The sequence below is a fragment of the Chryseobacterium sp. WLY505 genome, assembly GCF_030846215.1.
GTDB lineage: Bacteria > Bacteroidota > Bacteroidia > Flavobacteriales > Weeksellaceae > Chryseobacterium.
In genome coordinates, this window is the sequence record NZ_JAVCWI010000001.1 from 114706 (window position 1) to 345391 (window position 230686).

195 protein-coding genes, 2 tRNA genes, 2 pseudogenes and 2 riboswitches (2 of these 201 running past the window's edge) are annotated in these 230686 nt (G+C 36.2%); of the genes and pseudogenes, 77 read left to right on the forward strand and 122 right to left on the reverse strand.

Annotation, left to right across the window (positions count from 1 at the left end; translation table 11 throughout):
- A protein-coding gene (locus tag RAH34_RS00555) for a cation:proton antiporter (RefSeq protein WP_306594809.1) crosses the window boundary here: on the forward strand, positions 1-333 show its final stretch. 1791 nt of this gene lie to the left of the window's left edge; 333 of the gene's 2124 nt are visible here — the last part of the coding sequence; its start codon lies beyond the left edge, outside the window; its stop codon occupies positions 331-333.
- 293 nt (positions 334-626) lie between these two features.
- Positions 627-1439: a hypothetical protein gene (locus tag RAH34_RS00560; protein ID WP_306594810.1), complete on the forward strand. Its 813-nt coding sequence runs from the start codon at positions 627-629 to the stop codon at positions 1437-1439.
- A gap of 227 nt (positions 1440-1666) precedes the next feature.
- On the opposite strand, the gene RAH34_RS00565 is transcribed toward RAH34_RS00560, so the two are convergent.
- Both RAH34_RS00565 and RAH34_RS00570 read right to left on the reverse strand, forming a co-directional pair.
- Positions 1667-2779 carry a 5-(carboxyamino)imidazole ribonucleotide synthase gene (locus RAH34_RS00565; RefSeq protein WP_306594811.1) on the reverse strand — a complete coding sequence of 371 codons (1113 nt, stop codon included), beginning with the start codon at positions 2777-2779 and terminating at the stop codon, positions 1667-1669.
- A gap of 24 nt (positions 2780-2803) precedes the next feature.
- Positions 2804-3367 (reverse strand): DUF1543 domain-containing protein, encoded by a 564-nt coding sequence (locus RAH34_RS00570; protein ID WP_228411897.1) that lies wholly within the window; start codon positions 3365-3367, stop codon positions 2804-2806.
- A gap of 85 nt (positions 3368-3452) precedes the next feature.
- Between RAH34_RS00570 and RAH34_RS00575 the strand changes: the two genes are divergently transcribed.
- Both RAH34_RS00575 and RAH34_RS00580 read left to right on the forward strand, forming a co-directional pair.
- The gene (locus RAH34_RS00575; protein ID WP_062674485.1) at positions 3453-4283 is read left to right on the forward strand and encodes a sulfite exporter TauE/SafE family protein; all 831 of its coding nucleotides are present in this window, start codon (positions 3453-3455) and stop codon (positions 4281-4283) included.
- A complete protein-coding gene (locus RAH34_RS00580; protein WP_306594812.1) occupies positions 4283-4666 on the forward strand; it encodes a DUF1634 domain-containing protein in 384 nt (127 codons plus the stop codon). The genes RAH34_RS00575 and RAH34_RS00580 overlap by 1 nt, the downstream gene beginning before the upstream one ends.
- A gap of 3 nt (positions 4667-4669) precedes the next feature.
- Here the strand turns inward: RAH34_RS00580 and RAH34_RS00585 are convergent, their stop codons facing one another.
- Positions 4670-5047, reverse strand: coding sequence for a VOC family protein (locus RAH34_RS00585; RefSeq protein WP_114819123.1), 378 nt, complete (start codon positions 5045-5047; stop codon positions 4670-4672).
- Positions 5048-5078: 31 nt separating this feature from the next.
- Positions 5079-5519: a nuclear transport factor 2 family protein gene (locus RAH34_RS00590; protein ID WP_114819122.1), complete on the reverse strand. Its 441-nt coding sequence runs from the start codon at positions 5517-5519 to the stop codon at positions 5079-5081.
- 151 nt (positions 5520-5670) lie between these two features.
- Here RAH34_RS00590 and RAH34_RS00595 point away from each other — a divergent pair, with 151 nt between their 5' ends.
- The gene (locus RAH34_RS00595; protein ID WP_306594813.1) at positions 5671-6711 is read left to right on the forward strand and encodes an endonuclease/exonuclease/phosphatase family protein; all 1041 of its coding nucleotides are present in this window, start codon (positions 5671-5673) and stop codon (positions 6709-6711) included.
- A 43-nt stretch (positions 6712-6754) separates the two neighbouring features.
- Here the strand turns inward: RAH34_RS00595 and RAH34_RS00600 are convergent, their stop codons facing one another.
- The 10 genes from RAH34_RS00600 to RAH34_RS00645 form a co-directional block, all read right to left on the reverse strand.
- The gene (locus tag RAH34_RS00600) at positions 6755-7813 is read right to left on the reverse strand and encodes a diphosphomevalonate/mevalonate 3,5-bisphosphate decarboxylase family protein (RefSeq protein ID WP_306594814.1); all 1059 of its coding nucleotides are present in this window, start codon (positions 7811-7813) and stop codon (positions 6755-6757) included.
- Positions 7814-7942: 129 nt separating this feature from the next.
- A complete protein-coding gene (locus tag RAH34_RS00605) occupies positions 7943-9712 on the reverse strand; it encodes a long-chain fatty acid--CoA ligase (protein WP_306594815.1) in 1770 nt (589 codons plus the stop codon).
- Positions 9709-10722, reverse strand: a complete 1014-nt coding sequence (locus tag RAH34_RS00610) for an NAD-dependent epimerase/dehydratase family protein (protein WP_114819118.1) — start codon at positions 10720-10722, stop codon at positions 9709-9711. The genes RAH34_RS00605 and RAH34_RS00610 overlap by 4 nt, the downstream gene beginning before the upstream one ends.
- Positions 10723-10980: 258 nt before the next feature.
- Positions 10981-11985: an MvdD family ATP-grasp ribosomal peptide maturase gene (locus RAH34_RS00615; protein ID WP_034699863.1), complete on the reverse strand. Its 1005-nt coding sequence runs from the start codon at positions 11983-11985 to the stop codon at positions 10981-10983.
- On the reverse strand, positions 11978-12934 hold the full coding sequence (locus tag RAH34_RS00620; RefSeq protein WP_114819116.1) for an MvdC family ATP-grasp ribosomal peptide maturase: 957 nt from the start codon (positions 12932-12934) through the stop codon (positions 11978-11980). The genes RAH34_RS00615 and RAH34_RS00620 overlap by 8 nt, the downstream gene beginning before the upstream one ends.
- A gap of 70 nt (positions 12935-13004) precedes the next feature.
- Complete coding sequence (locus tag RAH34_RS00625) at positions 13005-13229, reverse strand: microviridin/marinostatin family tricyclic proteinase inhibitor (protein WP_114819115.1); 225 nt, start codon at positions 13227-13229, stop codon at positions 13005-13007.
- 52 nt (positions 13230-13281) lie between these two features.
- On the reverse strand, positions 13282-13521 hold the full coding sequence (locus RAH34_RS00630; RefSeq protein ID WP_062674464.1) for a microviridin/marinostatin family tricyclic proteinase inhibitor: 240 nt from the start codon (positions 13519-13521) through the stop codon (positions 13282-13284).
- 116 nt (positions 13522-13637) lie between these two features.
- Positions 13638-14417 (reverse strand): alpha/beta fold hydrolase, encoded by a 780-nt coding sequence (locus RAH34_RS00635; protein WP_306594816.1) that lies wholly within the window; start codon positions 14415-14417, stop codon positions 13638-13640.
- A gap of 89 nt (positions 14418-14506) precedes the next feature.
- Positions 14507-15226 (reverse strand): pyridoxine 5'-phosphate synthase, encoded by a 720-nt coding sequence (locus tag RAH34_RS00640; protein WP_114819113.1) that lies wholly within the window; start codon positions 15224-15226, stop codon positions 14507-14509.
- Between the two features lie 175 nt (positions 15227-15401).
- Positions 15402-16670 (reverse strand): mechanosensitive ion channel family protein, encoded by a 1269-nt coding sequence (locus RAH34_RS00645; RefSeq protein ID WP_114819112.1) that lies wholly within the window; start codon positions 16668-16670, stop codon positions 15402-15404.
- Positions 16671-16942: 272 nt separating this feature from the next.
- Here RAH34_RS00645 and RAH34_RS00650 point away from each other — a divergent pair, with 272 nt between their 5' ends.
- The 3 genes from RAH34_RS00650 to RAH34_RS00660 all read left to right on the forward strand — a co-directional run bounded on the left by RAH34_RS00650 (position 16943) and on the right by RAH34_RS00660 (position 19221).
- Entirely contained in the window at positions 16943-18124 is a 1182-nt protein-coding gene (locus tag RAH34_RS00650; protein WP_306594817.1) for a carboxypeptidase-like regulatory domain-containing protein, read from the forward strand.
- Positions 18125-18203: 79 nt separating this feature from the next.
- Positions 18204-18695: a DUF456 domain-containing protein gene (locus tag RAH34_RS00655; RefSeq protein WP_114819111.1), complete on the forward strand. Its 492-nt coding sequence runs from the start codon at positions 18204-18206 to the stop codon at positions 18693-18695.
- 16 nt (positions 18696-18711) lie between these two features.
- Entirely contained in the window at positions 18712-19221 is a 510-nt protein-coding gene (locus tag RAH34_RS00660; protein WP_306594818.1) for a hypothetical protein, read from the forward strand.
- On the opposite strand, the gene RAH34_RS00665 is transcribed toward RAH34_RS00660, so the two are convergent.
- Both RAH34_RS00665 and RAH34_RS00670 read right to left on the reverse strand, forming a co-directional pair.
- Complete coding sequence (locus RAH34_RS00665) at positions 19208-19849, reverse strand: uracil-DNA glycosylase (RefSeq protein ID WP_034699835.1); 642 nt, start codon at positions 19847-19849, stop codon at positions 19208-19210. The genes RAH34_RS00660 and RAH34_RS00665 overlap by 14 nt on opposite strands.
- Before the next feature lie 250 nt (positions 19850-20099).
- Entirely contained in the window at positions 20100-20606 is a 507-nt protein-coding gene (locus RAH34_RS00670) for a GNAT family N-acetyltransferase (RefSeq protein ID WP_306594819.1), read from the reverse strand.
- 341 nt (positions 20607-20947) lie between these two features.
- Here RAH34_RS00670 and RAH34_RS00675 point away from each other — a divergent pair, with 341 nt between their 5' ends.
- Positions 20948-23095 carry a DNA mismatch repair protein MutS gene (locus RAH34_RS00675; RefSeq protein ID WP_114819108.1) on the forward strand — a complete coding sequence of 716 codons (2148 nt, stop codon included), beginning with the start codon at positions 20948-20950 and terminating at the stop codon, positions 23093-23095.
- 62 nt (positions 23096-23157) lie between these two features.
- Here the strand turns inward: RAH34_RS00675 and RAH34_RS00680 are convergent, their stop codons facing one another.
- Entirely contained in the window at positions 23158-24228 is a 1071-nt protein-coding gene (locus RAH34_RS00680) for a T9SS type A sorting domain-containing protein (protein WP_306594820.1), read from the reverse strand.
- A gap of 82 nt (positions 24229-24310) precedes the next feature.
- Positions 24311-25399 carry a GEVED domain-containing protein gene (locus RAH34_RS00685; RefSeq protein WP_306594821.1) on the reverse strand — a complete coding sequence of 363 codons (1089 nt, stop codon included), beginning with the start codon at positions 25397-25399 and terminating at the stop codon, positions 24311-24313.
- A gap of 411 nt (positions 25400-25810) precedes the next feature.
- Between RAH34_RS00685 and RAH34_RS00690 the strand changes: the two genes are divergently transcribed.
- The 3 genes from RAH34_RS00690 (at position 25811) to RAH34_RS00700 (ending at position 28018) form a co-directional block, all read left to right on the forward strand.
- A complete protein-coding gene (locus tag RAH34_RS00690) occupies positions 25811-26473 on the forward strand; it encodes an ATP-binding cassette domain-containing protein (protein WP_306594822.1) in 663 nt (220 codons plus the stop codon).
- A gap of 30 nt (positions 26474-26503) precedes the next feature.
- Positions 26504-27304 (forward strand): hypothetical protein, encoded by an 801-nt coding sequence (locus RAH34_RS00695; protein ID WP_306594823.1) that lies wholly within the window; start codon positions 26504-26506, stop codon positions 27302-27304.
- A gap of 34 nt (positions 27305-27338) precedes the next feature.
- Positions 27339-27520: riboswitch (cobalamin riboswitch) on the forward strand.
- Between the two features lie 114 nt (positions 27521-27634).
- Complete coding sequence (locus RAH34_RS00700) at positions 27635-28018, forward strand: acyl-CoA thioesterase (protein ID WP_034699813.1); 384 nt, start codon at positions 27635-27637, stop codon at positions 28016-28018.
- A gap of 55 nt (positions 28019-28073) precedes the next feature.
- On the opposite strand, the gene RAH34_RS00705 is transcribed toward RAH34_RS00700, so the two are convergent.
- Together RAH34_RS00705 and RAH34_RS00710 are read right to left on the reverse strand one after the other, a co-directional pair.
- Entirely contained in the window at positions 28074-28664 is a 591-nt protein-coding gene (locus RAH34_RS00705) for an HD family hydrolase (RefSeq protein WP_306594824.1), read from the reverse strand.
- 1 nt (position 28665) lies between these two features.
- A complete protein-coding gene (locus tag RAH34_RS00710; protein WP_306594825.1) occupies positions 28666-29367 on the reverse strand; it encodes a hypothetical protein in 702 nt (233 codons plus the stop codon).
- A 518-nt stretch (positions 29368-29885) separates the two neighbouring features.
- Between RAH34_RS00710 and RAH34_RS00715 the strand changes: the two genes are divergently transcribed.
- The 5 genes from RAH34_RS00715 (at position 29886) to RAH34_RS00735 (ending at position 34480) form a co-directional block, all read left to right on the forward strand.
- Complete coding sequence (locus RAH34_RS00715) at positions 29886-30215, forward strand: PadR family transcriptional regulator (RefSeq protein ID WP_002977573.1); 330 nt, start codon at positions 29886-29888, stop codon at positions 30213-30215.
- 11 nt (positions 30216-30226) lie between these two features.
- Complete coding sequence (locus tag RAH34_RS00720; RefSeq protein ID WP_114819101.1) at positions 30227-31948, forward strand: PspC domain-containing protein; 1722 nt, start codon at positions 30227-30229, stop codon at positions 31946-31948.
- A gap of 315 nt (positions 31949-32263) precedes the next feature.
- A complete protein-coding gene (locus RAH34_RS00725; RefSeq protein ID WP_114819100.1) occupies positions 32264-32860 on the forward strand; it encodes a 1-acyl-sn-glycerol-3-phosphate acyltransferase in 597 nt (198 codons plus the stop codon).
- Between the two features lie 63 nt (positions 32861-32923).
- Positions 32924-33352: a PaaI family thioesterase gene (locus tag RAH34_RS00730; protein WP_002977570.1), complete on the forward strand. Its 429-nt coding sequence runs from the start codon at positions 32924-32926 to the stop codon at positions 33350-33352.
- Between the two features lie 159 nt (positions 33353-33511).
- Positions 33512-34480 carry a chorismate-binding protein gene (locus RAH34_RS00735; RefSeq protein WP_306594826.1) on the forward strand — a complete coding sequence of 323 codons (969 nt, stop codon included), beginning with the start codon at positions 33512-33514 and terminating at the stop codon, positions 34478-34480.
- Positions 34481-35274: 794 nt separating this feature from the next.
- On the opposite strand, the gene RAH34_RS00740 is transcribed toward RAH34_RS00735, so the two are convergent.
- The 10 genes from RAH34_RS00740 to RAH34_RS00785 all read right to left on the reverse strand — a co-directional run bounded on the left by RAH34_RS00740 (position 35275) and on the right by RAH34_RS00785 (position 44049).
- Positions 35275-35475 (reverse strand): hypothetical protein, encoded by a 201-nt coding sequence (locus RAH34_RS00740; RefSeq protein WP_047434073.1) that lies wholly within the window; start codon positions 35473-35475, stop codon positions 35275-35277.
- Positions 35476-35480: 5 nt separating this feature from the next.
- Positions 35481-36083 (reverse strand): MarC family protein, encoded by a 603-nt coding sequence (locus tag RAH34_RS00745; protein WP_062674416.1) that lies wholly within the window; start codon positions 36081-36083, stop codon positions 35481-35483.
- Positions 36084-36127: 44 nt separating this feature from the next.
- Positions 36128-37855, reverse strand: a complete 1728-nt coding sequence (locus tag RAH34_RS00750) for a BatD family protein (protein WP_306594827.1) — start codon at positions 37853-37855, stop codon at positions 36128-36130.
- An 11-nt stretch (positions 37856-37866) separates the two neighbouring features.
- A complete protein-coding gene (locus RAH34_RS00755) occupies positions 37867-38610 on the reverse strand; it encodes a tetratricopeptide repeat protein (protein WP_306594828.1) in 744 nt (247 codons plus the stop codon).
- Between the two features lie 97 nt (positions 38611-38707).
- A complete protein-coding gene (locus RAH34_RS00760) occupies positions 38708-39715 on the reverse strand; it encodes a VWA domain-containing protein (protein WP_306594829.1) in 1008 nt (335 codons plus the stop codon).
- Positions 39715-40707, reverse strand: a complete 993-nt coding sequence (locus tag RAH34_RS00765) for a VWA domain-containing protein (RefSeq protein WP_114819095.1) — start codon at positions 40705-40707, stop codon at positions 39715-39717. The genes RAH34_RS00760 and RAH34_RS00765 overlap by 1 nt, the downstream gene beginning before the upstream one ends.
- Entirely contained in the window at positions 40700-41596 is an 897-nt protein-coding gene (locus tag RAH34_RS00770) for a BatD family protein (RefSeq protein ID WP_114819094.1), read from the reverse strand. Before RAH34_RS00770 ends, RAH34_RS00765 begins: the two co-directional genes overlap by 8 nt.
- 59 nt (positions 41597-41655) lie before the next feature.
- Positions 41656-42519, reverse strand: coding sequence for a DUF58 domain-containing protein (locus RAH34_RS00775; protein ID WP_076597442.1), 864 nt, complete (start codon positions 42517-42519; stop codon positions 41656-41658).
- Positions 42520-42586: 67 nt separating this feature from the next.
- Positions 42587-43045 (reverse strand): GNAT family N-acetyltransferase, encoded by a 459-nt coding sequence (locus RAH34_RS00780; RefSeq protein WP_114819093.1) that lies wholly within the window; start codon positions 43043-43045, stop codon positions 42587-42589.
- A complete protein-coding gene (locus RAH34_RS00785; RefSeq protein ID WP_079243966.1) occupies positions 43045-44049 on the reverse strand; it encodes a MoxR family ATPase in 1005 nt (334 codons plus the stop codon). Before RAH34_RS00785 ends, RAH34_RS00780 begins: the two co-directional genes overlap by 1 nt.
- 251 nt (positions 44050-44300) lie before the next feature.
- On the opposite strand from RAH34_RS00785, the gene RAH34_RS00790 reads away from it, so the two are divergent.
- From RAH34_RS00790 to RAH34_RS00830, 10 genes and pseudogenes are all read left to right on the forward strand, one after another.
- Positions 44301-44771, forward strand: coding sequence for a DinB family protein (locus tag RAH34_RS00790; RefSeq protein ID WP_002977558.1), 471 nt, complete (start codon positions 44301-44303; stop codon positions 44769-44771).
- A 30-nt stretch (positions 44772-44801) separates the two neighbouring features.
- Positions 44802-45194, forward strand: a pseudogene (locus RAH34_RS00795) (four helix bundle protein).
- Positions 45195-45264: 70 nt separating this feature from the next.
- Positions 45265-46014, forward strand: coding sequence for a 23S rRNA (guanosine(2251)-2'-O)-methyltransferase RlmB (gene rlmB / locus RAH34_RS00800; protein WP_062674398.1), 750 nt, complete (start codon positions 45265-45267; stop codon positions 46012-46014).
- 3 nt (positions 46015-46017) lie between these two features.
- Complete coding sequence (locus tag RAH34_RS00805; RefSeq protein ID WP_114819092.1) at positions 46018-47136, forward strand: serine hydrolase; 1119 nt, start codon at positions 46018-46020, stop codon at positions 47134-47136.
- 15 nt (positions 47137-47151) lie between these two features.
- Positions 47152-48201, forward strand: a complete 1050-nt coding sequence (locus tag RAH34_RS00810; protein WP_306594831.1) for a DUF6263 family protein — start codon at positions 47152-47154, stop codon at positions 48199-48201.
- Positions 48202-48263: 62 nt separating this feature from the next.
- Positions 48264-48494 (forward strand): hypothetical protein, encoded by a 231-nt coding sequence (locus RAH34_RS00815; protein WP_114819090.1) that lies wholly within the window; start codon positions 48264-48266, stop codon positions 48492-48494.
- Positions 48495-48523: 29 nt separating this feature from the next.
- On the forward strand, positions 48524-51055 hold the full coding sequence (locus RAH34_RS00820) for a YfhO family protein (protein ID WP_306594832.1): 2532 nt from the start codon (positions 48524-48526) through the stop codon (positions 51053-51055).
- Between the two features lie 74 nt (positions 51056-51129).
- A complete protein-coding gene (locus tag RAH34_RS00825; RefSeq protein ID WP_306594833.1) occupies positions 51130-51297 on the forward strand; it encodes a GIY-YIG nuclease family protein in 168 nt (55 codons plus the stop codon).
- Positions 51298-51320: 23 nt separating this feature from the next.
- The gene (locus RAH34_RS22780; RefSeq protein ID WP_373427978.1) at positions 51321-51437 is read left to right on the forward strand and encodes a hypothetical protein; all 117 of its coding nucleotides are present in this window, start codon (positions 51321-51323) and stop codon (positions 51435-51437) included.
- 55 nt (positions 51438-51492) lie between these two features.
- On the forward strand, positions 51493-52794 hold the full coding sequence (locus tag RAH34_RS00830; protein WP_306594834.1) for a glycosyl transferase family 1: 1302 nt from the start codon (positions 51493-51495) through the stop codon (positions 52792-52794).
- 97 nt (positions 52795-52891) lie between these two features.
- On the opposite strand, the gene RAH34_RS00835 is transcribed toward RAH34_RS00830, so the two are convergent.
- Positions 52892-53533, reverse strand: coding sequence for a hypothetical protein (locus RAH34_RS00835; RefSeq protein WP_306594835.1), 642 nt, complete (start codon positions 53531-53533; stop codon positions 52892-52894).
- A gap of 121 nt (positions 53534-53654) precedes the next feature.
- On the opposite strand from RAH34_RS00835, the gene RAH34_RS00840 reads away from it, so the two are divergent.
- Positions 53655-54620 (forward strand): YpdA family putative bacillithiol disulfide reductase, encoded by a 966-nt coding sequence (locus tag RAH34_RS00840; protein WP_306594836.1) that lies wholly within the window; start codon positions 53655-53657, stop codon positions 54618-54620.
- Positions 54621-54711: 91 nt separating this feature from the next.
- Here the strand turns inward: RAH34_RS00840 and RAH34_RS00845 are convergent, their stop codons facing one another.
- Complete coding sequence (locus RAH34_RS00845; protein WP_306595408.1) at positions 54712-55899, reverse strand: MFS transporter; 1188 nt, start codon at positions 55897-55899, stop codon at positions 54712-54714.
- A 300-nt stretch (positions 55900-56199) separates the two neighbouring features.
- On the opposite strand from RAH34_RS00845, the gene RAH34_RS00850 reads away from it, so the two are divergent.
- The 3 genes from RAH34_RS00850 to RAH34_RS00860 all read left to right on the forward strand — a co-directional run bounded on the left by RAH34_RS00850 (position 56200) and on the right by RAH34_RS00860 (position 60236).
- Positions 56200-57078, forward strand: coding sequence for an AraC family transcriptional regulator (locus RAH34_RS00850; RefSeq protein WP_306594837.1), 879 nt, complete (start codon positions 56200-56202; stop codon positions 57076-57078).
- A gap of 89 nt (positions 57079-57167) precedes the next feature.
- Positions 57168-59096 carry an oleate hydratase gene (locus RAH34_RS00855; RefSeq protein ID WP_306594838.1) on the forward strand — a complete coding sequence of 643 codons (1929 nt, stop codon included), beginning with the start codon at positions 57168-57170 and terminating at the stop codon, positions 59094-59096.
- Between the two features lie 243 nt (positions 59097-59339).
- Positions 59340-60236, forward strand: coding sequence for a 3-hydroxyacyl-CoA dehydrogenase (locus RAH34_RS00860; protein ID WP_306594839.1), 897 nt, complete (start codon positions 59340-59342; stop codon positions 60234-60236).
- Between the two features lie 738 nt (positions 60237-60974).
- Here RAH34_RS00860 and RAH34_RS00865 read toward each other — a convergent pair.
- A complete protein-coding gene (locus tag RAH34_RS00865; RefSeq protein ID WP_306594840.1) occupies positions 60975-62648 on the reverse strand; it encodes a glutamine--tRNA ligase/YqeY domain fusion protein in 1674 nt (557 codons plus the stop codon).
- A gap of 153 nt (positions 62649-62801) precedes the next feature.
- Here RAH34_RS00865 and RAH34_RS00870 point away from each other — a divergent pair, with 153 nt between their 5' ends.
- Positions 62802-63932, forward strand: a complete 1131-nt coding sequence (locus RAH34_RS00870) for an alpha/beta hydrolase (RefSeq protein ID WP_306594841.1) — start codon at positions 62802-62804, stop codon at positions 63930-63932.
- 625 nt (positions 63933-64557) lie between these two features.
- Here the strand turns inward: RAH34_RS00870 and RAH34_RS00875 are convergent.
- Positions 64558-65562: an o-succinylbenzoate synthase gene (locus RAH34_RS00875; RefSeq protein ID WP_306594842.1), complete on the reverse strand. Its 1005-nt coding sequence runs from the start codon at positions 65560-65562 to the stop codon at positions 64558-64560.
- A complete protein-coding gene (gene fbp / locus RAH34_RS00880) occupies positions 65563-66579 on the reverse strand; it encodes a class 1 fructose-bisphosphatase (RefSeq protein ID WP_034695188.1) in 1017 nt (338 codons plus the stop codon). It abuts the gene before it with no gap.
- A gap of 324 nt (positions 66580-66903) precedes the next feature.
- Here fbp and RAH34_RS00885 point away from each other — a divergent pair, with 324 nt between their 5' ends.
- The 3 genes from RAH34_RS00885 (at position 66904) to RAH34_RS00895 (ending at position 70188) form a co-directional block, all read left to right on the forward strand.
- On the forward strand, positions 66904-68142 hold the full coding sequence (locus tag RAH34_RS00885) for an aspartate kinase (protein WP_114819078.1): 1239 nt from the start codon (positions 66904-66906) through the stop codon (positions 68140-68142).
- A 22-nt stretch (positions 68143-68164) separates the two neighbouring features.
- Positions 68165-70006 (forward strand): lysophospholipid acyltransferase family protein, encoded by a 1842-nt coding sequence (locus RAH34_RS00890; RefSeq protein WP_114819077.1) that lies wholly within the window; start codon positions 68165-68167, stop codon positions 70004-70006.
- 109 nt (positions 70007-70115) lie between these two features.
- A tRNA-Phe gene (locus RAH34_RS00895) sits at positions 70116-70188 on the forward strand.
- Positions 70189-70230: 42 nt separating this feature from the next.
- Here RAH34_RS00895 and RAH34_RS00900 read toward each other — a convergent pair.
- The 9 genes from RAH34_RS00900 to tssD (RAH34_RS00940) all read right to left on the reverse strand — a co-directional run bounded on the left by RAH34_RS00900 (position 70231) and on the right by tssD (RAH34_RS00940) (position 82998).
- Entirely contained in the window at positions 70231-71442 is a 1212-nt protein-coding gene (locus RAH34_RS00900; protein ID WP_306594843.1) for a hypothetical protein, read from the reverse strand.
- A 60-nt stretch (positions 71443-71502) separates the two neighbouring features.
- Positions 71503-72717 (reverse strand): hypothetical protein, encoded by a 1215-nt coding sequence (locus RAH34_RS00905; RefSeq protein WP_306594844.1) that lies wholly within the window; start codon positions 72715-72717, stop codon positions 71503-71505.
- 11 nt (positions 72718-72728) lie between these two features.
- Complete coding sequence (locus tag RAH34_RS00910) at positions 72729-77012, reverse strand: hypothetical protein (RefSeq protein ID WP_306594845.1); 4284 nt, start codon at positions 77010-77012, stop codon at positions 72729-72731.
- 18 nt (positions 77013-77030) lie between these two features.
- A complete protein-coding gene (locus tag RAH34_RS00915; protein ID WP_306594846.1) occupies positions 77031-77825 on the reverse strand; it encodes a hypothetical protein in 795 nt (264 codons plus the stop codon).
- 30 nt (positions 77826-77855) lie between these two features.
- Positions 77856-78338 (reverse strand): hypothetical protein, encoded by a 483-nt coding sequence (locus tag RAH34_RS00920; protein ID WP_306594847.1) that lies wholly within the window; start codon positions 78336-78338, stop codon positions 77856-77858.
- Positions 78339-78675: 337 nt separating this feature from the next.
- Positions 78676-79218 carry a hypothetical protein gene (locus RAH34_RS00925; RefSeq protein WP_162800840.1) on the reverse strand — a complete coding sequence of 181 codons (543 nt, stop codon included), beginning with the start codon at positions 79216-79218 and terminating at the stop codon, positions 78676-78678.
- A gap of 4 nt (positions 79219-79222) precedes the next feature.
- Positions 79223-80515 (reverse strand): hypothetical protein, encoded by a 1293-nt coding sequence (locus RAH34_RS00930; RefSeq protein ID WP_306594848.1) that lies wholly within the window; start codon positions 80513-80515, stop codon positions 79223-79225.
- A 70-nt stretch (positions 80516-80585) separates the two neighbouring features.
- Positions 80586-82466: a type VI secretion system Vgr family protein gene (locus RAH34_RS00935; RefSeq protein WP_306594849.1), complete on the reverse strand. Its 1881-nt coding sequence runs from the start codon at positions 82464-82466 to the stop codon at positions 80586-80588.
- A gap of 127 nt (positions 82467-82593) precedes the next feature.
- A complete protein-coding gene (gene tssD, locus RAH34_RS00940) occupies positions 82594-82998 on the reverse strand; it encodes a type VI secretion system tube protein TssD (RefSeq protein ID WP_079242745.1) in 405 nt (134 codons plus the stop codon).
- Between the two features lie 541 nt (positions 82999-83539).
- Between tssD (RAH34_RS00940) and RAH34_RS00945 the strand changes: the two genes are divergently transcribed.
- Positions 83540-83612 (forward strand) — tRNA-Phe (locus RAH34_RS00945).
- 615 nt (positions 83613-84227) lie between these two features.
- Here the strand turns inward: RAH34_RS00945 and RAH34_RS00950 are convergent.
- The 3 genes from RAH34_RS00950 to RAH34_RS00960 form a co-directional block, all read right to left on the reverse strand.
- The gene (locus RAH34_RS00950; protein WP_306594850.1) at positions 84228-86405 is read right to left on the reverse strand and encodes a prolyl oligopeptidase family serine peptidase; all 2178 of its coding nucleotides are present in this window, start codon (positions 86403-86405) and stop codon (positions 84228-84230) included.
- 66 nt (positions 86406-86471) lie between these two features.
- On the reverse strand, positions 86472-86639 hold the full coding sequence (locus RAH34_RS00955) for a hypothetical protein (RefSeq protein ID WP_306594851.1): 168 nt from the start codon (positions 86637-86639) through the stop codon (positions 86472-86474).
- 123 nt (positions 86640-86762) lie between these two features.
- Entirely contained in the window at positions 86763-88502 is a 1740-nt protein-coding gene (locus RAH34_RS00960; RefSeq protein WP_306594852.1) for a helix-turn-helix domain-containing protein, read from the reverse strand.
- 322 nt (positions 88503-88824) lie between these two features.
- Here RAH34_RS00960 and RAH34_RS00965 point away from each other — a divergent pair, with 322 nt between their 5' ends.
- The 3 genes from RAH34_RS00965 (at position 88825) to RAH34_RS00975 (ending at position 92524) form a co-directional block, all read left to right on the forward strand.
- Entirely contained in the window at positions 88825-89133 is a 309-nt protein-coding gene (locus RAH34_RS00965) for a hypothetical protein (protein WP_114819066.1), read from the forward strand.
- 77 nt (positions 89134-89210) lie between these two features.
- Positions 89211-89957 carry a GLPGLI family protein gene (locus RAH34_RS00970; RefSeq protein WP_306594853.1) on the forward strand — a complete coding sequence of 249 codons (747 nt, stop codon included), beginning with the start codon at positions 89211-89213 and terminating at the stop codon, positions 89955-89957.
- A complete protein-coding gene (locus RAH34_RS00975; protein WP_306594854.1) occupies positions 89957-92524 on the forward strand; it encodes a hypothetical protein in 2568 nt (855 codons plus the stop codon). The genes RAH34_RS00970 and RAH34_RS00975 overlap by 1 nt, the downstream gene beginning before the upstream one ends.
- 307 nt (positions 92525-92831) lie before the next feature.
- On the opposite strand, the gene RAH34_RS00980 is transcribed toward RAH34_RS00975, so the two are convergent.
- The 5 genes from RAH34_RS00980 to RAH34_RS01000 all read right to left on the reverse strand — a co-directional run bounded on the left by RAH34_RS00980 (position 92832) and on the right by RAH34_RS01000 (position 100129).
- A complete protein-coding gene (locus RAH34_RS00980; protein ID WP_306594855.1) occupies positions 92832-93887 on the reverse strand; it encodes an aldose epimerase family protein in 1056 nt (351 codons plus the stop codon).
- 3 nt (positions 93888-93890) lie between these two features.
- The gene (locus RAH34_RS00985; protein WP_306594856.1) at positions 93891-95174 is read right to left on the reverse strand and encodes a galactokinase family protein; all 1284 of its coding nucleotides are present in this window, start codon (positions 95172-95174) and stop codon (positions 93891-93893) included.
- A gap of 32 nt (positions 95175-95206) precedes the next feature.
- Positions 95207-96280 carry a UDP-glucose--hexose-1-phosphate uridylyltransferase gene (locus tag RAH34_RS00990; RefSeq protein WP_306594857.1) on the reverse strand — a complete coding sequence of 358 codons (1074 nt, stop codon included), beginning with the start codon at positions 96278-96280 and terminating at the stop codon, positions 95207-95209.
- Between the two features lie 18 nt (positions 96281-96298).
- Positions 96299-98182, reverse strand: coding sequence for a beta-galactosidase (locus tag RAH34_RS00995; RefSeq protein WP_306594858.1), 1884 nt, complete (start codon positions 98180-98182; stop codon positions 96299-96301).
- 219 nt (positions 98183-98401) lie between these two features.
- On the reverse strand, positions 98402-100129 hold the full coding sequence (locus RAH34_RS01000) for a sodium/solute symporter (RefSeq protein WP_306594859.1): 1728 nt from the start codon (positions 100127-100129) through the stop codon (positions 98402-98404).
- Positions 100130-100374: 245 nt separating this feature from the next.
- Here RAH34_RS01000 and RAH34_RS01005 point away from each other — a divergent pair, with 245 nt between their 5' ends.
- Positions 100375-101373, forward strand: coding sequence for a GntR family transcriptional regulator (locus tag RAH34_RS01005; RefSeq protein ID WP_306594860.1), 999 nt, complete (start codon positions 100375-100377; stop codon positions 101371-101373).
- Between the two features lie 63 nt (positions 101374-101436).
- Here RAH34_RS01005 and RAH34_RS01010 read toward each other — a convergent pair whose 3' ends face one another.
- The 11 genes from RAH34_RS01010 to RAH34_RS01060 form a co-directional block, all read right to left on the reverse strand.
- A complete protein-coding gene (locus RAH34_RS01010; protein ID WP_306594861.1) occupies positions 101437-105249 on the reverse strand; it encodes a TIM-barrel domain-containing protein in 3813 nt (1270 codons plus the stop codon).
- 318 nt (positions 105250-105567) lie between these two features.
- Positions 105568-109635 carry a LamG-like jellyroll fold domain-containing protein gene (locus RAH34_RS01015; RefSeq protein WP_306594862.1) on the reverse strand — a complete coding sequence of 1356 codons (4068 nt, stop codon included), beginning with the start codon at positions 109633-109635 and terminating at the stop codon, positions 105568-105570.
- Positions 109636-109692: 57 nt separating this feature from the next.
- Positions 109693-111345 carry a RagB/SusD family nutrient uptake outer membrane protein gene (locus RAH34_RS01020; RefSeq protein WP_306594863.1) on the reverse strand — a complete coding sequence of 551 codons (1653 nt, stop codon included), beginning with the start codon at positions 111343-111345 and terminating at the stop codon, positions 109693-109695.
- Between the two features lie 19 nt (positions 111346-111364).
- A complete protein-coding gene (locus RAH34_RS01025; protein ID WP_306594864.1) occupies positions 111365-114235 on the reverse strand; it encodes a TonB-dependent receptor in 2871 nt (956 codons plus the stop codon).
- 754 nt (positions 114236-114989) lie between these two features.
- Positions 114990-116924, reverse strand: a complete 1935-nt coding sequence (gene nagB, locus RAH34_RS01030; RefSeq protein ID WP_306595409.1) for a glucosamine-6-phosphate deaminase — start codon at positions 116922-116924, stop codon at positions 114990-114992.
- 181 nt (positions 116925-117105) lie between these two features.
- Positions 117106-118020: a sugar phosphate nucleotidyltransferase gene (locus RAH34_RS01035; protein ID WP_306594866.1), complete on the reverse strand. Its 915-nt coding sequence runs from the start codon at positions 118018-118020 to the stop codon at positions 117106-117108.
- 652 nt (positions 118021-118672) lie between these two features.
- Positions 118673-119434 carry a LytTR family DNA-binding domain-containing protein gene (locus RAH34_RS01040; protein WP_114819051.1) on the reverse strand — a complete coding sequence of 254 codons (762 nt, stop codon included), beginning with the start codon at positions 119432-119434 and terminating at the stop codon, positions 118673-118675.
- Between the two features lie 79 nt (positions 119435-119513).
- Positions 119514-120833 (reverse strand): RagB/SusD family nutrient uptake outer membrane protein, encoded by a 1320-nt coding sequence (locus RAH34_RS01045; protein WP_306594868.1) that lies wholly within the window; start codon positions 120831-120833, stop codon positions 119514-119516.
- A gap of 12 nt (positions 120834-120845) precedes the next feature.
- Complete coding sequence (locus RAH34_RS01050) at positions 120846-124175, reverse strand: SusC/RagA family TonB-linked outer membrane protein (RefSeq protein ID WP_306594869.1); 3330 nt, start codon at positions 124173-124175, stop codon at positions 120846-120848.
- Between the two features lie 6 nt (positions 124176-124181).
- Positions 124182-126755: a zinc-dependent metalloprotease gene (locus RAH34_RS01055; RefSeq protein ID WP_306594870.1), complete on the reverse strand. Its 2574-nt coding sequence runs from the start codon at positions 126753-126755 to the stop codon at positions 124182-124184.
- Between the two features lie 123 nt (positions 126756-126878).
- Positions 126879-128468, reverse strand: coding sequence for a histidine kinase (locus tag RAH34_RS01060; protein ID WP_306594871.1), 1590 nt, complete (start codon positions 128466-128468; stop codon positions 126879-126881).
- 294 nt (positions 128469-128762) lie between these two features.
- On the opposite strand from RAH34_RS01060, the gene RAH34_RS01065 reads away from it, so the two are divergent.
- The 3 genes from RAH34_RS01065 to RAH34_RS01075 are packed head-to-tail and all read left to right on the forward strand — an operon-like array spanning position 128763 to position 130796.
- Entirely contained in the window at positions 128763-129938 is a 1176-nt protein-coding gene (locus RAH34_RS01065) for a thioredoxin fold domain-containing protein (protein WP_306594872.1), read from the forward strand.
- Between the two features lie 14 nt (positions 129939-129952).
- Positions 129953-130585 (forward strand): DUF3575 domain-containing protein, encoded by a 633-nt coding sequence (locus RAH34_RS01070; RefSeq protein ID WP_114819045.1) that lies wholly within the window; start codon positions 129953-129955, stop codon positions 130583-130585.
- Positions 130586-130589: 4 nt separating this feature from the next.
- Positions 130590-130796 (forward strand): hypothetical protein, encoded by a 207-nt coding sequence (locus RAH34_RS01075; RefSeq protein ID WP_114819044.1) that lies wholly within the window; start codon positions 130590-130592, stop codon positions 130794-130796.
- On the opposite strand, the gene RAH34_RS01080 is transcribed toward RAH34_RS01075, so the two are convergent.
- The gene (locus tag RAH34_RS01080; RefSeq protein ID WP_306594873.1) at positions 130797-131993 is read right to left on the reverse strand and encodes a DUF1343 domain-containing protein; all 1197 of its coding nucleotides are present in this window, start codon (positions 131991-131993) and stop codon (positions 130797-130799) included. It abuts the gene before it with no gap.
- A gap of 4 nt (positions 131994-131997) precedes the next feature.
- On the opposite strand from RAH34_RS01080, the gene RAH34_RS01085 reads away from it, so the two are divergent.
- On the forward strand, positions 131998-133227 hold the full coding sequence (locus tag RAH34_RS01085) for an FtsX-like permease family protein (protein ID WP_114819043.1): 1230 nt from the start codon (positions 131998-132000) through the stop codon (positions 133225-133227).
- Positions 133228-133373: 146 nt separating this feature from the next.
- Complete coding sequence (locus RAH34_RS01090) at positions 133374-134366, forward strand: PLP-dependent cysteine synthase family protein (RefSeq protein WP_047434153.1); 993 nt, start codon at positions 133374-133376, stop codon at positions 134364-134366.
- Positions 134367-134426: 60 nt separating this feature from the next.
- Here the strand turns inward: RAH34_RS01090 and RAH34_RS01095 are convergent, their stop codons facing one another.
- From RAH34_RS01095 to RAH34_RS01105, 3 genes are read right to left on the reverse strand one after another with little or no spacing between them, the layout of a single operon-like run.
- Positions 134427-134957, reverse strand: a complete 531-nt coding sequence (locus RAH34_RS01095) for a hypothetical protein (RefSeq protein ID WP_306594874.1) — start codon at positions 134955-134957, stop codon at positions 134427-134429.
- Positions 134958-134994: 37 nt separating this feature from the next.
- A complete protein-coding gene (locus RAH34_RS01100) occupies positions 134995-135297 on the reverse strand; it encodes a chaperone modulator CbpM (protein ID WP_114819041.1) in 303 nt (100 codons plus the stop codon).
- Positions 135298-135300: 3 nt separating this feature from the next.
- Entirely contained in the window at positions 135301-136215 is a 915-nt protein-coding gene (locus tag RAH34_RS01105) for a J domain-containing protein (protein ID WP_306594875.1), read from the reverse strand.
- 93 nt (positions 136216-136308) lie between these two features.
- Here RAH34_RS01105 and RAH34_RS01110 point away from each other — a divergent pair, with 93 nt between their 5' ends.
- Both RAH34_RS01110 and RAH34_RS01115 read left to right on the forward strand, forming a co-directional pair.
- Positions 136309-137508 carry a dicarboxylate/amino acid:cation symporter gene (locus RAH34_RS01110; protein ID WP_306594876.1) on the forward strand — a complete coding sequence of 400 codons (1200 nt, stop codon included), beginning with the start codon at positions 136309-136311 and terminating at the stop codon, positions 137506-137508.
- Positions 137509-137536: 28 nt separating this feature from the next.
- A complete protein-coding gene (locus tag RAH34_RS01115) occupies positions 137537-138049 on the forward strand; it encodes a hypothetical protein (RefSeq protein ID WP_306594877.1) in 513 nt (170 codons plus the stop codon).
- 33 nt (positions 138050-138082) lie between these two features.
- Here RAH34_RS01115 and RAH34_RS01120 read toward each other — a convergent pair whose 3' ends face one another.
- The 3 genes from RAH34_RS01120 to RAH34_RS01130 form a co-directional block, all read right to left on the reverse strand.
- A complete protein-coding gene (locus RAH34_RS01120; protein WP_306594878.1) occupies positions 138083-138466 on the reverse strand; it encodes a DUF779 domain-containing protein in 384 nt (127 codons plus the stop codon).
- An 89-nt stretch (positions 138467-138555) separates the two neighbouring features.
- Entirely contained in the window at positions 138556-139590 is a 1035-nt protein-coding gene (gene adhP / locus RAH34_RS01125) for an alcohol dehydrogenase AdhP (RefSeq protein ID WP_306594879.1), read from the reverse strand.
- A 208-nt stretch (positions 139591-139798) separates the two neighbouring features.
- Positions 139799-141328 carry an aldehyde dehydrogenase family protein gene (locus tag RAH34_RS01130; protein ID WP_306594880.1) on the reverse strand — a complete coding sequence of 510 codons (1530 nt, stop codon included), beginning with the start codon at positions 141326-141328 and terminating at the stop codon, positions 139799-139801.
- A gap of 183 nt (positions 141329-141511) precedes the next feature.
- On the opposite strand from RAH34_RS01130, the gene RAH34_RS01135 reads away from it, so the two are divergent.
- Positions 141512-142435: a helix-turn-helix domain-containing protein gene (locus RAH34_RS01135; protein ID WP_306594881.1), complete on the forward strand. Its 924-nt coding sequence runs from the start codon at positions 141512-141514 to the stop codon at positions 142433-142435.
- Between the two features lie 75 nt (positions 142436-142510).
- On the opposite strand, the gene RAH34_RS01140 is transcribed toward RAH34_RS01135, so the two are convergent.
- From RAH34_RS01140 to RAH34_RS01200, 13 genes are all read right to left on the reverse strand, one after another.
- Positions 142511-143971, reverse strand: a complete 1461-nt coding sequence (locus RAH34_RS01140; protein ID WP_114819034.1) for a RagB/SusD family nutrient uptake outer membrane protein — start codon at positions 143969-143971, stop codon at positions 142511-142513.
- Positions 143972-143985: 14 nt separating this feature from the next.
- Positions 143986-146781, reverse strand: a complete 2796-nt coding sequence (locus RAH34_RS01145; RefSeq protein WP_306594882.1) for a SusC/RagA family TonB-linked outer membrane protein — start codon at positions 146779-146781, stop codon at positions 143986-143988.
- A gap of 538 nt (positions 146782-147319) precedes the next feature.
- Complete coding sequence (locus RAH34_RS01150) at positions 147320-148867, reverse strand: RagB/SusD family nutrient uptake outer membrane protein (protein WP_114819032.1); 1548 nt, start codon at positions 148865-148867, stop codon at positions 147320-147322.
- A gap of 24 nt (positions 148868-148891) precedes the next feature.
- On the reverse strand, positions 148892-151726 hold the full coding sequence (locus tag RAH34_RS01155) for a SusC/RagA family TonB-linked outer membrane protein (protein ID WP_306594883.1): 2835 nt from the start codon (positions 151724-151726) through the stop codon (positions 148892-148894).
- A gap of 400 nt (positions 151727-152126) precedes the next feature.
- A complete protein-coding gene (locus RAH34_RS01160) occupies positions 152127-153455 on the reverse strand; it encodes a hydroxymethylglutaryl-CoA synthase family protein (protein ID WP_114819030.1) in 1329 nt (442 codons plus the stop codon).
- A gap of 170 nt (positions 153456-153625) precedes the next feature.
- Entirely contained in the window at positions 153626-156136 is a 2511-nt protein-coding gene (locus RAH34_RS01165; RefSeq protein ID WP_114819029.1) for a M1 family metallopeptidase, read from the reverse strand.
- Between the two features lie 25 nt (positions 156137-156161).
- A complete protein-coding gene (locus tag RAH34_RS01170) occupies positions 156162-156380 on the reverse strand; it encodes a hypothetical protein (RefSeq protein ID WP_114819028.1) in 219 nt (72 codons plus the stop codon).
- A 225-nt stretch (positions 156381-156605) separates the two neighbouring features.
- On the reverse strand, positions 156606-157400 hold the full coding sequence (locus tag RAH34_RS01175; protein WP_114819027.1) for a thymidylate synthase: 795 nt from the start codon (positions 157398-157400) through the stop codon (positions 156606-156608).
- A 135-nt stretch (positions 157401-157535) separates the two neighbouring features.
- Positions 157536-157976, reverse strand: coding sequence for a hypothetical protein (locus RAH34_RS01180; protein ID WP_114819026.1), 441 nt, complete (start codon positions 157974-157976; stop codon positions 157536-157538).
- A gap of 146 nt (positions 157977-158122) precedes the next feature.
- Complete coding sequence (locus RAH34_RS01185; protein ID WP_306594884.1) at positions 158123-159472, reverse strand: alpha-amylase family glycosyl hydrolase; 1350 nt, start codon at positions 159470-159472, stop codon at positions 158123-158125.
- Positions 159473-159652: 180 nt separating this feature from the next.
- Positions 159653-160249 carry a hypothetical protein gene (locus tag RAH34_RS01190; protein ID WP_114819025.1) on the reverse strand — a complete coding sequence of 199 codons (597 nt, stop codon included), beginning with the start codon at positions 160247-160249 and terminating at the stop codon, positions 159653-159655.
- A gap of 134 nt (positions 160250-160383) precedes the next feature.
- On the reverse strand, positions 160384-161415 hold the full coding sequence (locus tag RAH34_RS01195) for a cell wall metabolism sensor histidine kinase WalK (RefSeq protein ID WP_079242785.1): 1032 nt from the start codon (positions 161413-161415) through the stop codon (positions 160384-160386).
- A gap of 48 nt (positions 161416-161463) precedes the next feature.
- Positions 161464-162138, reverse strand: coding sequence for a response regulator (locus tag RAH34_RS01200; RefSeq protein ID WP_076596113.1), 675 nt, complete (start codon positions 162136-162138; stop codon positions 161464-161466).
- 325 nt (positions 162139-162463) lie between these two features.
- On the opposite strand from RAH34_RS01200, the gene RAH34_RS01205 reads away from it, so the two are divergent.
- Both RAH34_RS01205 and RAH34_RS01210 read left to right on the forward strand, forming a co-directional pair.
- The gene (locus RAH34_RS01205) at positions 162464-165253 is read left to right on the forward strand and encodes a TonB-dependent receptor (RefSeq protein WP_114819024.1); all 2790 of its coding nucleotides are present in this window, start codon (positions 162464-162466) and stop codon (positions 165251-165253) included.
- 44 nt (positions 165254-165297) lie between these two features.
- On the forward strand, positions 165298-166707 hold the full coding sequence (locus RAH34_RS01210) for a hypothetical protein (RefSeq protein WP_306594885.1): 1410 nt from the start codon (positions 165298-165300) through the stop codon (positions 166705-166707).
- 448 nt (positions 166708-167155) lie between these two features.
- Here RAH34_RS01210 and RAH34_RS01215 read toward each other — a convergent pair whose 3' ends face one another.
- The 7 genes from RAH34_RS01215 to RAH34_RS01245 all read right to left on the reverse strand — a co-directional run bounded on the left by RAH34_RS01215 (position 167156) and on the right by RAH34_RS01245 (position 175360).
- Positions 167156-168394 carry an amidohydrolase gene (locus tag RAH34_RS01215; RefSeq protein ID WP_306594886.1) on the reverse strand — a complete coding sequence of 413 codons (1239 nt, stop codon included), beginning with the start codon at positions 168392-168394 and terminating at the stop codon, positions 167156-167158.
- A gap of 79 nt (positions 168395-168473) precedes the next feature.
- On the reverse strand, positions 168474-169319 hold the full coding sequence (locus RAH34_RS01220; protein ID WP_306594887.1) for a helix-turn-helix transcriptional regulator: 846 nt from the start codon (positions 169317-169319) through the stop codon (positions 168474-168476).
- A 238-nt stretch (positions 169320-169557) separates the two neighbouring features.
- Complete coding sequence (locus RAH34_RS01225; RefSeq protein ID WP_306594888.1) at positions 169558-170886, reverse strand: amidohydrolase; 1329 nt, start codon at positions 170884-170886, stop codon at positions 169558-169560.
- A 461-nt stretch (positions 170887-171347) separates the two neighbouring features.
- Positions 171348-172637, reverse strand: a complete 1290-nt coding sequence (gene hemL / locus RAH34_RS01230) for a glutamate-1-semialdehyde 2,1-aminomutase (RefSeq protein ID WP_306594889.1) — start codon at positions 172635-172637, stop codon at positions 171348-171350.
- Positions 172638-172711: 74 nt separating this feature from the next.
- On the reverse strand, positions 172712-173770 hold the full coding sequence (locus tag RAH34_RS01235) for a glucosaminidase domain-containing protein (protein ID WP_306594890.1): 1059 nt from the start codon (positions 173768-173770) through the stop codon (positions 172712-172714).
- A gap of 66 nt (positions 173771-173836) precedes the next feature.
- On the reverse strand, positions 173837-174745 hold the full coding sequence (locus tag RAH34_RS01240; protein WP_306594891.1) for a 1-aminocyclopropane-1-carboxylate deaminase/D-cysteine desulfhydrase: 909 nt from the start codon (positions 174743-174745) through the stop codon (positions 173837-173839).
- A 288-nt stretch (positions 174746-175033) separates the two neighbouring features.
- Positions 175034-175360, reverse strand: a complete 327-nt coding sequence (locus tag RAH34_RS01245) for a hypothetical protein (protein WP_306594892.1) — start codon at positions 175358-175360, stop codon at positions 175034-175036.
- A gap of 40 nt (positions 175361-175400) precedes the next feature.
- On the opposite strand from RAH34_RS01245, the gene RAH34_RS01250 reads away from it, so the two are divergent.
- The 3 genes from RAH34_RS01250 (at position 175401) to RAH34_RS01260 (ending at position 178213) form a co-directional block, all read left to right on the forward strand.
- Positions 175401-175583 carry a DUF5522 domain-containing protein gene (locus RAH34_RS01250; RefSeq protein WP_047434227.1) on the forward strand — a complete coding sequence of 61 codons (183 nt, stop codon included), beginning with the start codon at positions 175401-175403 and terminating at the stop codon, positions 175581-175583.
- A gap of 1 nt (position 175584) precedes the next feature.
- Positions 175585-176112 carry a DUF4136 domain-containing protein gene (locus RAH34_RS01255; RefSeq protein ID WP_110011388.1) on the forward strand — a complete coding sequence of 176 codons (528 nt, stop codon included), beginning with the start codon at positions 175585-175587 and terminating at the stop codon, positions 176110-176112.
- 310 nt (positions 176113-176422) lie between these two features.
- Positions 176423-178213: an endonuclease gene (locus RAH34_RS01260; RefSeq protein WP_114819014.1), complete on the forward strand. Its 1791-nt coding sequence runs from the start codon at positions 176423-176425 to the stop codon at positions 178211-178213.
- Positions 178214-178400: 187 nt separating this feature from the next.
- On the opposite strand, the gene RAH34_RS01265 is transcribed toward RAH34_RS01260, so the two are convergent.
- The 17 genes from RAH34_RS01265 to namA form a co-directional block, all read right to left on the reverse strand.
- Positions 178401-179090, reverse strand: a complete 690-nt coding sequence (locus RAH34_RS01265) for a hypothetical protein (RefSeq protein ID WP_114819013.1) — start codon at positions 179088-179090, stop codon at positions 178401-178403.
- A gap of 182 nt (positions 179091-179272) precedes the next feature.
- Positions 179273-179650 (reverse strand): hypothetical protein, encoded by a 378-nt coding sequence (locus RAH34_RS01270; protein ID WP_306594893.1) that lies wholly within the window; start codon positions 179648-179650, stop codon positions 179273-179275.
- Positions 179634-180107: a LemA family protein gene (locus tag RAH34_RS01275; protein ID WP_228411891.1), complete on the reverse strand. Its 474-nt coding sequence runs from the start codon at positions 180105-180107 to the stop codon at positions 179634-179636. The genes RAH34_RS01270 and RAH34_RS01275 overlap by 17 nt, the downstream gene beginning before the upstream one ends.
- 86 nt (positions 180108-180193) lie before the next feature.
- Positions 180194-180976, reverse strand: a complete 783-nt coding sequence (locus RAH34_RS01280) for a hypothetical protein (RefSeq protein WP_114819010.1) — start codon at positions 180974-180976, stop codon at positions 180194-180196.
- A 93-nt stretch (positions 180977-181069) separates the two neighbouring features.
- A complete protein-coding gene (locus RAH34_RS01285) occupies positions 181070-181720 on the reverse strand; it encodes a hypothetical protein (protein WP_306594894.1) in 651 nt (216 codons plus the stop codon).
- 67 nt (positions 181721-181787) lie between these two features.
- Positions 181788-182441 carry a hypothetical protein gene (locus tag RAH34_RS01290; RefSeq protein ID WP_306594895.1) on the reverse strand — a complete coding sequence of 218 codons (654 nt, stop codon included), beginning with the start codon at positions 182439-182441 and terminating at the stop codon, positions 181788-181790.
- A 9-nt stretch (positions 182442-182450) separates the two neighbouring features.
- Entirely contained in the window at positions 182451-183266 is an 816-nt protein-coding gene (locus RAH34_RS01295) for a hypothetical protein (RefSeq protein ID WP_306594896.1), read from the reverse strand.
- 8 nt (positions 183267-183274) lie between these two features.
- A complete protein-coding gene (locus RAH34_RS01300) occupies positions 183275-185935 on the reverse strand; it encodes an OmpA family protein (protein ID WP_306594897.1) in 2661 nt (886 codons plus the stop codon).
- 11 nt (positions 185936-185946) lie between these two features.
- Positions 185947-186435, reverse strand: coding sequence for a DUF4280 domain-containing protein (locus RAH34_RS01305; RefSeq protein WP_306594898.1), 489 nt, complete (start codon positions 186433-186435; stop codon positions 185947-185949).
- Between the two features lie 29 nt (positions 186436-186464).
- A complete protein-coding gene (locus RAH34_RS01310) occupies positions 186465-187508 on the reverse strand; it encodes a LysM peptidoglycan-binding domain-containing protein (protein ID WP_306594899.1) in 1044 nt (347 codons plus the stop codon).
- Between the two features lie 53 nt (positions 187509-187561).
- Positions 187562-188974, reverse strand: a complete 1413-nt coding sequence (locus RAH34_RS01315) for a DUF2235 domain-containing protein (protein ID WP_306594900.1) — start codon at positions 188972-188974, stop codon at positions 187562-187564.
- Positions 188975-189008: 34 nt separating this feature from the next.
- Positions 189009-189983 (reverse strand): DUF2931 family protein, encoded by a 975-nt coding sequence (locus RAH34_RS01320; protein ID WP_306594901.1) that lies wholly within the window; start codon positions 189981-189983, stop codon positions 189009-189011.
- Positions 189984-190044: 61 nt separating this feature from the next.
- Positions 190045-190215: a hypothetical protein gene (locus tag RAH34_RS01325; RefSeq protein ID WP_156106421.1), complete on the reverse strand. Its 171-nt coding sequence runs from the start codon at positions 190213-190215 to the stop codon at positions 190045-190047.
- Between the two features lies 1 nt (position 190216).
- Positions 190217-192148 (reverse strand): type VI secretion system Vgr family protein, encoded by a 1932-nt coding sequence (locus RAH34_RS01330; RefSeq protein ID WP_306594902.1) that lies wholly within the window; start codon positions 192146-192148, stop codon positions 190217-190219.
- Between the two features lie 147 nt (positions 192149-192295).
- Complete coding sequence (gene tssD / locus RAH34_RS01335; protein WP_034695070.1) at positions 192296-192700, reverse strand: type VI secretion system tube protein TssD; 405 nt, start codon at positions 192698-192700, stop codon at positions 192296-192298.
- A 270-nt stretch (positions 192701-192970) separates the two neighbouring features.
- Positions 192971-193249: a DUF2752 domain-containing protein gene (locus RAH34_RS01340; RefSeq protein ID WP_306594903.1), complete on the reverse strand. Its 279-nt coding sequence runs from the start codon at positions 193247-193249 to the stop codon at positions 192971-192973.
- 32 nt (positions 193250-193281) lie between these two features.
- Entirely contained in the window at positions 193282-194334 is a 1053-nt protein-coding gene (gene namA, locus RAH34_RS01345) for an NADPH dehydrogenase NamA (protein ID WP_306594904.1), read from the reverse strand.
- A 100-nt stretch (positions 194335-194434) separates the two neighbouring features.
- On the opposite strand from namA, the gene RAH34_RS01350 reads away from it, so the two are divergent.
- Positions 194435-194917, forward strand: coding sequence for a cytidine deaminase (locus tag RAH34_RS01350; RefSeq protein ID WP_110011371.1), 483 nt, complete (start codon positions 194435-194437; stop codon positions 194915-194917).
- A 310-nt stretch (positions 194918-195227) separates the two neighbouring features.
- Here the strand turns inward: RAH34_RS01350 and RAH34_RS01355 are convergent, their stop codons facing one another.
- The 8 genes from RAH34_RS01355 to RAH34_RS01390 form a co-directional block, all read right to left on the reverse strand.
- On the reverse strand, positions 195228-195539 hold the full coding sequence (locus RAH34_RS01355) for a barstar family protein (protein WP_306594905.1): 312 nt from the start codon (positions 195537-195539) through the stop codon (positions 195228-195230).
- Positions 195536-196159 (reverse strand): Zn-dependent protease, encoded by a 624-nt coding sequence (locus tag RAH34_RS01360; RefSeq protein ID WP_306594906.1) that lies wholly within the window; start codon positions 196157-196159, stop codon positions 195536-195538. The genes RAH34_RS01355 and RAH34_RS01360 overlap by 4 nt, the downstream gene beginning before the upstream one ends.
- 73 nt (positions 196160-196232) lie before the next feature.
- Complete coding sequence (locus RAH34_RS01365; RefSeq protein ID WP_306594907.1) at positions 196233-196541, reverse strand: GIY-YIG nuclease family protein; 309 nt, start codon at positions 196539-196541, stop codon at positions 196233-196235.
- A 55-nt stretch (positions 196542-196596) separates the two neighbouring features.
- Positions 196597-197100 carry a ribonuclease domain-containing protein gene (locus RAH34_RS01370; RefSeq protein ID WP_306594908.1) on the reverse strand — a complete coding sequence of 168 codons (504 nt, stop codon included), beginning with the start codon at positions 197098-197100 and terminating at the stop codon, positions 196597-196599.
- 26 nt (positions 197101-197126) lie between these two features.
- The gene (nadE, locus tag RAH34_RS01375; RefSeq protein WP_114818995.1) at positions 197127-197918 is read right to left on the reverse strand and encodes an NAD(+) synthase; all 792 of its coding nucleotides are present in this window, start codon (positions 197916-197918) and stop codon (positions 197127-197129) included.
- A 12-nt stretch (positions 197919-197930) separates the two neighbouring features.
- Positions 197931-198464, reverse strand: coding sequence for a GNAT family N-acetyltransferase (locus RAH34_RS01380; RefSeq protein WP_306594909.1), 534 nt, complete (start codon positions 198462-198464; stop codon positions 197931-197933).
- A complete protein-coding gene (locus tag RAH34_RS01385) occupies positions 198461-198991 on the reverse strand; it encodes a GNAT family N-acetyltransferase (RefSeq protein ID WP_306594910.1) in 531 nt (176 codons plus the stop codon). The genes RAH34_RS01380 and RAH34_RS01385 overlap by 4 nt, the downstream gene beginning before the upstream one ends.
- 11 nt (positions 198992-199002) lie before the next feature.
- Positions 199003-199641 (reverse strand): leucine-rich repeat domain-containing protein, encoded by a 639-nt coding sequence (locus tag RAH34_RS01390; protein ID WP_114818993.1) that lies wholly within the window; start codon positions 199639-199641, stop codon positions 199003-199005.
- 52 nt (positions 199642-199693) lie between these two features.
- Between RAH34_RS01390 and RAH34_RS01395 the strand changes: the two genes are divergently transcribed.
- The 9 genes from RAH34_RS01395 (at position 199694) to RAH34_RS01435 (ending at position 206855) form a co-directional block, all read left to right on the forward strand.
- Positions 199694-200677 carry a gliding motility protein GldB gene (locus RAH34_RS01395; protein ID WP_306594911.1) on the forward strand — a complete coding sequence of 328 codons (984 nt, stop codon included), beginning with the start codon at positions 199694-199696 and terminating at the stop codon, positions 200675-200677.
- Between the two features lie 33 nt (positions 200678-200710).
- Entirely contained in the window at positions 200711-201034 is a 324-nt protein-coding gene (gene gldC / locus RAH34_RS01400) for a gliding motility protein GldC (protein ID WP_034695059.1), read from the forward strand.
- A 128-nt stretch (positions 201035-201162) separates the two neighbouring features.
- Positions 201163-202302, forward strand: a complete 1140-nt coding sequence (locus RAH34_RS01405) for a cystathionine gamma-synthase (protein WP_114818991.1) — start codon at positions 201163-201165, stop codon at positions 202300-202302.
- Positions 202303-202369: 67 nt separating this feature from the next.
- Positions 202370-202822: a GNAT family N-acetyltransferase gene (locus RAH34_RS01410; protein WP_306594912.1), complete on the forward strand. Its 453-nt coding sequence runs from the start codon at positions 202370-202372 to the stop codon at positions 202820-202822.
- An 86-nt stretch (positions 202823-202908) separates the two neighbouring features.
- Positions 202909-203421 carry a DinB family protein gene (locus RAH34_RS01415; protein ID WP_306594913.1) on the forward strand — a complete coding sequence of 171 codons (513 nt, stop codon included), beginning with the start codon at positions 202909-202911 and terminating at the stop codon, positions 203419-203421.
- A gap of 247 nt (positions 203422-203668) precedes the next feature.
- A complete protein-coding gene (gene tnpA, locus RAH34_RS01420; protein ID WP_114818988.1) occupies positions 203669-204097 on the forward strand; it encodes an IS200/IS605 family transposase in 429 nt (142 codons plus the stop codon).
- 301 nt (positions 204098-204398) lie between these two features.
- A complete protein-coding gene (locus tag RAH34_RS01425) occupies positions 204399-204947 on the forward strand; it encodes an L-threonylcarbamoyladenylate synthase (RefSeq protein WP_306594915.1) in 549 nt (182 codons plus the stop codon).
- 107 nt (positions 204948-205054) lie between these two features.
- Positions 205055-205399 (forward strand): nuclear transport factor 2 family protein, encoded by a 345-nt coding sequence (locus tag RAH34_RS01430; protein ID WP_306594916.1) that lies wholly within the window; start codon positions 205055-205057, stop codon positions 205397-205399.
- 37 nt (positions 205400-205436) lie between these two features.
- Positions 205437-206855, forward strand: coding sequence for a CCA tRNA nucleotidyltransferase (locus RAH34_RS01435; protein ID WP_114818985.1), 1419 nt, complete (start codon positions 205437-205439; stop codon positions 206853-206855).
- A 153-nt stretch (positions 206856-207008) separates the two neighbouring features.
- Here RAH34_RS01435 and RAH34_RS01440 read toward each other — a convergent pair whose 3' ends face one another.
- The 3 genes from RAH34_RS01440 to RAH34_RS01450 form a co-directional block, all read right to left on the reverse strand.
- Positions 207009-208067, reverse strand: a complete 1059-nt coding sequence (locus RAH34_RS01440; RefSeq protein ID WP_114818984.1) for a YncE family protein — start codon at positions 208065-208067, stop codon at positions 207009-207011.
- A 21-nt stretch (positions 208068-208088) separates the two neighbouring features.
- Positions 208089-209915, reverse strand: a complete 1827-nt coding sequence (locus tag RAH34_RS01445) for a TonB-dependent siderophore receptor (protein ID WP_306594917.1) — start codon at positions 209913-209915, stop codon at positions 208089-208091.
- Positions 209916-209947: 32 nt separating this feature from the next.
- Positions 209948-210126, reverse strand: a riboswitch (cobalamin riboswitch).
- A 136-nt stretch (positions 210127-210262) separates the two neighbouring features.
- Complete coding sequence (locus RAH34_RS01450; protein WP_306594918.1) at positions 210263-211558, reverse strand: T9SS type A sorting domain-containing protein; 1296 nt, start codon at positions 211556-211558, stop codon at positions 210263-210265.
- Between the two features lie 172 nt (positions 211559-211730).
- Between RAH34_RS01450 and RAH34_RS01455 the strand changes: the two genes are divergently transcribed.
- Both RAH34_RS01455 and RAH34_RS01460 read left to right on the forward strand, forming a co-directional pair.
- The gene (locus RAH34_RS01455; RefSeq protein WP_306594919.1) at positions 211731-213347 is read left to right on the forward strand and encodes an AraC family transcriptional regulator; all 1617 of its coding nucleotides are present in this window, start codon (positions 211731-211733) and stop codon (positions 213345-213347) included.
- Positions 213344-214474, forward strand: coding sequence for a lipopolysaccharide assembly protein LapB (locus tag RAH34_RS01460; protein ID WP_306594920.1), 1131 nt, complete (start codon positions 213344-213346; stop codon positions 214472-214474). Before RAH34_RS01455 ends, RAH34_RS01460 begins: the two co-directional genes overlap by 4 nt.
- Positions 214475-214711: 237 nt before the next feature.
- Here the strand turns inward: RAH34_RS01460 and pafA are convergent, their stop codons facing one another.
- Positions 214712-216358 carry an alkaline phosphatase PafA gene (pafA, locus tag RAH34_RS01465; RefSeq protein ID WP_306594921.1) on the reverse strand — a complete coding sequence of 549 codons (1647 nt, stop codon included), beginning with the start codon at positions 216356-216358 and terminating at the stop codon, positions 214712-214714.
- Between the two features lie 101 nt (positions 216359-216459).
- On the opposite strand from pafA, the gene RAH34_RS01470 reads away from it, so the two are divergent.
- The 7 genes and pseudogenes from RAH34_RS01470 to RAH34_RS01500 all read left to right on the forward strand — a co-directional run bounded on the left by RAH34_RS01470 (position 216460) and on the right by RAH34_RS01500 (position 220708).
- A complete protein-coding gene (locus RAH34_RS01470) occupies positions 216460-217245 on the forward strand; it encodes a hypothetical protein (protein WP_306594922.1) in 786 nt (261 codons plus the stop codon).
- 20 nt (positions 217246-217265) lie between these two features.
- Positions 217266-217658: a VOC family protein gene (locus tag RAH34_RS01475; RefSeq protein WP_306594923.1), complete on the forward strand. Its 393-nt coding sequence runs from the start codon at positions 217266-217268 to the stop codon at positions 217656-217658.
- Between the two features lie 17 nt (positions 217659-217675).
- Positions 217676-218212 carry a GNAT family N-acetyltransferase gene (locus RAH34_RS01480; protein WP_306594924.1) on the forward strand — a complete coding sequence of 179 codons (537 nt, stop codon included), beginning with the start codon at positions 217676-217678 and terminating at the stop codon, positions 218210-218212.
- A gap of 80 nt (positions 218213-218292) precedes the next feature.
- The gene (locus tag RAH34_RS01485) at positions 218293-218526 is read left to right on the forward strand and encodes a hypothetical protein (protein ID WP_114819244.1); all 234 of its coding nucleotides are present in this window, start codon (positions 218293-218295) and stop codon (positions 218524-218526) included.
- Positions 218527-218639: 113 nt separating this feature from the next.
- A complete protein-coding gene (locus tag RAH34_RS01490) occupies positions 218640-219206 on the forward strand; it encodes a putative glycolipid-binding domain-containing protein (protein ID WP_306594925.1) in 567 nt (188 codons plus the stop codon).
- Positions 219207-219293: 87 nt separating this feature from the next.
- Positions 219294-219842: a hypothetical protein gene (locus RAH34_RS01495; RefSeq protein ID WP_306594926.1), complete on the forward strand. Its 549-nt coding sequence runs from the start codon at positions 219294-219296 to the stop codon at positions 219840-219842.
- A 314-nt stretch (positions 219843-220156) separates the two neighbouring features.
- A pseudogene (locus RAH34_RS01500) lies at positions 220157-220708 on the forward strand (transposase).
- Between the two features lie 348 nt (positions 220709-221056).
- Here the strand turns inward: RAH34_RS01500 and RAH34_RS01505 are convergent.
- The 3 genes from RAH34_RS01505 to RAH34_RS01515 all read right to left on the reverse strand — a co-directional run bounded on the left by RAH34_RS01505 (position 221057) and on the right by RAH34_RS01515 (position 224873).
- Entirely contained in the window at positions 221057-221983 is a 927-nt protein-coding gene (locus RAH34_RS01505; RefSeq protein ID WP_002977420.1) for a malate dehydrogenase, read from the reverse strand.
- Positions 221984-222101: 118 nt separating this feature from the next.
- Complete coding sequence (locus RAH34_RS01510; RefSeq protein WP_114822592.1) at positions 222102-222653, reverse strand: biliverdin-producing heme oxygenase; 552 nt, start codon at positions 222651-222653, stop codon at positions 222102-222104.
- A gap of 21 nt (positions 222654-222674) precedes the next feature.
- Positions 222675-224873, reverse strand: a complete 2199-nt coding sequence (locus RAH34_RS01515) for an ATP-binding protein (RefSeq protein ID WP_114822593.1) — start codon at positions 224871-224873, stop codon at positions 222675-222677.
- Between the two features lie 382 nt (positions 224874-225255).
- Between RAH34_RS01515 and RAH34_RS01520 the strand changes: the two genes are divergently transcribed.
- The 5 genes from RAH34_RS01520 to RAH34_RS01540 all read left to right on the forward strand — a co-directional run.
- Complete coding sequence (locus RAH34_RS01520) at positions 225256-226305, forward strand: linear amide C-N hydrolase (protein WP_306594927.1); 1050 nt, start codon at positions 225256-225258, stop codon at positions 226303-226305.
- A gap of 152 nt (positions 226306-226457) precedes the next feature.
- Positions 226458-227624: a porin gene (locus RAH34_RS01525; RefSeq protein ID WP_114822594.1), complete on the forward strand. Its 1167-nt coding sequence runs from the start codon at positions 226458-226460 to the stop codon at positions 227622-227624.
- Positions 227625-227645: 21 nt separating this feature from the next.
- The gene (locus tag RAH34_RS01530) at positions 227646-229076 is read left to right on the forward strand and encodes an anion permease (RefSeq protein ID WP_079242846.1); all 1431 of its coding nucleotides are present in this window, start codon (positions 227646-227648) and stop codon (positions 229074-229076) included.
- 16 nt (positions 229077-229092) lie between these two features.
- Positions 229093-229749, forward strand: coding sequence for a succinate dehydrogenase cytochrome b subunit (locus RAH34_RS01535; protein WP_306594928.1), 657 nt, complete (start codon positions 229093-229095; stop codon positions 229747-229749).
- A gap of 11 nt (positions 229750-229760) precedes the next feature.
- On the forward strand, positions 229761-230686 hold the 5' portion of the coding sequence (locus RAH34_RS01540; RefSeq protein ID WP_306594929.1) for a fumarate reductase/succinate dehydrogenase flavoprotein subunit. It continues 991 nt past the right edge of the window; the window shows 926 of its 1917 coding nt (coding positions 1-926); the start codon lies at positions 229761-229763; its stop codon lies off the right edge, out of view.

A 230686-nucleotide genomic window follows, 5' to 3' on the forward strand; every position in this document is an offset into this window, starting at 1 on the left:
AACATTATTGATATTCTTCAGAAAATCATTAAAAAAGCCAATATAGAAGCAGAATTCATTATCATGAGTACCTGGCAGGATGGTGAAAGAACCGCAGCACAGCTTAAAGATGATGAAGCTTTAATTATTCTGATGGCAAAACGCGGCATGAAATCTTACATTCCAAGAATGAGACTGATTCCGGAACTTCTGAACAGAAATCTGAGTGATAACAATTATCTTTTGATTTTCCCTTTCTCAGAATATGATAAAAACAGTCCGGAAATACGTTCTGTAGGAAATCACGGAGATTTTGTGGAGATTGGAAATGTGATTCAGAAGATTTTTAAATAAGAGCTTGGAAGCTGGAAGAGGGATGATGGAGGTTATCGATGTGTGAATATCGTTTTTTTCATCAATAAACAATTCAATAATCAATAGCGTCGGGCTTTAGCCCGATTTGAACCATAGAAATAAAATTGGCTTTAGCCGAAACTTAAAATTAAGTTTTGGCTAAAGCCAATTGAATCTGTGATTATTTGTAAACGGGCTCCCTTCTTGAACTAACGTTCGTAACCTTTCTGGTTATGCTCAGGATAATAGTCCGTTCCTATTGAATTTCGTATTTTGGTCAAAAAAAATAACCTATGAAACAAACTATCGGATTTCTCTTCTTTTTTATGTCTATTATTCTTTCTGCACAAAACCTCACTCTTTCCGATAAAGAGATGAAAAAGAAACTGGACTCTATTAAAACTGAAGGAAACCTACTCTATTCTTACGAAAATGCATCATGGCATGCAGGAGATCTTGTAGGCAGCAATAAAAGGCTTGCGGAAAATACCGGGAGCTATATCACATACCAGAAAAATGACACCATCAAGACTTCCTTTCTTAATAAAGCCGGTAATATGGTGATCGCAGAACTTTCTTTCAAAAATAACCAAACAAAACCTGTGAAAGAAAATTTTAAAGAAAGGGTAATTAATGAAACTGAAAACACATTAAAAAATATCCGTTCTACCATTATTCCGCAGTTATCCGATCCAAAATATGCGGTAACGGTACCACAAGGATATAGTCTTAATATGATTATTATCCCGTTTAATGAAAACTATAAAGTGTATTTAATACCAGGTACGGCACAGTCCGGAGTCATTCCTTTCGGAAATGATTATCTTTTTGTTTCTGATAAAAAAGGGAATATTATTTCCCATAAAAAATTTCATTCAAGACTTATTCCAACCTCTACAATATTGGAAAATGGAGGAACAGTAACAATGTCTACTCACAGCCATTTGGCAACTAATCCTTTTATTTCTGCAACGGACATTTGTACTTTTAAATTGTATGCTCCGCTTACATCGCTTGAAGAATTCTCTGTTTTGTCAACAGCTTTAGGAAGTTATATTAAATACAATTATAAAAAGGATAATATTGAGATGGTTAAGAAGCCTTAATTATAAAAATATTTAAACCATCAATAGCGTCGGGCTTTAGCCCGATGTGAACAATCGAAATAAAATTGGCTTTAGCCGAAACCTAAAATTAAGCTTCGGCTAAAGCCAATTGAGTTGACAATTATTTTTAAACGGGCTAAAGCCCGTTCCTATTGAATGAGTTCAAAAATAAAAGGGAGCTGTTTTTAAAATTAAAACAGCTCCCTTTTATTTATCTTACACTGATATTACTCAGCAATTACTCTTACCATTCCTTTCACCTGTACAAGCCTTTCCATTAGCTCTTCTCTGGAATCTGCCAGGACGTTGATATGTCCCATTTTTCTTCCCGGTTTGGTTTCTGTTTTTCCATATAAATGAATGTAAGTTTCAGGAAGTTTAAGAACATCATCCATTCCTTCATACACTACTTTTCCGGCGTAGCCTTCTGCTCCTACCAGGTTCAGCATTCCGCTGTAAGTGATAGCATCGGTATCTGCTAAAGGTAAGTTTTTTACCACACGGTACATCTGCTCAAATTGCGAGTTGGTATTTCCTTCCTGGCTCTGGTGTCCTGAATTATGGAGTCTTGGAGCGGTCTCATTCACCCATACTTTTCCTTCTTTATCAAGGAATAACTCGATGGCAAATAATCCCGGAGAATTTACAGCTGCTAAAAATTTCTCAGTAATGGAATCAATCTGGTTCTGAACATCTTCTGTCAGAAGAACCGGACATACATTGAAATCCAAAAGATTCAGCTTTGGATCAGCTACCATTTCTGTTACAGGGAAAATATTGGTTTCTCCTTTTTCATTTCTTGCGACAATTACCGAAAGTTCTTTTTCAATGTCTACAAGACTTTCAATCACAGAAGCTTCTGTCCACAAATGTTGATAATCTTCTTCCGTTTTAATTACCTGTACTCCTTTTCCGTCATATCCACCAGTATTCATCTTCTGAACAAATGGCAATGGCATGATGATCTTTTCATCACTGTTCCATACCACCTGAAATTCCGGGCTTGGAATATCATGAGCTTTATAAAATTCTTTCTGAAGGATCTTTTGCTGAATTGTTTTGATGATATTGGCATTGGGAACCACTTTTATTCCCTGTTTTTCAAGTTCTGTCAATGCATCAGCATTTACATGTTCTATTTCAATGGTTACAACATCTTTATCTTTTCCGAAGTTCAAAACCGTTTCATAGTCATTGAAATTTCCCTGCGTAAAATACGAGATATTATGACATGGAGCATCAGAAGCCGGATCCAGAGTATAAAACTCATCATCATACTTCAGTGCGCTTTGTATCAACATTCTTCCCAGCTGTCCGCCTCCCAGAATTCCTATTTTCATTTTTTATTTTTATTAGATTTACTCTTATTGAATTTTATCAATTTTTAAATAGCCTAGCCCCATTGGGTTCTCCTGATTTTCTTCATCAGACTTTTGAAGAATGATCGCATATTTTTCTTTCATATAGGCAGGAAGGATATCATTTACATTGAAAATATCATCAATATCCACTCCATGCTTATCATCAATATGGCTTACTGCACCTTCAAAACCCATAGTCTGATAGAATTCTGTAGCTTTTGCTCTTTTTATAATCTCCCCCATAGACTGCCCTACCATTAAGTGCTGCTCATGAAATTCTTCAAAGAAACCTGGCTTATAACCTCCTAGATTCAGAAAAAACAACTGGTTTTCTGATGTTTTCTCTCCCTTTTCTACAATCTGCACCTTGTACCCGTCTGCAAATCTCACTTCCTGGTAACAATCCAGGTGAATTTTTCCTTCTGCTTCCTTCCAAAATTCTTTCATATCAGGAATCAGATCTTTCAAATTCTCCGCAATTCCGAAGAAAACATCGTGCTGTTCTATATTTCTGCCTTTGGGTGTTGCCCCGAGGATGACATAAAATAATTTCAATTCATTTTTCATGCATACAAAAATACGTTAAATTTATCTTTTTCAAATGTTTGGCAGACTACTACAATAATTTTATATTTGTAGTATTATTTGTAGTATGTCAGAAATCATCATACTCTTCCTTGGCGCAATTTCGGCGGGTCTTTTAGGTTCACTTACGGGTTTAGGAGGAGGAGTTATCATCATTCCTTTATTAACGCTAGGTTTTGGCGTTCCAATGCATTATGCTATCGGTGCTTCGCTCATCTCTGTGATCGGAACATCATCCGGTGCGGCTGTAGCTTTCGTAAAAGAAGGTTTTACCAACATGAGAATCGGGATGTTTCTCGAAATAGCCACCACCGCAGGCGCAATTATTGGAGCCCTGGTTTCAGGAATGCTTAACCCTAATACCATCGGAATTATTTTCGCAAGTATTCTTCTTCTAACAGTTATTTTAAATCTTAAAGGAAAACCGGATCATCAGGAACCTTTGGTGAAAGGAAGTCTTGAAGAGAAACTGAAATTGTACGGAACATTCCCTGATAAAGGTATTTTGAAAAGCTATTCTGCAAGAAATACCGTACCTGGATTTTTGATGATGATGTTTGCAGGGGCAATGTCCGGGCTTTTAGGAATTGGTTCCGGTGCTTTAAAAGTATTGGCGATGGACAATATGATGAAACTTCCTTTCAAAGTATCTACCACTACCAGTAATTTCATGATTGGAGTAACGGCAGTAGCCAGTGCCCTGATCTATTTCCAGAGAGGTGAAATTATTCCGGTAATTGTAGCTCCGGTATTGATAGGAGTTGTCATCGGAAGTTTTATCGGATCAAAAACCCTGATGGTATCCAAGACCAAAAAATTAAAAGTATTTTTTGCCATTGTGATTACCATTCTTTCAATTTACATGATGTATAACGGTATCAACAAAAGCTTCAGATAATGAAAAAGAATTTTACAGATGTAGATCTGAACCGTTCGGTAGGAAATCTTCTGAGACTGGGTGTTATTCTGTCTGTGGCTACATCATTGATCGGTTTTATCAAGTTATTTTTCGAAGGTTTTAAAATGCCCGAAAAATATACCAGCCTTGTAGTAGGTACTTCTTCTGAAAAGGTCTGGGGACATTTCTGGGATTCTCTATGTAAAGGAGAAGGTACGGCTATTATTCAGCTGGGTATTCTTTTGCTGATCTTCACACCTCTGATGAGAATTGTTTTCGCCTTAATAGGCTATTTAAAAGAAAAAGACTACGTATATGTAGTCATTTCTTCTATTGTTTTGGCCATTATGACGGTGAGTTTCTTTGCAGGTTACGCGCACTAATTTTTACATTTCATAGAACTCTAACGGCAGCTGGTCGGGATCCTGGGTAAAGAAAAATTCTTTTCCGGTGAATTCGTCTATGCGGATTTCTTCACAGATTAATCCTTTTGCTACCAGTTCATTTCTTTTTTCTGTAACATTCTCCACTGAGAAAGCAAGATGCCTTAAGCCACATGCTTCGGGGCGTGACGGACGTTGTGGCGGATCAGGAAAAGAAAATAGCTCAATCACATAATGATCCCCTATTGCCAGATCAAGTTTATAAGATTGCCTTTCTTCGCGGTATACTTCACGGATGATATTCAGATCTAAAATTTCCGTATAAAACTTTTTTGAAACGGCATAATCTGAACAGATGATGGCGATATGATGGATTTTCATTTTTTTAATTTTAATCTACTTCTTAATTCTATTATTGTATTTCTTTACAGTTATCTTTTCTTCTGGTGTCAATAATATACTGAATTTTCCATTCGCTATTCTGCTTCACCAGTTGAAAACTATTAGCTCCGCAATGTGATAATTTTCCTTTGAAATAAAAAGAATAAGGGGTAAACACGCTTGCCAGATTTCCATCTGTATGAATGGCTTCTACGATAATTCTTTCCTCCAAATCTCCTTTTGGAAACTTAGAAACTGAAGTAACAAAATCATGTATACTATCACTTTTCACAGAACCGTCTTTTGTGATGGTTTGAAGCACTGCATTCTCTGCAAAAGCTGATTTTACCAATTCCGGATCTGCATTTTTCATGCCCAGAAACAGGTTACGGATAGGTTTTTCAATATCCTGATTTTGCTGACCAAAAACTGAAATACTCACGAGCAGAAGAATACCGGCCATTTTTTTCATATGATGGATTTTAAGAAATAAAAATAGATAAAATAAAATTTAAATAGATTAACAAATTTTAAAATTCATTTTTCTTAAATTGTAATCAAAATTATTTCAGAGCTATTATATGTGGATTATTTACCTGATTCTGGCCATACTTCTTCTGGTCATGACAATATTACCAAAAATTCAGCATTCTCACTGGATATTCAGAGTTCCTGAATTTGCTAAAATACAGCTCACTTATCTTATCTTTTTCACTTTTATATTAGGTTTTTTTACAGATTCTACAGAATATTTCTGGTATTATCAGGGGCTTCTGCTGGTCATGTTTATTCATCACGGTCAAACATTGATCAGATACACCCATTTTTATCCCGTAAAAAAACACCGACAACGCCACAGGTCCTCTGATAAACTGCATTTTATTTCTGCCAATGTTTATCAGTTCAATAAAGAGTATGAAAAATTCATTAGCCTTGTTAAAAAGCATAATCCTGATTTTTTCATGACTATGGAAAGTAATGGTGACTGGGAAAAAGCCTTGAGATCTTTAGAAAAAGAATATGCTTATCAGCATAAGGTAACTCTTGAAAATACCTACGGCATGCATTTTTATTCCAGAATTGAAATCAAAGAAGCAAAGACTCATTATTTTGTGGCTGAGGATATTCCGAGCATAGAGATCCATATGAAAACAGCTGATGGCTTTTCTTTTGTTTTCTTTGGGGTACACCCGCCGCCGCCGAGTCCTACAGAAGAAGAAACCTCAAAGGAAAGAGACGGAGATCTTCTAAGCACAGCCAAATGTGTGAAAGACATCAAAAAACCTGTTATCGTGGTAGGAGACTTCAATAATGTTGCATGGTCGAGATCATCTGTGCTTTTCAGAAAAACAAGCCATCTTATAGATCCCAGAATCGGGCATTCTTTTGTTTCTACCTTTCATGCGAAATACCGTCTTTTAAGGTTTCCTATCGATCTGATGTTTCACAGTGAAGATATTTTTATTAAACAGCTGAAGACCCTGGAAAATTTTGGTTCAGACCACCTTCCGGTATATTGCGAGTTTTTTATAGATCATCATAATGAAGAGCAGGAAAAGCTTATAGAAACAGCAACTGCTGAAGAAAAAGCAGAGGCTGAAATCATGATAGAGGAAGGAAAGAAAGAAGATGGAGAACGGGAAACTGTGGTTACTGAGGATTAAAAAAGTGGGCTAAAGCCCACTCCTATTGAATATTTATTCTTATTTAAAATTTCATTATATCCTTCACTACTCCATTTTTCTGAGTATGTTGTAATAATTCAGCTTCAATAAAGGTTTTGATCTGTTCTTCAGAGCCACTAGTCGGGAACAGAAGGTGAACATTAGCTCCTGCATCCAGCGTAAAGAATAAAGGAAGTCCTGTTTCTGTTCTGAAATCCCAGATTTTATTGATGACTTCCAATGTTCCTGTTTTCATCAGGATAAAAGCAGGATCACTCATCATCATCATTGCATGTAATGTAAGTGCCTCATGTTCTACCAACTTGATAAAACGTTCCATATCACCATTTTTCAGGATCTCTTTCATGGGGACAAAGTTTTCCCTCGCTTCCTGGAATCTTCTTTCTGCATAAGGATTGGTATTCATCAAACCGTGTCCTACTGTTGAAGAAACACTTTTCTGGCCTTCATGAATCAGTAAAACCCAGTCATTAAAATTTTTGAAAACTTCATGAATTTCAGTATCTGGATACTGTACTCCGAACAAGTCTGAGCTTCCAGTTACCTCATCAGTTTTTCCCCATACAACAAGACCGTTATATAAGCTTCTGCAAGCACTTCCACTTCCTAGTCTTGCTAAAAATGAAGCTTTTCTTAAAGATTCTTCCTCAGAAGCTTTTTCTGTAAAGGAAGCATCCAATGCCATAAGACATTTTGCAATGGCTCCAAATCCTGAAGCTGAGCTGGCAATCCCGGAACTGTGTGGAAATGTATTCTCTGTTCTGATGATATATTTCCCTTTTAAAATCCATGGAAGATACTGCTCTATATTTCTGAAATATTTTTCAATTTTTTCGGCAAACTTCACTTCTTCATTTCCAGCCAGGAAAGTCTGCACTGAAAAAGGCTCATTTGCAATAAACTCCATTGAAGTATTAGTTTTACAATGGTTTAAAGTATAGCTGATACTTGGGTTTGCAGGAATCTGATCAGCATATTTCCCCCAGTATTTAATCAGGGCAATATTAGACGGACAGCTTTCTGAAACCGTTTGGGTATGAATGATGAAATTTTCTTTTCCTATAAAATCTTCTGTTGTCATAGTTTAATTTAAGTCATTATTTTGAACCAACCTGTAAAAAATTCTGTGAATTTTCGCTACCCCTCCAAGGAAGGGGAATTTTCACATCTTCAGTTGTAATTGATGCGAAAACAGGAGGTCAAAAAAATTTTAATACATCTTCTCTATAATATCTGCATATTTTTTGATCACTACATTTCTTTTGACTTTCAGTGTAGGAGTGATTTCTCCTGTATTGATGTCAAATTCTGCCGGCATTAAAGTAAATTTCTTCACTTTTTCATAGTCTGCCAAGTGATCCTGTAATTCTTTTATTTTTTCTTTATAAAGATGAACTATCTTTTCATTTTTTACAGCCTCTTCCCAATTGGTAAAAGGAATATTATTCTTTTTAATATAATCCTGTAAAAACTCAAAATTAGGAACAATCAATGCTGAAACAAACTGTCTTCCTTCTGCAATCAGCATGATCTGCTGAATAAAATTATTGTTGGTTAGAAGGTTTTCAATTTGCTGTGGAGCGATGTATTTTCCGTTGGAAGTTTTCATCAGGTCTTTGATTCTGTCTGTGATGATCAGGTTTCCTTTATCATCAAATTTTCCGGCATCACCGGTTTTGAACCATCCGTCTTCTGTGAATACTTTCTCGGTTTCTTCAGGTTTCTTATAATATCCTTTCATTATTCCGTTCCCTCTGGCCTGGATTTCGTCATTTTCTCCGATACGCATTTCTACTCCCGGAAGAGGTTTTCCACTGGTCCCATGTTCAAAATGAGTAAGAGGGAAAAGAGTTAATGTAGCCGTAGTTTCCGTTAATCCATATCCAACAGTCACGTGAATTCCCACTGACTCAAAGAAACGGGTAACCTCTGGCGACAATGAAGCTCCACCACAAGGTAAGAACCAAAGTCTTCCACCCATTTTTTCTTTTATTTTACTGAAAACCAATCGATCTGCTATAGCTTCTTTGAATTTTAATCCAAAAGGAACCGGTTGTTCATTTCTTCTTAACTCGGCAGTTTCCCAACCTGTTTTAAGCGCCCAGTCAAAGATCTTTTTCTTTAATGATGAACCTTCTTCTGCTTTTTCCAAAACGCCTGCATATACTTTCTGGAAAAATCTCGGTACGGCACACATGGCTGTAGGTTTTACTTCTTCCAGTGCTTTGGCAACATTTTTCGGATCTTCAAGGAAGTACACACGGGCACCACCGTATAAACAAAGTAAGCTCCAGCTTCTTTCAAACACATGGCTTAAAGGTAAGAATGCCAGTGAAAGTTCTTCTTCAAAGTTTTTAAACTTAAAAAATTCAAAGTGTGAATCAAATGCTTTGATGAAATTCCCATGGGTAAGCATTACTCCTTTTGGAATTCCGGTAGTTCCAGAAGTATAGATTAATGTAGCGATATCATCATTGTCTTTCTTACAGATTTCCAGTTCCGGTGAAGCTTTTGCGATGAAATCTTCAAGATAAAAACTGTTGAATTCTTTCTTGATCCAAACCGCTTTTTTGGAAACAATAATCGTTTCCAGGTTATTTTCTTCTTTATGTAAAAACTCAAGACAGGCATCGTACTGCATCTGATTTCCTACTAAAACGGCTTTAGCACCGGAATCGTTGATGATATGTTCTGCCTGCTCAGCATTATTCGTGGAATAAATAGGCACTGTGACTGCACCGATAGCCATTGAAGCCAGATCCATAATCATCCATTCTGATGAATTGTCTGAATAAATAGCCACTCTGTCATTCTCCTGAACTCCGGATTCTTTTAAAGCATTGGCTGTTTTAAAAATAATTTCACTGAATTTTTTCCAGCTCAGCTCTTTCCAGGCTGCATCTTTCTTTTTAAATCCGATGGCCGCTTTTATAGGATGTTTTTCTACATTTTTAAGGATAATTGCCTCTGCAAGATTCATTTCTTCAGCTTTTTGTCGTTAATATAATTGTTCAGGTGAAAGTCTATACTTTCTTTTACGGGAATAAACTGATAATTCAGCTTTTCTTTGACTTTTTGATTGGAAATGGTGTTGAATGAAGAGATAGCCTCAATATTTGATTTGGTGACCATCTTCAGTTTGGGAATCAGCCATCCGAAAAGCGTGTTGGCTACTCTTCCGATATTGAGTACAGATTGTGAAAGAATTCTGGCATCTTTAAGCCCCAAACGGGTTCTTACCTGTTTGGCAAGATCTGCATATCTGTTATTTTCAGCAACAATAATAAAACGTTCTCCGAAAAGGTTATTTTCCATTAATCCGATAGCCGTATTGGCAACATCTCTTACGTCAACATAGGCAGAGCCTCCTGAAAAAGTAAAGCTATTGTCTTCAAAGGTAGAAAAAAGTTCACCACTGCTTTGACTCCAGTTTCCGCTTCCTACAATCATGCCGGGATTGATGATCACCACATTCAGGCCTTCTGCAGAAGCTCTCCATGCTTCCATTTCGGACAAATGCTTAGAGATGGCGTAGGCAGAATGTTCCAGTTTTGGATTAAAGTCAGAATCTTCGTCCAGTTCTCCTTTTTCATTGAAATTATCGAGAACAGCAACAGAACTTACATGGAGAAATTTTTTAACGTCTGATCCTTCGCAGGCAAACAATAGATTTTCTGTACCCTTGATATTGGTATGGTACATTTCTTTTTCATCTTTGGGATGAAAACTTACTTTTGCAGCACAGTGATACACCTCATCTACACCTTGCAGTGCAGTTTTTAAAGAATCGAGATCATCAAAATCTACGTTAATCCATTCAATTTTATTGAAAAAATCATCAGGATTCTCCGTATAAAAGCTGTATGAATGCTTTACTTCGTTTAAATTGCTGCCCGGTCGTTTGGAAGCACGTACACTTTTCCCTCTTTTAAGAAGTTCCAGTACAATTATTCTTCCCAGAATTCCGGTAGCACCCGTTACAAAAATCATTAATTATTTTCTTGATTGCTGACTAAAATATAACAATATTTTCTATCCGGCAATTCTTCCGGATCGGTAAAAATTCTTTAGAAAAACCGTTTTTGCAAATTTGCGATTTTTAAAGCATAATTCAACTTAATTTAACCAATATTATCATTCCGAATACCACAAACCGGAAAATTTAAATCACAAAAGGGTATCCAACTGAAAAGTCCTGAAAGGATTGATAACTTTCAGGACTTTTTATATGTAAAATTTCTTTCTTGCTTAAGCCATTACTTCATTATTTCTTCTTGGCGCTTTGTCGCAAAGAACATCTGCAATACTCTTTGATATAAGGTTTCCTTCTGTAAGATTATCCAGCCAGAAGAATTCTCCTGCTGCGTTGATCTCGATGAAATAATATTCGTCTTCAGGGGAAACAATCATATCTATAGCTCCATAATCTACATGATAAACATCAAGCAGTTCAAGGAGTTTTGCTTCTACATCTGCCGGAAGTTCTGTTCTGTTCCATTTATCAATCAGATTAACGCCGTCTTTTCTCCAGTCTACTTTGGCATCTTCCGACTGTTGGGAATCTATTTCGAATGCATACACATCTCTTCCCACGATAGTAATTCGAAGTTCTTTTTTCTTCTGAATCATCTGCTGAAACTGCATAGGACAGTACAACAATGAATCCAGCTCTTCCAGTTTATCCTCACCCACAACGTTCGTAAACACTACATTTTCTACTCCATCTTCATAAATGGCAAAACCGGTCTGCATTTTGGCCACCACATTCTGATGTTTTACAATAAATTTCCTTGCTTCATCAGGATTATTGGTAAGACAGGTTGCCGGAATGGTGAGCCCTAACTTATCTGCAATTTTCAATTGTTCTTCCTTACTGTCAAGTCTTCTGTAAACACTCGGTTTTCCTAAAGAATAAGCATCCACAGATTCGAAGAAACCGAAAAGAGTATTTCTGATTTCTCCCATAGCCGCTCCGTAAAATTTAGAGTCCATTTCTTCTTTTAATCCTTTTCCGATATTGTAGGCTCTTCTGTACCAGATGGCTGAAATATCATCCAAACGATGTTTTGCTTCAGGCGTTTCCAGATAACTTACCCATTCTCCATCCTGAAAAATAGTGGATAGTTTGTTTTGTAATGGATAAACGTCTACATCAAAACGAATGACTTCACAATTATTTTTCTCAATGTATTCTGTTACTTTTTCAATGGAAAAGTTATCTGCGGTATGGGTAATTATTAAAATTTTATTCATGGAAATTAATTCTTTTGATAAGGTTGTCGGCAATTCTTTCTGCAATCGGAAATCCAAGCTCTTTCTGAAGCATTCCCCATTCTCCCTGAGGATTGACTTCGAGGAAGTAATAGGCACCGTCTCTTCCTTTAATCATATCGATTGCTCCTATATAAAGTCCCATTTCTTTCATCATGGAAGTGAGATTGGTCTTCACAGCATCAGGTAATTCGTAGGCTTCCCAGAAATACCCTTCGCGGGCTACTCTCCAGTCTGCATTTTCACTGTTATTGATTTTTCCTGTGAAAAATTCACCGTCTACATACACGATTCGTAATTCATATTCTTTGTCAATATAGGGTTGAAAAATCATAGGACAGTAAGCGATATCTGAAAGATGTTCCAGGGATTCTTCCTCAATGATGGTAGTGGAAATCATATTTTCCCCTGACATTGTTTTGGCGGTAACTCCGTGAAGCTTCGCTATGGCTTTTCCCTGGCAGTATTGATAGAAAAATGTCGTTATTTTTTCTTCATCATTGGAAAAAATGGTTTTGGGAATGGTTAAGTTATTGCTTTGTGCTATTTTCAGCTGCAATATCTTATTTCCGTCTATTTTTTTTTCATTTTCATAAGGGTTGATCCAGGGAATATGTTCTAAAGTGGTCATCAGATTATACCTCAGACTTCCATATTCGTTGAGAAAGATTTTCTCATAATCCTGATCCAGTTCTTCGGGAGCACTGATCCTCCAGGCTTTTCTGTGCCATACGCCTTTTATAGTGTCAGAGTGGATGGTATTTCCCAATTCATCCGTCAGTTCAAATGAATCTTCATGAATACTGATTTTCTGAAGGTGATTCAGGCGGTCGGAATTCAATCTGAAGTAAGGAATATTTTGGGAGTTCAGGTATTCAAAAAAGAGATCAATATTATAAAAATCCTGTGAATGGGTGATGCAGAGAATCATTTGCCGGTTTTATTAAAAAGGGAAACTTACTATTTAAGTTTCCCCTACTATTTTAATATTCTTTTTGAGATTACAATGGAACAAAGATTGTATCATCATCACCGTCAGATGGATACTTCAGCGTGTGCATCATATCATCTTTTGGAGAAGTTACTGTATCTATTGTTGGCTTAGTGATCAAATCTGTTTCAGCAAGAGTGATGTCTCCACCTCCTTTTACTGTTTCAGGATCCTTAATCTGTTTTTCTAAGAATGACGCAAAAAACGGCTTTTTCTTTGAGTTGTTGCTTTTCATAATGTTTTAGTTTTGGTTTGATCTATAATGTAGTTTACACTGTAGTATATTCTTATGCTTCTAAAACATCCTCATCTCCGTCAGAAGGATATTTCATTGTTACATTGTCATTATCAGGCTTTGTAACACTGTCTTCAAGTGCTGTAGTCGTGATATGATCTTTGATTACTGATGTAATCTGATCAGCAAGTACAGAAGTAATACCTCCTCCTTTTACTGTTTCAGGATCTTTAACTTGTTTTTCTAAGAATGACGCAAAAAATGGCTTCTTTTTTGAATTTTTGTTTTCCATAAGTTAATATTTTTATTGTTTTTTGAAAATCCAAAGTACAAAAATTTCAACTCATGGAGAAATAATATATGTTTTTAATAAAATTTTAACATAATATTGAAAATCAAAGTATAAAATTAATTTAAACCAAGAAAGTCCTTAACAACATTTGCAAAATCGACCGGATTCTCTGCCTGTACCCAATGTCCCGCATTTTTCACCGTCACTATTTTAGCTTTAGGGAATTGCTGCTTGATTCCGAATTCGTCCTGCGGAAGGATATAATTCGATTTTGCTCCGGCTATAAACAAGGTTTCGCCTTCAAAAACACCGAATTTAATCGCATTGGAAACAAATTCAGTATATTTTTCAGATAATGTCTTAAGATTAAATCTCCAACCTAGTTTTTTGTTGTCATCCCAATACAGGTTTTTCGTCAAAAACTGTACAGTAGATCTTTCCGGAATATATTGGTTCAAAACAGCTTCCACTTCATTTCTTGAAGATACGGTATTGAAGTCTACCGTTTCCAGGGCTTTGATAATTCCCTGATGATGCGGTGGATATGCTTTAGGTGAAATATCTACAACAATCAGTTTTTCAACACGTTCAGGATATTTTATAGCAAACTGCATTACTGCTTTTCCGCCTAAAGAATGTCCTAAAACATGTGCTTTCTGGATTCCGTAATGATCCATATAACGGGCAATATCATCTGCCAGGTCATCATGAGACATGCTGTCTGAATGAAAGCTTCTTCCGTGATTTCTAAGATCGATCAGATGTACCGGAAGATATTCTCCCAGATCCTTTCCGAAACTTCCCCAGTTGTCAAGCATTCCAAATAGTCCGTGAAATACAAGAAGTGGCGTATTGGTTACATTTTCGCCGAATATTTTTGAGTTTAAAATTTCCATATTTTTAGAAGTTAGATGTGAGAAATCAGAAGTTAGAAATCAACGAAGTTATACTTACTTCTAACCTCTAACTTCTGATTTCTTATTTATTACCATTTTGCCAGTCTCTTCAGATAAGCCTGAACTGTATTTTCCAATCCCATATAAAGTGCTTCTGAAATCAAAGCATGGCCAATAGATACTTCCAATAGATTCGGAATCGTATCGGCAAAATATTTCAGATTTTCTAAGCTCAGATCATGTCCGGCATTGATTCCCAATCCGAAATTAGTAGCTTCAACCGCAGTATCGTAATAAGGTTTTATGGCCTGTTCTTTATTGATAAGATAATTTTTTGCGTAAGCTTCTGTATATAATTCTATTCTGTCTGCTCCTGTTTTGGCTGCATATTCTACAAGCTCAGGTAAAGGATCCAGGAAAACAGAAGTACGGATTCCCGCTTTTTTAAATTCTGCAATGATCTCTGTAAGGTAATCAAGATGTTTTTTTGTATCCCAGCCTGCGTTGGAGGTAATAGCATCATCAGCATCCGGCACCAGCGTTACCTGCTCAGGTTTTACTTCCAATACCATATCAATAAAATCCTGATGAGGGTTTCCTTCAATATTAAACTCAGTGGTAACCAACGGCTTCAGATCGTAGACATCTTTTCTTGTAATATGCCTTTCATCAGGTCTTGGATGGATGGTAATTCCCTGTCCTCCGAATTCCTGAATTTTTACAGCAGCTTCTGTAACACTTGGGGTTTCTCCTCCTCTTGCATTTCTTAACGTCGCAATTTTATTAATGTTTACGCTTAGTTTTGTCATTTTTTATTTTATATGTTAGATATGAGATGTGAGAAGCCAGAGGCTTGGGGTTGGAAGTAAATCCAGGCTTTGTACTTCTGTTGGTACTTCTCCATTCATGATCATTTAAAAATTTTATTTAAAATTTATAGAAAAGGGGTAAAACTTCCAGCTTCCCTCCTCTGTCTTCCAGCTTTTACACTTTCACGCTTACCTGCATTACCTGAAGTTCAAATTCTTTTGAAGCCACTAATAAATGGTCAAAAATATCTGCCTGTATCTGCTCAAAACGTTCCCATTTGGAATCATTGGCAAAACAGTAGACTTCAAGTGGAAGCCCTTGTGGGGTAATCTCCAGCTGACGAACCATCCGGGTTCCGTTTTTGTCAACATCCGGGTCATTTTCAATATATTTCTGCGCATAATAGCGGAATACCCCGATATTGGTAAGCTGTCTTCCGTTCACAATTTTATCTTTATGCTCAAGACTTTCCTTTTCTTTTTTGATCTCCGAAGTTCTTTCTTCCAGATAATCCGAAATCAGGTTAATTTCCTTTAAGCGCTCAACATCTTCATCCGTCAGAAACTTAAAAGAATTAATGTTAAAGTAAATAGATTTTTTTATTCTTCGGGTATTAGATTCAGACATTACCTGCATATTCTTGATCTCGGTGGTCATCAGATCATAGGTTGGAATTGTTGAAACCGTTTTATCAAAATTGGTAATTTTGGTGGTTAAAAGATTGATCTCCGTAATATTTCCTTCGATGCTGTATTTGGGAATGCTTACCCAATCTCCTACTTTCAGATTTTTGGAAGTAGCCACGTGAAGACCTGTAACAAATCCTAAAATAGTATCTCTGAAAACCAATACCAGAACAGCTGTAATCGCCCCTAGACTTCCTACGATGGTGGTTCCTTTAATCCCAAAGATCACACAAAGACCTACTACCGTAAATATAAAAAGTCCTAAGATTTTTACGGTTTCAGAGATGGCATTCAGCGCCATAATTTTGTAGAAATCCTGTTTGATGCTGAAATAATTTCTGAAAGCTGTAAGCGATCTGTAGAGCATTCCTGCTAATATCAATACTAATCCCAGATTGATACATCTTATGATAAAAATGGTGGTCTTCGGCAGTGCATTTTCCGGAAATATGGAACCCTGGATACCCGCTACAGCAATCAGAGCAGCAAAATGCGCTACAGAATTGGTGATTTTAGCCTGATAAATAGATTTCAAGATCGGAAATTTCTGCTCATTATGAAATAACCTGAATACAGAATTGATAATGAACTTAAAAACAAAATCAGTAATAAAAAACAGAACAAGAAGTAAGCTCAGTTTTACAATAATATGAAAAACCCAATCCAGCCCGGAGGGTGATATCTGGGTAATATAAATGTAAAGCCGTTCGCTCAGCTCCTGTATAAAGTTTTTGGTTTCTTGTAACTGGTCATTCATTACAGCAAATTTATGAAATTAAGAATCATCATTTTACTATTCATAATCAATTTTCATCCCAAAAAGTATTATGCGGAAAATTTGATATAAAAAAGATTTGTAAACTCAGCTCCAAAATATCAAATCCTCTGCAACCCTTAATTATAAATGAAAAATTAACTACAAATAACAGATATAAGTAAAAAATATTAAAATAAATTACAATTTAAGTGTTTTAATATTAAAAATTCATTAAATTTGGTTAAAACTAAACCCATCAAAATCAATTAAATATGAGACAAAATTACTTGTTCATCGTACTATGCAGCCTTGTGCTCTTAGTAAACTGTAAAGGAGGTGATGACTCAGTGAATCCAGAAAATTCCAAACCTGTAACCGGAATAGTAGAAGGTAAAGTATTTGCTAAAAACGGAACAAAGCCGATTGGCGGCGCCACGGTATTTACTATTGACAGCAAAAATCAGGTTTATCACACTTATTCCAATGCGGATGGTTCATTCAGCCTGACTGCACCTGAAGGAAATACAACCCTTCACATTCAGACCGGTAATGGTCTTAATTTCAGAACAGAGATTCCCATTACGGTAAAAAAGGATGAAACAACCAGTGTTCCCACCAAAGATTCAAAGCTGAATCAGATTGCAAAAATAGCGTATGTAGAAGGTAGTTATGACGAAATAGAGGCTATTATAACAAATCTTGGTTATACGGCGACAGAAATCAGCTATCAGGATTTAAAAAACTTCAACACCATTTCTCAGTATGATATTATTTTCCTGAACTGCGGTTCACGTAATCTGGCCCAGACGGGAACCAGCTCTCCTGGTAACGACCTTTCTGTTTTCAGTAATCTCTCTACTTTTATCACAAACGGCGGAAGCATTTACAGCTCAGACTGGGCGGCTGCCTATCTGGTAGGCGGGAATCAAAATGCGCAATCCTGCGGTATCGCCGGAGGATTTCTGGATTTTACGAAGATCTGTTTTAATATCAATGGAAATGCCGGTATGTATAACAACTGCACTGTTTCCAATACTGCTATGGCTTCAGCATTAGGATTTAGTACTTTAGATATCCAGTATGATATGTCTCTGTGGCAAAAAATCCAGTATTATGATCCTTTATTCTGGGAAGTATTGGTACAGAAAGATAACGAACCGCTGATGATCAGAACCAATAAGTACGTGGATAAAACGGCTCCTAAGATCACTGTGGGAACGTCTTTAAACAATAATCATATGACGATCTGCCATCATACAGCCAGTGGCAACACTGTTACCATTACCATTAATCAGAATGCGTGGAATGCTCATCAGGCGCACGGCGATTATATGGGCTCATGTTCAGGAACAACAAACAGTGGAAATATCTATTATACCACATTCCATAACCATGCAAGTGGAAATATCGGTAAAGCAGGACCGATTCTGGAATACGTCATCTTAAATTTGTAATAAAATTTTATAACTCAGTTCTCAAAGTGGCTTTTTATAAGGCCACTTTTTTTATATTGCATCTTTAATTTTTTAAAGAATGGATACAACGATTATTAATATTTTCTGCCTTATTTTATTATTTATAGGAATATTAGGAACTTTTCTTCCGGTATTGCCCGGTCTTTTGCTGAGTATCTGCGGACTGTTGATCTATAAATTCGGGACCGATGCGGATCTTCCGATGATTTACATCTGGGCATTCGGAATTCTTACAGCTGCTTCTGTGGTGTTAAGCTATGTAATTCCGGCAAAGACCAACAGAAAATATGGAGGTACACGTTGGGGAAGTATCGGTTCTGTGGTAGGAACTATTGTTGGGATATTTATTCCGATTCCGTTGGGATTTCTGATAGGAATGTTTGCAGGAGTATTTATTGGTGAGTTACTCCACGACAGCAAGGATATGAATAAAGCCTTACGATCCACCAAAGGAGCACTGATTGGATTCATTTACGGAACCGGATTCAGTTTTGTGGTAGGAGTGGCAATGTTTTTGGTAGTATTACTTAATATGTTTAACGTCATTTAATTAAATATAAGAAACTATGTTCCATAAAATTGTCATACTCAGTCTGGGAATATTTGCATTAACAGGATGCGATGCCCAAAAGAAATCCAGGATTAATACAAAAGCTACTGAAATGTCCACAGGTACAAAAACAACAAGCTCTGATCATCAGAAAGACGGCGTTATTTATCTTACTGAAGGAGAAAATAAGTTTTTAAGAGAATACCAGATGAATGTGACATTCAAAGGAGTTTCTGAAGACAGCCGTTGTCCTGAAGGAGCCCAATGTATATGGGCTGGTGTTGCTCTTGCTCAGGTGGAAGTAATGGGAACTTCTACCCGACCGATGATTCTGAACCTAGCCAGCGCAGATTATCCGGCAAGAAATTATCAACAGTCGACAGAATTCAACGGATACACTATTACATTACAGGACATTGCTCCTTATCCAAAATCGCAGGATGGGGCAAAAGCATTAGCCGGAAAATATAAAATCGGAATTACGATAAAAAAAGCAGATCAATCTGCTGATTCTACCAGGAAATAGGCTTTTTCCCTTTGGAAACAAGATATTCATTAATTTTTGAGAAAGGCTTGCTTCCAAAAAAACCTCTGTACACAGAAAAAGGTGAAGGGTGTGCCGATTTAATAATAAAATGTTTAGCCGGATCTATGAGTTCGGCTTTTTTTTGTGCAAAAGCGCCCCATAAAACAAAAACCACATTCTCTTTTTTATCTGAAATTTCCTTAATAATAAAATTTGTGAACTTTTCCCAGCCAAGGTCTTTATGAGAGTTCGGTGTATGGGCACGAACCGTTAACGTAGCATTCAGTAATAAAACGCCCTGTTTTCCCCAGTCATCAAGTTCTTTGGAAGTTCTTACCACTCCCAGATCATCTTTTAGCTCAATAAAAATATTCTTTAGTGATGGCGGTGCTGCAACCTGCTCAGAAACAGAGAAACACAAACCATTCGCCTGATAATCATTATGGTAAGGATCCTGGCCAATAATCACCACTTCAACATCATCAAAAGCTGTAAGTTCCAATGCTCTGAAAATCTGATTTTTGGGTGGAAAAACTTTGGTTGTTGCATATTCATTCTTCACTTTCTCCCAAAGGGTGGTAAAGTATTCCGTACTTTTTATCGGGGCTAAAATTTCTGTCCAGGTCATAGTGCAAAAATAATAATATTAAAATAAAAAAAGAGCCTCCATTATACTTTAAATATCTTCATTTTTCTTTCAATCAGCATATACGAAAAATTGGACAGCAATAATGAAAAAGAGATTAATAACAGATTATTAAGATGCTAGGAATTTTTAATTACAAAATCCTGCTTCTTCACCGTGCAAGTATGAAATATTTCCTAAAAATGAAAAAACACTATCCATAATGCTACAATCCCTCACGTTAAAGATCTTATTATAGTCTTTTCAAACTAAAAATAATATTATCCGGAAAGCCTTCATCTTTTTTTCCTTCCTGCAAAATAAAATGATGTTTTAAAAGAAGTCTTTTTGAATTTTCATTGAATGTATTGGTAATGGCTACAATTTCCTGTAAATGGAGTTCGTTAAACCCATACTCTACTACCGCATTCAATGCTTCAGACATAATTCCCTGCCTGTGATACTCTGGTAATAGCTCATAGCCGACTTCTGCTGTTTTCCGGTCTTCAGAAAAATTCCAGAGACAGATGGTTCCGATAAGATAAGACTGATCTTTTAAAGAAATCCCCCAATAGACCGTTTGATTATTTTGAGTTCTTTGCTTAATCGTCAAAATAAACTGAAGCGCATCATAATTGGTCTTTGGTGAAACTCTTTTCACAAATTTATTGACCTCCGGATTACCACGGATTCTTAAAATATCTTCTGTATTATTTTCATTGATTCCTTTTAAAATCAATCTTGAGGTTTCTAGTTTCACATCTCAAATGTAATAAAAAGAATAGCATACATGGATATAAATACAAAGGTTATTGCATTTTATTACTCATTTTAAGTGAGCAAAGAAATACGGCTAAATCGCTGATGAAGTGGAAGAATGACCGAACCGCTCAGAAAGAATCAATGTATTGATTCCACTCTTTGCTTCCTTAAAGGGATAAGGTTTAGTAATAAAAACTTTGCGTTAAAAAAATTGATCTTTTTTGAAGTTTTAAAATTTTTAATAAAAAAAGTACTCTATCATCATCAAATTCACAGGTAATTTATTCTGTAAATCTCTCAGATATACGTAATAATCAAAATTCTCACTAAATTTGCACTGTGTATATAGATAAAGAAGATTTAGACGAATTAGAGTTTCCGCAATTGCTCGCGGAAATCTCCCCATTTGCGTATTCTCCGAAAACAAGAGAAAAAATTCTTCAACTTCGTCCGATGGAAATTGACGAGGCGGAACTTTCATTAAAAAAAACCTCAGAATATCTGTCGAGTTTTGAAAGTTCAAATGCGATTCCGTTTGATGAATATGAAGATATTGAAAGTGAGCTGAAATTGATGCTGATTGAGAATTACCGTCTGGAAAATGCTGCTTTCATCAAAATAAAAACCATCACGGAACAGATCGGAAGACTTCAGAAGTTCTTCCCTACCATGCCGGAAACGTTTCCTACTTTATTGGAAGAAGCTTCTGTACTGGAATTCAGAAAAGAGATCATTGAGAAGGTAGATAAGGTTTTTAACCGTTTTGGTGAAGTAAAAAATGAAGCTTCTCCTGCTCTGAAAGGGATAAGAACTGAAATTCAGCTTGCTAAAAAGGCGATTCAGGAAAATTTCAACCGTGCGCTTACCACGTATGGACAGAGTGACTTTCTGGATGATATCAGAGAAACGATTATTGACGACCAAAGGGTTCTGGCTGTAAAATCAGGATTCAAAAAAAGGGTTGCGGGAAGAACATTAGGAATTTCCAAGACAGGTTCCATCACGTATATTCAGCCGGACAGTGTGGTAAAACATTATTTCAAGCTGCGTGAAAATGAAGAGGAAGAAAAAAAAGAAATTGATAAAGTTCTCCGTAAACTTACTGCAGAACTGGCCGAATTTCAACCTCAGCTATGGAGATATCAGGTTTATATTTTTGACCTTGACCTTACGAGAGCAAAAGCCAAATTTGGTGAATTGATTAACGGAGTTCTTCCAAAAATCAACCATCATAAAACGCTGAGATTAAAAGATGCTTATCATCCTCTTTTATGGTTAAGAAACAAGGTCGAAAACAAAACCATTCACCCTCAAACACTTACCTTAACAGAACATAACAGGATTATCTGTATTTCCGGTCCGAATGCGGGCGGAAAATCGATTACCCTGAAAACGGTTGGATTATTACAACTGATGATTCAGAGTGGTATTCTGGTTCCGGTTCACCCTAAGTCTGAAATGTTTTTCTTTGAGAAGATCATGACTGATATCGGGGACAACCAGTCCATTGAAAATCATTTATCCACCTATTCATCAAGGTTGAAGAAAATGTCCGGAATCATTCGTGAAGCTGATGCCAATACACTTCTGCTTATTGATGAGTTCGGGACAGGTTCTGATCCGGAGCTTGGAGGTGCGCTGGCAGAAAGTTTTATGGAGTTTTTCTATGACAAAAAGAGTTTCGCCATCATCACGACGCATTATACCAATATTAAACTGGTAATAGAGCAGCTTCCCAATGCCCAGAATGCAGCTATGCTTTTCAATGAAGAAACACTGGAACCGATGTATAAGCTGGAAGTGGGACAGGCAGGAAGTTCATTTACTTTTGAAGTTGCAGAAAAGAATAAAATTCCGAGATTCATTATCCACTCTGCGAAGAAAAAAGTAGAGCATGATATTGTTAATCTTGATAAAACGATTGTAAAACTGCAGCAGGAAAAATTTGAGGTTGAAAAACTGAAATCTGATCTTGCAGAAAGGAAAGAGTCTGTAGAAGATAAACGTGATAACCTTCAGAAACTGAATGAGCAGCTTCAGCAGAAACTTTTCAATTTCCAGAAATTATATGAAGAGGAACACCGCAAACTACAGTTCGGAAATAAGATTGAAACATTCATTGACAGCTATACCAAAGGTAAATCCAGGAAGGATGTTGTAAAAGATTTTGTAAAACTTCTTGAACAGGAGAAATTCAGAAAACTGGGCAGTGATAAGGATGAAACCAAACGCCTGCAGGTTGTTAAGAGAAAAATCACTCAACAGCTGAAAAAGGAAGAGGTTATTGAAAAAATTGCTGAGACCAATGAAAAACTGGAAGAGAAACGCAAAACCGACCGTGCTGTGTGGATGAAAATCGGACAACGTGTTCGTATTACCGGAAGCACCAGTGTGGGAACCATTGAAAAAATTTCCAGAAACAAAGTAATTGTCAATTACGGAACTTTCAAGACCACAATTGATGCGGATGAACTTGAGAGAATTTAATAAATAAAAAATTAATTTAACGCAAATACAAAGAGAGAGCACCAGAAGGTACTCTCTCTTTTTTATTTCTTAATAAATTTTAATCGGGTTACCTTTTCTTTATCTTTCAGCTGGATAAAATAAACTCCTTTTGACAAATGGTTAAGGTTTACATGATGATCTGAAACTTTTCCTCCGTTAATTTTCTGTCCTGCAGCATTGTAAATTTCATAATCCGCTGCTTCTGAAATTCCTGAAATATTTAAGACATCAGAGGCAGGATTGGGAGAAATACTAATTTCTTTGTTCTTTCCCGCAGATTCTTCTATTGCTAAACTTGAAGCATCAATAAACTCAACTTCATAATCCTGTATTTCATTTGTAGGACCACAATTCGTAAAATAAGGTGTAGTATTCGATATTACCCTCATCGCTACCTTACAATCTACTTGTCCGGCTTGTAGAGGCACATTAAAAGTAGCTGTAGGATTCATATCTGTACTATTACTTGAATATAGTATTCTTTCACTAGAAGGATCAAAAGCTCTATCTCCATTGTAATCAATCCAAATCCCTATCGTAGTGGGATTTTGAGTTGCAGGTCCCGCTTTAGTAACAGAAATAGTATTATTACTGCTTCCGCGCACCAATTTTACTTTACGAGTGGGATCCGAGCGGAAATTTGCGTAAGCTTTTGTTCCTGTTGAATTACTAGTCATCTGCGGCAAATCAGTTGCATTAAGTGTAACATTAGATGCATATAGATAAGGGGTAATTGTAGCAGTAGAATTTTCAATACAGTACCACATTGGTGTTGTAAAAGTAATAGGTACTGAATATCCTCCGCCTGCTTGTACATATTGTACTTTTACTTCATAAGTTGTACACTGTGTCAAACTAGAGATTGTCATCGAAGTACTTGTAGTATATGTGCTATTTGAACTTGTTTCTCCCACTTTTTTATAAACAACCATACTTCCTGTTCCTATTTGAGGAGTCCAGGAAATAGTGGCACTGGTAGGAGTTATATCTGTTATAATAACATTTGCAGGTGGCAATAATAATGAAACTGGATTTTCTTTGATTTTCAATACATTGCATTGATAAAATGAAATAATTGACAAAAGAAATAGCATAAACATTTTTTTGATCATGATTATATAGTTTGGTATTCCTCCCAAATTTAATCAAAATTTCGGTTAAAATAGAGATAGTTTAAGACCATTCATTCTTATGTTATTTCTTAATAAATTTTAATCGGGTTACCTTTTCTTTATCTTTCAACTGGATAAAATAAACACCTTTTGACAAATGATTAAGGTTTACATAATGATCTGAAACTTTTCCTCCGTTAATTTTCTGTCCTACAGCATTGTAAATTTCATAATCCGCTGCTTCTGAAATTCCGGAGATATTTAAAACATCAGAGGCAGGATTGGGATAAATTTCAGGTTTTACAGACTTTCTTGATTCTTCCACTCCAAGGGTGAGATTGATCAAATCTACTCCATAATCTTCAACTTCCCCATAGGTAAATGTACTGCAGGCATCTAAAGGTATTGTTTGACTGGAAATAACCCTCATGGTAACACCACATAGTGTCACTGCTGCCAGACTTGGAATCGTAAACACAGATACAGCCGGTGCTGCCTGAGTGACATTATTGGCGACCATCACTCTTTCGTTGGATTCAAAAATTCCGTTGGCATTAAGATCAATCCACGCCGTTACTGTTGTTGTACCTGGAGTTGCCGTCCAGGTATTGGTTACTGAAAGCTTATTTCCTGTAGTTCCTATAAAAAACTTAACTCTACGGCTTAGGTCACTTCTGTAATCTATATAATTGGAAGGTCCGGAATCGCTTACCATTGGAGAGGTAACTCCTGTAGAATTTACAGTCACATTGGAAATATGCATCATCGTGGTATCTGTAGAAGCACTTGCACAATAATTAATGGTAGTGGTAAAAAATATAGGATTAGACCATAATCCCTGTGTCGTACACACTTTCACTACCTGTACTTCATACACTGTACAAGGCTGCAAACCTGTAATTGTGAAAGAGTTTTGACCCGATACGGGTGTACCCGTCATCCAGAAAGTTGTTCCTGGTATTCTATATCTTATCATATTATCCGGAGTATTAGGATCTGCAGTCCAGGTAACTGTTCCAGAAGTAAGTGTTATATTCGACATCTGAACTCCTGTTGGAGCATTGGTATCACAGTACAATAAAGATTGAGGTTCTTCTTCTATTTTGTGGGCTGCCTGAAGGCTTGAAATTCCCAACATAAAAGAGAATACAAAAAGTAGTTTTTTGGTCATGTTTATTAGTTTTAAAATTTCCTTGAAAAATAGGGTATTTTTTCAAATATAGCTTAGACTTTCTTCATATAGCTTTGTATTTTTTAATATATTTGATAATAAAGTGTAAAACACACAGAAACTTCATGCTTCTAATATGTTCAAAAGTATTTCTACTCTCTGGATTTTTTATAAAAAAATAATAATTCCCACCTTGATATTTTCTTTATTGGCTTCTTGTTTATCCTCTTTCAGTATTGAGAATTTCGGATTGAGTTTTCTTTTAATATCTCCTGTCCTTCATTACTTTATCTATGAACTCCGGTTTAAAAATGAATATTACTTTTATGCCAATTTAGGATTTTCCAGAAGTTTCCTTTGGGGATTCACGGTAGCCTTCTGTTTGATTGTCAAAATAATAACAGGAATTTTATGAGTAAGCTTCATATTGACAGCATAACCAAATCTTTTAAAGAAAATAAGATCCTTCAAGATATTTATTTAGGATGTGAAACCGGGCAGATTATTGGAATTCTGGGCAGAAATGGTGTTGGAAAATCAACCTTGTTAAAAATTATTTTCGGAACTGAGTATGGTGATAGTCAGTTTATAAAATATGACAACACTATTCTGAAAAGTATGTCCGATAGAAAAAACAGAATTGCTTACTTACCTCAGAATCTCTTTCTGCCAAAATTTATAAAAATCAAAAACCTGATTCCTCTTTTTTGTAATCAAAAGAATACTGAGCTACTTTTTACATCAGAATTCGTACAGCCTTTCCTTCATGAAAAACCTAAAAATCTTTCCAAAGGTGAACAGAGAATTATTGAAACCTTGATGATTATTTATTCTGAATCGCATTTTATTTTACTGGACGAGCCTTTCCACAGTCTTTCTCCAAAAGTTTCTGCAGCATTGAAAGCTGCAATTATTGAACAGTCTGAGAATAGGGGATTCATTATTTCTGATCATAATTTTAAGGATGTTCTGGATATTTCTAAAATCACATATCTGCTTTCGGACGGTCATCTGAAACAAATACAAGATTTTAAAGAACTGCAACGGTATAATTATCTTCCGAAAAGCATTTAATTTATATATTTGAAGGATCAAAAAATTTTCATGATGACTTTCATAAACAAAGCATTCTATTTATCCGCTTTCAGTATTTTATCTATTGCTTTTGTAAAAGGGCAGACTAAAGTTCCTTTTGGAGTTGTAAAAGCTGAAGAAGGATATGCCAACGTACGCGTACATAAAGACGATTACCGAAAAATTGTAGATAAGATCCGTATGCGTAAAGGAGATGTATTTGTTTATGTAAAACCTGCTCCCGGAGAAACGGAATGGATCTGGATCAAATATCCTGAAAAACAGGATGACGACAAACCTTTTGTACGGTATGAAACTCTGGATAAAGAAGGAATGGTAAATAAAGGACGTATTGCGTATGTGGACGAGCTTCCCGCTTATACTCCATCCAAATCCAAAAACGGAAGATCCCTGATCTTCACCGACAACTCTGATCCAAAAATCCCTACTGCCCAAAGGAGCAAAGTGGTAATTGATATCTATCCGTCCAATGCCGGATACCGTAAAAAGGAAAAAGATGCAGATGGAAAAATTCTCACCATTGATAAAGTGAAACCATGGGGAATCGGGAATGATCTTCCTGAAGGTATGACTGAAATCAAATCCATCAGAGTACAGCAGCCCGGAAGAGGATCTGTTTTTGTAAGAGAAGCTATCAAAAATATGTTCCAGCCTACCATGGATTTTGAGAACATTGGAGTAACTTCCCTTGACAATGATAATATTTTCCTTTATATGATCAACGGTTCAGGAGAAAACAGATATACCACACTCTGGACGATTAAGAAAGGAAGAGTAATCAGCCAGATTATTTATCATAATCCGGAATAAATTCATTATTTTTGCATTCGAAAAGTTTTTACGCTTATTCATCACAGAAATTGGTTCTGCATCACTGCAGATTAAAAGGGAACCGTGTGAAAATCACGGACTGTCGCGCAACTGTAAAGTAACTGAAGTCTTTATCAAAGATCCACTGTGCGAGGCATGGGAAGGAGATAAATGATGTTACAAGTCAGGAGACCTGCCTTTTTCTTAAACATGTAACTTTCGCGATTTGAAGTTGTATTGATCTGATGGATTGTTTCAGGAATTCTATAAGTTCCTGTCATTATTCTGTTGTTTCCAATCATTTCCTATCGCTTTAATTAATAATGATATATGACTACAGAAGAAAGAATTGAAGCATCCGAAACCAGAATCTTTAAAGCGGTTTTCCCCAACACCACCAATCATTACGATACCCTTTTTGGAGGTACTGCAATGCAGCTGATGGATGAGGTAGCTTTTATCACCGCAACCCGTTTTGCCAGAAAAAGAGTGGTAACGGTAAGCAGCGATAAGATCGATTTCAAAAAGCCTATTCCTGCCGGAACCATTGTGGAACTGATCGGGAAAGTTTCATACGTGGGAAAAACCAGTATGAAAGTAAATGTTGAGATTTACACCGAACAGATGTACTCCTATGAAAGAGAAAAAGCAATTATAGGTGATTTTACTTTTGTAGCGATTGACGAATTCAAGAAACCAATCCAGATACTATAAATAAAATTTCGGGCGGCCAAAGGCCGCCCGAAGCTTTATATATTTTTCATTGAAATTACTTCAGCACTTTTTCTGTTTCCAGACTTTTACCCAATAAAAGCTCAAACGCCTCTCCCATTTCATCCGATGCTCTGCTGATCGCATTTTCAAGCATATTTCGGATTTGTCTTTCTGTCACTCCAGCTTCAGTCCAACTCTTTCCGGAAGTATGAGAATTTAAGATAAACGGCATGATTCTGTCGATCCCACACGCAAAAATAGCGTCTGGTGTTTTCTCATCTTCAAACTCCAGCCATAAATTAAAAAATTCAGTACGCAAAGGTTCATCCAGAATTCCAAAGATTTTCTGAGCAGAAGCTTTCTCTCTTTCAAACTTTCCTACCATGGCTTTTTCATCAAAAATAAAAGTATCTCCGGCCTCAATCTCTACAAGATCGTGGATAGAAAGCATTCTTATCACCCTTAGCAAATCTATATCTGCACGGTTTTTAGCATACGGATAAAGGATTTGAGCCAGAATAATAATCTGCCAGGAATGTTCCGCCGTATTCTCTCTTCGGGAATCGTCTGCATTATAGTTTCGTCGTTGTACATTTTTAAGCGCATCTACTGCCAGAATAAAATCGATCTCTTTCTGAATTTTCATCTTACTTCTTATTTCTGTTATATTGATCAGACGGATATACCTTTGTTTTGGTAATCCATTTATTATTTATTTTTTCTTTAGTGATTACTTTTACACTACCTTCTATACTCATATCCTCTTGTTTTTCGAGGACCTTTTCCAGCCCTTTATTCGGAATTACAGCATATTCTGTGGTAAAAAAATCACAGCACCCGGATTTCCCATAGGAAATAAGACGTTTACGCCGGGCATCAACATCAAAGATATCCAGGCCGTTTGAGCCCAGTTCTGTAAGTTCATCGCTTTTTACAAACCCCATTCTTGTTTTGTTGAAGACATATACGTCATAAGATGCCCCGCTGTAATTTCCCATATTTCCGTTCCTTACCGCAACATCTTCCGTTCCATCAAAATTAAAGTCATCTATAATCACAGCCCGTTGATCTTTCAAAAGGGGGATCAATTTCCCCTGGATCGGCTTTTGACCTTGTTCTGTATATAAAACCAGATCCTCTGAGACAAAAGTCTGTACCTTGCTGTTTTTATGATCAAACAGCTCCACCGTTCCCTTTCCTCCGCATCTGTCGTCGTAACAATCTTCTATCTGGATGACGGCATCATAACTTTTTGATACATTTTTAACCTCAAACTGATACTGTCCGAAATATAAGGGACCCAATAAAAGGAATGACGATAAGTGCTTGTACTTATTCAAAATATTCATGGTACTAGTAAATGATTTAGGTGTTTTTTATTGCTAACAAAAATACGAATCATAATACCGATATCAAAACACCGGTCTCATTATCTGGCAGAATTACCTTTTCAATAAAAGCCTATTCATAATAAGGAGCTGTCTCCCGCTATCCGCTCTTACTCCTCGCGCCTGCCTAAAGCCATAGCTGCTGTGGGGTAACCGCTGCTATCGGGGCTAGAACATGAGTGATAAGTGATAAGTGATAAGTGATAAAAGATCATTTTTTCTCTCCAATTTTCAAAATTCTATGTAAAAATTTAAAAATTCTCAGACATTTTCTTCTAAAATCCGTTTGACTCAAAATTGATGATTAAAATTATTATATTGATTTTCAACATTTTAAACAATTTATTTTAAAAATTTCACTACTTTGTATTGCATAATACCATTTTATTTACATATCTTTGTAATGTAAAATTAGAATAGGCTCAGCTAGCTAGGGGCATTTTTCTAAAAATATAACTAATTAACAAAACTTATCAAAGATGAATACCGAAAATACCAAAGCGCAAATGCGAAAAGGAATTCTGGAATTCTGTATTCTAAGTCTCATCAATAATCGCGAAATGTATGTTTCTGATCTTATTGACGAACTGAAAAAAGGAAAACTGGATGTAGTGGAAGGGACCCTCTACCCTCTTCTTACAAGACTTAAAAACGGAGAGTTTCTCTCTTACAGATGGGAAGAATCTACAGGAGGACCACCCAGAAAATATTATCAGATCACAGAAAAAGGAAAACTTTTCCTGGATGAACTACTCAATACATGGAATGAACTGACAGCCTCAGTAAACCAAATCACCCAACAAAATTAAAAAACAAAGCTATGAACAAGACACTCTCAATAGGACTCGCAGGTTTTTCTTTTACCATAGAAGAACACGCATATATAAAGCTCAGCGATTACCTGAATGCACTGAGAAGCTCTCTGGATGCTTCTGAGGCTGATGAAGTAATGCATGACATAGAAATAAGAATGGTGGAGATTTTCAAAGATTCTTTAGGAAAACGTGAAGTGATCAACGATACCGATGTAGAAAAGGTAATCGCACAAATCGGAAGTCCTGAAAAAATCGAAGAACAGGAAGAAGCTTATTTTTCTGAAAAAACATCTTCCAGAAAACAATATTCTGGATCCAACTATACCGATAAAAAACAATTGTTCCGTGATCCGGAAAAACAAAAAGTAGCAGGGGTTTGTGCAGGTTTAGCTCAATATGTAGGAATGGATATTACTACCATGAGAGCAATTTGGCTGGGAATCTTCGTACTAGGAATTTTTACAGCAGCAATCTCCTCTTCATTAATAGGTCTTTTATATGTAATCCTTTGGATCGTACTTCCAAAAGCTGAAACAGCAGCAGATTTCCTGAAAATGCAGGGAAAGCCTATGAACTTCGACAATCTTAAGAATGAGTCTAATAAATTGGTACAGTTTGCCAATGAATCTACTCAGAGGGTCGGAGAAATATACAACGAAAACAAACCTTATATCAACAACGCAAGCAGCGGAATCTGGAATGTATTCAAGTATATCGTAGGAGGATTCTTCGTATTGATGGCGGTAGGAAGCATAATAGGAGTATTTGTTTTATTCGGTCTTTTCGGGATGGATACAGATTTCCCCGGAGCTAATGAAATCAGATTCTATATGGACGATCAGGGACTTGATAAAGTACTGGCAGCGATGATGGTGATCGGAAGTTTAATCCCGGCAATTCTTTTCAGCTTATTAAGCATCAAGATCTTCTCTCCGAAAACAAAACTGAGAAATATCGGATGGGTTGTAGGTGGTTTATTCCTTCTTTTGATCGGACTTGGAACTTACTTCGGAATCAGCATGGCTAAGAAAGACATGATCTACAGAGGAAGCAAGGAAGATGTAGAAAATGTTGCCATCAACACCACTTCAGATACCGTGTATGTAGATGTAAAACAGATCAACATTCCCCAGAATTTCAAAGGGTACAACAATGATATTTATTCTGATAAAAGAACAGTGTATGAAGAAGATTATATTTCTGTAGATGTAACCAGAAAACCAGATATCAAAACCCCTTATCTGATTATTAAAAAAGAAGGAAAAGGATATAACTTCCCTATTCAGCTTACGGTTCCTGTAGAAGTGGTAAATAACAAAATATTACTTCCCAACTATATCAAATATCCATACGAGCACAGATTCAGAGATTACAGCCTAGATTATGAACTTGTAGTTCCGCAAAAAGCAGTGGTGATCTCTATGAATAAAGACCGTATTCACATGGACGGAGATTTAGACGGAGACGGGATCAATGATGAAGATCAGGACAGCAATGAAGACCATAACAATGTCCGAATTGAAAAAAATAAAATCACGGTAAACGGTTCCAGCATCGAATACAACTCAGATGACAAAGACAGCATCATTGTAAACGGTAAAAAAGTTCCGAACAACCAGGCAAAGAAAGTAATTGATTCTGCAGTGTCTACTATCAAAAAATCAAATAAAGATATGGACATCAAAATCAAAGACGGAAAAAACGAAATTTCCATACAAACTAAATAATTAACTTCAGAGAGTGGTAGAAGGTGTGGGTGGATGGCAACCGTTTGAAATTCACACCCTTCTTCTCTCAGAAAAGTGAAAATAAAACCTCATTTAGTTTCTTATGTGAAAAAAAAGTTTTAATTTCGTAAAGCTAAAATTTAATAACCAACCAATCAAAAACACAGCCTTATCATGATACAATTTGCAATGGAATTCGTAATGAAAATCGTAGATTTAATTAGCGGTTTGTTTTAAGAGCAATAATATTTCAATATATTTGTAAAGTATAACCAAAGTTTGGTTATACTTTTTTGTTTTTAATCCAAGAAATCTATGAAAAAGCTGTTAGGCAAAGCAATGTTAAAAGTATTAGGTTGGAAAGTCGTTCTACAGGGCGATGTCAACAATCTGAACAGGTGTATCCTGGTGGTAGCACCCCATACCCATAATATGGAATACATTTTAGGAAATTTCGCCTATTGGTCTTTGGAGAAACCTTTAAAAATTATCATTAAAGATGCACATACCAAAGCCTGGTATGGTAGTATCGTAAAAGGACTTGGAGGTATCGGGATCGACAGAAGCCAGAAAAATGATCTTGTAAATTTCGTAGCCAATCAGTTCTCTAAAGAAGATTTCAGTCTTGTGATTACTCCGGAAGGAACCAGAAGCTGGGTACCGAAATGGAGAAAAGGATTTTATCATATGGCTTTGGCTGCAAAAGTTCCTATTGTGCTGGCAGCAGGTGATTTTAAAAGAAAAATTGTTTACCTGGGCTACACCATTCCTTATGAAAGAATTGCATCAGTCCCTTTTTCAGAAATAATGCAGGAAATTCAGGACTATTATGTCAAAAATGACATTGTTCCTAAAGTCCCGGAAAACTGGAATCCTAATATTATGGGAACTGAGTCAGAAGCTAGAAGCTAGAAGCTAGAAGCTAGAAGCTAGAAGCTAGAAGCAAAATTAATCATCATTTATCAATTATTAAAAATGAAAGGTCAGACAAAAGAAGAAATATTAGCATTCATCAATAACTGGGGTGATGTAACGCTTGCCAAAACACTTGAAATCAAATTCATCGATATTGATCTCGAAAATGAAACCCTTACCGCAACCATGCCTGTTCTGCCAAGAACTCACCAGCCTTTTGGAATCATGCACGGAGGAGCAAGCTGTGTTTTAGCTGAAACCTTAGGGTCAAGCCTGTCTAATATTTTTATCGATGGCGAAAAATATTACGGAGTGGGAACCAATATCAATTCCAATCATTTAAGAAGCAAAAAAGATGGTATTGTAACTGCTACAGCACGCTTTATCAGAAAAGGCAAAACAATGCACGTTTCTGAAATTGAAATCCGTGATGAAAAAGGAGTTTTGATCAATCATACCACAATGACAAATAATATTATTCACAGATAAGACTTACTGCAACATAAAAAATAAAGAGCTTAAAATAAATTTAAGCTCTTTTTATTTTGACATCTTTAAGACTAGTAATACCTTTGCAAAAAAGAAAATTAGGCTGGGAATTTTCTATAGTATTTCCGGCTGTTGATTTTCAAAATTCCTTCATAGCTCATGATTTATTTCAAACTTCCTTTCGACGAAAGATTATTGTCTGCAGACGAAAAAAACACTAAAAATGCAGTAAACTTTTTTTCTTATAATGGCTCAGATCAGATTACCTTCAACGGAGATATTTTTGAAATAAATCCCACTGAATTTGATAGAACTTTGATCACCAATGAAGCTCTGAATGATGATACCACAAATTCTTCCGCTGAAACAAAAGAAGAATACTGCCACACTTTACAGCAAGTCATTGAAGTCATCAAAGAAAACCATCTGCCAAAGCTTGTTTATTCAAGAAGGAAGATCTTTACAGATTTTCATACAGTCAATTATACAGAGAGTTTTAAAAACTTATGTAAATCGTATCCCAATGCTTTCAGATATCTTTTCAATGACGGAAAAAATGCCTGGATGGGAGCTTTCTCGGAAGTATTAGGGAAGTTTAATAAAAGTACTCATGAATTTGAAACCATGGCCCTTGCCGGAACTCTTCCGGTATCAGAGGAATGGTCTGAAAAAGAAATTGAAGAACAAAAGCCGGTTACCAATTATATTCAGAATATTCTGACAAATTATTCTGACCACATAGACCAGTCGGAAACCTATGACCATATTTCCGGTAATATCAAACATTTACGAACAGATTTTAAGACCAGTATACAACCTGAAGATCTTGATAAAATTATTCAGGATCTGCACCCTACTCCTGCAGTCTGTGGTATTCCAAAAGATTTTTGCAATGAGAATATCCGTAAATATGAAAAATTTCCCCGTGAATTTTATGCTGGTTATATCAAGGTTGAAACGGATGAGAGTATTCTGTACTTTGTCAATCTACGTTGTGCAAGACTTTATAAAAACTCAGTCCATGTTTTTGTAGGAGGTGGAATAACAGCTCAAAGTGATCCTGAAAAGGAATGGAGAGAGACGGAGCTGAAGTCTGAAGCTATTTTGAAAAACCTGGTTATTTTCTAATATTTTTAGATTTGCCCGCAGATTTGCACAGATGTTTGGTATATATTTTCTTTGCTGAGTGCAACGCCTTTGCGAAAGATTTTACGACCATTCATAAAAACCTATGCGAGTATTGTGATAATTATAAGTTTTGGCTAAAGCCAATGGAATATATTTCCTTTGTTTAAACGGGCTAAAGCCCGCTCCTATTGAATTAGACAAATTAATTATTTATGTAATATAGATTGATAATGTTAGATTTGCCCACAAATCGCACAGATTTGCACAGATATCTATATGTATTTTCTTTGCTGAGTAGCAACGCCTTTGCGAACGATTTTAAAAGCCATTTATTATCCTTCTGCGGGCTTTGCGTAATAATAGCTTAGGTCTCTTTATCTTTTTTGAACGGGCTAAGCCCGTTTTTATTGAATTAAACAGATTAATTATTTATGTAATATAGATTGATATTGTTAGATTTGCCCACAGATCGCACAGATTTGCACAGATATCTATATGTATTTTCTTTGCTGAGTGCAACGCCTTTGCGAACGATTTTAAAAGCCATTTATTATCCTTCTGCGGGCTTTGCGTGATAATATTAGGTTTTGGCTGAAGCCAATTAAATCATATGTTTTATTTAAACGGACTAAAGTCCGTTCCTATTGATACAAAAAAAACAGTATTGCATTTAAGACACCTAATTTCTAATCCCTTGTTCCTAATCGCTGCTACCTAATTCCCTTTATCTACACCTAGAAAACAAAAACCTCCTTCAAAAAGAAAGAGGCTATATCTATATTGAAATATTCAATTTATTTCTTTACACCGATTCTGCTCCAGGTATCCATTACGAAAAGCAGGATAAGACCTATGGCAGCAGCTCCAGCTGAGAATGCAAACCTAATGTTATCTTCATCTCCAAGGATATCTGTCGCTTGCCAGTTGATAGCATAAAGATTGATGGTGATGAATACAATAAACAGTACTAAAAATACTTTATAAAACTTCTTCATGACTCTTAAAAATTAATATAATTCTGCACCAACTGGGCAAAATTTGCGGTGAATAATTTAATTGAAATTGCCAAAAGGATAATTCCGAAAACTTTCTGAAGGATCATCAAAGTAGCATCCCCAATTTTCTTCTCCAGCCATTTCGCTGATTTCAGCACCAAATATACGAAAATTGTATTAAGAATAATTCCGCAGATAATATTAATATCATGAAATTCAGCTCTAAGAGACAGTGCAGTGGTTAGGGTTCCAGCTCCCGCAACCAGTGGAAATGCGATGGGCACAATGGATGCAGCCTTTGCTTCGGTGGTTTTATTAATTTCAATTCCTAAAATCATTTCCAGTGCTATGACAAAAATCACAAAAGCTCCGGCAATCGCGAAGGAATTTACATCCACTCCAATAAGCTTAAGAATCTTATTTCCTACGAACAGAAAAACAATCATAATAGCTCCGGCAGTAATGGCAGCCTTTCCGGCTTCAATCTGTCCAAACTTCTGCTGAAGGCTTACGATAATAGGAACTGAGCCGATGATATCGATCACGGCAAAAAGAACCATAAAGCTGGTAACAATCTCTTTAAAAGAAAAACCATCAAAAATTTCCATCTCTTTGTAATTAAAAATTTCGCAAAAATATGAAAATAAACTGATTATTTGCTAATTTGTGAATATAAATTAACAATAGTTTTCAAAAGTTCTTCCAAAGCTTCAGCAGATTTCACAGGATTGTATTTTTCCATCTGAACTTTCTGCTGTAGTTTACTGTATTCTTCTGCAACCGAAGAACCTTTGTGCTTTTCAAGAAAAGTCTTAAACTCCGGAGTAGAGCCTTGAAAATACTGCCCTCTTACTTCTTCATCCAATTCTTCCAGCGTTGCAAAGAACTTTTCATACTCTCCGTTATCCTTAAGATTTTCCAGATATCCGAAATAATCATTGATATCCGTTTTCATCAATTCTCTGATCTCTTTTTCTGTTTCGGCCACTGAACCTAAAGGTTTGGACGGTACAGTTTCCCTAACTAATGCACGTTTTTTTTGCCAATTTTTAAATAGCAGATACCCAACAAATAAGCTGATCAGAATAGCTATATTGGTCAAAAGAATATTCCAGTGGAATTTGCTTTTTTCTTTTACTTTGAATGAAGTGGTTTTTAATACGGGAGTATTTACCGTCTCCAGAAGATTATTGGTATATTCGTTAACCTTTTCTACGGTAGAACGTGCCTCCAGAATCTGATCGTGAGAAAATGCATTCAGGTCCAAAGTTTTCTGTCCAAGATCTATATATTCTTTACTCGCAGGGTCAAAGAAAGCGAATTGTTCTGTTTTAATTGAAATGACACCTGATTTTTTAGGAATAATCACATAATTGGCCAGAATCTCTCCTTTCATTCCTGTAGTTCCCGGAGCTACTTTAGTGGTAATTTTCGGGGCAAAAACTTCATAATCCGGAGAGGCAGCAATTTTAGGAAGTTCCATATCCGGTAAATTACCTTCACCTGAAACTTTTACTACCACATTCAGAGGTTTTTTTGCTTCCGGTTTTTCCTTGGAAGCATTATATACGTTCACATTAAAGTTTCCAACAGCATTTTTAAAACATTCAGGAGCTCCTTCAGGAAGCTTTCTTACGTTGATTTTAACTTTATTGGAAACAATTTTTGTTTTATTGGAGTAAGTACTTACTGAAGCTGATACTCCGGGAACTTCCACATATCCTGCTTCATTCGGAAATACCATAAACATAGCAAGAACCTGCGAAGGCATGTTGCCGTATCCGGAAGGGTCTATCTCAGACTTATCAAAACTAATAGGATGTACGTTGATATTATCCTGTTGCGGAAGATGGATATTTTTCACCTTTCTCAGGTTATCTATATTTCTTGAATACACTCTCAGAACAGCAACAGTAGGCTGATCCTGATAGACATCCCGATCATCAATTTCCATGTTCAGATAAACATCATTGGAAGTATTTGCTGCCAGAGATCTTCTGTCGACAATATCACGGATATTGACATCAAAAGGTTCTGTTTTATAGATTCTGTTGTTGACGGTAACAAGAACGGAACCGATTTTTATTTTCCCTTTTTTCTTAGGTTCAAGAGCAATTCTGGAAACTTTCTGAGTAATTAAAGTATTGGTAGCCGGATCAATCACGGTATTGGTAACAGATCCGCTTCCTATGATATTAAATTTTGAAAGATCCGGAAGCTGGAAACCTGTCTGCTGTACAAGGTCACTTCCGTTAAGTTCAAGAACAATGGTCAGATTGATGATATCCTTACCTGCATATTCGGTTTTATCTGCATCCATTGATAGATTTACCTGTCCGTAAGTAATTACGGATGCCAGAGTAAGCAATATGTAAATCAATTTTTGCTGCATCACCAATCTTTCTCGTTGCTTTCAGGCATCGAATAAGAATTTTTGTTTAAAATTCTTCTGGCGGTTTCTTTTTCTTTTTCGTTTATTTTATCTAAGATCGCATTTTCAAGATTCTTGGGCATTCTGCCTTCATTATTTTGATTCTGCTTAGGATTGTCACCCTGGTCACTTTTGCCTTCGTTTTGTGGGCCGTTACCCTGATCCTGTTTTTTGTCTTTGTCGCCTTTCTGATCATCCCCTTTGTTCTGATCATTTCCGCCGCCACCTTTTCCTGAGTTATTCTGTTCGTTTTTTTGCTGTTGTTTTTCTTTCTCTTTCAGTTTGGCAATCTCATAATTTTTTCTGGTTACCTCACTGTGGGGATCCTGCTTCAAAGCTTTCTTATAATAGTCGGCAGCTTTTTCCGGCTGATTCATCTGCATATAAGCATTCCCTAAATTATGAAGAGCAGCCGCTTTATCGGGTAGTGTCTGTGAAAGTTTTTCTGCTTTTTCAAACTCTGCTTTTGCTTCTTCGTATTTTTTACTTTTATACAATGCATTCCCCATATTGTAGTGAGCGGTAAAATCTTTATCATTGGATTTTATCGCTTCCATGTATTTTGAGGAGGCTCCGTCATAATCTTTACCGTCAAATTTCTGATTGCCTTCATACACTAAATTCTTATAGCTTTCCTGCCCAAACATGAAGCCTGAGAACGAAATGGCAACAATAAACGATAAAAATATGATTTTAGTATTCATTACTTGCAAAATTATTCCTTTATATGTTAAGAAACAGAGTTTTATTTGTTAAAATTCGGTTAAAGTACTTGTAGAATTTCTTCTATAAATAAAGGAATTACACATTAAAATCTTTTTTAGGATTAAAAATATAAATTAAAAAGAAAAACAGAAGAGATACAGCAAGAAAATACTGATAATAATGATTGGCATTCTGTGATTTCACCATAGTTTCTGCACCTGCCGATTTTTTATTCACTGCATCTACAATTCTGTCGGGAGCTTCATTGATATTATTTCCGTCAATATAGGTTCCGTCTGTAGATTCCGCCATTTTCTTTAGTGCTTCCGTCTGTCTTTTTGAAATCACGGTACCTCCGTTGGCATCGGTTTTATAGCCCATCAACTGTCCGAAGACATATTCCGGAACCGGAGCACCTTCATCTGTACCCACTCCTACAGAAGTAATGCTTATTCCTTCTTTATTAGCTAATCTGATGGCAGCGTTATCATTTCCTTCATTATCTTCACCATCGCTCAGCAGAATCACTTTTCTGGATCCTTTGCTTACATTTTTAAATTTTTCAGCAGCAGCCTGCATTCCTTTCAGAAAATCTGTTCCCTGAATCTGCATAGAATTGGTTTCAATACCGCTGATATAAGTTTCTGCAGAATTATAATCGGTGGTCAGAGGCATAATAGACATGGCATTCCCTGCAAAAATCACAATACCTATCTTATCATTATTCATTTTCTTCATGGTAGCCAGCATCAGATTTTTAGCTTCTGCCAGACGGCTTGGTTCTATATCCTCAGCATTCATAGAATTGGATACATCCAGCATAAAAATCACATTATTCAGTTTCTGGGTACTTTTCACTTCTTCGGAACCGTTCAGAAGGTCAATGATAGAGAAAATCAGAAATAATGTCCCTAGTAAATATAATGCAGGAAAAAACTTTGTAAATCCTGATCTTTTTTCAAATAAGTTCTCATGAAACTGGCTGGCCGCAAAAATTTCTCTTTTTTTATTTCTCCATTGTAAAAAACGGATCAAAAAGGTAGCTAACAGCGGCAGAAGCAACAGTAAAAATAAATACCAATAATTTCCTAAAGACCAACTCATCAGCTTAAAATTTTATAAAACACCCATCTCAACAATGCATCCAACACCAACATAGCGAGTGCAATCCAAAGGAATATTTTGAAATATTCTTCATAATTGTACAGCTTGGAAACCTTCACATCAGATTTTTCCAGTTGGTTGATCTCATTGTATACTTCTTCCAGACTACTGTTTGAGGTAGCTCTGAAATATCTACCTCCCGTTGTCTGGGCTATTTCTCTCAAGGTATTTTCATCAATGGTAACCTCTGTTTCGGTAAAGATAAGCTCTCCAAAAATGTCCTGCGATGTAGGCATCAGCGCATAACCATTGGTCCCGATTCCGATTGAATATACCTTTATATTATTATTTTTTGCCAGTTCAGCAGCAACCTGTGGAGGAATTGCATTCTGAATATTGCTTACCCCATCCGTCATTAAAATGACTACTTTACTTTTGGCTTTGCTTTTAATCAAATGATTCACAGCTACGGAAAGGCCTTCCCCGATAGCTGTTCCAGGTTCAAGACCTGCAGAATTCAGATTTTTAATTTCATCAATAACTACCTGGTGATCTGAGGTTACCGGAACTTTAGTAAAAGCTTCTGCAGCATATGCTACCACTCCGATCCTATCATTCGGGCGTTTCTGAACAAATTTTACGGCAATATCTTTCAGGGCGGTAATTCTGTCCGGACTCAAATCCTTTGCCAGCATACTTAGAGAAACATCAATAGATAGCATGATATCCACTCCTTTTGTATCATCTCTGTCCTGAGAAATGGTAAACGTTCTCGGCCTTGCCATGGCAATAATCAATGCGGAAAGAATGATATATTTTGATATTTTCAGTAAAAAAAGTACACCCTGGATACTCCCGCTGTGGTCCATATTTTTTATGGTAGGAACTTTTATACCTTTTCTTTTGCTTCTTCCAATATCTTTAATTAAAAGTGGAATAAACAGCAGAAAAAGCAGCAAAAACCATGGGCTGTAAAACTCAAAATTAAACATCCTTTCTTAAGTTTTCGAATTCTAGATCTTTGGATGATCTTTTCACAAAATCTCTGATATTGGCAAAATCTCTTTCCATCGTTTCCTGATCCGGGAAGGTTTTGGCAAATTTCACGAGGTCTCCCCTAAGGAAAACATCTTCTATTATTTTTTCGTTATCCTGCGAGATGGTATTATTTTTTTTCATGACCTCAATAAGGTCATCAGTAAGAAGTACATCTGCCGGAAGGCGGTATTGTTTTGTGATGAAAGTTCTCGAAATATCGATCAGTTCTACATAAAACGAACGGAAGTTTCCACCTTCAATATATTTTTTCTTTTTAAGAGAATCAAGTTCTTTTAAGGTCTGATTGGTAGCCACTACTGGAGAACTCTTTGATTTTCTTCCCCATTTTACAAACATAATAATAGCAATAATGAGTGCAATTGCTGCCAATGCTGCAAGAATATAAAACTTGTAAAGCTCCCAATAATCTTTGGGTTCAAGTTTCACCTGCTTATTATTCATGATATCATTGATTTGATCCGCTTTTTGAGCCGTATTAATGACATCTATTTCATAAGGAATTGTTTTAAGAATTTTATCTCCTACTTTGAATTCCAGCTCAGGAATGGTAAATTTTCCTTCTTCGAAAACAGCAAATTCTATCTTTCTTTCATAGGTGTTAGCCGTTTGTCCGATGCTGTCTTTGGTTTCTTCAAAATGAAAAGGCAACAGCTCATTCTTAGCTGCTGAAGTAACCTGCTGCTCATTAAGATTGTCAATCTTTATGGTAAGATGATTAATTTCTCCCAGAGCGAGGGTTTTCTTTTCTACGTTAGAGGATAATATCTGTGAAAAAGCATTTGCACAGATCAGAAAAGATAATATTAAAAGTATTTTTCTCAATGTTAAAATAATAAAGGCAAACGCCTTATGTTTTTTTTAGTTACGAGCTCAGCCCGATGTTATTTTTTCTGAAAGTAATTATACAATAATTTTGAATAATCTGAGCCGGTATTGATATTCATAAAACTGGCAGAGCTGTTGGCAAAATCTTCTTCCAGAGCTCTCAGCTTTTGTTTTTGAGCTTCAGCAAAGGTGTAGCGCCATCTCGCACTGGAAGTATTGGCCCAAATTTCTTTTCCGGTTTCCACATCAAGCAAACGGGCATATCCGACATCAGGAATCTCATTATCTTTTTCATCATAAATCCTCATTCCCAGCAACTGATGTTTCTTGGAAGCTACTCTCAGCATTTTGGAATCATAGGCATCTTCAAAATCTGAAAACAGAAATACCAGAGATTTTCTTTTAAAAATCCCCATCATATATTCCATTGCCTTGTCTATTTTAGATTCTGCCGGAACATAATCTGCAGTGAGAATATTGCTGATAATCGAAAGAATATGTTTTCTTCCTTTTTGAGGAGGAATAACCTTATATACTTTATCAGCAAACAAAATCAATCCTACTTTATCATTATTGCCAGCTGCGGAAAATCCTAAACTGGCAGCAATTTCGGCTACATATTCTCTTTTCAGTTGAACCTTTGTTCCATAATCCATGGAAGCGGAAATATCTACAAGAATCATCATCGTAAGCTCCCTTTCTTCTTCCATTACTTTTACAAATGGCTCTCGGAAACGTGCGGTTTTATTCCAGTCGATTCTTCTGATCTCATCTCCAAACTGGTAAGGACGAACTTCAGAGAAAGTCATCCCCTGCCCTTTAAAGGCGCTGTGATATTGCCCCATCAAAGCAGCCTCCGTCTTTTTTCTGGTACGGATTTCAATCTGCTTTACTTTTTTTACAATATCTTTTATCTGCATAGACGAATTTAAAATTCAAGGTTTAAAATTCAAAGTTTAATGTTGGGTGCGGAATCCTGGTTTTGAGTTAGTCTTTAAACTCAATGGATACGTTCGACCACTCATTATCAAACTTTGTATTGTATTTTTTATAAAAATTGATGGCTGGTTCATTCCAGTTCAATACCTGGAACACCATTCCACTGTAATTATTGGTTTGGCCATATTCCAGTGTCGCATCAAATAATTTCTTTCCAATCTGCTTTCCTCTTAGCTTTTCAGTTACTACCAGATCTTCAAGATAAAGCCTTCTTCCTTTCCATGTTGAATATCTGTCATAATACAGGGATATTCCAACTATTTCTCCTTCATATTCTGCCACGAAAGCTCCCCACACAGGAGAAGTTCCGAAACCATCCTGAATAAAATCATCCAAAGTCACGGTTACTTCATGCAGTGATTTTTCATATTCCGCCAATTCTTTTATCAAATCTAACATGGAAGAACAGTCCTCCAGAACCGCTTTTCTTATAATTACATCACTCATTATGGTGCCTGGATTTTTGCTAAAATTCTATTGATAATTTCTTCAGTTGAAATCTCTTCCGCTTCAGCTTCAAAGGTTAAGCCCATTCTGTGTCTCAATACATCTTTTGCCAATGCTTTTACATCTTCCGGAATGACAAATGCTCTTCCTTTTAAGAACGCATACGCTCTTGATGCTATTGCAAGGTTGATGGATGCTCTTGGAGAAGCTCCGAAACTGATATAATTTTTAAGTTCAGAAAGACCATAATTTTCCGGATAACGTGTTGCAAACACCATATCCAGGATATATTTTTCAATTTTTTCGTCGAGATAGATCTGGTTGATCAGTTCTTTTGCATCTACAATATCCTGAAGAGATATTACAGGTTTTACCGTAGGCTGATGTGATGTTGAAACCATTCTCATCACCTGCCTTTCGTCTTCAAAAGCAGGATAATCTATGGTACACTTCAACATAAAACGGTCGCTTTGTGCCTCAGGCAGCAAATAAGTTCCTTCCTGATCAATAGGGTTTTGTGTTGCCAATACCAGGAATGGTTTTGGAAGTTTCATCGTTTCATCACCAATGGTCACCTGTTTTTCCTGCATCACTTCCAGAAGTGCCGACTGTACTTTTGCCGGTGCACGGTTGATCTCATCCGCCAGAACAAAGTTCGCAAATACAGGTCCTTTTTTTATAGAGAAATCGTTGTCTTTGATATTAAAGATCATAGTTCCTACTACATCTGCAGGAAGCAAATCCGGGGTAAACTGAATCCTTGAAAAATCTCCATGAACAGCATCTGCCAGTGTTTTTATCGCTAAGGTTTTAGCCAGTCCGGGTACTCCTTCAAGAAGGACATGTCCATTTCCCAAAAGCCCTACCAAAAGACGGTCTACCATGTATTCCTGTCCAATAATAACTTTGTTGATTTCCTGTCTCAGAAGAGAAAATAAGTAGTTTTTTTCTTTTACTTTTTCCGTCAATTGGCGGATATCTTCAGCTTGATATATCTCTGACATAGCTTGGTTTAAAATAAGTGGTAAATTTCTGATAAATACTTGCATTAATCAACATAATAAATGCCATTTTTGAGTTAAAGTTTGTTAAAAAATCCCGTATTGATACAACTTGCAGAACTGCTGAAGTCTTAAAACTCAATAGTATGATCTGATTTTTTCATAAAAATATATAAAATTTGCTTTAATCTCCTGCTCAAAAATTGTCATTTCCAGTTTATTAAACTATTTTTGGTGATTAAAAATTTTGCAAAATGAATTATCATTTTCAAGCACACAGACAGGTAAGAAAAAACCTTTTAGATATTCTTCAGAATACCTCTCATGAAGATCTGATCCTGATTCCGGATGGTTTCAACAACAATATTTACTGGAATATTGCCCATACTGTTGCTACACAACAGCTACTGCACTATTACCTGAGCGGAAATCCTTTCCGTATTGACAAGTATTGGATTGAAACCTACAAGAAAGGGACTTTGCCCAACTTAAATGTTCAGAAATCAGAAGTGGAAGATTTAGAATTTTTACTTACAGAAACTTCAAAGATTCTAATGAAGGATTATGACAGTGATTTCTTCTCAGATTACACGCCTTACACCACAAGTTTCGGGATGGATCTGAAAAGCATTCAGGATGCCATTATCTTCAACAATATGCATGAAAGCCTTCACTATGGATATGTGATGGCACAGAAAAGAGCAATTTTAGGAGAGAAGTATTAGTTCAAAGTTTAAGATTTAAAGTTTAAGGTTATGGGGACTATTAATAGATTTGAGGATTTAGAGATCTGGAAATTATCCCGACAACTATGTAACGAAATTTATAATATTATTGAATCTACCAACCTTAAGAATAATTTTAAACTTAGCAATCAAATTGATGGATCTTCGGGGGTCTGTAATGGATAATATTGCCGAAGGATTTGAAAGAAACGGGAATAGAGAATTTATACAATTTCTTTCTATTGCGAAAGCTTCCTGTGGAGAAGCCAGATCACAATTGTATGGGTTTTTGACAGAAGTTTTATTTCGCAGGAAAAATTTGAAACATTAATTGAGCAGACTGAAACGTTAAGTAAAAAGATCAGCTCTTTTATAAAATATTTAAATACAACAGATTTAAAAGGAACAAAGTACAAACCTTAAATTCAAAACTTTAAACTTTGAACTTTAAACAATGAACATTGAACCTTAAACATAAAATTTTAACAACTCAATGAAAGACGATTTTATTTTCGGGCTGCGTCCCGTGATTGAAGCAATTGAAGCGGGAAAAACGATTGACAAGATCTTTGTGCAAAATGCACTTCAGGGTCCTATTTATGCTGAATTAAAAGCCATTTTAGCGAAAAATAAAATCCGTCCCAACTATGTTCCGGTTGAAAAACTGAACCGTTTTACAAGAAAAAACCACCAGGGTGTGGTTGCTTTTATTTCGGATGTACCGTTTCATAAAGTGGAGGATATTGTTCCACAGTTATTCGAGCAGGGAAAAACACCATTTCTTTTGATTCTGGACAGACTTACTGATGTTAGAAACTTCGGAGCCATCTGCAGAACTGCAGAATGTGTAGGAATAGATGCCGTTATCATTCCTGAAAAAGGAGCTGCACCTATCAATTCCGATGCGATTAAAACTTCTGCCGGAGCGATCTATAATATCAAAATATGTAAGGAAAACAATCTTGCCCACACGGTAGACTTCCTTCAGCAAAGCGGAATTTCCGTATATGCAGCCAGCGAAAAAGCTCAGAAGTTAATCTATGATGTAAATATGACTGAGCCATGTGCTATCGTTATGGGAAATGAGGAAACCGGAATTTCTAAAGAAGTATTGCATCATGCTGATGAAAAAATAAAACTTCCTATTGAAGGAAAAACTCAGTCCCTGAATGTTTCTGTAGCATGTGGAGCGATTTTGTATGAAGCGGTAAGACAGAAAATGTCCGTGATACCCAATCCGTAAACCATGAAAATACAATCACTTTTACCCTTATTTTTTGTTCCGTTAGCTTTTAATGCGCAGACAAAAAAAATAGCAACAGACAACCGTCTTACGACTGATCTTGATAAGATGGTTCAGAAAGAAGCTCTCGCTTATATGCAGAATCCTGCACGCGTGGGACTTTCAATAGGTATTTTTAAAGATGGTAAAAGTTATTTTTATAATTATGGTACAACGGAGATAGGGAAATCAGAGCTTCCAACCTCCCAAAGTCCATATGAGATTGCATCCATCACCAAGACCTTTACCGGAACACTTCTGGCTCATGCTTTAGCAGATGGTAAAATCAAAATGGATGATGATATCCGGAAATATATAGGAGATTATCCTAATCTTGAATTTGAAAAGCATCCAATAACGATTGGGAATCTAACCAATCATTCATCAGGATTGCCACAGTTTCTGCCGGATCAATCTGAAACATTCAAAAAGCCAATGGACTCTGTCGCCCTGGCACTGTCAGATTTTTATAAAAACTATTCAAAAAAGAATTTTTATGAGGATCTTCATCAGGCTAAAGTGGATTTTGTACCCGGAACAGAGTATAAATATTCCAATGTAGGAACACAGATTGCCGGGGATATCCTTGAAAAAGTATATCATACAAGCTATGAAAACCTGCTTTCAGAGTATATTACAAAGCCTCTGAAAATGGATCATACCATTATTGGTACGAATTCTGCACACCTATTGACTTGTTATAACGAAAAAGGAAAGGTAATGCCCAGAAATTTCACAACCATTTTTGCTCCCGCAGGAGGAATCATTTCTACTACAGGAGATCTGGTGAAATACATGCAGTATCATCTGGATGAGAACAATAAATATGTGAAAACATCCCATACGCCTTTTGTAAAAAGTGAAGGAGATGCCATTGGACTGTACTGGAGATTACACACCTATGAAGATGGAACTCAAACCGTTTATCATACAGGAGGTACATTTGGTTTTTCAAGCGTACTTCAGGTTTATCCTTCAAAAAAAATGGGAGTGGTAGTACTTTCCAATGAATCTGATGGAGAGTCCCAGGGGAAACTGCACGACATTGCAGATCATTTATTAAGAAATAGTAGTAAAAAATAAAGTTAAAAAAATCAAATGAAGAACATTGCAGCGCTTGCGCTTATATCATCGATAGCTCTTGTTTCTTGTAAAAAAGAAACGGCAAAAATAACAAAAGTAGATCCTAAAACCGGAAAGACAGTAACGGTAGAAGTTCCTGCTGATTCTGTAGCGAAAGTTGCAGAAAACCCGGCTATTAAAGATTCTGCGGGAGTTATTACACAGACTTTCAAGCTGGAAAAAGGAAAAACATATCCTCTTACCACTTATCAGAGAGATGTGAAGACTATGACTGATCCTCAGGGGAAATCCATTACCGCTACCAGCGAATCTACAGATGAGATGAATTTTGTAGTGGATGATATCAAAGGAAATGTATATGAGATGACTCTTAACCTTGTAGCAAAGAGAAGCTCTCAGTCTGCACAGGGAAAAACGGTAGTAGTAGACACCAAACTTCCTCTTCCAAAAGAAGACGATCTTAAAATGATCTGGAACGTCAACAAAGCACTTACCGGAAACAAACTTCAGATGAAGATGGATACCAAAGGAAATGTGATTTCTATTACAGGATTTGATGCTGTTTACACCAAAGTAGGTAATGCTGTAGGCACCCTGATCAAGGATGCCAATGAAAAAGCAAGCGTAGTAGCAAGCCTTAAACAATCTTTCAACGAAAAGGTATTGAAAGATCAGTTCCACAAAAACCTGATGATTATTCCTAAAAAAGGAATAAAAATAGGAGAAAAATGGTCTACTTCTGAAAATGCCGACCCAAGCGGAAACGTAAAAGTAACCTCTAATTATGTACTGAAAAGCCTAGGAAACGGAGCGGCAGAAATTGCAGTAACCGGCGGGATTCCTAAGAAAACGGAGAAGAAAGCTCAGGGACCTATCACCCACAGCCTGAGCAGTGAACTGGTTCAGAACGGAACCATTAAGTTTGACGAAAGCACAGGATGGATTACCAACCAGAATATCAACGTAAAAACAACTCAGATAGAAACCATTTCCGATGGAAAACAATCTCAGTCTATGAAAAGCGTTTCCAATTCTTCGGTAATGGTAAACCCATCTGCTAAATAACTGAAGTAAACATTCAGGGTTTACAATATACTTTAACCCCTGAACTTTAAATTTTTTAAATTATGAAGTACATTCTTGAGTTAGTACTCACTGCCATTATTATTTTCTTTGTCTGGAATATTCTGAAAAGAATTTTCTTTAAGACATTTTACAGCTATCGTTTCAATAATGATAACCAGAATAACAGACAGCAGGATCTACACAACTCGAATAAGAATAACCAACAAAACCTTAAGTGGGATGCAGAAACTGTAGACTATGAAGAGGTGAAAGAGAGTAATGACAAAAGGTAAATTCCAAGAAATAAAAGATAATAACCAGCATGGCAAAAAATAAAAACTTAATTTATATTGCAGCTTCATTAGTAGTATTTATAGTTTTAGCATTTTTATATTCCACTCCTGTATTTTCAGGAAAACAGCTTTTCCAGCACGATATTGTGCAGTACAGAGGAGGAGCAAAAGAACTGCTCGACTATAGAGCCAATACCGGAAATGAAACCTACTGGAGTGACTCCATGTTTGGAGGAATGCCGACTTATCAGATGGGAAGCCAGTTCAAAGGCGACATCATCAAAAAAATCGACAGCAATCTGAATTTCCTGCCAAGGCCGGTCAATTATCTCTTCCTGCTATTTGCAGGTTTTTTCCTTTTGGGAATGGTAGTGGTCAGAAACTGGAAGTACGCTCTCTTAGGAGCCACTTTCTTCGGGCTTTCAACCTATTTTTACATTATTATTGCAGCGGGACATAATGGTAAAGTCAATACCATTGAATATTTTGCTCCGTTGCTGGCCGGTATTTTACTGGTGTACATCAGAAAACAATACATCTGGGGCTTCATTGTCACTACCCTTTTTATGGGGCTTCAAATTGCTGCGAACCACCCACAGATGACCTATTATCTGTTCATTGCATTAGGATTCTTATTCCTTTCTGAACTGATCAGAGCGATCCAGAAAAAGACACCGATGAAGCATTTCCTTATTTCATCAGGAATTATTGCTGCATCATGTATTATCGGAGTTGGAATGAATTCACAAAGAATCATGGCCAATTCTGAATATGTAAAAGAAACAGTTCGTGGAAAGCAGATTTTAAATAACGACAGCCATACTTCAGGAAAATCCGGAATGGACAAAGAGAGTATGCTGATGTGGAGCTACGGGCAACTGGAAACTTTAAACCTTTTCATTCCAAGATTAATGGGTGGCGGCAGCCAGGAACCTGAAGGAAAAGAAATCATGAACAGAGTTCAGGAACTGGTTCAGGAAAATGTAGGTTCACAGGCTGAAATGGATAGAATTTCCAAAGGTTTCAGTGGGGTTACTTACTGGGGAGACCAGCCGGGAACATCAGGACCTGCTTATCAGGGAGCTATCGTATGTTTCCTTGCCCTATTAGGATTCTTTTTTGCTTCAAAAAAATACCGTTATTGGATTTTGGGAGCTTCCATCCTGACCATTTTACTGGCTTGGGGAAGTAACTTTATGCCATTATCTGATTTCTTTATCGATTATGTACCGTTCTATAATAAATTCAGAGCTCCTTCTTCAATCTTAGTTGTGGTAGAGTTATTATTCCCGTTAATTGCTATTCTGGGATTATACAGATTCTTTACAGATGAGAAACTGACTGAAGAATACAAACAAAAGATCCTTATGTATGTAGGAGGTGGAACGTTAGGATTTTTATTGATTCTTTTAATCTTTGGAAAATCATTGTTAGGTTTTGCTACAGAAAGCGAAAAGACCTACTTCCCTCCTTTCCTGCTTGATTATCTTGTAGATGAAAGATATAAATTATTCAGAATAGATGCCATAAAAGCATTCATTTATGTAGCGATTACTGCGGCTGCATTATTCTTAACTTTAAAGAAAAAGCTGAACCAGAATATTGCTTTGGTAGTGATCGGACTTGTAAGTTTATTCGACCTTTGGACGGTAAACAAACGTTATTTAAATGACGAAAACTACGTAGATAAAATCTTTGCTGAAAATCCTTTCCAGACTGAAAGTTCAGACCTGTTGGCTGAAAAAGTGCAGGGAAATCCGAATCTGGAATCTATTTTATCCAATGTCAACATCAACAAAACATTGGAAACTATTGCTGAAAAAGATAAAACACACTACAGAATTTACAACCAGACATTGGGAGTAACCAGTGAAACCAATACCTCTTATTTTAAAGCTTCCATCGGTGGTTATCACGCTGTAAAATTAAGAAGATATGATGATGTACTGAATGAGTACATCAATAGTATTGACAGTGTAAAAACACCTAATGTATTAAACTTATTGAATGCAAAATACATGGTTTTCGGAGGTCCTGAGCAGCCACAGGTTGTTCCTAATCCTAAAGCCAATGGTAATGCATGGTTTGTAAGTGATTTAAAATTTGCAGATACTCCTAATCAGGAAATTAAAGCTATCGGAACTATTGACAACAAGAAAACGGCTGTCATTGCTTCATCTGACAAATCCTATTTTGATAACAAACCTGTTCAGGCAGATTCTACAGCATTTATCAACCTAACGAAATACCAGCCTAACGAACTTGAGTTTAAATCTCAGTCGAAAACGCCTCAATTGGCTGTATTTTCCGAAGTGTATTATCCTCACGGATGGAAAGTTCTGGTAGACGAAAAAGAAGTTCCTTACATCAAAGCAGATTATTTACTTCGTGCAGTACATGTTCCGGCAGGAAATCACCACATCAGAATGGTTTTTGAACCTGAAGTGATTGAAAAAGGAAAATGGGTTTCTCTTCTTTCATTCGGATTATTTATCCTGTTGGCTGCATTTGGAATTTTCTGGATGAATAAGAAGAAGAAAAAAGAGATTGTAGCTGAATAAAAAAGCTTAAAATAATTATTGAAGTATGTCATTCTGAATGAAGCATAGCGTAATGAAGAATCTCAAAATCAAATATGAAAACGTTAGGTACTCATAATTACTATGTTTATATACTGACTAATAAAACAAAGACAGTATTATACACAGGGGTTACCAACGATTTGAAGAACAAATTATATTGGCATAAAACCCTGAAGCTATTGAAAAAAGCTTCACCTCAAGATATAAATGTTTTTATTTAATATATTTTGAACATTTTGGTGACATTGAGACAGCAATAAATAGAGAGAAACAAATAAAAGGCTGGACCAGACAAAAGAAAGAAAACTTAATTAAAGAATTCAATCCAGATTGGAAATTTCTCAATGAAGAGATAGAGTGAGATTCTTCACTGCGCTACGCTTCGTTCAGAATGACAAAGACCATTAAGAAAATAAATGGAACAAAAGAAAATACTGATTATCACCTATTACTGGCCTCCTGCGGGAGGTCCTGGTGTTCAAAGATGGCTGAAGTTTGCAAAATATCTGCCTGATTTTGGCTGGAAACCGATCATCTATACTCCGGAAAATCCAAGTTATCCATTGCTGGACGAAACACTGATGAAAGATGTTCCGGAAAATATTGAGATGGTAAGAACCAAAATATGGGAACCTTATCAACTGGCTGAAAAACTGAATAAGAGCAATAAAAAATTCAAAGCCGGACAATTTGATGTAGGCAAAAACCAAAGCTGGAAATCTAAACTTTCGATTTGGGTAAGAGGTAATTTTTTTATTCCGGATGCCAGAGTTTTTTGGGTAAAACCTTCCGTTACATTTCTGGAAAAATACCTGAAAGAAAATAAAATAGATACTATCGTTACTTCCGGCCCACCTCACTCACTTCATCTGATTGGTTTGGGGCTTAAAAATAAAATGCCGGAGCTCAAATGGATTGCCGATTTCCGTGATCCATGGACAGAAATTTCTTATTATAAACATCTGAAATTAACCAAAAGTTCAGATAAAAAACACCGCCAGCTGGAAAGTGCTGTATTTAAGAATGCGGACATTACCTTAGCGACAAGTTATACTGATGCTGAAAATTTCAGCAAAGCGGGAGCTAATGCCGTTTGTATTACGAATGGATTTGATGAAAGTGATTCAAGCGAAAAAGCAGAAGAACAAAAAAATTCTCAAATTGAACAGGCATTTACGCTAAGCTATATCGGGGTTTTGGAACAGCTGAGAAACCCTGAAAATCTTTGGAAAGCACTTGACGAACTGGTGAAAGAAAATCCTGAATTTGCAGCTGATTTTAAGTTGAAATTTGTAGGAAGAATAGATGATAAAATCCTTCAGGCTATCGAAAATTCAAGTCTGAAAAATCATATCCTGAATCTCGGATATCTTGCCCATGGGAAAGCTGTTGAAGAAATGCAAAATTCAGATTTGCTTCTTATCACCAATTTCCCGAATGATTCTTCAAAAGGAATTATCCCCGGAAAGATATTTGAATATCTGGCTTCAGGAAAACAGATCCTGTCATTCGGTCCGGACAAAGCGGATGTTGCAAAAATTCTCGAAGAAACGCAGGCAGGAAAACATTTCAGTTATCAGGATACTGAAACCATTAAAATGTTTATTCTTGAAAAATATGAGCTGTGGAAAAACGGCAGTCTTCGTGAAAACACCCAGCATATTGAACAGTTTTCAAGAAAAAATCTTACAAAGCAACTGACTGAAGTTTTGAAATAAAAAAAGAAAGGAAGTTGGAGGCTGAAAACTGGAAGTTTATTCCATTTACCAGCTTCTAACTTCTAACTTCTAACTTCTAACTTCTAACTTCTAACTTCTATATCGTCCACTGGTCATTCACAACAGCAATCAGGTAATATTTACCCTGAAATTCTTCAAATACAAAACGAACGGTTTTCCAATCCATTTCGCTATATTTTTCTGTTCCTTTGATATAATTTTCCGTGAAATCAGCTTTAGGATAAATCTCCTTTAAATTATTCAGGGAATTACCTCCTCCGATAAATTTATTCAGTGAATATTGTGATGTTGTAAAATCTTTAGAAAACACCCATTTACCAAGATAATCATTAATTGTTGCTTTATAAAGATCACCTGAGCCATCTTGTGCACCCCAGGTAAACAATGTTTTGGTAGGCTGGTATTTTTCAAAATCTGCTTTAGAAAAATGCTTGTCCTCCTTCAGATTAACAAAAGCATACATTGAAAACCGGACTCCTTTTTGCGGATGAATTAAGGATGCAAAAGTTGCATAATCTTTAGCTTTCAGTGCTTTCAGCACCTCATCATTAGCCTGCTTTAAAACAGCTTCTTTCTCAGCATTACTCTGAACAATACCTGCACTGTCTGTTTTATTTTGTGCGATGGAATCTATTTCACCGGGAACAGGTTTTCCGGCTTCTTTTTTACAGGCGACAATCATAGTCAGGGCGAATACCGCAATCAATACTTTTTTCATAGTTTACATTTTGAAATTGGTAAAAAACACCAAAACTGATGCCAAGCACTAGAAGAAGTAAACAATCACAAATTCATCATTCATTATTGATAATTTATAATTTCAGTCGTACATTTGTTAGATGGAAATGTTGGATATTCTGATTATCGGGGCCGGACCCATCGGTTTAAACTGCGCCCTTGAAGCTCAAAAAAACAATCTTAGTCATGTAATTATAGAAAAAGGAACGATTGTCAACTCACTATACAATTACCCTTTATATATGCGTTTCTTCTCTACTGCAGAAAAACTGGAAATTGATGAAGTGCCATTTATTTCTACGGCTCCAAAGCCGGGAAGACAGGAAGCTCTGGAATACTATCAGGGTATTGCAAGACAAAAAAATCTGAATATCAATCTTTATGAAAGGGTTTTGAATATCTTGAAAAAGGATGAAATATTTGAAATCAAAACTACCAAAGCAATTTATCAGGCTAAAAATGTAGTTATTGCTACCGGTTTCTATGATATTCCTAATCTTATGAATATTCCAGGAGAAAATCTTCCGAAGGTCAAACATTATTATACCGAGCCTTATCCTTACGCACAACAGAAAATTGTAGTAGTAGGATCAAGTAATTCTGCTGTAGATGCTGCACTGGAAACCTACAGAAAAGGAGCTGAAGTAACGATGATTGTCCGCCATGCTGAGATTTCAAAAAGTGTAAAATATTGGGTAAAACCGGATATTGAAAACAGAATTGCCGAAGGGAGCATTAAAGCCCATTTTAATGCCGAAATGATGGAAATTAAAGAAAATTCTGTTGTTTTTAAAGATGAGAAAGGAGAAACTCATGAAATTGACAATGATTTCGTACTGGCTATGACCGGCTACCTTCCGGATTTTGATTTCCTGAGAAATTCAGGGATTGAACTTCATGGAGATTGTCTGAATCCTTTTTACCATCCTGAAACCATGGAAACCAATATTTCTAATCTCTATCTTGCAGGAGTAGTTTGCGGAGGGAAAGACACTCACCTCTGGTTCATTGAAAACTCCAGGATTCATGCGAATATGATTATTAATTCGATTATTTCAAAATCTTAATTTTCAACAACTAATATATAATAAAAGGGTTCGGGCAATTTCTACGAAATTGCCCGAACCCTTTTATTATAAAACTCACGAATTAAAAGTATTATACAATCCCTTCTTCAGCTTCAGTTTTATTTTTATCCCCAAGCATCCACGGAATGATAAAATAAAAACCAATGGCAATAAATACGGCAAGCAGCCCGGTTCCGATCCATAATACATTAAATCCTGCCTTTTCTGCAATCAGTGTTCCTATATAAGGCGTAATGATAAATGCAATGGAAAAAGACATTCCGTTCAATCCCATATAAGCTCCTTTATTGTTTTCTCCCGAACGTAATGCTGTAATAGTAGACATAAATGGAAGTGTCCATATTTCTCCCACACAAAGCAATGTCATAGACAACACAAGGGTAATTATACTGTAATCAAATGCCAGCATTGCATAGGAAACACCACACAGGAAAGTTCCGAACAGCATTGTAAAGGCTAAAGTAAAATACTTTTCAGCGATCTGTACCAATCCCATTTCCAACAATACAATCAGGAAACCGCTGTATCCCAGAATGTATCCGATATTTTGCTGACTTAAATGTGCTGTATCCTTATAAAATATGGTCAGAGTACTGAACAACTGAAAGAAACATATGGAAAACAGCATACAGAATACACAGTAAATCAAAAATTTACTATCGCGGTAAGGAGAACTTTCTTTTTTAATAATGATCACTTCTTTTACTTTTTTCGCTTTCTCTTTCGCCAGTCTTGCACGGCCTTTAAAGAACCAGATATACATTAATCCCGCCAGCAAAGCAGCCAGTGCATTACTGAAAAACAGAAATTCATAAGAAATAGCCGACAAAATACCACCCAGCGCAGGACCAATAGAAAACCCAAGATTTACGGCCATACGGTTCAGTGAGAAAGCTCGGGTAATATTTTCAGGTTTTGCATATTTGGTAATCGCCACCGAGTTCGCAGGACGAAAAGTTTCGCTTACAATACTTTGGGCTAAAATAATTCCCGCCAGACCAGCTTCAGTAGTAAAGAGAGGAATCATACAGAATAAGGGCACACTGAGAAGTAAGCTCAGACTCTGTACCCTGTACTCACCTATTTTGTCCGTAATCATTCCACCTAACCATGATCCGATAACCGAACCTATTCCAAAAAAGCTCAGTACAATTCCGGAATTTTCAATACTGAAATGCAAATGATTCGTCATATAAACTCCCAGAAACGGAAGTACCATAGAACCGGCCCTGTTGATGAGCATTACCAACGCCAGCATCCAACTCTCCTGCGAGAGTCCTTTAAAAGAACTCGTATATACGTTAATGAGTCTCACAATAATATTTTGGGGAATTTGAAAGTGCAAAATTAGATAAAAATAAGCCAAAAAGCCCTTATTTAAACCTCTTTTTTATCAATAACATCTCTTACAACACAATTTCAAATACATCCTGAATAAAATGTTTTTTTAACATATAAAACCAAAAAACTTTCATAAAAATCGTAAATTGCAGTAACAACAAGCGTTTACAAACTAAAAATACTTAAAAACACAATAAAAATTTAACCGATACTGAGAATGGTAACCTACGAAAATTTACATGACACGCTATCCTTTTACAGTATTGACTGCCGGCAATCCTACTATATTTCTTCCGGAAAACCCATTTTTGAATTTCCAAAGGCTCCCTTCAGAATGGATTACTATGCGCTGTGTGTCTGTACTGCCGGAGAAATCAATATTGAGATCGATCGTCAGAAATATAAAGTAGATGTTCACAGTTTTCTTATCGCTGCACCATCTACGATTGTAAAATTTGGAAAAACCAGCGATGATTTCACAATGAAACTGCTGTTCTTTGACAAGAATTTTCTGATTAAAAATATCTCCAATCCTTTCATCATCGAGAAAATGAATCTTTTCTCTAAAGGTTCCTACAGCATTATAAAGACTTGTGAAAAAAACTCATCACTCCTTCAGAACCTTCTGGATTATCTTGATAAAAAATCTCAGAAGGAAGGGAAGTTTACAGAAGAAATTATACGCACTATTATTTTCAATCTGCTGCTGGAGACCGCTGAGATTATAGAACAGCAGACTTCTGCAGATCCGGCAAAAAAAGAAGAAAAAAAAGATCTCTATCTGAAGTTCGGCAAGCTGATCAGAGAAAATATCAACCGGGAACGAACCGTTCAGTTTTATGCGGATCAGCTTCATGTTTCCAATAAATACCTCATTGAAATCATAAAAAAAGCAAGCGGAAAAACACCTCATGAAGTGATTGATGAAGCCTTACTGAAAGAAGCTTATGTCATGCTCGGAAATCCTGATATGACGATTTCTGAAATTGCGTTTGAGTTACAATTTAATTCCGCCTCGGCATTTGGTCGTTTCTTTAAAAAACATACTACACTTTCCCCGTCAGAATACAGAATAAAGGAAAATATTCAATCATGAGAATTTGGGGATAATAATTCTGAACTTGGGGATATACATCGCTTTGTGAATAGAGCTACCTTTATACTGTTAATTAAAAACAATACAAAATGAGTACGATCAATTCAAAATTCGACAAAGTTTTAAATGCCTCTGACCAGTTCGGAAACGTAAACCACGAACCGGATTCAAGTAAAGAGGTTCAGATTAACACTCCTGAAAAAACAATGCCTTTTTCCGATCAGATCGGAAATTATCAACGTAACAAAGGTATTCCTTTACAGTCTTACGAAAACAGTAAAATCTATATTGTAGGAAGCGGAATTGCGGGTATGTCTGCCGCTTATTATTTTATCCGTGATGGCCGTGTACCAGGCAAAAACATTATTTTCCTTGACCAGCTGAATGTGGAAGGCGGATCTCTGGATGGAGCCGGTAACGCAAAAGACGGTTACATCATTCGTGGAGGTAGAGAAATGGATATGACCTATGAAAATTTATGGGACATGTTCCAGGATATTCCTGCTTTGGAGCTGCCTGCACCTTACAGTGTATTGGATGAATACCGTCTTGTTAATGACAACGACCCAAACTATTCTAAAGCAAGACTGATCCACAATCAGGGACAGATCAAGGATTTCAGTAAATTCGGATTGGAGAAAAAAGATCAGCTGGCGATTGTAAAACTACTGCTAAAGAAAAAAGAGGAGCTGGATGATCTTACCATTGAAGATTATTTTTCTCCATCTTTCCTCAACAGTAATTTCTGGTTCTTCTGGCGTTCTATGTTTGCCTTCGAAAACTGGCACAGCTTACTGGAACTGAAACTCTACATGCACAGATTCCTCCACGCCATTGACGGAATGAAAGACTTCTCATGTCTGGTATTCCCAAAATACAACCAATACGATACGTATGTAACTCCATTAAAAAACTTCCTGGTTGAAAAAGGAGTACAGATCCAGTTCAATACATTGGTAAAAGATCTTGATATTCATATCAATACGGAAGGAAAAACCGTTGAAGGAATCATCACTGAACAGAATGGAGAGGAAGTAAGAATACCCATCGGTAAAGATGATTACGTTATCGTAACGACCGGGTCTATGACTGAAAGTACATTCTACGGAGACAATAATACCGTTCCTGAAGTTACCATAGACAACAGCAGCGCCGGACAAAGTGCAGGATGGAAACTTTGGAAAAATCTGGCTGCAAAATCTGAAGTGTTCGGGAAACCTGAAAAATTCTGTAGCCATATTGAAAAATCTTCATGGGAATCTGCTACATTAACCTGCCGTCCTTCTGCTTTTACAGAAAAACTGAAAGAACTGTGTGTAAATGATCCTTATTCAGGAAGAACAGCTACCGGAGGTATTATTACCATTACAGACTCCAATTGGGTAATGAGTTTTACCTGCAACAGACAGCCACACTTCCCTACTCAGCCGGATGATATCCTTGTAGTATGGGTATATGCCTTGTTGATGGATAAAGAAGGTAATTATATTAAAAAAACAATGCCTCAATGTACAGGAAACGAAATTCTTGCCGAACTGTGTTATCACCTTGGAATGACTGATCAACTGGATAATGTCATAGAAAACACCATTGTACGTACAGCGTTCATGCCTTATATTACGTCTATGTTTATGCCTAGAGCGATGGGAGACCGTCCGAGAGTAGTTCCTGAAGGATGTACCAACTTAGGTCTTGTAGGACAGTTTGTAGAAACCAATAATGATGTTGTCTTCACTATGGAAAGCTCTGTGAGAACGGCGAGAATAGCGGTTTACAATCTTTTGAATCTTAACAAACAGGTTCCGGACATCAATCCATTACAATATGATATCAGACATTTATTAAAAGCTACTCAAGCTCTTAATGATTATAAACCCTTCTTAGGAGAAGGAATTTTAAGAAAAATATTGAAAGGAACCTATTTTGAACACATCCTTGTCAACCGTCCGGAAGAAAAAGAAGAACACGAATCTTTCCTGACCAGATTTCAGGAATGGGTAAAAGGAGTAAAAGATTGAAAATATTAGCTTACAAAACAATAGTTTTAAAGTAGTACATACTTTATTTTTAACGCAAAGGTTTAGAATTATAATAATGTATTAGAGGGAGCAAAGAAGAGAATCAACAAGTTGATTTGATGAAGCGTACTTTGCGAAGCAGATTTATCTGCCTTTGCCCTCTTGAAATAGTAATCAGTTCTTATAAATCTTTGCGTTAAAAAAACAAACAACTATTCTAAAACAGATATAAAAATAAATCTCATGGATTTTAAAAATATAACGATAGCAGGAAGTGGTGTATTGGGATATCAGATCGCCTTCCAGACTGCCTATCACGGTCTCAACGTTACCATATATGATATCAATGATGAAGTATTGGAAAAAGCCAAAGGTAAATTTACTGCGTTAAGTGAAGCTTACCAGAAAGATTTGGGAGCAACTAAGGAGCAACTTGATGCCACATTTAAAAATATCAATTATTCATCAGACCTTGCTGAAGCCGTAAAAGATGCCGATCTTCTGATAGAAGCAGTTCCCGAAGATCCAGCCATCAAAACGGAGTTCTACCATAAGCTGGCTCAGGTAGCCCCTGAAAAAACAGTTTTTGCCACAAACTCCTCTACCCTTCTTCCAAGCCAGTTTGCAAAAGATACAGGAAGACCAGAGAAGTTTGTCGCCCTCCATTTTGCCAATGAAATCTGGAAACATAATACCGGAGAAGTGATGCGCCACCCGGGAACTTCACAGGAGGTATTTGATGCAGTCATCCAATTTGCAAAAGATATAGGAATGGTTGCTTTACCTATCCAGAAGGAACAACCTGGGTATATTGTCAATTCATTACTGGTTCCCTTGCTTGGCGCAGCAGTCAATCTCTGGGTTGATGAAGTATCAGATATAGAAACAATTGATAAGACATGGATGGTAGCTACAGGTGCACCAGCAGGGCCTTTTGGTATTCTGGATGTTGTGGGAATTACAACAGCTTATAATATTAATAAAATGGAAGCTGAGGAAACTCAGGATCCATTAAAGATCAAAGCTGTAGAAAAATTAAAAGAAGAGTATATTGATAAAGGAAAACTGGGAGTATTGACAGGGGAAGGGTTTTATAAATATCCTAATCCTGCGTATCAAGACAAAGACTTTTTGAAATAGGATCTTATACTTCAGATTTTAAACTATTAAGGTAAAATCAGGACTTCATTTGGAGTCCTGATTTTCGTTTATCAAATATTTTAAAGAGTCATTTTAGTTTATAAAATTGTATGTTGGAAAACGCAAAGACACCGGTTTATTTTTCAAACCGCTTTTAAGGCGCCAGGATTTTATCTCAGATAAAATTAAAGGCTGTTGATCTTAAATCTTCTCGCAGATTTTGCAAATTAAGCAGATGATAACAGAAAGTTTACTTCTGCGTAATCTTTTTACTCTGTGAGAACATCATAACATATTATTATTTACTATTTCATGCTGGAAATCTTTCATTTCCTTGCGCCTTAAAAAATAATCACTATGTATAAACTTCTTAGCGACTTTGCGTTTTCCAACAGAAATAAAGTAGAATTATGATTAGGCTTTGGTTTATCACATGCTATTAAAATAATTGTGACTTATAAAACTATAGGTTGGAAAACGCAAACACGCAAAATTATTTTTTCTAATCGTTTTTAAGGCGCCAGGATTTTATCTTTGATAAAATTGTATAATCTTTATTCCTGGAGATAAGAATAGTGATTGAATAAACATTACACTTGCCGGAAATCTTCGATTTCCTTGCGTCTTAAAAATAATCACTATGTATAAACTTCTTAGCGTCTTTGCTTTTTCCAACAGAAACAAAAAAGCAGAACTCCAAATGAAGTTCTGCTTTTGTTTATGATCTATTCCTGAAAATTATTCAGGTTTATAAGAATCTTTCAACGTTACTGTACGGTTAAATACCAACGTATCTTCTGTAGAATCCTGATCTTTTGTAAAGTACCCGATTCTCTGGAACTGTAATGGTTCTCCCACAGCAACTTCTTTCAGACTTGGTTCAGCAAATCCCTTCACTGTAGTTACAGACTCAGGATTGATGAAGTTTAAGAAGTCTACATCTTTTTCCGCATCAGGCTGCTCCACTGTAAACAGTTGGTTGTAGATTCTTACTTCTACAGGAATAGCATGTTTTGCAGACACCCAATGTAAAGTTCCTTTTACTTTTCTCAAACTCTCCTCTGTTCCACTTCCTGACTTACTTTTCTCATCATAAGTCGCATAGATGGTAGTAATTTCACCATTTTCGTCTTTCTCTACTCTTTCAGCTTTGATGATGTAAGCAGATTTTAAACGAACTTCTCCACCTAATTTAAGTCTGAAGAATTTATTGTTTGCTTCCTCTTTGAAGTCCTCACGTTCGATATAGATTTCTCTTGAGAATGGTACTTCTCTTGTTCCTGCATTTTCCTGTTCAGGATTATTTTCAGTTTCTAACCATTCTTCTCTGTCTTCCGGATAGTTTTCGATCACTAATTTTACAGGATCTACTACGGCCATTACGCGCTTGGCAACCTTATTCAGGTCTTCACGTACGCAGAAATCAAGCAGCTGGATTTCGATAAGATTTTCTCTTTTCGCCACCCCAACTTTTTCAATAAAGTTTCTGATGGAGGTAGGAGTAAATCCTTTTCTTCTCATTCCAGAAATAGTAGGCATTCTAGGATCATCCCATCCGGTTACCACTCCTTCTGCTACCAGTCTCTGTAGCTTTCTTTTGGAAGTAATCATATAGGAAACATTCATCCTCGCAAATTCTCTCTGCTTGTTTTTCACCCTTCCTTCTTCATAAACCTGATCCAAATACCAGTTGTACAATGGTCTGTGATTTTCAAACTCCAAAGAACAAAGTGAATGTGAAACCTGTTCTATATAATCAGACTCGCCATGAGCCCAGTCATACATTGGATAAATTTTCCAGGCTGTACCCGTTCTGTGGTGAGGCTTATTCAAAATTCTGTACATCACAGGGTCACGCATATTCATATTGGGTGAAACCATGTCGATTTTTGCACGAAGAGACATTGAACCACTTTCAAATTCTCCGTTTTTCATCCTTTCGAATAAATCCAAAGACTCTTCAACAGGACGATTTCTGTATGGTGATTCAATTCCCGGTTCTGCAGGATTTTTTCTTTGCTCGGTAATCACTTCAGACGGCTGCTCATCTACGTAAGCCTTTCCTTCTTTAATTAACCGCACGGCCCAATCGTAAAGCTGCTGGAAGTAATCTGATGCATACAAAACTTTATCCCATTTGAAACCTAACCATTCAACATCTTTCATGATAGAATCTACGAATTCCTGTTCTTCTTTTTCAGGGTTCGTATCGTCGAAACGGAGGTTTACGGGAGCATTGTATTTTTCACCCAGCCCAAAGTTGATGCAGATGGCTTTTGTATGTCCTACATGCAGATAACCATTGGGTTCAGGTGGAAAACGGAAACGGATCTGATCTCTTTTCAGGCCGTTTGCCAAATCATCTTCTATAATTTGCTCAATAAAATTGAGTGATTTTTTTTCTTCTTCCATTAAAGTAGCTTTTATTTTTTAGCAAAAAAAGTTTCACAAAGTTACGGAAAAATAAGCTTTTGTAAAAGTGATAATTTAAAAGCCTTATCTGTTGTATTCCAATATTTTTCACTAATTTCGGAAAGCTAATACCATTACAACCAATTACCTCTCATGGCCGTTTATATCTTAAGCAACCGGAAAATTATCCGGCACAAAGGCGAAAGAGTAGACTCTTTTTCCAACGAAGAATACTCGATTCCTAATTTCAGGATCGCTAAATGTGATTTTGATAATCTTAAGGAGCCTACCGCGCAGGACAAAAAGAAAAAAGACTATACCAACAGAAACATTTTAAATTACAAGCTTTTTTCTGAACCCGAAAAACAGGGTTATGAAGAAGTCTTAGACGTTCTGTTGAGCGAAAAAGGGATAAAAAAATCCTCTCTTACAGCTAATAATCTGGGCGGAACGCAAAGAATGTTTTATGAATTGTACAAAAACATGTCTTCTACCAAAGACAGAAGTGATGTCCTTATATTCATCCATGGTTATCTGTATGATTTTGATGATGAGTTAAAAGCTATACTAGATCTTAAGAAAATATTTATTGATAATCCGGCCTCTCCTGTAGAACATATCTTATTTGTAAGCTGGCCCGCTTCCGGCAGTATGATCCCGTTGAGTTATTTTGATGATAAGGCTTCCAGCATCAATTCCGGAACCTCTCTGGTGAGATTGTTTTACTTCTATACGCAGTTTTTAAAAGATATTTTTTCCAACCGGGATCTTGCTCCCTGTAATCAGAGGATACATCTTATGGCTCACTCTATGGGAAACAGGGTACTTCAAAGTATGTTATACAGTCTTAAAAGAGAAAATATACTTCGCGTTATCGATCAGGTTCTCCTGCTGAATGCCGATGTAAGTTATAAAGTATTTGAAGATTCCGAGGATTCATTTAATAAACTGCCTTTATTAGCCAACAGGATTTCCATTTATTTAAACAGACAGGATATTATTCTGGGGGCTTCTCAGTTTACGAAAAATATACTTACCCCAAGACTTGGTAAAAATGGCCCGAGCGATATTGCTCATTACAAAGACATTGTATCCGTTATTGACTGTACCTTCGTAAAGGATGATCTTCTAAACAGCCTTAAATATGAAGTAGGAAATCATTGGGGATACCTTTCAAGCTCGCAGGTACAGAATGATATTTTTCAAAATTTATATGGAATCGACAGAAATCTTATCAGCAACAGATCCCGGGATAACGAAAATATATTCACAATTATTTCTTAACAAATAATTAAAATAATTCATAAAAAATAAACTCTATGTTAAAATTAGCCCTGATTTAAAGTATGGCACAAAGATTGCTAATTCAAACATTAGGGAATTACAAATTTTAATTATGGGACAGATTAAAAAAAGGTTTTCTGATATATTAAACTATATAAAGAAAGCCATTTTCGTAAAAGATGTGATTTAATTGAGTAACAACCTCTAAATCAACAAAATATTCGATCTATACCTGCCAGGTCTTCCTACAGACCGGATTGAAAAAAAATTCAAGCGTTCTGAACAGGAAGGGATTGTCAGAGTAAAAACTATAACCTTCCCCAATCCATATTCCACACTACTCAAATATTTCAAAGGAATTAAATACTATTACATAATTCCCCAAATGTTATATGAGTCAAAAAAATTTCGACATTTACTTGTTAATCAAAGAAAATCAATAATATGAAAAATAAAGTAAAATCAAAAGGGGAGAATTAAAACCCATTCAAGGAGGAAGACCACCACTTGGATGCAACAACTGGAATCCGGCAGCGATGTGCTGCAGATCATGGGCCCCTGACTACTGTGGCCAGACTACATGTCCAGATTCACCTCCACTATGATGCTAATTACCTCTTAACAATTATATTTTGAACCACAGCAACTCATTTCTGAGTTCTAAATCGGATTCAAAATTATTGACAAATAAAGCTCCAGTGCCTAAACCTTGAGGCATTGGATTTTTTTTGGTAAATGTATATTGAGCAATGGCATTTAATCCGATATTACTTTCCAGCGCTGAAGTAATCCACCATCCGATTTTCTGATTTTCCGCCAGAGAAATCCATTCATCAGAACCTGAAAAACCTCCTACTAAAGCAGGTTTCAGAATAATATACTGAGGGTTTATTGTTTCTAAAAGCTGTTTCTTTTTTTCAGGATCAATAATTCCGATCAGTTCTTCATCCAACGCAATTGGAGTAGGTGTTTTTGCGCATAGCTCAGCCATATCATTCCAGTTTCCAGCTTTGATTGGCTGTTCAATAGAATGAATATGAAGATCAGCAAGCTGTTGCAAAACAGTGACTGCTTCCTCTTTACCGAATCCACCATTGGCATCCACACGAAGTTCCAGCTGGTCTTTGGAGAATTTCTCTCGTAATTTCTGAAGAATAACATGCTCAGACTTCCAATCGACACCAATTTTTAATTTAATGCAATGAAATCCTTTATCCAGCTTTTCCTGAATCTGTTCTTCCATATAGTCTGCGTCGCCCATCCATATCAGACCGTTGATGGTAATCGAAGATTTTCCTTCGGTAAATTCACCAGGAAAATAAAGACTGCCACCATATTTCAGATTCTGAATTGCCTGCTCGTATCCAAACCAGATGGAAGGAAATTCTTTCAGTTCGTCTTTCAAAAAGTCAGCATCCTGATTGATATTTTCACAAAGCCATTTCAGTTTTTCTTCATAATCAGGTCTGTCATCAAAACTCAGTCCTCTGAAAACAGCGCATTCCCCTACTCCTTTTCTTCCTTCTTCGGAAATAGTCAGAATAAAGGTCTCTTTATCAAGCAAAACGCCGCGAGATGTTCCACTCGGGCGTTTAAATTGTAATAAATATTGTAAGTATGTTGCTTCCATTTATTTCACGCTGTCGATACGCATAAATTCTTCAGCTTTTTCCACCATTTCAATACTTCCGCAGAAGAAAGGAATTCTTTGGTGAAGTTCAGTAGGTTCTATTTCAAGAATTCTTCTGAATCCGTCAGTTGCTTTTGCTCCTGCCTGTTCTGCAAGGAAGGCCATTGGATTACATTCGTATAAAAGTCTTAATTTACCATTCGGAGCCTGTGAATAAGAAGGATAGATATAAATACCTCCTTTCAGCATGTTTCTGTGGAAATCTGCAACCAAAGATCCGATATATCTTGAAGTGTAAGGGCGGTCACCTTCTTCCATCTGACAGTATTTAAGGTAATTTTTTACTCCCTGAGGGAACTTGATATAGTTTCCTTCGTTAATAGAATAGATTTTACCTGTTTTTGGGAAAGTCATATTAGGATGAGAAAGATAATATGTTCCCAAAGATGGATCTAATGTAAATCCGTTTACTCCGTTACCTGTTGTATAAACAATCATGGTAGATGAACCGTAAATAACATATCCTGCTGCAATCTGATTGATCCCTTTCTGTAAAAAATCTTCAAGCTGTACGGGAGTTCCCGGCTCAGTCACTCTTCTGTAGATAGAGAAAATAGTTCCTACAGAAACATTAACATCAATATTGGAAGATCCGTCCAGAGGATCAATTAATACAACATATTTGCTCAAATGTCCGTTTTCACCACATTTAATATCAATAAAGTCATCATTTTCCTCAGAAGCAATACCACAAACAACCTCTCTCTGAGACAAAGCCGTAATAAAAATTTCGTTAGCAATCACATCTAGTTTCTGCTGCTCTTCTCCCTGAACGTTCTGGTTTCCTGCAGCTCCTGTAATATCTACAATTCCGGCTTTATTTACTTCTCTGTTTACCACTTTCGAAGCCAATCTTATTGCACTTAGAAGACGAGAAAATTCACCTGTAGAATACTGAAAATCGTCCTGTTTATCTATAAGAAATTCTCCTAAAGTCTGTAATGGTTGATTTGACATATTTTTCTTTTTACGTTTTGCCCAAATTTCGGAAAATTTATTGCATTAAGAAAATTTAATTAAAAAAGAGATTAACCACTGTATTTCAACACAATACAAGTCAAAATCAACATAATACCTGGCCATTATTAAAAATTACATCTCCAAATTTGTTTGCTAAGACCCACAAAAAAATTAAATTATTTCATTATTTGTTGATTTTAAGGAAATCTTAATTCTATCTGCGCAACAGACTATTTCATATCTCGTTGTAAATTTATAATTTTGACGTCCGTAAAAAACTCATGTATTTTTTTATCTAACAATTTTATTTTTAACAATTTAATGAAAATTTTCAAGTTTGGTGGAGCATCGGTAAAAGATGCTGACAGTGTAAAAAACGTGTCCATGGTTCTAAAAAGCCAGGGATTTGCCAAATGCCTGCTGGTGATTTCAGCAATGGGCAAGACGACAAACGAGTTGGAAAAAGTTGTTGAACTTTATTTCAAAAAAGAAAACTATCAAACTGAGATTGAAAAGATAAAACAAAAACACATGGAAATTGCGGAAGGACTTTTTCCTGAAAATCATGCAGTTTTCGCCGAAATAAGCCTTTTTTTTGATGATATTGATTCTTTTTTAAGAAGAAATAAATCTCCTAATTACAACTTCGTATACGATCAGGTAGTAAGCTGTGGAGAAATGATTTCAACTAAAATTGTGAGTGAGTATCTGAATGAAATCCAATTTACAAACCAATGGCTGGATGCAAGAGATTATGTAAAAACGGATAATTCTTACAGAGAAGGTACAGTAGACTGGATAAGAACGGAAGAATTTATTTCCCACCTAAATCCTGAAATCTGCTATGTAACACAAGGGTTCATTGGTTCTGACGACAATAATTTTACAGTGACATTGGGAAGAGAGGGTTCTGACTACTCTGCCGCTATTTTCGCTTACTGCCTGAATGCTGAAGCGATGACGATCTGGAAAGATGTACCTGGAGTAATGACAGGAGATCCAAGAAAGTTCAATGATGTGACTCTTCTTTCCAACATCTCTTATGAGGAAGCTATTGAAATGGCTTATTATGGTGCAAGTGTTATCCACCCAAAAACATTACAGCCGCTACAGCAAAAAAACATTCCTTTTTATGTAAAATCTTTTGTAGAGCCTACCAAAGAAGGAACAAAAGTGGGTGCTTCCGATAAAAATCAACAGGAAGAATCTTATATTCTGAAAGAAAACCAGGATCTTTTGAAAATCTCTACCAGAGACTTCTCTTTTATCGCAGAAGATCACATGAGCCTGATTTTCGGATACTTATCCAAATATAAAATTAAAGTTTCCCTGATGCAGAATTCTGCAATCTCTCTGGCATTGTGCCTAGAGGATAAATTTAATCATATTGATGAGCTCAACGAAGAGCTTCAAAAAATTTTTAAAACCGAAGCAATTAAAAATGTATCTTTATTCACAGTAAGAAATGCGAAGAAGGATCACATTGATAAATTTTACCATGAAAAAAATGTATTATTGGAACAAATCTCCAAGAATACTCTTCAAATGGTAACACAATAATATTAATTGCGACTAAACACACATGAGTTTAATTTCGAAAAACGATCTGATCAAAGCTTCCGGCTTAAGTAAACTTGGGTTCCTCAAGAACCCGGTAGCATCTGCTGTGATGAGCATTGCTAAAATAAACGAAGTAAATAAATTATACGATAAATTAAAAGATAAGGAAGGCAAAGACTTTTTCGACTCATTTGTGAGAGAAAGAAACCTAAGCTATGTAGCTTTTGAAGAGGATCTGGCAAAGATTCCGAAAACGGGACCATTTGTTTTGGTTTCCAATCACCCGCTGGGTGCTATTGACGGGATTCTGATGTGCAAGATCTTATCAGAAGTTCGTCCCGATTTCAAGGTAATGGGGAATTTCCTATTGGAAAAGATCAAACCTATGGAGCCTTATGTAATTGCTGTAAACCCTTTTGAAAACAGAAAGGAGGCTTACAGCAGCTCGTCGGGAATGCGTGAAACGCTCAAGCATTTGCAAAACGGAGGCTGTGTAGGTATTTTCCCGGCTGGAGAAGTTTCTAATAAAAATAATCCTTACGGGGAAATTTTAGATAAGGAGTGGGAAAAAACAGCGCTTAAGCTAATCAGAATGGCTAAAGTGCCGGTAGTTCCCATGTATTTCCATGCTAAAAACAGCAGACTTTTCTATCAGGTAGCTAAGCTTCACCCGAATTTACAGACATTGATGCTTCCTGCAGAAATGATGAATGACAGGGAAAAACCTATCAGAATCAGAATCGGACGTCCCATCACCGTAAAGGCAATGGATGAGATGGAAACGATTGAGGAATTGGGAGAGTTTCTGAAACGTAAGGTGTATATGATGAAATCTTACTATGAAAAGAGAAAATCTCTTGCCCAAAGTATCAATCTTCAGAATTTATCCGTAAAGTTCCCTTTATTGAAGGAAGAAAATATTGTTCAGAATATCATTGATGAAACCCCTCTGGAAGACATTATTAAAGATGTTGATAAACTGAGAGGAACTGATAAAATGCTTTTCAGTAACGGAAATTATGAGATCTACTTTACGACTTATGAAGAAATTCCGTCTATTATGAGGGAAATCGGACGTCAGAGAGAACTTACATTCCGTGCGGTAGGCGAAGGAAGTAATCTTCCATTTGACCTTGATGAGTATGACAAACATTACCATCACCTGTTCCTTTGGGACAATGGTGAGAAAAAGCTGGCTGGTGCTTACAGAATGGCATTGGGTAGAGAGGTGATGAAGAAATATGGCATCAAAGGCTTCTATACAAGCTCTTTATTTGAGTTTGAACAGGACATCCATCCTTTCTTCAAAAAGGTAATTGAAATGGGTCGTGCTTACATCTGCCAGGAATATCAGCAGAAACCACTTCCACTCTTCCTTTTATGGAGAGGAATTGTGCATGTATGTCTGAGAAATCCTGATCATAAATTCCTTATGGGTGGAGTAAGTATCTCGAATAAGTTCTCTGAATTCTCAAAATCGCTGATGATTGAGTTCATGCGTTCAAACTATTTTGATTCCGCAGTAGCCCAATATATCACTCCAAGGAATGAGTATAAAGTAAAACTTCGTGACAGGGATAAAAACATTTTCTTTGAGGAAATGGAATCTGACCTCAATAAACTGGACAAGATTATTGATGACCTTGAACCTGAATTGAGACTTCCTGTACTGATCAAAAAATACATCAAGCAAAATGCAAAAGTAATTGCGTTTAATGTGGATCCTAACTTCAATGATGCCATTGACGGATTGATGTATATCAGAATCAGTGATCTTCCGGAAAATACGATTAAACCTGTATTGGAAGAGATGAGCGAGCAGATCAGAAAGGAGCAGGAAAATAATCCGGCTGATAATCAGTAAGTTTTTAACTTTATCCAAAAAAAGTACGATGAATACTTGCTTTGTATACTAAAACTTACTACTTTTGCATCACTTTAAAACAACGAAGTAAGTCAAACAAAAATATAATGGTTTCTTAGCTCAGTTGGTAGAGCAATGGATTGAAAATCCATGTGTCCCTGGTTCGATTCCTGGAGAAACCACTTTAAAACCTCTGATTAGTCAGAGGTTTTTTTGTTTTCTATTTATTCCGATTCATGTTCCATAATTCCCTGAACTCGTACCAAACTAGCTTTTAAATCAGGCAGCCCATAATAATTGTTTTTCTGAAATACTGAAATGACATTTCTATCTTTTACAATACTATTATAAAGTACACTTTCAGCATTCCAAACAGCGCTTCCAGAATTAATACCTGCAAAATTCAAATAAAATGAGTCAACTGTATTACCTATGTAAGCAAGTATCTTGTACTTTTGATCTGATGTAAAATTATTATTGTTTTCCAAAGCATATCCAAAATTCTCTAAGGCAATCAAAAGTCTATTTTCATCTGATTTTGTATGCTCTTTTATATACTTTAAAAGTTCTACCCTTATTTCTAATTCTCCCTTACAGTTTTTAACAAAAATAATATCGCCAATATCGGAAGAGGTTTGATACGTTTTTAAATAATCTTTCATTACAAGATCATTGAACTGTGGTTCCTTAGTAAATCCAAAGTTTTTCATCAGCATCTTGACAAATACTTTATCATGTTCTACTAACCAACTTACATAAGATTTATTATCATTGAATAAGTATTTGTTTCTGGCTACAATTTTTTGAATATTTCTTTTCCGAATTTCATTTAAATTAGCAACATCTTTCCAATGTGGAATTGTAATATTCAAATTATCTATACTTGATTTTCTTGTAATATTAATATTTTCAATATCATTCAATTGAGAGTACTCATTTTTATAATCAATAAGCTCAGGGATATAATAGAAATCTGTAATTAATTTTCTTTGTTTATCAATAAACATCCCTTCATAATCTACTCCATTATTATGAAACATCACTGGCTTTCTTTCACATTTATCCAAAAAATTAACATATAAAAAATTGAGTTGAGAATTTGAATCAACAACTCTCCCAAAAATACTTTTGATTTTTTGACTGAAACCCTCAGCATCCAAAGCGTTAAAACCATTTGATTTCAATAGTTCATTTGCAACTCTTGCTGTCGCTTCTAATTCTGTAGTTTCAAATTGAATTTTTCGTAATCCTGCACCAGCCTCATCAATAGTGTAGGTTGATCCCTGTTTAAGTTGTTTTTTCAAGACATTTTCGACAATATTATCACTCTGATATATTGTACCAATAATAGAATGAATATCTTTTTTTTCTTGTCCGTTATTATTACCACTAACGAATAATAGAGGCACCATCAACACATTTAGTATTTTCATCATATTAAATTTGTGTTTCACAATTAAAAAGAAGCACACCCATTTCTGACTGTGCTTTACATATTATTTTTTAGGATGCTGTTTTCTCCATTCTGTATAATCCATAGGTTGGTATCCCGAACCGCAACTTCCTTCATATTCGCACTCGCCTACATAATAAGCATCATAATCCGCATTATCCCACCATTCTTTAAATTTTGGAAGACTGAAAAAATTATTTTCTTTTATAACCTTAAAATCAGCATCATTCAAAAAATAACGAAGTCTAGCCATCATCTTATTATCATCATTAAATTTTTTATCATAATTATATTGTTCAGCAAAATATGCCAAGTTTGCCATTAGTTTTAATTTTTCGTTTCTTGTAAGGTCAGTGGATTTATCACGCCCCAAAAATTCTAAATAGCTTTTGATATTATCAATAATAAATCTATTTTCAGATGGGTCATTTGGTATGTGTAGTTTTTGTAAAAGCTTAAATGTATCTGCATGCAGTTTGAATTTTCCATTACACACTTTAGCCCAAAAAAGCTTACCAAAATTCCGAGGATCCTTTTCATCAAACGTTGTTTTTTCTATAACCCATTTTAATAAATCAGGATCTTTTGTGTATCCGAAAGTTTTAACTAAACTTTCCATGAAACTTTTATCATTTAAAATAAGCCATTTGAATTGTGGCTTACTATCATTAAAAAGGTACATATTGCGTGCAATAATATATCGTGGAACTTTAATTTTAAAAGAATTATCACCATTAATATTTATTAATTCCTTTAATAAAAGCATTGGAAAAATAAACTGATTATTAGTATTGATAAAAGTATTCTGAGTAGTTGAATAAAGTTCATACTTATTTTGTTCAAGTGTCCCAGGATTGCCATCAAGGTGATTACCAAATACTGTTATGTACCCATTCGTTTGATCAATACTCACGCACTTATTAGAACTATGACTAATTGAAAAAATAGTTTCAACCTTATCGTTAAAGGATTCAGCTTTTGGTTCAACATAACCATTACTGATCAGATCATCATAGATAATAGAAGAAGCTAATTTTAGATCTTCTACATTCAAATTATAAGGATCATCATATTCCACTTCATCAGACTCAATTTTCTCTTGTAGTTTAATATGCTTTTTAATGTTTTCAACATCAATTTCATTTACTTTCTCAGATATTTTATATTGTTTTTCTTTAGAGTTCATATTATTCTCTTGACTTTTGTTATTACAACCAATAAATAATAAAATGAATATAGAAATATTTAAAATTTTCATAAATAAATATTTTAGTTTGTTGAACCTGTATTATTTCCTGTACCAATTCCAAATTTAGCATTAATAATATCTCCATCATCATAATTACTATTATTTCCATCATCATAATAATCTGCTGCAGTTAGTTTATCTTTTTCAGTAGGTGTATAATCTGCTGGAATATAAAATCCCCATAATTTTTTCTTTTTAGAATTACTGGTATATTCATCATAAGAACTAAATTTAACTGTTTGATCCTGGTTTCCTCCAAGAAGTATGTAGGCTCCTTTTTTAGTCATTCCATATAAAAAACCAGTATGCCCCTTCCACTTAGTATTATGTCTGTAGACAACAAGGCATCCAAAAATAGGCTCGGCAATCTGTTTATAGCTTTTCCCAGCAACACTATCAATAGGAGCTAGAGATGAAGCTGATTTAGCATGTTTATATGGTTGATTTGTTTCAGGATTGGTTGTTTGGCCTATACACCAGTTCATATAAGCTGCACACCACGGTCCATTATCAGGATCTGTAGGCTCATATGTATTCCCACAATATCTAAGGTAAGACTTTGCTTTTGAATACATTGGTTCTTTTGATTCCTCACATCCTTTCATTTCTTTTGCAATTCTCAATGCAATAGTCATCCATGGTGCACGATCAGCAAGTTCTGGTAGTATAACAGCCTCTCCATTACAAACATTTTTATCATATTTAAACCATATCTTTAGCTTATCAAAAGCTTCTTTTCTTTCTTTCCATCCATTAGGGTTATCACTCAATTTATGACTTTTAGGATAACCATTGAGCATTTTTGCCTGCAACCAAAAATACTTTTCATCCTCTTCAATGAGCAGACCTAAATCTATCAAATTTTTTCCCAGTCCCTTACTAAAATAATTATGTTTTTCTATTCTTAAGGAATCATATTTTGCATCATCACCAGTCCAAGGAGTATCCCAAATACCAGACTTTTTTTGTTGAAATTCCCAACCGCCAGCATCGACAGCATAATGTAAATCAGATGATATTATATCTGGATTTTTAACAATCTCTTCTTCTTTTCCTACATGTATACCATAAGTTCGATATGGTCCTGGTTCATTATAAAATTTACTATCTTTCCCTTTCACTCCTGTTATTTGTAATATTCCTCTACCTTTATAAACACTTTGACTGGACTTCCAATTACTCCATTCTTCTTTACTTTGTTTAAAAAAGCCTGTTTCACCACACAAATTTGCTAGAAAAGAAATTTTTTGTATACATTTATTTATAGAATATGCTTTAAACATTCTATTTAATTCTAATGTAAGGCTCTTTATACTTTTATCTACAATATCACATTTCTCTGCTATCCCTTGCCATATTTTATTACTTCCTGTAATTGTCTTAATCATATCCTCCATTTCTTGCTCAGTAAAATCACGGTTACAATAGCATGTTTTCTGTTTTCTCACCTCCGCCATTTCCACCACAATAGGCATCACATCATTATCAATAGCTTCAGGTGTTTCTTTTTGGGATACTTTAAGACAACCACTTTCGTAAAAAATAAACTGTTTCCTTAACTCCAGCATTTCTTCTTTCGTAAAAGGAGTTCCGTCTTTTTTATAAGCTTTAATTCCCAGTTTTTCCATATCCTCCGTTCTAACCAAATCGGCTGGAAGTGTACTATTGATCGTAAACTGGCTTTTTTCTATTTTCCAGACTTTCTTTTTGGGATCGGCGGGATCCTGAACCTGACGGGAAACCTGAGCAATGTAGTAATCAAAGTTTTTTGGCGGATTTTTCCATTCTTCTTTTGCAGTGAAGGACACTTCCAGCAGACCGTCTTTTCCGGTTTTTTCTTCGTTATAACTTTGTTTGCTTTCGTGGGTATAGGTGATATGGTCTTTTTCGTTTAGTCCTTCTTTGGGAATCTCTTTCAGAACATCAATTTTCAGAACTTCTTCAGTCATATTAACGGTATGCACCCAAAGTTTGTGGGTTTTACCATAGAAAGTCTGCATACGCTGAATATCTTTACCATCTTCGGTAGAAAACATAATGGAAACGATTTTCTGTTCGGAAGTAATGACCAGTTCTTCATTAGAATCTAAAACTTCCAGATACGTTGTGGTATTGTCTACCACCACAGGTTTCGTTCCCTGAATGGTAATGTTACCAGGAAGCACAATATCTCCAGATGAACTTGCCTGAAGCTCTACCGTAAATACGATTCGGTAAGACGGATTGGGATTTTCCGTTGTTTTTGGTATCGCTGCCAGCAATTTTTTCTTGTAATCGTCATTGGTGGTAATTAGGAAAGAAGCTTTACCTTCATTATTCAACGTGACTGTTTTCTCTTCCAGCATGTATTTGTCTTTCTCTTTATAGAAATCATCGCCTTCACCTTTTACCCAGATTTTTACTTTTAAAGCCTGGTTTTGCAGCCCGTCAATTTCAATAAATCCATAGGTTTCTTCACCAAATCCGCTTTCGGTACGTTTTACACCGGTTCCATAAGCCCACAGCGCTCTTTTTACAGCAGGTTCAGAAACTTTTACTTTCGCTTCTATTTTCTTTCCATCCGTATAATCTCCTGTTAAATAAGCAGAGAGAGTATATTCTCCGAGATCATTAAAGGTAATGGTTCCGTCTCCGTTATTGGTTACTTTATCGGGAACTTCTATTTTTATGGTTTCATTGCCTGCCAGCGTAGCAATTCTTGCCGTTGCTGTATATTTTATTTTTGTTCCTTTCGGAATATTGGCAGCCGGAAGGGTGAATTTATCTATGACATTTTGAATCACCTCAAAATTAAAACAGTCTGATCCGGAAAATCCGGGCTGTTTTCCAGTTCCTAACGGATTAGCGTAGGCTTCAAGTATATACTTTCCAAAATATTGATTACTGGCCAGTTTTGCATCATTATAAAGAAGTTCAGCTACCTTTTTATTGATTGTTCCTGTTCTGAAGGAAGGAGAGTTTTCAAATAAAGCAACTCTTCCTACCCCGTCTTTTTTAAGATACCAATATACAGAAGTCCCTGAAGGCATATAGTTGACATTAAATTTCGAAGCCTGCACTTTGATAGTATCACTGAATCTGAGCAAGCCAGGCTCTCCTTTGACACCCATAACTCCCAGGCTGTTTTCGATTTTAATTTCTACAGATTGCGGTTTGGGATCTGAAGGATCTGTAAAAGCTTCTATGGTATATTTTCCTGCATTTTTAAAAGTGAGAATAACACGATCGCCCGCACCAGCAACGGAAACAAGGTGTAATGAAGAAGCTCCGGAAGAACTGTTGTACAATACTGCATTTCCTTGTTTTATGGTCCAGTGAACCGTATTTACCGGCATAAAGAATCCTCTGTTCAATATTTTTGCCTGATCTGTTGTGCTGTTGAGCTTACGTTCAATCGATAGTGGCAGAGGAATATTAATCAGCGTTGAGGATCCGGGGCTGACAATTTTCTTGACAAAATCCTGTATAACTTCTACATTGAGAGAGCATTTAGCATCACCTGCTTTTTTACCATAAGCTTCCAGCCGGTACTTCCCTTCTGTAAGTCCGTCGAATATTTTACTCATGGACTGGCTGAAATTGCTTCCCAATCCGATAAATGTCTTTATTTTATCTTTTGTTCCTTCCCCTTTGAACAATGCCCAGATAATCTTTTTCTCATCACCTTTGAACAGAGCTTTCAGATCAAGATTATCTCCGCCAAAAGGGTTCATAACAGGAAGAAGCGGGCCATTCATTCCTTTGATATAATAGTAAGTACCATTAAGTTTATCAGTGGGTATCGGTCTTATCATTGAAATGGATGACACAGCTATACTCGCCTCGGACGATGAAGATGAAGGCCATTGCGGGGAAGTATTGGCAACGGAAAACTCATCGGCTTCTTTCACATCGATCTGTGAAACATTGTTGACCTGCCCGGTGGTAGCAAAAGCAATTGTTCCAGGAACACCGTATCCCGGACAATTTCCAGTTGAAGCATCCAACAGGATTTTCATACTCTTGTTGAATTCTACATTTTCGTAATAGTCTTTATATTTGATATTGCACTTACCTTTGCATGGATAGGTTTTTCCATCCGAACCTTTACAATTTCCGAATCCGTTTCCTCCTCCGAAACTATCTGCCTTATCATCAAGATAAGTTGCTACAGGTTTATTCTGTGCAAAATATTTGTTTTTGCCCAGCTTTTTTTTCTGGCTTTTCACTTCCATCGGAACGGCAGTCCCATTGGAGTTGTTGGTTACAGAACTGCTGCAGTACGCAGTAGCTCCTTCTATAATGATGTATCCTTTATCCGCCATGTCATTTGTTCATAAAGTTTAAGTCATTGTGATCGTTTCCCGGTATACTGTTTTTTCTCCATCTGACAATATAAAGTCAGCTTTCTTTTTGGAATACTGTTTTTTGTGAGAGTTGTATTCCATTTCTATATGCAGTCTTATCTGATACTGTCCTGCCTGATACAGATATTTTGTATCTAATTCTTTTTTTATTGTTTCCGGAATTTCAATTTCAGAGGTAAAGAAAGCCTCAAAGCCATATTCTCTCTGTTCTGCAATAATAACTCCGAAACATTCCACATCTCCGATTCCTTTGATATTCCAAACAATGGATTCTTCATTTTTTCCTCCGTTGTCAACATAATAGGGAGCAAACAAAAGAAGATTCCAAAAGGGTTCTTTGCGCTTATTTTTATAAAAATCGGCTTCATCTTCCAGGGCAGACAAATATTGGTTTCTGAAAACATCAACATTCTGGTATTTTTCCTGAAGGTCTGATGTTTTAAGTTTCCAGTTTTCTATATTATTCTGATGATCTGCAGCGCCCAGAAAGTTTCCTTTTTCATCTACTTTTATTTCCAAAGGATAAGAGCTTTTTTCCAACACTTGCAAGATTTCCATGAATTTATTTTCTGAAGGAAAAGGGGAATCTTCTACTTTTTCTATCAGCCAGCTTTTGGTGAGATCTTCATTTACCTTTTCCTGCAGCGTAATGCTAAAAGATGAATAAAATCCTTTTATTTCTCCAAACTGTATTTCAAGAGCATTTTCCACCTTATAATGATGGATTCCTGATGTATATTTCTGAAAAGGTTTTACTCTTGTTTCTACCATGGGATTATTATTTAGAAAAAATAAACAGCACTATTTATCACAGTTTTTGTTTACCACCGTCTCTTCCGGCAGATTGTAGAGGTATATTTTCTCTATTGTTCCTTTTCCACATTTGCTTACGACATAATTGGCTATAAAATCCTGCTGATAATGTGATATTTCTTCTCCTAACAGCTCTCCGGCACTTTCCTTATTGGTGATAAAATATGAAGTATTATTCGTTTTTCTGTAAAAAACAAAGTTGAGTGAAAATGTTTCCGGTTTTATAAGAACCTTATTATTTTTCAATCTGTTTTCTATATACTTAATAATTTCTTTTTTCAGAACACTTTCAGTAGGTTCCGGATTGTCTATAAGTATATAGTATGAAACCTTGACCGCATTTTTATAATAAGCATTGGTAAAAGTCATATGCTCAAGGGGAATAAAGTCATTATGTTTCTTGTCACAGCTCAAGGCTATTAAAAGAAAACATACAACGGTAATCATTTTTATAGATTGTAAATACTTCATTTTTTGTGTAAATCGTTAATCATTTAATATTCTCCCGGTCTTCTTCTGCCCATGTTATGAAGATGATCTTCTCTGCTTTTTTCTTCTTTATATTAATATCATTTTTGCTCTCTTTTAAAAATTAGAATACTTATAACTGATAAAAAAGCCATTATCAAAACAGAATATATCACTGTTGATAAAAATTCTATCATATTTAGCAATATTAGTAATACCATCTCCATACAATTCATCATTTTTATAAAAGGAATGAACAATATACGCTCTTGTTAAAAATAGAAGCTCGAGAAACATTATAATTCCAATGACTATCTTAGATCTTTTATCAATTATCATTCTATTTCTTTTCAGCTATTTCATCTGGAATATTAGTTATTTCATAAGATGTTTCTAAATCATTATATACCTTTTTTGAGTCAGATAAAAGCTTAACATCAATTTCATCATATTGTTTTTTAAAAATTGGATAATGAAGATCTGAAGTAAATTTATTAATGGTTTTATTTTTATCATTTATTATGTAAAACCTTAAACTTGCATAATAGGGCTGATCATAGCTAACATTGACTGTTATATCCTGATTATAATCTCCAAAATAAATGGTTTCATTTTCCAAACTGATTAATATCCTATTTCCTTTCAGATCAATACCGTCTGAATGGTTTATTTTAAAGTTTATTTTCTTGCTAAGCTGATGTACATTTTTATTAAATAATTGGGGAATTTCTCCTACAAAATTTTTAAATGCGACTGTATCAGTAGTGATAGAGCCATTTTCTAAACTATAATTTTCTCTATATCCACCCAGATCCTTATTTTTATTACAGGTTATCAAGATTAGAGTTGTAAAAATTAATGTGAGAAGAGTTTTTATTTTCATAATATTATTTTGGTAAAAATTTTTCATAAGTTGCTGGAACACCTACGGGCCAGGTCCCTGCTTTTACATCCAAATATGCTCCATCCGGATTCCAGATTGCTTTATCTAATTTTATTTCTTTTTTTCTGTATTTATTGTAAGTATCCATATCATTTGGATCCGACTGATATGTATCTTTTAAATCTGTTTTAAAATTTTCCCAAGTTGAACCTCCCTCATCATGATCAGAAGCATAAGTATCCCTATGATTCTGTGTTCCCCATGCATCTTCATACAATGATCTCCTCATATAGCCATAGACTGTTATTTTACCATGATTAGCCATTTTTTGTGCTAAGCTTTTATCTTTAAAAGCATTTGTAGTTGTCTCTGAACTTGTTCCGATACCGGTTCTGCATGCATAAGAATAAAATACAGATGTGTTTCCATCTAAAAAAACAGCTGGATTAACTTTTGAAAAGCTCTTGGCATCAAGTTCCTGCTTATCAGCACCTTTACCTTCGTACCCAAATGCTATTACTCCCTCATTTGTTGTATTTCTTACATAACCATGTGAATATGCAAAAATTTCCTTAACTCTTCTTTTATTATCAAAAGCTGTACTATCCCTATTTCCAGAATTAATAATATTAACAACATCATCTATTGTAGTAACTCTTATCACTGTTAAGCTCTTGTTATGCTTAATTAAATCATTTGTTATTGTTGACAACTGATTTTCGGAATATCCATCAGTAAATAAGGCTACCTTAACAAAGGGGTAATTAGGATATTTAGTACGAACTTTTCTGACTGCTTCCCCGGGAAACATCAGCTTATTTGCAATATTTGTCGAGTGTTGCTCTGTACCTATAATTATTACTACCTCTTCTTTTATTAAATAAACTTCTGCTTTTACATTCGGGCTATATTCTTTAAAAAAGGCATACACTCTCAGTTTAGCAATATTTCTATCCTTCGGTACAGCATAAGAAATCTTCTCTTCACCCGTTACCTGTGGTGCATTAGCTATATTGGTATCATCATATTGTATCGCCCATTTAAGACTCTTCAATTCTGATTTTGTCGGCGTTCTGTTGTATTGAATGGCTTTAAAAAAATAACTTTTCCCTTTTTCTATAATTTTAATCTCTTTTGTACATGCAAAATCTTCATAGCATTTTACAGCCTTTACCTGTAATGGCTTTGTTTGCTCTTTCTCCTGATATTCATCAAATTTCTTCCCTCCTTTCTTCCCATAAAAGGTATTTTCCTGAGGAGATTTAAAATCCAGGGTTCCTTTGGAAGCATCTTTCATAATATGCTCCGCTTCCTTGTAAGATCTACCAAAGACATTTCGTACGATATTTCCGCCTTCGCCTGCCATATTACTGCATTTTTACCTGTTTACCACTATTGATAAGCACTTCCTTGGCGCTTTCTACATTAATCGCATCTTTTGTGCTGATGTAAGAGCCCGCTTCCATATTCTCTGTAATATTTTTAGCAGTAGACTTTCTGCCAGTCTCTGCGGTTTCAATAATATTGCTTGCTGTCAGATTATAATCATCATTAGCCGTTTCTGTGATGTCTTCTCCAGCCATAATATTGATATTCCTCTGAGCAGAAGCAATAATGTTTTTCCCGGCATTGATCTGAACGTTTTCTCCGGCTGTGAAGGTGATATTTTTAGGAGCATTCACCACAATATTCCCCTTTCCGTCCATGAGATAAGTATTTCCACTAGGATCTTCAATGAAGATACTTCCTTCCTGATCGTTAAAAATCACTTTATTACCACTTCTTGTCTGAATAGATTTAAGATGGTTATTAATACTTCCTCCCAACGCAACCTGCCCGTGGAACATTCCTCCCATCGCAAAGGGAAAATCGGGATGATGGTATTCAAAACCGACCATTACCTGATCTCCTACTTCCGGCACAGCTACAAAACCTCTGTTTTGAGTGACCATATCTGTACCTCCGGCATCAGGGCTCATCATTCTGATAAAATGGGTGGTATCCGGGTTTTTCTGCCAGTCGAATCTCACCTGTATTCTTCCCTGGTTAAGTGGATCTGTATTGGAAATAACAGTGGCAACCTGTGGCTCGGCCCTGGGTTGTATAAAATCCGGTTTCGGCATAAAACCTGTTCCTTCAGCAATCGCTTCAAAACTGCCGTTATAATATCCTCTGGCGTTGACTTCATGAGTCACCTCCGTAATAGTAAGTTTTGTAAAGTAAGAAGTCTGACTGGTGTCAGGTTTCCGCATTTCCATATCAGCAAGGCAGCCTGGATACAGAAAAGGAACCGTAGTATTGCCTGCCACCGTAAAAACTTCCACAGCAGCACTTCCGGCAGCACTTTTCTGAGAATCGCTTACATCCACAAACATATTGGCATTGATGGGTACGGGTGAAAGCGAAGGTGTTTTAAAGATGGTATTGTTAAGTTCATAAGCTTTTGAAGGGATTTCTCCCAGATGCCTGATATTATTTTGCGAACCCTCCATTTTAGTATGACTGCTGCTGTTATATCCAAAAAACTGAGGATTGGTATGAACAGCATTCAGCTCTACCTGAACATCTGTTGCATTGCTTCCATAGACAAGACGGATCGGTTTTTCAGAAGGCGGAAGTTTTCCGAAATGAAGGACTTCGCCATCGTAGTAAAACTGTTCTCCGTAGGCTTCGGCTGTTCTTGCAAGATAGTTATAATGGGTCTCGTTATATTGTGAGCTATAATTGATATAGCTTTTATTCTGTGTATCTACTCGGAAATCAAATTTTTCTGATCCAAGGGCTTCTTTAAGTATTTTGTTGGCAATAATTCCTGTATTTACAGCCTGATCACCTCCAAAACTTTGAGTATGCGGAGCAGCATCCATCAAAATCGTAGGACTTTGGCCTCTCAGTACAATATTTCCCAGACTCATTTTTTCCTGGCTGAACGCGGCTTTGGTAATTACTCCTACAAAAGTCCTTTCGGGGCTTTCACTTTCATAATCTTTATATTTGAAAACAATGGTAATTCTTTTTCCCAAAAACTGACGGGCTTGTTCCAAGGTGTGGTTTTGAGCTTCCCCAAGAGAATCATGGGCCAGAATAAGTTCAAAATTGTGATGGCGTCTTGCACTTTGCTGCAGGCGGAAATGCTTGAAGTGTTTGATTATTTTGCCTTCAATCACAATATCCAGTTTTACTACACGGTTGATTCCGGGAATATGATTCTCAGAAATCTTATCGGAATTCGAGGCATTTTTATTCATAGTAATTAGGTGTTTTTTTCAGAACTTTAATTTAAATAAACAGTCGTTCTATAAGGTTAAAAAAGGCAGAACAGCTTCCCTTGAAACGGATGTACTATTCTGCCTGATATTTAAATTCTGAATATGCTTAAGAAGGCCATGCTCCGAAGTAAGAAGAATTCCCCAGGTCTATCTGTTCTGCACTTACCACAAAACTGATATACATACTGTTCTCGTCTACCGCATCGAAATCTACTTCATGCTGGATTACATAACCATTGTTCCACTTTAATGTTGTGAGTGTTCCTTCTTCGTGAGATTTGTTGAAAGTAATCTCTCCTACTGTAGGCTTATACTTTCCGTTCAGTAAACTTTCCAGGATGTCTGATTTATCAGTAGCTTCCACTGTAATTTTGATAAGAGCATTGGAAGGATCTGATGCTACACGCCCTGATACATCTGTAGCTCTTGATACGCTATAATTAAGTTTTAATAGCTTTTGTCCTTCTCCGTTGTTGAATTTTAAAATTCCTCTTGAATTTCTTTCTGCCATGATTGTAAATTTTAATGGTTAATGTATTGTGATTGTTTGTTTTCTATATCACCAAATATAGATGTATTTGTAAAAAGCAAATAGCGTTTATTATTAAATTTAAAAAAATGTAGTAATAATACGACTAACACTCGTTAGGTAGATTATATGTTATAAATCAAGCGTTTGCTGTTTTTCATAACTAAAAATCGGATTATTTTATGGTCTGTTTAACATTGTTTAAAGAAGCAGCAATTTAGCTCCAAAAGGAGTTCTGCAGAAAAAGTCATGTGCTCCATCCTTTATAAGTGCATATTTTTTGAGAAAAATTTTAAGTATCAGGGCTGAAAACCTTTTAATAAGGTTCTTTGAAAATTATATTCAAAAAAAACAGAAAAAAAATAAACATATAAAAGCCCTGATGAACAAGACATTAAACCTAGAATCCAGCTGTACCAGCATATTTATTCAAAAAAATTAACCGAAAAACTTGCGCGGTATTATAAAATGTTATACTTTTGCATCACTTTAAAACAACGAAGTAATAAACGAAAACATAAATGGTTTCTTAGCTCAGTTGGTAGAGCAATGGATTGAAAATCCATGTGTCCCTGGTTCGATTCCTGGAGAAACCACTTCAAAACCTCTAATTTATTTTAGAGGTTTTTTTGTGTTTTGCATATAAACGGTCAATCATCGTATTCGATCAAGCGCAAAAGTTGGGACTACACTTCATGGAACCCGCCATATTCAAAGTGATCTCATTTACCTTCATCCGAAGTTTTCTGTTGATTTCTTTTTTCAGATGCTTTTACCAAATTTCGTGATGAACCTATCAGGAAATGCATATCCAGGTTAGTGTCCCGGATTTTATTGCCTCTGTAGATTGCGGTTTTTTAAAGGTTAGACTCAAAGTATCTTAAATTCCCCTGAACCAACTTCTGAAAACAAGCCGAAAGGAGTACATCGGGTACTCATCCGGCTATACTACTTAAATAAACTGTTTTTAAGTTTTTGAAAATCTCCTGATGAAAATTCTTTTTCTGAATTGAGTCATTAATTAAGTTCTTCATGCAAATATGGAGCTGCTAAAAAAACAGCTTCTTTAAAAATTGAATTAGTAAAAATTTCTCGGAACTCTGCATCTGATAATTCATTATTTCCTAATTTCTCTCTAAAGTTTTCATATGAAAATAAATGAGTCCGAATTACATACTCTTCAAAAAAAATGATAAGAAAAGCGAGACATATTATTTGTTTACACTTTCTTTAGGTTGATAATCCGGATGACCCAATTGCCATAAAGCGAAGGCGAAAATATCAGCTATTTCTTCATAAGCCTTTTTCTTAGTATTATCTCTCCCATGACCACCATCAAAATCAACCTTCAGCAAAATAGGATTTTTTGAAGTGTTATCAGCAATTAGTTTAGCTGCAAACTTTGCTGACATCCATACTGGAACTCTAGGATCATTATACCCAGTTGTTATAAGAGTTGCGGGATATTTTACACCTTTTTTGATATGTAGATAAGAGTCCATTTCATATAAATACCCAAATTCATCTTTATCCTTAACTGTTCCAAATTCCTTTACACTATTGGCTCCATTAGGAGAAGCCTCCCCTCTTACAGTATTCAGAGTCCCAGCTGCTACAATTACCGCTTTTATCAAATCTGGTCTTTCTGTCATAGTTCTACCTACTATGATTCCTCCGGCACTGATTCCCCAAATAGCTGTTTTACTTGGGTTTGAATATCCTTTTTCATGCATAAATTCTATACAAGAAATAAAATCCTTCCACGAATTAGGTTTTGTTTTTTTAAAGCCCCCCAAGTGCCACTCTTCTCCTTTTTCTCCACCACCTCTTACATGTGTGTATGCTACTATTCCTCCTTTTATAGCCCATAATAAAGCTATTCTGGCATAAAAAGGACTGTAAGAATTACTATATGCTCCATACCCTAAAACTAATAAAGGTAATTTTTCTTTAGGGTTTAATTCTTTGTTATAGATTATGGATAAAGGAATATCTTTTCCATCATGAGATTTTGCGGTTGTTTCTAAAACTTTAACATCTTTAAAATCAGTAAATTCTACAATAGAATTTATATTTTCAGGAACAAATTTGTTTTCGGATACATTATATCTATATCTTCTGTCTGGACTGTTCCATCCTGAACATGTAACCCAAAGATCAGAATAGCTGTTTGATTTTGTTGTTAAGTTTACATTACCGGCCGAAATTGGCAAAATTATTTCCTGAAGTTTTTTTTGCGAATTATAAAAGTAAAATTTAGCCTCTACACCATTTTTTGTTGTCGCAATAAATAAACCGTCTTTTGTTGAATAAACAGCTCCAATCACCTCATCTTTCATCTCATTTATAATGATTTGAGGCTGTGAGAAATTCGGGCTTTTTAAAGAAGTATGTGCAACAAAATTGTTCTTCGTACCTTTTGCCCCCACATAATACAGGTCATCTTTTACCAATGTATAATCAACAACTTTATCCTCTTTTTTATACAAAGGTTTCCAATTAATATGTTTACTATTTAATTCTGAAGAATAAGCATAGTAAGTGTCAGAAAAATTTGCAGCCCCCCCAATCTTTGCTATCAGGTAGTTTTGGTTATTTTTATTAATTGAAACAATAGGAAAATCTTCTTCTTTTAAATTTAGCTCTAAATAATCTTTTCTTGACAATATGGGATGAATTTGCTCAGGGTCATCTCCTATTTTATATACTACAGCAGCCATGTTTTTTAAAAATAAATCCGATTTATTATCCATTATTGGATAATACAGATAAATGAAGCCGCTATTATCAGGTAACCAAGAAATACCACCACCATCAGATGGCCAACAGTGGGTAATTGTATAAGGTAATATGTTTTTTTTCTCAACATCAATAATGATCATTTCTCCAATCTCCTTCCCTCCCTCGGTTAGGGCAACAACAATTTTGGATCCATCATAATTAGGTTTTATATAATTTATAACATACTCTTTGTTATTTTTTTTGTACTCAGAAGAGGTAAATAACAATTCTTCTTTTCCATTGAATCCATTACGAACATACAATTTTGGGGTATTTTCTTTAACCTGCCTTTTTAAGTAGAAGTATTTATCATTATCCGTAATCTGTAAATACGAGATAGAATACTCATTCTTACTATCCATCTCACCAAGTTTATCAATTAGATATTGACGATTTGAAATAGACTGTAAAATAAAATTAGCATAATTATTTTGGCCTTTCATCCAGTCAATAACAGATGAATCTTTAACATTCTCAATATTACGATATTCATCAATTATTTTCCTTTCAAAATATTGATCAGTTGAAGGCGTTGGTTTAATCACTGGCTGTGTTTGAGAAAATAAAATGTGATTACAAAAAATCAAAAATGTGATTATATATTTCATATTACTAAGTATGATGTAAATAAAGATGTAAGGTACAGTTTTGTACCTTACATCTTAAAAAAATAGCTAAATGTTATTAAGAGCATTTAGTGCTGTTGCTTGTCCCAGATCACCTGTATTATTACCACCATCTCCTCCATCTCCTCCTTTAATTCTTCTTAAATTAGTAACACTTACTAATTGGAATTTTTTTAAAGATAATTTCTTTTGTGTTTTTTGATCTTGTTTTTTCATTCTATTTGATTTTTTGTATTTTAATCGATCCAAAATAAATGCTTTTTTCCAAAATACATTACAATATGTTTCCGATATTGATCAATATAGTATCAGTCAAATATTTAATAAACTGAATGCTAACTAATTACCACTATCGCGTAAAATTTTTATATAATAAGAAGGTAAGGTACCTGTAACATTTTTAAATGCTTTTGTAAAGGATTCTACATTACTAAAACCCACATCCTCTGAAATAGCAGCTATCGTTTTTAACCTTAATTTTTTATTTTCCTTTAACTCGGTAATAGCAAAATTAATTCGTAATTCATTTAAATAATTTGAGAAACTTTTACCTTTTATTTCATTGATTACTTTAGACAAATAATCTCTATTCGTTTCAAAGTCTTTAGATAAAGAATACAACGTAATATTTTTGGTAATAAATATTTTATGTTTTTCAAAATCATTTAATTTTACAATAAGTTCTTGTCTTACATTTTCAGGAATCTGACTTTTAACTTTATTAATTTTCTCACCTGCTATAAGTTCAGTAATCTCTATGGCGTGATCTTCTTCACTCAATTTTTTTAAACCACCTACAGCATTCGCTATCGAACTTTCATTCTGTGTATCTATTAATTTTTGAGCCTGAACACTATATGTTTTTAATTTTCGTTGGTTTATATTAAACAAATAGATAAATGTGAAAAGTAATAATGAGCCACCACCGAGCAACCAATATAATATTGTACTTCGTTTATCTAAATTTGAAATTAACTTCTCTTTTTGTTCCAGCAATTCAGGAGTATCAAACTTTTGGTGAATCTCTTTAGAAAATTCATAATTTGATTTATAAATGGTATCATTGAGCTTTATAAGCCGATCAATCAAATAAACTTGTTTTTCTTTATTTCCCTCCAATTCATAATATTGCAACGAATTTTTATATAAACCTATTAATTCGGGACGAATAAACTTGATCCTTTTTTGTATTGAATCCATTTTATTAAAAGAATTAAAATATTCACGTTTATTATTTAATTTTTGGTAGTTCATGGATAAATACATATACGTTATCCCGAGATTGGTAGAATCATATTTTTTGAAATAATCAATATTTTGTTTTAGCCCTTTAACTGACTTCGGATAGTCTTTTAGGTAAAACTTCATAATATTACAACTGAGATCATATACTTTGAAATAATATTTCTTGTTATAAAGAAGACATTTTGACCTGCCCATTTCCGCATAAGCATAAGCCGAATCATATTTTCCTACTGCATTATATGTAATTGCTAAGCTATGTAAAATGGATAAATAATTACTAGGATCTTTTTTTTCTTCATTCTTTATATAACTGAAAGTTTCTTTAAAAATTTTTAAAGCTTCTTCATAATCATATGTGAAATATTTTATTTTTCCAATTGCATGCTTTATGAGTACTATTTCTTTAATATTGTTATTCTTTTTTGCATATGGAAGTGCCTTCAAATAATAGGATAATGCCTGATTATATTTATTACAATTATAATAAATATCACCTATTTTATAATTCCCATATGATAATTCATCTATATTACCATTTCTCTTAATAACATTTTGTATACTGTCTATGTATTTGATATTTTTTTTGAATTTTGTAAAAAGAAAAAAGTATCCATCAAACTGTTTTTTTGCATTCTTCTCATTTTTAGCTTTTACTAAAAAAGTATTTGCATATAGTATTGCTATATCATCTTGCCGGAATTCTTTACTGTAAGATTTTTCTAGCTGTTCAAAGGTTTTATTTTTTAGTGAATCGGGAATACGAAACCCTTTTATACTTTGAGGAAAATATAAACTTGTACAAAAAAGAAATAAGATTATTATAATTCTATACATATGTGTTTTTTGAAATGCAAAAATACCACATTTTAATTGTTTTCATTAATAAACAATTTATCACATTTAAAATCAATACATTACAAATATACTAAATACCAATATTGATCAATTTTAATTTTGATTATCCTGAAAATTGGTCAATTTTGGAATGCTTTGTTTGTGAAAATTATTTATCCCTAGCATTTTTGCTGTCAGGAAACACAAATATTTTCCTTTTCATAATGCGCAGTATGAAAAGTATAAATAGAGCTGATCAGCAAAACCCATGTCAGGGTTTATATGACAAAATAATTTACTTAATTTTAAAAATTAAACTAAAATGAAAACACTATTATTCGCAGCATTCTTATTAGCAGGAACAACCTTAGGATTTGCTAAAAGCAATGCACAAGTTCATAATTTTTCTAATGAAAGCAAAGAAACTGTATCTTTGACTTCTACATCTGACAAAGTGAATTCTTTGGAAGATGTTAAAAATGATGAAAAAGCAAAAGATGTTAAAAACATCTGCCATCAAACAGTTTTCACTAATGAGGTTACATATAGTTATTTTGATGATGGTATGGGGAATCTTATTGTAACAAAATCAACTGATTTGGTAATGACTACCTATTGGTATGGTTGCTAAATAATAGTTACTGCAAGTATAAATGAAATAAGAGCGCCTACTTATCTAGGCGCTTTTATAAATACAATTTTATAGATATGAAATACACTCTCTTTGTCTCCTTATTTTTTTTAAATTTTATTAATGCCCAAAATTTAAAGGTAGAATATGAATATGTAAATAAACAGGATCTTAGCGAATACTCTTCAGAATCTTCAGGCACATTTAAAAGCCAGGCACAGGCACAGCTTAAAAAAGCTCAAAAACAAATACTTTACTTTTATGAAGGAAATACATTTTATAAAAGCATTCCCACTGAAGGATTTGAAAACGAGAAAGAAAGAAAAAAGATAGATGAAAGAACTACTAGCATAACAAAAGAATCATTTGTTATTAAGCCGATTAAGATTTACCATAAGAAAAATGACCCCGGCTTTTATCAATATCAGAATTTTGGAGATGAAGAATATTATAAATATTATGCACCTAAGTTTTCCAAAATAGAGTATAAAGATAATGTTGAACAAATTGAAAAATACACATGTAAATTAGCAGAGGTTACATTAAATAATGGAGGTTTAGTAAAAGTATGGTATGCAGAAGATTTTCCAGTAAGTGCAGGTCCTTATGTATATAACTCTTTTCCTGGTCTTGTATTAAAGGTGGAATCTCCAAATTTTATTGTGTATGCTACCAAAATAAGTAATGACGGAAAAGAAACAGATTGTGAACCTATGAATCCAAAACTTAAGGTTTTAGATCAGGAAAAAGATCAAGATAAAATTCAGGAAATTATGAAAGAAGCATCAAAAGTAAAAGAAACCCATACAGATATTCGGTTATAATGAATTTTAAATTTTCAATCATTATTTTTCTGTTGTTTTTCAGCTACTCTTTTTCACAAGACATTAATATTAAAGTTAAAGAAGCGAACGGGAACTCTATATCGGAAGTTAACGTTCAGCTTCTTAAAAACGAAAAAACTTTAGACTTCCAAAAAACAAACGACAAAGGCATTTGTAATTTCCAAGTCTCCCAGAAAGGAAACTTTTCCTTAAAATTCACCTCCTTATTATACAAAACAAAGGTCGTAGAAATTAATACAAACGAAAAAAATGATTTTGAAATTGTACTAGAATCACAGGTTAAAACCATACCTACAGTAGAAATAAAAGCACGTCCTAAAATAGCAAGTGCAAAGGAAGACACAATAGCTTTTAACCTGAAAGCCGTAAGAGATGGTACAGAAAGAACAACAGAAGATCTCATTAAGAAACTTCCGGGCTTGAATATTAATGAGAACGGAAAAGTAACCTATAAGGGAAAAGCCATAGGACAAGTTTTAGTTGAGGGGAATGAGTTTTTCGGGAAAAACCATAAGATGGCAACTCAGAATATTTCGGCTAATATGGTTGAAAGTATTGATCTTTGGCAAAACTATACTACCATTAATGGAAACCGCTCCACAGCACTTAATTTAAAGCTGAAAGATGAATATAAAGGAAAGATTACCGGAAATATAGAAGGTAATTATGGTTCCAAAAATTCATATTCAGGGCATGCTAATTTGTTCCGTATTGGAAAACTTGGCAACCTAGCCCTGATTGCAGATGCAAATAATATTGCTAAAGATCCGATAAGCTTTATGGATTTTTACGAAATGAATACTCAGGAAGATATAGACAATGCAGATAATAATTCAAATATAGATATTCCTACTTTTCTTAATAATGATGGAAAAGTAAAATCTAAGGATAATCAGTTTGGAGCTTTGCAGTATTCTAAGTCAAAAAAAAATTTTAGCATTACAGCCTTTTCTATTTTCAACAACGCTCAGTTAAATAAATTTTCAACTTCTAAAAGGACGGCATTCGAAGGACAGTCAAAGGATTTTAATTTTTATGAGCAAAAGACCGAAAATAATAAAGGCTTTTTAGGGACTACTCAAATTAAGATAAAGAAGAGTTTTGCAGATGACAGTTTTCTTTATTATAATTTTGGCTATAATCCTACTCAGGATAATTTCAACCAAAATATAGATAGATATTCCACAGATATCAATTTTTACATTATTAATAACACCTCAAAAAATAATGGAATAAGTAATTTCCTTTCATGGAATAAACAGTTAAATAATTCAAAAATAATTTTCGCTTTCAACCAAATCAATGAGAATTATTTGGGAAGCTTAAATATACTTTCCAATAAAGATCTATTCCTGACTGATAACAATTCGTTATTTCAGCAATACGACGTGAATTCTAACAGATATGGACTGGACTTTTACTTGAAAAATAAAAACAAGCTTATCAATTTTAATTTTCACTCAGGATTTTCTTACAAAAATGAAAAATCGGAACTTACAGAGCTGATGTCACAGGCAAATGAGAATAGGACGTTAAAAACGTATCATTATATCAATGACCTAAATATGTACAAACAATTCGGGAAATTTGATTTGTCAGCTTCTTTAAGTTCCCATTTTCTGAATATCAATGAATATGAGAAGCATTATTTTGAGAAAAGGCTAAAATTTCAATACAGTCCTTCATCCAAAGCCAGCACAGAAATTAGCCTTGAATATAACTCAATATATAAACTTCCCACTTTAAAGCTTCTGCAATACAACCCATTGTATACAAAAGATTTATATTTTAATCAAAATACAGATCTAACCCCTGATTTGCTAAGCAATACAGACAGTTATAAATTAACCTTTCACAGAGCTTATTTAGAAAAAGGAAGCAGCACGTTTCTTATGCTGATGTATGATAAAACCAAACCTAGTTATACAACAAATACCATTAATTATGGTACATTTTCAGCTATGGAAAATACAATGGGAAGATATAGTGACCGATTGATATTTTTGTTTGCCAGTGATCGAAGATTTAGTAAAAATTATACATTGAAAACAAAGTTTACAAGTGCGATAGCCAGGAATGTAAATTTTATCAGTGACAATGAAAATATTTCTACCGTCCAAAATTTTGAACTGTCTCAAAAACTTTCTACGAATTTTAAAAACAAACCATTACAGTTTGATTTAGGCTACACTTTTACTAAAAGTATTTTTGAACAAAGTTTCTTCGATACTATGTCAAAACAAGATAATATAAAACTATCTTTTGGGATAAGAACCAATATTAAAAAAGAATGGATCGGGAATATTTTGGGGGAATATTTAATACAGAAAACGGAACAAAATACACTCAGGAATTTACTAATTGGTGGTCAGGTTTCATATAGAAAAGAAAAATCAAACTTTGAATATAACTTGCAGTTTAATAACATTCTGAATTTAAACTCTTTTCAGTATATTAACAGCTACACAAGCCAGCTAGGTGTAGATGAAATTTCTACAACAGCGTTACAAGGCTATGTCATTGGTGGTTTAAAATATAACTTTTAAGTAATATAAGTATTTTTTATTTTTAAAATATCTAACTAAACCTAACAGGTTTTGAAAACCTGTTAGGTTTAAAAATTATCAAAATGAAAAAGATAAATACCGGGGTAACCCGTGGGATAGTCGTCTACGTAGTAAATTAAAACTTCTTAAAACCTTTATTAAAAGCCGACAAGAAAGAAAACATATATTCATGGAGAAACCACTTCAAAACCTCTAATTTAGTTTAGAGGTTTTTTTGTTTTATATCGGTTCATTTCAGAAGTATCTAAGGTCGAGCCGCATCAAAAAATTTCATCAACTGCTAAGTCTAATTGGATATTGAGAATTTGTAAATCGTTGAATGTTTATACACATTTTCAGGAGTTAGTATGGGTGATGGAAAATGAGATTGATTAATTGCATTGGGAAAATTTTGCGTTTCTAAACAAAAAGCTTCTCTTTCCTGGTAGATATGATCTTCTTTTCCTTTTACATTTTTTATCCAATTGGCAGTATATAACTGCAAACCCGGCATAGTGGTAAATACTTCCATTTTTCTGCCGGACCGTGGCTCTATCACAGTAGCTGCTAAATCTAAACAATGCACAGGATGCTTTAACACAAAATTATGATCATATCCCTTTCCGATCATAAGTTGCTCATGATCCGTATTAATTCTATCTCCAATACCTGTTAAGGAGGTAAAATCAAACGGGGTATTTTTTACTGTTAAAATCTCACCAGTTGGTTCAAGATTTTTTGTGAGAGGAGTGTAAAAATCAGCCTCAATCTGCAATTGATGATTATTTATCGTTCCGCTGCCCTCTCCTGCTAAATTAAAATAAGAATGGTTTACCAGATTGAGTATAGTTTCCTGGTCTGTTGTTCCTGAATAATCTAACCGTAATTCATTATTTTCATTAATGGAATAAGTTACTGTTACAGATACTGTACCAGGATAGCCCTCTTCCCCATCAGGAGAAGTGTATTGAAAAGTCACTTTCGAGGCAGAAGACTCTTTGACATCCCATACTTTTTTATCAAAACCTATCAGACCGCCATGCAAATGATTATCTTCATCATTAACTGTTAATGAGTATTCTTTTGTGTTTAATATGAATTTTCCTTTTCTGATACGATTGGCACATCTACCACAAATGGCCCCCTGGTAAAATTCATTATTGTCTATATATTTCTGGGCTGTTTCATATCCCTGTACTACATCTGCCAGTTTTCCGTCCTTATCTTTCACATTAATACTCACGATAATTGCCCCGTAATTAGTTACCTGTACAATCATCCCATTTTGATTGCTTAGCGTAAATAACCGGACTTTTTGATGGTTGTGAACTGTATTAAAAGCCACTTCATTGATAACACCCATTTTTTAAAAATCTAATTTAACAACTCCTTTTTGTCTGATAAATAAAGGATGACAGGAACCCGCTCCAAATAAATGATTTAAAGAGGAGGTATATTTTTCAAGCAAATTTTCAGGAACGAAGGCCTGTATTGTTCCTGCAAATCCTCCACCATGCACACGCCATGCTCCGGCACCTTTCAGTACCAATTCGCTGTAAGCTAATCCCAATGAAACTGCTTGTTCATGTATATTATTTGCTACATAAACATTTTGATTGTACATATACGAACTATGTCCCGAGTCTATGACCAATTGTAAAAATTTTTTAAAATCATTATTCTCCAATGCAATCACCTCATCTCGTACACGGTCATTTTCACATTCAAAATGAATGGCTCTTAAAATAGCCCGATCTCCTACTTTTTTACGGATAGAAGGGGCAATCTCCATTACTTTTTCCAAAGTGGTTTCTCTCAGCACACTACATCCTAAATGGGCTGCAACTTCTTTCATCTCTTTAGGTAAAACAGCGTATTCATCATTCAAATTGGTATGATCGCCCCGGGTATCTGTAATCACTAAAGAAAAACCAGTAGATTCAAAATCAAAATTTACTTTTTTTACAACAGGATTGGTGACGTCTGCAAAGTCAATAATTACCAAGCCTCCTACTGCACAAGCTACCTGATCCATTAATCCACAAGGTTTTCCAAAAAAAACATTTTCTGCATATTGTCCGATACGGGCATTTAATATGGGATCTATGTTACCCTCATTAAATAAATGGCTCACAATTGCGCCAATTAAAACCTCAAATGATGCAGATGAGCTTAATCCGGAACCTTTGGGAACGCATCCATCAATTACAGCATCAAATCCTCCTATTGTATATCCCAACTCTTTTAGTCGGGCATTAATTCCACGAACAAGAGCATTTGAGGTTAAAAATTCGTTCTCATTGGGAATAAGCTGATTCAAATCTACTTCAAATGACTGATAGCCTGAAGATTCAATCCGGATTATATTGGAGTTATTTTTAGCGGCAATGGCTATATTATCTAAGTTTATGGCACTCGCTAATACGAGACCATGATTATGATCTGTGTGGTTACCTCCAATTTCGGTTCGTCCCGGTGAACTAAAAACAGAAACCTCTTTTTCACCAAAAATTTCTTTAAAACGGGATAATGTTCTGGTATAACGGATTGCCTGCTGATGTAGCAGTTCTGAATTTTGTCCGTACAACTCTCTAAATTGAGGAACATCACCTTTATTAATTAAAGAATCAATATATTTATAATTTGACATGTATTGGTATCTGGTTTATAAAACTGTCTATTTTATGAAGAGCTATTTTGCTGATTTTTATAATGAGTTGTTGAACTTTTCTTAAGAATCTCAGCACTTTGTTCCGGAGTAATATCTCTTTGGGCTTCTGCTAACATTTCGTATCCCACCATGAATTTTTTCACACTAGCTGAACGAAGCAAAGGGGGATAAAAATGCATATGAAAATGCCATTCTTCATGGGATTCCAAGTCTGTAGGTGACTGATGTATTCCTGCAGAATAAGGGAAAGATGTTGAAAAAATATTATCATATTTCGTCGTCAGATCTTTCAATATCTGAGCAAATAAAACCTGATCATCATATGAAAAAGCCAATAAACTATTTAAAGGTTTCTTACTAATAATCATTGTTTCATAGGGCCAGGTTGCCCAAAATGGAACCAGAGCCACAAAAGCTTTATTTTCTAAAACAATTCGTTCCTGGCTTTCAATTTCTTTCTGAAGATAATCTGACAAAAGGGTTGTTCCATGTTTATCATAATAGCTTTTCAAATTTTGCTGTGTTCTGACCACTTGAGAAGGAATGGATGCCTGTGCCCAAATCTGACCATGAGGATGAGGATTACTACAACCCATCACTGCCCCTTTGTTTTCAAAAATCTGAACATGATTAATATAATCCAGTTTCCCCAGATTCTGATATTCTTCTTTCCAGACAGACACCACTTCTGTAATCGCTTCTACAGACATTTCAGGAAGAGTCAATGAATGATCGTTTGAAAAGCAGATAACCCGGTTAATTCCTCTTTCAGGTTTCATTTTAAATAACTCATCCTCTTCATGCCCAGTTTTATCTGTGGTTACTTCTTCTTTCAATAAAGCTCCAAAATCATTATCGAATACATATACACCTTCATAGCGAGGATTTTGGGTCTCATTGGCTCTTGAATTTCCGGGACACAAGTAGCAATTTGGATCATATTGATTCTGAACGCTTATTAATGGCTTTTCCTGTTGTCCCTGCCATGGGCGTTTTGCCCTTTGAGGTGATACCAAAACCCATTCATCCAATAAAGGATTATATCTTCTATGCGGATGATTCTTGCTGTTAAATGAATTACTCATGTGAGCTTATTATTTATATCAGTTTGACCCGTTTTCTGGATTTAATTTGTCTACAATAGGTTCAGCTAATGTGTTTAGTTCGTTTTGAATTTTATTATTTTTCTGTTCAAAAATAACAATCTCATTATTCCCATTTTTCAGGTAACATCCCGGCAAATAAAGGGTTTGCTGTGGTCCTACTGACCAATATCTTCCCAAATTAATTCCATTGACAAATACGATCCCTTTCCCGAAAGGCCTCATATCTAAAAAAGTGTCTCCCACCTGCGACACATTAAAATTTCCTTTATAGATAACTGGTCTGTTTTCTTTTATATCAGATTTTTGTTTTGCATCAATTACCGGAGCCTTTTCAAAAGGAAGTCCGTACATTTCCCAATCTCCTGTTATTTTTCGGTCATTAATAAATACTGGAGAAATAATTCCTTTTGTATTTTTATTAATCTCAGACCCGTAATTAATTCTCCCCATGTTTTCTACGATAATGTCTAGTTTTCCATTGAAGGGTATATTAACATTACATTCATATTTTTTATAGTAGCGGTTAAGTTCTCCTACTTTTTCCCCATTCACATATACAATCGCATAATCTCTTAATCCGTCAAGTTTTAAAGTTCCTTTGATGGGCTGATTAAAATTTTTGCTGTACCAAACATAGCCATGTCCCTGATTTAACTGTTCAAAAGTCAAAGGGTTGTCATTAATTACTGGTTTTACATTCTTTTTTAAATCTTCTAAATCAATTGCCTGAGATAGTTGAATACCTGGAATCTTAATAACCGGAATTCTAGACGGAACAGGAGGTGTAGAGGAATCTTTTAACAATTCTCTTAATTTCATATACTTTTCGGTTTCCCAACCTGCCTCAGTAATAGGAGCATCATAATCATAACTGGTCATACTTGGTTGTATAGCATGATCTTTATCGTAATTGGCTCCAGAGGTAAATCCGAAGTTAGTTCCTCCATGTACCATATAAATATTAAAAGAAATATCATTATTCATGAATTTTTCAATGTGGCCTTTTACTCTTTCCGCGGCTTTGCGGGGAAAAGGCTCTGCCCAATGGTCTAACCAGCCGGGATAATACTCCGCTACCATAAAAGGACCTTTCCCATCATGGTATTTTTTTACCTCTTTCTTAATATTTTCAGGGTCTTCATCTCCATTTGCAGTTGGTAAGGCTCCAGGCAAAGCGCCTCCTTCAAATAACCAGTCTCCATCTGAAGTAAAAAACTCCATTCCTTTAAAACCAACTTCTTTTAATTGATCAAATACAGATGAACTGTATTTTTTATGATCTTCCAGCTTAATGTCTTCCCGCTGACTAACAAAAGACCCAAACTCGTTTTCTCCCTGCACCATAACAATAGGACCTCCGTTAACAATCAGATAAGGTTTGACCACCTTGTAAAGTTCTGTGAAATATGCTTTTGTTGAATTTAAAAAAGGAGTATTGTATTCTCTGATTTTCATATCCTTGTCATTTTGCAAAAACCACGGATAGCCTCCGAATTCCCATTCTGCACATACATAAGGACCAGGGCGAAGGATTACCATTAAACCTTCTTCCTTTGCTATTTTTAAAAATTCAGCTAAGTTTCGATTCCCGGTTTGAAAATCCCATTTTCCGGGCGCTATTTCATGATAATTCCAAAAAACATAAGTAGCTATCGCATTTAAGCCCATAGCTTTAACCATTTTCAACCGGTGTCTCCAATAAGCCTGAGGAATTCTGGCATAATGAATCTCACCTGAATGTAATTTAATTGCCTTTCCGTTCAATTTAAATTCTCCGTCTTCAATTTTGAAAGATTCATATTTAACCGGTTTTTGCTGGGCATTTATCAAAGTGGTTCCCACTAAACAAAAGGCTAAAATTATGTTTTTAATAAACTTCATTGTATGTATTGTATTAGCTATTAAAGTTGATTATGTATTAAAACAAATTTATAAATTTACCGGACGCTGACGTAGTGGTTACCACCGGTTTTTGCAGCTTTACCACCAGTTAAAAAAAATATTGAAAGATGATGGAAATTATTCCAGATCCGGTTGTCATCCAATACCGGCAAATTGTAAATTCTATTAAACCTGCACTTTCCTGCCAACTGCTAAAAATTACCAAAAACGAGCATAAATAGCAGTCAGAAGCAAAACAATAAGGACGATCAGGAATAATGTTCTATTGTCCACATTGAACATCTTTTTGTCTGTAACAAAAGCTTTTGGATTTACTTTTGGACCAAAGACACTTAAAAGTACCATTACCACTACAGTAATGAAAAAGGACCAACCCATATTGATCAGGAAAGGAATTTCTGTAATGGTTTTTACCACACCATTTTCCAACTTTTCATAAGTAAATGCTGTATACATCCATGTTTCTTTTCCAAATAGCTCAACTGCAAAACTGTTAAAGAATACAGATAATAAAAAGCCGAGAATAACTCCAGCTATCGCAGCAGTTCCGGTAGTTCTTTTCCAAAACATCCCCAAAATAAACATAGCAAATACACCGGGACTAATAAAACCGGTATATTTTTGTATAAATGTGAAACCGCCTTCTCCACCGATTCCCAAAATATCTGTCCAGGTAAATACCAAAGCAATAAGCATCGCCACTATAATGGCGCAACGTCCTGTTCTTACCATTTGTATTTCTGAGGTGTTTGTTTTTATATATTTTTTATAAATATCTAAAGTAAAAATGGTGGATATACTGTTTACTTTTCCGGCAAGAGATGCTACTATTGCAGCCGTTAAAGCAGCCACAGCAAGACCTTTAAGACCAGATGGCAGCAACCCCAGGATGGCAGAATAAGCACTGTCTTTTTCCCCATTAAAATTGGACAAATGACCTTTTGTATAGAGTACGTAAGCCGTTATCCCGGGAAGCACAACAATTACAGGCATAAAAAGTTTTAAAAATCCTGCAAATAAAATTCCCGTTCTTGCTGTTTTTAAGTCTGCTCCTAATGCTCTTTGGGTAATGTATTGGTTGCATCCCCAATAATTAAGTTGTACAATCCATTGCCCAGCAAAATACATTGCTAAACCTGGCAAAGCTATATACTTCCGAACTTCTAAATTTTCTGGCATTGGTAAACAAGTGGTGGTAATTTGTGGTTTACTCAGAATGAGGTTGAAATGTCCCGGAGCTTCTTTCAAAAGGGTATTTAAACCCGTTAAAGCATTTCCAGCAGCAACACCATTAATTCTTTGATCCACAACCTGTAGTGCCATATAAACTGTAGCAAAGCCGCCAATAATAAGAACGGCCACCTGGATAACATCCGTGTAGCCAATGACTTTCATTCCACCTAATCCAATAATCAAAGCCATTAGTAAAAGTGCAATCATAATGATATGCAGATGCCCTCCACCAAGCAATGAATCAATAGCTACAGCTCCTAAATAAAGAATGGAAGTAAGATTAACAATTACATATAAAAACAGCCAGAAGACAGCCATAATAAGAGAAACAGCCTTATTATACCGTGTTTCCAAAAACTGAGGCATCGTATAAATCTTATTTTTGAGATAAATAGGAATAAACCATACTGCAATAATTATAAGTGCAATGGCAGCCAGCCATTCGTAGGCGGCTACCGCTACTCCTGTGAAAAAGCCTTCGCCGCTCATCCCAATAAATTGTTCTGCGGAAATATTAGATGCAATCAAACTCGCTCCGATTGCCCACCATGTAAGCGAGCCTTCTGCGAGAAAATAATCTTTAATTCCTGTAGTTTTGGATTTTTTTCGTTTGTATATCCATAGGCCATATGCTGTTACAACAAAAAAATAAATCAGAAATGTAGCAAAATCAAGTATCGATAGTTTTCCCACGCTTAAAAATTTTTATAGTAAGTTTATCATAGATTTCTATACTTTTTCAGCAATTTCATACACTATAAAGTATTCAATAGTTCAGCAATCCTGTTATATCATTTAGAATAAAATTTAAAATTTTAAACCGAAACCATACAAAAGAAAGCCATACACTGCCAAATGTATAAATTTGGAAAACACTTCCATACTTGATCCTACCAGTTTTTGTATATTTACTACTAGTTAAAAAAACCGGCAATAGTATGAAGCTTATTAAAATAATCCCCGATTCAGTTATTCCTAAATACCAACAGATTATAAATTCCATTGAACAAGCTCTTGCCCAACAACTTTTAAAAAAAAATGACAAATTGCCTTCCATCAATAAAGTGTGTATGGAATTCGGGGTTTCCAGAGACACTGTCCTGTATGCCTACGAAATGCTAAAAAAGAAAGGAATAGTAAATGCTATTTTGGGTAAAGGATATTATATAAAAAGTACTGATTGGAACTTTGAAGAGCGCATCTTTTTACTGTTTGATGAACTGAATGCTTTTAAGGAAAACCTGTATTATTCATTTTTGGAGGAGATACAGCAAAGAGCGAATGTACATGTATTTTTCCACTATTTTAATATTGATGTCTTCAAGAAATTAATAGAAGAAAACAACGGGAACTACACAAAATATATCATTATGCCCGGGAATATGAATGATACAGCTCCCATTATTAAGATGCTTCCCAAGAAGGATGTATACCTATTGGATCAAACCAATTTATTTTTAAGGGAATATTCATCGGTACATCAGAATTTCGCAAAGGACATGTACAGTGGGTTATTAAAGGCGAAAACGATGCTTGAAGCCTATCAAAGATTAATTCTTATTTTCCCGGGACAAAAAGAGCCTGTAGGTATGGTAGAAGGATTTACCAGTTTTTGTGAGCAGTATAAAATGAAGCATAAGATTATCTGTAATTTCATTGATGAAGAAATACTGAATGGAGATGTATTCATTATTCCGGATGACAAGCATCTGGTCAACGTCATTAAACAATCTAAAAAGCAGAAGCTAAAGATCAGAAAGGATTTCGGAATTATTTCCTACAACGAAACGCCCCTTAAAGGTATTGTAGAAAATGGCATTACGACGATTTCTACGGATTTTTGGCAAATGGGAAAGATTTTAGCAGAAATGGTTCTTAATACCAAAGAAGGAAGAATTGAAAATGCTTCTAATTTAATCATAAGGAACTCGCTGTAATTATTTTTGAACAAAGGCTCAGATTATACAATCCGAGCCTTTTTTTAGCTTTAAACTTCGTCATTAAAAATCAATAGAATTCAATGTTTTATCAACCAGTAATCCCTTCGTTGCTTTTATATTAAATGATCCGCTTCGTTTTGCTTTAAATTTAATGATGAACAAATCCGTTGTGCCTTCTAAAGGATGTTTTTGTCCTACATTGACGAGTGTAGGATATAGTACCTTCTCTTTATTGGTGTGCAGTCTGTCATAGGTCAGGTTTTCCATTTGTTCAATATGTAATGGGGTAATGCCTATATATTCCAGTTCCTGCTGGTCATATGGAATAGCAAAACTCAATGCATTTACAGATTGCAAGTTATTCCCTTTTACTACTACTTCAACAATATCATTTTTAGCATATTGTTGTTTTGAAGCAGAAATTGAAATGCTGCCCTGCAGTGGTTTCACTTCTTCATTGCTTACTCCTCCATCTATTTTTATAGCGACATTGGAGATGTCCAATGCATCGATAAAACCATTTTTATTAATATCTCCTTTACTGATATATCCTTCAAAATCAGAGTCACCTTTTCTCAACCCTGTATAATTCATATATGAAATAAAGTCATTCCTGTCAATTTTCTGATCATTATTAATATCTCCGGGAAGTAAACTGGTGGAACCAGGCACTTTAAATATATACAACTCATTTCCGGTAGCAAAGTTTCTGAAGGCACTGCTGACTTCAATTTTAATGAATCTTGTGGTAGGATGTGCAGCAAAATCTAAAGATTTAGGTTTGTTATTTTTATCCCAGACAAAAGAGCCAAGCTCTGTCCAGTCTTTTTTATTATCACTATACGCAATTTTACCTTTCATCCATATTCCGTTGTAACCGCTGCTTCTAGGAATATATTCTAATTTACTTATTGTATTAACAGAGCCTAAATCCAAAATCATTTCAAAAGGAACCTTGCTGTTTTCATAATCGGAATGCCAGCCTGTACTCACTTCCTGATCAAAAAGGTTTTCTATCTCTTCTCCTTCCTGGCTTGGAATAGTGGCGGTGGCTTTTATTCCTTTAATTGCAAATTCGTAAGGATTTTTATTGGTTCGGGATGAAAAAGAAATCCAATCAGAAGTATTGGTTTTGTTGACAGCTCTTACTTTGAAATCATATTTTGTTTCAGGAGCTAATCCTTCAAACAGGAAAGAATTATCTTTTATATTACTGTATACCATATTATTATGCAGTATTTCATAGTAATCTGCATTAGGTATTGTATTCCAGGATGGCAATATGGAATTGGCGGTGTTTGTATTTTCTGAAGTGACAGGTTTTAAAGCTTCTGCCAATGCCCCGGAATTATTTTTCAATTGATTAGAACTAATAAATTGGTAGTCTTTAATGACAAGCTCTACTTTGTTTTTGCTGATATCGGTAATTTCTGTTTTTACCCAAAGTTGAGGATTTCGGATAATTGAAACCTTTGAAAATCCGGAATCTTTTGTAGAGAAATTATTGAATTCCGGTTGGCTGTTATAAAAAAAGACGTTTGCTCCTTTGTTGAATTCATCTAATGTATGTACTGCTTTCAGATTTACATTTTTACCTCCAACAGAAAGTTTTACACCGGATGGCTTTTGAGTAACGTTAACTCTGAATTCTGTCATTTTTTCTTTTTCAAAACCTTTAAAGTTACCTTGAGCAGGAGAAATACTTATGACAGCTGTATTTTTCACTACATTACTTTCTATAAGCGTATATACAGATTCATTTTTCTTATAATTTTCGGTAATACCATCGTCATCATATTCTGTAAAACTGGATTTTTCTGAAGGATACACTTCATAAATCCTTAATTTTTTATTGATTTCATGAACATTATTATTAGCATTTACCATGGGAATAATAGCACCTGGCTTCACAAATAAAGGAAGCTTCCAAATGGGAGCATCGAAATGATTTAAGATAATTCCCCCTTCATACGTTTGTCCTGTGAAGTAATCAATCCAGTTTCCTTTAGGGAGGTAAATATTATTTCTGATATCATTCCCTTCTTTATCCGTTTTTGTGGCTTGATATATGGGAGCTACTAAAAAATAGGGACCATAGAGATACTGATACTGAGTAGATTTTCCGAGGGTATAATCATTAGCCTGCTGCAAAAACATTGCTCTGATGATTGGCAATCCGTCTACAGCTTCTTTAGCCACACTATAAGTATAAGGAAGTAAACTCGACTTTAATTTTAAATAGTTTCTGTTGATAGAAGTAACCGGCTCACCTAAAGCATGCGGATACTTTTCATTGGCTCCCCAGCCATCCATATTCAGCTGCATGGGAGTAAAGGTTTTCCATTGGAAATCTCTGGTATTGACAACCGGGTTTTGCCCGCCAAAAATACCATCCATATCCGAAGTAATATTAGGCTGGCCAGACAAGCCTGAACCTATGTACGTAGGAATATGAAATCTGATGTATTCCCACTCTCCCCCTGTTTGGTCTCCTGTCCAGATACCTGCATATCGCTGTGAACCTGCCCATCCGTCCAGCGAAATGATAAAAGGCCGGCTTCCGTTACCATATCGTGGCATTATCTGAGCGACATCTGAAATACCATTCAAGCCGAATGAATAGCCATTACCTACCCAGGCTACATCGGTTTTTAACACTCTTACCCCGGCATCCTGCACTTCTTTTATAATATCTCTCTGCAAAAGAGCAGCGACTCCCTCTTTAGGATGTAAATCTGATTGTGTCCACAATCCTATTTCTACTCCATTTTTTCTGGCATAATCTCCAAATGATTTTAAATTGGCGATGTTGCCTTCCAACGTTTCTGTTTGTCCGTAGCCAGCACCATAACCATCATTTGGCAATATCCATCCTAAAGGCATATCCGTATTTTTATACCGGTCTATCACTGCTCTTGCAGAAAACTGATAATTGTTTTTTTCGCCGTTTAATGATTCTTTAACTCCGCCATTATCTTTTTGGCTCTCTTTATATTTTTTTCCGTCTTCAAATGGTATCCCTTTGTCATCCTGCTTCCAGTAATCTCTGTTGTACGCATTAAGGTGTCCTTCATAAAAGCCAAATTTGGGTAAGAGCACAGGGTTTCCTGTTAGCTGGTAAAAATCATTCAGCAAAGATTTGGGGGTATCATCTACCATAAAGAAAACGTCCAGATAATCGGTCTCATGAGCAAGCTTCACTTCATTTTTATTTTGTTTACCAAAATCATAGTATCCTTTTTTGAAAGTATGCCACATACAACCATATCCGTTTGTAGACCAATAATAAGGATTGGGAGATGCTACACCACCATCAGTCCAGTTATTCTGATTTACAATAAAAATAGTGTTTCCTTTATGAGAGAATCTCCCATTCTGTACGCCGCCCCCATAGAAATATTCATCTTTTCCCTGAGATAATGTCAGCACGACTTCTTTAGAATTAAATTCTATGGGAGCCATAAAGGAAAATACTTCTTTATGAAGATTCAGATCAAATACTTTAAATAAAGAGGTTGCTTTTTCAATTTCTATTTTAGTTTTAGCCGTAGAAACAGAAACAGTCTGTGATGAATTACTGACCGCAATTTCTTTTACTTTTTTTCTGGGCTGATCTGCCAGAATCTGAGCGGGAGGTGATGCTTCCGGGTTTCTCATTTCTCCGCCTTTGGGATCTAAAAATAATCTAAAAAGATTTTCTCCGTAAAAATCTATGATCAGTTTTTTATTATCAGAAAACAAAACCTCTACAGAGGTTTCTCCCTTCCTGGAAACATTTTCAATTTTTTGAGCCTGAGTTCTTCCGGTGAAGAAAACAAGAAAAGAACTCAGGAGTAAAATTTTTTGATTTTTTGAATTTAAAACGGTATTCATGTACCTTGGTTTTTATATATTAATTTATATTGTATACTACTGTAAGAACGTGAGATCAATATTAGAGATAAAACAACTGTATCATCTTTTGTGATCGCAGGACTTTCAAAAATATAGATCATTTATTCACTACTTTATTTAATAAGCTGACTCTGTTTATTTCAGAAATATAGCTCATACAATAGGTCTGCTCAATTTACTGCTTAATTTTAATTCATCGGTTGGTGGATAAATAAAATTCAGTTTCTGTCTGTAAATTGTGACGTCTGGTCATATAAAATTCCCACATCAAAAGTGTGGGAATTTATCAATTCAAATTTATTTAATAATGAATTTTTCGATATACTTATCTGATTGTTTAATAAATAATGCCGTGTAAGTTCCCTGAGGAAGGTTAAGCAATATATTTTCATCAGCTTTTAAATTGAATTTCTCAGCAATTTTTCTTCCTGAAGCATCATAAATGATCAGATGAGAACTTATCCATTTTTCTGGTAAACGTATAGAAATAGGAGTACCATGTAATATGGGATTGGAAACGATCTGGGGATGAGCAATCTTGGATTTTGCAGGATTAAGAGCTGATAACACAGGTGAATTAACGGTTAGTATAAACTGACTGAAAGAGTTAACGTTAAGCCCGTTATTAAAGGTTACTTTTGTATTAAGCCCACTTCCTGAAACAGTATCTGCATTGTCAATACTGCTTCCCCAGCTATTTCCGAAATCATTACTTCCTCTTTTGAAAAGATGGTAAGAAGATGCTGAAGGATAATTAGCAAAATCAGCATTCTTATAAAAAGACAGTGAGGTAAGCGGAGCAAATGTTTGGTTAGCACCATAATTATTAACAATAGAATAAAAGCCAAAGTTCGTATTACTATCAGGCAGCTGATCAGGATTTATACTGCCTCTCGACACCCAAACATCACCATTAGGATAGGTTCCCGGAGCAAATTCCATAGATATTCCTGCGTTGGTAAAATCTTTTAACCCGGAAGAATTGATATTAATCTTCTCGCTTACTCCATGAAAAACAGGAACATTAGATAATAATCTTGTATACCCGCTGCCCTTATATGAGGCTGCAGTATTAGAGTTATTTTTATTGATCGTAATATTACCCACTGATTCATTAAACTGAAGATAATATACTAAACCGTTCAGTATAGGGCTTCCTGCTGTGCTTTTTGTAAGATGTCTCCATTGTCTGACCTCATCTATTGATAAAGCTCTGTTCCATATAGCCACTTCATCCATTTCCAATTTGGTGAACCTATTAGAAAAACCTCTTCCATAACTTCCTAAAAATAAAGTATTAACAATTTCTGAAGGCAATGCTGTACTGTTCACACTTTCTTTTCCATTAACATATATTTTTACGTTGATCCCATTGCTTACCAATGCTACATGTGTCCATTGATTTGGAGGAGCCTGCAAACCTGAAGACCACGACCACCCCGGGTGAAAACCTATGGTATTATTTCCACCGTTAAAATTCATTCCAAACGCACTCGTATCACCCTGAGACATAAAAATACCGCTATAATCCGTCTGTACTCCATCCGGTTTAATCCAGCAGGAGAAGGTAAATGAGTTTTTGTTAATATTCAGATCATTGATTTCCACGTAATCTTTATTACTGTCACCGGTAAGTTTTATACTGTTTCCAGGGATACCATCGGGCTGGCTTGATCCACACTGATTATTGACTTCAATAAAATTATTTAATGTTTGTGTACTGGTACCATACTGATCTGTTACTGTTAATGTTACAGAATACAATCCATTCGGCGCATTTTTATAAGATACTATCGGATTTTCCAATGAAGACGTTGAAGGAGTTCCACCAGGGAAGCTCCATTGCCATGTTGCGCCGGCATTACGGACTACTGAATAATCTTTAAACTGTACATTTTCTGTTACCGGACAATATATTTTGCTTTTATCAGCTGAAATCAGAGCACTAGGTGGGCTTATTTCATACAAAGTGTGTTCAAAGGCTCCTCGGGAAGTTCCTATTTTTAACTTATTTTCGTTATAATTAATAAACATAAACCTTACATCACACATAGGAAGACCATTACCCAGCATCGTCCAATTGTTCATATTGTTATTTCTATAAAATACGCCAGCTTTATTACCTACATATACTCCGCCATTAGAACCTCTTTGAAATATAATTTTAGTAAGAGGAGATGAGGTTAATACAGAAGAAGTAAGGTTCAGCCAGGTGGATCCGCCATCACTGGATTTTAAAATCTTACAGTCTTGCTGAACTCCACTGTAAGTAACCCAAATTTCATTAGGATTATTATCTCCAATAGCAATATCTGATATATTTTTGGGACCTAATGTGATGGTTGTATCGGGTGTTATATCTGTCCAGGTAGCTCCCTGATCTGTGGTTTTCCAAAGCTTATTACTGGTAATCCCCTCTACAACAATCATTATATTTGGATTCTTGGCAGAAATTTTTTCTCTGAAAACCTGTTTAGTAAAAGTCTTAATAATAGAAATACTGTTTCCGTTATCTTCGGTTTTGATAAGAGAGTTTTTCCAAGTTGCAAGATTAGGATTTCCATTCGGATATTGACCTGCATGATGGGTAATAATGCTGTAATATTTATTAGGATGAAATTCTATAGAATTGAAATAATCATAGACTCCTCCCAAATCTAAAAAATTAGGTTCTTCTACCAAAGTATGAACACCGGTTCTGAAATAACGATAGTTACTATATCCCTGGCTGTAAATATAACGGTCATCCAAAGGATTTACATCTGTGTTCCCCTGATCTGCACCTGTACCGTTATACCATGTAAACCCATTTCCACTTTCTTTGATCATAGCAGGGCCATGGTTATTTCCTGACGCTACCAGATTACTTTTAAATGCACTGCCAAATCCCCACAATTCATGATTACTGATACTATTGGTTTTTGTTGTTAAAGTATTTCCCAAATCATTAGAATCTGTCATTTCCCCATCACTTCCTACGACTAACTTTCCGTTGACAAAATCAATGGCCCTGATATCGGAATGCGTAGTTCCTGATGCTAGTGAAAATGAAGCACCATTGTTGGTAGAAATATGTATTTTTTGATTTCCATAGCCTCCGTAGGCTATTTTATTTTCATCTTTACGGTCCATCTGAATATCTCCATGGTGTAGTAACGGATCATGATTATACACATCTCCAATGCCGGAAACCATATTGATTCTGGTAAGCTCTACATTTCCTGTTAATTTATTGAATTTGTATAATTGAACTGCATTATGACCATAAGCACTTGAACCTGTACCTGCCGCTACGTAGAATGAAGTTGTATTATTAACAGGTAAAAAAACTTTCGTCCACCCGATGATCTGGCCATTGGCGGAAGTATCCAATGTGGTTGAATTCAACTGGGAAAAACTTGATCCCTGATCCACAGACTTATAAACTTTGAAAACATTAGTATTGGAAGTACTGGCAAAATAAACAGAATTACTGTCATTGGGGTCCCATTCCAAACATTCGCTGTGTATGGATGAATCCCATATTGAATAATTAGGAAGCCCGGTATAAACCTCATTCCAGGAATTCCCGCCATCGGTTGTACGATATAGCGATGTTCCCCAACGAACAACCACAATATCCGGATTCACAGGCGACACGGCAATATCATATGCTTTACCGGGATAGTTAGCAGCGGTCATATCGGTTGAAAGCCAGTTAAGTCCTCCATCGGTAGATTTAATGAGCTGACTGTCGCTTAATGCATACACAATTTGCGGATTGGCAATGCAGACATCTACATCATTATATTTAGAATCCGGAAAACCGTTATCTACCAGATTCCAGACTGATCCCCCATCGGTTGTACGCCATAAGCCACCGGTTACAAAAGATACAAATATCTTCTGAGGATCAGTAGGATCAATTTTATTCAGATATACATACCCTCCATGGTTTCCCTTACCTGAGTAAGATGTACTGGCACTGTTTAAAGGACCAATCATAGACCAGCTTCCCACCTGGGTCTGCGTAGTTATTAACGGGCTGTTGCTGGTTTTTGAATGGCTTATTAGCAAAGGTTCCGGAACTACTTTTCCGTTTTCATCCAGATAAAACAGTTTGGTTCTGAGCCAGTCTTCACCGAGGCTTCGCGGCTTACTTTTTTCCCACCTGTGTTTTCCAAAATACTTGTCAAAATTTGCTTTGATTTTAAAATAGTCTGCATAATCTTTCATATCTGAGAACCAGGACATCGACTTATGTTTAATTTCATACTCAATATCTTCATCATCATCTTCTTCCCGTACGGCATTCTTTGATGAAAAATCCTGGCCTCTGGAGATTGCTGATATCAATAATATCAGAAAAAATAATTTGTTTTTCATGCGTGTTTATTTAATTAATATTGACAGTTGAATACTGCTGATCCTTGTAATCTATATTTAGTATCCTTTTGCTGCCTGAGCTTCTTTTAATTTCGGATTTAAATCCACAGCAGTCTGAGGGTAAGGGAATCTGTAAAATTTGTCATTCCACACTCTTGTTGCGACCTTTGTATTGGTGATATCATACACTGTTTTCATCACATTGGGTGCAATTTTCCATCTTCTGATGTCGTAGAATCTTTGCCCTTCATTGGCTAACTCTATTCTTCGTTCATTTCTGATAATATCTCTCAAAGTCTCCTTTGTTTGTGTTCTGCTGACTACGGTCATACCTACTCTGCTTCTTATTTTGTCTAGTGCATCGTAAATGGAGGAATCTGGCCCGTACAATTCATTTTTTGCTTCAGCATAAGTAAGCAGTACCTCTGCAAACCGAATCAGCATAAAATTGTTACTTGCATTTAAGTTTTCATCTAATGATCCGTAATCTGCCATTTTTTTATAGTTATAGCCAATTTTTGATGTATTGTTTCCTCCTTTCCCCCATGTGAACAGGTTGCCTGTTCCAAAACCTTTCAGATAAGACCATGGGCCATTAGGATGCATAATACTTGCATACAATCGTGTGTCTCTGTTTTTGAACTCGTCCAGGTAGGCATTATTTGGGTTTCCATCATTATAATTTGCAGCCCTTGCAGCAGCAGAAGGGGGGATAAATGCGGTTCCATCTTTTTTCCAATAGGCATTCACCATATCGATTGTAGGAGTGATAGAGCTCCATCCGCTCTCTTCATTGGGCAATAGAAGAAGCGTCATGTAGTTGCTGTGTATTCCTTTTGAATCCGGTACATACTGAGCTTCTAAAATTGATTCTATATTACCTTCATTTTTAGCCCAGAATAATGCCTGATAATTACTTAAACCTTTATAAAAATTATCTCTATCTGTGGTAGAAGTAAATGTAACGAAGCTGTCATAGTCTGTACTTGTGTCTATTGAAGACGTATTGAAAAGTCCGTAAGTTCCGGAATTCATTACCAGTTGAGCTGCTTCATAAGCTTCTTTATATTTTCCTGTATATAGATATACTCTTGCCTTAAATGCCAATACAGCTCCTTTTGTTATTCTACCTTTATCCTGACCGGAATTATAGATAGCCGGTAAATCGTTTTCTATGGCATTTAATTCACCGGTTACAAAATCATCAATTGCGGCTTCAGAGACAGGTGTAAGAGAGGCGCCATCCAATTCGCCTGATTTCTGCACTAACGGAAGAGCTCCGAAGCGCTGAGATAAATCAAAATAATTAAAAGCTCTTATAAATCTTGCTTCTGCGATATATCTTTTAGCAAGATCTTTGTCCATTGGAATTTGATCAATATGCTCTAAAAAGGTATTTACACTTCTGATTGCAGTAAAGTCATATCCGAAATCTGTAGAAGGAAGTATATTTCCTGCAGAAGCATCTACTGCCGTTGTCTCCCAGGGATACTGGGCATATGAATTATCTGTGTAACAATCATTGTATAAACTTAGGTAAGCTGCACCGGACAAGTATTTATAAATGCCATTCAGTGCCATGGTAGCGTCTTTTTCAGTTTTCCAGAATGTATCTTCGGATATTTTATCTTCCGGAAACCTGTCTAAATTACATGAACCAATAATTATAGTTAAGATCACTGACAGTAATATAAATTTTATTCTTTTCATTTTGATATTTCATATTAAGTTAAAAGGCTGCATTTATACCAAACGATATGGTTTTTAAGTTCGGGTATGAGGAACGGGCACTGGGCATTTCAGGATCGAAGTCTTTTACTCTTTTGTCACCTCTCAGCGTAAAGTAATTTTCTAAATTCGCATATATTCTGATTTTTTTCAACCCTATGCGGCTGATTACTTCCTGAGGAAGGGAATATCCCAATGTGACAGACTTGATCCTGAAGTAGCTGGCATCAAAAAGCCAGAAATCTGAAGTAACCCCTATATTCTGAGTTCCTCCTCCAGAAGGCAGTATCCTATGGTACAAAGCATCAGGATTGGGGTTTTCAGGAGTCCATCTGTTATCTAAAACATATTGTTTTACCCCTGCACCGTTGAAAAATGCCTGAGAGGATTCTTTATCAAGATATACCTGAACATTGGCTACCCCTTGCCCCACCACGCTGAGATCAAAATTTTTATATCTGCCACCTATGCTCAGACCATAGGTAAAACTGGGAACATCATTTCCAATTACTGTTCTATCGTTCTCATTAACGACGCCGTCTCCATTAATATCTACATACTTTATATCGCCAGGCTGAGAGGCACTGTATAATCTGGGATAATTATTATTAATATCCTCCTGGGTTAAGAGACCCGCAGTTTTATACCCGTAGAAATCACCCATTGAACCTCCTACCTGTGTGATCCAATAATCATTGTACAAAGGTTTGTTATTGATAAGTGAAAGAATATTATTCTGGTTTTTAGCAAAATTGGCATTGATGTAAAAGCCACCATTTTCAAAATTCTTATTATATCCCACACTAACTTCTACCCCTTTATTTTCTACATTGCCTGCATTAATTGGCGGCGCCTGGTTTGTGGCCACACCTGTCTCGTATTCTAACTGATTGCTCATTAAAGCCCCTTTTGTAAGACGGTTATAAAAATCTACTGAGAAAGTGAAGGTATTATTGAATAAAGATCCGTCCAGGCCTATATTTTTGGTAACAATTTTTTCCCAGCCTATGTCTAAAAAGCCCAGTTTGCCAGGTACCACTGCTCCTACTATAGCATTCCCCAGAACTGAAGAATCATTATCCATATAGGTCTGGCTGTCATAATAACCAATAGTATTGATAGAGCCAGCGGCTCCATAAGACCCTCTCAATTTCAGGGTATTGATAAAATTCAGGTTTTTAATAAAATTTTCTTTATCCAACCTCCAGGAAGCCATAAGTGCTGGAAAATAGCCCCACCTGTTTTCTTTAGCAAAACGCGAAGATGCATCTGCTCTTATAATACCTTCTAAAAAATATTTTTCCTGATAATTATAATTGATGCGGGCGAAAGCAGACTGGAAAGCATATTGCTGTGTATTAGAATTCAATTCATCCAAGGTTCCATCCAGCGTACTAAGAGCACTTAAAGAATGCAATCCATCTTTGGGTATATTGGATTTTTTGCCATATATCGATCTTGCGGTATAGTCTTCATAAGAAGTTCCTCCCAAAATTTTAAAATAATGTGATGAGATATTTTTTTCATAACTCACCAGAACCTGGGTATTAAGTAATTCATCGGAATTCCAGGACTCAGAATAATTGTTAATAGCTCTCGCTGTTGCACTAATAGGAGCTTTAGTTAAAAAATTATATACAGGATTTAATGTATTTACGAAAGAACCTGTGCGGTAATTCCAGTTTGAATAACTGATCTGAGCATCTATATTGAAGCCTTTTGCAGGAGCGTAGCTGGCGGATAACGCCCCCATAAATTTTTGATCATTTGACCTGAAATCTCCACCTTCAGTATTATTTCTCACAGGATTGGTATTGGCAAATGTATTATCTACTTTGCCCGCATTAACGGATCCCCACCATCCATTGGATTGTTTAAGTGCCATGGTAGGAGACATTCTGGCCAATTCTATCGTATTAATACCACCACCCTGGTCAGTGATCATTTGTTTGATGAACGATATATTAGAATTTACTGTAAGTTTATCACTTAATCTGGCGGAGGTATTTGTTCTGAAAGAATAACGATCCATTCCCTTCGTAGGGGATAGAGACTCCTGTTTCAAATACCCTAAACTTGCAAAATAACGAACTTTATCTCCACCTGATACATTCACCTCATTATTAAGAACATTGGCCATTTTTCTATAAGTTGATTTATACCAGTCTGTGTTAGGATATCTGTCCGGATCTGTACCTGCAGCTGTAAGATCTATTTGCTCTTGCTTGTACTGGGAAAAAAGACCAACATTATGATCAGCATTGAAATAGGCTTCATTTTTTAATTTCATGTATCCAACAGCATCTACATATTCTGGCAAATAAGTAGGGGTCTGATAGGCATTATACATAGTGTAACTTATACTCATCTTACCTCCGCCGCCTTTTTTGGTCTCGACAAGAATGACCCCATAGCCAGCTCTTGTACCATAGATCGCTGCTGCAGCATCTTTTAATATGCTTATATTTTCCACGTCAGCCGGACTTATCCTGGAAAAATCTGCAGCACTGGAGAGAATACCATCGATAATATAAAGTGGTGAATTACCGGCTACACTTCTTCCTCTTACATTTAAATCAGGTACAGAACCTACATCTCCTAATTTAGACTTAATTGTAACCCCGGGCAAGGCTCCTTGTATACTGGCTGTTAAGCTTGTTGTAGGGCGATCCTGCAGTATTTTTTTATCCACAGAAACTATAGATCCGGAAACAGTTCCTTTTTTCTGTTTTCCGTACCCTACTAAAACAACTTCTTCCACATTTTTCACTTTCTTCACGGTGTCCGAAGGCTTGCGTTTCGTTTCCTGGGCATGAACAAGTGTTATTGATGACATCAGGACTGCACTCAAAATAATCTTTTTTTTCTTCATATTTTTCTAAAGTTTTTATTGGAATATCATTTTATCTAAGAGTAGTTGCATTCGTACTCATCTTTCTTATTAGTTTCCTTGCCTGAGTGGGAACCGGCTATTACTTAAAAGTTAACTATTTGTTACTCAAATGTATATTTTTACCGTACACATCCATACTGGTAACCACCAGTTTTTGTCCTTTTACCACCAGTTTGAAAATTATTCCAATATGCCTTTGAGTCCACAACTGATTGATTGTGGTTGGCAGACTTTACATTTTCTGGTTTTCTTTTTAAAGAGAAAAGATTTATTTATTTTGTTGATTTCTGCATGGGAAGAGCGTTTGAATTTTGTTTTTCATCTATTACAATTAAATATTGAGTTTTTTTAAAGATTAATAAATATCTTCATTAAGCACGTTTTGGACTTAATTTTGAAAGAAGAAGAACTGTGCATCAGCTGAAGAAGGTTGCCAAAACCATCATTAACTACTTCAACAAAATCTACAGCAAGGTGTACCTTAATCAGATTGATAGATTTGTATTGATGAAGAATTACATCCTGCCACAGCATGGAATAGAATACAAAGAATTTCGGTTACAATTACCCAACAACTTGGCCAACAGACGGAAATTTCTGCACTATATTCCAGATACATGGGCATAACTCCTCCTATACCTTTAGGAAGTAGATTTCTTTAGCATTGTCTGCTGCATCTACAAGAACATTGGATTTTTACCCTGCTTATTGCTTAATCCGGAATTTTATTTTTTTAGAATTTCCACCTTACAAAAGCTTCCATGGCTGCATAAGTAGCAAGACCCATTTTGTGATAAGTCTCTGCTGTTTCTCTGTTTCTTTCTTCTGCTCTTTGCCAGAATTCTCTCATGTCTGTTCCCTGGAACACGACTCCATCTTTTTGAGACTGATGCTTGAAAATTCCATAGCGTTTCTCCAAAATCTGGTCCGGGCTCAGTGGAACTGCCATTTCTATTTCTTCTATAGACCATTCTTTCCAGGCTCCTCTGTATAGCCATAACCAGCAATCTTTCATGTATTCCTTCGATTTTAAATTTTTAACAGATTCAAAAACAGCATCTAAACATACTTTGTGTGTTCCATGAGGATCTGCTAAATCACCAGCAGCATATATTTGATGTGGTTTTACTCTGTCTATGATATCTGTTACAATTTCTATATCTTCTGTACTTAATGGCTTTTTTTCTATTCTGCCTGTCTCATAGAAGGGCATTTCCAGAAAATGAATCTGGCTGTCTGGTATTCCCACGTAATAGCAGGTGGATTTTGCTTCTCCCTTTCTTATTAAGCCCTTGATATGTCTTACTTCAGGAATATCTACATCACTATTTTTCTTATTTTGCAAAAATTTGGCTGCCTTGTTAAAAATTTTTTGTGCTGCATTATTTTCTATGCCAAACATTTCGTTGTAATCACACACAAAATTGGCAAACCGCAATGCTTCAGAGTCTGCTACGGCTATATTTCCGGAGGTTTGATAAGCAACGTGAACCTCATGTCCCTGCTGGTGCAGCCTTATGAAAGTTCCCCCCATACTGATAATATCATCATCAGGATGCGGACTGAATATTAGAACTCTTTTCCTGGCCGGGGCTTTTCTTTCTGGCCTATTGCTGTCATCTGCTCCTGGCTTACCTCCCGGCCAACCGGTTATGGTGTGTTGTAATTTATTGAAAATCTGAATATTGATATTATAAGCTGGTCCTTTATCTGCCAGCAGATCGCTCATTCCGTTTTCTATATAATCCGAATCGGTAAGCATTAATACAGGTTTTTTTATTTTTTGGGCGAGTCCCAAAACGGCTTTTCGGATCAATGTATCAGTCCATTCTATTTTTTCTACCAGCCATGGTGTATTAATTCGGGTTAGTTTTTGAGCTGCTGCCTGATCTAATACAAAAGTAGCATTTTTGTGTTCCTGCAGATAGGAAGCCGGCACCAGATTGGTTACAGGGCCTTCTACAGACTCTTTTATAATATTTGATTTAGCTTCCCCCCACGCCAGGAGTATTACTCTTTTCGCTTCCATTATTTTTTTCACTCCCAGTGTAATGGCTGTTCTCGGAGTATTTGAAAGTCCCAAAAACTCATTGCTCGCTGCCACTCTTGTGATATGGTCTAAAGCTACGAGACGTGTTTTGGAATTTTGTAGAGAACCTGATTCATTAAATCCGATATGACCATTACCCCCAATACCCAGAACCTGCAAATCTATCCCGCCTAAAGCTTCTATTTTAAGTTCATATTCTGTACAGTAGTCTGCTATTTTTTCTTTGGATAATGTTCCGTCAGGAATGTGATAGTTTTCGGGAAGAATATCTACTTTATCAAACAATAATTCTTTCATAAAGCGAACATAACTATGTACGGAATCCGGTTCCATGGGATAATATTCATCAAGGTTGAAAGTAATTACGTTTTTGAAGCTCAGACCTTCTTCTCTGTGCATTCTTACCAGTTCTGCGTATAAACTCTTGGGTGAGGAACCTGTGGCCAACCCTAAAATACAAGGTTGTTTTTGAGACTGTTTGACGCGTATAAGATCAGAAATTTCTTTTGCTACAGATTTTGAAGCTGAAAGTGAATCTGTGAAGATTACTGTTTCTATTTTTTCAAATCTTTTTTCGAATCCTGTAGAGGAATCTATTGTGCTTTTTAACATATTAATTTGGTTTTGGGAAGTGCTAAAATTAAATTTATGTATAGAATTTGTATTTCTACATTTTTAATTAATTATTTTTTCATTGAAAAGAATACTATTCTTACCTTTCACTATTCCATCTCTCATCATATTCTATTGTTTCTACTATTGCCTGGCCTAATGAATAAAGGGGTTTCCTAATGTCAGATTATTCCCATAAATTCTCCGGATAAAGTTTCTTCATTCTTAGTTCTGAAATATTCTTTTGTACAATTTCTTTATCTTCAGGGTAGGTAACTCCAAACCACCTGTCATCAGATTTCAAAAGTTTTACGTTAACTTTTCCGGATGCTATACTGTCGGCAACCAAAGTAGGTAAATAATATTCCGCCTTTAAGCTTTCTCTGTTTTTTTCTAAAAAATGCTTAAAAGAATCGCTTCCAAATTCAAAACACCTGGGGGTGAATCCCCAAAAATTCATTGAGACGGTTACATCCTTATCAATTGTTATAAAGTGTTCATTTTCATCTTTATACCTTAACATATTATTATATTTCTCTATATATGTTCTTTCTGTGACGTTCAATAAGTTTCCATTACCATCTACTTCACATACTCCCCGGGAAACATAGCCGTGGTCTGAAACCGTGTTCTTCAGTGAATAGCCTATCATGCTAAAATGATAAGAGTTGATATCTGTATTTTTTAGAAAATTGTACATCACCATAAAGGCATCTCTCCCATAAAAGTCATCAGCATTAATAATGGCAAAATTTTCTTGAACCACATTTTTTGTAAGCAGTAAGGCATGCCCTGTTCCCCACGGTTTGGTACGTTCCGGATTCAGATATTCCTGAGGAACACTGTCGATCTCCTGGTATACATATTCTAGTTCAGCTTTTCCTTTTATTTTACTTTCTATTAATGACTTAAATTCATGTTCAAAACTTTTACGGATAATGAAAACAAATTTCTTAAAGCCAGCCTGCAAAGCATCATATAAAGAAAAATCTATAATGGTATCTCCTTGCGGGGTAAATGTATCTATCTGTTTAAGACCTCCATATCTGCTGCCCATTCCGGCCGCTAAGACGATGAGTGTAGGATGGTGATTGGTGTTCATTCCTTTAATAAAATTATTTTGATTAAGTATTTGGTAAATTATAATCCATATTGCAGGTTTTCTTATGCACGCTTTCTATTTTGTAAAAAAAAATACATATTCATACAAATGAAACCTTCTACAAAACTTAATTATTTTCAATAAAAAACAAAAAGAACAGATACTACAGAGATACACCACAACAATACATAACTGGCTTACAGCAACTTACAATCGTAAATATAATTAGTTGTGATGATCATAATGAATTTGTTTATATTTTCATTACAAGAAAAAGCACAAAGCTTTAAAAAAAATAAGAGATTTAATGTAATCTTACGTACTGTTCGAAATGGGTTAAATTTAAAAAAAGAAGTAAAAACCGTGAATAAAAATTTTACTATAAAACCCTTATTAATTCATTAATTTGTGTATTACACCCAATTCATAAGCAAAATACAAAACATTGAATATCAAAACATTAAATCCAATAAAACAGCATGTAGTACCAGTGTAGAAGATCTACTCCTTCTGGTTTTAATTAATAATTTTCACATTTAAAAACAGCTGATCACAAAAAGATCAAAGAATGAAAAAAATGTTTTGAAAACTTTTTGACTACAGAAGAACATCTTTACTTAATGATAGATTTATCTGCAACTGAAACACAAAATTACTTATTCAGCCAGCTTAAACATTCAGTAATCTGCATTTTACTGATAAAAACTTCGGTATTTACTTCCGGTTCCGGCGAGAGCCTCAGTTCTACTTTCTGACTTGAATGCTTGATAATTTCTGAAACGGCTTCTTTATTAATGATAAACTTGCGGTTTATTTTAAAGAAAATTTCAGGATTCAGCTTCTGAATAATATCTTTAATGGTATCATCATAAATATAGGTCTGGTGATCCTTTGTAGTGAGAAAAAGGTATTTTCCGGAGGCAAAAAAATAAGCGGTGTTATGTTCGTCTATTGATTTGAGTTTATTCCCTTCTCTTACCATAAAACGTTTCATGACCTCATCACCTGCCTGCCGGAGTGAGGAAATAGATTTAAGAACCGGTTCAGGATCAAAATTATTTCTTATAGAGATAAATTTTCGCAAAGCTTTATGCAGATCCTCTTCTTCAAAAGGCTTCAGAAGATAATCAATGGTAAAATGTCTGAAAACCCTCATGGCATATTCATCAAATGCAGTAATGAAAATGATAGGGGTAAAAAGCTCTATCTGTTCAAAAATTTCCAGACTCATTCCATCCCCAAGATGAATATCCATAAAAATAAGATCTGCCGAATCTTTTTCAAAGAAATCGATTGCCTGTTTTTTGGAACGAAGAATAACAGTCTCTGTAACAGGGACTATGCTCTGTGTATCCAAAAGATTTTTCAGATAATTCACAGCCAGCAGTTCATCTTCTATAATGGCAATTTTCATAACGATGCAAAAGTACAAAAAAACCGCTAGAACGATTAAGTTCAAGCGGTTTCCTCTGTATTGAATTTGATATGAAGTTTTATAAATTAGGGTTATTCTTCTTCGCACTCATTGGATATTCAATGGTATATCGCGGATCATTCTGCTGAAGAATATACTCGTTGCCACTAATAGTGTGGCTTATTTTTTTCTGATTTGCTCTTCTTAAGTCGAACCATCTTTGTCCTTCTAAAGCAAATTCTCTGAATCTCTCATCCAGAATAAAAGTCATAAATGCAGCAGAATCCATTGAGTTTACCGCATTCTGTACTGAAGTATATCCATCCGGAGTATATCTGTTCTTTAATACTTTCAGAAGTGTTTCTTTAGCTTCTGCCAGTTTATTCAACTTTAATAATGCTTCAGATTTTATAAAGTACTGCTCCGCTGTTCTGAAAGATACTTTAAATTCTAAACTTCCTCCTTTGGTGACCTTATACTTACTACCATTTTTTTCAAAATACATGCCAAACCTTTTATCTGCCGTAGAATTGTATGAAGAAATCAATTCCGGAGATGCAAAAGATAAATTTTTGATTGAATTATCCCATGTATTATCCAAAGCCATGATCGATTCCGGAGAAGCATAATGGTTGGGTGGTGTGTTGACCGTATTTAAATTGCTCAATTCTCCTTTTACTGCCAATACCTGATCTGCATAGTTTAAAGCCTTATTCCAGTCTCCTTCATATAGAGCAGCTCTTGCCTCAAATGCCAGCAATGCGGTTTTTGAGAATCTGTAATTAACGCCTAATGCCTGCTTCTGCTCCACCATCAGATCCTCAGCTTTTTTAAGGTCTGCATGAACCTGATTGTATACTTCCTGTACAGAAGATGGCTTCAACACCTGCTCAAGATCGATTTCAAGACTGATCGGAACTCCTCTGTCGGTAGAAGCTGTAGCACTATTGTATGGTTTTCCATATAAATTCACCATGTCAAAATACAGGTAAGCACGAAGAGCGTACGCCTCTGCTAAAATCTGGTTCTTTTCAGGAGAGTCCTGCATGGTTTTGCTTCCTTCATTGATAATCTGATTCAGGTAGAAGTTCACGGAATAAAAGCTTACCCATGGAAATTCTGTAGATGCCTGATCATTGTTAGCGTCTTTCCACATCGCAATTTCACGATACGAAATAAAATCTGTAGAATTATCATCGATATTTACCTCATCGGTACGAAGTGCCACCAGTGATTTGTGAACAGGATATTTTGAATAGGCAGATGTAAGGACTTTTCTATAGTCTTCAGTAGTCGTAGGAATCACTTTTCCTTCCGGCTGAATATCTAAAAACCTGTCGCATCCGATACTGCTAAAGCTGATTGCTGCAAGTGCTATGATTGCTGTAATTTTTCTCATTTTTCTCAAGTTTTAAAAAGAAACATTAAATCCTACGGTCACCGACTTGGTGATTGGCTGTGCATAAATATTACCATACGTTTCCGGATCGAAATATCCTTTGTATCCGTTACTGAATACAAACAGGTTACGTCCTTCAACACTCAGTCTCAAACTTGTGATTCCCATAGGATTTGTAAATTCTTTAGGAAGTGTATATCCCAAACGGATACTGCTGATTCTGATATAGCTGATCTCTTTTGCCCAAACATCCAGTAAGCTGTATGCATTGGAACGGTTTCCGGTAAACCATTTATTGGCCATCCATCCGTCCGGATTAGCTTCCATATCAGGACTTGTAATGCCCGGAAGCGAACCTCCAGCCTCATAAATTTCTCTTGTGTAGTTTCTTCCTCTGTCCAGCTCCATACCTCGGTAAGAAGGAGTTCTCATTATCGTCTGCTTCAGGTTGAATGTTGCAGAGATGGTAAGGTCAAAATTACTTACTTTAAATGTGTTGATAATACCTCCGGTAAACTTAGGATCTCTGTCTCCCACATACGTAAACAGACTTCTCAGCTCCGCATTTGACAGTTTGGTATCAACAAGCTGCCCTGGCAGGAAATCTGCATATACATCATATAACTTAAAGAATTCTGCTGCTGAAATCTTCTGATCTCCTTTCCAGAATAATGGGTTTCCCTGTTCATCCATTCCTGCAGTTTTCAAAGCAAAAACAGCATTTACTGGAAGTCCTTCTCTTGATGGAAGCAATGCATTATCACGCGGCTGCTCGCTCAATACCCTGCTCTTGTTATGAGCAAAGTTGATGGTGGTAGTCCATTTGAAATTATCATGATTGATGTTTCTGGTAGATATGGCCAATTCAAAACCTTTGTTGGTCAAGCTCCCCCAATTCATCATCGTATATTCGAACCCTGTTTCCAAAGGAGTTTCTTTCATACTGATCATATCCGTCCCTTTTCTGCTGTAGACATCAGCGGTAAGGCTAACACGGTTATTGAACAATCCTAAATCAAGTCCTAAGTTGGTATTCGTCGTTTTTTCCCATCTCAGTTTATCATTCGGAGGGCTGAGAACATTGATAATGGATTCTTTTCCTCCCGGAAGAATGGTGGCATCGTTATATTCACCGATAAAGAATGGTGAAGTGTTTCTGTCTATATTTCCCTGAAGACCGTAAGATGCTCTCAGTCTCAGGTTGGATACTGCAGAAATATTTTTCATAAAGTCTTCCTTCGTTACCAGCCATGATCCTGAAACAGCCCAGATAGGAAGGTATTTATACTTTTTGTTAACTCCGAAAAGGTTCGTTCCATCATATCTCACACTTCCGAAAAAGGTATATTTCTGGTCATAAGTATAAGACGCTGTAGCAAACACAGACGCATAAGCATTCTCTATAGGAGCTGCTTCACGGTAGGTTTCATATCTTTTATCCGCTGCAAAACTTGAATTCGGGAATACAATCGCTGTAGCTCTTCTTGTTTTCGGGTCATATCCGAAAGCTCTTGTAATCGTTGTATTATCTTCTGTTTTACGGATTTCTGTACCGGCCATCAAATCAATTTCATGTTGATTGATCTTTGTGCTGTACGCTGCCTGTAATTTCCAGTTGTACTGGAAGAAATCATTATCCCAGTTTTGTTTTACCGCACCAGCAGGTAGAAAGTAATTGTATTTACCGTCTTTGTAATAACGGGTATTTTCTCTCATTTTTCTGGTGAAGTAGGTATTTTCTGCTGCAAACTTCTCTGTTTTATTAGCATCATACTGAAGTCCCAACTGAGAGGTGAATCTTAAACTTTTTGAAGCTTTATATTCTAAATCTAAAATCGCTTTCAAAGAGTTATTTTTCAGTGAATAGTTGGTATTTTCTCTTTCTTCGAGGAAGTTGAAAGGAATATAACGGTCTTCAAAACCATCCATATCTCTATCATAGTTGTAACTTCCGTCTGCATTGAAAGGCTTCAGATATGGATTGGCATTTCTTGAATAGTTAACAGGGTTTATTGAAGCATCAGCGTCCGTTACAAAAGATTCACGTTCACTTTGCGTTCCGAAAATAGAGATTCCTGCATTTAACTTATCGCTTAATTTGTAATTGTTTTTTAAAGTCAGGTTATAACGCTTAAAACCTGTCCCGATAGTTGTTCCTTCTTCATCATAGTATCCCAGGGAGAAATAGTAATCTGCACGGTCACTTCCTCCGGAAACACTTAATCCGTATTGTTTGTTGATGGCATTTCTGTATAACAGTTTACCCCAGTCTGTATTGTTATTTCTTAAACCGTTAATTTGCTGGCGTGTAAATGAATTCAACGCATCAAAACCTCCGTTTCTGAAAGCATCAAGCTGGCTGTTCTGAGTCAGAATTCTCATTACTTCTCCTTTATCGGCACGATACGTAAGATCTGCACGCTTGGCAAGCATCAGTTCCAGGTCTACTTTTTCGGAAGCATTTAAAAGGTTCAGTTTATCAAAATCAGGACGTGATGTCACAAAGGTATCTGCTGAGAAATTCAGTTTCAGACTTCCTTTCTTTCCTTTCTTAGTGGTAATGGAGATTACTCCGTTTGCCGCTCTTGCTCCATAAATAGCTGTTGCTGCAGCATCTTTAAGGATGGTAATATCTTCAATATCATTAGGGTTTAAGCCTGCGATAGAGAAGTTCTGAAGCTGATCGATATTATCTTTATCCGTAAAGTTCGGAACATCATTTCCTTCTAACGGAAGACCGTCAATTACCCATAGCGGATCCTGAGGACCGGAAAGAGAAGCTGTACCTCTGATTCTGATCTTCGCCGGACTTCCCGGAGCTCCCGTTTCAGGAGTTACTGCCACACCGGCAATCTGCCCTGCCAGCATCTGATCTACACTGGCAACACCAGCCTGGCTGATGTTGTCCATTTTTACTGTAGAAACCGCTGAGGTCTGCTTACGCTTTTCAATTTTCTGATATCCGGTAATGATAACTTCCTGAATTTTATTTTTATCTGAAATCTCAGAAGTCAGTCTGATGGTATAGTTGGTCTGCCCTTCATTAAGCTGAATGACTCTGGATTCATACCCAGGATAACTTACCAATACCGTTTTTGTATCAGCAGGAATTTCCAATATAAATTTTCCGTCCTTATCGGTCACTGTACCTACTGATACACTTTCGATAATTCCTTCCAGTTCTGTTTTTGTAGAGACTGACTGTGTCTCGATTTTTATAGATGCACCGGTAATCATTTGAGATGTATTGGCATCTTCAATTTTCCCGGTGATGGTTTTCTTTTGCTGGGCCATTGCTATATTAGCAGCCAAAAGAGGTAAAAGTATTAGAGTTTTTTTCATTGCCGTTTATTTGTTTAAAGCCTCTTGTATACGAATGATTAAATCTGTGTAATGTGCTCTGGAAGCATCATCACCTCTGTACCTTGTTCTGTTCAGTAAGTCCAGAACTTTCTGAAGTTCTGCTCTCTTGTAAGTAGTCACTTCAGATACTCTTTTCATGGATGAATAATTGATATTCCTCAAACCATGATCATCTTCATGGAAATTACAGATGGTCGGGATATTCAAAGTATCATCTGTTTTCAATCCTTTTACTGCTGTCTTTTCAAATAGTTTGTTTACCGAAACAATCAAAGCATCCACATAATTTTTCTGCGTCATTTTCTCAAGCATCGTAAGGCTTCCTTTTTTATTGAAAATGGCCGTTCTTACCTGATCAAATAAATTTTCAACCGTATAGATTTCTTCTTTAGAGCCAGACACCTGATGTTTCAGCTCATTTTCAAGTAACCTCAACAGTCTGTCATCCATCAATAAGGAATAGATAGTTCCATATTGCATTCCTCTCGCCAGGGTATACGGCGTCTGCTCGAATGGTCCCATTGGTGAATCTTTAACCGGATACGTTTTTTCTGTAATCGGATTAAAGAATAACCATTCCGGAAGGTTGATGGCATTTTTAATAAGATAATCAACCGCTCTTCTCTGAGTTTCTGCAGGAACTGCTTCATAGGCTTTCTTCTTATTACCAAAAACAGTATTGTTCAGGTAAATTCCCCCTACATTCGCCATCACATGACCTGTATAAAGATCCCACTGCCCGATTACTCCCAGATACAGTTTTCCGGCATCTGTGTATTCTTTACCATCTTCATACGTCCATTTCAAGAGGTTGTTAATCACCACTTTCAGGTTTTTGATTCCGTATTCGCTGGCTTTCATCGCATCATCACCTAAATCTTCAGACTGCGAACGCGGATCAATGGTTTCCAGGTAGCTTTGCTGCTCACCATAGAAATACATCGGGTCATCTTCGTGTTTTTCAATTAAGTTTTTCAGCGCTTTTTTCTCTACGAATTCATCCGGATACCAACGGTAACCCCACTCGATGGCATATTTATCGTAAAGACCAATTTTCGGAGTGATTGCTGTAACGCCATCTTCCGGCTGAGCTACGTAATTGTAACGGGCATAATCCATAATGGAAGGTGCCGTACCGCCCATTTTGTCTGTAAACTCTTTGGAACGAAGCGACTCTACCGGGAATGCAAAAGATGCTCCCATGTTGTGCTTCAATCCGAAAGTGTGCCCCACTTCATGAGATGAAACAAAACGGATAGCTTCACCCATATGTTCATCACTGAATTTATTTCCTCTTGCTTTTGGATCAATAGGCCCTGTCTGAATTCTCATCCAGTCATGAAGAGAAGTCATTACATTATGCCACCAGATGATATCCGCTTCGATAATTTCCCCACTTCTCGGGTCTACTACTGATGGTCCCATTGCATTTGACTTTGGCGAAGCGGCGTAAGTAATCACAGAATATCTTACATCATCAATATCAAAATCTTCATCTTTCTCATCCGGCATTTTCGCAATCACTGCATTTTTGAATCCTGCCTGCTCAAACGCCGCCTGCCAGTCATGTACTCCGGCAATGATTTTCTCACGCCATTGTTTTGGAGTTGCCGGATCGATATAATAAACAATCGGTTTCTTAGGCTCTACCAGCTCTCCTCTTAAATATTTTTCTTTATCTTCATCTTTGGGTTCAAGATTCCATTTGGTAATGAAAAACTTTTCATCCATTTTCTGCTGGTTGTCATTAAACGACCAGTGTTTTTCGGAGAAAAATCCTACTCTTGAATCCGCTACTCTTGGTTTCATCGGTATTTTAGAAAGCAGAACCAGATTGGTTGTAACACCTAAAGTGACCGGAAGATCTACACCGCCTTCATTGACAGAAGTAGACAATTGAGACTTCACCACAAGGTTCTTGGGAAATGTTTTCACTCCCTCTATATAAGAAAGACTTGATTTCACAGATCCACCCAATCCTACATTCGCCAAAACGTCGTTAAAACTTTTCTGATTTCCATCAAAAACTTTGTTCACTTTAATGGCTACCGCTGTAGAATCATTATTTTGTGCTTCAATATCAAAGACTTCAATTACAGATTCTGAAAAGTTGTCTTTTACAGATTTTGTAATGGCATCATTTTTTGGGGATGACACTTTAGGCACCACCGTTTTTACCCATACTTTTTTAGCTACAGGATCACGGTGAAAGGAGATGACTTTATTTTCATAATTCATTCCTTTGTTTAAACCTGCCTCATTCACCTGCATAGGTACCTGAGAAAGTTTGTTGACCACCAAAAACTGACGTCCCATCAAACTGTCCGGAATTTCAAAATAAATATCCGTCTTTACCTGAATGGTATTAAAAAGTCCCTTTTTATAGGTTCCCTTTTTGATCAGGTCTTCAATTTTTTTTGTTTTTTTTGAGGAAGAGCTTTCTGTCTTATCCGTTTTTTCTTTGTTGACCTTTACCGTATCTTTATCTTTTTTCTGTGCCAGTGCCATTGGTGAGGCCATAGCAAGACCGAGATACAGCGCAAGTCTGTAATTCTTCATTAAAATAGTCCGATTCATTCCAAATAGTAAATATCTTAGTTTCAGCAGGCAAAGCTATAGGTATCGTGAATCATATATATAATATTAGGGAGTGAATGGTGCTAATTCGGGAGTGAATGGATTTTATTTTTGCTCCATTAAAGGCAAAAAACATACGAAATATTCACCATCTACAGAAATATGAAGAAGATTATTCTTAAAATATCCATAAATTTGATTCAAATAATCAATTCCGAATTTCTCTCCCTGTACCGTTTCTTCCTTAGGTTGCCACGTATTCTTTACCGTAATCCCACCCTCATCAACGGTAATGATGATTTCCAGAGGCTGATCTACGGTTGCAATATTATGTTTGGTCGCATTTTCTGTAACAATCTGAAGGGATAAATACGGAATTCTTTTTTCCAGACTTTCCGGAGCATTAATGATCAATTCAAACTTCAATTCCTCATCAAACCTGCTTTTCAGAAGTTCCATATATTGCTGTATAAATTTGATTTCCTGCGAAACCGGAACAATATTATCTTTGGGAGGAACTATGAGATACCTGTAAATCTTAGAGAGGTTCATGGTAAACTTCTGTGCATTTTCTTTATTAATCCCGATCAGCATATAAAGGGAATTCAATGAATTGAAAAGAAAATGAGGATTGATATTATTTTTAAGCTGCTGAAGCTGATTGATCACTTCTGCTTTGTGCATCTTTTCATTTTCTACCAACAATAAATTCTTCTCAGACTGTATTTTCTCTTTCTCCTGATAAGCCAGGCTGGTTGCTCTCTGGAACAATATAAATACCGTTACAATGAGAAACAACGCTGCCAGAAAAATATAAACAGTATAGGTTTTTATCTTGCTGATATTTTCGTCAATAATAAAATTCACATGATTCACTACCGTATATCCATCAAAATTATCAGTCTTCAATGGCTTTATAAACCGTGTTACCTCCACTCCAAGATATTCTGAAACCGCTGTTCCTTTGGTATATCCTGCTTCAGTTTTACTGGTTAAAGTATCATTAGGTTTAATATCAGTAAAATCAAAGATGTTCTTTCCGATGTATTTTTTTTCCGGATGGGTAATACAGATTCCTTCTTTAGTAAAAACGTAGGCGTACGTATTGGAACTTTTATCTACGTTAATAAAATATTGATGAAGATCATCCAGGCTCACGGTAGAGCCATAGTACAATTTGTTTTTGTCCGGCAGTACCAAAGAATCATAGCTTATCCAGTACATGCTGTCCTTTTTGGTAAGCAAAACGTCTTTGAAATGTCCCGGACCGTTACTTTTTATGACAATAGAATTGTCTTTAGTATCTGAATTCTTGAAAATACCGGATAGAGGATTATTGCTCTCAGACTTTCCTGAATCACTGTTTTCATAATAATACCAGCTGTAAGGGAGCAGGTTTCTTTTTTTTTTTAAATCATTTAAAACCAAAGAATACTCTTTATAGTTCTTCAGCCCGTCTTTCTGAATCAGGGCACGAAGCAGATATTGATAATCTTCAATATTTCTGAATTCATGTTCTATCGACTCATATTTTCGGAAGAATGTTTTCTTTGCGAAATCATCGGTATTTTTACGACTGTCTTCAGTGATCAGAAGACTGAGAACAGCAAATGCTGCCACAGCAATCAGGCAGGCAGACAAAGCAGTAATATAAATGGACTTTTTGGATAAAGCGTGTTTAAAATTAATAATCAAATTCTCTAAATTGTAGGTTCCTCAACATATAAATTATTCGTTTGCAAAGATATAACAAAGATTTCAGGACTGAAAAGTGAATTAAATTTAGATTTTATTTTTTTAAAAACCGGATACCGTATATTGAAAATTAACCGGTACTAAAGCATCTGGGTTCTTTTATTTTTTACAGTAAAAAACAAAAAACCGGATAAGCTGAAGTCTTAAAGTTCGTTAATATCGTCATTGAGACCACCAATTCAGCATGCTATATTTTGAAAATTAATTATCTTCGCCTACAAATCTTATTTGAAAATGAAGAAGATCATCTCCGGGATATCTATTTTTTGTGCCATCGCGATCTCTGCTCAGGAAGCCATCCGGTTTCAGGAGCTCCCATTCAAAGATATTATTGCAAAAGCCAAGAAAGAAAAAAAATTGGTTTTTATTGATGCCTATGCTTCGTGGTGTGGCCCATGCAAAATGATGGAAAAAAATGTATTCACGCAGAAAGCGGTAAGTGATTACTACAACACCAACTTCATTAATGCAAGATTTGATATGGAAAAAGGAGAAGGAAGAGACATTGCTTCAAAATTCGGAGTACGTTCCTATCCTACTTATCTTTTCCTGAATGGTGAAGGTGAACTTGTTTCCAGAAATACAGGTTATATGGAGGAAAGTCTGTTTGTGGCAATGGCACAGGACATTAATTCACCCGGAAATAAGAAAGGTTCTCTTAAAGACCGCTTTGCCGCTGGTGAGAAAGACCCGGAATTCCTGATCAATATTATGAAGCTGAATGCCAACTCAGATTATGAATTTGCCAAAAAGGCTTCCGAAAGATATTTCCAGAATAAAAAGAAAACTGAAGAGCTTACAAAGGATGAAATCGGATTTCTTCTTTATTTCGTAAAATCATCAGAAGATACCAACTATACTGTTTTTGCTTCCAGAAAAGCAGAGATTATTAAATATCTTCCTGAAGAAACTTATACCGAATTTGACGCTCAGCTGAAGTTAGGAAAAATAGTAGAACAGTCGATTGATGATAAAAATAAAAAAATCAACGATGACTATTTCATGAAAGCTGCCGAACCACTGGTAGGAAAAGAAGCTGCTGTAAAAAAACTGAATCAGACTAAACTCAGCTATTATGAACAGAACAGTAATTTTCCTGAATACGAAAAAGCCGCTTTAGACTATTATAAAAATTCTGATGCCTTTGATCCTAACGAGCTCCTGAGAGCAGCATGGATATTCGCAGATCGTATAAAAACACCAGCTTCATTAAAGAAAGCTACGGAATGGGCAGAAAAATCTGTCATGAGAAGCGAAACTTCGGAAAATACTTATATTCTTGCCAAACTTTATCACCTTACCGGAAATAAAGAGATGGCAAAAAACTATGCCGAAATGTCTAAAAATATGGCAGTTCAGGGCAATAAGGATTCTCAACTGGCAGATGAACTATTAAAGCAAATAAAATAAACATTATAAACCGGATGAAATATAAATTATTAGCAGCAGGCATATCAGCCTTCCTGTCGGCAACTACGTTGAGCGCTCAGGAACAGGAACAAGGAGGACAGGATAACAGTTTATACATAAAAGGGAATGCTTTATTTGCTCCGTTAGGGATTTTAAACCTTGGGTTGGAAAAACAAATTAGTCCGAAATATACCCTTCAGGGAGATGTTTTCATTTCACCATGGAAATCTTTCGCAGGACATGAACTACAGTTTTATTCCGTATCTGCAGAAGGAAGATACTATTTTACTGAAGCTTTCAAACACTGGTATATAGGAGCCAACATTAGTTTTGCGGCCTACAATGCTTCAAAATGGAATTATTGGAATGATAAAAGTTTTGAAAACTGGAATGGGGAAATCCTTACCAACTCTAATCTGTATCAAAGAGGGTTTTCTTTTATGCTGGGGGTAACAGCAGGGTATCAATTCCAGCTGTCCGAACGATGGAATCTTGATCTGTATGCTACTGTAGGTACATCACAGGGTTTTTACAAAGGATATGACCGCACCACCGGAAGACGCTATGATTCCGCAAAAGAGTTTAACAAAAGTGGCGAAATCATTCCGTACAGAGGAGGAATAATGATCTCTTACAAGCTAAAATAAGACCATGAAACTATTTGGAAAAAATCATATCATCATTTTAGTGATCACTTTTGTGATCCTTTTTTTAATGAATTATATCGGGAATGATCTGCCTGATAAGTTACAGAGAGCCTTAATGACGGCTTTTGCTGGAGTTGTTGGATTAACTGTCGGACTTTTTATATTAAATAAGGGCAGAAATGATAAAAATCCGCCCCAAAATTTTGATTAATTAATCTTCGTATATCACATATCTGGTCCTGATCTTTTCGAAACTTTCCAGATCTTTTTTCCATGAATCTTTTATGTCCGGAATTGATTTTCCTGCGATAATCTGTTTTCTCAGTTCATCAGTTCCGGATAAAGTATCAAACCATAGATTTTTAAGGAAGAAATCCTGCTGCGGGTTTTTATAATTCTGATAAGCTTTGATGACCCATTCAAGATTCAATTCTCTTAGATCCTTAGGATAACTGGAAAGGTTTTCACCATAACACAGCTTCCCGTTCAGGAATGGATCTTTAGCTCCGTAGCTTGGTTTTGGTGTAAACTGATAAGGCAGGTTTTCCGTCCATGGAGAACCATAAATCTGAAAAGGAAGGTCTGTTCCTCTTCCCACGGAAACCTGAGTGCCTTCAAAAAAGCAAAGGCTTGGATATAAATTAATGGCTTTGTCATTAGGTAAATTAGGAGAAGGTTTATCAAGTATCTGATAACGCTGTTTTTTATGATAATTCTTCATCGGAACAAGCGTATATTTAGCCTGGACTTCATTTTTAAGCCATTTTTCTCCGTTTACCATCTTTCCATACTCTCCTATTGTCAGTCCATATACTACGGGAACTTCGTGAAGTCCGACAAAACTTGCCCATTTTTTCCTCAATACAGGTCCGTCAGTATATCCGTCATGCGGATTGGGGCGATCCAAAACCATGATCTCAACATTATTTTCAGCTCCGGCTTCCATCAGGTAAGACAAAGTAGAAATATACGTGTAAAACCTCACACCCACATCCTGAATATCAAAAACAACGATGTCAATTCCGGAAAGCTGTTCCGGCTTTGGCTTTTTATTATTTCCATACAGAGAAACAATGGGAATTCCTGTTTTCACATCTACTCCGTTTTTCACTTTTGCCCCTGCATCTGCATCTCCTCTGAAACCATGTTCAGGAGCGAAAATAGACTTGATTTTAATTCCGTTTTTTACAAGAAAATCAACCAGATGGGTTTTATCACTCATTAAACCGGTCTGATTCGTCACCACCCCTATCGTTTTATTTTTCAAAAGCGGCAAGTAGATTTCAGGCTGGTCTGCACCGGTTTTAAAATCCGGTTGAACTTGAGTCTGAGAATAATATTGGTTGAATACTCCTAAAAAAATTAGGCAAATCAGAAGTAAATTTTTAATTTTGAAATCTAAATTCATAAGCTTGAAATTTCCTTTATATTTCTCTAGAAAAATAGCATTTTCCAAAGATAACAAAAATAACCTTTCAAGGGTTATCATCTTCATTGGCAGGCTTTCCGTAGCATTGGGAATTATTGTTTCCTTAATTACTGTAGCCACTGGTTTTGGTTCTAAAAAAGCTATCAAGGAGAGGCTGGCTGATTTCAGCGGACACATTACGGTGAGATCTACACGATCCAATTCTTCATACAATACTTCTGTACTGGATAATCAGGGACTGAATATTGCCAAGATAAAAGAGCTTCCCGATGTGGAAAGCACTCAGAAATATGTGACTGTTACCGGAATTATGCGTAATGAGCACAATTTCGCAGGCATTATATTTAAGGGAATAGGAAAAGATTTTGACAGTTTAAGATTTAAAAAATTTCTTATTGCCGGAACAACACCAAAAGTAACGGAAAAAGGATTTAACAATGACGTTGCTATTTCCCAGAAAGTCGCTAAAGACCTTCATCTTAAAGTGAATGACAGCATCGTTACCGTATTTTTAAAAGCAGATCAGAAACCACTTTACCGTAAATTCAGAGTTATCGGTATTTATAGAACTGATATCAAACTAATTGATGAACAATTCGTTATCGGAGGGATCAACCATGCAAGAAAAATTCAGGATATGAAGCCAGATGAAATTGGTGGCATAGATATTTTTCTGAAAAATGTAAACGACATCGACAAAGATTTTCCTGACATTGAGAAACTGATCGGATATAAAAACTATGCTGAAAAAGCGACAGAAAAATTTCCGCAGATTACAGACTGGATCAGTATTTTTGATACCAATATTGCTTTAATCATCATCATCATGCTGATTGTAGTAGTCATCAATATTATCATGGTTCTTCTGATTCTTATTATTGAACGAACCAATTCTATTGGACTTCTGAAAACATTAGGCGCAAGCAATTCACAGATAAGAGCTACTTTCATCAATTATACCCTGATTATTATGATCCCTGGACTTTTGTATGGAAATGCTATCGGATTAGGACTGATTTTAATCCAGAAATTCTTTGGAATCATCAAACTTAATCCTGAAAACTATTATGTAAGTACCGTTCCGGTAGACCTTAATCCGATTGCGATTATCTCTATTTCAGTAGGAATTCTTATTATCTCAGGATTTGCTTTAATTATTCCAAGCTACCTGATCAGTAAGATTTCTCCGGTGAAGGCGATTAAGTACAACTAATACGATAATTGATAATTGATAATTGATAATTGAATGTTATTAATTGTCTATCAGTTGATTTCAGTGTTATCCACAACTTATCCACAGGTTATCCACGGTACAGATAATTTTAAAAGCCTTATCTTTGCACCGCTTATAAAACATTTATGAAATACGCAAAAAATATCCTTGAAACGATAGGTAACACACCGCTGGTAAAGCTTAACAAAGTATTAGGTGAAGATTTTCCGGCACTGGTATTAGCAAAAGTAGAGACCTTCAATCCTGGAAACTCCGTAAAGGACAGAATGGCTCTTAAAATGATAGAAGATGCTGAAAAAGACGGCAGATTAAAACCTGGAGGAACTATTATCGAAGGAACTTCCGGAAATACAGGAATGGGACTGGCACTGGCTGCCATCATCAAAGGATACAAATGTATCTTTGTAACCAATTCTAAACAGTCAAAAGAAAAATGTGATATTCTTCGTGCTGTAGGTGCTGAAGTAATTGTTTGCCCTACTGATGTAAAGCCTACCGATCCACGTTCTTATTATTCAGTTTCCAAAAGACTGGCTAAAGAAACAGAAAACGGATGGTATGTAAACCAATATGACAACTTATCCAACAGAGCTGCTCACTACGAATCTACCGCTCCGGAAATCTGGGAACAGACAGAAGGAAAATTGACTCATTTTGTGGTAGGAGCCGGAACAGGAGGTACCATTACAGGATGTGGAACGTTCTTCAAAGAAAAAAATTCAGATATCAAAGTAATTGGAGTGGATACTTATGGTTCTATTCTGAAAGAATTCCATGAAACGGGTGAACTGCATTATGATCATGCTTACACTTATATTACAGAAGGAATCGGGGAAGATATCATTCCTGAAAACTATGACATGTCTGTGATTGATCACTTTGAAAAAGTAACAGATAAAGACGGTGCTATCTACGCCAGAAAACTGGCAAAAGAAGAAGGTATCTTCTGTGGATATTCTGCAGGAAGTGCTATTGCCTCTTTGATTCAGATGAAAGATCAGTTCACGAAAGATGATGTAATTGTCGTTTTACTTCATGACCATGGTTCAAGATATGTAGGAAAAATCTACAATGATGAATGGATGAAGGAAATGGGCTGGCTGGAAGAAAGCAAATAAGCTTAACTTATAAATTAATAGAAAACGGAGCAAAATAATTTTGCTCCGTTTTTGTTTTTATTAATCGGTTTTAACTTTCTCTTTCAATGTATTCTTAAGAAAGCTGTATTCTTTCTCACTCATTGATTTTCTGGGAAACATATAACTGTATTTTCCTTCAAGAGAAATAAATTCATGAGTACTGTCGAAATATTCAAAATCTTTCCATTCGCTGGTTTCTTTTTCCCCATCGATATTGACTGTGAAAAAGTTATTATCAAATCTTATTTCGTATACTTTACATCTTTCAAGCGTGCTCAGATAATGATTCACCTGTTTTTTCCATCTTGAAACTTTATTAACGCTTACGGATAAAAAAACAGCACAAAGCAAAAATATAAAACTCAGGAAGTATAAAACGCCTGCATTTTCTTTACTCATAAGATCTTTTAAAAGAAAAACAATGAAAACAATTACTGCAGCAGCTATGGTAACAATCGTTTTACTTTTCGTAGTAGGTGAAAAAAGCAGACTTCCCTGATTACCGCTAAAATAAATATCTTCAAAAATCTTCCTGTCCGGTTTTAGTGCAATCACCTTTTCTTCATTCATAATTATAGAGTTTGCTTTAAAAAGCTACAAAACTAAACTAAATATCTTCATATTGATCACTTATGGCAGAAAGTTTATTCATCAGTTCTCTGTTTCTTCGGTTCAGGGCATCCAGTTTTTTCAGCATATTATAAATGACTTCAAGACCAGGCAGATTAATTTCAAGATCATAATGCCAGTTGGCAAATTTTTCCAGATCGGGCAGATCTTCATACATCAGATAATGAATATTGTTTTCAATCTGAATATTCAGCAGCCCATAGTCTACAAGCTCATCAAAAAAAGTGATTTCTATATTATAGATTTTTACGAGTTCTTCCCGTGATATTCTTTCACTCATAGCTTAGGAATTTTTTAGTTGTTCAAAAAGTTCTTTCTGCTTCTCAGTAAGGTTGGTTGGCAGTTTCACTTCGTAGGTTACAAAAAGATCACCGTGTTCTCCTTCTTTTTTATAGACAGGAAAACCTTTTCCTTTGAGCCTTACTGTCATTCCGGTTTGGGTTTCCGGTTTTACTTTAAGGTTTACACTTCCATTGAGCGTATGCACTTTTACTTCGCCACCCAAAACGGCTGTGTACAGATCGATGGTTACTTTGGTCTTTAGATCATCACCTATTCTTTCAAAATCCGGATCAGCAGGAATATTGAAGGTGATATATAAATCTCCGTTTGGACCACCGTTTACTCCGGGGTTTCCATGTCCTTTTAACTTAATCTGCTGTCCGTCATACACTCCTGCAGGAATGGTGATTCTTACTTTCTTTCCATTGATTTCAAAAGTTTGCGGATGCGTGGTTGCAGCGTCTCTTAAATTGAGATTCAATTCGGCAGTGATATCCTGTCCTTTGAACTTACCGGAGGCTCTTCCTCTTGAACTTCTGCCAAATCCACCGCCTGCACCGCCAAACATATCCTGGAAGAAATCTGAGAAATCTTCACCTCCACCAAAGTCTGCACCGGAATAACCTCCGTTATAACTTTGCTGTTGATACTGTCTTTGTTGCTGCTGTTGGGCTTTTTCGTATTCTTCGCCGTGCTTCCAGTTTTCTCCGTACTTGTCATATTTTGATCTGTTTTCCGGATTACTCAGAACTTCATTCGCTTCATTCAGTTCTTTGAATTTCTTTTCTGCTTCTTTGTCTCCGGGGTTGAGATCGGGATGATGTTTTCTGGCCAATTTTCGGTAGGCTTTTTTGATATCATCCTGTGTTGCGTTTTTATCTACGCCTAAAATTTTATAGTAATCTATATAAGCCATAGAAATGTGGTTTACCCAAATTTATGAATTTTAGGTCTGAAAATTGTATAACAGAATGTTAAAAATAAACCTATCTTTGATAAAAAGCCATACATGAAAGATGTATTGAAAAACTACTCCGGAATCATATTTCTACTTTTGGGAATCACTATTGGAAGCATCATTGGAATTGTTGCTCCCGGTTTTGTGGAATACATTAAACCTTTGGGAGATATTTTTCTGAATCTTCTTTTTGTGAGTGTAGTTCCTTTGGTATTCTTTGCCGTTTCCAACTCTATTGCTTCTCTGGAGCAGCAGTCTAAATTCGGTAAGATCATTCTTGTGATGGCCCTTACCTTTTTATTTTTTATTCTTACGGCAGCAGTCTTTACGATCTGTGCAGTATATCTGTTCCCGGTTTCGGGTGTTTCAGGGAGTTCTGAGATGATTACGGAAGCGGCCAATGAGGATACATGGGGCAACAGAATTGTAAGTTTCTTTACGGTGGGAGAATTTACGGAGCTTTTTTCAAGAAGGAATATGCTGGCTCTTCTGGTATTTGCTTTTCTGACAGGATTTGCAGCCCGAAAAACAGGAGAAAAGGGACAGCCTTTCAGGGTTTTTATTGCTTCAGGGTATGAAGTGATGAAAGAACTTCTTTTGCTGGTTATGAAATTGGCACCTATTGGTCTGGGCGCCTATTTTGCATATCAGGTAGCGACTTTAGGGCCACAGCTTTTTGGATTTTATGCTAAACCTTTAGGGTTATATTATATTGCAGGAGTTATTTATTTTCTGGTGTTCTTTTCTATCTATGCGTTCATGGCGAATGGGCAAAAAGGAGTCAAAAGTTTTTGGACCAATGCGATCTACCCTACTTTGACCGCCATAAGCACATGCAGCAGTTTTGCAACAATGCCAGCCAATTTACAGGCCGCTTCCAAAATCGGAATTCCGAATTCTATTGCCAATCTGGTGATTCCTATCGGGACTACTTTGCACAAAAACGGGTCTTCAATGTCTTCGATTATCAAGATCTATGTGGCATTTTTAATTATTGGAAAAGATTTTTTCGATCCAGCCAATCTGCTTTTAGCTTTAGGAATTACCGTTTTTGTGAGTATTGTCGCCGGAGGTATTCCTAATGGCGGATATATTGGGGAAATGCTGATGATTTCTGTTTATAAACTTCCTCAGGAAGCCATTCCTGCCGTAATGATCATCGGGACTTTGGTAGATCCTCTGGCTACTGTTCTGAACGCTGTAGGAGATATCGTTGCCGCTATGTTTGTTAACCGGTTTGTGAAAGTCTGACTGTAGTTTAACCATTTTCTTTTAACCCATGAACTCATTTTTCAAAAGCATTGGCTTATACAACAGCCTCATTATTGATCTCAATATCAATAGTGCAGAACTGGTACAGAGATTAATGAAAGTCACTTATAAAACCAATACTACTTTCATATCATTAGAAAAAGACACCACAATTCCTACCCGTTTTGAATACCGGGGAATGATTGATGCAAACAGTTTTACAACCAAAAGAAGAGGAAGGCTATTTGATATGAACAGAAGTAATCCTGTGTTTCATGGAACTATTTCTGACAACAATGGGATATCATCTGTAGTGATAGAATTTTTCCCTTCAGGATTTCAGATTTTGAATTGGTTTCTCATTTTGTGTTTTTGCTTTGTGATAACATTTGTCAGTATAACAGGAGGTCAGCAAGGTCTTATGGCCGGGGCAGTCGCTTTAGTAATAGCAATTACTCAATATTTTATCTTAAAAAGAGGAATTTCGAGAGGGAAATATGAATTTGAAAGAGAGCTTATTTATATTGCTCAAAAACCTTAATTCTTAGCCTATCATTTTTGATTTAGAAGCTTTTTATTCACTGCGCTTTATCGGTTCCAGGTTTTCATATTCTTCAGGAGTGAAAAGCCTGTAATGAACTTTAAACGTTTTTCCCAAGGGAGTTTCCAGTGAAAATCCACCAGGTCCGAAACCATCTGTTATATCCAGAGTAAAATGTGAATATTTCCAGTATTCAAAAAGGTCTCGGTCTATCCAGAACTCATGCCCGTTAATAGTACCGATCATGGCATCGTTCATTCTGGGAAAGAATCCTCCTTTTTCGAAGCATTGCGGTTGGGTTCCTTCACAACATCCTCCTGCCTGATAAAACATCAGAGGACCATATTGTTCTTCCAGCCTGTTAATTACTTCAAGAGCCTGTTCCGTTGCGGAGAGTCTTGATATTTTTGTTTCCATTGTTTTTATTTTGGTTTAATGCCAACCTTATACTGATAAAAGATCCCGGTAAAGTACATTCTAACCGGGATCAGCAACACATCATCAAATTAATTTGAGCCGGCAATATCTAAAACGATTCTACCGTCAATTTGTCCTTTTTTCATTTTATCAAAAACATCATTGATATCTTCTAATTTTGCAGAAGTAACTGTAGCTTTTACCAATCCTTCATTAGCGAAATCCAGTGCTTCCTGCAGGTCTTTTCTTGTTCCTACAATAGAACCTCTAACGGTAATTCTTTTCAGAACGGTTTCAAATATGGGAAGTTCGAAAGATCCGGGAGGAAGTCCATTGAGAGCAATGGTTCCTTTTCTTCTCAATACATCGATTCCCTGCTTGAAAGCGATAGGTGAAACTGCGGTAATCAAAGCACCATGCATTCCGCCGACTTCTTTATGCAAATATTCTCCGGGATCTGTGTTTTTCGCATTGACTACAAGGTCTGCTCCTAATTTTTTTGCAAGCTCAAGCTTATCGTCTGCTACATCAATAGCAGCTACGTGCATTCCCATTGCTTTGGCATACTGAACGGCTACATGCCCCAGTCCTCCGATTCCTGAAATGGCTACCCATTCTCCGGGTTTTGTTTCTGTTTCTTTCAATCCTTTGTAAACTGTGACTCCGGCACATAAAATAGGCGCAATTTCAAGAAAGTTAACATCGGATTTTAAATGTCCTACATATCTTGAATCTGCAATGACGTATTCTGCAAATCCGCCATCTACGCTATAACCTCCGTTTTTCTGGGCTTCACAAAGGGTTTCCCAGCCTGTGATACAATAATCGCAGCATTCACATGCACTGTACAACCATGGAACTCCTACGGCATCTCCTTCTTTTACAAAAGCTTCCGGTCCGCAGGCTACCACAATACCAACTCCTTCATGTCCGGGGATAAGAGGCATTTTGGGTTTTGCAGGCCAGTCGCCATCTACCGCATGTAAATCTGTGTGGCAAACTCCACAGGCGATGACTTTAACAAGCACTTCATATCTTCCGGGTTCCCTTACAGGTACTTCTTCTATTTTCAAAGGCTGACCGTAGCCCTGAACTACTGCCGCTTTCATTGTTTTTGGAATCATATTTTCTTTTTTGGATTGAGTTATTTGGGGTTATTTGTTTTTATCTCCATGTTTGACCAGATAATTTTTCTGCGTGAGGGATAGGAAGGGCGGCGAGGAACGAGCCGGTGCGGAATGCAATGGAGCACCGAAACGAAGTGCAGCCCTGGATAGCCCGACCGTGTTGCCCTGGATAAAGCCAAGGCAATCGGGCACGTCCTACATAATATTAAAAGAAACCTAACTTATTCTTGTTATAAGAAATCAGCATGTTTTTGGTTTGACGGTAATGATCGAGCATCATTTTATGATTTTCTCTTCCGATTCCGGATTGCTTGTAACCTCCGAAAGGTGCTCCGGCCGGATAAGAGTGGTATTGGTTTACCCATACTCTTCCTGCTTCAATCTGGCGTGGAATATTGTACAACTGGTGAGCATCTCTGGTCCATACTCCTGCTCCAAGTCCATAGATGGTATCATTGGCAATTTTTACAGCTTCTTCTTCATCTTTGAAAGTGGTAAATGCCAGCACCGGACCGAAGATTTCTTCCTGGAAGATTCTCATTCTGTTGTTTCCTTTGAAGATCGTAGGCTGGATGTAGTATCCGCCTTCAAGATCATCTCCCAGATCGTTTACTGCTCCTCCTACAAGCACTTCTGCTCCTTCGTCTATTCCCAACTGAATATAGGAAAGGATCTTATCTTTCTGAATCTGTGAAGCCTGTGCTCCCATCATCACGGTTTTATCCAGTGGATTGCCTACTTTGATGGCTTTTACTCTTTCAATCACTCTTTCGATAAAGGCATCTGCAATACCTTCCTGAACAAGAAGTCTTGAAGGACATGTACAGATTTCTCCCTGATTAAGGGCAAAAAGAACGGCTCCTTCTATGGCTTTATCTAAAAATTCATCATCTGCATCCATTACAGAGTTGAAGAAAACGTTCGGGGATTTTCCTCCCAATTCCAACGTTACCGGAATAATATTTTCTGTAGCGTATTGCATTACCAGACGGCCGGTAGCGGTAGAACCTGTAAATGCTGCTTTGGCTACTTTCGGATTGGTCACGAGCGCTCTTCCAAGTTCTGCTCCGAATCCGTTGACAATATTAATAACTCCTGCCGGTAAAAGGTCGCCAATCAATTCCATTAAAACCATAATGGAAACAGGTGTGCTTTCTGCCGGTTTCAAAACAACGCAGTTTCCTGCGGCCAAAGCAGGAGCTAGTTTCCACACTGCCATTAGTATCGGGAAATTCCATGGAATGATCTGTGCAATGACTCCAAGAGGTTCGTGAACGATTAAGGAAACGGTGTCTTTATCCAATTCGTTATGCGATCCTTCATCAGCACGGATGACGGAAGCAAAGTATCTGAAATGATCAATGGCCAGAGGTAAATCTGCTGCCAGCGTTTCTCTTACGGCCTTTCCGTTATCTATTGTTTCTACTGTTGCCAGGTATTCCAAATTCTGTTCTATTCTGTCTGCAATTTTGTTGAGAATGATGCTTCTTTCTGTGGAAGAAGTGTTCTTCCATGTGTGAAATGCTTTTTCAGCGGCGTCTACCGCTAGCTCCAAATCTTCTTTGGACGAATGTGCTACCTGGGTGAATTTTTTCCCATCAACCGGAGAAACTACGTCGAAATATTGTCCTTTAACAGGTGGAGTAAATTTTCCGTCAATATAGTTATCATATCTGTTTTTAAACTCCGGACGCTGTAAAAGTGTCGTTGATCTTGGTTCTGTAATAGTGCTCATATTAGTATTGTTTTTATTTTTTCGATAACGCCAAATTACACTGAGAAGCCAAAAAGAGTATAGCACAATCGTATAAAAAAAGTGGAAAATAGTGCAAGGGTTTCAATTTTAGTATTTTATTAACAGCAACGTACTCTCAAATTTTCTATATTTGAGTTAGTTCCTTTTCAAAAAAATTTAGAAATGAATAACAATAGTAAGATTTTATTAAATACTCCTGAATTGCGTAAGGAAAACCAACTATTGAGTCTTGTTGAAAACCAGACGAAGTTCAATCTAAACAATTGTGAGTTCAGTATTTATGAGACTCATAAGGCGGCGTTTGATGTAAAACTTCATTTCGAAAACATTGCATTTACTGCAATGCTGAGAGGGAAGAAACATATGAAACTGGATAAGAAGACCAATTATTTTGATTACTATCCGGGGGAAAGTATCCTTGTTGCTCCCGGAGAAACGATGGTGATTGATTTTCCTGAAGCGGATGAAACGCCAACACAATGTATTTCTTTAAGCCTTAATCCTGACTTTATTGAGGATTCTCTCAATTACCTGAATTATCATCTTCCAAAGGTGGATGAAACTTCACAATGGAATATTCAGCTGGATGAGTATTTTCTGTTTAATAATAAAGCACTGGCTTCTGCTACCAACAATATCATGAGAATTGCGATGGATGATAATTCGCAAAAGGATATCATGGCAGATTTTGCACTGAAGGAACTTCTGATCAGACTGATGCAGACCCAGGCAAGAGGCATGGTGGAAAAGAATATTGTTAAAAATAAATCCAGGATAGGTTTTGTGGTAGATTATATTAAAAGAAATCTGCACCAGAAATTGTCTATTGACAGTATTGCCAAGCTGGCGTATGTAAGCAAGTCGAATTTCTTTAAAATGTTTAAAGATGAACTGGGAACTTCCCCGAATGATTTTATTTTGCAGGAAAGAATTACCAGAGCCAAAGAATTACTGGCCAGCCAGACCAGCATTAAGGAAACCGCTTTTCAGACGGGATTTTCAGATACCAACTATTTCACAAGGGTATTTAAGCAACTGGAAGGTGTCACTCCGAAAAGTTACCAGGACCGTAGGGTAATGAGATAATGTATTGCTAAAAATAGCAATAAAAAAGAGCCCCATTTCTGGGACTCTTCTTAAAAAATATATTAAAATTAAATCTTAATATTTGTCATTTTGCTTAATATTCGGGTTTGCCTGAATAGCAGAAATAGGAATTGGCCACTGCCACTTGTAGCTTCCAGCTTCAAGAGTCTGTGCAACTGCAGGGGTACCTGTACCATCAAAAAGATCTCCTTTACCTGATCTCTGAATGGCAAGGTTTAATCTCTTCAATGTATACCATCTGTCATTTTCAAAGGCAAGCTCCAGTCTTCTTTCTTTCAGGATAGCATCTAAAAGTGCCTGTCCCGTTTCTGTACCAGGAGTAAATACAGTATATCTTTCAGCTCTCAATTTATTTAAAAGAACTAAAGCCTGTGCACCATTACCTGTTCTGTAATATGCTTCAGCAACGTTTAGCAGCACTTCTGCTCCTCTTAAATATCTTACCGGAACGATATTAGATGGCAAACCGGTAATACCTGAGTATTTTGTAACGTGATTATACTTTTGTTTACTATATACATCTGTAGTAAAATAAGCAGATTTTCTTACATCATTATCTGTATATGCAGTATATAAGTCATAATCTACAACAAATTCTGATCTTAACGCCGGAACAGATTGATTGTAAGCAACTCCTACTGTGTTTTGCTCAGCTGCGGAATTCGATACCTGGAATAAAACACCATCATTAATATCTCCTTCTTTTTCTTTCCAAATCTTATAAAAATTAGATTTCTGAGTAACACTTGAAGAAATACCCAATGCCAGCTCACCATATTTGATGGTGTTAGCATAGTCTCCTCTGTAAAGGTTTACTCTTGACAATAGTCCATAGATGGCAGCTTTGCTCAATCTTCCTTTATCCAGATCATTTTGAGTAATATTATCCGCAGCAAATAATAAATCTGCTATCACTTTATCATAAACCTGATCAACGGTAAGATTTCTTGATGATGTATTATTTAGGGGAGAATAAGTCTCTGAATAATAAATTCCGATTGTATTTTTAGCTCCTGCAGATTGAGTTGGAATTTGAGAATATGCTCTTACAATATCAAAATGAGCTATTGCTCTTAATGCTCTTGCTTCAGCTTCCAAATTTGTTTTCTGTGTTCCAGATAATACTCCGTTATTGATATATTTCAAAACAAAGTTAGCTCTGCTGATCACAAGATAAGCAGCAGTATACAATCCTGTTGTCTGTGAATTATCGGATGAGAATTCAAAGTTCGAAGCAGCCAGATTGGTATTTCTTCCTGTAGTTGTACGAACAAGATTATCAGTGGTAAGATCTCCCATGATAAGCTGGTTTCCTGTATCACTGGTATAATATCCGGCTCCTTTAAGCGCTGTATAGGCACCATCCATAGCTTGTCTGAAGGTTTCAGGTCTGGTCATTGCCTGCTCCTGATCTTCATTGATTGATGAGATTTGATCTAAATTTCTGTCGCAAGACGTTAACGAAACAAAGATGGTTAACGCAGCTAAACTTATTTTTATTATATTCTTTTTCATAAGGCTATTCAATATTAAAATTCTAATTGCAGTCCTACCAGGATTGTTCTTACAGCAGGGTAAGTATAAAGGTTATATGCTCCTGGAACGAACAAAGCTGTAGATTCATCTGATCCTACTGAAACTTCAGGTTCTCCGTGGAATTTAGTCACTGTAAATAAGTTTTGTCCCTGTACGTATGCTCTAAGCTTATTGATAGGAGATCCTTCACCAAGGAACGCTTTATCAAATGTGTATCCTAATGTAAGTGATCTTAATCTTAAGTAATCTGATTTTTCGATCCACTGATCAGAATCACGCATACCGTTTGAGTCAACTTTCTGGAATACTCCTGTGTCTCCCGGATTTTTCCAAACCTGAGCAGCAGCCTGAGCCATGTTTCTACCTGCAACAGCCAATGTTGGATCAACAGCAGCAGCATACATATTGTTATAAGTATAACCACCTAGTTTAAATGAGAAATCTGCGCTGAAATCAAGTCCTTTGTACTGAACGGTTGTTCCGAATCCACCAAAACTTTTTGGGAACGGAGATTTATCAGTAAGAGGAACTGCATTAGATGCACTGTAAACATCAGTAACATTTCCTTCTTTATCATAATATAATGCTTTTCCATTGCTTGGATCTACTCCGGCAAATCTTACATTATAGAATACATATGGAGTCTCACCTACTTTTAAATACGTATCTCCTAAGTTTCTTTGTGTTTGACCGTCTGCTAGCTTATCAAGAATTGACTTCTGGAAAGATATGTTAGCATGTAAGTTCCATTGGAAATCCTTCTTTTTGATTACATCTACACTAAGCTCAACTTCAAGACCTTTCTGAGACATATCTCCCGCATTGATATACTGGTAGTATCCTCCTTCCTGTTTGTCCAAAGGAACAAGCTGTACGAAATCTTTTCTCTTGTTTTTATATACTTCTACGGATCCACGAACTCTTCTGTTCCACATTGTGAAATCTACCCCTAAGTTGGTAATCGCGTTAGATTCCCATTTAAGATTGCTGTTCCCAATAATAAAATTACCTTGTGAAAGCGTACTAGGATATGAGATACCATTAGCACCATATAAACCGTAGCTGATATTATTGACATTATAGTAATCAGGCAAAGTACCATCGTTACCTGTTGTACCGTAAGATCCTCTAAGCTTTAAATCATTAATAAACCCACCTTTCATGAAGTCTTCCTTCGCGATATTCCAGGCTGCACTTGCAGACCAGAAAATACCACTTTGGTTATTGGCACCAAATCTTGATGAAGCGTCTCTTCTCAATGATCCTGTTACCAAATATCTGCCTTCATAATCATAGTTTAACATACCCGCTAAACTGAACAGGGTATTTCTTACCTTAACCCCAGTAAATGTATTTCTGTCAGATGGTGTTGTAATCGATGGAACATTGATTACCGGAGATTTCAATCCGTAAGCACCACCATTCATTGTTTCATTGTAGTTATCGTTATATTCGATAAATCCTAAGAAATCAAAGTTGTGACCTCCAAATGATTTTTTATAATTAATGGAGTTATTCCAGGTATAGTTAAATGTGTAGAATGAGTCTTTGTTCAATGAACCTGTAGGAACTTTGTTCACTGTAATATCCAGGTTTGAACCTTTTTGCATCCATCGAGTTCTCATGTACCAATCGAAAAGTCCATTAAAGTTTGACTTAAACTTCAGTCCATCGATAATTTTATATTCAGCGAATAAAGTTACCGGAATTCTCAGTCTCTGATCATCTGATCTATTAGTACGGATCTGCTCAACAACGTTGGAACCAGCTCTCATAGTCTGGTTGTAGCTGCCATCTGCATTATAAACCGGCTCATATGGGGCATATTTATACATGGCTGCAAATGGGTTCTGTGTGTTGTTTCTGTCTCTGAAATTCTGAGTTTCCTGATACTGAACCCCAAGGTTGACTCCTACGTTTAGCTTTTCACTCAGTTTATTGGTAAATCCAAAGTTACCTGTATATCTCTTAAGTCCGTCGATATCTCTGATAATCCCGTTATCAGAATCATATCCTAAAGAGTAATAGAAAGTACTTTCTCTAGACCCTCCCTGCGCACTGAATAAGTAAGACTGGATGCTTGAAGGCTTTAACAGATCTTTCTGCCAGTTGTGATCATAACCAGCAAGTGCATCGATTTCCTGTTGAGATCTTGGCTTAAATCCAAGGTACCCTAATTGATTCTGGAAATCCATCAACTCCCTGGAATTCATCATGGTATAATTTTTGTCTCTCAGCTTTTCACTGAAACCAAACTTAGTTTCGAATGAATAGTGAGTTTTCCCAGCTTTTCCGGCTTTAGTAGTTACTACTACTACCCCATTTGCTCCTCTCGCACCATACTGTGCTGTAGCAGCTGCATCTTTAAGAATTGAAATAGACTCAACATCTGCAGGGTTGATTGCACTAAACTGTCTTGCAGTCATATACATACCATTTACCACATAAGTAGGCTCTGAAGAACCACCAACACCGGCAATACCTCTCACCTGAATGGTAGCAGCAGCACCTGGCTGCCCGGTAGTACTTTGTACAAATACCCCTGAAGCTCTACCCTGTAAAGAGTTACCAATAGATGTTGTAGGAGAGTTTCTTCTGATTTCGTCACCCCCAACAACAGCCTGAGCCTGGGTAATTTCATCTGCTTTTTTCTTCTGGTATCCAGTAACGATTACCTCATCGATCTTATTCTCCTTCAGAACAGAATCATTCTTAGATTTTTGCGCAAAAGCAGCTTGTCCCAAAAAAAACAAAGCTCCTGCACTTAATACATGTAACTTCACATTCATATTAACAGATTTTAATATATTCAAGGGACAAATATGTAGATAAATATCTATACCGTCAATTCATTAAACGCTGAAAACAGGCTTCCATAAAGGGGAAATTCACATTGATACTTAAAAAATGATGGAGAATCATTTTAATTGTATTTAAAAAATTAACAAAAAATAAGTCAATTTATATATTAACGGAATTTTAATAAATTTGAAAATTAAAATCAATTTACTTCAAGAATAAACAATAGGTTAAAAAAATAAAGTCAAAATAGCTTTTTAGCTAAAAAATTAAAACAAACCGGTTAGTTAATTTTAGGAAAATGGAGAAAAAAATGGTCTATTTTCTTAATTTTTATATAAAAATTACATTCATAAAAGCATGAAACCCCTCTTTTTCAAAGGGGCTCATGTTGATTAATATAAAAAAAATGTTAACGAAGTATATCTCTCAATCTGTTGAGATCTTTTGATTTTTTAATTTATAATAATAAAAATAAAAAGCGTTTTGGCACGTTATGTATAATTATTATAAATTATAGTTTTGCCTTTAATATCCTGGGTTTTGAACAATTCCTGGGTTTGCATTTAGCTCATCTTGCGGGATGGGTAATGCAAACTTATAACTGTTATTAGGAAGATTGACCGGATTCGCTGCAGGATAATTAGCGGAACTTGAAGAATAATCAGCCGGATCCCTATCAATAGTAACATTAGCTAATATTCCCAATCTTTTCATGTCTATAAAACGGTGTCCTTCATATGCTAATTCTAATCTCCTTTCTTTCAAAATACCTGCCCAGGCAGCTGTCACGTTTGTAAATACAGGAGGAGTTTGTGCAACAGGAAATCTAGCGTCTAGAATAGCTTTTAATGCCAGCCCTACTCCAAGTAAATCTCCAGCCGCAGCTCTAGCTTCTGCTTTAATAAGGTACATTTCGGAGATCCTCATTATTTTAAAATCATTATTAAAACCATTCGTTCCTGTAGTGGCAGCAGTAACAGTACCAGACTCAGTCCCTCCATGCTTCTGAATAATTAGCTTGTCTGTGTTTCTGTAATCAGCAGAGGTTGCATAGTTGGGATCAATAACAGAAGATGGTGCTACAATTACATTTCGTCTCACATCAGTTGAGTTTTGATTCAGAATATTAAACAAAGCACGACTTACTTCGTATAATGGAGAACCATTTAAATTAGGAGCAACAGAACACCATCCATTATGTAAATTAGTTGCTTGTGAGTTTTGTTGGGCTGTTCTCTTTAATCTGAAAATAACCTCTTTATTGGCTGGTTCATTATCAGTAAAAAAAACTTTCCTGTAGTCCGCTTGATTGGCTAAAGTAACACCGGATGTATTAATTACATCATCCGCCCACTTTTCGGCATTAACAAAATCACCTTTATAGGCATAAGCGCGGGCTTTTAAACCCTTTGCAAAGTTTTTATTAGCAAAACTATTGTTTGGAGTATATCCGGTAAGACCGTTATAAATTGTTAATGCAGCGTCAAGGTCCTTATGGATTTGTGCATAAAATTCTCCGTTCTTAACTCTTGGATTTTCTTTTTCAGCAGATTCAAATATTCTATCTGCCAATATTCCTGCCAAAGCATTATCATCTTTTAAATTTGTTGAATAATAAGCCAGTATCCTTAAATGTCCATAAGCTCTCATAGTAAGAGCCTCAGCTTTCAATTGGGAGATTAATGCAGCATCAGCAGTACTAACAGGTTGTACACTATCAGCATATTTAATGACTCTGTTAGCTCTTGCTAATGCTGTATAAGTGCCAACCCAAATATTTGCAGCAAGAACTGAAGAAGGAACCACTAAAAAGATATATTCTTGAGATATTCCTTGTCCTCCGTTCGCATATCCAATTCCAACTTCGTCAGTAAAAACAGAAGTAAACACAGCTTCTGATCTATTAGAAAAGAGATTATAGGTCGAGTTCATAAGTTTCTGAAGATCTGAAGATTGCGTAACAGTTGTTTCTTCAGTTAAGGATCCGGGTGTAAAGGGACTTATCAACTCATTATCACAGGAAGTAAGTAATATTCCCGATGTTATTACGATATATTTAAATATTTTTTTCATTGCAATTTATCTTAATTTATTAAACTAGAATTTAACGTCAAAACCAAACGTGACAACTCGAGGCGAAGGATACCTCTGTTGATCGGATCCGTTTGGACTTTCCACATCATAGCCTCGCCATTTTGTAAAGGTCAATAGATTTTCGCCTTGTAATGTAAATGACATATCACTGATAAAGGTGCCCTTCAGAAATCTTTTAGGAATTCTGTATCCTAACTGAACATTTCTCAGTCTGAGATAAGATGCATCTACAAGAAATCTATCTGAATTTCCCTGCAATCCAACATTAGCAGCTTTTAAAGAAGGCACGTCCGTATTTGTATTGGTAGTTGTCCATGCATTTAAAAGATCCCGATCTACGTTAAACGAAGCTAAATTATTAGGATTATATATATCAGACATATCACCATCAATGCGCTTCAGCTTAGCAACAAATGTAAAAGTAGACGAAACAAAAAAGTTTTTGTAGCTAAAATCAAATCCAAAACCTCCCTGATATTTTGGTAATTTATTAACTCCCATACGTTTTCTGTCAGAATCCTTAGGACTTTCTGTAGGGTTTCCATCAGCATCTTCAAACAATAAATTACCATCAGAAGGATTTACCCCTAAATATTTATACAAAAAATATTCTCTAAGAAGACCTCCATTCTCAGTTACTACCAGCCCGTCAGTTATCCTGCCATTACCGGATTGAATGCCACTTATATTTTGATTATTGATTGACCCGTTTACCCTAAAAGTTAGTGAAATATCGTTTTCTTTATTTCTTATTACGTCATACGCCAGATTTAGTTCAATACCTTTATTTTGTAAAACAACGTCCGTATTTCTCACAATACTTAAAGTACCTGACACTGGTGCTGTCGGATCAGGCAAGTATAAATCATGAGTATCTTTCACATAATAATCAAATGACCCTCTTAGTCTCCTTTTAAAGAATTCAAAGTCGGATCCAATATTGTACTGTTTTGTTGTTTCCCATCTCAACTCTTTATCACCAAAAGCGATAGCATACCCTTGGTTTCCGCTATATGTGTTATTGGTTACAGAATATATATTAGTATATGCAGGAGGATTTAATCCAGCATAAATACTTCCATCAACAATTCTCTGGTTACCTTGTGTTCCATAAGATGCCCGAATTTTAAATGCATCTACAAATTTTACGTTTTGCATAAACTCTTCTTCATCTATATTCCATCTCCCTCCTACAGACCAAAAAGTACCCCATTGTTTATCTCCAAAAAATCTATTGGTTCCATCTCTCCTAAGAACTCCGGTAATTCCATACTTCTTACTAAAATCATAATCTAAAGATGCAAAATATGAGATCATGGCCCATTTTAACTTTGAAGCACTTGTTGCTGAAACATAAAAATCATTATTTGAGGTGTCTGCAATATATCCGGATCCCGTTCCAGGAACAAAAGTCTTGGGGTCCAGGCCTTTCTGTCTGTTATTATTAGTATTAAGCTGCGAATAGTTATATTCTGCATTTCCCTGAAGAGTAAAAGTATGCTTTCCAAATGCTTTGAAATATTCAAGTTGCCATAGATTATTAAATAAAAACTCGCGTCTTTGGTTCATGTCTTCAAAACCTGAAAACTCCTGTGCTCCTTTAAATAAAAATGCATTAAAAGAAAGTGGATATTCTGCCTGATTAAACCAAGTATTAAGATACTGTCCGGACGTTCTCGCTTTCGCTGTTAAATCATTTGTAATTTTATAAGATAAATTAGCAGCCATATCCAGTCTCATTTCCTCTGTAAGATTATTATAATTCACTAACTTATCCATTAGCATTAAAGGAGTATATAACAATGTTCCATCTTTACTATATAAATCAAACAATTGTTGTCCATTTTGGTATAAATCAGGAGATAAATATGGAGCAGAACGGTATGCACCTAAAATAAAATTCCTGTTAACAGCTCCTGCATCAAGAATAGCTTCATTATTTTTTGAAAAACCTAACCCTGTTACCAAAGAGTACTTAAAGCGTTCATTCTCACTCTTGCCATTAATATTATTTCTTACGGTAAATCTCTTTAATCCAGTTGTTCTTAAAATTCCCTCATTTTCGAGATAACCAATAGATGTATATGAATTGATATTTCTTCCCCCAGATTCTAATGATAAGTCATGGCTCTGAGTAATAGCAGGCCTAAAGAAAACTTTCTTCCAATCAGTGTTTATATTATAGCTTGCAATCTGCTCATCAGTCATTTTAGCCCCAGCACCTACTCCATATATTTTTTGAAGACTTAAAAATTCCTTAGAGTCAGAAAGATTGTATTTCGGATCTTGTAAAAATGAAATACCAAACTGATTGCTATACCTGACACGCATATTTTGGTTAAATTTACCTTTTTTAGTAGTGATCAATATAACTCCATTTGATCCTCGAGATCCATATTCCGCAATAGCGGCTGCGTCTTTCAATACAGAAAATGTATCAATGTCATTGGGATTAATTGACCTAAAATTATCACTGTTGGAAGGAAACCCATCTATCACATATAGAGGGTCTGAATTACCACTATATGTACCTACTCCTCTAATAACAACCGTAGGTTTTGCACCAGGCTGCCCTGTGCTCGCTGTAACATTTACTCCGGCCAACTGTCCCTGTATAATATTCATCACATTGGCGTTTGGCCTGTTTTCTATAGTTTTGCTGTCAATGGTAGCTACTGAAGTTGCAGCGTTCTTCTTGGTCATACTCCTATAACCAAGAACAATCACTTCATCAATATCTCTTACTTTTACAGTATCCTTTTTCAATTTTTGTCCCGCAACTATCTGTCCTATAAAGAACAAAGCTCCGGCACTTAGTACGCATGATTTCACATTCATATTAACAGTTTTTAATATCCTGAGCAAATATGTTAATAATCCTTAACAGATTCAACTCACAAAACACTGTAATACAATACCTTAAAAAATATTTAATTCTTAATAAAGACAAATAAATGCCAGCCCAGATTGGGAATTATTATTATTAATTAAAAAAATAAATCAGAATAGACATTTGACTATATTTTAACAAGTGAAAAAAAAACCACAAGGTTTAACTTTATCAAAAAAAACAGCACAAAAAATTAACAGAATAAAAAAAATATCTTAAAAAAATTCAAAATCAAGCAATACAAATTCGCATAAAAGTATCAAAATGATAAAAATATGACATAAAAAATATTCCCAAAAAGAAAGCACCTCAAATTTTGAGGTGCTTTCTTTTATATATAGTAAACTACTACTTCTTAAAGCTATAGTATCTTGCCCCGATTAAAACCGGATTTTTCTCTTCAATAGAATCAAGCCCAAAACCTTTATAATTACTGTTTACAGATTCTTTCAATTGCTTTCTGTGAAGTTTTTCATAAGTTTCAAAGTTTACTGCTGTTCTTTGAGCCAAACTTTCAAACAAATTCCATTTTTCTGCTACCTTTCTCCAGTTCGCAGAAACTTTTCCAGCAAATACTTTTGATTTTGAACCACTTCCATAACCTACAAAACCAATTTCTTTTCCAGAAAGATCTTCATTTTCGTTAAAAGATGTTTCTAATGCGGAAAGAAATGCCATAAAAATAGAAGCGGTGTACATATTTCCTATCTCAGAAGAAGCTCTCTGTGTTTTTTCTATCTTATCATTAATAAGTTTCAGATAGTTTTCTGATTTAGCAACAGCTTTTTGTTCATCTGCTGTTTCGTAGGAAAGACCGTTCTCAAGGCTATAGATTTCTGTAAAAACCCTTTTCCCATGGAAGGCATAAGGAAGATGGAAAATAATATACTGCCAGTTTTCGTAGGGCTTTTCCTGTCCGGTTATTTCTTTATAATGATGATAAGCTTCTTTTATTCTATCCTGATAGCACTGGTTAGAATATTGTCCGTCAAAAACAGGTTCATCCGTGAAAATTTCAATCTTGTCAGGATAGGCTTCCGGAGCTCCATTCAAATCTTCTTTATTATATGATCTTCTCGGTTTGAAAAAATCGAAGACACTTTCTGAAGCAACTCCCCAGTTATTTTCTATTTCAAGAAGATCGGGTTTTGACGAAACCAACAGAGCAACAGCGCCTCCTCCCTGCGTGTATTCTCCTGAAGAAGCCAATTCATATTTTGCATAATCACTGGCAATGACTACTGCTTTTTTATCTGGATTTACTCTTACAAAATCCAGAGCGTTATGCAATGCATCTACTCCTCCTACACAGGCAAAAGTCATATCAAGTACGTCACAGTTTCTGAAGCATCTTGTTCCAAATTCTTCTTCCAAAACTTTTTCTACCATTTGTACAGCATAGGAAGCTGTAGGTTTTGCAGCGTCAACAGCGCTTTCTGTTCCCAGGTATACTCTTGCTATTTCTTCAGGATTGATTTGATAGTCTTTTATAAGCTTCAGTAATGCTTCTGCTGCAAAAGTAGCAGCGTCTTCGTGAACATCAGAAAGTCCCATTTTATGAAGACCTAAGCCTTTTTCCAATTTTGCCGGTTCTATTCCTCTTTTTTCTGCTAAATCCTTAATTTCCAAATATAAACCAGGCACATAATACCCCGCTGCTTCAATTCCAAAACTCATAATTGTCTAAATTTTAAACGAATTTATGAAAGATAATGCAAAAAACAGTGGTAAAAAATGCTAATTTTTGCAACATCGTTAAAAACCAATGTATTTAAAAACGATAATCCAATAATTTATATACACTTCATGATCAAAAGAAAGCCGGCAAATCTGCCGGCTTCATTTATTTACTTATAATTTTCAATAGCTTTATTAATGACATCGATCTGTTTGTTGATACTTGCTGCATTTTGTGGATTCTGTTTCAGCAGTTCCATTTTTTTGCTCAAACCATCTTTCAGCATCTGAACCATCATCATTTTAGCTTGCGGATTGCCTGCCATCTGATTTTTGGCATATCCTGCTATTTTTGTAACGCTTTCTGTTGCTTTCAGATTATCTGAGGTCATGATCCAGTTGAAACCATCTTCAGCTGCTTTTCCCAATTCCGGATTCTGGAATTTAATAAAAGGATAAAAGGTAACAAGAGGTGCAATATTTTCTATCTGGGAAGTAATTTTGTTTTTCACAATAATGGGCAGTAATTGTGCCTGCAATTCTTCTGAAGCTCCCTTCATATCAATTTTATCAGCCAGAGTGCCGGCTCTTGACGGATCAATAGAAAGAAGTGCTCCCATTGAACTACCTTTTACAGCATTAGAAACTGCAGTCGATCCTTTTTCAAATAAAGGAAGGTATTTTTTGTCTTTTGTTTTTCCTAAAGCCGCAATAGCCGCAGCCTGAGTTAACGTTTTCGGATCATTGGAAGCCATTTTTTCCACTTCAGCACCCAATGCTTTCATTTGTTCAGGATTAGTAAGGTCTATTAAGTTTAATGCTTTTATTCTGACTCTGAAGAAAGGATCTTTTAATGCGGCAGCCAATAATTTTACAGCGGCAGGACTTTTTCCGGCCTGATCTTTAATTCCGTTTAAGGCCAGGTATCTGCTTTTGAATTCTTTGGAATTGGTAAACTGCATCAGGTTCTGTTCCGGGGTTTTAGTATCTGTAATATCAGCCAGTAAAACTCCGTCCGCATTGATATTGATAAGATCCGGAGCCTTGGAAACATCAAAACTGAAAGTATTTTTAGCTTCTGCATTTACCCAGACATTATATCTTTTAGGTTTTCCGTTATCGTATACATCTATTGCCAGAGGAAATTCAAATGGTTTTTCCTGAGTTTGATTAATGGTTACAGCAACCTGTTTTTTTACCGGCTCAAAGGTGGATGAATAATTAATCTTTGGGTTTCCGCTTCCAAAATACCATTGATTAAAGAACCAGTTTAAGTCTTTCCCGGAAACTTTTTCAAAAGAGAGTCTTAATTGGTGGGCTTCAGCATTTTGGTATTCATTGGTTTTCAGGTAATCGTTCATTCCGGCAAAGAAAGCGTCATCTCCCAGATAATTTCTCAGCATATTTAAAATGCCACCTCCTTTCTGATAGGTTACCAGATCAAAAACATCTTCACGGGATTCATAGTTGAATCTCACCAGGTTTTTATTAAAATCGCCCGGGTTGTGAAGATAGTTATTCACATCAGTCATCAGGTGATAATCTGCCTGATCTTTTCCGTACTTGTATTCATTCCAAAGGTATTCGGAATAGTTGGCAAAAGATTCATTCACGGTAAGATTACTCCAGCTTTCTGCAGTTACCAGGTCTCCAAACCAATGGTGAAACAATTCGTGAGCAATGGTATCTTCCCAGGTATTTTCATCAATAAGTTGTCCCGGTTTCTGAAGGATATCGCTTCCATGAAGTGTGGCTGTGGTATTTTCCATCGCACCACTTACATAATCTCTTCCTGAAATCTGAGCATATTTTGCCCATGGATAATCATAGTTCAGTTTTTTGGAGAAAAAGTCGATCATTTCCGGAGTATTTCCGTAGATCTGCCTGGCATAGGGTTCGTATTCTTTTTCGATATAATAATCAACCGGAATATTTTTCCATTTGTCTTTTACCACTGCATACTCTCCTACACCCATAAAGAAAAGATAGGTAGAATGTCTTTTATCCATCACCCAGTGATCTGTTCTGAGTCCGTTCGATTCTTTTTTTGAATCTTTCATAAGACCATTGGAAAGGGTAACATATTTATCAGGAACTGTCATATAGATTTCCTGTGTAGTCTTTTGGTTGGGTTTATCAATTGTTGGGAACCATGCGGAAGAAGATTCGGTTTCTCCCTGTGTCCAGATTTGTGTAGGCTTATCCGGTTCTGTTCCCTGAGCATTAATAAAATACAATCCTTTTGCATCATTGATCGCCATACTTCCTTCCTGTTTCACTTCATTCGGGCGGGAGGTGTATTTGATGTAAACGGTATAATCCTGGTTTCTCTGATAGGTTTTATCCAGAGTAATTTTTAGAATATCGTCTTTGTATTCGTATTTTAAAGGAGATTTTTTGCCACTGTTATCAAGAGCCACTTCATGAATCAGCATTCCTTTTGCATCAAGAGTAAGCTCGTTGGTTGCATAGAAGTAAGGAGAGGCAGTAAGCCATTCTTCCCCGTTCATCTGTTCTTTCTGATAATCAAAATTTACTTTTAGCTTGGTGTGTTTAAGTTCTGTTACTTTAGTGTGGGTAGCTCTGTACACTTTTTCCCTTCCTGAAGTTTCAGTTTGTGCTGATACATTGGCGGAAAATAAAATTCCAAGTATAGCAATTGATAAAATGGCCTTTCTCATCGGTCTACTTTATTATTTTTTAGAATTATTTTTTGATGATAATGTCGAAAATATCATTGACTAATGTTTCATAGTCACCTGTTTTAAGCTGTTCTTTCGTTTTTGCGAAGGCTTTTTTGAGTTCACTTTCCGGATTTTCGTCATCCACTATTTCTGCGGATGCTACACCTTTCAATTGAAGTACTGCGTTTTTCAATGCTTCCATATCTGCCTTGTCTTCTATATTAATTTTTAAATACTTCATAATTTGTTCTTAAGCATTTGGTATTTATGATTTACTGCAAGTCTACAGATTCTTTTACAAAAAAGGATCCGATGGAGTTGTTCTTTCAAATGTAAGAAACTATTGTCAAAAGAAAGTCTACCAAAGGATTTATATTCTGATTTCCCGACTTATGAGCACAGATAATGCTTCTATTACTGTTAAAATAATAGAAGTAAATTTAAAAAATAAAAAGATATAAAAATATTAAATCGCTACAGGAGCTTTGATCCCTGGATGCGGATCATAATTTTCCAACGTAAAGTCTTCGAAATTGAAATCAAAAATGTCTTTAACATCAGGATTCAGTTTCATTGTAGGAAGTGCTTTTGGTTCTCTTCCAAGCTGTCTGTTTACCTGTTCAAAATGATTGTTGTAGATATGAACATCTCCAAAACTGTGAACGTAATCTCCTACTTCAAGATCACAAACCTGGGCTACCATCATCAACAGTAGTGCATAACTTGCAATATTGAAGGGTACGCCAAGGAAAACGTCGGCACTTCTCTGATATAGCTGTAAGGATAATTTACCATCAGCTACATAAAACTGGAATAAAGCGTGACAAGGAGCCAAAGCCATGTTAGGAATTTCTGCCACATTCCAGGCTGATACGATCAGTCTTCTGGAATCCGGATTTTTTTTGATCTGATCGATTACTTCTGTAATCTGATCTACCACTTTTCCGTCTGCTCCACTCCAGCTTCTCCACTGCGCTCCGTAGACAGGTCCCAGATCTCCATTTTCATTGGCCCATTCATCCCATATGCTTACTCCGTTATCTTTAAGATACTTAATATTGGTATCTCCTTTCAGAAACCAAAGCAATTCATAGATAATGGATTTCAAATGCACTTTTTTTGTGGTTACCAAAGGAAATCCTTTAGACAGATCATACCTCAGCTGATAACCGAAAACACTTCTTGTTCCAGTGCCTGTTCTGTCGGTTTTATCAGTTCCGTTGTCTAAAATATGCTGTAAAAGATCCAGGTAGTTTTGCATTTTGAATGAGATTTTAAGTTCCAAATTTAGTAAAAACCAACAAAAAAAGCACTCACTTTTATGAATGCTTTTTATAGAGACAATGTTTATTTTCTATTAAACAACTGTATATCTGCAATCTAACAGATCTTAATTTTACCATATATTTTCAATAGTCTGATGAATGGTGTTGACAATGAAATTTTCTCCTGCCTTTTTACTATACATGATTTTAACCAAAGGAGATTCTGCAGAAACGGTCATGATTTTCTGGTTTTCAAAAACAATTTCTCCCATAGAAACTGCTACGTAAAAGAGTCCTTTATCGGTTTTTACCAAAGCTCCGTTCTGAACTTTTTCTGAAGGATCAGATGTTATTTTTTGCAAAACAGCCTGCTGGTTCAATACCTCATTCAACTGTCTCTGCAGATTATTGATTTCCTGCTGAAGCATTTCTCTTCCGGTTTCATATTTGTCCCCCATTGAGCTTTTCGTATCGTTGTTGGAAGCTCTTGTTTCTGCAATAAGATTTTCAAAATACCGGATTTTGTCTGCCGCTTTTGCTTTTATGATATTGATTATTTCCTGTTTGTTCATTGGATGATTGTTTTTTATTGCGGGCAGATAAACCACCCCGTCAAAATCATAGATTTTGACACCCCTCCAGCGGAGGGGAATTGAGCACCTTTAAAGACAAATTGTTAAAATTTACTGTTTAAGCTAAGTTTCAAAGGCATTGCTTTTTATTTTTCAAATACGGCATAATCAGAAACTTTGAAACTGAAGTCTTTTCCGTTGCTGAAATCTCTTTTTGTTTTATCAAAAATATTTCTGAATGTTCCGGACAGATGGTCGTCTTCAATGGAGAAATTAACCGGTTCTTTTGACATGTTGAGTACTACCAGCACTTCATCTTTTCCATTTTTCCTTACATAAGCGAGAATTTTATCATTGGCTGTCGTATTGAGAAGATAGGTTGTTACATTAGCATCTCCGCCTCTTAAGGCTGGATTGGAAGCTTTTAAATCCAATAGTGTTTTATAGAAATCAGCAACCTGATACGTATTCGTCCACTTGATAACATCTTTCTCGAAAAATTCCAATCTCTTCATATTGGGAAGTTCCTGTCCTGAGTATAATAGCGGTACACCATTCCATGTGGCAGAGAATACTGCCATAGGCTTGGTGATCACTCCATATTTCTCATATTCGGTCCCGTTCCACGAGTTTTCATCATGATTTGTGGTAAACCAGGCTCGCATTGAGGCATCTCCGATATTGGAATACTGTCTCAGAAGATCTTTTAATTCCTGAAGAGGTTCATTATTTTTATAATAATCTGCAGATTTATGCATCCATTTCCAGGAATAACTGGCGTCAAAAACTTTTCCGTATTCGGGACTTTCCAACTCATCAAATTCTCCCAACCAGAAAAGGGGTTTCACTTTTTCCACTTCAGGACGTGCCTGTTCCCAGAAATCAACTTCTACCCATGAAGCAAGGTCACATCGGAATCCGTCGATATTGGTTTCCTGCACCCAGAACTTCATAGCATCTATCATAGCCTGTCGCATTTCCTGGTTTTTATAATCCAATTCAATAATATCATCCATTCCGGAAGCAATATGGAATTTTCCGTCAGGATCTTTAAGATAAAATTCAGGGTGTGTTTTTGTCCAAACGTGGTCCCACCCTGTGTGATTGGCTACCCAATCTATGATTACTTTAAATCCTAATCGGTGGGCTTCATTCACCATATCCTTAAAATCCTGTAGTGTACCAAATTCCGGATTAACAGAGGTGTAATCTGCCGCGGCATACGGACTTCCCAGACTTCCTTTTTTGTTCTGCTGGGCAATGGGTGTGATAGGCATGAACCAAAGGGTTTTTATTCCCATCGATTTCAGGCGGGGCATCTCTTTTGCAAATGCTTTGAAAGTTCCTTCCTGAGTATATTGTCTTATGTTTACTTCGTAGATATTTGTAGTATGTTTCCAATCTTTTGGCAGTTCTGTCATCTTCCGGATATTTTTTTGAGTGGTACAGGAAACAATTCCCAGACCAATTACAGCTAACAAAATTAATTTTTTCATTAAACTATTTTTAACAAAAGTAAGGATTGTTTTTGGAGAGAAAAGGTAAAAACGTGAAATTATTACATGGAGAAATGATAAAACAAAAAGGAAAATTCATCAATCAGCTTATTTTTGAATTCGAATTTTTCAGGCATAAAAAACCCCGGGTTACAACCCAGGGCTCATATATTTTATTGACTATCTTTCGTCGTCATTGTCATCCTCATCATCAAAGACATCGTCATTGTAGTCTTCCTCTTCCTCATCATCAAAGTTGTCATCATCTTCATCTGAAAAGTTTCCTCCTCCGAAATCGTCATCAAAACCAAACTCATCATCTACCAACGGCATTGCTGACTTCTTTTTTCCACCTCCTGCATTTCCGTTTTTGCTAGGAGCCTTTAACGGAACATTTCCGAATCTGTATACTGTGATTGGATAGTTCACGCCTTTTGTTTCTTCGATCACTTCAATAAGCTCACAGAAGAATTCCCAAAGATCAAGAAGCCCATACTGGAACTGTGCCTTGTCTCCTACATTTTCAAAAGCTTCATCAATATAAACATCTGACATGATCTCACCATCACCATCATCACTCATATCTTCCAATGGGACACTTTTTACGATTGTTCCGTCATCTTCCAACAGATTAAAAGTAGAAAGCTCATCTCCCTGCAGACTGAATGCACTTTTAATTCCTAAATGTAAGTTCCATAACGTTTGTTTTCCCTTAACTTCGACATCACGGAAAATATCCTCTTTCGCATCTAATATTACGCGGATTTTGTAAACCATATCAGTTTCTTAAATTACTTTTTTGCCTTTATAATTATGATAAATCTCTGTTGCAAATATATAATAAATGACATGTGACAAAAAAATATTTCAGGATTTTTTAAAATATTTTTTTTTCTTACATTTTGCCGGAATTATTTACTTTTTTCGAGCATAAAACTGAACTTCGTCCCTTCAAGGTATACACTTTCTACAGTAATGTTTTCGTTGTGTGCTTCAAGGATGTGCTTTACAATCGCCAGCCCAAGTCCGGAACCGCCTTCTCTTCTGCTTCTGCTGGTTTCCACACGGTAAAATCTTTCAAAGATTCGCGGAAGGATTTCAGATTTTATTCCCATTCCGTTATCTATCACCTCTATCAGCACCTTATTTTTCAGAATACTGGTTTTTACAATCACTTTTGCTTCCTGTCTGTTGGCATAATGAATGGCATTGGAGATCAGATTAATAAAAACCTGAGAAATTTTCTGTTTATCGGCTTCCACAAAGATCTGCGGATGAAGGGTCTGAATCTGTAATGTTGTATTTCTTTTTTCAGCTTCAAGATCAAGAAGGTCAAAAATTTCTTTGATCAGAAGGTTGACATCAAATTTTGAAACGGTAAGATTGATTTCACCGGCTTCCAGCCTGTTAATCATATCAAGATCTGTTACAATAGCGATTAGTCTTTCTACCGATTTATCAATTCTTTCGAGATATTTATCCCGGATGGTAAGGTTATCTACTCCGCCATCTCTCAGAGTTTCTACATATCCCTGAATAGAAAACAAAGGGGTTTTAAGCTCATGGGAAACATTTCCAATGTATTCTTTACGATAACTTTCCATCTCTTTCATCATATCAATTTCTGATACCTGCTGTTGATTGAGATCTGAAAATCTTTCTCCTAATTCTTTAATGGTTATATTTTCGTCATGATTCTGTACTATTTCCTGCGGAAGAAATCCGGAAAGACCTTTAACCTGTTTTCTGCTGTAGTAATTGAAGAGGAGCTCCAGTACTACACAGTTGATCAGGAAGATCAGGACAATACAGATGAAAAGACCCGTTTTGAACAAAGGGGTCTCATAATAGATATCTTTCAGCGAATCGAATACGACACCTAAAAGGAGCATTACCAGTGTCAGCAGACAGGAGGCAACGAGAGTAAGTCTGTAAAATTTCAATTTTACAACGTTTTAATGATTGAACGTAAAGTTAAGATTTTTAAATAATTAAACGATCAGTTTATACCCAATCCCTTTTAATGTCTGAATCGTATTGATTCCCAGTTTTTCTCTAAGTCTTCTGATGTGAACATCAATGGTTCTTTCTCCTACGATCACATCATTACCCCAAACTTTTTCCAGGATCTCTTCTCTTTTGAAAACTTTTTCAGTATTGGAAGCCAAAAGGTAAAGCAAATCAAATTCTTTTTTAGGAAGAAGAAATTGCTGCCCGCTTTTGGAAACTCTGAAATTATCTTTGTCGATAACAAGGTCTCCGATTTCGATGAGTTTAGCATTGTCAGAAACCTGAGAGGTTAGCTGCAATAATGCATTTACTTTAGAGATAAGGATCTTTGGTTTGATCAGTTTTACGACATAATCATTGGCTCCCGCCTGAAAACCTGCTAACTGAGAAAACTCTTCGCTTCTTGCAGAAAGGAACACAATAAGTGTTTTTTGCAGTTCTTTCACTTTACGAAGTTCCTGACAGGTTTCTATCCCATCTTTTTCAGGCATCATGACATCTAATAAGATAAGATCCGGAACAATTTCCTTCGCTTTTTCTATACCTTCGTTACCATTGGTAGCGGTATAGATATCATACCCTTCCTTTTCCAAATTGTAAGACAGAATCTCTAAAATGTCCAGTTCATCGTCTATTAAAAGAATTTTTTTGCTCATCTTCTAGTTTAAGAATTCCCACAAAATTAATTATTTCAATTGATTTCATCTATCTGCCAAATGTTAACTAATTATTAAAAAATAACACCGTAGCTATAAATTATAAAATCAATAAAAAAACCAATAAATAAATATACACAAATCAAATATAAGGAATAATAATTAACATTAAAACAAAAATTATAATTATATAAATTAAACATCGATAAGTATAAAATCTATTCTTTCGTTAATACAAACTTCATAATTAATTAAGATTCTCCTAAAGTTTTCTTAAAAACTTAGCCTTTATTTTGCCCTTGAAAAAGAAGTAAAAGAAGTAATAATGAAAAAACAACTCCACAAGAGCATCATGCTACTTGCCTTGTTTTCTGCTGGCTATGCTTTTGCACAAAGTCAGATTTTGGAAGGTAGGGTATTGGACGAGAAAGACAATACTCCTATAGAAGGGGTAAAAGTAAAAGTAAATGGTCAGGAAGTAACGACTGACATTTCCGGATACTACTCTATCAACCTTTCTCCCGGTGCCAATTACATTGTAACGGTAAGTTCCAACGGGTATAACAGAAAAGAAATCAGTGAGGTTATTATAAAGAATGAAGGTAACACTCATCTTGATATCGTTCTGGATAAACCCTCTACCAAAGAAAAAGAAATTGAGGGAGTTGTCATAAAATCAAACGCAAGAAAAGAAACCATAGCCTCTACCATCGGTTTACAAAAGAACGCAGGGGTAGTTTCTCAGGTTATTGGTGTTGAAGCGATTAAAAGAAGTCCGGACAGAAACACGGGTGAAGTTCTGAAAAGAGTTTCCGGGGTGAGTTTATTTGACGGAAAATATATTGTCGTAAGAGGTTTATCAGACCGTTATAACCAGGCGATGCTGAACGGTATTCAGTTATCCAGTACAGAACCTGACAGAAAGACTTTCTCTTTTGACCTTTTCCCTGCTAACGTTATCGAAACCCTTGTCATCAACAAAACGTTCATTCCTGAATATACAGGTGAATGGGGAGGTGCACTGATTCAGGTAAATACGAAAGATATTCCTAATAAAAACTTCTTCAATGTACAGGTAGGTGTAGGTGGAAACACCGCTACTATGGGACAGGAATTCCACATGCAGAAAGGAGGAAAGTGGGACTTTTTAGGAATTGATGACGGTTACAGAAAACTTCCTACCAATATGCCTGCAAAAAATGCTTTCAGTATTCTGACTGAAGCACAGAAAACAGAGATTGGTAAAGGATATACAAAGAATCTTGGATACAACAGTATCGGTTATCCTGAAAACTTAAGTTTACAGTTAGACGGAGGTTTCAATACGAAATTATTTGGAAAAGATTTAGGAGTAATTGCTGTTTTAAACTATAGTAACAACAAAAGAAGAACTGAGTCTACCAACCGTTTCTTTACGATCAACAACCAGCTTGCTGACACCAACTTCGATTATTTTACAGAAAAATACAGCAATGATATCATTTTAGGAGGGATGTTGAACCTTTCTTTAAAGCTGAACAACAATAATAAAATTTCCCTGAAGAATATCATTACCAACAATACGGTAAACCACATGTCCTTCAGAACAGGAAAGGACTTTGAATTTGATCCGATTAACGGTACCAATATCATGGCAAGGGAAATTGGATTTAAAGAAACTACTTTCTATAACTCTACCCTTTCCGGTAATCATAAAATTGATGTTCTTGGCGGATTGACCGTAAACTGGTACGGAAGTTTCGGAATCCTTGATCAGTATATTCCTTTGCTACAGCGTTTACAGTACAATCAATATACTACCATGCCGGGAAGTCCTTATTTAGCATTGATTTCTAATGGTCTTTCTCAGAAATCAGGAAGTGTATTCTACTCTACATTAAGTGACTATTTATATAATGCAGGAGGTGACGTATCCAAGACGTTTACGATGTTCGGACAAAAGCAAACGATCAAAGGAGGGTATTTATTCCAGGTAAAAGACAGAATATACAACTCAAGACCATTCTCTGTAAGACTTGAGAACTTCAATCAGGGATTACTTTCCCAGCCTTTTGAAACTATTTTCAATCCTGGTAATTTCGGAACTAACGGAGGATTTACATTTGATGAAATTGCTGGAAACCAGTACAGATATATTGCCAACACCATCCTTAACGCAGGATATTTACAGTTTGATAACAACTTCACACCATGGTTAAGAGCAGTTTGGGGATTAAGAGTGGAGAACTTTGACCAATTGGTAGGAAGCACGAAGAAAAGCGATGACCGTTTTGTCAATACACGTGTTACAGATTTCTTACCTGCTGTTAACTTAACATTCAAAGTAAATCCTAAAATGAATATCCGTCTTGCAGGTTCACAAACTGTGGTAAGACCGGAATTCAGAGAAGTTTCTCCTCTGGCATACTATGACTTTGACCTTGGAGCAACGGTAATTGGTAACAAATCTATCGAAAGAACTAAAATCACGAGTGCCGACCTTCGTTGGGAATTCTACCCAAGAAACGGGGAAATTATATCCGTGGCAGGTTTCTATAAAAACTTCAAAAAGCCTATCGAATTATACTTCAACCAATCAGGGGTAGGAACGAGTAACACTTTCAACTACCTTAACGTAGATAAAGCTGATGCTTATGGATTGGAAGTTGAAGCCAGAAAAAAACTGGATTTTGTAAGTGCTCTTAAAAACTTTACCCTTGGTGGAAACGTAGCATTAATCAAAAACAGAGTAACGGACGAAGCTACTAATATTGACAGACCAATGCAGGGACAATCTCCATATACTGTCAACCTAAGTCTTCAGTATGATACTGAAAAATCAGGATGGTCTTCAACATTATTATTCAACATGATCGGAAGAAGAATCCTTTACGTAGGAAACGATCAGGTTCCACCAATCTGGGAAGCACCTAGACCTCTTCTTGACTTCCAGCTTGCTAAAAAACTATGGAGCAACAAGGGAGAGATCAAGCTGAATGTTTCAGATATCCTGAACCGTCGTGCGAAATTCTACCATGACCTGAACGACAATGGCAAGTATGACAGCAAAGATGCTCTTGCTATTGAAAGACTTACAGGAACCAATATCAGTTTAACACTGGGATACAATTTTTAATTCACTCAACAAATAATCTAATAAATAATTTAATTCTTTATAACATGAAAAAGTTCGTTTTATATTCTTTAATGCTTGGCGCTCTAGTATCAACTACCGCATGTAGAAATATAGAAGAAGATGGACCTACCATTATTCAAAATGGAGGTAACGGAAACGGAGAAACTGAAAACCTTATTCTTTCAGGAAAAATCACTTCCAATACTACGCTTAAAGCAAATAAAATTTATAAGCTGAGAGGACTGGTATATGTAACTAACGGAGCTACTTTAACGATCGAGCCAGGTACAAAGATTGTAGGTGAGGCTGATAAAAACGGAGCTTTAATCATTACAAGAGGAAGCAAAATCATGGCAGAAGGAACTGCTGCTAATCCTATTATCTTCACTTCAGAAAAAGCAAGTCCTAAAAGAGGAGACTGGGCAGGTGTAGTAATCTTAGGAAATGCTCCTACTAATGCATCTTTCGGAGGAGCAAACGGAGTGGGAGAAATTGAAGGAGGGATCAACAACTCTGAAGGTCTTGGACTTTATGGAGGAACTAACGCTGCTGACAACAGTGGTGTATTAAAATATGTAAGAATAGAATATGCAGGATATGCATTCTTACCAGATAAAGAGATCAACGGCCTTACATTCGGTGGTGTAGGAAACGGAACTACAGTAGATTATGTAGAAGTTGCGTATGCTAATGATGACAGTTTTGAATGGTTCGGAGGAACAGTAAACTGTTCTCACCTTATTTCTTACAAAGGTCTTGATGACGATTTCGATACTGATAACGGTTTCTCAGGAAATGTACAGTTTGGTATTGCTGTAAGAGATTCTCAGGTAGCAGACGTTTCCGGTTCTAACGCATTTGAATCTGATAATGATGCTAACGGTTCTACTTTAACGCCTCAGACTTCAGCTACGTTCTCAAATATGACGATTATCGGGCCAATCAACTCTGCAGCTCCGGGATCAATCAATGCTTTATTCCAAAATGCGTTACAGATCAGAAGAAACTCTTCTATCTCCGTATTCAACTCTGTATTCACAGGATTCCCGGTTGGTTTATTCATTGATGCTACTAAAGGATCTCCAACAGATAACAATATCGTAGGAAACAAATTATTCTTTGAAAACAACGTTTTAGCAGGAAATACAACTCCTTTAAAATTCGGACCATCTACCTCTACTCCGACAACCTATACATTAAACGATCTTACAACGTGGTTTAATGCTAAAGGAAATACAATCCTTGCTTCTACAGCTGACGTAAAACTTGCCGGTGCATGGGCTCCTGCAGGAACTACACCAAACTTTACGCCTAATGCTGGATCTCCATTATTAACAGGTGGAGCATTTACCAACCCTAAATTAGCAACCTGGTTTACACAGGTTACTTACAGAGGTGCTGTAAAAGATGCTACGGATACATGGTATGCAGGATGGACTAACTTCAACTTATAACATATCATCATATAAGTACCTAGATTTAATTTCAAATAAAAGGCCTTCGGAAATATTTTCTGAGGGCTTTTTTTATCGTTATTACGGGATATTACAAATAGTAGGAATTTTGAATATGAATAGATGTTCACATTGTAAAATGTAAAAAGGGAATATGAACAGTTATTTTGGGGTTTGAATACAGATATTCTTTCATAAGTTTGGGCTAAAGCCTGAGGTATATTTTTTTCATTCAAACGGGCTAAAGCCCGTTCCTATTGAATATAAATAATCTCGAAATTTATAATCATAATCTCAAAACTCGAATCACGAATCCCACACCCCAAAACCTCATCATTCATCATTCATCATTCATCATTCATCATTCATCATTTATAAAAAAAGCCACCAGGAAATTCCCGATGGCAATTACAAAAAACAAGTGTATAAAAAATATATATACTTCAGATTAATTTCTCCAGAATAAATTCCCGTCATTCATCAGGGCTTTAATTTCTGACATTCTGGAAACAGCTTCGGCAGAACATGACGCGTCTGTCAGAACAATAGCGGCTTCATCACCGGCTTTAGGCCATTGCTGCTTTCCTTTTTCATCCAGAGGAAGAGTGCTTTGAGTAGCAAACTGCAAAGCTCTTGATAAGGCATATTCCGTAGCATAACCATACAGCTCTGCAATCAGATTCGCTTTCTGCAGCATATTTCCGGATCCGAAAGTACTCCAGTAATCCTGCACATTATCATTTCCGATCAATACATTTACTCCGTATTTTTTCAGGGTTGGAATAGGCATTATCTTTCCTTTAAAAGGTACAGAAGAAGCAATTCCTACGTTTCCGGCAGCCAGTCTTTCTGCAATCTGCTCTGTTTCTTTAGGAGAAAGGTGAGCTAAAGCAAATGCATGGCTTACAAACGTTTTTCCCTGAAGTGCCGGATTTTCCATGGCTTTATCAATCAGATAATTGATCGTTTTCATTCCCGACTCTCCTGCTTCATGCAGATGAATATCAATTCCTTTATTGTGATCTAAAGCCAGTTGAACCGTAAAATCCATTACTTTCTCAATATTTCCATCAATGCTCAGTGGATCCAATCCACCAATAAAGTCTACACTTTTCAGTTGGGCAGCTTCTTTCATCAAAGGAGCAGATTTTGTGTAATACACTCCATGTTGGGGAAAGGCTACCAGTTCAGCTTTGAAAGAATCTTTTTTGTTTTCAAGTGCCTGCTCAAGATGTTCCAGAGATTTCAATCCTGATGTAGGATCTATGTTGAAATGAGTTCTTGCAAAATGAGTCCCATAATGCTGCTGCAGACTGATCAGCTGTTCTGCTCTGCTTACTGAAGTTTTGAGCAATTCAGGGATGATTTCCTGTTCATAAGCGATCATATCTTTCACCGTTCTTCTTTTTGGAGAAAGTGCCTGCCATGGAAGACCATACAATGTTTTATCCAGATGGATGTGCATATCCCTGAAAGCAGGAAGCATCAGATATCCTTTAGCATCTATCGCTTGGGAAGCAGGATCATTGGCTTTTACACTTTTTATTTTTCCGTCTTCAATTTCGATACTGAACAGGTCTGTTTTTGTTCCGGTAACCTCTTCATTTTCGTATTCAAAACCTGTTTCCAGGCGGACATTTTTAAGGGAATAGTTTCCTTTTGCAGTTAATTGATAGGGAAATTTCATGATTTAAAATTTAACAATACAAAATTAAGCCGGCTTGAGGGTAAAACCGGTGTATCAATTATGTCTTGTTTTGTACAGATTATTCTTTAAACTGGGACGGTGTCATTCCTGTTTGGGCTTTAAAGAATTTGGAAAAGCTGGCATGATCATAAAACCCGAGGTCATACACAATATCTTTTACAGACATTTCGGAAACTTTTAAAAGTCTTTTGGCTTCCAGTAAAATACGGTCCTGAATAAGGGATGAAGCCGAAGCATTGAGGTTTTTCTTGCAGACAATATTCAGGTAGTTGGCAGAAATATTTAGTTTATCGGCATAGAAAGAAACGGATCTTTCTGTTTTGAAATACTCATCAATGAGATGCAGAAATTTTGAAATAATAGGATTTGAATTATAGACTTCAAAATCTTTATAAGCACCTTCCACAGATTTACTCACCAATAAACCGATGAGTTCACTTCTTTTCTGAATCAGTTCCCAAAAGACTTTTTCTCCGTTCAGTTCTTTCTGAATGGCCTGAAATTCATACAGAAAAGTCTCAAAAACTTCTTTGGAAAGATTGATCACCGGATGGTTCTGGTAATAGGAGGCAGAAAATCTTAACGAGGGCAGAAAACTTTCAAACCAATCTCTGCTGATCATCAGCTGATATCCGATGGTTTCTTTTTCAATCACCCATTGATGTACCTGGTCCGGAAAAACAAGATGAATCTGGTAATCTTTCACCTCATATTCTGTAAAATCTATGGTGTGTGAGCCTACTCCCTGCTCAAAAAGATTGATGATAAAAAAGTCATGTTTGTGCGGATCATCAATGGAGCGCGCACCGGAAAGTTCATTGAACAGCAGATTACAGCCTTTCAGCTGATTTTCACTAAATTCCTGAATTCCCAAAATAGGAAAATGATCTGTATGGTAAGCCACTCTGCCTGATTTTCTCCTAAAATTACTAAAATTTATGAGAGAAAAAACTAAAACAACCACAAAAGGAACAAAAGCTTTATCTGCATCACTCTATCTTCAGTCTCTATCTTCATTCAGTGATGGTCTCTGAAAATCTTAACAGATTCGCAGGCTTTCCCGTAAAGCTTTCATGCCCTTTGTGGTCGAAAAAACACAACTAGATTATATATTAATTTATTTAATCCTTTTTTATTTTAAATTAAAAAACAACGTTACCATTGTGAACTAAAGATTCCACCTCTGAAATTCTTGATACTGCTTCTGCGGAGCAACTTGCGTTGATCAATACAAAATCTGCTTTATCACCTGACTTTGGCCATTGCTGAGTTCCTTTATCATCCAACGGAAGAATATTTCCAGTGGCCAGTTTTAAGCTTCTTGATAATAAAAACTCTGTTGAATATCCATACAATTGTGCCATTAAATTGGCTTTCTGAAGTACACTTCCTGTCCCGAAAGTATTCCAGTGGTCTACAATGCTGTCATTCCCGGTAAGGACAGTTACGTTATGTTTATAAAGCGTTGGAATAGGCATAATCAGCCTTCCGAAAGGGATTGTAGAGACAATTCCGATCTGTGCTTCACCTAATTTTTCAGCAATTTCTTCCTGCCTCGCCGCTTCTAATTTTCCAAGAACAAAACAGTGGCTCAAATAGGTTTTCCCTTTCAAAGCAGGGTTTTCATTCACTTTTTTAATCAGATATTCTACCGTTTTCAATCCCGAGTCTCCGGTTTCGTGTAAGTGAATATCTATTCCTTTTTTATTGTCTAAAGCAAGCTGAACCGTAAAATCTACCACTTTTTCGATATCTCCATCGATGTTGAAAGGATCTACTCCACCGATAAAATCAATATCCATCTTCGCCGCTTCTTTCAGATAAGGTACGGAATCCGTATAGAAAACACCATGCTGTGGAAATGCCACCAGCTCGGCTCCAAAACCTTTCTTCTTATTTTCTAACGCTTTTTGCAGATTTTTTAATGACTGAAGTTTGGAAGTAGGTTCAATATTTACGTGACTTCTTGCATAGGAAGTTCCCTTAGACTGTAATAACTCAATCAGTTTTTCTGCTTTGAAAGTTGAATTCTTCAGCATCTCAGGAAGCATTTTCTGTTCCAGTTCTATCATTCCTTTTACCCCTCCGGTTCTTTTTCTCACCGCCTGCCACTGATCTCCATAGAACGTTTTATCAAGGTGAATATGCATATCTTTAAATGCGGGAAGCATCAATAGACCTTTTGCATCTACCGCTTTAGCATTCGGTTGGTTGGGTGAAATCTTTGTGATTTTTCCGTTTTCAACTTCTACATAAAAAAGACCTGTTTTGGTAGAAGACACTTCTCCATCCTGGTAATCAAAACCAGTTTCCAGACGAACATTTTTCAGGCTCATTTTTCCTTTTACTGAAAGATTTTTCTCATCGAAAGGCGATGCGGTCATGATATTCGGTATTAAAGTGAGTCCCGCTACAGCCAACGCTGAGTTTCGGATAAAGTCTTTACGGGAGATATTGTCTGAGGTCTTCATTTCCAATCTATTTAAGACAAAATTAAAAAGAAGTGCTCTGAACGAGGTGTATGGTTTATTACAAAATCTGTATGATTTATGCTTTGTGGTAATTATTTGGGAGAATACTTTATCATTTCCTTAAATTATCTTTTCTATACTACAAGAAAGAAAATATCCACAACGCTTGTCATTCCGCAGGAATCCCAATTATGCTGTTTTTACGTTGCTGAGACTCCTACGGAGTGCAAAGGGGACAGCCTTTACTTTTTATATAAAAGTAAGACTAGTAATTCCGGCTAGTATAAAAATAATACACATAGTTTGTCATTCCAGTAGGAATCCAGATTATACTGTTCTACTTTGCTGAGACTCCTACGTAATGAGAAAGATTGTGTTAATCTTTTTTCAATTCAAACTCTTTAAATCAAATTTCTTTTGCATAAAAAAACCGGATTTAAAAAATCCGGCTTCATGTATTTTTATTTATTTGAATATTCAAATTTTCTTACTGCTTCCAGTGTCATATCAATTTCTCTATCCTTGATGGCATCACTGATGAAATATGTTTCGTAGCCGCTTGGCGGAAGGTATACTCCATTCTGTAACATTTGATGGAAGAAATTATTGAACAATGGATGGTTTGCTTCCTGTGCTTCATCAAAGTTGGAAACACTCTTGATATGGAAGAATACAGACATCATTGAACCTTTTCTGTTGATTCTGTGAGCAATTCCTTTTTCGTTCAGAATTTTGCCGATTTCAAAATCCAATGTTTCTGTTGTTTTCTCCAATCTGTTGAAAAATTCAGAATCATTTTTAATAAGCTGAAGGGTCTTTAATCCTGCTCTCATGGCTAAAGGATTTCCACTTAAAGTTCCTGCCTGGTAAACACCGCCTTTCGGTGCAAGGTGATCCATAATTTCATTTCTACCAGCGAAAGCTCCTACCGGAAGACCTCCTCCGATTACTTTTCCATAAGTTACCAGGTCTGCTTTTACATTGAAAAGTTCCTGAGCACCTCCGAAAGCTAATCTGAAACCGGTCATTACTTCATCAAAGATTAATAAAGCTCCATTTTCATCACAGATTTTTCTCAGTTTTTGTAAGAAATCATTTTCTGGCAATACGCAACCCATATTCCCTGCAACCGGTTCTATAATTACTGCAGCAATCTCTCCCTGATTGTGACGGAATAAATCCTCAACCTGTTCGAAATCATTGTAACGTGCTAACAAAGTATCTTTAGCTGTACCCGCTGTTACTCCAGGAGAATTTGGGTTTCCGAATGTTGCAGCACCACTTCCCGCCTTGATCAGAAATGAATCTGAATGCCCATGATAGCAGCCTTCAAATTTTACAATCTTATCTCTTCCTGTGTATCCTCTTGCCAGTCTGATGGCGCTCATACATGCTTCTGTTCCTGAAGAAACCATTCTGATCTGGTCAATATTCGGGACATTTTCAATGATGAATTTTGCAATTTCTGTTTCCAGTTCTGTAGGTGCTCCGAAAGAGAATCCTTTCTCAGCCTGTATCTTCAGTTCTTCCAATACTTCAGGATGCGTATGTCCTAAAATGGCAGGCCCCCACGAGTTGATATAATCGATATAAGTATTGTCATCTGCATCGGTAAGGTAAGCCCCTTTTGCCGATTTCATAAAAACGGGCACTCCTCCTACGGATTTGAATGCTCTTACCGGAGAGTTTACTCCTCCCGGAATGTATTTGTAGGCTTCATCAAATAAAGCCGAACTTCTCTGATATTTCATATATACTTAGTTGCTGTTGACAGTTGCTGGTTGGCATTTATCTGTCAACGGTAGACTCTCAACAAAAAATTAAATTAGTTTCGTGGTTTTTTGTCTATTAAATAAATCAGCTGTCCTGCTGAAGGTTGTTGCCCTTCATCCATTCTGTTTTTAGCATATAATTTATTTAACTTGATTCCGAATTTTTGTGCGATATCATGCATATCTTCTCCGGATTCAGCTTTATAAATTGCTGTATTTCCTGTAGAATTTTTGGATTCAAGGAAAACAATGTCATTTTTCTTTAAAGTCTCCGTTTCCAGTTCATTCCACTTCATCAGTCTGCTTTCGCTAACTTTGAATTTGTTGGCAATGAATTTCACATCCGTGTCTTCAGGAATGATAATATATTTCAGTCCGTCATTCGGGTGACTTTTGATCAGAATAGAATTAAGAATTTCAGCTTTCGTTTTGATTCTTTCTACTCTTTTCTGCTGTTGTGCATAAGAAGTCTGTTTGTAAGGAACTTCTACTGTTACCGGCTCTTTCACTTTTCTGGTTGCTTTTGATGGTTCCAGTTGTGCCATGAAAGTTCTGTCGTCTTTCAGATCCGGATACATTTTGAGAACAGCATACAATACTTCATTAGAATTGGTATTGTCGTATTCGTATAGCTTATACTTTTCAATTTTAGTGATCAGAATAGAAGCATAACGTGGATTGGTAGCATACCCTGCTTTTTTCAAACCGGTTGCCCACGCTCTGTAATCTTTCATATCCAATTTGAAAAGGTTGGCGTAATATTTTCTTGTGGATAAAAATATAGAATGGTCTTCATAAGACTGTCTTGGATCGTCGTACACCCGGAAACATTCGTTGGGTGCATCATCGGTATGTTTCATTGTTCTACCGGTCCAGTCTTCTTTACATTTTATACCGAAGTGGTTTTTACCTTCCAGTGCCAGTCTGCTCTGCCCGCCTCCGGTTTCCAACAGGCCCTGGGCAAGGGTAATAGAAGCAGGAATTTTATATTTTTCCATTTCTTCTACGGCATATTTAGCAAACTTCTGAATATACTGATCTTCGGTTGCCCAAGTCTGGGCTGAAAATTTTGATAAAACTAAAAGGCTTATGGATAGAAAAAGTCTTTTCATCTTATATTTTTTATTGTTTTAAAATGAAAGATGGAACACTAAGTGTTTCATGTTTTTCAATTTTACTTATATAATTAAATTTCTATTCTGTTTTTCCAACAGCAGATTCGCTCCTTCAATTCCCTGTAAACCACCAGTGTGAAAGCATAAAATCTTACTGTTTTCAGGAAAATACCCTTCTTCTATCAGTTCAAAAACTTTCTCCATCATTTTCCCTGTATAAACCGGCTCCAGAGGAATACCGTATCTCTCCTTGAAATCATTGATAAAACGGACGTTTCCATCACTTATTTTACCATAACCTCCGAAACATGAATCTATTAGATTAAAATTCTGTCTCAAAGTTAATTCAAAAATTTTATTTTCCAGAGAAGCATCATCGACAGCTTTAAATCCTATAACTTTCTGATTCTCTTCACAAAATTTTGAAATTCCTGCAATGGTACCTCCGGTTCCAACTGCGGTGCAAAGATAGTCAAAATCTTTTGTTTGTTCGTTGAGCATCATTTTCACTCCTTCTACAGCCTCTTCATTAGTACCTCCTTCAGGAACTATCAATGCCTCAGGAAACTCCTGCTGAAGGAATTCGGTGAGCTTTTCTTTATGGCGGTATTCTTCGCGGGTGACAAATTTCAGGTTCATTCCGTTTCTTTTCGCAAAAAGTAAGGTTGGGTTATCCCTCCATTTATGCTGCAGTTCTTCTCCTCTGATAATTCCCAGTGTGGGAATCCCTGCCATATTACCTACTGCCGCAACCGCTGCAATGTGATTGGAAAAAGCACCTCCAAAAGTGATGATATAAGGATTATCAGTAACTTTTTCCAGATAGTGATTGACATTATGAAACAGTTTCCAGTATTTATTTCCTGAAATTAAAGGATGAATCTGATCTTCCCTTTTAATGAAAAGCTTTACATTTTTATCAATTGGAATTTCCTGGATGGAAACAGGTTCTGTGGGAAGTTTTAATAGCATTTCAGTTTTACGAATCAGGGGTTTATTCTTTGCAAAAGTAGGAAAAGATTTAATGTTGTGATCAGTTTCTTTTTTTCCCACAGGTAACGCAGATTTTCACAGATGACTTTTTTGATTTTTAGGCTTTTAGGTTTAGGCTAAAGCCAGATGAAAACTGTTTTTTTATAAACCGGGCTAAAGCCCGCTCCTATTGAATATTGTGTTCTTTAACCGAAATCGCAAAACCAATTTCCAAAACTCGAATCTCGAATCCCGAAACTCATCATTCATCATTCATCATTTATAATTTCAAAGGTATTTCCTGAAGTTCCAGAATTTTCTTTTTCTAAGATAATTCAGATTGTTTTCATTAGTATAGGCTTCTCTTTCAAAGGAGATTCTTCTGTAGGCCAGATAGCCGTCTTTGAGTTTGAAAAACCAGTAATAGTATTCAATAACATAGAAAATATAGAAGAAAATGACAAGCATTTCCAATTGTTGCCGTAAATGAATTTTTTCGTGATTGATCAATACATTATTTTCCTTATCTTCGGGTTTCCTAATGAAGATAAAGGGAAAGAGAGCAATGCCATTAATTTTTAATTTTTTTAAGGGCTTTTGGCATACAATTATCATAGTAACAAATATAAAAAGTTTTTTGACTAGCATTTAACTTATGGCCCATTATGACATCAAAGAAGGTGAAGACTTCTACTATAATGAACAGGGGTACAAGGTTTTTACAGAAAAATTCCATCTGAAAAGAGGATATTGCTGTAAAAGCGGCTGCAGACACTGTCCTTACGGGTACGATAAAAAGACTGATACATTCATTAAAAGTGATAAAAAAAATAAATAAAATGAAAAAATATATTTTTATTTTGTTGGCATCTGCTACATTAGGCTTAACTTCTTGTAGCCCTTTTCAGGTACGTTCGGATTATGCTGAAACCGCCAATTTCAATTCTTATAAAACATACAAAATCAGAATTGATGATCTGAAACTGAATGATATTGATAAAGACAGAGTACTGAATGAACTGTCCAGACAGCTTCAAAGCAAAGGACTTCAGTCTGGAGAAAACCCTGATCTGATTATCAACGTAAAAGCAAATCATAAAAAAATCACGGATATCAATTCCTCTTCTCCTTACGGAATGTGGGGATGGGGCGGACCATTCGGATGGGGTGTTGGTATGAACAGAACATGGACAACCAACTATAATGAAGGCGCTTTGATTGTTGACCTTATTGATGCAAAAAGCAACAAATTGGTTTGGCAAGGGATCGGAAGCGGAATTTCTGTAGATTCTCCAAAAGCAAAACAGAGACAGATTCCAGAAATTATGGCTGAGATTATGAAAAATTATCCGCCACAAAGAAAATAAGATTTAAGTCATCCATTATATAGGCCGGTACATTGTGTACTGGCTTTTTTTTATGGATAAAATTATTAAGTTTTAAATTTTGGCTAAAGCCTGATGAATGGAATTATAATGTATAATACGGTCTATAGCCAATCTTTATTGAATTGAAAACAGATACAGATATTTAACCACAACATCATTCATCATTTATCACTTATCATTCATCACTCATTATGTATCGCATACAGTGCATTTAAAATTAACAATTTTGTAATTTTTTATTCACAAAAATTGTGGTATTCTTGCTGAAACTTTATACTAAATATTAATTATGAAAAAAATCATTTTATTTTCTGTATTTGCAGGACTTGCCCACGCTCAGGCTCCTGCAGGGTACTACAATTCTGCCAACGGACTGAGTGGTGCAGCACTGAAAACGGAATTAAGCAGTATTATTACCAACGGACATATGGATAAAGGGTACAGTGGACTTTGGACAGCGTATAAAACTACTGATATCGATAAGGACTACGAAAATGACGGGACTATCCTTGATATTTATTCTGAAAGGCCTACAGGTAGTGATCCTTACACTTATACTCCGGGATCTGATCAGTGTGGGACGTATTCTACTGAGGGAAATTGCTACAACAGAGAGCATATTGTTCCTCAAAGTCTATTCAATCAGGCTTCACCAATGGTTGCAGATATTCACTTTATCAGAGCAACAGATGGTAAGGTAAATGGGATGAGAAGTAATTATCCTTTCGGAAAGGTAGGAAGTGCTTCTTTTACTTCACTGAATGGATCAAAGCTTGGAACATCAGCTTCTTCAGGATATTCGGGGACTGTATTTGAGCCGATTGATGAGTTTAAAGGAGATGTTGCCCGTATGATTTTCTATTTCGTAACCCGCTACCAAAGCAAACTTTCAACATTTTCATCAGGAAATATGTTAGGAAGCTCTACTTTCCCGGGATTACAGACCTGGGAACTTAATGTTCTGCTGGCATGGCATAATCAGGATCCGGTTTCTCAGGCTGAGATCAAGAGAAATAACGCATCCTATACTTTCCAGGGGAACAGAAATCCTTTTATAGACAACCCGAATTATGTTAACCTTATCTGGGGTTCCCAGCAGCCTTCAGGTGACACTCAGGCACCTACTGCGGCTACAGGTCTTAATGTTTCAGGAACAACTTCCAGCAGCATTTCTCTTGCATGGAATGCTTCTACCGATAACGTAGGCGTAACAGCTTATAATGTTTATATGAACGGAAGTCTGCAAACGACTACGGGTTCAACTTCTACAACAATTTCAGGGCTTACTCCTTCCACAACTTACAGTTTTTATGTGGTAGCGAAGGATGCAGCTGGAAATTCTTCATCGAACAGTTCAACAGTTTCCGGTACTACTAATTCAGGAGGTACTACTCCAGGAACCAACTGCGCCAATGAAAATTTTGAAACAATCCCTGCAGCCAATTCTACGTATACAACTAGAACATGGAGCAACGGAGGTATTTCCTGGACAGCAACGGATGCAAGAACAGACCAAACGATTAATAATAAAGCGATTACGGTAAGAAGCGGCTCTTTAACTTCCGGAAGCTCTGCAAACGGTATCGGATCTTTAACGGTAACGACACAGCTTAAATTCTCGGGAACCAATGGTACTTTTGATGTAAAAGTAAACGGAACTACCGTAGGAACTATTCCTTACAGTACTTCAGTGACAACGACGACCATTAACAATATCAACGTTTCCGGAAATGTAGTGGTAAGCCTGGTTAATAGTTCTGCAAGCAACAGAGTGGCTATTGATGATCTTGCATGGACATGTTATTCAGGATCAAGTGCAAGAATGGCTCAAAATACAGCTGCTGAAACGACTTCCAACAGTTTTAAAATCTCTCCTAACCCAATCACCAATCAGGAGATTTTTGTAAAAGGAGATCTTCAGAAGGTAAAAAAAGCGGAGATTTATAATCTTCAGGGGAAAACTCTTCAGACGATTGATCAGCCTTTCAGAAATGGCAACTCTATTAAAACAAGAAATCTTGGTCAGGGAGTGTATATTTTGAAGCTGGATCAGGTAACGATGCAGTTCTTAGTAAAATAATTCAAATACTGATTTGATATAAAAATGCCGGTTCTTTTTAGACCGGCATTTATTTTTTTTAAACTCTCGCAGATTGTGCTGATTGAGCAGATCTTTTTAATGCAGAGTTTTTATTTTTCTAATGTTTTATGTCAGAGGGCAAAGAGGAATCAGCAAGCAAATGGTTTAACTTCTTTGCTATATTCTTTTAGTTCAGGGAGATTTTATCCAGGTCCGGATATCCTGACCCTTTCAGAAGGTCTTTCCATTCTTTATTTTTGAATACGAAGAGATTACAACGGTATTCGTCCGGTTTATTATCTATTTTGGTTTCGCAATAGTAATAGAGCATATCTCTGTTTCTCCAGATGGCAACTTCCTGTCTGAATTTATTATGAGTCTGAATGACCTCATTGTCTTTAACTTCAGATTCAAAACCTTCGCGGATGGTATCAAAGCTTGGTTTCTGAAGTGTTTTATTCAGATTATCCAGGAGTGCTGTCTTTTCCTGTTCCGTATAGATATCAAGCTGATACATTCCCAATTCATCTTCTTTTTCATTAGCAAGCGGGCCGATTTCCTGGTCTACTTTTCCAAAATGCAGAAGGACTTTATTGATGTTTTTATTATTCTTTCCTTCTAAATCTATCCCGTTGAAATGTAATAATTCTTTTGAAGAAAAAGCCAGCTTTTCATTTCCGATCAGCGTAACGTCAGTGGTACGAACAGCATCTTTGGAGGTTGCTCCGGCAGATTTTAAAATATCGTTGATATTTTGTCCAACAGCAACTTTAGCAAGATTGAAGGGCTCTGTCTGAGTACTTCCCTGGGTTTCAACCAGAGACTCAGTTTCTTTATTTTTCTGATGGCCGCATGAAGCAATTGCCAAACAGACCATTGGTATTATTATATATTTCAATCCTTTCATAATCTTAGTGTTAGTATGCAGCTATCAATAATAGAACAGAAAAAAATGGATTCAAGTATCCGGAGATGCTTTTTTATTTGTTTTGCTCTATTTTAAATGCCTTTATTTAATCATATACTTATTCCTTGGAGAAGCGATATTTCAATCTAAAATTACTGATTTTCTTTTTCTTTAATTATTTTAGACCAATCGGTAAACATTTTAGTAATGGTATTGGCGTTAATCAGGCTGAAAATAAACATTCCTGTAAAAACCGTAAGCCAAGAATAGGCCAGTTTCACTCCATTTTTATCGGTAATAAAGAAAAGGATCAATATGGTGAGTGTTCCTACTATAAATGTAAAAAGCAAAGTATACATCAATACATGAATGATGTACATATTGAATTTCAGCTTTCTAAAGATCCATCCTATCATTGCCATCGGAATAAGCAGCAAAATGGGTACTAACATCGCTCCGAAAATGGTTGCTTCCGGGTAAGCAGCAATTTTGTCTTCTAATCCGAAAAAAGTATTAAAACTGAACTCCATTATATTGTTTTTCAGAGTCTGTTATTTCCAGTAGTGTTTTGTCTTTATATGCCAGCATTTTTGCCAATATCACATTGGGAAATTCATGAATTCCGATATTATAAAGGTTTACACTGTCATTGAAAAATTCTCTTCTGTCTGCTATTTTGTTCTCCAGGTCGGAAATTCTTTTCTGCAGTTCAAGAAAATTATTATTAGATTTCAGTTCAGGATAGTTTTCTGAAACCGCAAAGAATGAAGAAAGCGCTTTTGAGGTTTCATTGGCAATCTCGGTTCTTTTATCGGCATCCGTACTGTTATTGTAAAAAGTTCTGAGCTCTGTAAGGCGGGTAAGCAGCTTTTCTTCGTAGTTCATAAAGTGTTTGGCAACGGTGACCAAATTGGGAATTTCATCTGCACGTTGTTTCAACACCACATCGATATTGCCGTATGCTTTGTCAACGTTAAATTTGAGCATGACCAATTTGTTGTACAAATTGATCAAAAAACTTATAACAACTACCCCAAGCAGGATAAGTAATATGATAGCGACCGTCTGATTCATTATTGTGTAAGTATATAAATAATTATTAAAAGGATGATGGAACAGGTAAACATAAATGACCTCAACAATGGCTGATATTTATTCCAGACTGTGATTCCTGATGATGAAGTAATCCCGAGGATTTTATAATGCTCATCTTTTCTGATGAAAGGGGTTCCGTTTCTGGAATCGGCATAGCCTACCAGCAGCATCTTCTGACCGTCTTTTAAAAGAGTTTCTTTGTACCTTTTACCGCCATGGCTGCTTATATTGGTTTCTTCCAATAAAACCAGCTCTATTCCTTCCGGTTCTACTTCTATGGTTCCTGTGTCATCTTTAACCCTGAAGGTATTGCATTTCGTTTCCCTGTGAATAGTTCTGTAACTTTCTTTGCCGTCTGAATCTCTGTCAATATCTTCAATGGTATAATAATATCCGATGCAGGCCTCATTATTTACTGGTGAAAATAAAGGATTCATCATCATTAATGTTCCTTCAATCTCTGCCAGTCCTTTTGCTACAGAATGGATCTTAGAGGTTGGCAGTGAGGATTGTAGACGTAAAAAACGTTTTGACGCAGTAGGCTTCATTAAAACAATAAAGATGAAAACAAAAAAAAGTAAAGGAAAAAAAACGATCGCTTTCTCTGCGTAACTGTCATAGTTATTGGAAATTTCAGAAGCATACTCATGCAGCGGCATTTTATCTTTGAAAATAATCCACAGAATAAAATAAATAAAGCCTGCAGCTATTATTCCTAAAATACTATAGGCAATGTATGGTTTTCCCTTTTTTACTTCCATCTATTTTGTTGCACAATCTGGTGAAATATCTGAATTTTGCTTCAGTATTTTTCTTGTCAATGATGTCTCATTCTTTTCTCTATGGAAAAGATTTTAGTTCATATACTTATACCATGGAGAAGCAGGAGGTGTAGGATATTTCAATCCAAAAACTGCATTATTACGATAGGCATCTTTCGTCACAGAAATGTATTTATTTCTTATTCTCCCATCATCTTCAATAGAAATACTTAATATGGAATAATTTTTCCCGTCATCCCAGAAGAAAGAAGTTGGATAAGTAAAGGAATTTTTCTCATTTTGATCCCATGACACTTTTTCCGGAGAAAGTTTTTTCAGTTTTTCAAAAATTGGTTTTACTAATTTGGCATCTACGGTTGTTTTGTCTGTAGTAGAAGCAGTAGGATTTCCATGTTTTTTTATTATTTTTTCTACAAATTCCAGAGAGTACTTTTCAGCAGCATTGGTATCAACAGCACCTACTTTTCCTTTGTATACGGTAATTCTTGTACCCATGGTATTATCTAATGGTATATTTCCGTAGGTTATGCCTTTGTTTTCATCAGCATAATATTGAATGATATTGGCTTTTGCGGCATCTTTCAGAAATAAGTCTTTATTTTCAAAATCATACTTCTTGGCATCCTCACCTAAGGAAACGGATGACAGGTCAAATGATTTATTTCCACAACAGATATTGATCAATACTACAAAAATCAATACCAGCACTCTTGCTTTTTTCATACTACTTTATATTTTGATGATTATTATAATTCGTTATCTTTTTGATAAACTCTCTTTTAAAAAAAAATTATGATTTCAAATATATGAATACTATACAGGAAATATTAATGAAAAGCAGTAATAGTGCCAACCGGACAGACCAGTTTATTCTTTTTTTCATAGGATATGATGTGGTGTAGGTAGAAATTAAGGCAGCAAAAAATGCAGCAAACCCTGTAAAAAAACAGCCACCAGCAAACATCACCCAATCCAGCTGAAGAGCATTGGTATTTTCTTTACCTGCTTTATCTGTTATCTTTAGTTTCTGTCCCATAGCGGGTGGGTTATCGCTTGTAATATCCAACGTTTTTATCACTTTTTTCCCATTATTATCTGTATATTCTACTTTTGGAAAAAAAATAGCTTTATCCCTGTAAGTAGAGTTTGAAAAATTTTTAAACTTCGTTATTTCTTTTTTATATCCCACCACGGTTGCTTCATACTGTGCCTCATCAAAGGTTCTGTATGCTTTTTCCCAGAAAAAGGTATACGACAGGACAAACGCCATTGCATTCACAGAAATCATAATGATTGAAATGATTAAAAGAAGGAATCCTTTTTCCAGAAAACCTCCTTTTTTTCCCGCATTATTTCTGTTCGCTGCAAATTTCAAAAAGATTTTATATCCTTTATACAGAGAGAATATGACAATTATTGCCGTAAAATATCCTAAAAAAGTCATCTTTACTGATTAAATAATGCTGAATCCTTTTTCTTTTGTTCTCATATGAAGCTTCACTTCTAATTCTATATTGCTTTGTTTTTCAATATCGGGACTTTTGAATTGTAATGGTTGTGAGCCGTCTTTTCTCATCAGTCTTACTAATTTTCCGTATCCCATTACTTCAAGCTGGAGATCAGCTTCATGAAGTTCTTCCACTTCTAAGTTCTGGGAAAATAATTGTCCGGCACTCTCCAGAAATCTTTTTTTTCTTTCTTCCGTATAGTATAAGGCCTCTTCCTGCAGTTTCATTTTGTCCTGTGACATGTCAACGTATTTTCCGGCATCGTGGCTTTGCAATACAGCTCTGATCTGTTTATAATATTTTAAAACATCACTGAAAAGATCTTCTTTTTTGATGTCTTTCAGGTCTACTGAATTCTGCCATCCATCTAATACAAAAGGAAGTTCAACTTCTATTTCACCTGCAATTTCAAAATGAGGATATTTGATATTGTCACTGAGACCATCCCATGGTGATTCAAGTTTAGGATGAAAAACAGACCTGGAAGCTTTCCAGTTATCAAGCTCGGCACAGAAAAAATCAATAGACATCATATCGTCTTCATCCAATACATTTTTTCCTAAACGAGGATACATTTTCCCGGTTACTTTATATTTCCCGCTCTGAAGCAACGCCTGATTAATCATGGTGTCGCCTCCGAATCCTCCTTCTTTTGTCTCATCTCCGTACCAGTCTATCACAGGAACATCATTCACATAGATGGTTCCTGAACAGTACATTCTTGGATATACAGAATATAAGGGCTTTTTTAAATTATGCATAGGTCAATTTAAGTTAAATATTTTTTTTCCAAATAGAAGGTTTCTTCTTTTATTGCTTTTTCTTCTACTTTAAAATTGCTTTTCCACCAGCCTACTTCTCCTTCTATTTCTACTGAAAGTACTACTCCTGAGAATTTCAGGATAGGCTGTATGAATAGTCCTTTAGTATCAGAATCCAGTACAATATCTCCTCCAAAGTAAGAATCTGCTTTTGCAGCAGCTTTAAATGTCATAATAGGTTTTGATTTGGTCCCTTTTACTCTTCCAATCTCAACGCTGACACTAAGTTCAATGGTAGCCCCCATTTTTCCTCCAATGGTGGTTTTCCCCTGCATATTGATCCCGTTGATACTGTCAATTTTCAGAGCATCTACCATAATTTCCAGTTCGCCATAAAATGTTGCCGTAAAGGTTACCGAAGCACCTAATTTTTCTAATCCTCCACGGAATTTGTTAATAATTCTTGCTGCAGCCGGGTTTCCTGTAGCACCATAAGAGGCTGCAGCAATAGCAGCTCCCAGGATATCTATAACTACTTCAGCTCCGATCAGGGGTTTAAAACCAAAGCCCACTTCCCCAATTACGCTGAGTGTATTTCTTTCGTTTACCCTTTCCAGATACCATTTTCCTACAACGGTAAATTTTGGATACCTGACATTGAAACCCACTGGTATTGCTGTTTCTTTTGCTGCACTTTGCGCATAGTTGATGGCATTCTGTACAATATTTACAGCGGTGGCAATCATCCTGGCTACCAGTTTAATTTTATCCGCAAATTCATTGGTAAAGCTTCTCTTTTCTCTACCGGCATCCCATTCCGCAGATAAGCCAACTCCTATTGAAATCGGAACTTTTCCGGTTTCATTCATTCTCATTCTGTTGTATCCTGCCTGTCTGGATTTTTCCTGATGTTTTGCATAAACAGATCCTGGCGGCATATTGGCTGCTTTATAATTGGAAACATTCACCAAAAACTCAAGAGCAAGTTCCCATTTAATATCCGGATAAGCTTTAATCAGTACCGTAGTTCTTTTTTCATTACTAAAGTATCTGCAGCTATGAACATGCAAATGGAACTGATTCGGATTGGTTGCTGAAGGCCAGATGTATTCTATTGGAAATGCATGAACTCTGGAAAGGTTTGAGTATACTCCATAAGTAAATGAAGGAGTGGTAAATGTCTTTACGGTATCTCCTTTATCTATCGCCTGCCCTACATCTACAAGCAGGGTTTGTTTTTTATGTTTTCCTTTGCTGTCTCTGAAACATTCATTGGTTTGAAAACCTGTAATATCAATTACTAAATTTTTCTTTGTAGATACACTCGGTGCTGTTACTTCATAGTTTACAGTCTGAGCATCATGGGCATTAAAAACAAATGAGATGTCTACTCTACGGTTATTTTCGTAGTCTTTCTCATTTTTGTATTTGATATTGTCTCTTCCCATTTTATCATCGGTAGGATCTACTTCTCCTTTTCCTACGGAGATTATTCTTCTGGGATCTAATCCACCATCGGCAAAGAATTTTTTGACAACGTCTGCTCTTCTTTGGGAAAGTCCTTTATTATAATTTTCTTTTCCTATCACGCAGGCATAACCACTCAGATTCATGGTTGCATCTTTATGTTCCAGAAGAAATTTAAGTACATTATTAAGAACGGCAACTCCGTCTTTATCAATGACTGTGGAATCAAATTTATAATAGATTGTTCTCTGAATATGTTCCTGCAGAGCAGCAGACTTTAGCAATTTGACACCGTTTCCATTGTCAAACACTTTAACGGTTGTATTGCTGGCTTGTCCGTCCTTGGTTTCATTTTCAGTGATTTTGATCACTTCAAACTTACAGGGCTCGAGTCTGACAGAGTTTACATCCGGCTTATAAACTTTGGTGGGCGTCTGGTTCTGCGCGCCGTTGGTATTGGTAGTGGCTACTTTATTTTTAACATTCAGATAGATGGCATGAAGATCATCACCCAATTTATCTTTGATATATTGTTTGGAAGCAACATCTTTCACTTTAATATAGAATTCTTCTACATTCTGGATATTATCTACAAAGGCCATCCAAGCGAAGGTATTTTCTATTTTCAGATTGACTTCACCATCGATTACCTGTACATTATTGTAGGTATGGACCAGTTTATCTGCTTTTGCGGTCTGCTGATTCCAAAGTTCGATACTCACTGTATTTCCATTCAGCCCTTCTGTCATCAGATTCAGATGAACAATGTGTCCGTAGGAAATGTATTCGGACTTTTTATTGTTTTTGATGCTTTTGCTGTTTTTCTGCGTAGACCATTTGCTGCTTACAATTTTAGGTTCACACCAGCCTTTTACATATATTCCTGTATCATTTTTGGGATCTCTTACTCCTGAAAGACTGGCTTCAATATAAAACTGATAGCTTCCACAGAACTGTTTGCCGATTAAAAATTTATATCCGGTAGCAGAAGTGATCTGATTGATAATAATTTTTTTACTGCTGTTCTGCCTCATCCAGGTGAGAGGCTTCTTTTTGTCTGCATCTGTAGTGTCCGGAAGCCATTCACCCACGCCGAACTGTACCCACTGATCCGGCTTTATGGTAATCCTTTGCCCTAATACAGACATTTTGGGATAATACAATCCGCTTACAACCTTTATTTTTTTTACGCCTTTTGCCATTTTCTTATCATTTAGATTGCACCATCCTGCCCTCCTCCTGAAGGCTGTTCGTTATACATTTCTTCGGAATCTACCAACGGATTGATCTGCTGCTGGATGTCTTTATCTGCATTTTTAAAGTTCTGCTGGCTGGCTTCTGCTCTCTGCCCGTGGTCTATAATCTCAATGCATGGTGTTCCTGCAACAGCACAAACGGCCTTGCTGTCCTCTACAATGATGTATCCGCCGTTGCTGAGCTGTACTTTATCATAGAACTTCTGCCATTCTGTAACCATAATTTTGCATGGAGGCGGTGGTCCTCCCATTTTGGTACAGTTTCCGAATGTATTTTTTTCAAATGTGGTGGCTCCTATTTCTTTCGTGGTAACGATCAGTTTTTTGGAAGCGCTTTTATCATTGGCATATTCTTTTTGATGTGTAAGTACTTTCAGCTTGTCCGGAACCTGTCCGAACTGGCATTTGCATAGGGCGCCCTGTACTACAATATGTTTTTCTGCCATATTAATTTTATCTTTAGTGAAATGGTATTTTAGTTTTCATCAATTCCTGAAACTGATACTGAAATCTTTTTTTCTTCCTGCAGCATGATACTGCATTCGAGGTAAAGAGATTCCGGAAGTGAAGTTTCTCCTTTCAGATAGCTTACAAATCTGAAAGTTCCTTCTTCATTCATCACAGGGTTTTCTTCTATAATCAATGAAAAAGGTGATTTTCTTATAAAATCATCAATATCTCTTTCTTCATATAATTTCCCTGATCCTTCTATGGTGATCAGGCCTGTTTCTCCTTTTAACGGATCTATTTCCAGTGTCAATTTATATCTGGGTTCGATCGCATTGTCCACTACAGGAAAAGTTGTTGTCATCTCTGTTTTAAATTCCTTTCCGAAGCTTTGGTAGATTCCAAAGAATAAAGCACGGATGAAGTAGTCATTTTTAAGGTAAAGACTGATCGCTTCAGGCTGGCTGATTACTTTTTCAATCTTTCCGCAGTATTCATCTACGGTTTCGCCTTCAAATTCTTTATATAATTCTTCTTTTACAGCCGTCCATCTTTTTGAAAAAACCTCAGCATTTTTTACTTCTTCAAATTGCCCATGTTCATCTGTACTGATGTGTAAAGGGTATAAAACTTTAGAAGTTCTGTACGCCAGAAGATCTGCAATTTCATTCACTTCTTCTTCATTAAGATAAAGATTTGAAGTTCTGTCTATCTCAAAAAAATGATGTCCTTTTTCTGTTTTCAGCCAGCGAACGGATGTTTCATATTTTAGTTCGCTTGTATGTTCTCCTTTTTCAATGGTAATGACTACGCTGTATCTTCGCACTGAAGTTTCCGGCTGAAGAGTAATACTGTTGGCTCTTCCGAATTTTACTAAAATATTTTTATCTGCAACCGCTGTTCTCGGAACAAAAAGTTCTTTCTGCCCGTTAAGGTTAATCAGGATCATATCCTTCACAGCACAGTGGTTATTATGGAAGTGTTTTAATGCATCTTTATCTATCCCGTACAGCGAGGCTATACTTTTTAAGGTTTCATCTTTCTGAACGGTATGTATGTTATATTTCTGCATAAAAATGTTCCTGCTTCAAATTCTTTCTTGGTATAATACTCTTATTTAAATTTTTAATGGATAACCCTTGTTCTGTTGGGTCTCGGATCCATTCCTATTTTTTCTCTTCTTGCTGACCAGTGAAGGTACTCATGACGAAGCTTTCTTAAATCATCCTGTTCCTTTACTTCTTTCTGATACGCTGCCTGACGGTGTTCCGGGATTTCATTTCCTCCATAGGCATCCCTAAGCTCTTTGTAATGTCTGAAAGAATAAGGTTTACCGTCTCCCATCACGTAAGTTCTGAGACGGTCTTTTATTCCTATTAAAAACTGATCATTCAAAATGGAATATTTATCATCCGTCATCTTTTTTAAGGTGATAGGAAGATTTTTATCAATGCCGTATTCTGCCATAAAATGCAAAGGGATATAACTAAAAGTCTTCACAAGATCACGTGAACCTCTTAATGACAAATAGAATCCGGGGGTAATGGTGAGCTCACCTTTATGATACCATCCTTCATTTTCAAGCTCTGTCTTTAGTGCTTCTAATTTGCTGCTGGTAGTCCATGATGTTTCAACTTCTTCCCATGTTTCATTTCCGTTTTCATAAGCTCCACCTACGTCACAGTGTACACCAGGGAATGTTTTTTCAGTTCCGATATGTACTCTTGTCAGGTCAAAGTTTTCTCTGTGTTCATCAGCGGCTATAAAGTGAACTACAGTCTGGGCTTTTCCAATTTCATTCAGGCTTAATTCTTCTACGTCATTGCTGAAATTGGGTACTGGTGACAGGTATTTTGAATAGGAAGAAACGGTATCGTAAATTCCCAGAAATCTTACTTTCAACACATCTACTTTGAGTCCGGCTTCTTCGAGTTTAAGACCAAGGTGTCCCCATTTTGGAAGTTCTTCTGCCTCCACACTTTTCCCGTCACCATCTGAATAGGTGGTCACCGAAACAGCTTCGTTGGCAACGGTACGTGAAGTGGCTTTATATTTTGCTTTCCCGATTTCGTATACAAAGTTACGGGCAGCAGCGGCTCCACGGCTGAAACCGAATACATCAAAAGTAAGAACCGCAATTTTATCAGCTTTTTTTTCTGCTTTAATGGTTTTCACCTTTTTTACGATTTCTTCGCAGCCTTTTCTCACTTTTGATCTGATCCCGGTTTCTCCGGTTCCGAAAGCATATCCCAGGGTAGCATCTCCTTCTTTATCCTGTGTACCGATTCCTTCTATATAAATCCCGAAGTTTTTATCATAGTTATCCCACATGCGGGCTACATTACTCCAATCATTGTTATAACTGGTGTTATCTTCAGCTTTTCCGCCGTGTTTTTTATGGGCATCTGTTCCCTTTTTTCTTTCGTCTGTATTGGTTTTATTATTCAGGGTTCCGTCAAAAAAAATCCCAATGGTAATATCCAGTACTTCCTCTTTGGATACAGATGGTGTATAACTTCCAAATTGATTGTTGTGCATCGTTCTTGTTTTTAAATTGACTGATTGAATCCTATTATTCTATCTTTCGGGATACCCTGATTTTTGCTTTGGTAACGGCCATTTTTTCTTTGTCAGATTCTAAAGACACTACAACTTTGGTATTGTCTTCATTGACTTTAATGGTCAGATCAATATTTTTGTCTTTTCCTGATTTCTGAAACAGATCAAATATTTCTTTATCATCAAAAGCGTCTATCCATACGGCATATCTGTTGTTGTTTTTATCTTTCCAGTAAAAACCACAGAATCTTGGTACGGCTCTGCTTTTGTAGGTATTCTCTTTTAAACTTTGGTCAAAAAGATTTTCCTGCTCCCCGTTATAATTGGTGAAACCGAAATCGATCCATGTGGCACCTTCAGGAAGAACCACAACGGGTTTCCAGTTGTATTTCTCTCTGTATACGTTATAAATATCTGCTGCAGGATAGCCTTCTTTTTCAATTTTCTCACGAACTTCCGGCTTGAATGTCTTGTAAGAAGGATCTTTAAGCATTCTTTCTGCAAAGCCTTCCTTCAGCATATACTGAGCGTTATCGTATGCTTTTTCTTTGGTAATAATGGTATCATGAGCCTGAAAAGCACCTATTTCTTTCTGGTTTCCGGGACCTTTCATCCAAAGCACTACTCTTCCCTGTGGAGCTAGACCTACCACAAAGGAGTTGTAAGTAGCTTTCTTTTTCGTATCCTGATCTACAAATCCTTCATTAAAAAGGCTTTTAATCTTTTCTTTGTCCAGATTCCATTTTCCGGTGTAGAATTTATTTTCTACCAGAGAATACCATGTGAATTCCAGTTCATGAGGTGCATCCATTCTTTCGGTATTGACGTTCATGGTGCCTCCTTCTTTTCCCCAACCTGTATTCTGTGTTCCCCAGATGGCATCAAAGCCGTAAGTAAAATCATCGGCAACAATAGCTCCTTCATACACTTCCATCGGGTATTCCTGCGGGGCAGAAACGGTTCCCAGCCAACTGTATTTTTCTTCCATTTTTTTATTCTGACAATTCGTTAATGAAAAACATCCTATTAAAAGAATCAGCAGGTTATATTTACTTATGACCATGGGACATAATCTTCTTGTTACTTGCTAAAACCAGGTTATCTCTGTGTGCTTCCACATTAATTTTTTTTGCTATTTTTTCAACCTTTTTTCCTACGCTCAGATGGTAAGAATCTTTCACTGTGATGCGCAGATTGGTTGCTGTTTTGATGATCGCCATATCAGAAAAGTTTTGATTTTTCAGCACTGTTGAATTCTACAATCTTTCCGCTCTGCATGGTCATATTTTCCAGTTCGCTGAACATGGAAATTTCCCCTGCTATCTCGTTCGATGTTTCAGACTGTCTCTTAAATTCTTTTTCAATCATTTCCGTTCTGGTGTCGGAAGCCTCCGTGATGTCTCCTGAAGCGGTAAGTTTCATATCTTTTCCTGCAATGGAAACAATATTATCATTTGCGGTACTGGTAATACTTGCTCCTGCTCCTATTGAAATTTCTTTTCCTGCAGTGATGTTGATATTGTCGCCTGCATTTAACGTAAAGTTTTTAGGAGCTTTCATGGTGATATTTCCCTGTCCATCCATGTAATAGGTATTTCCGCTTGGATCAAGAATCGTTACACTTCCTTCTTCATCATTCATTAGAATCCTGATTCCGCTTCTGGTCTGGATAGATTTCAGGTGATTGTTGACGCCACCTCCTAAAGCAATGCCTCCGTGGAACATTCCTCCCATTACGAAAGGTCTGTCGGGATGGCTGTGTACAAAATTGACCATCACCTGATCTCCCACTTCCGGAATGGCTACGTAACCACGGTTTTGGGTAATCTGATCTGTTCCTCCTGCATCAGGGCTCATCATACGGATAAAGTGAGTGGTATCATTGGTCTGCCAGTCGAATCTTACCTGTATTCTTCCCTGTCCTTCAGGATCTGTATTGGAAATTACAGTGGCAGTCTGCGGCTCCGCCTTCGGAATGGTATATTCCGGTTTTGGAAGAAATCCTGTATCTGCTGCTATTCCTACGAAGCTTCCTTTGTAATGACCGATGGTGTCAATTTCATGTTCTGCTTCCGTAATCATGATTCTGGTAAAATACGAGGTTTCATTGGAATCCTGTTTACGCATCTGGACATCTGCTACGCAGCCTGGATGCAGGAAAGGAACCGTTGTATTTCCTGAAACAGAAAAAACATTGACTGCTTCACTTCCAGCTGCACTTTTCTGAGAGTACTCCACATCTAAATGGGTAGTAGCTTTGATAGGAGCCATCTGTAAAGCCGGAGTTTTATAGATCGTTTCGTTATGACTGTATGCTGTTTTTGCAAGATCACTTACGTGCTTGATGGGAGTAGAACCGGAAGTCAGCCTTTCATTTTTATTACTGTTGTATCCGTAAAATTGAGGTTTTGTATGTACTGCTTTCAGCTCAACTTTTATTTCATTGGCGCTGCTTCCATAGGTAAGGATAATAGGTTTATTCTGAGCAGGAAGCTTTCCGAAATGTAAAACTTCACCGTCATAGTAAAATTGTTCCCCATAGGCTTCAGCCATTCTTGCCAGATAGTTATAATGCGTTTCATCATACTGGCTGCTATAGATAATCTGAGAAAAGTTATTGGCATCTACTCTGACATCAAATCTGCTTTTGTCAATTCCCTGTTTGATTACTTCTTCAGCAATAATTCCTACATTAACCGATTGACTTCCGCCAAAACTCTGAATATGCGGTGCTCCGTCAAGAAGGATGGTAGGACTGTAACCTGTAAGCACAATATTTCCTAAACTCATATGTTCCTGACTGAATCCCACGCCGGTAATTACTCCTACAAAAGTTCTCTCCGGGCTGTTGTCAATATCTTTATAGGAAATAACGGCTGTAAGTCTTTTTCCAAGAAATTTGTTGGCTTCTTCCAATGAATGGGTCTGTCTGTCTCCCAGAGTATCGTGTGCCAGTGTCAGCGTAAATTCGTGATGTCGTCTGGTACTTTGCTTAAGCTTGAAATGCTTATAGTACTTGATAATCTTCCCTTCTATGACGAGAGAAAGTTTTACCAGACGGTTGATACCTGTGTGATGGTTTTCGGAAATACCATCTGCATTCTGCGTCGGACGAAAAGACGCCGCTTGTGAGTTTCCAGGTGTATTTGACATATTTTTAGTGATTTGATTAGTTTTCTAAACGATTATTCAACAGAAAGAGAGTTTAAAAATAAAAACAAAAGATCCTGCAGAATATAGTCTTAGGTAAAAAAAGACCGTCTTATAAGGACAGTCTTTTATTTCTTACTCATGAAAGACTTAGCTCATTGGCCAAAGTCCGTCATAAGATGAATTTCCATACGTAATGCTTTCAGCACTGATTACAAAGCTGATCAGCATATTATTGCTATCAATGGCATCGAAGTCTACTTCATGCTGGATTACATATCCGTTTTCCCACTTCAAAGAGATCAATGTTCCTTCTTCGTGAGATTTATTAAAGTTGATTTCTCCGCTTGTTGGTTTATATTTACTGTTTAATAAACTTTCTAAAACATCAGATTTCTCTGTTGCTTCAATTGTTACTTTGATCAATGCGTTTGACGGGTCAGATGCTACACGTCCTGAAACATCTGTAGATCTTGACACGCTATAGTTAAGCTTTAACAACTTCTGACCTTCACCTCCATTGAATTTTAAGATTCCTCTTGAATTTCCTGCCATATTCTTAAATTTTAATCATTAACGACTCTTCCCTGATATAGGATTTATGTAACAAAGATAGAGTTCATGTTCTAATTTAAAAAGTTTTTACGGCACTGTTTCAGAAATTGTAGTAATTCTACGACATTTTAAAATTCTACACAACAAAACAATACAGGAATTTTAATCTAATAAATTGTATTTTTTATTAAAATTTTCCTACATACACGAAATAAAAGACCAAAGCACCCAAACAACTTACAATCAAATACTTAATGTCGGTTTTTATAATTACAAGTGTTTATACAGATACCCAATTACCATAATGATCAGGTTAACAACCACCATAATCATTAAAATATGACTGTATTTTCTTTTTTTATCGATAAAGCTTACCCCAAGGGTCAAAAAGAATAACAATAAGGTGTATACAGCCGGATACATTTGAAAAGCTTCTGAAAACTTCCCTTCAAATACCAATACAATTGCTCTCTGCGCACCACAGCCCAGACATTCTATCCCAAGGAATTTTTTACTGGGGCAGGTAAGCATAAAATCATTGATATCCATTTCTGTTGTTTTTACAGATTATTTTCTGGTCATTAAGTAGAGATTTTGGCTCTGGTATACTGGTGTGGGAAAAAACAGTCTTCTTTCATTTCGAAAGATCCCTGAACAGCAATATAAGGATTTCTCAGAATCTCTCTTGCTACAAAGATAAGATCAGCATCCTCTTTCTGAAGGATTTCTTCGGCTTGTTGTACGCTGGTAATCAAACCTACTGCTCCTGTCTTCACTTCAGCTTCATTTCTCACCTGTGAAGAAAAAGGAACCTGATACCCATCGAAAACTGAGATTTTCGCCCCATGAATATTTCCACCACTGGATACATCTATAAGGTCTACGGAATGTTCTTTTAAAATTTTTGCCAGTTCTACGCTGCTATGAATATCCCAGCCATTTTCAGCATATTCCGTTCCTGAAATTCTCACAAAAAGGGCTGTATTTTCATCCAGTTCTTCGTTAACAGCATCCACAATTTCGATCAGAAATCTGATTCTGTTTTCAAAACTTCCTCCATATTCATCTGTTCTGATATTGGAAAGCGGTGACAAAAACTGATGGATCAGATATCCGTGAGCGCCGTGAATTTCGATGACATCAAAACCTGCTTTTACGGCTCTTCGAGTTGCTTTTTTAAAATTCTGAATGATGTCCTTTACCTCATCTGTACTCAATACATGCGGAATTCTTTCTGTAGGGTGATAAGGAATAGGGCTTGGTGCAACTGTTTCCCAACCTTCTTCCACAGGAATCTGTATATTATTCCAGCTTGACCCTTTTCTTCCGGCATGAGCCAGTTGAATTCCTATTTTACTTTCTGAATTTTTATGTACAAATTCTACAATTCTTTGCAGTTTCGCTGCCTGTTCATCATTCCAGATTCCCATACAGTGATTGGTAATTCTTCCTTTGGGTTCTACTCCTGTAGCTTCTACCATCAAAAGACCGGTACCGCCCTGCGATCTGCTTCCGTAGTGTACAAAATGGAAGTCGTTAGCCTCTCCGTTTTCACACGAATACATACACATGGGAGACATTACCCATCTGTTTTTTAACTCTATATTCCTGAATTTTATTGGTGTATATAACATTGTATTATTTTAAAAAATTGAACTTTTCACCGGAAGAATAAAATATTGCCCACTTCATTAAAAAGAACTAATTTTACCCCCCTTTTTTAGTTGACAATATATGAAAAAAGACATACAGATCGGTTACGAATATTTTAAAAATAGCAGTGAACTGAGCGATATAGAAAAACAATTGTTTGAAAGAGCCAAAGAGGCTCGTGAGAATGCTTATGCGCCTTATTCTCAATTTTTGGTAGGATGTTCCGTATTATTGGAAAACGGAGAAATCTATTCCGGGAACAACCAGGAAAATGCAGCCTATCCATCCGGTCTCTGTGCAGAAAGAACGACTGTTTTTTGGGTTGCCGCCAATTTCCCGGATGTGAAAATAAAAAAGATTTTCGTTGTGGGCGGACCTAAAGAATTTCATGAGAAAAACCCACCAATTCCCCCTTGTGGAGCATGCCGTCAGAGTCTGATCGAGTACGAGACCAAACAGAATGAAAATATAGACCTTTATTTTTCAAGTATGAATGAGGAGGTTGTAAAAGTACATGCGGTGAAAGATCTGCTTCCTTTTTATTTTGATTCTACGTTTTTGTAACTAAAGCGAGATAGTAAATTGACCAAAAGATGAGATTTTTCACCCTTTTCAAGGTTTTAAACCTTGACAAGGGTGAAAAAAGTAAACTTGATATTTTAAACCCTGTCCAAGTTTGAAGCCTTTACAGGTTTGGAAGCAAAAACTTCAAATTGATTAGTCCTAAATAAACGCTACAGTTAAATAAGATAAGAAACCTAACAGGTTTTGGAAACCTGTTAGGTTTGTATGTTAAAGAATAAAGATTTGAATGCTATAGAATAAGGATCAGCATAAAAAAGGCTGTCTCCTGTATTGGGACAACCTTTATTTTTTATTCTTCTTCAGATTCTACATCATCATCTTCGTCTTCGTACTGCTCAAGATAGTAGCTAAAACTAAATTCTTCAACTTCTTCTTCCGCATCTTCAAGAGTAGTCAGCAAGTCTTCGAAAATCTCAAGCTGATCTACAGTCATGTTAACGAATTCTAAATGGAGTGGCATTTCCAGATTACCGGTAATGGTATCAAAAAGTGCATCAAGATTATCACCAAACTGCTCAGGAAGCTGAATTTTTTCCTTTAGCTGGGTGTAAAAATCTTCATAGTCACCTATGTCTGTAAAATCTATATATACTGTCTTCATATTGAATTAAATTTCCAATTTTTATTAATTAAAAAAGTTTTGCATTTTTTGCAGAAATCCGTTTCTTCGTTGGTTGGATTCTTACCTTCTGCATCTCTCATAAAACACATTTTTTCCGGGCAATGGGGTAACCCTTGTGTATGACCAAGCTCATGAATGGCTATTTTATAAAACTGTTCATCCCGGTTTTCTTTACTCAGTCTGAAATCTGAAGCTACACAAGCTTTTCCAGGCCTGTACCCCAACCCCATGATTCCAAAGTCTTTGATCTTTCCTCTGGTGGCACTGATATCCTTCGCTGTCAGACCTATTGTCACAAAGCCTTCTTTTGTTTCTTTATTCAAAAATTTAATGATTGAATCGGCTCTATACCGGTTTCTCTCTTTATAATAAGTATTTTCAGGAAAGTCTATCGCATTCAGAACTTTTACGTTCGGATATACTTTTTTTATCCCTTCGGTTACTTTTGCTACGGTTTCAGGTTTAATATCTTTAAATGGCTGTATGAGTATTGTTACGGCTGGTTTTACGGCCTTTTCCTTTATCCCATTCTTCTTTTCTGAACACGAAAGCATCAGAAATAAGATGATGGTAAAGTAAAAAAGATTATAATTTTTCAAAATTAAGATTAATAATAATTACAATGCAAATTATACATCCTGTCATTGCGAGGAGCTCCGCGACGAAGCAATCTCAGAAAACATCCATAATATTTTCAACATCGTCCGCAAAATCTTTCCAATCAGGATTCATACTATTGATCAAATCCAGTTTCTTTTGTCTTGAACCTGCTTTTATTTGTTTTTCTCTACATATAGCATCACCAATTTCCTGAAAGGATTCCCAATACACAAGTAGATACAAATTATATCTTGAGGTAAAACTTTGAGAATAACAGGACTCTTTATGCTGTTGAACACGTTTGGGCAGATTTGAAGTAACTCCTGTATAAAGAGTAGTGTGGTTTTTATTGGTCATGATGTAGACAAAACCTGCTTTCAACTGTGATTCTTTTTAGAGATTGCTTCGTCACTCCGTTCCTCGCAATGACTGGGCATTATTGCTTTTCAAAACTTTTATAATGGTTTTTGGTAAGGTATACATCACCATTCTGAGTATAGATAATACGGTCAGCATTTCTTCCTCCACAATGATAGTTTACGTCTGCTTCAAAATATCGTTCTCCATCCGGCAAACGTCCTTCCCTATTTCCGAATTTATCACCGCCAATAGCTTTTCCGGGAAGTACATCACAAAGATTTCCTTTGGAAGGATTCCAGCCCTGTTTTCTTGCTTCATTTTTGGTGATATAATAATCCGGAAGCTTATGATTTTGCTTTACATAGCTGATTACCGTTTTCTCTTCTGTAAGCTGGTCTATCGAAACCTGAGCTGATGAATTTCCCTCCGAAGAAGTACTTCCATAACTCACGACTTCTTTTTTTGCAGAACCTGACTGATCTTTTTTATCTTCAATAAAGTTTCTGTAGACGTACATCACAGACATTCCGAAAAGAAGCCCCAGACATATAAAAAATACAGATCTTATTTTACCGTTCATAGCGATTATTTAATGTAATACTATTTTTATGCTCTCCACTCTTCAGGAATATCACAAACCGGAATAGGATCCATTTTATGTTTTGCAGCCTTATGCATTCTGTCAAAAATCAGGAATACTTCTTTGTCTCTTCCTTCATAATCGTCAGCCGTTTTCGTTCCATATTCCTTCTGGATTTTTTCCAGTTCCGGATACGTAGCACCAATCTGCTGTTCATCTGTTCTGTCCACATCCCAAAGTCCATCCGTAGGAATGGCTTCCTGAATGCTTTTAATTAAATTCAGTCCTTTGGCAAGCTGATATACTTCAGTTTTATAAAGATCTGCAATTGGAGAAACATCTACTCCGCCATCACCATATTTTGTATAAAAACCAATCCCGAAATCCTCTACTTTATTTCCTGTTCCACAAACCAGAAGTCCGTTCAGCTGTCCGTAATAATACAGCGTAAGCATTCTCAGACGGGCTCTTGTATTGGCAAAAGCTAATTTTTCATTAGGATAGAGATCCTCATTTACATCAAAAGTTTTGTACAATTCCTCAAAGGCAGGTGTCAAATCTACCGACATGATTTCTACATTAGGGAATCTGGATTTAAGATCATCCATATGATCCTTTGCACGGGTAACCTGATCGGCTTTCTGGCGGATCGGCATTTCGATCAATAATGTTTTCAAACCGGTCATTGCTGCCAGTGTAGAAACCACTCCTGAATCTACTCCCCCGGAAACCCCAATTACATATCCGTTTACTCTTGCTTTTGCTGCATAATCTTTTAACCAGCTTACAATATGATCTGTCACTTTTTGTGTCTGCATCGTTTATCTTTTTTAGTCTATTCCAAATTCCTGAGGGTATTTCACCACTCCTTTTTTATCTTGTAGTCCGTCTTTTATCAATTCTATTGCCATTCCGTTTTCTTCCGGAATATCGAATGGAAAAGAAATTCCAAAATTACTTGTTTTTTTGTAACCAAAGCGTGGATAATATTTTTCGTGTCCGATCAATATCACCGATTTATATCCCAGTTCTTTTGCGATGTGGTGTCCTTCAAGAATCAGCTTTGCTCCGATTCCCTGATTCTGAAACTCCGGTTTTACTGAAACAGGTGCCAAGGCAAGAGAATCAAACGATTTTTCTTCGTTGACAATTTTAATTTTAGTAAACAGAATATGTCCGGCAATTGTGCCCTTTTCATCTTCAGCTACTAATGACAATTCCGGGATAAAAGCTTCAGATTTTCTCAATTTTTCTACCAGAAACTGTTCCTGATGATCGCTATGTTCCATTTCTCTGAAAGCCTCTTCTGTAAGCTGAAAGACTTGTTGATGATCTTTTTTTTCTTCCTGTCGTATTGTTATCATTTTTTACTGTATTTTTCACGCTTCAGTTCGTACCAAAAGCAAATTCCATCAGGTTCTTCAAATTCGCTGGTTTTTTCAAATCCTAATTTTCTTAGAATATGATTGGAAGCATCGTGTTCAGAATGGGCATAGGCATAAATAACTTCTGCATTTAAATCATTAAAACCATAATCCAGAGAAGCTATTCCGGATTCCACAGCATATCCTTTTCCCCATGATTCCGGAAGAAAACGATATCCCAGTTCCAATACATTTTTGTACCCATTGGTTTCATGAGTCAATAATTTTAAGCCGCTCCATCCTATCAGAAGTCCGCTTTCTTTTTCTACCACTCCAAGTCTTCCTACTCCATTCTCCACATACTGCTTCTGAATTATGCTGATCACTTTTTTTGATTCATTGACGTCTTTCAAAACCGGAACACCAATATATTTCATGACTTCAGGATTGGAATCCAGCAGAAACATACGTTCACCATCTGTCTCTTCAAGTTTTCTTAAAATCAGTCGTTCTGTTTCTATTTTCATAATTATTGGTTTTAGTCTTCAGCTCCAAAAATAGTCACGTTTGTTTTTGCGGCTTTACTGATATCTGTTTCTCTTATCTTATTCCCCATGATATTAAGGGTTTGTAAGGCCGGATTACCGGAAATATCAATTTTTTGAAGTTTGTTATGTTCTACATTCAGTTTTCTCAACACTTTAAACTGAGTCAGGTTTATTTCTTTTAATCGATTTAAAGATAATGTTAATTGGTCAATTTTCGGAATCTCCATCAGCGAAATACTTTCCAACAAATTATTATCGAGATATAATGAACTTAAATTTTTAAGATTTTCGGCTTTGAATGAAGAAATTCTGCATCCCGTACATGAAAACAATTCAAGCTGAGACAGATTGTTTACGACAATATCGGGAATTATATTATCGTCCAGGATAACCACTTTTACATTTTTGAAAAATGGCAGATCTTCTACAGAAGTAATTCCTTTCTGAACAAGGAACAGATTGGTAACCCTGCCAGCTTCCTGAGATTCAAGTATTCCATTTTTATTCTGATCAAAATTTTCCAGTACTGCTTTTTCAAAGTTTTTGTCTTTAAACTCAAGCTTTTGCCCGTAGAAAAAAGAAAGTCCCAAAATAAGATACAGGGCGGTAAATATTTTAATTTTCATCATGAATTGTGTATTTAATCCTTATTTTTGTAAACTTAAATTCCATGTAAAAATAATGAAGATTTTTAGATATATTGCGCTTTCTTCTCTTCTGGCTGCCGGAGTTATTTCCTGCAAAAAAGAACCTGAAAATCAATGGAAGGTAGAAGTGAAAGCAACTGCCGAAAAAGTTGACATCACAGATATTTCCAAAGAATTCTACAATCCGAATATTCCACTGGATCAGTTTAAAACTCAATTCCCATGGTTTCAGGGGAGTGTTTCTGATGCTGATTTCGGAAAAAGACGAGTGGATGCTGAAGAGATCAAAATCTACAAGGAAGCTATTGGAAAAATAGATCAGACAAAGCTGCAAAATGAGCTTCAAAGTTTATTTTCACACATTAAATATTACTTTCCGCAGTTTAAAAACCCCAAAGTATATTTGTTTTCCTCTGCTTTACAGATGGTTCAGGATCCGATCTTTTATGATCAGAAAGGAAATCTTTTGTTCATAGACGTTACCGGTTTTATGGGAGACGGAAATGCCAATTATAAAGGGTTGGAACTGTATTTCCAGAAATCGATGAACCCACAGAATATAGTTCCGAAGGTATCACAGCTTTTTGCCGAGAATATTGTTACAGAATCTCCTGATCATCAGAAATTTATTGATCAGATAATTCTGAACGGAAAGGTAATGATTCTTCAGGATGCTTTTCTTCCTGATACACCCGATTATCTGAAAATGAATTATACTCAGAAGCAGTATGAGTGGGCAACAAGTAATGAAGCCAATATCTGGAATTATTTTGTAGAAAGCAATCTGATCTTCGGAGATGATCCCAGACTGGGAGAACGTTTTATTTCACCAGGACCATTCTCGAAATTTTATACAGAAATCGATAATGAATCTTCACCACAGATCGGAATTTTTACAGGATGGCAGATCTGTAAGGCATATCTGAAGGAAAAGCCTGAAACGAAATTAACGGAGTTTCTGAAAATGGATGCTACCACAATTTTTAATCAATCCGGTTATAAACCGAAACTTAAATAACAGAAATTTTAGAATTTAGAAAAAATAGAAAAAATGAGAAAGACTCAGATTACGATAGATGTGGAGCTTGATGAAAATCATGTACCGGAAAACATTACATGGAACGCTCAGGATGGCGGTATTGACAAACAAGATACAAAAGCAACCATGATTTCTGTATGGGATGATAAGACAAGAGAAGCATTAAGAATTGATCTTTGGACCAAAGAAATGCCTGTAGACCAGATGAAGATGTTTATCCACCAGATTTTAATATCTTTAGGAAGCACCTACCAGAGAGCGACAGGGGAAGAGGATGTAGCGCAGTGGATGGAAGAAATCGCAGAAGAATTTGCGGTGAAATCTGCCATTAAGTAAAAAAATACAATAGCAATAAGCTGAAGACGGTAAGCGGTAAGCTTTTTGTACTCAGTTAGAGCTAATTTTAATAAAAATAATGAGCATTAAACGAATATGATTAATGTTCAAGCCTAAAGCAAAAAATTATGAATTTTAATACAAAAGTAATTCACGGAGGGCAGCACCATGAGTCTGCAACAGGTTCTGTAAATGTACCTGTATTTCTGACTTCTACGTTTGCTCAGAAAAGCCCGGGAGTACATTCCGGATATGAATATTCAAGAGCTGCTAACCCTACAAGACAGGCATTGGAAGACTCTTTGGCGAGTATTGAAAACGGAGCGAGAGGTTTAGCTTTCGGTTCTGGTCTAGCTGCCATCGACTGTGTTTTAAAATTATTAAATCCAGGTGATGAAGTAGTTGCTGTAGATGATCTTTACGGAGGTACTTACAGAATGTTCACAAGACTTTTCGAAAAATACCAACTGAAGTTTACGTTCGTAAATTTTGATGATGTTTCTAAAATTGCTGATGTTATCACAGATAAAACCAAGCTGATCTGGGTAGAAACTCCTACTAACCCATTAATGAAGTTAGTTGATATCAAAGCAGTTGTAGACATTGCGAAAGGGAAAGATATTCTTGTAGCAGTAGACAATACTTTTGCAACGCCTTATATCCAGAGACCTATTGATTTGGGAGCTGATATCGTGATGCACTCTGCAACCAAGTATTTAGGAGGACACTCTGATGTGATTGCGGGAGCACTTATTGCTAAAGATGCTGAACTGGGAGATAAACTTCACTTCATTCAGTTTGCAAGTGGTGGTATTTTAGGACCGCACGACTCTTACCTGGTATTGAGAGGAATCAAAACACTGGCATTAAGAATGCAGAGACACTCTGATAACGGTCTTGCAGTAGCAAAATATTTGGAAACTCATCCGGCGGTAGATAAAGTAATTTATCCGGGATTGGAATCTCATCCACAATATGCATTGGCAAAATCCCAGATGAAGGAATCAGGGGGAATGGTTTCATTCACTTTTAAATCCGGAAAGAAAGAAGATGCTATCAAATTCTTAGAAAAAGTAAGAGTTTTCACGCTTGCAGAATCTTTGGGAGGAGTAGAATCTTTGGCTAACCACCCTGCTCTGATGACACACGCTTCAATTCCTGCAGAGAAACGCGCTGAATTGGGAATCACTGATGACCTTGTTCGTTTAAGCGTAGGTATTGAGGATGCTGAAGATCTTATTGCAGATTTAGAAAAAGCTTTTTCTTAATAAGCATACAATACAATGAGAAGGATTTTGATAATCCTTCTCATTTATTATAACACCAACTGATATTATGAAAAACTCAAGGAAAGCAAGTATTTCCGACTTACCACAACTCGCAGAATTATTTGATCAGTACAGGATATTTTATCACAAAGAATCAGACATTCCTGCTGCCACAACCTTTCTTCAGGAAAGACTTGAAAACAAAGACTCCGAAATTTTTGTTGCGGAAGAAAATGGAATATTAACAGGTTTTGTACAATTATATCCTATATTTTCGTCCACAAGAATGCAGCGCTACTGGCTGCTGAACGATCTTTACGTGAATGAAGACCACAGAGGAAAAGGCTATTCTAAGGAATTAATTGAAAAATCCAAAGAACACTGTCGATCTTCAAAAGCCTGTGGTATTCTTTTAGAAACAGGAAAAAGTAATGACATCGGAAATCAACTCTATCCAGCCTGTGGATTTGAACTGTATGACTCCGTGAATTTCTACGAGTGGACTAATCATGAGCAATGAGCAATAAGTAATTGATACATTACACTCACCATCCCGAATCTCAAAACCCCGTAACCCGAAAACCCGTAACCCAAACAAAAAATAATATGACCGAATTTCAAAAATATATCCAGAGATATTTAGATCAGATTCCATCCGGAAACTGGATCAGCGAACTACAAATATCAGCAGACAAAACCACCGGAATTTATTCCAACCTTACCGAAGAACAATCAAATTTTGCTTATGCAGAAGGAAAATGGACTTTGAAAGACCTTCTCCTTCACTTATCTGATACCGAAAGAGTGTTCCAGTACAGAATATTAGCTTTCGCCAGAGGAGAGAAAAACAACCTTCCCGGATTTGATGAAAATGAATATGCAGACCGATCTTTTGCAAACGAAAGAACACTTGATTCCCTTTTGGAAGAATACAAACTGGTGAGAAAATCTTCTCAGATACTACTGGAAACCCTTCACCCTTCTGCTTTACAAAATACAGGTACAGCCAATGGCCATGAAATTTCTGTTGAAACCATCGGAAAACTTATTGTAGGGCACAATTACCACCACCTGAATATTATTGAGGAAAGGTATTTATCGAAATTGGGATGGATGTAGTACAAAGAAATTAAAAAATACGTTTGACTTTTGATAAGTTTGGCTAAAGCCGAATGATTATTTAAATTGTTTAAATGGGCTAAAGCCCATTTCTATTGAATTGGATATTCGACTTTTTAAAAAAAATATTCCACCGATTAATAAAAAACATCAATAGGAACGGGCTTTAGCCCGTTTTGATATTATATACCATTCCTTTGGCTTTAGCCGAAACTTAAAAAACATTATTTTTGATAAAACAACACAAATGGCTTTTATCAAAATTTACATTCACCTTGTCTTCTCTACAAAAAATAGAGATCCGTTTCTCAATACATTCGAAATACGTCTTAAGGTTTGGAAACATATTAAAGAATATGCAACAGAAAAAGGAATATTTTTAGACATGATTAATGGATATTCAGACCATTGTCATTGTCTTATTTCTCTGGGATCTGATCAAAATATAGAAAAAATTGTACAATTATTAAAAGGTGAATCTTCACATTGGATCAATAAAAATAAACTTACTTTAGGAAAATTCTCATGGCAGGATGAATATTTTGCTGTATCAGTTTCTGAGTCTATGATAGAAAGCGTAAGAAATTATATTAAAAATCAGGAAAAGCATCATCAGAAAAAAAGCTTTGGAGAGGAATATAAGGAATTTATTGAAAGATATAATTTTAAAAACTAAGTAGGTTTTGGCTAAAGCCGAAGGATTTATTTCTTTTATTTAAATGGGCTAAAGCCCATTTCTATTGAATTGGATCTCTAAAATTCATCGTATTATTTTTTTAATTAAATCAATAATCCTATTTAAATTTAAACATACTACAATTATCAATAGGAATGGGCTTTAGCCCGTTTTCAAATTATATACCCTTCCATTGGCTCTAGCCACAACCTATAAACATGTCCACATTTACATCCCATTTTTTTTGCCTGAAATTCTTATATTCTCTACCTTTATCCACTCTTTGAACTCATATACAATTATGGAACATATTATCGAAATATTAAAATCCGGCGGAACAATTCTTTACCCTACAGATACTATTTGGGGAATTGGTTGTGATGCGACCAATATAGAGGCGGTCAATAAAATTTTTGACATCAAAAAGCGTGAAAAAAACAAATCCATGATCATCCTTGTGGAATCTGAGAAAAGACTTCAAGAACTGGTGGACGTTCCAGAAATGGCATGGGAAATTATTGATCTCAGTGAAAAACCGGTAACGATCGTTTACGAAAACCCGAGAGGCTTGCCTAAAGAACTTCTTGCAGAAGACGGAAGCATCGGAATCCGATTGGTAAAAAATGATTTCTGTAAAAAACTGATTACAAAACTGAACAGGCCTTTGGTATCAACTTCTGCCAACTTCAGTGGTGAAAAAAGCCCGCTAAAATTCTCTGATATTTCTGATGAGATGATCAGCCTAGTAGACTATGCAGTGGAGGAAGACAGAGAAAAGATTTCCAAATACTCAGGCTCATCAGTGATCAAAATATGGAATGACAACAGAATAAAAGTTCTTAGAGAATAAGAATTCTGAACTTTTATATTTATTTTTTAGAGTCTTGTCAGTTTATATCGGCAGGATTTCTTTTTTTTAATTCTATCTTTGCAAACTCAACTCATAAACTATTTGCTATGAATCATCATGAATTTGCTCAAATGTGGATCAATGCGTGGAATTCTCATGATTTAGAGGATATACTTTCCCATTATTCGGATGATATTGAGATCACCACTCCTATGATCGCACTGGCTACTGGCGGTAAAGAAAGTTCTTTAAAAGGAAAAGAATCCGTCCGTGAGTACTGGAAAAAGGCATTGAATAAGTTTCCGGACCTTCATTTTGATCTGATGCATTCCACAGCAGGAGTAGACTCGGTAGCATTATTTTATAAGTCGATTATGGATAAACATGCTGTTGAAGTTATGTTTTTTAATGAAGAGGGGAAAATTAATAGAATGTATGCTCATTATGATTAATGGGTAGCATACGTAGAAATTGTCACTATTATCAACGATGAAAATTAATCTTAATCAAAATAAGAATTTAAAACTATTTAAAATCATTTCTGAAGCAGCAGAAAGGAATAATCAGTCCGTATACATTGTGGGCGGTTATGTACGGGACCTGCTGATGAACAGAAAAGCTTCTACAGATATAGACTTTGTAACGGAACAAAGCGGTATTGAGCTTGCTCAAAATGTAGCTCAGGATATAGATCCTAAATTAAAAGTTTCTGTATTCAAAACGTATGGAACGGCTATGATCAAGTATAAAGAACTTGAACTTGAATTTGTGGGAGCAAGAAAGGAAAGCTACACAGAAAACAGCCGGAAGCCTGAAGTAGAAGGCGGAAGCCTTGAAGATGACCAGAAAAGAAGAGATTTTACTATCAATGCGATGGCTATTTCTTTAAATAAAGATAACTTCGGAGAATTGATTGACCCGTTCAATGGAATTGAAGATCTTGAAAAAGGGATTTTAAGAACTCCTTTAGAACCTGCTCAAACTTATTCTGATGATCCATTGAGGATGATGAGGGCGGTACGTTTTGCTTCAACTTTAAATTTTAAAATTGAGGATGAATCTTTGAAAGCAATCCAGCAGGAAGCAGAAAGAATCAGGATTGTTTCTATGGAAAGAATCATGGTAGAGTTTAACAAAATTATGATGTCTGAAAAGCCGTCTGTCGGACTGAGACTGATGGAACAAACCGGTCTTATGAAGCTTGTTATTCCTGAACTGATCGAACTGAAAGGCGTGGAGGAAGTGGAAGGACAAACCCACAAGGATAATTTTTATCATACGCTGGAAGTAGTGGATAATATTTCTGTAAATACGGATAATCTTTGGCTTCGCTGGTCTGCCCTGCTCCATGATATTGGAAAAGCTCCGACAAAAAAGTTTGTGGAAGGAACAGGATGGACGTTTCACGGACACGAATTTTTGGGTTCAAAAATGGTAAAAACACTTTTCCAGAGATTAAAATTACCTTTGGGAAGTGATATGAAATATGTTCAGAAAATGGTAAAACTTTCGTCAAGACCTATTGCACTGATTACGGATGATGCTTCAGATTCTGCATTGAGAAGACTATTATTTGATGCAGGAGAAGATCTGGAAGATCTTTTCACCCTTTGCAAAGCGGATATTACCACTAAAAACTCTAAGAAACAGGAGAAATTTAAAAGAAACTTTGAATATGTAGCGGTAAAGATCAAGGAAGTGGAAGAAAAAGATCAGGTAAGAAATTTCCAGCCTCCTATTACCGGTGAAGAAATTATGGAAATGTTTAATCTTAAACCGGGCCGCGAAATTGGTATACTGAAAGAGAAAGTAAAAGAAGCTATCCTCGAAGGGGAAATTCCCAATGAAAAAGAAGAAGCGACAAAATTTGTGATTGCTGAGGCTGAAAAACTGGGATTAACCTTATAATTCAATTTAGAAAAATATTAAAAATTCCGGCGGGATGTTCCATCCCGCCGGAATTTTTTTCTTAAGGAAACAAAGCCGGCCGGTTTCTTCGAAACCGGCCGGAAAAAAACACAAATGATGAAAAAATAAAAAATTATTTTTAGAAGTACTATATTATTGTGGATTCAGGAAAGTTCCGTTAGCACCAAGACCTCCTGTTTTAAGAGAAGTAATTTTGCTCCCCGTAGTTGCTGAATATATTAGCATTTCGCTTTCTGCTGTAAACTGATGAACATCTGATGCAAAAATTCTACCATCAATAACATTAAATCCATAAAGTGTAAAATAAGGACCGCCATCTGCAGCTGTTAATAGTGGGCTTGCAGGAATTGCCGGAGTCGCTAAGCTTGTTGTATACACTTTATTGGCAGAGCTGAAGTAAATTTTATCATTATCAATCTGAAGATTGGTAGCACTTGGAATTCCTGTCAATGTAACTACCGGTGTCATAGCTCCTGTGCTTGATATTTTGTAGATATATGAATCAGCGGCTGTAGAAGAAATTGTATACACGTTAGATTTGTATGAAATAGTACTGTTGATCTTACCATTCGGAACAGTAAGTTCAGTCTTACTGTCATTAGAAGTATTGATATAAGTAATCATATTTCCATATCCTGAAGTAGCATTCTGTACAAAAACATTTCCACCTGCTTCTACTGTTTTATCAGCACCACCTGTCATGGTGATTTTGCTTACAAATGAATAGTCAGAAGCTTTATATTTCGTTACACTTGTAGCATTCGTAGAGAAGTTTAGGTTTGCAACATAGATAAAGTCATTAGCAAAAGCAATTCCTCTTGGATTATCAATCTGATCAGTAATTACTGCTAGTTTTTTGAATGTATAACGGTCTACTACAACAATTTTGTTTGAGTTATTCAAAACAAGATAAGCTTTATTTCCGTTAAGACCGATGGTCTGAAGAACATCACCCAGGATTTCTTTATTGTTATTGTATCCATATACATCATCCTGCTTTAAGTTTAAATCTCTTGTCAGGAATGTTACTTTAGCCCCCTGGCTGTTAAAATTCCCCTCATTAGCGATAAAATATCCGTTCTGGTACGTGATCGGGGAAATTTCAAATTCGGCAGAATCACTTGTACATGAAGAAATATTAAACAATAATACAACTGCAAATAGGACAGTTAAAAGTTTAGTTATTTTCATAATTTATTCAATTTTAATTTATTAAAAATTTATTGCTGCATACACACTATAGTTTCTTTTCGGTAAAGGATAGAAAGAAACAGTTTTATAGTAAGTATTGGTTAGATTATTCACTTTAAACCCTAAGGTATATTTCTTGGCTAACGTGGCCGAAATGCCCATATTTAAAAGAAAATATGGATCTATGGCATCAGATCTTTTTTCATCACTTGTCGTATAAGTAACCCCATTCAGCTGTCCTTGTGCAAAAAACTTAAAGAAACCATATTCATAATCTATACTGGCATTTCCTCTGTGCATGGGAACATAAGGTCTCTGCATTTTCGTTTCTTTATCAATAGATTTTGCATAGTAGTATCCTGCATTCACGCGGATTTTATGGCTGCCCAGCTGTTTACTGAAAGACAACTGAGATTCCAGGCCGTAAGATTCAGATTTATTGACATTATATGCCTGCCAGTATCCCAGAGCAGTCGGAAGCCATACAATAAGATCGGTCACATTCATATAGTAAGGAGACAGGGTAAGTTTAAAATCTCCTGCTTTGAACTCATTGGTCATATCTACCTGGGTAGAGGTTTCCGGTCTCAGATCTTTATTTCCTCCCGGTTCGTAATAAATATCATTGAAGGACGGATATCTGAAATTTTTTGATACATTAACACTCACATCATACCACTTTGCAGCACTCCACTTTCCAGAGAAAGAATACATTAACGGGGACTTTACATCTTCTACAAAATCTTTCTTAAATCCACCCTCAAAACGCAGGTCTTTTGTTGCAAAATATCGTAGCAATCCTGAAACGGAACCTATATTTCTGCTGACATTGGATATTCCGCTCTGATATCCTTCTCCTTTATTAACCTGAAACTCTCCGATGATATTAAAATTCCATTTTGAATTCAGAAAGTAATTGAAATCATTTTTAAAAATATAATTCTTCCCGGTTCCTCCACTTGATTTAGGTAGATTTAATGAACCAAAATACTGAAAATTCTCTTCCGTATAAGCTGCTCTAAGGGAATTGCTGAACTTCGTTTTGTTCCAGTCCCAGGAAAGAAGACTTCTTACACTCTGAGTTTTATATTTCGTTTTGGTTCCCGTTTCTTCATATACCGGATAATGCTGTGAAGAATCAAAAAACTGGCTCTGCCACGAGATCTTATGATCGTCCGTAATTTTATAGGATGCTCCTGCATTAAACGTTGTATTGTAATAATTTCCGTTTCGGTTGATATAGTTCAGATCGCTGACCTTATAATCATTTTCACTTACAGAATAATTTCCGGAAGCTTTAAAACTAAACTTATCATTGCTGTAGGAACCTTTTATAAAATTGTTATAAGTATTAAAAGAAGCTACTTCTGAAAATAAGGAACCATGGAAACCTTTATTAAAATCAAGGGTATTATTGAGGTGAATACTTCCCCCGATGGCACCACTTCCATACACTACACTTCCACCACCAGCTTTGATACCGATCTGATCATAGCCGAACAAAGCAATATTATTAATATCCCCCTGGCCTAAAAAATTAGAATTGATATTAATCCCATTCCAGACAAAAGCAGTCTGCTGGGCGGTAGTTCCTCTGAAAGAAGGTGAAGAAACGGCTCCACGGCCATTTTCTTTGATAAAAACCTGTGACTGAAATCTGAGAAGCTCAGAAAGATTACTGGAGTTTTTCTCAGCATCTTCTGCTGTAATAGTTTTTACAGGATGAAAGAGTTTCACCCTGTTCATCTGGTTGTCGAAGACATAAATAGTGTCAATGGTTTTCTCTTGTCCAAAAAGAAAACATCCATAAGATGAAAAAAGCAGTACTAAAGATCTTTTTATATCCATACTTTTTTACTTTTCCTCCGAAAGCAATATGTTTTTTTAATTATAATTCCGGCAGGTCTCCTGACTTTCGCATTCTGCTCCTTCCCGTTATAAAACAGTGGTTTTTTGCAGAAACTTGTGTTGCGATTTACAGTTGCGGGGACAGTCCGGGAGTTACACCCGATTCCCTTTTAATTCCAAAATACTGGAAACCAAAATTTTTGCAAAGATAGTTTTTTATGTGTATTCACCAAAAACTACACTTCGCCTTAAAAATGTTATCTTTTTGTCAGTTAAACAAAAAAAAGAACGGCCGCTTTCAATATTGAAAACAGCCATTCATCCCACTACTTTACTATTTATATATGTTACTTTTTAATAAATTTATAAGGCTCCTGTTGTACTCCTTTTACAGAGTATTGTAAGATATAATCTCCTGTTGACAGAGCCGAAACATCAATCTGTCCTTCTACAGCATCCAATGATTTCACTTTTTGTCCAACCATATTATAAATTTCTGCTTTCTCTATTTTTCCTGTTCCTTTAAAATAGAGGATATCAGTCACAGGATTAGGATAGATTCCTATACTGTTTTTCTCTTTTACGGCATCATTCACCGATAAATATTCAGAAGTATCCAGGTAAAAGGCAATCATTTGACCAGAAGCATTTGTCCCTGATCCGGCAATTTTCTTTCCGTCCTGTGAAATTGCTAAAGGAAGCCCCATCGTGACTCCATTGGTAGCAATTCCTAAAGACGCGGCATAATCATTCAGGTTAATTCTTCCGCTGGCAGAGGTCCAGATAAAGCCTTCACCTGACATCGGAGGTGCTCCAAATGCTCTGTAATACCCAATTACTTTTTTTCCATCAGCTGAAATTCCCGTTGCTCCTCCTTTGAAGCTGAAAGAAGCATTAGGATGCGTTATATAAGTAAGCCCGCTTACCGCATTCCAGACATAAGGATTAGGATTTGCTGCCCCTATGATTGTAATTCCATCTGCAGAAATCCCTCCTGCTTCTCCTACATTATTCCCATTATTATCTGTAATAAAGCTTTCTACTCCATCTTGCCATTTTGCGCCACTTCTTGTCCCGGTTGGCTCATCCTGCCAACCCACAATTACTGTTCCTGACGCATTGATTGCATTGGCTCTGGAACTGCGTCCGGCAACAATACTTCCCAAATCTACCATTCCGTTCACTTCATCCCATTTCACAGCATGCGCGTTCGCAGCAGTAAGAAACCCTAAACCCACAATCGTGCTCCCATTGGTAGTCATTCCCCAGGTTGAACTTACACTGCCATCCCATCCTGTAGGAACAAGCCCTCCTCTGTTTACCCAGGTGGAAGTAGCCACATCATAAGTAGATATTTCATTAAATCCCGTTGCTGTATTTGTTATCGAGGACGAAATTTTGGTTCCATCATTTGAAACAACAGTTCTCCCCGCAGCCGGATATCCGTTTGATATGGAACCTATCTGTACAAGCCCTCCCGCTGCATTCCATTTATATATTCCTCCTGCGCTGGTATGCATACTTACGACCCCGTTATCCGAGACTGCGCCCACATTATAATTTCCCAAACCTATTACAGTAAGCTGAGCGCCTGCAAAAGCAAATTTCAGGAAAAGGCAAGCCGTCAATATTTTTATTGACATTCTGTAAAAATTTTTCATATTTTATTATATTTAGCGTTTTGAATTGGTGAAAACAATATTAATACAATATTTCCCTTATCAAAAGAAATTGGCTTTCATAATTCAGGAATTTTAAAAGAATTTAATTTTCAAAAACCTAATAACCAGACAGATATAAAACAATATTTTGAATATGGATTTTACCAGAACTATTCAAAAAAACACAAAAAACAAATTATCAAGACAAAAATTATTTCAGACTTTACTGCTTATTTTTATTTTCTGCTCGCTTACCACCAAAGGACAGTCCGGTCCGGACTTCAATGTGTTGGCAGATAAAGCATTTCTGAAATTGTATCAGAATCCTGATGAATGCATCAGCTATACCCAGGGAATTCTTGTGAGTGATCAAAATGCGGAACACAAAATTGTACTTCAAAATATTATTTCACAAGCTTTTGCCATGAAGGGGGAATATGTACAGTCTGTCAATATTTTCGCTCAAAAAGAAGAGCCAGATCAGAAAAACGGCCTTTCTTATTTTATGCAGGTCTTCAGTGATTATAATCTTGCCGATCAGTATCAGAATCTGGGTTTGTACAATCAATCGAAAAGAATTATTTCTCATCTGTTGTCGGATCAAAAGCTTCTTAAAAGCAATAGCCCGGCATTACGAATCACCACTGCAAAATTATATCAGCTTCAGGCGTTGAACTCGGGAATCAACAGAAACTATCCTGAAGCCTTAAAAAATCTAGATCAGAGTAATCAATACCTCGTCGATTATAATGAAGAAAATAGAATTTTAAAAATTGAAAACAGAATTTTCAGATCTTCCTATCTCCTGAAAACATATCAACAATCTGAATATAAAATCCTTATAGACAGCATTATTGCAGATCTTGAACATCAGAAAAACCAGCCTTTTCTCTTAGGACTGGCCTATGAAAACCTCTCTCAGTATTATTTTCTGAAACAGGATTATGCAATGGCTATAAAAAAACTGGAAGCAGGACTTCAATTGATAGAAAATCTTCCTTTTAATAATTTAAAAATTAAAATCTACGAATCACTTTCCCGTAATTATTACGCGGTACATAATGATGCAAAATACCATCAGTACAATAAACTTTATAATGATTTAAAAACAAAAACAGATTCCGGTTCAAAAGAAGGAATACGATATCTTGTGAAGCTTGTGGAAACCAATCAAAATAAAAATATTGAATTTCAGAACCATATGCTTCTAAGATCTTCCTGGTCTTTAATCCTGATTTTATCTTTGATCATTCTGGGTTTGTTTATTTATTTTTTACTCATGAGAAGTAAAAATAAAGACTTAAAAAAACAGTTTGATTTCTTTGAAAAACAGATCAGCCAAAAACCTCAGCCCATCATTTTACACAAAACAACTCCAGCGACAAAGGATTCCGGCACAACAAAAATATCCCGGGAAAAAGAAGATGAAATTCTCCAAAAGTTAGAGGAATTTGAAAAATCCGACCGGTTTCTGAATAAAAATATGTCTCTGTCTCTGCTTTCCTCTCAAATGGAAATCAACACAAAATACCTTTCGGAAATTATTAATAATAAGGAAAAAAACTTCAACGGATATATTAACAAGCTCAGAATCAATCATATTGTACAGCTGCTAAGAACTGATGCTGCTTTTCTTAATTATAAAGTGAGTTATCTGGCAGAATATTCAGGATTCTCATCACACAGTGCATTCACTACTGTTTTTAAGTCAGTTACGGGAATGTCTCCCAATGCCTATATTCAGGAAATCAGTAAAACAAAAGCCTTATGAAATCAATTTTTAAAATAATACTGTTGCTGGCTGCCTTTTGTAATGGTATGAAAGCACAAAAGACACCTGATAGTGTCTTAATAAAAAAGGCCAAACTTGAAATTTATGACAATCCGGATAACACCATCAAAATCGGAGAACAATTATTAAAAAAATCTCATGATATTAAAACTTCTATTAACCTTTACATGCTGCTTTCAACGGCCAATATTGCCAAAAGAAATTTTGAAGTGTCTTTACAATATATTCTAAAAGCAAAAGAACTGTCTCAGAAAACCAATGATCCCAAAAGCCAGGCAGGTGTTCTCATCTCCGTCGCCATCCAATATCAGCAAATGGAACTTTTCAACAAATGCCTGGAAACGCTGAATGAGGCAGAACAGTATATTGCAAAAATTCCTGAAAAAAATCCGGAGAAATACATTGAAACGGCTACAAGCTACGCAATAAGAGGAATGGTATATAAAAGTCAGTCTAATTCAGAAATTGCTCTGGAAAAATTCCTGATTTCTATACGAAATTATGAAAAGGTTCCTGCAAAGAAAACCACTTATTCTAATATGAGTGTCGTGTATTACAATATTGGGTACTGTTATCTTAACCTTAATCAAATTGATAAAGCGCAGGAGGCTTTCCTACAGTCCATCAACTATGCCCGGAAAAATTATGCTAAAAGTCTGGAAGCATTCGCTTTGAAAGGAATTGCTGAAATACACAAACAAAGACATGAAAATCAAGCAGCAATAAACCTTTTACTAAGAGCTGAGGATCTTTCTAAAAATACCGGAGATATTATCCTTAATGAAGGACTTTATAAAGAACTGGCTGAGAATTATCTTGCTATGGGACAACAGAATCTCTACCAGCAGTTTAATAAAAAACACATGGAAATGAGATTTAAAAGAAAGCAGAATGAGCTGAAATCCATTAATCAGGTGATCGACAACCACAATAAGGAAACAGCATTAAAAAGTGAAAAACTGAAATCTGATTATCGTTATATTAAAATGGCATCAGTCCTTCTGGGATGTATTTCGATAATCATTCTTTTATATTTTATTATCAAAATCAGAAAACAGAATAAGAAGTTTCATAAAGAGATCCAGCAGATGATCAGGACATCATAAACTATGAAAATAAAAAAACATCCCAAATTGGGATGTTTTTTTTATACTGTAACTGTTCAAACTTATCAAAAAATTTCGATGAACCATTAAGGATCATTTAAGAAATAAAGTATAGTTAAGATAAATCATTCTGATTTTTAAGCTTAAAGCGAAGCTCATCTTAATACTCTCAACACCTTAATACAATCTTAATGTTTCAAAAAATAAACGTTTAAACAGATTATTTCTATAATTAATTTATTTACCAACAACTTCGGTAATTGGATTTCCTACATTTCCACTTGGAAACTGGATTTTCAATAAAGAAGATACCGTAGGAGCAATATCTGTCATGTGATATTCTTTGTTGCTTTCTCCCTGTTTCACTCCCCAACCCATAAAGATTAACGGAATGTGAGAATCGTAAGAATTCCACACACTGTGTGTAGTTCCTGTTTTAGAATATGGAGGAAGCATAGAATCATGCGAAATTAACTGGATATCTCCACTTCTCTGTCTGTTGATTCCATTAATAATTCTTTGTTTGATAGGCTCCGGGATGCTTGCCTCCTGAACTTTGTCTACAGAAACAGCATATAAAACTGTAGGATCTTTTTCAATTTCTTTTACAGCAAAGTTTCTTACATCATCCAATTCAAGCTTGTTGTCTGCCAATACTTTTCTGTCGAAATAAACCTGGTAGTTATCAATGGCATTAACCAGTTTATCTGCTCCGAATTTCTCTTTCAGTTTCTGGTTCAGATTCTTTTCGGCATCTTCTCCGAAGAAACCAGTCTGGATTTTATGTTCTTTAAGGAATCCTACAGAGTGTGCTCCACCATGGTCAGCAGAAAGGAAAACAGTGTACTCTCCTTTTCCTACTTTTGAATCAAGATATTTGAAGAACTCTGCCAAATCCTGATCTAGTCTGATATAAACATCTTCTACTTCAATAGAATTCGGTCCGAATTTATGTCCTGCATAATCTGTAGACGCAAGGTTGATCGCTAAGAAGTCTGTGATAGTATCTCCACCCAGTTTTTCACCTTCTACAGAAGCTTCTGCCAATTTTAAAGTCAAAGTATTTCCAAAAGGTGTATAACGGATATTGTCTTTTTTAGTCTGGTAGTCTTTTGCTAAATTACTGTAAGGGAAAGTAGGTGTTTTTGCACTTCCCAACAGACCTTCCCAAGGAGAATTGTCTGGTGCACTTTCAGTGTATTCATTGATTGGAAGTAAAGTATTCCATCCGTTAGCCACTAATTTTTCAGGAAGGTTCTGTGAGTTGAATGATTTTACCCACTGAGGAAGGTCATTCATATACCATGTACTGGTAATAAAATTCCCTGTACTGTCATCAAACCAGAAAGCTCCGTTTGGAGTGTGTCCTGCAGGAAGAATAGAAGCACGGTCTTTCAAAGAAACACCAACAACTTTTCCCTGGAAGTTCGTTGCCAGTCTCAATTCGTCAGTTACTGTGGTAGACCAAAGATTTTTCGGAGAGTGACTTCCTGTTTTTGTATTGGTAGTTCCTACCGGCTGAACGCTCTCATCCGCAGTACAATAAACTCCTTTACCTGTTTCTTTATCCGTCCAGTCGTTTCCTGCAATTCCATGAATAGCCGGTACAGATCCTGTATAGATACATGTATGTCCTAAAGCCGTAATCGTAGGAACATAAGGAATATGTACATTATTCAAAGAATATCCTGTATTCAAAAGTCTTTTAAAACCATCATTCCCATACTTACCGTAGAAACGGTACAAATAGTCCCAACGCATCTGGTCTACTACCAGACCTACGACTAATTTCGGTCTTTCCAGTTGAGTATTTCTGTTCTTCTGTGCATTGATTGTAACTACGGACAATAAAGTAGCTGCCGCAATTGAAATGTTCCTAAGCATCCAAGTAAATTTTTATTGACAACAAATTTAAGAGTTTTGAAAGTTTTGGAGTGTGAAATTTTATTTAATTTTGATTATTGTACAATTATCAATAATCTTCTATGATTTTAGGCGTATACTGGTATTTCAAATTTCCCGATCAATTATATGACTTTCAGTTTTTCAAATTTTATCCTGGATATGGAGGACATGCCGATAATCCTGCTGAACTGGCAGCAAGAATTCAGGTTGAAAATACAGATGATTTTATCCATAAACTGGAAGCGTTAAAATCAGATTTCAAGAAAACATATTTATACCTGAATATCGATGGAAATCAAATCATCATCAATATTGGAGACTATATGCTTTTTGATTTTCATTTTCAGTTTGCCAAAGAGGTTGAAGAGCTATTGATCCGTGAAAGTGCAGTGTTATTGGATGCAAGTCATCCTTTTACCATTCAATCCAGCAAAAGCTATCCTCCGGAAAGACAGGAATTCAAAACTATAGAGTACCGTTTCATCCAGATGGTCGGCTCTGACTTCAAAAAAAGTAATGCAGAAAATTATGCAGCCAGAATAGATTGTAATCTGCCTTTACATCATAAAAAAGAATTGATTGATGACCTGACCCGGATTTGCAGGGAAGAAAACCTTCATGCATTTTACTACAATGATTTTGATTATAAAGATCATTGTAACCTGATGCTCTTTTTTACCAATGGCAGACAGAAAAAAGAAGCTATTCAAAAGGTTGACATCAATTCTTTTGGTAACAAAGTAAGACAGCTAACTCAGAAATTCCCTCTTCATTTCGGTCATTTCGGAAGTTTTAAAGAATATCCTTTACAAGGGCCTCATGCTGTATTGATAGCAGATGAGGAATATATTTTAAACAAAAAATAAAACTATTTTAATTCAATACTATGATCAAATTCAAATATGTCATTCTCTATGTTGAAGATGTAGAAATGTCTATGAACTTTTATAAAAACACCTTTGATGCTGAAATAAAATTCATCACTCCCGAAAAAGATTATGGTGAACTCCTAACCGGAGAAACAAGTCTCTCATTCGCCTCTGTGAGCCTGGCCAATTCCAATATTAAAAAAGGATTTATAACAGCCAAAAACGAAGATCAACCTTTCGGAATGGAACTGGGGTTTACAACAGATGATGTGGAAACTTTGGTAGAGAAAGCCATAAAAAACGGAGCTGTCCTTTATGAAGACATTGCCATAAAACCATGGGGACAAAAAACCGCCTATATTAAAGATCCCAACAATTATCTGGTAGAAATCTGTACTGAAATTCAATAAAATAAAAATATCCAAGGGTGGAAATAAGAAAATTACAAAAACTAACCTCTGATCCAAGCCTAGATTGGGGACATAACGGGTATACAACAGACATAAGATATGTGGTTTCCTCTATCGAGTTCGGAGGTTCTTTTGAGTTTATTTTAAAAGAGAAGTCTTTGCCTTACCACAAAATATGGGAAACGACTTCTGACGATCTTGAAGAATTGAATATCATCATTGAACAGGGAAATTCATTCGGTGCTTTTGTTAATGAAGAATTGGCAGGCTGGATTATCTGTGAACAAAGAACCTGGAACAATAGTTTTTATATAGAAAATATCCTGATCAACGAAAAATACAGAAGACAGGGAATTGGCATTATGTTGATTAAAAGTGCCATTAAACAAGCCAGGAAATTAAACTGCAGAGTGATTGAACTGGAAACTCAGAATACCAATTATCCTGCGGTACAATTTTACAGAAGAATGGGCTTCAATATTACCGGACTGAATACAAGATTGTATGAAAATGCTGAGGAAATCGCGCTTTTCATGACTTTAGATATAGAGTAATTTCATCACATTCATTAAAACACTTGCTGGTGTGTTAATAATTTTATACATTAGTAATCAACAAATTAAAAATGATTACTATGAAAAATTTAAAAAAATTAAAGAGAAATCAGCTGGTGCTGATCAGTGGTGGAGACACTCCTTATGCATTGTGTGATATGGATGGCAATTGTCCACCAACTATTGGTTCATACTATTGTAGTGATGGCACCTGTTACAGAGTTTCCGGAGGTGGCGGAGGCAACCCTGGATGCAATGAACCTATGCGCCTGTGCCAGGAATGGGAAACAGGATGCGGATGTGTTTATTTGTAAAAAATATTTGTTAGATAAAATTTTGTTGAGGGCGGTTTTTACCGCTCTTTTTTTGTAACCAGCCCTTGCATTCATTAACTTGCATCTTGTAACAATACATCAAACAATATTTTATGAAAACATTGATCTGGAAAGGAATATTTTACCAATCTCTTGAATATTTTAATTTACAATCTGATGATATAAACTATACGGTAGAATCAAAGATCATCGGTTGTCTTGAAGATAAAATATATAGTATAGAGTATAAAATTCACATTCATAAAGACTGGCTCGTTCAAGACTTTCTGATCGAATCGGAGATCAATAAGGTAAAAAGAATACTTACCGGGAAAAAAATCCAGGATCAATGGGAAATTAATAATGTTATAAACCCGGAATTCAATGATTTTAAATTTATAGATATTTCTCTGACACCATTTACCAATACATTGCCGATCAACAATTTAAAGCTTTCAGAAAACAGTTCTCAGAAAATTGATGTCATCTATATCGATGTCTTCAACCATCATATCAGACCTGTACAGCAGCAATATACCCGGACATCTGTCAATCAATATCTGTATGAAAATGTTGAAACCGATTTTAAAGCTGAAATTTCGGTGGATGAAAGTGGATTAGTAACCAACTACCCTGAATTGTTTAAAAAGATCGCAGACTCTGAAAATATAAATAATTGAAATATCGAGGGAGACCGATAATGGCAATGATTTTTACTCCATAATCTCCTTCATTTTCATTAATTTCGCAGCAACCTAATTACCATAATGGATACTAAAAAAAATGTGCTGGAAAAAATGTCCAGTCAGGAGCTTGAAAAATACATTAACCCTAATAGTAAATTTGTTCCACAGGCAGTACAATATGCCTATGAAATATTGCTGTCAAGAGGGAGAAAATTCACTGATGAGGAGTCGGCACTCATTGCTTCCAGAACGGCAGATCTTGGCAAAAAAAAGGAAATAACAATACATCCCAACCACACTAAAGCTTCCAATATCATGTATTTGTGTGGGGCATTAGGCATTGCAGGATTTATCTGGGCTTATGATCCTTTCAATTCCGGATTATCTATTTTTGTCGGGATAGCGACTTTGGTCTTTATTTTTGGAATGGGCTATTTTATAGGAAAAGGGAATGAAGTAGCAAAATACGTTCTCATAGTGACCTTTATACTAGGGCTTTTCGGATTTTCCTCTATTTTGAAAAATCTGTTTGTCAATCCTGTACTGGGAATCATCAGTATAGTACAGACCATTCTTCAAATCTGGGTCATTATCCTCCTGGTAAGAATTCCTAAGAACAGCATATCATAATTTCCATTATGGAAACCTTCTCAATATATAATTTTCTGACATATTACCAATACGTAAGATAAGTTGGCAGCAACGATAGTCTAACGTTGGCGCAAGCATAGGGATTTTAAGGTTATTACCCGCTTTGTGGAAACAAGAAGCGATAACAGATTTATTTTTATAATCAGATTTCGGCGCGGCCGGAGGCCGCGCCGAAATCTTTCCACCATTAACATATTCATAAAACACTACGCTGGCGCGAGCGTCCCGCTCGTGTCCCCACAAATTAAAAAAATGTCAAAAATGATAATCTGAGTTTTTATTACTTTTAGATTATGAGCAGAAAACACAAATTTCATGAAAAAGAAGGAGCATATTTTATAAGCTTTGCTACGGTATTTTGGATTGATATTTTTACAAGAATTGAATATTTCGATATCATTATTGAATCATTAAATTATTGTAGAAAGAATAAAGGAATGACCATTTTCGGATATTGTATCATGCCCAGTCATATACATTTAATTTTCAGATCAGAAAAAGGTCAACCTTCAGAATTAATTAGAGATTTTAAGGGCTTTACTGCTAAAAAGTTGCTTAAGACCATAGAAGAAAATAATCAGGAAAGCAGAAAAGAATGGTTATTGTGGATGTTTAAAAAAGCAGGAAGCCGAAATTCCAATATAAAAAAGTATCAGTTTTGGCAGCAGAATAATAATCCCATAGAAATATGGACGTTGAAGGTATTTGAGCAGAAACTAAATTACGTTCATCAAAATCCAGTTGAATCCGGATTTTTTTAGGAGCCTTGGGAATGGAAATATAGTAGTGCGAGAAACTATTGTGATGATTATGAGAAGGTGCTGGAAATAGATGTTAATTTGTGAGATTATGGGCACGAGCGGGACGCTCGCGCCAGCAAAAGGAATAGAAATATAGCAATGCCAGAAACTATTGTGATGATTATGAGAAAGTACTGGAAATAGATGTTAATTTGTGAGATTATGGGCACGAGCGGGACGCTCGCGCCAGCAAAAGAGACTGCAACCACGCTGAAACTCATAAATTGCTACCTCAACTTAAAAAATCATTTGATTTTTCTTAATCAATCTTACCTTCTTCATTTTTCTTAATGGTTTAATTTAAAATTAAAGATTCTACAAAAACAACCCCGGCTGTTTCAAAGAAACAGCCGGTTTTCTATATTTTAATTTCCGCTTAAAGCAGATAATCAATTAGAATTTTAAATCTCCATTCACTTCTCTTACTGCATTAGCAGCTTCAGCGAATTTCAATTGCTCTTCAGCAGTCAACGTTACGTTTACAATTGATTCTACTCCGTTTGCTCCGATGATCGCAGGAACACCAAGGCAGATATCGTTTTGTCCGTATTCTCCTTCAAGCATTAAAGAACAAGGGATCATTTTCTTCTGATCACATGCAATCGCCTGAACCATTACAGAAACTGCTGCACCTGGAGCATACCAAGCTGAAGTTCCTAATAATTTCGTAAGCGTAGCTCCTCCTACTTTAGTTTCTTCGATCACATATTTTTGTTGCTCATCACTTAAGAACTCCGTTACAGGAACACCATTTCTTGTCGCTTTGCTCAATAATGGAAGCATACCTGTATCACTGTGAGCAGCAATTACCATTCCGTCAACATCAGAAATTGGAGCTTCTAATGCTTCAGCCAATCTGTATTTGAATCTTGCAGAATCTAACGCACCACCCATTCCGATGATTTTGTGCTTAGGAAGACCTGAAGTTTTGTGAACAAGGTAAGCCATCGTATCCATTGGGTTAGAAACTACGATGATGATTACTTCCGGAGAATGTTTTACTAAGTTTTCAGTAACGTCTTTCACGATACCAGCATTGATACCGATCAACTCTTCTCTTGTCATTCCAGGTTTTCTTGGAATCCCTGAAGTGATTACTGCTACATGAGAACCTGCAGTTTTGCTGTAATCTCCTGTTGTACCCGTAATTTTTGTATCAAATCCGTTAAGAGATGCTGTCTGCATCAAATCCATTGCTTTCCCTTCAGCAAACCCTTCTTTAATGTCTACCAAAACTACTTCTGAACAGAAGTTCTTCATTGCGATGTATTCTGCACAGCTTGCTCCTACAGCGCCTGCACCTACTACAGTTACTTTCATATTGTTACTTTTTAAAAATTATTTTTTGTTAGTTAAGTTTAAATTTGAAACTCCCCAAATTTAACAATTCCTGAAAAATTGCGCAATTTTTCAGGAATTTAATTAGAATTAAAATAAATTAGTTGACGTTCAGTAAAAACGTATATAGTTTTTTGGCGCCGGAAAGCACTTCACTATAGTTTTCTTCCGCGATTTCTGTATCCAGAACTTCCTTGAAGTTTTTCCACATTGGCCCTGTATTTTCCTGATAGCATCCGAAAAAGTTGAAGGTAACTTCATTAAAACCTTCTGTTTTAGAAAGCTGTTTGGCAATTACATTTCCACCCAGGGTAGAGCCTTCAATGACGTACATTGCTCCAAGTGCTTCATGTTCGTTATTGAACTCGAGAGCGTGAGAAACTTCCTGATTTTCCAAGGAAAGGCTTTTCAGATCTTTTTCAATAAGGGAAAGCTTCTTTCTTTCAGCCAGCTGAAGCTTTTCTGCAAACTTATCAGAAAGGCTGCTGAATATTTTATCTTCACTGTGAAGAAGCATCAGGTAATTGGTATGAATGATTTTTTTATAATCTTCTAAAGTGAAAGTTTTGTTGAAAATCTTTTCAGAATTAAAAAGTTTTTCTGCTGCATCGTGATACTCTGCTGTATTCTGTTTAAGATATTCTGATACCATAAATAACGTTTTAAAAGTTTCTCAAATATAAGGCTTTTTGAACGTTAAAATAAAGGAGGTTCCTTCACTGTTGCTTTCGAAATCCACATTTCCTCCCAATCTTTTCATAATGCGGTGTACAATGGAGAGCCCTACTCCGTTTCCTTTAAACTTCTTGGCATTATCCATTCTGTTAAAGATTTTAAACATCTTATGTTTCTCTTCCGCAGGAATACCAATACCATTGTCTGAAATTCTGTAAATAATGATCTGTCCGTCCTCAGATCCTTCAATTTTCACTTTCGGAAGATCATTATGAGAAGAATATTTCACAGCGTTATTGATGATATTCAAAAATACCTGATGAAGCATGGTTTTATCAGCCAAAACATCCGGGCATTCTTTAATAATAATTTCACTGTTTGGACTGCCATAGGTCATCTTGGCATTTTCAGATATTTTCTCTATTGTATGAGCCGTTTTAAGGCTTTCAAGCTGTATTTCGCTATGTTTCGCCCGGCTCAGCTGCAATACATCATGCATCATTTCGGCCATATTGTCGATCTCCTCGATAATTGAATTGATCTTGGTCTTGCTTTTTTCAGAATCACCGGTAAGATTTGCCAGGAGCATCTGAGCATTCAGTTTCATGACAGTCAGAGGTGTTCCCAGATCATGAGAGATGGTGTAAGAAAAACTGTCAAGTTCCTCATTCACTTTTTTAAGCTCATCATTAAGCCTTTTAATGGCGTTATAATTTTTATGGGAAGTTTCCAGGATCAGATCTCTTACAGCCTGTACTGCACTTACATTCCTGGAATTCCATCTTTTAGAATGGCCTTTAATATTTTCTGTAAAAATATGGAATGACGTTCTTGGTGATATCATTTGTCTTTCCTCTCCATTTTGAGAAAATACACTTACTTTTTTTTCCGGGTTTCCTGCCCAGTTGATATGTTCATCAAACTCTTTTCTGAACCAGATCAGCATTTCATTTTTATCCCTTTCAATAAAATAGATCGCAATTCCTGCTGCATTTTCAGTCAGTTCAAGTTCTTTACCATGATCTTTAAGAAAATTTCGACTTACATAAATACCTTCATCAGTATTATTGAGAGCCCATTGCGCAATTTTTCCAATTCTTTCCAGATCAGGTGTACTGCCGTCTGTAATTATGTTTTCATCCGAAACAATGGCTAATCCGTCGGCCTCTGGTAAATTTCTGATTTCCGTTTTACATTCGATAAGAGAATCAAACAGATGGTGATGTTTTAAAAATTCCGTTTTCAGCTGCGACACTTTTTCATTCAGTTCCAAACGGTAATTCAGTTCACTTTTAGATTTAAAAGATGAATAGGCATTGGCAGCAAGCGTTGTAAAAATTCCGGCCTGTACCCTATCCTCAAGGTCTATATGCTTGGGGTCAACATTCTGGCAGGTAACCAGTCCCCAAAGATGATCATCAATAATAATGGAAACACTGAAGCTGGAAGCGGCTCCTGAATTTTTAAGATACTGTCCGTGAATAGGCGACATCCCTCTGGATGCTGAAAAAGTGAGATCAATGTTCTCTGCTTTCTTGCTTAAAATAGGAACGGTATCCGCATAGACATTACTGAAAATTCTTTTTCTTTTTTTAAGATAAAGATCCCTTGCCTGTTTTGGAATATCAGACTCAGGATAATGAAGACCCAGAAAGCTCTCCATATTTTCATTTTTCTTTTCTGCAATCACTTTCCCGGAACCATCCATCATAAATTTATACACCATCATCCGGTCATAGTTTACGACCTTTGACAAGGTTTCCAGAAGATGATTCCAGAGTTCCTTTTCATTGTCGATGATGTAAAAGTTATCATATTTATTGGAGATTCTTTTGTCAGGATTGATCAAAACTTCTTCAAATTCAAGAAAAATATAAGCACCACTTTTAAAAACAGAAAAGTGATATTCTTTTTCATTGATAAAAATTTTGTCAAAATAGGTCTCGTTTTTACGTCTGGTAAACCTTTCGAGAGAAGTATATATTTCTGAGCTGATAATGTTCTGAAAATTTTCCGGAAAGTCTGTGATATTTCTGTCGAAAAGTTCTTCCGGGCTTTCGATTTTAAATAGATCCGCAATATTCCTGCTAAAAAAAGTGATGGTGTGGGATTCTGCATCAATGCCAATCAAATAGCCAAAACTCTGTATAGAACCCGGAATATGGATAGGTTCCTCATGGCATTCTATAAAATTCATATATCTTTTCAGTCTATCTATCAAATATAGTGTTTTTTTAATTAGCTTTTTATTTTGTGGTATGTAATTTTAAACTACTAAAAATCAAATACTTAAAAAAGATTTCATACAAAAAAAAGAATCAAAAAATTCATTAAAATATTCTTGGTTTTTTCGTCCTTTTTATATCATATCTCTAAAATATACAAAAAAAATTCCAATAATCACAGTATTCACTCTTTAACCATGATTCATAACAGGGATTACATAATATTAACCTTAATAATTGTTTTATTTAAACAAATTTTGCTAAATTTATATCACCAAATAATGAATATGACAAAAATTCATTGAATTATTCACAATAAATTCAATATAAAATTTAAATTCAAATAATACTATTATGAAAAAGTTCCCATTAATTTTATTTTCTCTGATCCTCTCTATAGGATTATGGAATCCTTCCGAAGCCTGTACAAGGGTGGTTTACAAAGGCCCACAGAATACCGTTATTACAGCCCGTTCTATGGACTGGCGTGACGAAATCGCTGCCAACTTATGGGTTCTCCCGAAAGGAATAGACCGCAACGGACTCGTAGGCCCTAAATCTGTAAAATGGACCGCCAAATACGGAAGTCTTATCAGCTCCTCATGGGACATTGCTTCAGCAGATGGTATGAATGAAAAAGGATTAGTTGCCAACCTGCTTTGGTTAGGAGAATCTCAATACCCAAAATTCGATGGAAAAGGAAGTAAAAAGGGAATTGCCATTTCATTATGGGCACAATATTATCTTGATAACTTTGCTACCGTAAAAGAAGCCGTAGAGTTTTCACGCAAAGAGCCATTCGTTATTGTAAGTGATTATATTCCCGGAACAGAAAGATTTACAACCGTTCACCTTTCTATTTCTGATGCTTCAGGAGACAATGCGGTATTTGAATATATTGACGGAAAATTGGTTATTCACCATGATCCTTCTTACACAGTAATGACCAACTCTCCGGTTTTTGAAGAACAGCTGGCCCTTAACAATTACTGGAAAGGCATTCCGGGAACAGTGATGCTTCCGGGAACCAACCGTGCCGCAGACCGTTTTGTAAGAGCATCTTACTATATCAATGCCATTCCTCAGACCGCCGATACCCGTACAGCAGTGGCAAGTGTTTTCAGCGTGATCAGAAACTGTTCTGTTCCTTATGGAATTACTTCTGCTACGGAACCTAATATTTCATCAACAAGATGGCGTTCTGTTTCGGATCAGAAAAACCTTGTGTATTATTTTGAAACGGTTTTCACTCCCAACACTTTTTGGGTAGATCTTAAAGATTTTGATCTGAGCCCTAAAGGAAAAGTGATGAAACTGGATCTTAGTAACAACCACACTTATAATGGAAAATCCAATGCAGAGTTTAAAGAGTCTGCACCGTTCACATTCTTAGGATTAAAATAGATATTTCACCGCACAAAATGCTTATACTTAGTAAATAATGTCCTGAGTATGCCCCATTATGATTTGACGAAAATACTGAAAATCAAAAATTTGACGGGATCAGTAAGCAGTTGTGGTAAAATAGAATTCACAATAAAAAAACAAAAATAGATATGGCCTTTTTTTCGATTAAAAAGAAAAGCCTGATCCTGTGCATGCTGGCCTGTGGGTTATCAGCTTATGCGCAAAATCAGGATTCTCTGAAGACCACACCTCCTCCACAGGAAGAAGACAATGTAAAGTATCCGCAGCTGCAGATCAAAGGCCTTTTTCAGGCACGTTATCTTGTAGGAATGAGTAAAGATGTAGATGTTAACGGACTTCATCATACCGACGGTTCGGGAACTGATAATAATTTCATGCTTAAATACATGAGGGTTCAGGTTCGGGCACAGATCAGTAAACGTACGGAAGTGGTTGTTTTGGCTAACCTTGCCGATTTTAAAAATGATCCTAAAAGCAGAGTTCTTGAAAATGCTTACCTGAAGTATACTTTCAATCCCAAATTAGCAATTACCGTAGGACAGTTCAGACCTTGGTTCGGTATTGAAGAAACTTATCCTATTGATATTATTAAGTCTTTAGACTGGTCCAATCAGTACACTGAATTCGGAAAACTGGGCTGGACAAGTTTCCAGATCGGGATGTCTGCCACAGGACAGCTTCAGCTGGGAGAAGTTCCTTTCCAATATGCTGTTTCAGTGGTGAATGGGAACGGAAAAAACCAGATCAATGATAATGACAACGGAAAACAGTATTCTACTCGTCTGGTTTTCGGATTATCAAAAAAATACCATTTTAATGTAGGTCTGAATGGAGGTACCGGAGAGGTTTTCAGCAAAAAAGTATATGCTCTCGGCGTAGATTTGAGTTCTCTGATCGAGTTTGATCCAAAATGGAGTCTTGATATGCAGCTGGAAGCCAAACAGGCAACCAACCACGTTCTCTACAATTCCATTGCGCCTGAATTACGTCCTGATAATCCAGACCAATATCTGATCCGTGGTGCTTATTTTCTTCCGAATCTAAGATATGAGATCAACCACAAAAATCTCAGCGCCTTCGAATTATCCTGCCGTTACGAATACCTTGACACCAATTTCAGAATGGCTTCCAACCCAAGACAAACAATCACTCCGATGTTCGGATTGGAATTTCTGAAAAATTACGGCGCAAGAATTCAGCTGGGCGTACAGTTTGACCGCTACAAATATCAGGTAGAAAACACATCACAATACAATAACAATCTATTCATTGTACAGGTACAGAGTAGGTTCTAAAACGCTTAAATAGTTAGTATCATGAAAGAAATTAATATCAAAAACGTAGCGATCACATTTGTTGTTGCGTTAATCATATGGTTCATTCCTGCTCCGGAAGGTGTTGCAGAGAATGCCTGGCATCTGTTTGCCATCTTTGCGGCAACCATTTTAGGAATCATACTTAAAGCAGCACCAATGGGTACGATGTGTATGATGGCTATTGGATTTACAGCCCTTACCCAGGTAGTTGCTCCTGGAGACGCAGGAAAATCCATTACTAAAGCGCTGTCCGGTTTTGGAGATAAAGTAATCTGGCTGATCGGGATTTCATTCTTTATTGCCAGAGGATTTATCAAAACAGGGCTGGGAAACCGTATCGCCTTTTTATTCATCAGAGTTTTTGGAAAAAGCTCACTGGGACTGGCTTACGGATTAGGATTGGCCGATGTTTGTCTGGCACCTGCTATTCCAAGTAATACCGCAAGAGGCGGTGGAATTATCTACCCGATCATGAAATCTATGGCGATAAGCTTTGATTCTGTTCCTGAAAAACCGGAAACCCACAGAAAATTAGGATCATTCCTGACTTTGAACAGTTATTACATGAACCTCATCGCTTCTTCCATGTTCCTTACCGGGACAGCCAGTAACCCGATGTGTCAGAAATTTGCTGCCAACCTTGGTATTGATATTACCTGGATGTCATGGGCTGCAGCTGGTTTTATTCCTGGTGCAGTAGCGTTCTTTGTCGTTCCTTTGGTATTGTACAAATTATATCCGCCTGAATTGAAAAAAACAGGAGATGCTCCGAAAATGGCCGCTCAGAAATTAAAAGAAATGGGACCTATCTCAAGAAATGAATGGTTGATGCTTCTGGCATTCTTCATTCTGTTGGCACTTTGGATATTTGGAGGAGCACTTTCTATTGATGCTACTACAACAGCATTTATCGGATTAACATTATTGCTATTGACTTCAGTATTAACCTGGGAAGATGTAAAGGGCGAAAAAGGAGCATGGGATACGATCGTTTGGTTTGCCGTACTGGTGATGATGGCAAGTTCTTTAAATGAACTGGGCTTCATTGGATGGTTCAGTAACCTTATCAAAGTACAGATCGGAGGTCTGAGCTGGCAGGTAGCCTTCCCGGTTATCATCATAGTGTATTTCTTCAGTCACTATATTTTTGCCAGTGCTACCGCTCACGTAGCTGCTATGTATGCTGCCTTGCTGGGTGTAGGTGTTTCTTTGGGAATTCCTCCAATGTTATTAGCCATGATGCTAGGTTTTATGGGTTCTATTTATGGGGTACTTACTCATTATGGTCACGGTCCGGCTCCGGTATTCTTCGGAAGTGGATATGTTGACCTGAAAGCCTGGTGGGTAAGAGGTCTTGAAATAGGAATCGTTCTGTTAATCATCTATATGGTTGTAGGAGGATTGTGGATGAAAGTCTTAGGATATTATTAATCATTAAATCAAAAATATGTTATCAACACTGTCAAGAAAAATGCTGATGTGCCTTACAGGACTCTTTTTGGGATTCTTCCTGTTGATTCATTTCCTTGGAAATCTTCAGCTTTTTCTTCCACAAGAACAGGCACACCTGCAATTTAATGCCTATTCGCATTTTTTATCAGGAAATATCATTATCAAAATAGTTTCTTACGTTTTGTATGCCAGTATCATTCTGCATGCTGTAGACGGGCTTATTATTACTTTAAAAAATAAAAAGTCAGGAGGCGGCTATCAAACGGACAGACGTGGAAGAGCCAGCACATGGGCTTCCAGAAATATGGGAATCCTAGGAACATTAATCCTTATTTTCCTGGTGATCCATTTCCAGAACTTCTGGTATATCTACAAATTCGGAAATCCTCCTTTGGATGAAAACGGAAATAAAGACCTCTACATTCTGGTAGTGAATGTTTTTAAAGAATGGTGGTACGTTATCATTTATGTTGTATCAATGATCGCTTTATGCTATCACCTGATTCATGGGATACACAGTGCGGTAAGAACTCTGGGGTTATATCATCCTAAGTTTGTACAATGGTTTAAAACTATCGGGATTGCCTATTCAATCATTATCTGTGTAGGTTTTGCATTGATGCCGGTGTATGTATTCTTTACTTATCATTAAAAGGAACGATTATGATTTTAGATTCAAAAATACCACAAGGCCCATTAGAACATAAATGGGAAAATTATAAAAAGAAAGCAAGACTCGTAAACCCTGCCAACCGTAAAAAGCTGGATGTGATTGTGGTAGGAACAGGATTAGCAGGAAGCTCAATCGCAGCTTCTTTGGGAGAAATGGGATATAATGTGAAGTCATTCTGTTTCCAGGACAGCCCGAGAAGAGCGCACTCTGTGGCAGCACAGGGAGGTGTGAATGCCGCCAAAAACTATAAAAACGATGGTGACAGTGTCTACAGAATGTTTGTAGATACCTTAAAAGGAGGAGACTTCAGAGCCCGTGAAGCCAATGTCTACAGAATGGCAGAGTGTTCTCTGAACCTCATCGATCAGGCTGTAGCACAAGGTGTACCTTTCGGGAGGGAATATGGTGGATATCTGAACAACCGATCCTTCGGAGGAGTTCAGGTAAGCCGTACTTTCTATGCGAGAGGACAGACGGGACAGCAGCTTCTTCTTGGTGCCTATCAGGCTTTAATGCGACAGGTCGGAAAAGGTTCTGTACAATTATTTTCAAGACATGAAATGCTGGATCTGGTTACTGTTGATGGGAAAGCCAGAGGAATTATCGTAAGGAATTTAGATACGGGAGATATTGAAAGACATGCAGCACACGCTGTAATATTGGCAACGGGAGGTTACGGAAAAATCTATTATCTGTCTACCCTTGCGATGGGATGTAACGGTTCTGCAATCTGGAGAGCCCATAAAAAAGGTGCTTTAATGGCTTCCCCAAGCTGGATTCAGGTACACCCTACTTCCCTTCCACAGTCCGGAGATTATCAGTCAAAACTGACCTTAATGTCTGAATCATTGCGTAATGACGGAAGAATCTGGGTTCCTTTAAAAGAAGGGGAAACAAGACAACCCAATGACATTCC

Excerpts from the sequence above, each read along its gene's own strand:
- RAH34_RS01325 (WP_156106421.1), bottom strand. The coding sequence starts at position 190,215 with ATGGCGATCATCAAAACAGCAACCAATCTGCGCATCACAGTGAAAGAT.
- RAH34_RS00780 (WP_114819093.1), bottom strand. The coding sequence starts at position 43,045 with ATGAGTGATGTAATTATAAGAAAAGCGGTTCTGGAGGACTGTTCTTCC.
- RAH34_RS01100 (WP_114819041.1), bottom strand. The coding sequence starts at position 135,297 with ATGAGTGAAAGAATATCACGGGAAGAACTCGTAAAAATCTATAATATA.
- RAH34_RS00910 (WP_306594845.1), bottom strand. The coding sequence starts at position 77,012 with ATGGCGGATAAAGGATACATCATTATAGAAGGAGCTACTGCGTACTGC.
- RAH34_RS01135 (WP_306594881.1), top strand. The coding sequence starts at position 141,512 with ATGAATAACAATAGTAAGATTTTATTAAATACTCCTGAATTGCGTAAG.
- RAH34_RS01010 (WP_306594861.1), bottom strand. The coding sequence starts at position 105,249 with ATGAATACCGTTTTAAATTCAAAAAATCAAAAAATTTTACTCCTGAGT.
- RAH34_RS01470 (WP_306594922.1), top strand. The coding sequence starts at position 216,460 with ATGATTTTAGGCGTATACTGGTATTTCAAATTTCCCGATCAATTATAT.
- RAH34_RS01390 (WP_114818993.1), bottom strand. The coding sequence starts at position 199,641 with ATGATGAAAATTAAAATATTTACCGCCCTGTATCTTATTTTGGGACTT.
- RAH34_RS00920 (WP_306594847.1), bottom strand. The coding sequence starts at position 78,338 with ATGAAGTATTTACAATCTATAAAAATGATTACCGTTGTATGTTTTCTT.
- RAH34_RS01055 (WP_306594870.1), bottom strand. The coding sequence starts at position 126,755 with ATGAAGAATTACAGACTTGCGCTGTATCTCGGTCTTGCTATGGCCTCA.
- RAH34_RS01290 (WP_306594895.1), bottom strand. The coding sequence starts at position 182,441 with ATGACTTTTTTAGGATATTTTACGGCAATAATTGTCATATTCTCTCTG.
- RAH34_RS00810 (WP_306594831.1), top strand. The coding sequence starts at position 47,152 with ATGAAGAACATTGCAGCGCTTGCGCTTATATCATCGATAGCTCTTGTT.
- RAH34_RS01035 (WP_306594866.1), bottom strand. The coding sequence starts at position 118,020 with ATGAACACCAATCACCATCCTACACTCATCGTCTTAGCGGCCGGAATG.
- RAH34_RS01165 (WP_114819029.1), bottom strand. The coding sequence starts at position 156,136 with ATGAGAAAGGCCATTTTATCAATTGCTATACTTGGAATTTTATTTTCC.
- RAH34_RS00760 (WP_306594829.1), bottom strand. The coding sequence starts at position 39,715 with ATGAGTTGGTCTTTAGGAAATTATTGGTATTTATTTTTACTGTTGCTT.
- RAH34_RS01350 (WP_110011371.1), top strand. The coding sequence starts at position 194,435 with ATGAAAAAAGACATACAGATCGGTTACGAATATTTTAAAAATAGCAGT.
- RAH34_RS00835 (WP_306594835.1), bottom strand. The coding sequence starts at position 53,533 with ATGAAAAAAGTATTGATTGCGGTATTCGCCCTGACTATGATTGTCGCC.
- RAH34_RS00645 (WP_114819112.1), bottom strand. The coding sequence starts at position 16,670 with ATGAATGACCAGTTACAAGAAACCAAAAACTTTATACAGGAGCTGAGC.
- RAH34_RS00815 (WP_114819090.1), top strand. The coding sequence starts at position 48,264 with ATGAAGTACATTCTTGAGTTAGTACTCACTGCCATTATTATTTTCTTT.
- RAH34_RS00845 (WP_306595408.1), bottom strand. The coding sequence starts at position 55,899 with ATGCTGGCGTTGGTAATGCTCATCAACAGGGCCGGTTCTATGGTACTT.
- tssD (WP_079242745.1), bottom strand. The coding sequence starts at position 82,998 with ATGGCAGAAAGAAATTCAAGAGGAATTTTAAAATTCAACAACGGAGAA.
- RAH34_RS01200 (WP_076596113.1), bottom strand. The coding sequence starts at position 162,138 with ATGAGCAAAAAAATTCTTTTAATAGACGATGAACTGGACATTTTAGAG.
- RAH34_RS00955 (WP_306594851.1), bottom strand. The coding sequence starts at position 86,639 with ATGAAAAAACAAGATCAAAAAACACAAAAGAAATTATCTTTAAAAAAA.
- RAH34_RS01235 (WP_306594890.1), bottom strand. The coding sequence starts at position 173,770 with ATGAAAAGACTTTTTCTATCCATAAGCCTTTTAGTTTTATCAAAATTT.
- RAH34_RS00565 (WP_306594811.1), bottom strand. The coding sequence starts at position 2,779 with ATGAAAATAGGAATTCTGGGAGGCGGACAGCTGGGAAGAATGTTGATA.
- RAH34_RS01255 (WP_110011388.1), top strand. The coding sequence starts at position 175,585 with ATGAAAAAATATATTTTTATTTTGTTGGCATCTGCTACATTAGGCTTA.
- RAH34_RS01310 (WP_306594899.1), bottom strand. The coding sequence starts at position 187,508 with ATGCAGAAATATAACATACATACCGTTCAGAAAGATGAAACCTTAAAA.
- RAH34_RS00990 (WP_306594857.1), bottom strand. The coding sequence starts at position 96,280 with ATGAGTAATTCATTTAACAGCAAGAATCATCCGCATAGAAGATATAAT.
- RAH34_RS00610 (WP_114819118.1), bottom strand. The coding sequence starts at position 10,722 with ATGATTTTTGTAACGGGTGCTACCGGAATTCTGGGAAGAATAATTGTA.
- RAH34_RS00635 (WP_306594816.1), bottom strand. The coding sequence starts at position 14,417 with ATGGAAATTTTAAACTCAAAAATATTCGGCGAAAATGTAACCAATACG.
- RAH34_RS00850 (WP_306594837.1), top strand. The coding sequence starts at position 56,200 with ATGGTAACCTACGAAAATTTACATGACACGCTATCCTTTTACAGTATT.
- RAH34_RS01385 (WP_306594910.1), bottom strand. The coding sequence starts at position 198,991 with ATGAAAATAGAAACAGAACGACTGATTTTAAGAAAACTTGAAGAGACA.
- tnpA (WP_114818988.1), top strand. The coding sequence starts at position 203,669 with ATGGCTTTTATCAAAATTTACATTCACCTTGTCTTCTCTACAAAAAAT.
- RAH34_RS00890 (WP_114819077.1), top strand. The coding sequence starts at position 68,165 with ATGAGTTTAATTTCGAAAAACGATCTGATCAAAGCTTCCGGCTTAAGT.
- RAH34_RS00560 (WP_306594810.1), top strand. The coding sequence starts at position 627 with ATGAAACAAACTATCGGATTTCTCTTCTTTTTTATGTCTATTATTCTT.
- RAH34_RS01020 (WP_306594863.1), bottom strand. The coding sequence starts at position 111,345 with ATGAAAAGAATAAAATTTATATTACTGTCAGTGATCTTAACTATAATT.
- adhP (WP_306594879.1), bottom strand. The coding sequence starts at position 139,590 with ATGATTCCAAAAACAATGAAAGCGGCAGTAGTTCAGGGCTACGGTCAG.
- RAH34_RS00705 (WP_306594824.1), bottom strand. The coding sequence starts at position 28,664 with ATGAAAATTCAGAAAGAGATCGATTTTATTCTGGCAGTAGATGCGCTT.
- RAH34_RS00715 (WP_002977573.1), top strand. The coding sequence starts at position 29,886 with ATGAATACCGAAAATACCAAAGCGCAAATGCGAAAAGGAATTCTGGAA.
- RAH34_RS01140 (WP_114819034.1), bottom strand. The coding sequence starts at position 143,971 with ATGAAAAAGAATATAATAAAAATAAGTTTAGCTGCGTTAACCATCTTT.
- RAH34_RS01270 (WP_306594893.1), bottom strand. The coding sequence starts at position 179,650 with ATGGAGTTCAGTTTTAATACTTTTTTCGGATTAGAAGACAAAATTGCT.
- RAH34_RS01070 (WP_114819045.1), top strand. The coding sequence starts at position 129,953 with ATGAAATATAAATTATTAGCAGCAGGCATATCAGCCTTCCTGTCGGCA.
- RAH34_RS00630 (WP_062674464.1), bottom strand. The coding sequence starts at position 13,521 with ATGGAAAACAAAAATTCAAAAAAGAAGCCATTTTTTGCGTCATTCTTA.
- RAH34_RS01280 (WP_114819010.1), bottom strand. The coding sequence starts at position 180,976 with ATGGAAGTAAAAAAGGGAAAACCATACATTGCCTATAGTATTTTAGGA.
- RAH34_RS00620 (WP_114819116.1), bottom strand. The coding sequence starts at position 12,934 with ATGATTCTCTGCATCACCCATTCACAGGATTTTTATAATATTGATCTC.
- RAH34_RS01120 (WP_306594878.1), bottom strand. The coding sequence starts at position 138,466 with ATGGAAACAAAAATATCAAGACTCTCCGCAACGGAACAGGCTCTTGAA.
- RAH34_RS00985 (WP_306594856.1), bottom strand. The coding sequence starts at position 95,174 with ATGTCAAATTATAAATATATTGATTCTTTAATTAATAAAGGTGATGTT.
- RAH34_RS01105 (WP_306594875.1), bottom strand. The coding sequence starts at position 136,215 with ATGGCTTATATAGATTACTATAAAATTTTAGGCGTAGATAAAAACGCA.
- RAH34_RS01530 (WP_079242846.1), top strand. The coding sequence starts at position 227,646 with ATGAAAGAAATTAATATCAAAAACGTAGCGATCACATTTGTTGTTGCG.
- RAH34_RS00680 (WP_306594820.1), bottom strand. The coding sequence starts at position 24,228 with ATGATCAAAAAAATGTTTATGCTATTTCTTTTGTCAATTATTTCATTT.
- RAH34_RS01050 (WP_306594869.1), bottom strand. The coding sequence starts at position 124,175 with ATGAAAAAAACTCTAATACTTTTACCTCTTTTGGCTGCTAATATAGCA.
- RAH34_RS01445 (WP_306594917.1), bottom strand. The coding sequence starts at position 209,915 with ATGGATATAAAAAGATCTTTAGTACTGCTTTTTTCATCTTATGGATGT.
- RAH34_RS00900 (WP_306594843.1), bottom strand. The coding sequence starts at position 71,442 with ATGATGAAAATACTAAATGTGTTGATGGTGCCTCTATTATTCGTTAGT.
- RAH34_RS01175 (WP_114819027.1), bottom strand. The coding sequence starts at position 157,400 with ATGCAAAACTACCTGGATCTTTTACAGCATATTTTAGACAACGGAACT.
- RAH34_RS01370 (WP_306594908.1), bottom strand. The coding sequence starts at position 197,100 with ATGAACGGTAAAATAAGATCTGTATTTTTTATATGTCTGGGGCTTCTT.
- RAH34_RS00915 (WP_306594846.1), bottom strand. The coding sequence starts at position 77,825 with ATGGTAGAAACAAGAGTAAAACCTTTTCAGAAATATACATCAGGAATC.
- RAH34_RS00615 (WP_034699863.1), bottom strand. The coding sequence starts at position 11,985 with ATGAATAAAATTTTAATAATTACCCATACCGCAGATAACTTTTCCATT.
- RAH34_RS01330 (WP_306594902.1), bottom strand. The coding sequence starts at position 192,148 with ATGTCAAATACACCTGGAAACTCACAAGCGGCGTCTTTTCGTCCGACG.
- RAH34_RS01440 (WP_114818984.1), bottom strand. The coding sequence starts at position 208,067 with ATGAAAATAACTAAACTTTTAACTGTCCTATTTGCAGTTGTATTATTG.
- RAH34_RS01115 (WP_306594877.1), top strand. The coding sequence starts at position 137,537 with ATGAACTCATTTTTCAAAAGCATTGGCTTATACAACAGCCTCATTATT.
- RAH34_RS01260 (WP_114819014.1), top strand. The coding sequence starts at position 176,423 with ATGAAAAAAATCATTTTATTTTCTGTATTTGCAGGACTTGCCCACGCT.
- RAH34_RS00665 (WP_034699835.1), bottom strand. The coding sequence starts at position 19,849 with ATGACCTGGACAGAAATTTTAGCCCCGATAAAAAGTACGGAATACTTT.
- gldC (WP_034695059.1), top strand. The coding sequence starts at position 200,711 with ATGAGAAAGACTCAGATTACGATAGATGTGGAGCTTGATGAAAATCAT.
- RAH34_RS01080 (WP_306594873.1), bottom strand. The coding sequence starts at position 131,993 with ATGAATTTAGATTTCAAAATTAAAAATTTACTTCTGATTTGCCTAATT.
- RAH34_RS01155 (WP_306594883.1), bottom strand. The coding sequence starts at position 151,726 with ATGAATGTGAAATCATGCGTACTAAGTGCCGGAGCTTTGTTCTTTATA.
- RAH34_RS01520 (WP_306594927.1), top strand. The coding sequence starts at position 225,256 with ATGAAAAAGTTCCCATTAATTTTATTTTCTCTGATCCTCTCTATAGGA.
- RAH34_RS00745 (WP_062674416.1), bottom strand. The coding sequence starts at position 36,083 with ATGGAAATTTTTGATGGTTTTTCTTTTAAAGAGATTGTTACCAGCTTT.
- RAH34_RS00825 (WP_306594833.1), top strand. The coding sequence starts at position 51,130 with ATGAAAACGTTAGGTACTCATAATTACTATGTTTATATACTGACTAAT.
- RAH34_RS00960 (WP_306594852.1), bottom strand. The coding sequence starts at position 88,502 with ATGTATAGAATTATAATAATCTTATTTCTTTTTTGTACAAGTTTATAT.
- hemL (WP_306594889.1), bottom strand. The coding sequence starts at position 172,637 with ATGAAATATCAGAGAAGTTCGGCTTTATTTGATGAAGCCTACAAATAC.
- RAH34_RS00785 (WP_079243966.1), bottom strand. The coding sequence starts at position 44,049 with ATGTCAGAGATATATCAAGCTGAAGATATCCGCCAATTGACGGAAAAA.
- RAH34_RS00570 (WP_228411897.1), bottom strand. The coding sequence starts at position 3,367 with ATGAAAAATGAATTGAAATTATTTTATGTCATCCTCGGGGCAACACCC.
- RAH34_RS01110 (WP_306594876.1), top strand. The coding sequence starts at position 136,309 with ATGAAAGATGTATTGAAAAACTACTCCGGAATCATATTTCTACTTTTG.
- RAH34_RS01090 (WP_047434153.1), top strand. The coding sequence starts at position 133,374 with ATGAAATACGCAAAAAATATCCTTGAAACGATAGGTAACACACCGCTG.
- fbp (WP_034695188.1), bottom strand. The coding sequence starts at position 66,579 with ATGTCAAATCAACCATTACAGACTTTAGGAGAATTTCTTATAGATAAA.
- RAH34_RS00950 (WP_306594850.1), bottom strand. The coding sequence starts at position 86,405 with ATGAAATATATAATCACATTTTTGATTTTTTGTAATCACATTTTATTT.
- RAH34_RS00585 (WP_114819123.1), bottom strand. The coding sequence starts at position 5,047 with ATGAAAATCCATCATATCGCCATCATCTGTTCAGATTATGCCGTTTCA.
- RAH34_RS01300 (WP_306594897.1), bottom strand. The coding sequence starts at position 185,935 with ATGGCAAAAGGCGTAAAAAAAATAAAGGTTGTAAGCGGATTGTATTAT.
- RAH34_RS00655 (WP_114819111.1), top strand. The coding sequence starts at position 18,204 with ATGGATACAACGATTATTAATATTTTCTGCCTTATTTTATTATTTATA.
- RAH34_RS00875 (WP_306594842.1), bottom strand. The coding sequence starts at position 65,562 with ATGGAAGCAACATACTTACAATATTTATTACAATTTAAACGCCCGAGT.
- RAH34_RS01485 (WP_114819244.1), top strand. The coding sequence starts at position 218,293 with ATGAAAAATTTAAAAAAATTAAAGAGAAATCAGCTGGTGCTGATCAGT.
- RAH34_RS01240 (WP_306594891.1), bottom strand. The coding sequence starts at position 174,745 with ATGCTATTAAAACTTCCCACAGAACCTGTTTCCATCCAGGAAATTCCA.
- RAH34_RS01075 (WP_114819044.1), top strand. The coding sequence starts at position 130,590 with ATGAAACTATTTGGAAAAAATCATATCATCATTTTAGTGATCACTTTT.
- RAH34_RS01025 (WP_306594864.1), bottom strand. The coding sequence starts at position 114,235 with ATGAAGAAAAAAAAGATTATTTTGAGTGCAGTCCTGATGTCATCAATA.
- RAH34_RS00590 (WP_114819122.1), bottom strand. The coding sequence starts at position 5,519 with ATGAAAAAAATGGCCGGTATTCTTCTGCTCGTGAGTATTTCAGTTTTT.
- RAH34_RS01430 (WP_306594916.1), top strand. The coding sequence starts at position 205,055 with ATGAATCATCATGAATTTGCTCAAATGTGGATCAATGCGTGGAATTCT.
- RAH34_RS00980 (WP_306594855.1), bottom strand. The coding sequence starts at position 93,887 with ATGGGTGTTATCAATGAAGTGGCTTTTAATACAGTTCACAACCATCAA.
- RAH34_RS00625 (WP_114819115.1), bottom strand. The coding sequence starts at position 13,229 with ATGAAAAGCAACAACTCAAAGAAAAAGCCGTTTTTTGCGTCATTCTTA.
- RAH34_RS00710 (WP_306594825.1), bottom strand. The coding sequence starts at position 29,367 with ATGAATATTTTGAATAAGTACAAGCACTTATCGTCATTCCTTTTATTG.
- RAH34_RS01285 (WP_306594894.1), bottom strand. The coding sequence starts at position 181,720 with ATGAAAAAAGCAAGAGTGCTGGTATTGATTTTTGTAGTATTGATCAAT.
- RAH34_RS00735 (WP_306594826.1), top strand. The coding sequence starts at position 33,512 with ATGATTTATTTCAAACTTCCTTTCGACGAAAGATTATTGTCTGCAGAC.
- RAH34_RS01180 (WP_114819026.1), bottom strand. The coding sequence starts at position 157,976 with ATGAACAAACAGGAAATAATCAATATCATAAAAGCAAAAGCGGCAGAC.
- RAH34_RS00820 (WP_306594832.1), top strand. The coding sequence starts at position 48,524 with ATGGCAAAAAATAAAAACTTAATTTATATTGCAGCTTCATTAGTAGTA.
- RAH34_RS01450 (WP_306594918.1), bottom strand. The coding sequence starts at position 211,558 with ATGTCAATAAAAATATTGACGGCTTGCCTTTTCCTGAAATTTGCTTTT.
- RAH34_RS01275 (WP_228411891.1), bottom strand. The coding sequence starts at position 180,107 with ATGCTCAAATTTAACGTTGACAAAGCATACGGCAATATCGATGTGGTG.
- RAH34_RS01245 (WP_306594892.1), bottom strand. The coding sequence starts at position 175,360 with ATGATAATTGTATGCCAAAAGCCCTTAAAAAAATTAAAAATTAATGGC.
- RAH34_RS00755 (WP_306594828.1), bottom strand. The coding sequence starts at position 38,610 with ATGAATACTAAAATCATATTTTTATCGTTTATTGTTGCCATTTCGTTC.
- RAH34_RS00695 (WP_306594823.1), top strand. The coding sequence starts at position 26,504 with ATGATGACTTTCATAAACAAAGCATTCTATTTATCCGCTTTCAGTATT.
- RAH34_RS00885 (WP_114819078.1), top strand. The coding sequence starts at position 66,904 with ATGAAAATTTTCAAGTTTGGTGGAGCATCGGTAAAAGATGCTGACAGT.
- RAH34_RS00600 (WP_306594814.1), bottom strand. The coding sequence starts at position 7,813 with ATGACAACAGAAGATTTTATAGGAAAAGAAAATTTCATCATTCATACC.
- RAH34_RS01410 (WP_306594912.1), top strand. The coding sequence starts at position 202,370 with ATGAAAAACTCAAGGAAAGCAAGTATTTCCGACTTACCACAACTCGCA.
- RAH34_RS00905 (WP_306594844.1), bottom strand. The coding sequence starts at position 72,717 with ATGAAAATTTTAAATATTTCTATATTCATTTTATTATTTATTGGTTGT.
- RAH34_RS01145 (WP_306594882.1), bottom strand. The coding sequence starts at position 146,781 with ATGAATGTGAAGTTACATGTATTAAGTGCAGGAGCTTTGTTTTTTTTG.
- RAH34_RS00860 (WP_306594839.1), top strand. The coding sequence starts at position 59,340 with ATGGATTTTAAAAATATAACGATAGCAGGAAGTGGTGTATTGGGATAT.
- RAH34_RS00855 (WP_306594838.1), top strand. The coding sequence starts at position 57,168 with ATGAGTACGATCAATTCAAAATTCGACAAAGTTTTAAATGCCTCTGAC.
- RAH34_RS00700 (WP_034699813.1), top strand. The coding sequence starts at position 27,635 with ATGACTACAGAAGAAAGAATTGAAGCATCCGAAACCAGAATCTTTAAA.
- RAH34_RS00690 (WP_306594822.1), top strand. The coding sequence starts at position 25,811 with ATGAGTAAGCTTCATATTGACAGCATAACCAAATCTTTTAAAGAAAAT.
- RAH34_RS01475 (WP_306594923.1), top strand. The coding sequence starts at position 217,266 with ATGATCAAATTCAAATATGTCATTCTCTATGTTGAAGATGTAGAAATG.
- RAH34_RS01340 (WP_306594903.1), bottom strand. The coding sequence starts at position 193,249 with ATGGATATCAATGATTTTATGCTTACCTGCCCCAGTAAAAAATTCCTT.
- tssD (WP_034695070.1), bottom strand. The coding sequence starts at position 192,700 with ATGGCAGGAAATTCAAGAGGAATCTTAAAATTCAATGGAGGTGAAGGT.
- RAH34_RS00790 (WP_002977558.1), top strand. The coding sequence starts at position 44,301 with ATGAATTATCATTTTCAAGCACACAGACAGGTAAGAAAAAACCTTTTA.
- RAH34_RS00965 (WP_114819066.1), top strand. The coding sequence starts at position 88,825 with ATGAAAACACTATTATTCGCAGCATTCTTATTAGCAGGAACAACCTTA.
- RAH34_RS01095 (WP_306594874.1), bottom strand. The coding sequence starts at position 134,957 with ATGAATGAAGAAAAGGTGATTGCACTAAAACCGGACAGGAAGATTTTT.
- RAH34_RS01170 (WP_114819028.1), bottom strand. The coding sequence starts at position 156,380 with ATGAAGTATTTAAAAATTAATATAGAAGACAAGGCAGATATGGAAGCA.
- RAH34_RS00640 (WP_114819113.1), bottom strand. The coding sequence starts at position 15,226 with ATGACAAAACTAAGCGTAAACATTAATAAAATTGCGACGTTAAGAAAT.
- RAH34_RS01315 (WP_306594900.1), bottom strand. The coding sequence starts at position 188,974 with ATGCACAACAATCAATTTGGAAGTTATACACCATCTGTATCCAAAGAG.
- RAH34_RS01505 (WP_002977420.1), bottom strand. The coding sequence starts at position 221,983 with ATGAAAGTAACTGTAGTAGGTGCAGGCGCTGTAGGAGCAAGCTGTGCA.
- RAH34_RS00740 (WP_047434073.1), bottom strand. The coding sequence starts at position 35,475 with ATGAAGAAGTTTTATAAAGTATTTTTAGTACTGTTTATTGTATTCATC.
- RAH34_RS00605 (WP_306594815.1), bottom strand. The coding sequence starts at position 9,712 with ATGAATCTTGCAGAGGCAATTATCCTTAAAAATGTAGAAAAACATCCT.
- RAH34_RS01295 (WP_306594896.1), bottom strand. The coding sequence starts at position 183,266 with ATGCATAATTTAAAAAAGCCCTTATATTCTGTATATCCAAGAATGTAC.
- RAH34_RS01210 (WP_306594885.1), top strand. The coding sequence starts at position 165,298 with ATGAAAAAGTTCGTTTTATATTCTTTAATGCTTGGCGCTCTAGTATCA.
- RAH34_RS01455 (WP_306594919.1), top strand. The coding sequence starts at position 211,731 with ATGGATTTTACCAGAACTATTCAAAAAAACACAAAAAACAAATTATCA.
- RAH34_RS01150 (WP_114819032.1), bottom strand. The coding sequence starts at position 148,867 with ATGAAAAAAATATTTAAATATATCGTAATAACATCGGGAATATTACTT.
- RAH34_RS01395 (WP_306594911.1), top strand. The coding sequence starts at position 199,694 with ATGAAGATTTTTAGATATATTGCGCTTTCTTCTCTTCTGGCTGCCGGA.
- RAH34_RS01045 (WP_306594868.1), bottom strand. The coding sequence starts at position 120,833 with ATGAGAAAAATTACAGCAATCATAGCACTTGCAGCAATCAGCTTTAGC.
- RAH34_RS01215 (WP_306594886.1), bottom strand. The coding sequence starts at position 168,394 with ATGAAATTTCCCTATCAATTAACTGCAAAAGGAAACTATTCCCTTAAA.
- RAH34_RS01405 (WP_114818991.1), top strand. The coding sequence starts at position 201,163 with ATGAATTTTAATACAAAAGTAATTCACGGAGGGCAGCACCATGAGTCT.
- RAH34_RS00865 (WP_306594840.1), bottom strand. The coding sequence starts at position 62,648 with ATGGAAGAAGAAAAAAAATCACTCAATTTTATTGAGCAAATTATAGAA.
- namA (WP_306594904.1), bottom strand. The coding sequence starts at position 194,334 with ATGTTATATACACCAATAAAATTCAGGAATATAGAGTTAAAAAACAGA.
- RAH34_RS00925 (WP_162800840.1), bottom strand. The coding sequence starts at position 79,218 with ATGAAAATAAAAACTCTTCTCACATTAATTTTTACAACTCTAATCTTG.
- RAH34_RS01435 (WP_114818985.1), top strand. The coding sequence starts at position 205,437 with ATGAAAATTAATCTTAATCAAAATAAGAATTTAAAACTATTTAAAATC.
- RAH34_RS01185 (WP_306594884.1), bottom strand. The coding sequence starts at position 159,472 with ATGAAAAAATTAATTTTGTTAGCTGTAATTGGTCTGGGAATTGTTTCC.
- RAH34_RS01130 (WP_306594880.1), bottom strand. The coding sequence starts at position 141,328 with ATGAGCACTATTACAGAACCAAGATCAACGACACTTTTACAGCGTCCG.
- RAH34_RS00775 (WP_076597442.1), bottom strand. The coding sequence starts at position 42,519 with ATGCAGATAAAAGATATTGTAAAAAAAGTAAAGCAGATTGAAATCCGT.
- RAH34_RS01305 (WP_306594898.1), bottom strand. The coding sequence starts at position 186,435 with ATGGCAGAAAAACATATTGTAGTACAGGGCGCCCTATGCAAATGCCAG.
- RAH34_RS00805 (WP_114819092.1), top strand. The coding sequence starts at position 46,018 with ATGAAAATACAATCACTTTTACCCTTATTTTTTGTTCCGTTAGCTTTT.
- RAH34_RS00765 (WP_114819095.1), bottom strand. The coding sequence starts at position 40,707 with ATGTTTAATTTTGAGTTTTACAGCCCATGGTTTTTGCTGCTTTTTCTG.
- RAH34_RS01425 (WP_306594915.1), top strand. The coding sequence starts at position 204,399 with ATGGAACATATTATCGAAATATTAAAATCCGGCGGAACAATTCTTTAC.
- RAH34_RS01320 (WP_306594901.1), bottom strand. The coding sequence starts at position 189,983 with ATGGAAGAAAAATACAGTTGGCTGGGAACCGTTTCTGCCCCGCAGGAA.
- RAH34_RS01040 (WP_114819051.1), bottom strand. The coding sequence starts at position 119,434 with ATGAAAATTGCCATTATAGAAGATGAACTGCTGGCTGTGAATTATCTG.
- nadE (WP_114818995.1), bottom strand. The coding sequence starts at position 197,918 with ATGCAGACACAAAAAGTGACAGATCATATTGTAAGCTGGTTAAAAGAT.
- RAH34_RS01015 (WP_306594862.1), bottom strand. The coding sequence starts at position 109,635 with ATGAAAAACAAATTATTTTTTCTGATATTATTGATATCAGCAATCTCC.
- RAH34_RS00830 (WP_306594834.1), top strand. The coding sequence starts at position 51,493 with ATGGAACAAAAGAAAATACTGATTATCACCTATTACTGGCCTCCTGCG.
- RAH34_RS00720 (WP_114819101.1), top strand. The coding sequence starts at position 30,227 with ATGAACAAGACACTCTCAATAGGACTCGCAGGTTTTTCTTTTACCATA.
- RAH34_RS00975 (WP_306594854.1), top strand. The coding sequence starts at position 89,957 with ATGAATTTTAAATTTTCAATCATTATTTTTCTGTTGTTTTTCAGCTAC.
- RAH34_RS01490 (WP_306594925.1), top strand. The coding sequence starts at position 218,640 with ATGAAAACATTGATCTGGAAAGGAATATTTTACCAATCTCTTGAATAT.
- RAH34_RS00580 (WP_306594812.1), top strand. The coding sequence starts at position 4,283 with ATGAAAAAGAATTTTACAGATGTAGATCTGAACCGTTCGGTAGGAAAT.
- RAH34_RS01495 (WP_306594926.1), top strand. The coding sequence starts at position 219,294 with ATGGATACTAAAAAAAATGTGCTGGAAAAAATGTCCAGTCAGGAGCTT.
- RAH34_RS00725 (WP_114819100.1), top strand. The coding sequence starts at position 32,264 with ATGAAAAAGCTGTTAGGCAAAGCAATGTTAAAAGTATTAGGTTGGAAA.
- RAH34_RS01525 (WP_114822594.1), top strand. The coding sequence starts at position 226,458 with ATGGCCTTTTTTTCGATTAAAAAGAAAAGCCTGATCCTGTGCATGCTG.
- RAH34_RS00575 (WP_062674485.1), top strand. The coding sequence starts at position 3,453 with ATGTCAGAAATCATCATACTCTTCCTTGGCGCAATTTCGGCGGGTCTT.
- RAH34_RS00930 (WP_306594848.1), bottom strand. The coding sequence starts at position 80,515 with ATGAAAGATGCTTCCAAAGGAACCCTGGATTTTAAATCTCCTCAGGAA.
- RAH34_RS01160 (WP_114819030.1), bottom strand. The coding sequence starts at position 153,455 with ATGAGTTTTGGAATTGAAGCAGCGGGGTATTATGTGCCTGGTTTATAT.
- RAH34_RS00995 (WP_306594858.1), bottom strand. The coding sequence starts at position 98,182 with ATGAAGTTTATTAAAAACATAATTTTAGCCTTTTGTTTAGTGGGAACC.
- RAH34_RS00650 (WP_306594817.1), top strand. The coding sequence starts at position 16,943 with ATGAGACAAAATTACTTGTTCATCGTACTATGCAGCCTTGTGCTCTTA.
- RAH34_RS01515 (WP_114822593.1), bottom strand. The coding sequence starts at position 224,873 with ATGAATTTTATAGAATGCCATGAGGAACCTATCCATATTCCGGGTTCT.
- RAH34_RS00660 (WP_306594818.1), top strand. The coding sequence starts at position 18,712 with ATGTTCCATAAAATTGTCATACTCAGTCTGGGAATATTTGCATTAACA.
- RAH34_RS00595 (WP_306594813.1), top strand. The coding sequence starts at position 5,671 with ATGACAATATTACCAAAAATTCAGCATTCTCACTGGATATTCAGAGTT.
- RAH34_RS01190 (WP_114819025.1), bottom strand. The coding sequence starts at position 160,249 with ATGGTTTACAAAATCCGCGTAATATTAGATGCGAAAGAGGATATTTTC.
- RAH34_RS00685 (WP_306594821.1), bottom strand. The coding sequence starts at position 25,399 with ATGACCAAAAAACTACTTTTTGTATTCTCTTTTATGTTGGGAATTTCA.
- RAH34_RS01005 (WP_306594860.1), top strand. The coding sequence starts at position 100,375 with ATGAAGCTTATTAAAATAATCCCCGATTCAGTTATTCCTAAATACCAA.
- RAH34_RS01205 (WP_114819024.1), top strand. The coding sequence starts at position 162,464 with ATGAAAAAACAACTCCACAAGAGCATCATGCTACTTGCCTTGTTTTCT.
- RAH34_RS00870 (WP_306594841.1), top strand. The coding sequence starts at position 62,802 with ATGGCCGTTTATATCTTAAGCAACCGGAAAATTATCCGGCACAAAGGC.
- RAH34_RS00935 (WP_306594849.1), bottom strand. The coding sequence starts at position 82,466 with ATGAATAAAAATGCCTCGAATTCCGATAAGATTTCTGAGAATCATATT.
- RAH34_RS01355 (WP_306594905.1), bottom strand. The coding sequence starts at position 195,539 with ATGAAGACAGTATATATAGATTTTACAGACATAGGTGACTATGAAGAT.
- RAH34_RS01535 (WP_306594928.1), top strand. The coding sequence starts at position 229,093 with ATGTTATCAACACTGTCAAGAAAAATGCTGATGTGCCTTACAGGACTC.
- RAH34_RS01510 (WP_114822592.1), bottom strand. The coding sequence starts at position 222,653 with ATGGTATCAGAATATCTTAAACAGAATACAGCAGAGTATCACGATGCA.
- RAH34_RS01225 (WP_306594888.1), bottom strand. The coding sequence starts at position 170,886 with ATGAAGACCTCAGACAATATCTCCCGTAAAGACTTTATCCGAAACTCA.
- RAH34_RS01065 (WP_306594872.1), top strand. The coding sequence starts at position 128,763 with ATGAAGAAGATCATCTCCGGGATATCTATTTTTTGTGCCATCGCGATC.
- pafA (WP_306594921.1), bottom strand. The coding sequence starts at position 216,358 with ATGCTTAGGAACATTTCAATTGCGGCAGCTACTTTATTGTCCGTAGTT.
- RAH34_RS01460 (WP_306594920.1), top strand. The coding sequence starts at position 213,344 with ATGAAATCAATTTTTAAAATAATACTGTTGCTGGCTGCCTTTTGTAAT.
- RAH34_RS01265 (WP_114819013.1), bottom strand. The coding sequence starts at position 179,090 with ATGGTCTGTTTGGCAATTGCTTCATGCGGCCATCAGAAAAATAAAGAA.
- rlmB (WP_062674398.1), top strand. The coding sequence starts at position 45,265 with ATGAAAGACGATTTTATTTTCGGGCTGCGTCCCGTGATTGAAGCAATT.
- RAH34_RS00730 (WP_002977570.1), top strand. The coding sequence starts at position 32,924 with ATGAAAGGTCAGACAAAAGAAGAAATATTAGCATTCATCAATAACTGG.
- RAH34_RS01415 (WP_306594913.1), top strand. The coding sequence starts at position 202,909 with ATGACCGAATTTCAAAAATATATCCAGAGATATTTAGATCAGATTCCA.
- RAH34_RS01380 (WP_306594909.1), bottom strand. The coding sequence starts at position 198,464 with ATGATAACAATACGACAGGAAGAAAAAAAAGATCATCAACAAGTCTTT.
- RAH34_RS01250 (WP_047434227.1), top strand. The coding sequence starts at position 175,401 with ATGGCCCATTATGACATCAAAGAAGGTGAAGACTTCTACTATAATGAA.
- RAH34_RS00840 (WP_306594836.1), top strand. The coding sequence starts at position 53,655 with ATGGAAATGTTGGATATTCTGATTATCGGGGCCGGACCCATCGGTTTA.
- RAH34_RS00970 (WP_306594853.1), top strand. The coding sequence starts at position 89,211 with ATGAAATACACTCTCTTTGTCTCCTTATTTTTTTTAAATTTTATTAAT.